Here is a 222,866-nt window from a genome sequence, read left to right on the forward strand (position 1 = left end):
ACAACACCTGATTCGAGCATTCACGGGGCATAGGCAGCGCACTTTCCGGCAGGAAAGGATCATTGCGCGCGTTCAATACCAAAGTGGGAACGGCAATACTGGCCAGCCAAGGCTTGCTGGAGGCGCGAGTCCAATAATCCAGGGCATTGCGAAACCCATGCATGGGTGCCGTGTACGCGTCATCGAAATCGCGCAAATCGCGCGCATGTGCGATACGCATGACGTCGATGGCGCCTGGAAAGCGCCTGGCCTTTTCCAGGACCTTGTGTTTCATGGTCTTGAGAAAATAGGCGCTATAGACCCGGCGGTTGAACATGCCGCGGGACAAGGCAGTGCCGCCCGCGACCAGATCCAGCGGGACCGAGACGCCAGCACACGCCGCGAGCCAGGATACCTGGTCTTGCTGCTCGCCCAGAAATTTCAATAGGGCATTGCCCCCCAGCGATACCCCGACAGCGTGCCAGCGCGCATGCGGAATGCGCGCGCGGACCGTGTCCAGCATGAAACCGACTTCGGCCGAATCCCCTGAATAATAGGCCCGTGCCAAGCGGTTCGGTGTGCCGGAGCAACCCCGAAAATGCGCAATGGCCACGATCCAGCCCCGCGCCCGGAAATGATGCGCAATGGATTGTGCGTAGCGGCTGGTGCTGCCGCCCTCCAGCCCGTGAAACAACAGTAACGCCGGCGTGTCGGGCGTTTGCGGCAAAGACCGCCAATCTGCGTCCGTCATCCAGCGCGCAGCTGCGGTCTTGCCCGGCACCACGGGCGCGGCATTGGCGATGGGTTGACCGTCTGCGCTCTTATGGGGAAATAGCCCCGGGCCGGTCCAGTCAATATCGATAAAGTCGGTATCGGGCGTGTCTACACGCTGCCTGACAAAGGCAATGCTGTGGTGTTGTGCGAGCAGTGCCGCATAGATCGTCTGACTATGGCGGTCAGGCAACCAGGCCGGAACTGGGCAGGGCGAGGTGTCGAGTCGGGCAATGGACACGCGAACTATCCGCCTTAATGCAGTCGGTCGGGTACGTCGTGCAGATCCAGTACCCCTGCATCGGCGGGCGCCGGCGAGGCATGGTGCACGACCATGCGCCAACCGGTTGGGCCTTTGTGATAGATGTTGGTGGCGTAGCAGTGAGCGTATTGCGTGCCCCCGCGCGTGCGGACCGACACCTGCTCCACTAACGTATGTACCGAACACATCATGCTTTGCATGATCTGGGGCCGCAGCGGCCGGATATGCAGGGGCCCGGCAGCCAATGTCTGTTGCCAGGAATCATGCACGGCCGTATGGCCGACCGCACGCAAGCCACCTGGATGAATACAGATGATTTCTTCGTCGTCCGCCCAGATCTGCATGAGGCGGGCGGTATCGGCTTGCTCGAGCGCTTCGTAGAACGCTTGTTCGGCTTCTTCTGGCGTGGCGAACATGGGGGCGGTGGTTGGACTGGCAGGTGAGGGCGGTGGGAACTCAGTGACCGTGGACGACCGTACCGGGCTTGAGCCGGTACTCGGCGCCACAGTACGCACAGCGAGCCGAGCCGGTGTGCGTCACATCGAGGAAAACGCGAGGATGCATGCTCCAGAGCGGGGCTTTCGGGCCGGGGCAATAGACGGGCAGGTCTTCGGCTCCGACTTCGATGGTTTCGTGTGCAGGCGCGGCGGCAGGGGCGGCAGCGGTCATTGTTTTTCCTGAAAAAAAGAGATGCTAAAGGTGTGAGGCTTCAGACTGGAGTCAGCCCGTGCGCATGGTGGGGATCGCGTCCGCCGTAATGCAGGGAACGCGTCAGAACCTGTGCCGTGGCGTCACGCCACGCGACAAGTTTGCCGTCGTACCAGATGAAACCGTCGCGATCTGCCATCGACATGGTGTTCCCCTTTCAAGTGGCGCCTATTGTATCAAGCAGCAGAGGTACAATGCCGCGTTTCAGTGCCAAGCTTGTTGCTGCCTGCAACTTGGCGTCGCGCCGCACAGGCTGGCGTGCGTGAGTTTGTCTTTGATGAGTTCCATGCCGTTCAGTTCCATTCGCCGGGGGGCACGCAGTGCCTGTTGATTCCGCCAACGATCTTCGACAGATCAGGCAGGAGCGCATTACGGCGTTCCGCCAAGGGATACGGGCCATCGTCCCGGCGCTGATCGCCACGGGCACGTGGGGGATGGTGACAGGCGTCGCCATGGTGAAATCCGGCTTGACCGAGTCCATGGCCCTGGCCATGACGCTGCTGTTATATGCTGGATCGGCGCAACTGACGTCTTTGCCGCTGATCGCCGCCGGCGCCCCTTTGTGGCTGATTTTCATGGCAGGCTGCGTGGTGAATTTGCGCTTTATTATTTTCGGCGCCGCTTTGCACCCGTATTTCCGGCACTTGTCCTGGCCACGGCGGTTGGGTTTGGGATATTTCACGACCGATATGGGGTTTGTGCTGTTCATGCCTCGCTATGGCGACGCTGCCGAGCGCGGCACACGTGAACAGCTCTGGTTTTTCCTCGGCACGATTGTGCCGGGCTGGATCGTGTGGCAATCATCGTCCATCGTCGGTATCTATCTGGGCGGCATGGTGCCCTCAAACTGGTCGCTCGATTTCGCGGCGGTGTTGGCGCTGCTGGCGATTACGATTCCTTTGGCGAACTCCAAGCCGATGCTGATCTCGATGCTGGCGGCGGGATTGGTGGCCTGGGTGGGGCAGTTGTTCCCGTTGCGCCTGGGTTTGGCTGCCGCGGTGATCTGTGGAATCGTGGCCGGCATGCTGGCTGAGCGGTTTGTCCAAAAGGGGCGAGCATGACCTTCTGGCCGTCCGATATTTACGTGTATTCCGCCATTTTGTTGTTGGCGTTTTGCAGCGTGCTGACCCGGGCGGGCTTCATGCTGTTCGGCGATTACATTCCCTTGCCGGATGGGGTGCGGCGCGCGTTGCGCTATGCGCCGGCGGCTGCATTGACGGCCATTCTCGTCCCCGATTTGCTGCCCTGGAAGGCCGATACCGGCCCGGCTTTTGACTATAGGCTGGTGGCCGCGATGGTAGGCATCATCGTTTTCCTGCGCAGCCGCAGCGCGGTGCTGGTCATCGTGGCCGGGATGGTCACCTTGTGGGGCTTGCGCTGGCTTGCCGGCTGAGGCGATACGGGCGTGCATGGCTCCGATATGGGCATTAATGTCTGGTAGTATGCTCGGTTGCGCTAAAATAAAGTTATCCACAGCAATCCGGGCATAGCAGCACCTCTCGTTTTGTTCTTTTTTGTAGCCCCGGCATCTGCCCATCCTGATGACTGACTCTACCCATTCCGCAGCCCCTACCTCCGACGCTTCTATCCCGACTTTTGCCGAGTTCGGGCTGCATCCCCAACTGCTTCAGTCAGTTGCCGACACCGGATACACCACGCCTACGCCGATTCAGGCCCAGGCGTTGCCGGCCGTCATTGCTGGACGCGATGTCATGGGGGCGGCCCAGACCGGTACGGGCAAGACCGCGGCGTTCACGCTGCCGATTTTGCACCGCCTGATGCCGCTGGCCAATACCAGTGCTTCGCCGGCGCGCCACCCTGTCAGAGCTCTGATTTTGGCCCCCACCCGCGAGCTGGCCGACCAGGTCTACGAGAGTGTCAAACGGTACAGCAAGCACACGCCGTTGCGTTCAGCGGTCGTTTTTGGAGGCGTCGATATCGGGCCTCAAAAAGACGCGCTGCGCCGCGGTTGCGAGGTGCTGGTCGCGACGCCGGGCCGCTTGCTGGATCACGTCGAGCAAAAAACCGTCAATCTCAGCCAAGTCGGCATTCTGGTCCTGGACGAAGCGGACCGCATGTTGGACATGGGCTTTTTGCCGGATCTGGACCGCATCGTCCGTTTGCTGCCCGCGCAGCGGCAGGGCCTGCTGTTTTCGGCGACTTTCAGCAACGAAATCCGCAAGCTGGGTCGGTCTTATCTGAATCAGCCGGTCGAAATCGAGGTTGCGGCGCGTAATGCCACGGCCGACACTGTGACCCAGATTGCCTACGAGATGCCCAGTGACGCCAAGCGCGCTGCGGTGGTGCATCTGGTCAAATCGCGTGGCCTGAAGCAGGTCATCGTGTTTTCGAATACCAAGATCGGCACGGCTCGCTTGGCCCGCGAGTTGGAACGCGACGGTGTGCGTGCCGAGTCTATCCATGGCGACAAGAGCCAGGCTGATCGCATGAAGGCCCTTGAGGCCTTTAAATCCGGTGAGCTCGAGGTTCTCGTGGCGACGGACGTGGCTGCGCGTGGCCTGGATGTGGCGGGGGTTCCCTGCGTCATCAACTATGACCTGCCGCACAATGCCGAGGATTATGTACACCGTATCGGCCGTACGGGCCGTGCGGGCGCCTCGGGCGAGGCTATTGCCTTGTTCACGCCGGATGAGGTGCGTTATTTGCAGGACATCGAAAAACTGACCAAACGTCAGGTGCCTCGAGGCAAGCTCGATGTTCCTCAGGAACTGGTGGTACGGAGCCACACGCGCGACAGCCATCCCCGCAGTCGCGATCGTCGTGGGAATTCCTCGTCCTCTTCCTATACGTCGCCGCGTCAACCGGTCGACGATTTCTTCTACAAGCCCTATCAGCCTTCGGCGGCGCCTTTACAGGCGGGAGAGTCAAAGTCTGAATCGCGAACCAACACGCCGAAACGTCAAGTGGGTGTGCTGTTGGGGGGCGGTGGGCGCAAGGCTGACGATAACGGCGCTGCCTGATTGCTGCTGTATTGGCGGCCGGCGGGTTTTCTACTTTGCTTGCCGTCGATATGTTGCTGTTTAGGTGTTCTTGCCTGGCGGTAGCTGGGTGTTTGCTCGCCGTCGGTGTCTCTATTTAGACGTCCCAGCCGGGTGCCAGAAGGCCGCACCGGCCCTATCGGCGCGACTCGGCCCATGAGCAGGGGCCTCGGCCCGCTGCGCGGGCTGGGATCGCGCCTCAACGGGCCGGTGCGGCCTTCTGGCACCCGGCTGGGACTCGCATTAGTGGCATGCATCCGTCTTTAGGGAGGCACGCGTTTGCTCTTGGTCCGTTCTTAGCTATTCCCGCAATAACGCTATTACGTCGGGTAATTGCGTGGGTACCGTCGGGCTGTCGGGTGTGAGGCTTTCTAGCAGGCGTTCCAGGTGGCCGATGTGCGGCAGCATGGGGCCGTAGAACAAGGTTCGTGATCCTCGTTGTACTAGCAGCGTGGGGAAGTTTTCGACATCTTCGTCGCCTAGCAGGTCGGGATGGTCCTCGATGTCGATCCAGGCGTAGATACGCTCGGGCTGGCTGTCGGACAGGGCGGCCAGCTTGGGGCGGTATTGCGTGCAGGTGTCGCACCAGGCGGCACAGAAACAGGCGATGAGCCAGGTCTCGTCTGTGCCTGATTGCAGGGCAGTGCGCAGGGCAGGGGTGTCGGGTCCGGGTACGAGCAAAGGCATGGCAATGAAAGCGAAGCGTGTTTGAGACTATGATACCCGGCATGTTTATTTAACGGGTTCGCGACATGATTCCTCCTCGCCCCGAGTCTGCTGTCTCGTCTTCTGTTCGTACTGCCGCCGTAGGCACCGCAGGGGTTGCCCAGGCGTTCAAACGCGCCCTGGTATCGCAATGCCATCCCAATATGCTGTTCGCGATACTGCTGCCTTTTTTGATCGCCTTGTTGGGGGCCTTGCTGCTGTTGTGGCTGTTTTGGACGCCGCTGACTGACTGGCTGGATATGCAGGCGTCGCAATGGCAGTTTATTAACGATGCGGATGCCTGGTTGATCGGTATCGGCCTGTTTTCACTCAAGCTGTATCTGGTCCCGGTTATTGCGGTCGTGATTTTGCTGCCGGTCTCCGGGATTTTAGGCTTGGCCATCGCGGCGATCTTTGTGATGCCGCTGGTGCTGCGGCACGTGAGTGCACGCGAGTACGTGGGGGTCTCTCGCCAGGGCCGCAATGCCACCGCGTATAGCGTGTGGAACGCTATCTGGGTCAGCTGCGTGTTTGCGGCAGGCTGGTTGCTGACGTTGCCATTTTGGTTGATTCCTCCTGTGGGGGTGGTGCTGTCGGTGTTCTGGTGGGCTTTTGCGTTCTCGCGCATGATGCGGGTCGACGCGATTGTGGAGCACGCCAGCCCCCAAGAGCGCCGCATTTTGCTCGAGCGTCACAACCTCGGGTTCTGGACGATAGGCCTGATTTGCGCGTTGCTGAATCTGCTGCCTCCGGCCTGGATCATATTGCCTGTGTATGCCGGATTGGTGAACGCCCATTATGGGTTGGAAGCCCTGCGGCGTTTGCGTGATGAGCGGGTCATCGAGGCCTGATCCTGCTGCAGCTATTCCCTTGATGCTTTTCCTTTTTCTCCCCGGCGTTCATGCCGAGGTTTTTCGAGGCGACTAATGACTCAATCCTCTTCTGCCTCTCGTCGCATTCGCCTGATTGTCGTGGGCGACGAGATTCTGTCCGGCCGTCGCCAGGACAAGCATTTCGCGAAAGTCGTCGAGTTGTTGTCCGCGCGCGGCATGCGATTGTCGGGAGCGGAGTTTCTGCCTGACGATCGCGAGACGCTGACGGCCGCGTTGCGCCGCAGTTTTGCATCGGGTGACATCGTGCTGTCTTGCGGCGGTATCGGCGCAACGCCCGATGATCATACGCGGCAGGCGGCTGCGGCGGCGCTGGATCTGCCTTTGGCACTGCACCCCGAGGCGGAGGCGGCGATTACGCAGCGCGTGGCGGAAATGGCGGCCGAGGGGAAAGCACCCACTGATATGGCTGCCGAGGAAAATCAGCAACGCTTGCAAATGGGGATGTTTCCCGAGGGCTGTGAAATCGTGCCCAATCCCTATAACCGGATTCCCGGTTTTTTCATTCGCGAGCATACTTTTTTGCCAGGATTTCCCATCATGGCTTGGCCGATGCTCGAATGGACGCTGGATACCCGCTATCAGGCGTTGCATCACGCTCAGGCGCATGTGGAGCATTCATTCCTGGCCTTTGGCTTGCCCGAATCCCGTATCGCCCCGGTGATGCAGGCTCTGCAACTGCGCTGGACCGGCGTGACTGCGTTCAGCCTGCCCAGTGTCGGCGAAGCGCCGCATCTGGAACTGGGCGTCAAGGGGAACCCCGACGAGGCGGCCGAGGCGCTCGCGTACCTGCGTGAAGAAGTCTTGCGCCTGGGCGGGAGACTGTCTCCCTAGGGAGACAGTCTGGAGCGGAATGCACGGCCGCTATCAGGCGGCTGTTCCCCCTGCGTGTGCCGGCGTCTGACCGGCTACCGTACAGGGGAGTTGCCAAAAGCCGCTCAAAATTTCACAATACGGGAAAGATGTTGATGCTGCGCTGCCGCATTAATATATGCCCAGGGGCTGTTTTTCGCCGCCCCGCCTCTCTGGACTGTGACTACTGCCATGTCTGTTATTGCGTCGGGTTCCGATAGCGAACGGCCTTCGGGTCAGTCGCCCATTGCTATTCAAGTCATTGAGCGCGCCATGCGCCTGCTCGATGCGCTGGCTGCGCATTCGGATCCTGTCACATTAAAAGAGCTCTCTGCGACAACGGGTTTGCATGCATCCACTGCGCATCGGATTCTGAACGACCTGGTGGTGGGGCGCTACGTCGAACGCGTGGACAACGGTTTGTACCAGCTGGGTATGCGCTTGCTGGAGCTCGGGTCTCTCGTCAAAGGCCGTCTGAATGTCCGCGAGGCGGCGATTTCGCAGATGCGTTCGTTGCACAAACTGACCGGCCAGACCATCAACCTGTCGGTCCAGCAAGGCGACGAGATCGTTTATATCGACCGCGCATGGAGCGAACGCTCGGGAATGCAGGTGGTGCGTGCCATTGGCGGGCGTGCGCCCTTGCATCTGACCTCCACCGGCAAACTCTTTCTGTCGACCATCGACAACCGGCAGGTGCGTGCGTATGCATTGCGCACGGGTCTGGCGGGTCATACCCGCAACAGTCTCACGGATATTGACCGTCTGGAACGTGAGCTGGCACTGGTGCGGCGTCATGGCTATGCCCGCGATAATGAAGAACTCGAACTCGGCGTGCGATGTATTGCCGCCGGTATTTTTGACGATACCGGCAAATTGGTCGCCGGCCTGTCGATTTCCGCGCCTGCTGAGCGTTTGCAGGACGAGTGGATTCAGCTGTTGGTCGAATCCGCCCGCACGATTTCCGAGGCACTGGGCTATGAACCCGTGGTGGCCGCCAGCGCCAACGGGAGTGGCAATGCCCTGGGCAAGGGGCTATCGCCGCATCTGGCGCGCCTATAGACGTTGCGCGGCGCCGGGGCGGGCTGCCTCTGCATGACTGCAACCCTTGGCGCCAGGCACAAAACATCAAAGGCCCGAGTCCGGCATCATTCCGGACTCGGGCCTTTTGGCTGAAACGCCTGCGGTGTGCAGGTTTATTGCGGCGCTACACCGGCTTTCTTGAACAGCTCAGCCCATTGCGGCACTTGTTGCTTGACCTTGGCATCCAATGCTTTGGGATTGGCTTCGTCGTTCAGGACTTCCGCACCCAGGCCGGCCATGCGTTCCTTGAATTTCGGATCGGCCATCCCGGCCTGCAAGGCCTTGATCAGCTTGTCCACGATCGGCTGAGGCGTGTTTTTGGGTACCCACATGCCGTGCCAGATACCGACCTGGAAGCCCTTGTAGCCCGATTCGTCCATCGTGGGTAGGTCAGGCAGGGTGGGCACGCGCTTCAGGCTCGTGACCGCGTAGGCCTTGACCTTTTTCGAGGTGATGTATTGCGACGTGTTGGTCGTCTGGTCGCACAGCATGTCGACCTGTTTGCCCAGCAGGTCGTTCATGGCGGGGGCGGTGCCCTTGTAGGGGACGGTCAGCAGATCCACGCCCAGCGCATCGACCAGCATGGTGCCGCACAGATGGCTGGCGGCGCCGATCCCGGCGTTGGCCAACGAGATCTTGTCCTTGTTGGTTTTGACGTATTCGACCATCTCTTTGATGTTGTTGGGCGGGAAATCCTCGCGCGCAATGACGGTCATGGGCACGTCCACCACCAGGCCTACGGGAGCGAAGGTCTTGTCGGGGTCATAGCCGGGGTTCTTGTACAACGACGGGGCAGTAGTGTAGCCCAGGTGCATCAGCAGCACGGTATAGCCGTCGGGTTCGGCACGGCCGACGAACGAGGTGCCGATCGTACCGCCGGCACCGGTCTTGTTTTCCACCACGACGCTTTGCCCCAAAGTGGGGCGCATGGCTTCGGCGAGCGAACGAGCCACGTTGTCAGTGGGGCCTCCAGCGGCAAACGGTACAACCATGCTGATGGGGCGCTCGGGATACTCGGCCTGGGCAGCGCCTGCGGCAAAGAGAGCACTGGTAGCCAGCAGTACCGATAGCGTACGGGGGATGAATCTCATGGGGTCTCCTGCGCCGCGGGATAGGCGGCAATTTTTGATAGCTTGGACTGATGAGTCTTTCTTGGAGTGTCATCAGGTGGTCTTGAGTGTAGAAAACAATACGGTTGCCGTCACCGGGGGATTTCCCCTGAAACAAACAATCTATAGCTGTTTGCACTAATTTGGGGCTAAACTTGTTGCGTTGCACCAAAAGTGCTTGACAGTCAGTTTTAAGTACGTAAAATCGTATTTGTGCAGTGCAGCAAACGCGCCGGCCTTAGCTTCAAATATCGGTTCCGAGCACGTTTATTTCCCCTTATTTGTCGCAACGTATCGCCATAGCCGGGCGCCCCGGCATTTTTACCGGAGACCACCATGACTGCAATCCCCCAACAAGTTCTGGACCGCCAGAAATCCGCCCTGAACGCGTTGACCGCGACCCAGGCGACGCTGTTTGCCGGCTTTGAAAAGCTGGTCGATCTGAACCTGAAGGTCGTCAAAGCCACGCTCGACGAGGTCGCCCAGACTTCGCAACAAGCCATCGGCGTGAAAGACCCCCAGGAAGCCACCGCTTTCGCCAGCTCGTTGGTGCAGCCCAGCGCAGAAAAGGCCTTGGCCTATGGCAAGCATGTCTATGACATCGTTGCTGGTGTGCAGGGCGAACTGGCCAAGCTGGCCGAGGCTCAAATCGCCGAAGGCCAACAACAGGTCGCCGACGCTGTCGAGCAATTTTCCAAAAACGCGCCCACCGGCTCCGAAAGTGCCGTCGCGCTGCTGAAATCCTCTCTGGCTACTGCCAACGGTGCCTATGACTCGCTGAGCAAGGCTGCCAAGCAGGCTGTCGAAGTCGCCGAATCCAATCTGAACGCTGCGGCCAATGCCACGTTCAAGGCGGCTTCTGACGCCGCTGAAGTTGCCGGCAAGACGACCCGTGCCGCCCGTCGTGCTTAATTAGCGAGATTGATGCCGACTGTTGTCGGCATACCGCTTGTTGTAGTACTGTTGAGTGACAGAGCAGAGCTGGAATTAGCCACCCCACGGGGTGGCTTTTTTTTCGCTACGCCAGGGGCGTGGCAGGACGGGCGTGCTTTTTTATGCGGCCTTGATGGCCTGCACGCATTCGCTGACCAGCGCCGGACCGCGGTAAATCAGTCCGGTATATAGCTGGACTGCATTGGCACCCGCCTCCAGTTTTTCCTTGGCTTGCTTGCCCGACATAATCCCGCCCACCCCGATAATGCTGGCATCGGCGCCCATGCGCTGGCGCAGGCGTGTAATGACGGCCAGCGATAGCTGATGCACGGGGGCGCCAGACAGGCCGCCGGCCTCATTGGCATGGTCGAGTCCGGTCACGGCATCCCGGGAAAGCGTCGTGTTCGTGGCGATGACACCGTCTATGCCAAAACGCGGCAGGAGCTCCGCGATCGTGTCGATCTGGCTTTCCGACAGATCCGGAGCGATCTTGACCGCCAGCGGCACATGGCGCTGATGCTGATCGGCGAGCTCCGCACGCTTGTCACGCAGCCGGGCCAACAAGGCACTCAATTCGTCCTCGCCCTGCAGGGCGCGCAGGTTCTGCGTATTCGGCGAAGAAATATTCACCGTGACATAGTCTGCATGCGGATAGACGCCTGCCAGACCGATCAGATAGTCGTCCGCGGCCCGCTCGATCGGCGTGTCAGCGTTTTTTCCGATGTTCAGCCCTACGATGCCGCCCTGGCTGCGCCACTGGCTGCGGCGCACATTGGCGATAAAGGCGTCCAGCCCCTGATTGTTAAAGCCCAGGCGATTGATCAGCGCTTGCGCACGAGGCAGGCGGAACATGCGGGGCTTGGGATTGCCCGGCTGAGCGCGTGGCGTGACCGTCCCGACCTCGACAAAGCCGAATCCCAGATTGCCCAATGCGTCGATATACGCCCCGTTTTTGTCCAACCCCGCAGCCAATCCCACCGGGTTGCGCAGCGTCAAGCCCATCAGGGTGGACGGCGCCTGCGGCTGGGCGTGCATCAGTTTGCGGGTGGCGCCACAATCATAGGCGCGTTGCAGGCCGGCCAACGTGACTTCGTGGGCGGTTTCCGCGTCCATGGCAAACAAAGCCGGACGCGCCAGGGGGTAGGCGTGAAAGAGGATCGACATGGAGCGCAATTGTAGCCAGTTTGCGCCGTCGGACAGACAAATTCAGACCAGATCAGGTGTGGCCGTCTGCCAATGGCCGTCCAGATGCATTTGCAGCGGGCGAAAGCCGGATTTGTACGCCATCTTGCGGCTGTCGCGGATCCAGTAGCCCAGATACAGCCAGGGTAGATTCAGCGTACGGCATTGCTCGATCTGCCACAGCACGTTATAGGTGCCCAGGCTGCCCTGGGCATCCGGATCGTAAAACGTATAAACCGACGACAAGCCATCATCCAGAACATCGATGATAGACACCATCATCAGGACGTCCGCGGCATCGCGGAATTCGACCAGGCGGGTATTGACGCGGCTGGTCAACAGAAACTGCGCGTACTGCGTCCGGCTGTCGTCATCCATGCCGCCACCGGGATGGCGGCCCTGCTGATACCGGGAATACAGCTCATAGTGTTCGGGAGACCATGCCAGCTCCGCTACGAACGCACGCAGCGCCTGATGGCCGCGCCAGGCGCGCCGCTGGCTGCGGTTGGGGGTGAAATTGGCCGTATCGACCCGGACCGGCACACAGGCCCGGCAGTTATCGCAGTGCGGGCGATACGTAAACAACCCACTGCGACGAAACCCCTGTTCCACCAACTGCGAATAGGTGCCCGCGTTGATCAAATGCCCGGGCGCCGCGACCTGCGAGCGCGCTTGGCGATCAGGCAGGTAGCTGCATGGATACGGTGCAGTCGAATAAAACTGCAGGGTGGCAAAAGGAAGTTCTTTAAGCTGACTCATTAGCAGTTCGCCCCGACGTCGGACGGCAGTCGAGTGATCATCTTAACGCGGCTGCCAGAGATGACAAGTTTCCGTCGAAATCGGCCTGGTCAGCTGGGATTTGCCAAACTCGGCTGAGAGTTCTCTGTCTGGCCCAGATCGGTCCACGCCCAGCCGGTCTCGGCCGGGCTCAGTCCAGGCCTGCCAGCTCGTGAATATTGCCTTCGCTGTCCAGCCGCCCCGGACGCCAAAGGGGGGCTGGCAACTCGACCGCTTGCCGCACATGTTCGACAAATTGGGCGCGAGGCACCGGCTGGGCGCCCAGGCTGGCCAAGTGCCGGGTCTGCTGCTGGCAATCGATCCACTCCACGCCATAGCGGCGCAAGAACGTCACCAGATACGCCAGCGCAACTTTTGAGGCGTCGGAGACCAGTGTGAACATCGACTCGCCAAAAAACATGCCTCCCAGGCTGATGCCGTACAGGCCACCCACCAGGATTTCATCTACCCAGGTTTCGATGCTGTGGGCCCCGTCCGCCAGATGCCAGGCATAGTAAGCCTGTTGCATCTCGGCAGTGATCCACGTCCCTGCTTGACTGTCCCGCGGCGCCGCGCAGCGTGCAATGACCGCCTCGAATGCGGTGTCGACACGTATTTGCACGCGGGGGGCGGGTCCAGACTCATCCCGTGCGATTTGGCGCAGTCGTTTGCGCAGCGAGTGCGAAGGTGCAAAATCCTGGCAAGCCAGCACCATGCGCGGATCGGGGCTCCACCACAAAAGCGGCTCTCCTGCGCTGTACCAGGGGAAAATGCCATTCGAATAAGCCAACTGCAGCCGGCTGAGCGATAAGTCCGCGCCAGCGGCGAGCAGTCCTGCTGGCTCGGATAGCGCGTCTTCAACGGGCGGAAATGGAGTGTCGGGAGCGAGCCAGGGAAGCTTCACGATTCAGCAAGACGATTCAAACGGTCCAGATGAGAAAGACAGGCACGTCGTCACACATGATCACGCCGCCGAAACTCAGCGGTGCCAGTCCAGCGTGTAATGATGGCAGCCCAGATGGCCGCGGCGGCGATCCTCGAGATACTGCTTCAGCGTCGTACTGACCGTGCGAAACGACAGATCGTCCCAAGGGATCTCTGCCTCGTCGTAATAACGTGCTTCCAGGCTCTCGGGGCCGGGGTCCAGCTCTGGGCCCAGTGCCTGGGCCAGGTAAAAGATGTGTACCTGGTCTATCTGGGGTACGTCGATGATCGTGAACAACTGGCCTAACTCGATACGCGCGCCGGCTTCCTCCAGCGTTTCGCGTGCGGCGCCCTGGGCCGTACTTTCCCCGAGCTCCATGAAACCAGCCGGCAAGGTCCACGTGTTGTAGCGTGGCTCGATCGCACGCCGGCACAAGAGAATGCGGTCTTCCCAAACCGGCACCGTCCCTACGACCATGCGAGGATTTTGATAATGGATCGCTCCGCAATGATCACAGACATCGCGTTCGCGGTTGTCCCCTTCGGGGACGCGGCGGTGAATGGGCGAGCCGCATTGGCTGCAAAAAAGCGTGCGGCGCGGTGCGGGAAAATAGGTCAGGGGCGGTCGATCGGTCATGCTGTTGATTCTACCGGTAGGCGGGCTCTCAAGGAAACGCGGAAATGCCGAGCGGCGTGACGGGCGGGCCGGCACGCATCCTGCCTATTCCGGTAATGGATTTGCCGCAAAACCCAGATCAGTGCTCAGCGCCGATCTGCTGAGGTCACAATGCAGCGGAACGACGGCGGGATAATTCGGGTGACTGACTTGCCTGGGCGTCTTCACCGTCTGCGCATCGCTGTCGTCGAGGGCGTCCAGCAAAGGCATGTTCCCTGGCTGGACACGCAGGGCAACGAGGATGGATTCCAGATCCCGCCCGTCTATCAGTCCGGTGCCCAGGTCCGTTTGCGCATAGAGCCGACCCGCCTCATCCAGCCACCATGCCTCGATGGTGCGGACCGTTTCTCCGGTATGCGTGATCAATCCCGAGCCCGTATCTGCCACGCGCAAAACATATGGAGCGGCATCCAGTCGGACATAAACCCGCTGTGGGCCGTTTTGAAAATACCAGCGTCCTCGATCATCGGCGGCGTAATTGCGGCCGATAAAGGCCACAATCTGCGGACTGGTGATGAGATCGCCCCGGCCACCCTCAGTGGCATCGCCCCGCTCGTGGATGTGCCACTGCCCGCGTTCGTCCAGCGAGAGCCAGCCGTATACCGCGGGGACGTTGGGCCATTTGGCAAGTGCTTGTTTAACGGACAGATCCATAACGGCAGCAGATGATCAGCAGTGCAAAACGTTCCATTTAACCAGAACGCTTGATGGCTACGACATTCGTGCTGGTGATTGCGGGTATTTCGCGTGTGATGTTGGACCATCCAAGTGTTGCGCCGCGGGAAATCGCAGCATAGATGGCTTCAGTCCGATTGTGGACGTGCAATCGCTGGTACACCGTTTCTGCGTGCACTTTGGCCGTTGCCGCCGCGATGCTCAGGTGCCGCGCGATGGTTTTCAGCGTATAGCCGCGCGCCAATAGAACGAGTACCTCGTATTGGCGTGGAGTCAGTCCGAGCGCTTTGCTCTCTTTGTCATCCACAAAAGCGATGGGCGGAGCCAGCTCGGCGGGATCGGCATTGCGCATCGATTCCGTAATGGCATTTTGTGGCAACAACAATTCCTCGCCTCGTGCGGATGTGTCGAACGACGGCAGTGCAGAAATGAGGGGCTCGTCGTCAGTCAACGCGAGCCGGATCGACGCTTGCAATAGTTCAGTCGGGGCATGGAGTGGAACGCAGCCGATGACATACGAAGGAAAGTCCTGCGGCCAAGGCGCGAGTCCCTCTGAAAGTAAGAGAATCGACTTGGGATGATAGCGCTCTCGCGCTGCAGCAACTGTCTGGTGCGTGGTTTCTTCGACCATTTCTACTGATAGCAGCATCAAGACATAGTCGGTGTGCTGCTGCGGCGTCGCCGCACCTGTGCTTTTGATCTCGGTGTTGCCCGGCATGTCCCACGAGGCCACGGCGTCAATACAACTGTCCGGTATTGTTTCCGAGACCAATTGCACGATGCCTCGACGAACGAGCGGTCGCGATTCGATCACAATTATTGTTGACACGGTGCCTCTCCTGCGGTGGATCGGGTGTGCGCTTTCTTCTACGGTCAAAATCTAGCGCGAATCATCAGGGGCCGCAACAAAGCCGCAACTATGCAAACCCTAATGTCCGCGTCATATCATCGTTTGTCATTGAATCCAACAACTGAGCTGAACGGCCTCCGGCCGGGTTTCCCAGTTGGTAGGGAACTCATCGAATCGCTCGGCAAAGCACGACGCCCGCAAGTGGTAATCAGAATGCGGCAGCCAATGATCCAGCAGATTGCTATAAAGCATCGAGACATCGCCGGATGTGCAATGGGCCGCGCATGTTGCTGTCCGACCGGCTGGAAGGTTGATTTCAAATGCCTCTTTCGGTTTGGGACCGAGGCTCAGCGGTACTGGTACGCCACAGTAGTACCGCATGAACTGCGAAGGGACAAACATGGGGGTGTCGTACGTCAAACCAAAAAAAGGTCCCGCAAGCATGTGCGATGGTAAATGCGCGAATAATTTGCGGAAGTCGCTCCAGCAAGCATGTTTTTGACTGGAAAGCCCTTCATAGCGCACAGCCCAGAAACGGATGGCAGGCATGTTGCGGATCACGATTTTGGTATTGGCTACCGGCAGACTGCAGACATCGGCGGCCTGCTTACTGGCGGCGTCGATCCGTTCAATGTGACGGACATGTGCCTGCCGGAACTGGCAAGGGGAAATGCCCCAGTAGTGCGTAAATGCTCGCGTAAAAGCCTGTTGGCTTGAAAAGCCCATGTCGATCGCTATCGAAAAGGCCGACTGGCGTGTGTGGGCGATCATGAGCGCACAGCGTCCCATCAAATTGCGATGTATGTAGTCGCGCGGTGAATGTTGAAAATCCTTGAAAAACAGACGCGTCAAATGAAAGCGGCTGAGCCGCATTTCCTGTGCCAGTGTCTGGATTAATGCGTCATGGGTGCAATGCTCAGTCGAGTCATGCAGGATCTGGTGTTCGATCTGTGTGACGCAATATTGAATACGTGGGTCCATCGTCGCTCCTTTCGCCTATTTTTTAGGCGCCCGCTTTTCATGGTTTTAAAAACAAGAACGTCTAGCCGTTGTGTTTCAAAAAAATATTCAAAAAAATTTTATAAATCACAAACTGTAAATTTTGTGAACGACAACTGCCTAGAATGACGTTCATGCAAGCGGGGTTAGGGAGCTGAGAGCAATTTCAAAAGAGGCCGGCCAGGAATCATTGAAATTGCGAGAAAGTAACAACAATTACGGAGACGATTGTCGCGGTTGAAGTATGGCCTGTATATGAGGGTTATTACATAAGCCGTTGGTAGTAGATAAAAAGAAAATCTTCTTTTGATACGTTTGCAACAGTTCGCCTGATCAGTTCCGTGAGTGATTTTCATCTCGATTTGTCTACAAATTGGGACGCGGAAGTGTTGTCAAAAAAATCATCAGCCCGAACGAAAAGTATTTCCGCGGATGATTTTCAGGAGAGGAAATTTGTTTCAAGCATATAAATTTTGGCCGGAGACGACAGCGTGATAGTCGCAGAGGGCGCATGGACGTTAATCCGGATAACGATGTAGTACCGCTTCGAGACGGACTCTCGATATATTTGGAGGTCACATCATGAAAAAGACACTTTTGGCAGTTGCGCTGGCTGTTAGCTCTATTGGCATGGCCCATGCCGCCGGTTTCGCCGTTGGCGCATTTGGAGGCACAGGCGCAGCTACTTCGGGCACGGTCGGTGGCTCGCAAGCATCGAGTACCAGTGGTTCGATTGGGCCGGGGGCTTCCGTGCAAGGCACGACGGCAACCAGCAGCACTGGCGCCAATTCGGGCGTTTCCCTGACTCCGCAAGGCACGACGACTTATGCCAACGGCGCCAGCACCAACCAATCGGTAGGTGGCAGCTTCTCTACGGGGTTTGCCGGCGGCACGACCAGCGGTATGGCTGGTGGTGAATACACCAGCGGCGCTACTGGCAATGTGGGAACGATCGGCTTTGGCGGCTGGACCTGGTAAGCCTCTGTCGGCCGCGTCATACGACCTATGGCGTGGGGAGGCGACAGCCTCTCCACGCTTGGGAGACTCGCCGTGAAACACACGCTTTGCACACTTCTATTGATCTGCGTAGCCAGTGTTGCGCTGATCAGCCTGGACGCACAGGCCACCCGGTCCAAGCCACCAGTGCGGACGGTGGTACTGATCGGGCCTAGCCAGCCGTTGCCAAGTTGCCCCTCGGATTTTTCTCAGGGCATGCAGGACATCGAGTCGTTCCCCGAACTGACATTTAGCGAGCAGGACGTTGACTACGCGGACGGCTATCAATATAGCGTTACCGGTCATTTTTCTTGCTTTGCTCCTGCCTCGGGGCAGGCATCCACGGACCGAACCTCGGTGGATCACTGGTTGGCCAATACTCGGTTGATACCCTCCTTTCCCCAAACGGGAAACCTTTTCTTTTTACCTGCCGGATGGCACTGGATCGAATTTGATCGATAGCTGTTAATAAATCAAAAAAGGTCCTGGCAGGGAAACCTGCCTATCGCTTTTTGCTAATCGCATTCGATGAAATTGAATAACCTCGTAAATATAACTATTAATCGTCGTTACATTGATATTTAGTGTCTGAAATTCACATGTAACGGTAGGCACTTTTGGAGAATCAGAAATGAACCCGAAACTTGACGAAGAAATCAAGCGGTGGACTGTCAGGCGCAAAAGTGCTTTGGTAATGGACATTGTTCAGGGCCGGACAACCGTGCGTGAAGCCAGTGAGGCGTTTGAATTGCCAGCCACTGAGATCGAGCGCTGGGTCGAGGAAGGGCGGCGTGGAATGGAGAACGCTCTGCGGTCCAATCCATTGAATATCAAAGAAATTTACGAAAAACAGATCAAAACACTGCAACAGGCCTACGGTGAGGCGATGTTGGAGTTGCGCGTCAAATGCAAGCAAAACAACACGTCCGGCGACGAAGAAAAGTGATTGCGAGACGACGATTGTTTTTCACGTTATTTTTTAATTAAAAATTGGAAAAATCACAAAATGGTAAAAACTAATTTTAATGTAACCATACAATAAATTCACCGTAATCGTAGTTTTACAGTATCTGGCTTTAGCGATCATACGGCGACAAAAAATTATTTTTAACAATATAAAGGGTGGCTTCCTTTCAGGAGAAAAAGCATGAAACGCCTAATATTGATGACACTGGCCTTATGTAGCGTTAGTGCTTATAGCCAGACTATAAATACCGGTGCCAGCGCTGGATCCAACGCGACAGGCAATGCAAATGCTTCATCCCAATCGGGGACTTCACAAGTCGGAGTCAACGCGCAAATGGGCATGGGTAACATTACCTTTGAGGGTTCCTCCCAGCGTGAGCACCAAAGCATTTCGACTACGCCCAACGTCTATATCGCCCCGAGTATGTTCGGCGGCTCTAATAATTGCGGGCAGAGCAATACGATGGGGGTAGGTGTGACCGGGTTCGGGATTGGCGGCTCCGTCGCCAGCGAGAGTTCCTCGTGTAACGCTCGCGAAGACACGGCGACAGCCTATAAATTAGGCTACAAAGACGTAGCTGATATGCGGTTTTTCTGCTTTGGCGAAGACGAAAACCGTTTGGCTTGGGAGGCTACCGGCCGGACGTGCCCGGCAACGGCAGAGCCCACGGCTCAGATCGCCAGCCGCTACTACGTGGCAACCGGCAATGCCACCAGTACGCCATTTCCGGGGTATTCCGAGCATTGAGTCTGTGACCGGCAGGGCGATCATCGGCGTCTGTAGTGCAGAACGTAACGGATCCACAAGCCCACAAGCGTAGAAAAACAAACGGCCCTGAAAGGGCCGTTGTTTTATTGGAGGCGCAAGCCGGAATCGAACCGACGTACACGGATTTGCAATCCGCTGCATAACCACTCTGCCATTGCGCCGTAGGCGTGATTAGCCAAGCCCGCTATTGTACAGGAATTTGTGGCGTTGTGTTTGATCGAGCAGCTTTGTGCAAAAATTCCCGTCATGCGCGGATACCGCGTGGCGAGAGAGGCTGGACGGCCGAATCGCCGAATGCTTAATTCAGATCCAGATTCACGTCCTGGATCTTTGCCTGTACGGTGACGAACTGCGCAATCGATTCCGGATCGATGGTGGCGAAGTCCTGTTTTGCAGCCAGCTCAGGCGCCCAGCGCTGCAGGATTCTGGCCCACAGAGCGCTGAGATCTTTGCCGAGCAGCTTCGTTTCCAGTGAGCGGATATAAAAGCAGCCGGCGATGATGCCAATCAGCAGCAGCCCCGCCACAATGCTGATGGTGGTCGCAAACAGGATGAAGTCAGACATGAGCCCCTTGATCAAACCGCTGGTCGGTCCAAACATCGATAACCCGTAAACGATCAGCGCGATCGCCAGAATGGTGCCAGCACCCACGACGAGACCTTTCTTGGCCGACTTGTAGCGATTGAACGATTGCCCGTACGCCTGGTCGCCCAGGGCTTGCTCCAGCGCTGAGGTCTGCTCAAAGAAATCTTCTGACTTTTCGACGGGGATCTTCTTGGTGTCAATCAGAGCGTGCAGACCCTGTAGTTGCTGTTTTGCAAAAGCGATGAACTGAAGCGATGCGCCAAGATTGGTTAGAAAATTCACGGCAAACTCGTAAGAAAAGCAGAACCGGCGGCATAAGCCCGGCATAAAAAGGCAGGGGCAACGGCGGGATCGTTGCGCCTATACCGCAATCGTCGGGGCGCGGCACGTCGTTAGCCCAGACGAATCATAGCAGCGGTGCTGGCGGTGATGCTGGGCGCTCTATCGCTTGCGCGATTCTGGGCCTTTGGTTGCTAGAGGGTACTTAGCTCGTCGCTCATGCTGCCAACACGATCGATGTAAAGCGATCGGGCGGCAGGCGTTGTTGGACGAAAAAAAGGCCGAAACACGAAGTTTTCGGCCTTTTTTCAATCATCTATGAACCTTGGTGGATGTTCATGGATAAAAATCTTGGAGCGGGAAACGAGACGTGTACTAGGACAGTAAGTCGTTGTTTCCCAAACACTTTCTTCGTTGGACTGGCCAGCGAAGACCTCAATTGTAGCCTTGTTTTTCGTCCTCGGCAACAAATTCGTCCAAAGAGTTCCACAGACGTCCAAAGAGCTGCACTCAGTACACCAGACCCACGATCGGTACATCGTCGTAGGCGACTGCCTCGAACTCATCATCCACGCCCGGTTGTCTGCCCCGCATCCATCATCGTGAAGACGATCAGGCAGATGGTTCTGGTGATGGCACAGGTCGGATGCTGGGAACGCCTGCACCACAACTCACAAGGACCTTCTGCTCAAGCTCCTTTGAAAGAACGCGCACGCTGGCCACCGCGTTTCCGCACACGATTCTTTGTCGATATATCAGGATGACGGGGCAAGCATGACAGACGCGGGTTTGCTGCGTCCGGCTGGACATTCGACGACGATTGCGGCCCCTTAACGCCTCCTGAGACCGCTGGCATATCAGGTCATACCTAGACGGTTTTGCAGAAACCGTAACTTCTCACGACCCTGATAGCGTGAGCGTCACTGTCGAGCCTACGTCCCGATGCTCGACCTTCTAATCGATGAATTTTTGCACATCGAGCACACGACGACTACCAGTTGCGCGAACTGGTGAGCAGTATTCAAACCACATGACGAAGCGGCCTTCGGTGCCCACTTCCTGCACAGACGACAGGCCGACCATGAGGTCGGTGACAAAGGAGTCGGTCATGTAGTTCTTCTCCTGGAAGGAGACGGAGCATGCACGAGAACAAGAATGATGCACCAACATCAAAGGTGTTCTATCGCCCGATCGAAGCGTCCATCCGCTGGGCCGGGCTGCTGCGATACGAGCAGGTGATCCTGGCTTCGATTTCGTCGCCAAGGCGCCTGCCGCAGTCGTTGGACTGCCCACGTTGCGCCGAGCTGAGACTTTGCACCGAACGTATCTTCGACGGCATCCTCAATGGAGAACTGCCCTTCGGGCAGAACGGCATCACGACGCGCGATTCCACGCTGATCGACTCCCCTGATCTGACGGTGCGCCACGTCGATCTGAAGCGCTGGATGCGCCAACACTATCCCGAGCAACGACCGGGCTTCCTCTTCTCCCGAAGCGAGCGCATCACCCATCCCTTCATCTCGCTGGAAACTGGGCAGGCGATGCTAGTCGAGCGCCTGGCCCTGAAATCCACCTTGGACCAGTACAAACGCCAACTGCATGAGTTGCAGGAAAAGCACGGGGCGCTTCTCAAGCAGATGGCGCCCTCTGCTGGCGCACAGTGCCTGATCAGTGATCGCGCCGAAGCCACCTACCTGAACATTATCGGCAGCATGCTGGACCTGATGCTCGGCCAGTCGCCTTCGGGCGTGCCGTACTCCAGCTTCAAGACGCAGGAGGCGGTGGTCAGTGCATTGGTCGCCCATCACAGCGGCGCCATGGGGATCGCGGAGCGGACGCTAAACGGCAAGTTCGCCACGGCCAGACGCCGGCTGCGTAGCGCGACAGTCTGAGGTTTTCCATCTTGTATGTGCAATCGCGGAGATTGCATTTGCAATGTCTTTTCCCATCCATGTCTATTGAATGGAGGTCACGCCAACAAACGCCACTGAGCGTTCAGGAGTGACCGCCATGTCGCAAACACCTGCACTGCCCGCAAGCGAGCGCCGCATCCTGCGGCTTGATGAAGTCGAAACCAAGTCCGGTTTCAAACGCGCCCACATCTACAACCTGATGCGCAAAGGCTTGTTCCCGAAGGCGCTGCGCCTGGGCGTGCGCGCGGTCGGCTGGGACTCCATCGAGATCGATCAGTGGATCGCCGAGCGCGTCAACAACCGGGCCTGACCCGTTCTCCAGCGGACTTCCCATCCTCACACGGAGAACGCCATGCAGGTCGTATCCATCATTTCAACAAAAGGTGGCGTCGGCAAGACCACCACGGCCGCGAACCTCGGCGGGCTTGCCGCCGACGCGGGGCTGCGTGTGCTACTGCTCGACCTCGACGTGCAGCCCACCTTGTCCTCGTACTACGAGCTAGGTCACCGCGCACCTGGTGGCATCTACGAGTTGCTGGCCTTCAACGAGCGCGACCTCGGGCTGCTTGTGTCCCGCACGATCGTCGCGGGCCTGGACTTGGTGCTCTCCAACGACCACCGAGGCGAGCTGAACACCTTGCTGCTGCACGCGCCGGATGGCCGCCTGCGGTTGCGCCATCTCTTGCCGGTCCTGGCGCCTCTCTATGACCTGGTACTGATCGACACCCAAGGCGCGCGATCGGTGCTGCTGGAGATGGCGGTACTCGCCTCCAACCTCGCGCTGTCGCCCGTGACCCCGGAAATCCTCGCGGCGCGCGAGCTGCGGCGCGGCACCATGCAGTTGCTCGAAGACATTGCGCCCTACCGGCACCTGGGCATCGAGCCTCCACCTCTGCATCTGCTCATCAATCGCGTCCACCCTGTGTCAGCCAATGCACGGCTGATCCAGCAGGCCCTGCGCGATCTTTTCCAGGACCATGCCGGCATCCGCGTGCTGGCCACCGACGTGCCGGCCATCGAGGCGTATCCGCGTGCAGCTACGCGCGGATTGCCAGTGCATCGGGTCGAATACCGCCAGCCGCCGGGCAGAGTCGCCCCCGCCGCGCTCGACACCATGCGCGGCCTCGCAGACGAACTATTTCCGCAATGGCGGCACCGATTTGCCATGGTGTCCGGCCGTCCGCCACACCCTCTTGATGCCGGGAGGTTCCATGGCGAACGCACATGAGCTTGCCCGAGGCCACAAGCGGCTTCGCGCCCTGATCGAGTTCGCGGTTGGCGAAGGTTGGCACGTCAAACGCACGCCTGGCGGCCACCTCAAGTTCACCAAGCCTGGCTGCGCCGCGATCTACACCAGCTCGACGGCCAGTGACCACCGGGCGACCCTGAATGCCCGTGCGCAAATCCGCCGCGCCGAGCGCGAGGCCCGATACCAAGCGCAGGGAGGCGGCCATGGCTGAGATCACCTCCCAGCAGATGGCTGGCAAGCTGCTCGCGGCCGGGTTCGAGCGCAGCGGCCCGTCAGCCTCGACCTTGAGCGACCCGATCGCCGACACACCCATGGTCGTGACCCTAGATCAGTTGCGCCCCTACGACCACGATCCCAGGAAAAAACGCAACCCGGCCTACGAGGAAATCAAGGCGTCCATCCGCGAGCGCGGTCTGGACGCGGCGCCGGCCATCACTCGCCGACCAGGTGAGGACCACTACATCATCCGCAACGGCGGAAATACGCGGCTGGCGATCCTGCGCGAACTATGGTCAGAGACCAAGGACGAGCGGTTTTTCCGTATATCGTGCCTGTTCCGGCCGTGGCCCAGCCGCGGCGAAGTCGTCATGCTGACCGGCCACCTGGCCGAGAATGAATTACGCGGGGGCCTCACGTTCATCGAGCGCGCCCTCGGCGTCGAGAAGGCACGCGAGTTCTACGAGCAAGAAAGCGGCACTACCTTGAGCCAGTCCGAGCTGGCCCGCCGCCTCGCTGCCGATGGCTTCCCGGTACAACAGTCGCACATCAGCCGCATGAACGACGCGGTGCAGTATCTCCTGCCCGCGATCCCCACCGTGCTCTATGGCGGCCTCGGTCGCCATCAGGTCGAACGCCTGTCGGTCATGCGCAAAGCCTGCATGCTCGCGTGGGAGCGCTACGCCAAGGGCCGCTCCCTGGTTCAGGACTTCGACGAATTTTTCCAGGAAGCGCTGTCGCAATTCGACGTCCAGGCCGACGAGTTCTCCGCGCAGCGCGTACAGGACGAGCTGATCGGCCAGATGGCCGAGTTGCTGGGTGTCAATTACGACGTGCTCGCCCTGGACATGACCGAATCCGAAAGCCGGCAGCGCGCCTTGATCAGCGACCCAACGCCGCCCTCGACGCCGCCTGCGTTGCCGGAGCCGGAGTCGGAAACCATCGCGCGCCCAACTGCCAACACCGCGCCACCCACCGCAGGGGCTGCATCGGCAGCGCCGCCTGCAGGCCGACCTGCGCGCGAGAGCGACACGGATACCAGTCAGGCGGGTCCGGCCAGCCCTGCGGCGGGGAGCGATCTGCTTCGGGAGCACATCGTTTCGCCGGCACCGACGACCGAACGGCTCCAGTCCATCCAGCGCATGGTCGCCGATCAGTTGGGCGATGCGCTGCCTCCCGACTTCTCGGCGAGCGTCTTGCAGTCCATCCCCGTGCAGGCTGGCGGGCTCTATCCGATCTCCGATGTCTGGTACATCGATCCCGGCTTGGATACTGCCGAGCGCTTGCGCATCCACATCGCACAGTTCGCCCGCGAAATCGCGAGCGAGGCAGACCTGGACGAGTGCATTGATGACCGTGCAGAGGGTATCGGTTTCGCCTGCCGGGCCCGCACCCAAAGTCCGGCGCCGCTGGGCCGTTCCGTCCTCGCATTGTTGGCGTGCCTGGCCGGTCAGCGGCCCGCCGACGTCGGTCTGCACGACGGGCAAATCGTCATCGACCTGCCGGCATTGCTGCACGGCCAGGGTGATGCGGCCCAGCGATTGAGCGACACCGCGCTGGTCAAGCTGTTCCGGCTGCTGCGGCTGGCCCGGCGCCTGCTCGATCTTGAAGCCGGCGCTGCGGACCTTGGAACGTGAGCGAGGGAGGCCAGCATGTCCGCACCACACCCACTCAACCAGGCCGTCATCGCGCAGGCCCTCTATGACCTGCGCAATGGGCAACTGCGCCGGTGCAAACTGATGGGGTTTGGTGAGGAAGAACTGGACGCCCTCAAGCATCCCGCGCTGATCAGCGTGCTCGCCAACGCCAACGTCTCCTGGTGCTCGGTGACGGTCAACCGCGAAGTGCTCCGGCGACTACTCAAGCAGGCGCAGGACGTGGAGAAGGAAATCGCCACGGTCGATCGCATGCTCAGGCTGGGTGCGAGCACCGAGATGGTCAGTCGGTTCTATGGCCTGACCCACCAAGAGGTGGCGCTTCGCCGCGAAATCCTCGGCCTGCCCAAGCGCAAGGGCCGCCACCCCGTGCTGGACGAGAAACAGGACACGGATCTGTGGCGGCAATGGAAGGCCGTGACCGGCAGCAGGAATGTCGATCTCGAAGACGAAACCTCCATTCTCGACGCCGCCATGGACTTGGCCGAAGGCATGTCGCTGCCTCTGTCGGTGGTCTGGGCCTCGATCAAGAGCTGGGTCGATCAAGGATTGGGTTGAGCCATGGCCGTGGACGACACCGCACCACGCCGTGGCCCCGTCGCACTCGCGGACCTGTTCGACGCCGCCTTGAAAGACCTCGTGCCCAAGCCCAGTGCGCCAGCACCTATGCCTGCGCCGACGCCCGCCACGTCCGGCGATGCCTTCCTCTTCAGCGGCAACCGGCATGAGACCGTGCCGCGGCGACTGTTCCTCGACCGTCGCCTTACGCCGCTGGAGCGCAACGCCTGGCAGGTGTTCCGGCTGATGCTCAACGACGATGGCGTGACAGCCTTCCCGACGTATGAGCAGCTTCGACCCTGGCTGGCATCGATGCCCTGCGCCGGGCAGGCCTCGCATGAAACCGTGGCCCGAGCGTTGACGCTGTTGCGCCTCACCCGATGGTTGAGCCTGGTGCGGCGACGGCGTGACCCCAAGACCGGCCGCATCCTCGGCAACCTCTACGTTCTGCACGATGAACCGCTGACGCCCTTCGAGGCCATGCAGCTCGACGCCGACTACCTGGCACTGGTCAGCCAGTCCCTCGGCCATTCGGCCAAGGCCGTCCAGATGGTCGGCCTGAACACCCTTAAGGAGATCGCGGAAGATCCGCTGCTCTCCGGGCGCACATTGCCGTCGCGGCTGCAGGTTCTGGCAGAACGCCTCGCCAGCCAAGGCATCACGGCCGCCGCAAGTTATCCACAGGAGGACGCCGCCCACGATTCCGAAGAAGGAGTATCGAGCCTTCTTCGGAATGCGGATGACCCATCTTCGGAATCCGAAGCAGGGGCGAAACCCGTGCCAAACGCCTCTCTTCGGAATCCGAAGCAGGCCCGTACAGTACGTAGTAGTCGTATTAATGAAGTACGTACTACCGCGCAGGCGCGCGCGCTGGGCGATCTGCAATGGCCCAAGCGCTTCACGGAACTGAAGGCAGAGCAGCAGACAGGTGCCAGGGTGGCATTGCAGCAGGTTGATGCCGCGCTGAGACAGGCCGTGCTGGACGAATGGGCCACACGATGCAGCAGTCATGGCATACGCAATCCTGCGGGGTATCTGTTCGGCATCATCCAGCGCGCCATCCATGGCGAGTTCAATGCCTGGGCCAAGAAAGACGCGCCATCGGCATCCGTCCCACCAAACGAGCGACCACCACCAGCACCGCCACCTCAGCCGCAGGGTAAGCCAGTGCCGCCAGAAGTCGCCAAGCAGCACATCGAGCGGCTACGCAATCTGCTCGCCAGCAAATGAGTCGGCATGCCAGGCGGTGAAACTAGATGCCCATGGCCGCCAGTAGAGCTATCCCCTGGGGATAGTTCCGCTGCTGGGCACAACGCCAAGCTGTCGCAGGCCTGGGATCGACCATCTGCCGCAGCATCGGCGTTGTCCCCCCTGATCTCGGCGTGCAGCGTTCGTTAGCGCTCCATGGAGCTATCCCCTGGGGATAGCTCGCGCCGCATGCAACCGCCACGCCCTAAACCGGGGCCCGCCGGGATTCGGATTCTTGACTGACTGCCTTCCGCTTCCTGTCGAAGCTGGCCGCTCCTTTTCCAACAACGAGCAGACACCATGGCAACCAATGAACCTCTGCAACTGAATCTCGGCTCCCTGCGCAGTGCGATGTCGCTGACCCTGCACACCCATCACGCTTCCCGCATCTGGCATGGCCGCGCCGCCGCCGAGGGGCGACCGGGCATCGTCGGCCTGAATGGCTATATCGCTCAGATGAACAAGATGCGGCGGGGCTCAGAACAAGACGATCCGTACTCGGACTGGTGGATGCTGCGCATCGAGGACAAGCTCGACCACACCAAGGTCACGCTGCAATCGCTGCGCGAGCAGGTGGACCAGGCGCTGGCGAGTGTGCCGCCGGCGCTCAGCCTGGGCGAAAACCTCAACGTGCAGCCGGTCAAGCTCCCGCTCTTCGTCAACGCGCAGCTCGGCTTTGCCGCGGTCTATCTCCTGGCCGACTACGACGACATCGCCCGCAAGCTGATCCTCGCCCATCACACCGCGCTCATTGACCGCAGCACCTTGGAACGCTGGCTCAACGAGGGCGCACATTCATTGCGCAGCCTGTTCTCGCTGGCCCAGCAGTATCGCTATTCGGGCTGCACACGCGATGACTTCGCGTCGAAGAATGCCGCAGCGCGGGCAGCGCTGGAGAAGTATGGCGAACTGCCGCAGGACGTGCTGGAAGGCACGCGCCGGTCGAAGTTTGCGCCGCCCATCGTGCGCCGTGGCCTGAAGCAGCGCGGCGACGGTCCTGCCGAAGCATCACTGCTCGGCGATGAAACCACCACCGCAGAGTCGCCCGAAGCCGCAGCCGGCGAGGACGAGCCGGCATGAGCGATCCGAACCCACCGACCCGCTACTTCCGAGGCCTGCAACAGGGTGCCTTCATGCGGCTGGAACACGCGGCCTATCTAAAAGGCCTTTTAAAGCCTTTTAAGGGTAAAGGGGACTTCGAGGCCTGGGCCAGCCAGTGCTTCGCCATGCGCGACGAGTTGATTGCCCTGGCACAGCGACAGGTACTGGAGCAGGCATGCGGGCACCCCTTCCACCTGCTGCCCATCGAACTGGCCCAACAGACCACTGGCGCAGGAACCGTCTTCTTGCGCTGGCGCAGACACGACAGGTCGGCCATGGGCGTGGCGCTGTGGCGGGAGCTGGTCGCCAGCAGCAGCACACCCGTCAACCTGCTGGCCGACCTGCACGCGATCGAGCTGCAGCGCATCACGTTGAACATGCAGATCAGCCTGCTGCACACCTTGGGCAGGCAGGCGCAGGAATGCGCCAGCAAGGCGGCCGAGGCGGACGACGCCTACCTGCGCCGGCTCACGCCCATTCCCGCCGCAATGCGCGATCGGTGATTGCGCCGGGCACCCAGCACGCTCCCGGCGCCGACGAGGCACGGGTATTTCAACCACCACGGAGATCACATCATGAGCACGCATTTTTCCGGCGAAGGCAACATCGGTTCGCCACCGGAGTACCGCGAATTCCCCAACGGCAACGACGAACCCAGTCGCCTGCTACGCCTGAACGTCTATTTCGACAACCCTGTGCCGAAGAAGGATGGCACGTTCGAGGACCGGGGCGGCTTCTGGGCGCCGGTGGAAATCTGGCACCGCGACGCCGAGCACTGGAAGGACCTGTACCAGAAAGGCATGCGCGTGCTGGTCGTCGGCCGCATGGAGCGCGAACCCTGGACGGATAACGAGGATCAGCCGCGCGAGACCTGGCAGATCAACGCGCGCAGCGTCGGCATCCTGCCGTACCGCATCGAATCCGTGACCCTCAGCCCGAAGCCGCAAGAGGCAGAGCCCAAGCCCCAGGCCGCGCAGGAACCGGCTGCGCCGAAAGAATCCAAGCGCAGGAAGTGAACCGGCATGGAGGGCGGTCGCACGTCTTCGCCGCCCTCCATGCGCTCGCGAGCTATCCCCAGGGGATAGCTCCACCAACGTCCACCGACTTTCACGCGCTCCCTCATATCGCGGCTCCCGGTCCGCACACCTGCGGCCACGCGCCACCCCCGCACAAGCCATTCCATCCCGTGAAAGCGGTCACCGCCGCATGCGGCTTGTTTGCTGCTGCCCCAGGTGGCGCTCGGCATCCTCGATTCCAGCAACTCCATGAACAACGGGAATCGGGATGGACGGACATGCGGCTGTTCTTGTGCGAGAAGCCCTCCCAGGGCAAAGACATTGGCCGGATTCTCGGTGCCACGCAGCGCGCTGAAGGCTGCCTCAACGGTTCCGGCGTCACCGTCACCTGGTGCATCGGCCATCTCGTAGAAGCCGCAGCGCCCGAAGCCTACGACGAGCAGTTGAAGCGCTGGTCCATCGAGCAGTTGCCCATCATTCCTCAGCACTGGCGGGTCGAGGTCAAACCGAAGACCGCCACGCAGTTCAAGGTCGTCAAGGCGCTTCTGGCTAAGGCGACCCAGCTTGTCATCGCCACAGATGCCGACCGCGAGGGCGAGTTGATCGCCCGCGAGATCATCGACCTGTGCGGCTACCGCGGCCCCATCGAACGGCTGTGGTTGTCGGCGCTCAACGATGCTTCCATCCGCGCGGCACTCGGCAAGCTCCGGCCATCGGCCGAGACGTTGCCGATGTACTACTCGGCGCTGGCACGCTCTCGGGCGGACTGGCTCGTCGGCATGAACCTCAGCCGCTTGTTCACGGTGCTGGGACGACAGGCTGGCTACGACGGCGTGCTGTCGGTCGGCCGCGTCCAGACCCCCACGCTCAAACTGGTCGTGGACCGCGACCGCGAGATCGCCGCCTTCGTGTCCGTGCCGTACTGGGCCATCGACGTGTCCCTGTCCGCTGGTGGCCAGGCTTTCACCGCGCAGTGGGTTCCCCCGAACACATGCACCGACGACGCCGGCCGCTGCCTGCAGCAGCCCATCGCGCAGCACGCCGCGCAGCAGATCCGCGCCGCGGACAGCGCCCAGGTGGTGGCGGTCGAAACCGAGCGCGTGCGGGAAGGCCCGCCGCTGCCGTTCGACCTGGGGACCTTGCAGGAGGTGTGTTCCAGGCAGCTTGGGCTCGATGTGCAGGAGACCTTAGACATTGCTCAGGCCCTATACGAGACGCACAAGGCCACGACGTACCCGCGCTCCGATTCGGGCTACCTGCCCGAAAGCATGTTCGCCGAGGTGCCAACGGTCCTCGACAGCCTGGTCAAGACCGATCCCTTGCTGCGACCGATCATGGACCAGCTCGACCGCACTCAACGCTCACGCGCCTGGAACGACGCGAAGGTGTCTGCTCACCACGGCATCATCCCGACGCTCGAACCGGCGAACCTCTCGACCATGAGTGAGAAAGAACTGGCAGTGTATCGGCTGATCCGGGCGCATTACCTGGCGCAATTCCTTCCTCACCACGAGTTCGACCGCACTGTGGCGAACCTCTCCTGCGGCCAGCAGACGCTGGCGGCCACCGGCAAGCAGGTCGTCGTCAAGGGTTGGCACCTGGTGCTGGCCGAACCGCAATCCGAGGAGGATGGCGACCCTGCGGCGCGCAGCCAGGTACTGCCCGCGCTGCGCGAGGGCCTGGCATGTCAGGTGGCCGACGTCGATCTGAAGGCGCTCAAGACGCTGCCCCCTCGACCCTATACGCAGGGCGAGTTGGTCAAGTCCATGAAGGGCGTCGCCAAACTGGTCTCGGACCCGCGCCTGAAACAGAAGCTCAAGGATACGGTCGGCATCGGCACCGAAGCGACGCGGGCCAACATCATCAGTGGCCTGCTGACGCGGGGCTACCTCGTGAAGAAGGGCCGCGCCATCCGTGCCTCGGATGCGGCCTTCACCCTGATCGACGCGGTGCCCACAGCGATTGCCGACCCAGGGACAACCGCCGTCTGGGAACAGGCGCTGGACATGATCGAAGCTGGACAGCTCACGCTGGACGTATTCATCGGCAAGCAGGCTGCATGGATCTCACAGTTGATCGCGCAGTACGGCAGCACGTCCCTGTCCATCAAGGTTCCCCACGGACCGCCTTGCCCACAGTGCGGCGCACCGACGCGCCAGCGCACCGGCAAGAGCGGCCCATTCTGGTCGTGCAGTCGCTACCCCGACTGCAAAGGCACGCTGCCGGTCGAATCCGGCACGTCCAGGCGTGGTGCCTCGCGCCCGCGCCGCAGCGGCCGCAAAGGCTCCTGACCGACCCCGTTCCCCGTGAGCCGTGCCCGCCATCGGCGGCGCGGCCTGTGTTCCGCACGCCCTGCGGGACGCCCAGCGCGCAACGCCTTCTTGTCCGTGTGCGCGTCCCGCCTGGCCGTCCCCGGCCGCGGGACCTGAAGGTAGCTTCTCCGCGAACCGCCTCCTGCGCGTTCTGCTGATCTGCATTTCTCCCGCCTCTGCGAAGGGTCCCCCGGTGGCTTGCCAAGCTGCGCGAGCCACCCGGAGACCCTTCGTGGTCAGCGGTATTCGGTGCCGGTGCCCGCCGGCGCAAAAACGGGCTCCCTTTGTGCGCGGATGTGCGCCAGACGATGCCGGCGCGAACCACGACATGCGCCGGGTGTGATTGCTGATGAGCAGACGGTTCTAGCGACGACCGGGCCTGCACCAGCCCACGGGTGGTTCTGTCCTCCCGAGCCGAAGGCCGCAGGGCCTTCGGCGCCTTTCTCCTGCCTATCAACGTCCCGGCCCGCCCCGGGCCACACGAACAGGAGACCCGACATGAACCCGCAACCTTGCACCCTTCGCGGTGCGCCCCAGGCCGCGCCACTGCTGTACGGCAGCGTGTGCAGCGGCATCGAGGCCGTGAGCCTCGCATGGCAACCCCTCGGCCTCAAAGCCGCGTGGTTCGCCGAGATCGAGCCGTTCCCGAGCGCCGTGCTCGCCCACCGTTACCCCCATGTGCCCAACCTGGGCGACATGACCGCGATCGCCCGTCAGGTGCGCGCCGGCATCGTGCCGGCGCCCGACATCCTGGTCGGCGGCACGCCGTGCCAGTCGTTCAGCGTTGCCGGCGCGCGCCAGGGGCTGAACGACCCGCGCGGCGCCTTGACCCTTGCCTATGTGGAGCTTGCAAATGCCATCGACCAAACCCGCCACCAAGACCGCCGCCCGCCGGCAACGCTCGTCTGGGAAAACGTCCCCGGCGTCCTCAACGACCGCAGCAATGCCTTCGGGCATTTCCTGGGAGCACTGGCCGGAGAAAGCCGTGCGCTCCAGCCGCCAGGGGAAAAATGGGCGCACGCTGGTTGTGTGTCTGGACCCCGCCGCCGCATCGCCTGGCGCGTGCTCGACGCTCAATATTTCGGTGTCGCCCAACGCCGCAAGCGCGTGTTTCTTGTGGCATGTGGTGGTGATGACCTCGATCCCTCCGAAGTACTTTTTGAGCGCACAGGCCTGCGCGGGGATTCTTCTGCGGGCCGCGCGCCGTGGCAAGAAGCTGCCCGCGCTGCTGGATCGGGTGCTGCTGCAGCAGGCGGATACGCAGGATTCGCTGGACTGAACCAGCCCTACGGCAAGGTCACGACGACGTTCGGATTCAGCGGCGGCATCGGCCCCGTCGATGTTGCGGCATGCCTGATGGCCGCGGGTCCCAAGCACGACATCCGCACCGAGACGTTCATGGTGCAGTCCATCGCCGGCAGCATCGCCCACACCCTCGACACCGCCAACAACGGCAAGGGCAGCAGCGAGGACGGTACGGGAAAGGGCGTGCCGATCATCGCCTTCACCGCCCAGGGCAGCGGCGCGGACGCCACGATCGACCTGACGCCGACGCTGCGTGCCGGCGGGCATCGCAACAGCCATGCGAACGCAGGCGTCGTACCCGCCATCGCCTTCGCGCAGAACAACCGCGGCGAAGTGCGCTTCGAGTCGGGGCATGGACAGGTGTCTTGCACCGTCCTGTCCAACGGCAAGCCGGGCTACGGTGTGCCGATGGTGGCCTGCGTTGCCCTGCGGGGACGGACGCAGGGTCTTGCCGCCGAACTGGGCGGAAGCGTTGCAGCGGCGTTGCGTACCAGCGGCGGCGGCGCAGACAAGCCCCATGTCCTGGCCCCCGACTTCGAGGCACATTTCCGCTACGACTGGAATGAATCCGGTGCAGCGGACTGGTCGCAATGGCGGGTGCGGCGGCTGATGCCCATGGAGTGCGAGCGGCTGCAGGGCATGCCCGACGACTACACGCTGATCCCGTATCGCGGCAAGCCTGCCGCAGACGCTCCGCGCTACAAGGCGATTGGCAACTCCATGGCCGTCCCGTGCATGGCTTGGCTGGGCAACCGGCTGGTGCAGTGCCTGCACAAGACGGACTTGACCGATTCGGATTGATCGACGACGCAGCCTGCCGGCCGCGCCATTCTCTCCCTGCATTGCCGATGTATCGGCAGCAGCCCGCAGCCAGGGTGTCAAGGCTGCCGTGGGTTCCGCCCACGCCACCCACCAGTTCGCTTCGGCATCTCACCGGCGAACGCTGCCCACCGGGGCATCGATGCCTCCTTTCTCCAACCCACGGGATGGTCGCCACGTCCCGTTAGGGGCATGTCGCCACCCGGTCGATTTCAGGATCTCCCATGGAAACCATCACCAAGCAAGACCGCATCACGCTGAAGAACCTCAAGGTGGCCGACTTCGCCAGCGAGGAAACGCTGTGCTTCACCGCGACCATCGTGTTCGACGGCATTCCCATCGCCGAGGCCCGCAACGACGGCCACGGCGGCTCGACGTTCCTCCACGCACTCAACGGCAAGGCGGCGCTGCTGGCGCAGGCCGAAGCCTTCGCCAAGGGCCTGCCGCCTGCGCCGCTCGACCTGGGCCACGAGGGTGAAGACCCTCATTACATCGCCATGACGCTCGACTTCCTGGTCGATGAGCTGGCCGATGCCATGCACGCGGAACGCAAGGTGCGAGCCGCGTTCAACCGCGACATCGGCAACAAGGTGCTGTTCATCAAGGACCGCAAACTGCTGTTCATCAAGGGCATCAAGCTCAAGGCCATCGCCGACCGCAAGTCGTACTTCGCTTCGCTGCGCGCCCGGCAGGCCCAGCCCATCGTCATCCTCGCCGAGCTGCCGCCCGAGCAGGCATTCGACCTGTGGAAGCAGCATGTCCTGGGCGACAAGCCCGACTGACCCAGCACCACCGCACCCTCCTGACAGCCCCGCACTCGACGCGGGGCTTTTCTTTTCTCTGAGCCCATCAATCGGGGCTGTGCCGGATGCGGTTTTCCAACTGACGCAGCACGGCCCTCGCAAGAAGCTGCCCGCATGTTCGCTGATTCGTCAGCACATGCCAGCAGCCAGGGTTCCAGGCTGCCGCGGGTCTCTCCCGCGTCACCCACCAGTCCGCATCGCATCAATTCTGCGGATGAGCGTCCCCGTGACGCTGATGCTTTTTATCAACCGCGTGCGGGAGCTGCCATCCCGTGAGGGACAAGGCCCCGCTTTTCCAAGGAGCCCGTCCATGTCCCAGCAAGCCTCTTTCGGCCAGTTGGCCCTGACCTACTGCGGCAAGTTCCTGCCGCTCGAAGTCTTGCAAAGCGCCGCCGGCCACTACATCGGCACGCGCGATACCGAAGGTCCCGTTTCGCGGGAATCCCGCGAGTACTTCCGCAGCTATGCCGCGGCTCAACGCGCCCTCGAAAGAGGCGGCTGGTCCCAGCTCGCCATTCCCTGATCCAACTGGAGAAATCACATCATGAACCAGCTACTGCCGCGGGAAGTCGTCGATCAGATCATGCGGGAAGAGCAGCATTTCGCTGCCGCGCCCCAAGCCTTCTTCGAGGCCTGGAAGCGCGGTGTCGAGATTGCTGGTCCCGAGTGGTTCGGCGACGGCACCCGTGAAGGCCTGAACCGGGCCAACACCAAGTGGGATTTGCGTCCCGACATGCTGCGGCTCAACGATGCCCTCGGCGTCCTGAGCAGCGGCGAACGCATGTTCCTGTCCGCCATGGTCAGCTTCTACAACGCGCGCGAGGGCGGTGCCATGCTCAAGCGCTGCCACTTCCACGGGCTGTCGGACTTCGACGGTCTCGATCTGGAACGCCGCAAGGTCATCGCCGACCTGCTGGTGAACTACAGCGGTTGGTGAGTCGGTCTCCGGCACGCCACTGTCTTCTCGATCCTCCCGTGAGGGACATGCGCTCATAAGGCCATGTCCCTCAATTTTTCTTCCCCATCGCCCGGCGCCAACGGCCCTGGGCTATTCCCTGCGGATGCCATCGTCCGCAGGGGCTGGCTCCGCTCTTCTCGAAAGGAGCCAGCATGGCAAACAACTACTACGAAGGCACGGGCGTTCTCGTGCTCGACCGCGTTACTCCCGTCATCAAGGCACTGTTCGATGCCTTCGCGCTCGACGAAAACCATCCCGGCAATGGGCAGGCCTACATCGCCCAGATCGCCGAGACCAATGATCCACGCTGGACAGATGTGCTGGACGGTCTGGAAAACCTGGCCACACAACTCGGAATCCCCATGCCCGACGACGAAGAGTTGTCGATTCCGCCTCTGCTTGAACGGCTGGCCGCGCACTTCGGTGCTGACCAGGACGGGGAGCTGGAGAACCTGATAGAGCACCACCACTTCGAGGACAGCGCGGACCTGGAAGCCCTGCTTCTGATCGCTACCCGCTTCGATGATGGCCATAACCTGACCGCCATACAGTTTGAGGGCTGCTGGTATTGCAGCAAGCCAAGGCTATTCGAGTTCGGCGGCAACGGCTGCTACCTGAGCCGCGAGGTCCAGGTCTTCAGAACGTCCTCGCAGGCGCTTCAACTCGGCGATCAACTGCGCAACACCATCCTGGCCGCCGACATCGAAGAGGCCTCAGCGTTGATCGCGCTGGAGGCCGCCAACCTGCTTGCCGGCATCACCGATGAGCAATTTCGCCTAAATGTGCGCCATCGCATCGCCGAACGGCTGGCTCAGACGTCAACGATCAGCGCCGACTGACGCATTTTCCACTTTCAACCCACCGGGTCCAATTCCCGGTGGCGGGGATTGGCTCCATTATTCAAATCTGGAGAGTTCCCATGTCCCTGAAACCCAATCCCTTTCTCCGCGGATACTGGAATCTGAAAATCGTCCGCACGCTGTGCATCAGCTACGAGGATGGAAGCCCGCATGTCTGGCGAATCATCCACCCGAGCCAAAAGCACCTTTCCGACGAGGAAATGATTTCATCCTCGTGCATCGTCACCAGCGATTTCGCCGTAGTCAGGAATGGTCCCGAACCCGTGAGTGCCGAGGTACTGGCCGAATGCGATGCCGGAGAAGGTGTCAGCGGCGAAGGCGTAATCGGCGCCGTGGTCTATGCCATCCATGGCGATGACTTCGACGGCCGCCCCATCCACGTCGGCGACGCCTATTCGGCAGAGGCAGCGCGGGAGGTCGTACAGCGCCTGAGTTTCGAGACCGGCTATTACAGCCGGTGCTGGGAAATCAGCAGCGCGCACATAAGCGAGGAAACCAGCCAATACCTCGCCAACCTGGCAGACCTCGCCACGCCGGAGGCCTTCCTGTTCATCGCGTTCCGGGTTCCGTACAGCCCGGCGATCGGCATCAAGCTGATCTCCACCCCCTGGACGGACAAGAACCTGGACCACGCCGAGGGCATCAGTGCGGAGCAGCTTCGCCAGGAGCACCGAAGCAAGGGTATGCCGGATGACCTGGCGAACGTCATTGAACTGGCTGGCCAGGCCGATGTGCGCATCCTGATTCTCGACGCCGACGCACCCGTGCTGTTGGGCCTGCCGTTGGCCGAATCCTAGCAGCCGCTCGACGCAACATCCTTCCTCTTTGTTCTCCCCCATACCGGCCCGTCTCCCTCCCGGAACCGGGCTGATCCATTTTCATAGGAGCAACCTCATGTTCCCCGACCTCATCTCGCGCACGCCAGACTTCGAGCACCAGCTCGGCGCCTGCGTCAATGCCATGGGCCAGGACGACGCCATCGGCCAGATCCTGGTATTCGAGCGCATGAGCGGCACGCTGCACATGCGCCATATCGCCAGCGCCGACCTGGTGGACACCGACATTGACGACTACGAAATGGTCGTCTTCGACGGTGGCAACACCAGCGGCGATACATGGAAGCATGTCTTCTTCCCACGTCAGCGCGAGCACTACTTCGTGTACGAAGCCTGACCCAACCAAGCCCCTTTCGAGGGGCTTTTTCTTGTCCGCAGCGCAGGAAAGCGGGTGCGACGCTGTGCGATTTCTTGCGGGCAGGCCGCCCATTCCAGAGCCATCCTTGCTCCATGTTCGTCGGCGTTGCCGACACATGCCCTGGCAGCCGAGACCTTCAAGGCTGCAAGTGCGGGAAACCGTGCTGGTCGTTTCTTCCTATGGACGTACCCCGTCCGTTCACGCCACCCACAAGGGACCTCTCCCTTGCGGGCGGGGAATCCCTTGTTCTTCCTCAAGGAGATTCCCATGGACCGTTCCCTCATCAAATCCATGATGCCTTCGCTTGTCGCGGGCCATATGCCTCGCAACGTGCGTTCGTTCAAATACCGCGTATTCGATGATCAGCCGCAGTCCTCGACGTTGGGCTTCGCCATCGACCCTCAGCCCTTCAACGGCAAGGTGGTCTCCGCGACCGACGATGCCATCGTCGTCAAGCTCAAGCCTTCCGAGTTCGCCGTGCTCGATCCCAACCTGGTGACCACCGTTCCCAGCGAGGGCGCCAAGGTCCATGTCCAACCCTACGCCCGGCGACGTTTCGACGGGCTGCGCGCGGACACCCCGGAAGTCGTCACCGAGAAGACTTCGGATGGCACGCCTTACACCATCACGAGGCATATCCTTGGCAAAGCACCCGCCAAGCTGCCAATTCCCGAGCCGCAGTGCATGGAGCTGGGCCAACTCATCGAGCAGTTGGAGGAGATGCCCGCGCCCGACGGGTTCCGGTGCATCACCCACATGCTGGTCGATGCAGGTGCCCGCGACTTCGCCTGGGTCGATCCCAAGCCCTCCAAGATCATCGAGACCCCGCCGGCGATCAGCTTCACGGTCTCAACCACCAAGTTCGAGGGTCAGGTGACGATCCTCTACGACCGTGGCGGCGACACCTACGTGGTGGAGCTGCACCGCGACGGTGAGTTGATCGATAGGCACGACGAGGTGTATTTCGACATGCTCGGTGAAGTGCTGGAGCGGCTCATCGACGACGGGCGCTGGCGCCTGATCGGCGTGAGCGTGATCGACGCCAAAGCCTCTCGTCAACGTCAGGCGGTTCCAGCCTGACGCGCCAGACAGGAAGCCTAGCGGCACGACTGATCAGTCCACAGCCTACCGGCGACTGCCCCACAAGCCTTCCATCCGTTTCGGTGGAGGGCTTTTTTCTTCATCCATACAGGAGATTTCAACCATGTCACTGCGATTCAGAGGCTCCGACCTGCGCCCCGTGCTTGCCGAGGCCATCGCCAACCAATGCCGCGTCGCCCTGGCCAAGGACCAGGGCGTGTACTTCCTCGCCGAGCGCGGAGAGCGCCGCCCCGATGGCCGCGTGAAGCTGCTGGCCTATGCCGTCGGCTGCAACCCGGATACCGACCCGTTCGATGACTGGTGGGAACTGGCACGCGCCGAGCTTGGCGGCGACGATTTCGGCGAGTTCTTCGACCCGAAAGACAGCGTTTTCACTCGCATTCTGCAAAGCTCAGATGATCTGGAGCTGTCCGCCACCGCTACGTATCTGTCACTGGCGGCGGTGGAATCGGCGTAGTCCAAAAATGTCCGCATACCCCTTGAAGCCCCCATTTCGGGGGCTTTCTTTTGGGCGGAACTGGGCAGCCTGGAAAAAATGGGAAGCGCCCGGATGCCGATTGATTGCTGTCGCGCGCGCGAGGCCCGGCCATGCTGACCCCATGCCTGCTGACGTTGTCAGCGACATGCCAGGCAACCATCGGTCTTCGAGGTTGCGTCGCAGTTCCCACTGCGTGACCGAGCCAGCTCGCACCGCATCCATCCGCGAGCGGCCACCAGTCTCTGGTGGCGGATGCTTTCGCCTTATCGACCCACCGCGGGGTTACGCACCTTTCCCCGCATGCGTGGGGCTGGTGTGTCTCCGCTTCTTCCCTATGGAGATTCACCATGAACACCACGTCCAACGAGAAATCGTATTTCGACCTCCACACCTCGGGCATCGGCTACATCCAGCGTGTCCGTGAAGTGCCTGTCCGGGGCGGCCGCCGTGCGCAGCCTTTCCTGGCATGCACCGTTGCCGCGCTGGTCGGCCCCGCCAGGGACCCCAGCTACCGCTACTTCGACGTCAAGGTCTCGGGTGCCGAGGCCAAGAACCTCGTCCAGCGCTACATCGGCGTTGACGATCCCAAGCAGCGCCCGCTGGTGCGCTTCCGCCTCGGCGACCTGTGGGGCGATGCGTACATCCGCGACAAGGGCGAGCGCAAGGGTGAAGCCGCCGCGTCCCTCAAGGCGCGACTGCTCAAGGCCGAGCCGCTTGACCGGGCCGAACTGGCTTCCATCAAGCAGCACGAGCTGATCACCCGCGGCATCGGCTACCTCAGCCGTCCGAAGGACGTCACCCCCAAGGATGGCGATCCGTTCCTGTCGTGCTGCGTCGCGGCTCTGGCCGGGCCTGTCGGTGAACCGGACTATCGGTACTTCGACACCATCGTCGCCACCCCTGAAGCCGAGCACCTGGTTCGCCGGTGCGTGCAGGCCATCGAAGGGGACCGCAAGGTGCTGATCGCCTTCAAGTTGAACGACATGAAGATCGATCCGTACATCCGCACCAAGGGTGAGCGCGCCGGGGAGCCGGGAGCGAGCCTGGAATCGACGCTGATCCACATCGGTCTGATCAAGATCGACGGCACCCAGGTCTATCCGACGAGCCAGGCGCAAGCCGAGGCGCCGCAGGCCGAGGACGCACCCGCGCCCGAAGCCGAGGATGCCGCCGACACCGCTGCCGACCAGCCTATCGAGTCCGCCGAGCGCGAGCCCGCAGGTGAAGTCGAAGAGCAGGAGCCGGCATTGGCTGCTTCGTTCTGATCCGGCATGGCCCCTCACGGGGCCTTGCCTTTTTCCTATTCCTCAAGGAGAAGCATCATGGCAGTCACATCGGCACCCGAGAAATCGGCCACGCCCATCATCGTCCCGGGCCAGCTCGCGCTGCGCACCATTCACGGCCGCAACGGAAAGTTCAACGTTGGCAAGCTCGAATGCCAACTCGGCAAGTTCACGATTAAAGACGCGGAGTTGGAGCAATACCCCGAGGGCAAGTACCAAGGGGAATTCGTTCTTCGCTACATCTTCCTCAAAGGCTATCCGATCAGCGACGGCAGCATGCGTTTCGAGATGCGCGCCAACCTGGACGGTATGACACTTTTCGGCATCGACAAGCTGAGCAAGGCCGAAGCACATAGCTTTGCTCCGCAGGAAGTCGATCCGCTCGATGAAGAGCAAGGGACACAGCCTGCGACAACGCCGGCCAAGCCCGCCAAGGCATCCAGGTCCGCCAAACCTGCACCCGTGCAGACGTCCGCGGACCCGCTGGTCGATACCACGCCCTTCGGCGTGGACGCGCCGCCTGCTGCGGCTGCTGCCCCCGGCAGCACCGAGGATGGCGACGCCGCGCTGTTCGGCCTGTTGTGGCCGCTGGGCGAGTCTGTGAAGCTGGATTCGACCATCGACCGCCGCACCCTGCGCGCGCAGATCGCCCGCCTGGGCGAACTGGGCTACGCGCTGGACTTCAAGACGCAGGAGTGGAGCCGCCAGGCCGAACTGCAACCTGCGTGATTGCAGACACCGCATCCGCGGTGTTCTTCATCCACCCGCCGGGGTTCCTTCCCCATGCGGGGGTGGCCTCGGCTTTCTTCTGGAGGTCTCCATCATGTCCATCATCACTTGCGATACACCCCGTTCCGCGCTGGACGAAACCGCGTGGCGCGCCGTTTGCAAGACGGCCGCCGAGCATGCCCAACGTGGTTGCGGCCTGTCCTGGGATCACTGGGTCACGCTTTTCAGCTCGGAGATCGACGCGCAAGCCAGTCGATTGCCGGAAAGCCAGCGCGTTCATGCGCTGGAAATCGCGACCCAGGAATGGGACTACGCAACACCCGCCGAACGGCAGGAAACCCAGGACTGGCTCGCTGAAAACGGCTGCTGTTCGCATGGGATCACGCTGGGTTGCTGCCCGGCCGGTTGCGGTTCCTAGCCCGCACTGCATTCCATCGCCGCACACGCGGCATTCCATCACCCGCTGGGGGTTCTTCCCCACGGGGAGGCCTCTGGCTCTACATTCTTCAGGAGGCCTCTCATGGGCTGGTATTTCTCTCCCCAATCGCGGTCTGAACTGATCGCGGAACTGATCGCACCGCAGGAGACCGAGCGCGCCAGCGTGAAGGTCATCGCCCACACGCTGCGCGGCAACGTCCTCTGGTCCGTCGCGGAAGTGACGGCCAGGGCCGAAGGCGTGCATCGTGATCTCGCACCGGGCCAGTCCCTGCGCTACATCCGCTGCGATCTTCTGGAGCGCAGCGGCAGCCAATGGGGCTACAAGCCCTTGGACGAGTCCATGCACCCGTACTACTACTCGTGCCCGTTGAGCTACCTCGACATGACGCCGGAGCAGTCCGCCGACTGGCGTGCAGGCGTTCGCGCCTACCACGCGCGGCGGCGCACCCCCACGGCATCCACGGCACCCGCCGCGGCGCTGTTGGCCTGAGTCAGGAGGAACCGACATGGACCCGATCCTGGCTGCGCTCCCCGCCTCACTGTTGAAACTCGTTGAAGGCAGTTTGTCCAACGACGAAGTGTCTTCCGACGAGGAAATGCAGGAGTACTTCATCAGCAACGGCCTTACCGAGGAACAGGCGCGGCAGGCGCTGACCTACCGCGACCAGTACCTCAACAACATCTACCTGGACGGCTTCACGCCGATCACCGCGGTGGACGAGGCGCTTCACTTCAACCCGCACACCCGGCAGTTCGAGCCGGACTGAGCGATTTTCTTCCACCCCCTGGGGCAGTACTTGCCCCGGCGGGCGGTGCTGTTCCCGTTCATCCGAGGACACCACCATGCCCGCAAACACTTCTTCCACGCTGTACCGCATCGACGAATGCCCGGACGTGATGGCCGACGCCTGCGTCGGCGATGACCAGGGCAACCTGATCTTCCTGTCCATCTGGGCGCGCGACACCGCCGTCCAGCAGTTCCTCGCTCGCCTGACCCTCGGGCGCGACGAGCAAGGACTGGACCAGTTCCACGTCATCACCGACCAGGGCGGCAGCGTCCCGGTGTTCGTCGGCAACGTCGATCGCCTGGAAAAGCGCATGACCCGCGCCTACCGGCGAACGCTGTTCGGTTCGCTGTCCAACGTGTGGCTGTTCGACCGGCGTTGCGTGAAGCCCGACAAGGCCAACGCCAGCGCGCTGGCATTGCTGCCACGCGACAGCTCCCACCGGCTTGACCGCCTGTGGATGCTGGTGCGGGACACCTGCCCGTTGCCGCTGCTCGACCACTGGCGCGAGACCGTGCTGGAACTGCTGCAAACCCGCGAGATGCTGGCCCGCCTTCCGTTCGCCCTCGGGCCGTTGGAAGGCCATCGGCTCGCCATCGACGTGCCGGCGCTGACCCTGGCGCTGGGTTCCCTGATCCGAAGTGACGTACTCACCGCCTATCCGTATCCGGCCAAGATTTGGACGCCGGAAGCGGTAGCGGCTTGACCCACCTGCGGAGGCACGCCTTGGCGTGCTTCCGCCATTCCTCCCCGCCAACCAGGAGACTTCCATGGCCCTCATGTTCCCGCGGCTTGCCCGCAATTTCGCCAAGAACGGTTACTACCCGACCGACGAACCCACGCTCGAAAGAGCCCTCAACGCACTGATGCCCAGCGACGGGCCGATGTGCATCCTCGATCCCTGCGCCGGCGAAGGCGTGGCGATCGCCGAAGCCGCCCATGCCCTCGGGCGCGAGCAGGCCAAGGCGTTCGCCGTCGAGTTCGACCCGGAGCGGGCACGTCATGCCCGCGGCCTGGTCGATCACTGCCTGCACGCGGACCTGATGGACACGATGGTCTCCAAGCAATCCTTCGGGTTGCTCTGGCTCAACCCGCCGTATGGCGACCTGTCCAAGGACGTCAACGGCAACATCGGCTACCAAGGCCAGGGCCGTGCCCGCCTCGAAAAGCTGTTCTATCAGCGTTCGCTGTCGCTGTTGCAGTACGGCGGCGTGCTGGTCTTCATCGTCCCCGGCTACGTGCTCGACGCGGAGTTGGTCGGTTGGCTGACACGCCACTACACGGACCTGCGCATCTACCGAGCGGTGGAAACGCAATTCAAGCAGGTGGTGATCTTCGGCCGAAGGGTGCGACAGCGTGAACAGGCTCCCGATGGCGTCAAGGCCGTGCGCAATCTGCTGCTGCAGGTTGGGCTTGGCGAAGTCGAAGCCGAGGAGCTGCCGAGCGATTGGCCGTTCCTGCCGTACATCGTCCCCGCCAGTCCGGCCGAGCCGGAGCATTTCTTCCGCGTGACGATGGAGCCCGAGCAGTTCGCCGACGAGGTTGGCAGGCTGCAAGGCCTCTGGCCGTCGCTGGACACGCACCTGGGGGCCGCGCAGCAGTCGCTGCGTCCACCGGCGCGGGCTTTGTCCCACTGGCATCTCGCCCTGGCTCTGGCCGCGGGCGCGATCTCGGGGGTTGTGCGCTCCAAGACCGGGCGCGTGCTCGTCGTCAAAGGTGACACCCACAAGGACAAGACGCTCCAGCGTGAATTCACCGAACGCGAAGACGGCTCGATCGCCGAGACCCGCATCCTCACCGACAAGTTTGTGCCCGTCATCCGCGCGTGGGACATGACGCCTGGCTCCGCGACACGGGGCGAGGTGTTGACCATCCGCTGACTCACCGGACGCGCTGCCGTCCTGCTATTCCCACATCGAAGGAGAAACACCATGTTCGCAAACCCGTTCAAGCGGCCCGCGCCGCAGAAGCAACCGTTGTTCGCACCGGGTACGCTGAAGTTGAGCGAGAAGGTGCATTGGTTGGCACGCAAAGGCCTGATCGACCCCTTGGCCTATGTCCAGCGCCACGTGCGCGGTGACTGGGGCGAGATCGACGAGGCCACCCGCCAAGCCAACAACGTCGCAATCCAACAGGACAACCTAATGATCTCGCAGTTCAGGATCACGCCGGACCTGGCACTGATCGTCAAGACCAGCGAGGACCATGAAACCACGGTGGTCCAGCTATCCGAGGAGCAAGATCTGATTTGACGGCCCCACATCGTCATTCTCATCCACCTGACGGAGCCACTTCACTCCGCCAGGGGTGTCGTGGCTCAATAACCTTTCAAGGAGGAGCCCATGGCATCACATCGCATCGAAACCTACTGCCAGAGGCTGGCGTTCCCCATCGGGGCGCTTATCTTCAGCAAAGGCATTGACCGCCTGGTCCGCTCGGGTCGCCTCGACCCGATCCCGTACTTCAGGCGCCACACCCGTGGTGACTGGGGCGACGTCAACGTCCAGCAATGGCAGGCCAACAGCACCGCGCTTCAATCAGGTGCTTCGCTGGCATCGCACTACGTGATCCACCCGGGGCTGGCCATTCGCATCGTTACCGACGCGGAGCGCCGCGCCACCGTCATCGTTCTGCCGTCCGAGGACTGAGCACGGTTCACCCGCTGGCCATCCAGGCCAGCACCTTCAACCACCTTCGGCCACGCGCCGATTTACTTCCCACCACGGGGCATGCCACTGCCCCACTGGGGGTGGTGCATGCCCCATTTTCTTTGGAGCATCACCATGTCCCTCGATCTCGAAACCAATGCCGCTGAAGCCGCGCCCGTACAGGGCGAACTGCTCGATGCGGAATCTTCCCCTCTGACCCTGAGCCTTCAGGATTTCGTCGGCGAGTTCGGCGACGAACTGCTCGACGCCCTCAACAGCGCTAATCCGCCGGTCTATACCGGCCAACCGCAGGCACATCGCCAGCTCATCGTCGCCAGCCTCAAGCGCAAGCTGTTCCAGGCCCAGGCCGAAGTCGTCCATGCCGCCGCCGAGCTGCTGATTGACCGTGGCGAACATGCCGCGATCGTCAATGGCGAAATGGGCTGCGGCAAGACGACCGTCGGCATCGCCACGGCCGCCGTGCTCAACGCCGAAGGCTACCGCCGCACCTTGGTTCTTTCGCCGCCGCACCTTGTTTACAAGTGGCGGCGCGAGATCCAGGAGACGGTAGCAGGCGCCAAGGTGTGGGTGCTCAACGGCCCCGATACCTTGGTCAAGCTCATCAAGCTACGCGAGCAGTTGGGCGTGCAGCCCACGGGCCAGGAGTTCTTTGTCCTGGGGCGCGTCAGGATGCGGATGGGGTTCCACTGGAAGCCTGTCTTCACTCAGCGGCGTACCCGCCACGGCAACGTGGCAGCGTGCCCGGACTGCGGCACGGTCATCACCGATCTCGACGGCGAGCCGGTCAACCCGGTCGAACTCGAAGCCGAGGAATCCCGCAGGAAGTGCAGCCACTGCGCCGCCCCCCTGTGGACGCTGATCCGCCCGAGAAGCCTGTCCGGCAGCGATCAGTCCTCGGCCGTCCTCAAAGCCTTGAAGCGCATCCCGACCATCGGGGAAGTCACCGCGCAGAAGCTGATGCAGAAGTTCGGCGACGGCTTCCTGGCCTCGATGCTCGGCGACAACATCCATGAGTTCATCAACCTCATGGACGGCAACGGCGAACTGGTGTTCTCCGACCGTCAGGCCACGCGCATGGAACGCGCGATGGCCAACATGGAGTTCGGGTTTGGCGAGGGCGGCTATCAGCCGTCCGAGTTCATCAAGAGATACCTGCCGCAAGGCACGTTCGACCTGCTCATCGCCGACGAGGCACACGAGTACAAGAACGGCGGCAGTGCCCAGGGCCAAGCCATGGGCGTGCTGGCGGCGAAGGCTCGCAAAACCTTGCTGCTGACCGGCACGTTGATGGGCGGCTACGGGGACGACCTGTTCTACCTGCTGTTCCGAGCCCTTCCCGGGCGGATGATCGAAGACGGCTACCGCCCGACCACGAGCGGCAGCATGACCTCGGCCGCGATGGCGTTCATGCGCGATCACGGGGTCTTGAAGGACATCTACTCCGAGAGCGCCGGCACGGCGCACAAGACGGCCAAGGGCACCAAGGTATCGGTGCGCACGGTCAAAGCCCCGGGCTTCGGCCCCAAGGGCGTCTTGCGCTGCATCCTGCCGTTCACGATCTTCCTCAAGCTCAAGGACATCGGCGGCAACGTCCTGCCGCCGTATGACGAAGAGTTCCGCGAAGTCGCGATGGACACGGCGCAAGCCGCGGCCTACCGCGATCTGGCGGGCCGGCTGACCGCGGAGCTGAAACAGGCTCTGGCGCGACGCGATACGACTCTGCTGGGTGTGGTCCTCAACGTGCTGCTGGCCTGGCCGGATTGCTGCTTCCGGTCGGAAACCGTGGTGCATCCGCGCACGCGCAACACCTTGGCGTTCGTCCCGGCTCAGTTCAACGAGTTCGAGATCAGCCCCAAGGAGCGTGAGCTGATCGATATCTGCAAACAGGAGAAGGCGCAGGGCCGCAAGGTCCTCGCCTACACGGTCTATACCGGCACGCGCGACACCACGTCGCGCCTGAAGGTACTGCTGGAGCAGGAAGGTTTCAAGGTGGCGGTGCTGCGCGCGAGCGTGGATGCAAGCCGCCGCGAGGACTGGATTGCCGAGCAACTGGATCGTGGCATCGACGTGCTCATCACCAACCCCGAGTTGGTCAAGACGGGATTGGACCTGTTGGATTTCCCGACAATCGTGTTCATGCAGTCGGGCTACAACGTGTACTCGCTCCAGCAGGCGGCCCGCCGCTCCTGGCGCATCGGGCAGAAGCACCCCGTGCGCGTGATCTATCTCGGCTACGCCGGTTCCTCGCAGATGACATGCCTCGAACTGATGGCCAAGAAGATCATGGTCTCGCAGTCCACCTCGGGCGATGTACCCGAATCGGGGCTGGATGTCCTGAACCAGGATGGTGATTCCGTCGAGGTCGCACTGGCCCGGCAACTGGTCGCCGCCTGATTCCCACGCCACAAGCCGGCCTAGCGCCGCCGGCATTTCTGTTGTTCCCACCTTGCAGCCACGCCCACGTTCTCCGTGGACGTGGCTGCGCTTTTTTCATCCCAAGGAGATTTCCATGAATACCAACACCCAACCGTCCGAAGCCATCGACACCCAACGGAAGCTGGAAGCCGAGATTGCGGATTTCCTGCGGCAGCGCATCGAAGATGGGAACCTCGATGCGGAGGACATCCCTGTGCGCCTGGCACGCTATGGTCTGATGGCCCCCGAGGCGTTCCTCGCCGAAATGCGTGAGCGCATGGGCATCGACGACGAGAAATAAGAGACCCATTTTCACAGGCCCCAACTTGGGGCCTTTCTTTGGTGAAGGCGCTGCCGGCAAATCGGGCGCTGTCTGGTTCGCATTGTTTGCTGCCGCTCGTAGCCCGAGCGGCGATGGTGAGGGCTCGATGTTTCAGGACGCCGAGCTATGTGCCCCTCTCCACCCTGGTTTCACCATCCCGAACGCCGCCTGCTGGCGGGATTTTTCGGCCTGCTTTGGTCGGTGCTGGCCGGTGGCTGCGCGACGACGACTGCGCCGGTCGCGCCCGACACCATCGAGGAAGTCTCGGCCGCGCCCGAACCCGAAGCGCCCGAGTACATCCCGGTCGTGCGCTACGCCCGCTACACGCTGGTCGAACTGGCCCCTACAGCGGCGCAGCGCGACCTGCTGTTGCAGACCATCGACGTGTCGATGCCCGAGGATGCCCGCGCCACGGTCGGCGATGGGCTGCGGCATGTGCTCAAGCGCAGCGGCTACAGCCTGTGCCAAACGGCGCATGCCGTGATCGAGCTGTATGAGCTGCCGCTCCCGGCGGCGCACCTGCATCTCGGTCCCATGACCTTGCGCGATGCGCTGCTCACCCTGGCTGGTCCGGCCTGGGAACTGCACGCGGATGACCGCGCACGACAGATTTGCTTCGAGCGGCCCGGCGACAGCGTGGCCGCCGAACCCATGCCCGAACCGACCGCCGCCGATGCGGTGCAGACCTTCCCGCTGATGCCTTCCACTCCAGGAGGCCAGCCGTGAACGCTCCGCAATCTTCGCGTCGCCCGACCGCCGCCGTGGTGGTGCAAAGCATGCTCTGGCTCTGGCTGCTCGGTCTAAGCGTCATCGTGGCCCTCGGCTACCAGGCGATGAGCGACCAGGCCGACCAGGAACGGCTCGATTCCCGTCTGCAACGCCTCGAAGCGCAGGCGGTGGCCCTGGCCGAGGCCATCGAGACCATCCAGCAGCGTCCGGCCGTCGCAACGGCGGCGGACCTCAAAGACACCCGCCAAATCCTGGAAGCACGCGCTTCCCAGGTTGAGAAAACACTGAGCGGCTACGCAGCCGCCGACGACCTTCAGGCGCTGCGCGCGGAGATCGAGCAGATCAAGACGCGCCAGACCGCCGCGCGTGCAGCAGCCCCCGTCCAGCCGCGCACATCGAGCAAGCCCGCCGCCAAGTCTGAACCGCCGCCATTGCCGTTCCGCATCGTCGGCGCCGAACTGCGCGCCGGCCAGCGCAGCGTGTCCGTCGCGCCGAGCAGTGGGGACTTCACGCCCGACCAGCTTCAGGTGCTGCTGCCCGGTGATGCGGTCGGCCCATGGCGCTTGCAGGCAATCGATGGCAGCGCCGCGGTGTTCCAAGCCGGCGACCAGACCCGTCGCGTGGCGATTCCCTGATCGGAGCACACCACATGAAGCCGTCGATCATCCTTTCCGCACTCCTACTGGCTTCAGTCCAGTGGCCCGCGTGGGCGCAGCAGTCAGCCACGGCTCCCGCTCGCAATGCGCAGAGCCAGGAGCGCCCGCTGGCCGCCCGCGTCCTGGACGACCGAGTAGCAAGCAACTGGGGCCTCCAACCCCAGGAATGGGTGCGTTACCGCGAGCTGATGGATGGGCCGCTGGGAATCTACTCGCCCAACCTGGACCCGCTGTCTGCCCTAGGCATCGAGGCACGGACCGACGAAGAACGGCGGCGCTATGCAGAGCTGCAGGTGCAAATCGAAGCACGCCGCGTCGAGAAGTTGCTCGCCTACCAACGCGCCTACGACGAAGCCTGGCAGCGCCTGAACCCCGGCATGCAGCGCGTGAACCTGCCCGACGACGGGCCGGGCGCCGGCACCGCGCGCGGCAGCGGCCGAATGGCGGTGTTCGTCAAGGACGGCTGCGCGGCCTGTGGGCAGCTCGTGCAGCGCCTGCAATCCTCGGGTGCCGAGTTCGACCTGTATATGGTGGGCAGCCGCCAGGACGATGCACGCATCCGCGACTGGGCCAAGCGCGCGCAGATCGACCCGGCGCGCGTGCGCAGCGGCAGCATTACCCTCAACCACGACGGCGGCCGCTGGCTGTCGCTGGGCCTGCCCGGTGACTTGCCCGCGGCTGTGCGCGAGGTGAACGGCCAATGGCAGCGTCAGCCGTAGCGGCCACCTCCGTCTCGCAGCTCCTGCGCGCACTGGTGCTTGCTACCGGCCTGTGCGCCTGCGCCGTCCATGCCCAGGAGGTTCCACCACCGGCCTACCAACTCGCCGCACAGCGGGCGGGCATCCCCTCGACCGTGCTCTTCGCCGTGGCCTTGCAGGAGAGCGGTGTTCGGCGCAACGGGCGCATCGTCCCGTGGCCGTGGTCCCTCAATGTCGCCGGCCAGTCGCGCCGCTTCGCCACGCGCGCCGACGCCTGCTCGGGCTTGCAACAGGCAATGCGCGCCACGCCCCACACGCGCATCGATGCAGGCCTGGGCCAGATCAACCTCGGTTACCACAAGCACCGCTTCACCAGCGCGTGCGACCTGCTGGACCCCTATCGCAACCTCGCCATCGCCGCTGAGATCCTGAAGGAGCAGCACACGTCCGGCGAAGACTGGCTGTTGGCGATCGGCCGCTACCACCGTCCTGCGGGCGGCGAGCCCGCCGCCCGCTACCGGCGCAGCGTGTCGCGCCATCTCGCGCGTGTGCAGGGCGCACGCCCAAACGCCGCGGTGCTCGCCACGCGCCAGGAGACTTCCCCATGACGAAATCCCATCTGGCCCTGCGGGGCCTGCTTGTGCTGCTGGCGGGTCTGCCGCTGGCATCGCGTGCCGGCGATCCGCTGATCGTGGTCGAAGATCGCGGTGGCACGTCGGCGCTGCCGTACTACGAGGCCCTCAACCTCCAGCCGCGCGCCGATGTCCCGGCCCGGCCGCCCATTCCGACGCCACAGGTTCCCGCCACACCCGCGGACGAGGCAGCGATGCTGCCGGTGCGCAGCACCAAACTCACGCCTGGCACCGTCGCTCGGCGCGTGATCGAAGCGCCCGGCCTGCGGCCGTTCGTGGTCATCGGCGACGACGACGCCTCCCGGGCCTGGTTGCAGCGCCGCGGCGTTGCTTTGCGCGAACGCGGCGCGGTCGGCCTAGTGGTCAATGTCGAGACCGCGCAGGGCCTGGCAGGGCTGCGTGCCCTGGTGCCGGGCGTGCCGCTCGCGCCCGTAGCCGGAGACGACCTGGCCGATCGCCTAGGCCTGCGGCATTACCCGGCGCTGATCACGGCCACCGGCATCGAGCAATGAAGCCATGTCGGGGAAACAGCCGGTCGAGGTTCTGCTACGCCCAGCGGTGGAGCTATACACCGTCGCAGCGTGTGCAGGCGCCGCGTTTCTGTCCCTGGTGGCCCCGTGGTCGCTCGCGCTGAGTCCGGCCATGGGCGTCGGCAGCGCCCTGGCGTTCGGCGCCTACGGCGCGATCCGCTACCGCGACGCTCGCGTCATCCTGCGTTATAGGCGCAACATCCGCCGCCTGCCGCGTTACGTGATGACGAGCAAGGATGTGCCCGTCAGCCAGCAGCGGCTTTTCATCGGGCGCGGATTCCTGTGGGAGCAGAAGCACACCCATAGGCTCATGCAGACATACCGGCCGGAGTTTCGCCGCTACGCGGAGCCGACACCGGCCTATCGCCTGGCGCGTCGGCTGGAGGAACGGCTGGAGTTTGCGCCGTTCCCGCTGTCCCGGCTCTCCGCTCTCACGGGCTGGGACGTTCCGTTCAACCCTGTGCGCCCGCTGCCACCTGTAGGTGGCCTGCCGCGGCTGCATGGCATCGAACCCGACGAGGTGGACGTCAGCCTGCCGCTGGGTGAGCGCGTCGGACATTCGCTGGTGCTGGGCACGACGCGCGTGGGCAAGACGCGGCTGGCCGAGCTGTTTGTGACTCAGGACATCCGTCGCAAGAACGCTGCCGGCGAGCACGAGGTCGTGATCGTTATCGATCCCAAGGGCGACGCGGATCTCCTGAAGCGGATGTACGTCGAAGCCCAGCGCGCAGGCCGTGAAGGCGAGTTCTACATCTTCCACCTCGGTTGGCCGGAAATCAGCGCCCGCTACAACGCGGTAGGACGCTTCGGTCGCATCTCGGAAGTCGCCACCCGTATCGCAGGGCAACTCTCCGGTGAAGGCAACAGCGCGGCCTTCCGGGAGTTCGCGTGGCGCTTCGTCAACATCATTGCCCGCGCTTTGGTGGAACTGGGGCAGCGCCCGGACTACATGCTGATCCAGCGGCACGTCATCAACATCGACGCACTGTTTATCGAGTACGCCCAGCACTACTTCGCCAAGACCGAGCCCAAGGCCTGGGAGGTGATCGTCCAGATCGAGGCCAAGCTCAACGAGAAGAACATCCCGCGCAACATGATCGGGCGCGAGAAGCGCGTGGTCGCGCTGGAGCAGTACCTTTCCCAGGCGCGCAACTACGACCCGGTGCTCGACGGCTTGCGCTCGGCAGTTCGGTACGACAAGACCTACTTCGACAAGATCGTCGCATCGTTGCTGCCGCTGCTGGAAAAGCTCACCAGCGGCAAGATCGCCCAGCTCCTGGCCCCGAATTACTCCGACCTGACCGACCCGCGCCCGATCTTCGATTGGATGCAAGTCATCAGGAAGCGCGCCATCGTCTATGTGGGACTGGACGCGCTGTCCGACGCCGAGGTTGCCGCAGCGGTCGGCAACTCCATGTTCTCCGACCTGGTTTCGGTCGCGGGCCATATCTACAAGCACGGGATCGACGATGGCCTGCCGGGCGCATCCGCTGGCACGCGCGTGCCGATCAATGTCCATGCGGACGAATTCAATGAACTCATGGGTGACGAATTCGTGCCCCTGATCAACAAGGGCGGCGGTGCCGGGCTACAGGTCACGGCGTACACACAGACCCTCTCGGATATCGAGGCCCGCATCGGCAACCGCGCGAAAGCTGGCCAGGTGATCGGCAACTTCAACAACCTGTTCATGCTGCGCGTGCGCGAGACGGCCACCGCCGAACTGCTGACGCGGCAGTTGCCGAAGGTCGAGGTCTATACCACCACCATCGTCTCCGGGGCGACCGATAGCTCGGACATCCGTGGCGCGACGGATTTCACGTCGAACACCCAGGACCGCATCAGCATGTCCAGCGTGCCGATGATCGAGCCATCGCACGTAGTCGGCCTGCCAAAAGGCCAGTGCTTCGCGCTGCTGCAAGGCGGCCAGCTTTGGAAGGTTCGCATGCCGCTGCCGACACCAGACCCGGATGAAGTGATGCCGGCGGATCTGCAGCAACTGGCCGGATACATGCGCCAGAGCTACAGCGAGGCCACGCAGTGGTGGGATTTCACCAGCTCCCCTGCCTTGCAGGATGCGGCCTTGCCCGATGACCTGCTGGACGATGCTGCTCCAGCCGAGCCTGCTGCGGTGGCCACCGACACCGACCACAGTACCGACGAGGCCGCGCCATGAAGGACGCCGCCTCGACCGCGCAGCGGGAGCAGAACCAGCGCCAGGGTCTGATCGTCGGCACCATCACCTTGCCATTTCGCCTGCTCGGGGTATTGATTGGCTCGCTGCTGTTCTCGATCGTGGTGGAGTGCGTCGGCATGCACCTGTTCTGGAAGGATCAGGGCTGGCGCCATTCCCAGCAGATGTTGCAGTACGAGCTTGGGCACCTGTCCAGCCACTTCACGCGCAGCGTGGTCGTGCAGGAGCCAGGGCGCACGGCGCACGAGTTGGTGGATACAGGCTACGAATGGGTGTTCGTTCGCTCGGGGCTGCTGGCGCGCATGAGCCAGACCGCCGAGCGCGTCCGCGCGCCCAGCCACGAGCAGGCGCGCAACTTCCGCTACTACATCAGCCAAGTCTATGTCTGGGCCGAGAGCTACCTCATCGCCGCAGCCTTCACGACGCTGACCTTCCTAGTGCGCCTGCTGGTCCTGGTGCTCACGCTGCCACTGATCTTCACGGCCGCCTTCGTCGGTCTGATTGACGGTCTGGTGCGACGCGACGTGCGCAGGTTCGGCGCGGGCCGCGAATCCGGGTTCATCTACCACCGTGCAAAAGCCAGCCTCATGCCGCTGGCCGTGCTGCCGTGGATCACGTACCTGGCGCTGCCGATCTCGGTGCATCCATTGCTGATCCTGTTGCCGAGCGCCGCCTTGCTGGGACTGGCCGTGAGCCTGACTGCGGGCAGCTTCAAGAAGTACCTCTAGCAGATCAATCCGGTCATCTGCAGGTTCCTATTGTTTGCGGCCTGAAACAGCCCCGATCTCCACGATCTAGCCATTGCTGATCACACAGGAATGGCGCGATGTTGGCTCCGATCTGGCTGCGCGCCGCGCATCGCGGCGTGCCCACTTTTCTCGTGACGGCCCTTGTACTGGGTCAGTCCTCGATGGCGTTGGCCGAGTCCCCGGCGCAGCGTCAGGAGTTGGTCGCAGCGCTGCGCCAGCTCGACGCGCTGGAGCGCACCGTCGCCGACAGCGCTACGCATGCCCCCATCCAGCCGGGCGAGCGCTACCACTTCGATTACCCGAGGCTGCTGGCTGACCTGGCGCGCGTGCGCGCCGGCATCCAGGCCCATCTCACACCGTCGCGCGCCCAGCCGCGCGACGCCTCCGAACTGATCGGCGACTACCGCACGGAGCGGGTCGTCCCGCCATCACCGCCGACGACCACGGAGGGCAAGCCATGAACGGCGCCCAGGTCTCGGCATTTCAAGCCAACAGCGGCATCGCGCCTTCAGCGATGGCGACCGTCCTGGTCGGCGTCGTGTTCGCGGTCCTGCTCGTCTGGGGCGTCTGGGCCATGCGAACGGCCTACGTGGGGTGGTCCGAAAGCCGCCTCAACCAGCGCCAGTTCCTCGGCGTCTGCATCCGATTCGTCGCGATGTACCTCGTCCTGACTTTCTTCCTCCTCTCCTGACCTGAAAGGCATGACCATGCAAAACTGCATCCTCACTTCCCGTCTTGCCCAGCGCGCCACCGTGGCCCTGGGCACCGCAGCGCTGCCCGCCCTGTCGTTCGCGCAGGGTCTGCCGCAGTTGGAGAACCCGACCCGCGGCACAGGCAACGGCATCATGGAAACGATCCGCAACTACGGCTACGACATCATCATGCTCGTGGCTCTGCTGGTGGTGGCGTCCATGTTCATCGGCGTGTGCTACCACGCCTACGGGACCTACGCGGAAATCCACACAGGCCGCAAGACGTGGGGCCAGTTCGGCCTCACGGTCGCCATCGGCGCCGTCTTGCTCGTGATCGGCATCTGGCTGCTCACCGAAGCCACCGGCATCCTGTAAGCGAGGCCGGTATGTCCGAGCAGCAGCACGTCCGTGCGGACGGGACGGTCACGTTCCTTCCGCACCGGCTCAATCGACATCCCGTTGTGGTGCGCGGTCTCACCGCCGACGAGTTGTGGATCTGCTGCGGCCTGTCCGGCGCCGCCGGTCTGCTGGTCGGCGCACCGCTGTCGTGGGTGTTCCGCACGATCGCGCTAGCACCCACGTTCGTCGTCCTGGGCGTGGCCTTCGGCGTGTTCATCGGCGGCGGCATTCTTCGCCGCCTCAAGCGCGGGCGTCCCGACACCTGGCTGTATCGGCAACTGCAATGGCGCATTGCCACACGCCATCCGCTGATGGCGGGCTGGGTAGGCGGCCATGTGCTGATCTCGCGCTCCGGCTTCTGGACCACCCGAAGGAGCGCACGATGAGCCGCTTCAAGAACGAGATCACCCACCTGCAGGCGCACATCAAGACGCTTCGCCTGGGTGCTGGCGCCCTGATCATCGTCGCCCTGGTCATGGGTGGCGGCTGGTGGAGCGCTCCCCGCGATCTGACCATCCACGTTCCGCCTGACCTGCGCTCCGGCAGTACCAGGAAGTGGTGGGAAGTGCCGCCCGAATCGGTCTATGCGTTCACGTTCTACGTGTTCCAGACGCTCAACCGCTGGCCGACGAATGGCGAAGAGGACTACGCGCGCAACCTCCACACGCTCTCGCCGTACCTCACCCCATCCTGCCAGGCCTTCCTGCGCGCGGACTACGACTACCGCCGCAGCACGGGCGAGTTGCGCCAGCGCGTGCGCGGCATCTACGAAATCCCCGGCCGCGGCTACGGCGACGACCCCACGGCCCGCGTGCGCGTGGTTTCCGACCGCGACTGGGTAGTGACGCTGGACATCACCGCCGACGAGTACTACGGCGCCGAGCAAGTCAAGCGCGCTCTGGTGCGCTATCCCGTGAAGGTCACGCGGGTGGACGTCGATCCTGCCCGCAACCCGTTCGGCCTGGCGCTCGACTGCTATGAGGGCGCGCCCCAGCGCATCAGCACGCCGGAGCCGACGCGCCCGGCGTCTGGTGGCCTGTCTCCGCAAGCGCCCCAAGGAGAAACCCCATGAAGCATCCTGTACTCACGCTGCTGGGGCTGTTGGCCGTGGCCGCGGCTCCTGCTGTCCAGGCGGTGGAGATCCTGCGCTGGGAACGTATGCCGTTGGCGGTGCCGCTGAAGGTCGGCCAGGAGCGTATCGTGTTCATCGACCGCAACGTCCGCGTGGGCGTACCCTCGGGCGTCGGCGAGCGCCTACGGGTGCAGAGCGCGGGCGGCGCGGTGTACCTGCGCGCCAGCGAGCCGATCGAGCCCACGCGGCTGCAATTGCAGGACGCCGACACGGGCGCGCTGATCCTGCTGGACATTGCGGCGGAGCCAGCCAAGGACGGCGAAGCCGAGCTGGAACCAGTGCGCATCGTCGAGGGCAACAGCACCCCGGCGCGCTATGGCGATCAGCCCGGCGATGACAACGAAGCTCCGGCGCGCGCCCAGGACCAGGCAGGTGCGCGGGCGGCGCGACGCGAGACCCCGGTGCCGGTTGTCCTGACGCGCTTCGCCGCGCAGAACCTCTACGCTCCGCTGCGCACTGTGGAGCCGTTGCCCGGCGTCATGCGGGTGAACCTGCGTCGTGACCTCGACCTCGGCACGCTGATGCCGACGCTGCCCGTGCGCGCGGTCGCGCTCGCGTCGTGGCGTCTGGAAGACCAGTGGGTCACTGCCGTGCGACTGACCAACAACAGCAGCGGCTGGATCACTCTCGATCCGCGCATCCTGCAAGGCGATTTCCTCACCGCCACCTTCCAACACGAGGCACTTGGCCCGCGTGGCACGCCCGAGGACACGACCGTCCTGTACCTGGTGACGCGCGGGCGCGGCCTGGCGCAATCGCTGCTACCGGCGATCAACCGCTTCGACCCGGCCGTGCATCTCCCGCAACCGGAAGACCGCAAGGAGGCCCGCCATGCGCAGTAATGGACTCCTGAAGTGGCTGATGGTCCCGGTTGCCTTGCTGGTGCTGTTCGTTGCCATCCGGCTGTTCTCGGGTGGCAGCAGTTCGGCGCCACCGGCCGCGGATGCCGGTGCCAAGCTCACGCCAGCGGAAATGAAGGCGTTGGGCATCGAGGGCGATACCCCGCGCGACACCGTGGCGACGCTCGTTGCCCAAGTGAAGCAGTTGCGCACCGAGCTTCAGACCGCGCTCTCGGACAACAAATCCCAGCGCGAAGAAAACCAGCGACTGCGCCAGCGCGAGAACTCCATTGATCAGCGCATCAATTCGGCCCTCGACTCCGAGCGTACCAACCTGCGTCGCGACCAAGAGCAGGCAGCCAGCGCGCGCCAGCAGACCGAAGGGTTGCTTGCCGACCTGCAGCGGCGTCTGGACAGTATCGGCGGACGTGGCGGCGGCCATGCCGACCTGCCGGTGGGTCTGGGGCTGCGCGACGGCGACGAGGCCGGCATGGAAGGCGGCGTGCGATGGGTCGAACCCGACGATGCGAGGAAGGCCGAGGGGCGGAACAGCAGTCGTGGCACGGGTAGCGGCATGAGCTTCCCGACGAGCTTCGGCCCCGCGCAGAGCACGTTGGAAACCACGGCGGAAACCGTGGCGAACGCGGGCGCACGCGCAGCAGGCGTCAAGAGCGCCAAGGCGGTCTATACCGTACCGACCAATTCGACGCTGATGGGGTCGGTGGCGATGACGGCGCTGATCGGCCGCGTGCCGATCGACGGAACCGTTAACGATCCATACCCCTTCAAGGTGTTGGTCGGACCGGACAACCTGACCGCCAATGGCATCGACATTCCCGACGTGGCCGGTGCCGTGTTCAGCGGCACCGCATCGGGAGATTGGACGCTCTCGTGCGTGCGCGGCCAGGTGCGCAGCATCACCTTCGTCTTCCACGACGGCACGATCCGCACCATCCCCGAAGACCGCGACGGCAACCAGCAGAACAACCAGCAGCGAGACGGCCTGGGCTGGATCAGCGACCCATACGGCATTCCCTGCGTCAGCGGGGAGCGGCGCAGCAACGCCCAGCAGTACCTCGGCTCGCAAGCCCTGATTACCGCCGCCGGTGCCGGCGTCGCTTCGCTGATCGACAGCGACAGCGGCCAGATGTCCTACGTCGGCGCCGACGGCTCCATCGGGAGCGTCGGCATCTCGGGCAATGAAGCCGTGGGCCGCATCCTGGCCGGTGGCGTGCGCGACATGGCCGACTGGGTGAACAAGCTATACGGCCAGGCCTTCGCCGCCGTCTATGTCCAGCCCGGCGCGAAGGTCGCCGTCCACCTCGAAAAGCCGCTTGCCATCGACTTCGATCCCGAAGGCCGCAAGGTCGATCACCGCGCAGGAGAAAGCCATGCTCTCGAACTTGAATAAGGGCCTGGCGCTGGCCCTCGCCGTCGCGGTGCTCGGCGGCTGTGCCACCAGCAAGGAAAAGCTGCTCCCGCACGGCGACAGCACGATGATGGACATCTGGCAGCAGAACGCCGGCGACGGCAGCGGTGGCGCCGGCCAGGTGGCGCGCAGGCAATTGCTCGATGCACGCCAGAGCCTGCGCCGGCCGCTGACCGAGGCCGACGTGGAGGCCGCGCCCGCCGAACAGATGCGCTACACGCGCACGGCGCGAAACGAGGTCTATCGCCAGTTCCACCGCCTCCCGAACCCCGATCTTGTCATGTATGTGTACCCGCACCTGGCGGGTACCGACCCCGTGCCTGTTCCGGGCTACACGACAGTCTTCCCCCTGTACCAGCGCGTGCAGTACGCCATGCCGGGCGAGCGCGTGGAGGACTACTGATGCGCTGGAAACTCCCTTGGCCGAAGCTGGCTGCATCCGATGGTGGCAATGACGAGCAGCCGGACGGCTGGCAGCGCCACGTCGAGGCGTTGCGCCAAGCCGGCATCGCCGAACCCGGAGCGACGATCCAGGGCCGCAAGCCGGCGACCGTGGCGGACGAGCAGGCGCTGTACGACGTCGCGCAGTCGTTCGCGGAGCTGCTGCCGTGGGTGGAGTTCCTGCCGCCGTCGAAGTCCATGCTGCTGGAGGACGGGCAATCGGTCGCAGCCTTCTACGAGCTGGTCCCGCTGGGCACCGAAGGTCGGGAGCCTGGCTGGCTCGCGCATGCCCGCGATGCGCTCGAAAACGCGCTCCAGGATTCGTTCGATGAGCTGGACGAGAACCCCTGGGTGCTCCAGCTCTACGCCCAGGACGAACCCAGCTTCGACCAGTACATGCAGACCCTGCGCAACTACGTGCAGCCGCGCGCTCGCGGCACAGCCTTCACCGAGTTCTATCTTCGCTTCTTCGGCCACCACCTGCGCGCGGTGGCCAAGCCCGGCGGCCTGTTCGAGGACACGGTGGTCACGCGGTTGCGCTGGCGCGGCCAGACGCGGCGCGTGCGCATGGTGGTCTATCGCCGGGCCACCGGCCAGGCGAACCGCCGTGGCCAGACACCCGAGCAAATGCTGAACATCGTCTGCGATCGCCTTTGCGGCGGCCTGGCGAACGCCGGCATCCAGGCCCGGCGCATGGTCGCGGCCGATGTTCACGACTGGTTGCTGCGGTGGTTCAACCCACGCCCAACGATGCTCGGGCCAAGCGCTGAGAATCGAGAGCGCTTCTATGCGCTGGCCCGCTATCCCGACGAGGTGGAGGAAGGCGAGATCGAGCTGGCGAGTGGTCGGGATTTCAGCCAACGGCTGTTCTTCGGTCAGCCTCGCTCCGATGCCGGGCACGGTACCTGGTACTTCGACGGCATGCCGCACCGTGTGCTGGTCACCGACCGACTACGCATGCCGCCCGGTACGGGACACCTGACTGGCGAAACCCGCAAGGGCGATGCGATCAACACGCTTTTCGATCAGATGCCCGAAGACACCACGATGTGTCTGACCATGGTGGCGACGCCCCAGGACATCCTCGAATCGCACCTGAATCACCTGGCGAAGAAGGCTGTCGGCGAAACACTGGCATCGGAGCAGACGCTCAAGGATGTGCAGGAGGCGCGCTCGCTCATCGGCAGCGCGCACAAGCTCTACCGCGGCACGCTGGCCTTCTATCTGCGCGGGCGCGACGAAGCCGAGCTTGACAGGCGCGGCCTGGACCTCGCCAACGTGATGCTCAACGCGGGGTTGCAGCCCGTGCGCGAGGACGATGAAGTTGCGCCGCTCAACAGCTACCTGCGCTGGCTACCGTGCTGCTACAACCCTGCGCAGGATCGGCGGAACTGGTTCACCCAACTGATGTTCGCCCAGCATGTGGCGAATCTCTCGCCGGCGTGGGGACGCAGCCAGGGTACGGGCCATCCGGGCAACACGTTCTTCAACCGCGGTGGCGGGCCGATCACGTTTGATCCGCTGAACCGCTTGGACAGGCAGATGAACGCCCATCTGTTCCTATTCGGCCCCACCGGCTCGGGCAAGAGCGCAACGCTCAACAACCTCTTGAATCAGGTCACGGCCATCTACCGGCCGCGGCTGTTCATCGTGGAAGCCGGCAACAGCTTCGGCTTGTTCAGCGACTTCGCCAAGCGCCTGGGTCTGACCGTAAACCGGGTCAAGCTGGCTCCTGGCTCAGGCATCAGCCTGGCGCCGTTCGCCGACGCTCGCCGGCTGATCGAAACGCCCAGCAACGTGCAGACGCTTGATGCCGATGCACTGGATGAAGAATTGCCAGCCGATTCCTCGGTCATGGAGGAGGACGAGCAGCGCGACGTGCTGGGTGAACTGGAGATCACGGCACGGCTGATGATCACAGGCGGCGAGGACAAGGAAGAAGCCCGGATGACGCGGGCCGATCGCTCGCTGATCCGCCAGTGCATCCTCGATGCCGCCGAACACTGCGTGGCCGAGAAACGCACGGTGCTCACGCGCGACGTGCGCAACGCGCTGCGCACGCGCGGCCAGGACCCGACGCTGCCCGAGATGCGGCGCGTGCGGCTGCTGGAGATGGCGGACGCGATGGACATGTTCTGCCAAGGCACGGACGGCGAGATGTTCGATCGCGATGGCACGCCGTGGCCCGAGGCCGACATCACGCTGGTGGATCTCGCGACCTATGCCCGGGAGGGCTACAACGCGCAGCTCTCCATCGCCTACATCAGCCTGATCAGCACGGTGAACAACATCGCCGAGCGCGACCAGTACCTGGGCCGTCCGATCATCAATGTGACCGACGAAGGCCACATCATCACGAAGAACCCGCTGCTCGCGCCCTACGTTGTAAAAATTACAAAAATGTGGCGCAAGCTAGGGGCCTGGTTCTGGCTGGCTACACAAAATATCGACGATCTGCCGCGTGCCGCGGAGCCCATGCTCAACATGATTGAGTGGTGGATCTGCCTGTCGATGCCGCCCGATGAGGTCGAGAAGATTGCACGCTTCCGCGAACTCTCGCCCGCGCAGAAAGCGCTGATGCTCTCGGCGCGCAAAGAAGCGGGCAAGTTCACCGAGGGCGTCATCCTTTCCAAGAGCATGGAAGTGCTGTTCCGTGCCGTGCCGCCCAGCCTGTACTTGGCGTTGGCGCAGACCGAACCCGAAGAGAAGGCCGAGCGCTACCAGCTCATGCAGCACTACGGCTGCACCGAACTGGAAGCGGCCTTCAAGGTGGCCGAGAAGATCGACCAGGCGCGCGGCATCGAGTCGCCGGCCTTGGAACTGTCGTAAGACGGAGAACGCCATGGAACAGAAACGTCCTTCCATTCCGATGCAGGTCCAGGCGTTCCGCCGCCGCAACGGGCGGCCCCGCTGGCCCTGGGCATTGGTTGCTGTGCTGGTCGCGCTGCTGCTGATCTGGCTTGTGCCGAGGTCGCCCGGCGAATCCCCGCCGCAGCCGCCCACGCCGGTCAGCATGGCACCGGTGGCCGGGCCGCCCTGGCTAATGGGCAACCCCAAAGGCCGTTTCACGCTGACGCTCTATGCCGACCTGGAGTGCCCGTTCTGCCGGGAATATTTTCCGCAGCTCAAACGGTGGGTGGGCACCAACGCCGACGTGGCGCTGCAATGGCACCACCAGCCGCTAGCCGCGCACGAGCCGGCCGCGTCGGCCGAGGCACGTCTGGCCGAATGCGCAGCCGAAGCTGGCGGGCATGCCGCGTTCTGGCAGGCGGTCGAATGGGTCTATGCCCACACGCGCAGCGACGGCCTGGGCTTGCCGGATGGCTTGCGCTACCCCGAATCGACGCCAGCCATCGAGCAGTGCATGTCAAGCGAAAGGTCCAGTGCCGCTATCCGCGCCCAGGCCGCGGAAGCCACCAAGAGCGGCGTTACCGCCACACCGTCACTGCGTCTGCTTGATCGCGAGACGGGCCAGGCCATCCTGCTGCAGGGACCAATCGAGGGCGACGCCTTGTTGTCTGCCATGGACATGCTGACGGCTGACGGTCCGACCGGCACACCCACATCCGAAATGCCTGCCGACGTCGTCGGCGACATGCCCAGGTAGCCCCGGTCTTCAAGGCTACGGCGCAGTCCGCTGCGCTGACCGCAACCCGTTCGCCTCGCATCCTGGTCGCGAACGATCGCCGCTGCCGCGGTGATGGATGCACCTTGTTCGTTCCCTAGGAGGGCTGGCCCTCCTAGGGCGCGCGCCCTCCGATCTCACCGTCTGGAGGTTCGCCATGTCTTTTGTCGTCAACGACTCCTGCCCGGAGTCGCTTTCCGTCACCGCTGCCCAACACGAGGACTGGATCATCCAGCAAGCCATCGTGCTGCTGGAGAGGCGGGTTTTCAAAGCTGGACCGTGCCTCAGCCGACCGGCCGCTGTGCGGGACTATCTGCGCGTGAAACTGGTCGCTGAACCCAACGAGATATTCGCCGCTGTGTTCCTGGACAGCATGCACCAGGTGCTGGCCTACGAGCCATTGTTCAGGGGCACGATCAACTCGACTTCTGTTTATCCACGTGTCGTCGTACAGCGTGTGCTGGAGTTGAACGCCGCCGCGGTGGTCTTCGCGCACCAGCACCCCTCGGGCATCTCCGAGCCGTCGAGCGCGGATCGTGTGCTGACCCAGCAACTGCAGGCCGCGCTGGCGCTCATCGATGTACGGGTACTGGATCACATCATCGTAGGCCAAGGTTCCCCGTTCTCCTTTGCGGAGTCAGGCCTGCTGTAACGGTCGCATTGCTTCATTGATCCCCGCGGAGGCTTCGGCCTCCGTTTTTTTATGGCGCGGGACAAGCAGGTATGCGGGCAGCCCGCGATGCGCATTGTTTGTTGGGGTGGCATCGGGTTCGCGTTTGACTATGGCCCTGATCAACTTTCGGGGCACGCGACATGCCGGCATCCTTTTCCACGTTCGCGTCGGGCTGGCGAACCCTTGGTCTCGTCGTGGCGCTGCCGGCGTCCCTGGCCGTGTTCAGCCCCGTCGCCTTCGCAGCCGACGTACTGGTCGTCACCGACAGCCACCACCCGGTCAAGACCATGGGCGGCGAGCGGCTGATCGAGCTGGACGAAGCCCGCCGGATTGAAGCGGAGCTTTCTGCGGAACTGCCCGCCGCCCCCGAACAGGCGGCGGCCACCGTCAAGCGTCGGCTGAGCCAAGGCGGCGCCGACCTACAGCGCCGCATCGCTTCCGCATACCAGGGCGTCACCGACGCATGGAGCCTGGGCATCACCAGCATCCCGGCTGTCGTGGTGGATCAGCGCTACGTGGTCTATGGCGAGCCGGATGTGGCCCGCGCTGTCGCGCGCATCGAGCAGCGTCGGAGGACCCAGCCATGACGCGACCATTCGACCTGATGCGCCGCATGCGGGCCGGCGTGGCTTCCTTGCTGCTGCTCAGCGCCACGGGTAGCTACGCCTTGAACACCACCGCCATCGTTGCCTCGGTGGCCTCGCCCGATTGCTTGGAGTACCGGGTGGTAGGTATCTGCTACTGGCTCTACTGCACCTGGGGAGGATGCACGGTGCGCACCTCTGTCAAGGTGCGCCACTACATCCCCGATGCGGTCGTCTCCAGCTACAGCAACACGGGCGAGAACCCGTGGGTCGAAGTCCGGGCGATGAGTACGGCCAATCCGTCCGCCCAAGCGGGGGGCGATGGAACGACGAACGAGGATCACGAAAACAATCTTGCGAAATTCAAGAACGCCGACGTGATCGGCCATCCCGGCGTCGAGGTGTTCAACCAGTTTGTTTCGTCCTCGGGCTACTTCTGCGAGGGCGCAGGAACGGCATTCATGCCGTATCTGCTCAGCACCTTGGACACGCTTGCCTGGCGCTACAACGTGCCCGAGATGGCCTACCCGGAGGCATTGATTCCCGGCATGCGCGAGGTCGGCGCACGCACCACGATGAACCTTTGGGGCAACGTGTATCCCCGCGGCGGCTTCCTGCACCAGACCGACGACCACAAATCGGGGGCCGTGGTGGCCCAGCGTGCGGGAGATATCGTCACTCGCCGGGGGCAGTTGCACGTGTACCAGCCGCTGCTTGCCAACGCCCGCGATGGCTACTGGCCCGCCGGCGCGCTGATGGAGGGTGATGCCTCGACTGGCAAGTGGCAGGAACTCACGCCCGTCCTGTCCTCGTCTTGCACGGTTTTCCCACGCACCGGCTTCCTGACCCAGGCCCAGCAAGGCGACTACGCCTGGGCACTGTGGCGGCCGTATGCCTGCTGCGAACGCCGTGGACAGGTGTTCCTTGGAAGCGTTGATTTCCTTTGAGGTGCCGCGATGAAGCGTTTCGACTCTATGCAGTTCTCCCCTCCGGCTCGTGGCAAGAGGATCTGTTTGGCGCTCACCGGCGCGTTGGTTCTGGCAAGCGGCGTGGCCTGGGGCCAACTGGGCTACCAGACCAGCGGCAACGTCATCGGCGATGACGTCATGTACTCCATCGGCGGCGGCAGCGCCGTTTCGATGGGTCGCGCAGCCGGCATGCGCTCGCTCGGCGTGGGTGTCGGCTGGAACAGCAATCTGATCTGCGGTGACATGAGCATCCAGACCACGTTGAAAAATCAGCTCAACGGCGTGACCAATGGCTTTCAGCAGATCATGTCCTCGGTGATCCAGAGTGCTACGAGTGCTGTGGCCTCCCTGCCGGCGTTGATCATCCAACGGGCTGATCCGGGCCTCTACAACCTGCTCACCAACGGCGTTCTGCAAGCGCGGCTGGATTTCGACCGCTCGAAGCTGACGTGCCGCGCCATGGCCGAAAAGATGGCCGAAACGGCCGGCGGCCAGCTCGGCTGGAGCCAGATGGCAGAGGGGTTGGCACTGCGCGATGCTGTTTCGAGCACGGATGCCGTCTCGGCCGTCGAGCAAGCCGAGACGCGCCGTGGCAACGACGGCGTGCCTTGGGTCGGGGGAAGCAATGCCGGCGGCTCCGGTCAGCCCGCGATCAAGGTGGTCGGCGACGTCACCCGCGCGGGCTACAACCTGGTCAATGGCCGCGGTGTGACCGACACATCGGCAATCGCACCGGCAAGTTGCGCGAGCCTGTCGTGCCAGACCTGGACCACGCCGCAAGCGGCCGTCGAGTGGGCGACGCGGGTGCTCGGCGAGAAGGAGCAGCGCACCTGCGACGCCTGCACCAAGACGGAGACGGTGCCCGGCGTCGGGCTGACGCCGCTGATCCAGGATGAGTACGATGCCAAGCTGCAGGCGCTCCAGGACCTGGTCTCCAAGGCGAAGAACACGACGCCCGAAAACCTGCGCGAGGCCGGCAGCGCGTCGCTGCCCATCACACGCGGAGTGATCGAGGCACTGCGCGACGAGCCGGACCAGCACCTGCTGTCGCAGCGCCTGGCGTCCGAGGTTGCGCTGGCGTCGGTGCTGGAGAAAGCGCTACTGCTGCAACGCACGCTGCTGACCGGCAAGAAAGAGCCCAACGTGGCGGCCAACCAGCTCGCCGTGGAAGCTGTGAACCACGAGAGCGACACGCTCGATCGCGAGATCCGCAACCTCAAGACCGAGCTGGAGCTGCGCCGGGAGCTGGCAAACAATTCGCCCATGGCGATCATCCAGCGCCACGGCACGCGCGCGGCGGGCTCGCGTGGGATCTACGAAGGCGATCCGGTGCCTGACCGCCTCGATCAGTTGCAGAAGGGCAATCCGGGAGGCCGGCCATGAGCCCGATGCGTGCGGCCTGGCTGCGCCCGCGCTGGCTGTTCAGCCGGCGCGCAGCAAAGGCGCTGCTGTGGACGGTGGTACTCGCGGCCGTCGCCGTGTGCGCCAACATCGTTGGCATCTACCTCGTCGGAAGCGTCGCAGGCTGGGAGCGTTGGCTGGCGGCAGCAGCGGGCTACTTCCTGGTCTGGCGGCTGTGCCTGTACGGCGCGACGGCCTACGGCTGGGTCTGGATGCGTCGCCGACTGCTGGCGCGCGAGGACGACGCGCAAGCGCGGCGCCGCCTGGTGCGCAGCGAGATCGCCGGCGTCGTTGCCATCGTGGCGCTTGAAGCCAGCCTGTTGATGCAGGGCTGAGGGGAGATCCGAGCCATGACGCTTTTCGCGACCGACTACCTGGAGTACTACCTGACCCTGGTTTCCTGGATCGTCAACAACGGCATCTGGGCGGTACTGGTATCCAGCGGGGTATTCGCACTGCCCTTCGTGGCGATCATCGTGCAGGAATGGCTCAAGGCCCGTGGGGAGGGTGCAGACGAAGGCAATAAGGGCGTGCTCTCGGCCGCACGCATTGAGAACCGGGTGTTCGTCGCCATCGTGGTCGTGATGTTCGCCGGCATCCCCTTCATCGACGTGGACCTCAACACCATTCAGTACGACAGCTCGCGCTCGGCTCAATGCCAGGTCAGCGTGCCGCAGCCCACGGATACCGGCTGGTCCCAGTCCTTCAGCACCATCAACAACCAGAGTGCCAAGGTGCCGGTCTGGTGGGCATTCATGCACGCGCTCTCGCGCGCCGTCACCAGTGCCTCGGTGGCAGCGATCCCGTGCGGAACAGACCTGCGACAGATGCGCATGGAGATCGACGCTACCCGCATCAACGACCCGGTGCTGGCTCAGGAAGTGGCCGATTTCACACACGACTGCTACGGGCCAGCACGCGCTAAATTGTTCATGGCGCGACCGGAGCTGGACGAAGCTCAAATGAACGACGTGACATGGATCGGTTCGAGGTTTTTCACGGACACCGGCGGCTACTACGACAGCTACCGCTCCAGCACGGCGCGCGAGTCATGGCCCTATGACGACACTCGCGACGCAGGGCTTGCGCAGGTGGCCAGTGGCGGCGGCTACCCGACTTGCAGGCAGTGGTGGGCCGATGGCAGCAACGGCCTGCGAGCACGGCTGCTGAGCCAGGTGGACCCCAGCCTGTTGAATCGCTTGGCGGGCTGGGCCGGGTTCCTCAGCCGTACCGAGGTGGACGATTCGGTGGTCCGTACCATCGCGTCACCGCGACAGCAGAAGCTCAACCAGGGTTCGGTCTATACCGACTACGGCGGCCAGATCGACAAGACCCTGCCGAACATCGTGACGCGGGCCACGGGGGACGTAGGAATGGCGGTCGGGGCACTTGCCGCATTCCCTGCCATGGACGTGGTGCGCCAGGCGCTGCCCATGGTGCTTGCCTTGCTCAAGATGGCGCTGGTCATCTGCATCCCGCTCGTGCTGGTCGTCGGCACCTATGACCTGAAGACGGTCGTCACCGTCAGCGTCGTGCAGTTCGCGCTGTTCTTCACCGATTTCTGGTTCCAACTCGCTCGCTGGATCGACAGCACCATCCTCGATGCGCTCTATGGGTGGGGCTTCGGCTGGAACCGGCCGCACACTAACTTCGATCCGCTGGTGGGGTTGAACAATGCCTTTGGCGACCTGCTCCTGATGTTCGTCATGGGCACGATGTTCCTGGTCTTGCCGGGTTTTTGGCTTGCGAGCCTTACTTGGGTTGGGATTCGGGCTGGACACGTCATCCAAGGGCTTTCGGATGGCAGCAAGAGTGCCGGCCAAGCAGGCGGTAAGGGCGCTGGGGCCCTTACCGGAGGTAAGCTGAAGTAGCGCGGCGCCGGTCAGTCGTCGGTGTACAACTCGTGCGACGTATCGTTGTACAGGTTGGGATCGTAGCCCGGCGTCTTGCGCAGTTCGGTGAGGTCGGTGAAAGGCCACTCGTCTTCATCCGAGGTATTGGCAGCAGCAGCCCATCCCGCCACCACGACTCCCAACAACACGAGTGCGAACCAGAAGGCGACGTAGAGCAGCGCGCCCAGCACAGCCAGCTTGACCGCCCACAGCAGCACTGTGGCACCAACCGAAGGCACCCCTTTGACCATCAACCAATTCGATACCCGCCGTTCGCCACGCGCATAGGCACGCCATACACGGCCAAATGCGCGGCCGATACGTTCTGCGGTGCTGGTACGAGTTGTGGTGTTCATGGTCGTCTCCTGCTACTGAGGGATGTCTATTCCAGGGTGCTCCACTTCATTCCGTTTCAGGCTTCAATGTGTTTTCTCGCTGCTTCAGGACGCTTCGTCATCCGGTTCCACCGGGCCCGGGTCGGGTTCCACGCCGATGCGGTAGGTGGCAACGAAACGCGGCCAATCCACATGGTCAACCAGATCGATGTCCTCGATGACGCTGACCTTCGCTCCCGCACGCTCGAACAGGGCGATGCTCTTGGCGGGATAGTTGTTGCGCGACGGATAGAGCACTCCGTCGAACAGAGGTTGGCCGTCGTCGCCGACCATCGCATGCACCTGAGCGGACACCTGCTGCGTGTGCGTGTAGTCGCGGCTGGCCAACTGCTCCAGGTTCAGGCCAAAGTAGCCCGCCATGACGCTCGGTGCCGTGAGATCGGCCAGAAGCACGTCGGCCACCACCCCTACAGCGCGCACCATCCTGCCCTGGACTTCTTTCAATGCGATCGAGCGCTTCGCGTCATCAAGCCACTGATGCTTGTGAAACACCGACTCCATCAACGCCGTGGGCAGGTCGCGCCCCAGGTAGAGCACGCCGTAGGCTCGGGCCGGGTCGTCGTAGCGATTGGTGCTGCTGCGACCATAGTACAGCGGGCTGCCCCGATAGACGACGCGGCTCACATGCTGGAGCAGTTCACCGGCATCGATCAGAAAAGAAGGCAGCTCGTGGTTCATGGCAGTCTCGCTTCAATGCACCTGAACGCCCAGCACGTTAAACACGGCCTCGGCCACGGCGTCGATCGTGCCATGCGTCACCGCATCCACCGGCGAGCGACCGCCCAAGCCTTCGAGCGGTTCGGACAGTGCGCGGTAGATCGTCCAGTGATCGATACCCTCGACCTCCTGAAGCACGGTTTGGGTCAACTGCTGCTTTACCGGGTCGAGCTGCCAGTCGGGCAGCTTCTGACCGCGCGGCCCCACGTTCAGCGCCAGCAGCCGACGCGCGAGGATGTCCTTGTAGATCTGCTGGCGCGACTTGTCCGCCAGCTTGGCGAACTCCGCGGGCGGCAGGTTGTGCGGCTGGTTGAAGGTTTCCAGTAGCACCGCACGGCCTCGCTGGACGTCGGTTTCATTCGGTGCCCAGCGCGTGTCGGCGCGCAGCGCGGCCGCCTTGCGTGCAAGGGCCTGCCCAACGGTCTCCCCCTGCAAGTTGGCGGGCAGTGTTACCGCTTCCACGCGCTCGTGGACGAACGCCTGCAACTCGGCCGCGAAAGCCGTGGCATCCCGGATTTCGACGGTATCCGCGAAGCGGCGTACATCTTCCACCGTGACGCGCGGCAGACGGTCGGCAATGAATTCAATGGCAGTGGGCATGGTCATCTCCCAAGTAGGTTTGAGACAGGTTTCACTCTAGTCGCCTTTGTCGCGTTTGTCAACTTTGACGCCTAGAAAGCAACCTACCCGGCGGAAGCAGCGCCTTCGCAGCATAGACCGAGGCCAGCGCCTGGTCGCCGTCCAATGCATTCGAGCGGGTTCCACATTGACGGTGGAGCCGCGATCCAGGCCCCGCTATACCGAAACGGTTAAAGGCCAAAGGGTCGAAATGGCAAGGGAATGGGGTGCAAGGGGAAAGGCCCTACCTCGAAAAGGCCAAAAGGCCTCCCGGTCGGCCCGTCATTAGGACACCTCACATGCTCTCCCTGTTCCAGCGAAAACGGCCCCCGGTCGCTGCCGCACCGACGCCATCACCCGTCACCGACCTCCCGAAAGGGCTGCTGCGTCCTGAGTCGGCCGCATCGCTGCTGGCCACCCCACGCCGGCAGAAGCTGCTGGAGCACATCTGGCAGCGCACGTCGCTCTCACACCGGCAATTCGTCACCCTGTACCGCACGCCCCTGGAACGCTACGCCGAACTGGTCCAAGCCTTTCCGGCCTCCGAAGCGCATCACCATGCCTATCCGGGCGGCATGCTCGACCACGGCCTGGAGATCGTGGCCTACAGCCTGAAACTGCGGCAGTCCCATCTGCTGCCCATCGGTGCCAGTCCCGAAGACCAGGCGGCGCAGTCCGAAGCCTGGACCGCCGCCGTCGCCTATGCTGCGCTGCTCCACGATATTGGCAAGATCGCCGTCGATCTACACGTCGAACTGGCCGACGGCAGTACTTGGCATCCGTGGCATGGCCCGCTGCACCAGGCGTACCGATTTCGCTACCGTGACGACCGCGAATACCGCCTGCACAGCGCCGCAACAGGCTTGCTCTATCGCCAACTGCTCGACCGCCACGTCCTGGACTGGCTCAGCGACTATCCGGCTCTCTGGGCACCGCTGCTCTATGTGCTGGCCGGTCAGTACGAACATGCCGGTGTACTGGGGGAACTCGTCGTGCAAGCAGACCGGGCGTCGGTGGCCCAGGAGCTGGGCGGCGATCCGGCGCGCGCCATGGCCGCGCCTAAGCACGCACTGCAACGCAAGCTGCTGGACGGGTTGCGCTACCTGCTCAAGGAACAGTTGAAGCTGAACCAGCCGGAAGCCTCCGATGGCTGGCTCACCGAGGATGGTTTGTGGCTGGTGAGCAAGACGGTCTCGGACAAACTGCGCGCACACCTCCTGTCTCAGGGGATCGATGGCATTCCTGCGAACAACACCGCCGTGTTCAACGTGCTGCAGGACCACGGCATGCTCCAGCCCACCTCGGACGGCAAAGCGGTCTGGCGCGCGACCGTCACCAGCACGACCGGCTGGTCCCATTCGTTCACCCTGTTGCGTCTCGCTCCCGCGCTGATCTGGGAGTCTGGCGAGCGACCAGCACCTTTCGCAGGCACGGTAGAGATCGACGCGACGCCCGCAGAAAACGACGCCAGCATGTCGGCTCCCGTGCCAACCGTCTCGGTGAACCCAGCGCAGGGAGGTCAAGAGCCTCCAATTTGGGAGGACGACAGCACCACCATCGTTTCACCGCCCGCGGCCCAGCCCGTGCCCGACGTCATGGAGGACTTGCTCGCGATGGTGGGCTTAGGTGAGTCGGCCGGCGTTGGACAGGATGCCGAAGAGTTCCTCCACCCTCCCGCGCCAGCAACAGCCGCGACGTCCATTCCATCACCTGTACCCGCGCCTACGCCTGGGTCATCGGCAACGAAGCCATCCACGGAACAGTTCATGGTTTGGCTGAAGCAGGGAATCACCTCACGACGGCTCATCATCAACGACGCGAAGGCGCTCGTGCATACGGTGAATGACACGGCCTACCTGGTCAGCCCGGGTGTGTTCCAACGCTATGCGCAGGAGCATCCCGAAGTGGCCGCGCTCGCCAAGCAGGAGAATCAACAGGATTGGCAGTGGGTGCAGAAGCGCTTCGAGAAGCTGCAGCTACATCGCAAGCACCCCAATGGCCTGAACATTTGGACCTGTGAAGTCACGGGCCCGAGGAAGTCCCGCCGACTGCATGGCTACCTCCTTGAAGATGGGTCCTTGGCATTCCCCGAAATACCGCCCAACAATCCCTATCTTGCTCTGACTCAGGAAGGATGACGCGATTCGGGCATTGATCGCCACCGTCGTTTGGCGACGATCAATACCCCGCGAAAGCTGGCAACATTTGGCGAACTGAGCTACTCGGCCCGCGCCAACTCCTGCGCAAGGAACGGAGCGGTTCGGCTGCCAGACGTTCGGGCCACCTGCTGAGGGGAGCCCGCCACCACGATGCTGCCGCCGGCAGCGCCTGCACCAGGCCCCACGTCGATCACCCAATCGGCCTGAGCCACCGCGCGCATATCGTGCTCGATCATCACCACGGTGTTGCCGGCATCGACCAGGCGCTGCAACTGCACCAGCAGCCGGTCGGCATCGGACGCATGCAGCCCGGTGGTTGGCTCGTCGAGCACGTACAGGCTTCGGCCGCGCTGGCTGCGCTGAAGCTCGGTCGCCAGCTTGATGCGCTGCGCCTCGCCACCGGAAAGTTCCGTGGCCGGTTGCCCCAGGCGCAGATAGCCCAATCCGATATCGCGCAGCAATTGCAGGGGCCGGGCCACGGCGTCTTCACCCGCAAAGAATTCGCTGGCTTCGTCCACGGTCATCTGCAGCACCTCGGCGATGTTGCGCCCGTTCCATTGCACCTTCAGCGTGGCCTCGTTGTAGCGTGCGCCATGGCACGTCGGACACGGGGCGTACACGCTGGGCATGAACAGCAACTCCACACTGACGAAGCCCTCGCCCTCGCAGGTCTCGCAACGCCCCTTAGCCACGTTGAACGAGAAGCGCCCGGCGTCATAGCGGCGGCGTCGCGCATCGGGCGTGGCGGCGAACAGCTTGCGCACGTGGTCGAACAGGCCGGTGTAGGTGGCCAGGTTGGACCGGGGCGTGCGCCCGATCGGCTTCTGGTCCACCTGCACCAGGCGCTGTATGGCGTCCACGTCGCCCGCCAGATGACCGCCAGTCGCTTCGATCACTGCCGGCCCTTCGCTGGTGGCGCTTTCGGCCGCGTCGTCCTCGGGCTCGTGGCCCAGGTGCAGTAGCACCAGCTCCGGCAGCGCCTGCGCGACGAGGCTGGACTTGCCCGAGCCGGAGATGCCGGTGACGGCCGTCAGCACGCCCAGCGGAATGCGTGCGTCCACGCCATGCAGGTTGTGACGATGGATGCCCTGCAGCTCCAGCCAGCCGGTCGCTTCGCGTGCCCGGCTTCCCGGCGCGGCGATTTCGTCGAACAGATAGCGGGCGGTGCGCGATTCGGCAATCTTGCGCAGGCCGTCCGGCTCGCCGCTGTAGAGCACGCGGCCGCCACGCTCCCCGGCATCCGGCCCCACATCCACCAGCCATTGCGCGCGGCGCATCAGGTCCAGGTCGTGCTCGACCACGAACACCGAGTTGCCCGCGTCACGCAGCCGGTCGAGCGCGTCGTACAGCGCCTGGCTGTCGGAGGGGTGCAACCCCGCCGAGGGCTCGTCGAGCACGTACACAACACCGAACAGCAGGGAACTCAATTGCGTGGCCAGCCGCAGGCGCTGCAACTCGCCGGCCGAAAGCGTCGGCGTGGCCCGGTCCAGCGTCAGGTAACCCAGGCCCAGCCCACGCAGTTGACGCAGGCGCGCCATCACACCGCCGGCCAGGCGCTGCGCGGCGAGGCGCTTTTCTTCCGACAGCGCGGAGGTGCGGCGCACGTCGGGCGATACCGCATGGACGGCACGGCCGGAGGCCGCGCGTTCGGCACGGTCGCGTCGGGTCGCTTCCTTGTCCGTAGCCGCCCCCGCTGCATGGGCGCGGAAATCGCCCTGGGCAATGGGTTCGAGCAAGGCCGCCAACTGGTCCAGCGGCATCTGCATGAACGCGCCGATGTCCACGCCGGCGAAGGTGACCGACAGCGCCTCGGGCTTGAGCCGCTTGCCGTGGCAGGTGGGGCACGGCTTGCCCTCCATGAACCGGGACACGCGCTTTCTCATCAGTGCGCTTTGGGTATTGGCAAAGGTGTGCAGCACATACCGCCGGGCGCCGGTGAAGGTGCCCATGTAGCTCGGCTCCATCTTGCGCTTGAGCGCCGTGCGGGTCTCGGCGGGCGTGAAGCCGGCGTACACCGGCACTGTCGGTGTTTCCTCGGTGAACAGAATCCAGTCGCGGTCCTTCTTCGGCAGGTCCTTCCACGGTCGGTCAACGTCGTAGCCCATGCTGACCAGGATGTCGCGCAGGTTCTGGCCTTGCCAGGCGGGGGGCCAGGAGGCGATCGCCCGCTCGCGGATGCTCAGGGAGGGATCGGGCACCATGATGGCCTCGGTCACCTCGTACACATGGCCCAGGCCGTGGCAGGTCGGGCACGCTCCCTGCGGCGTGTTGGGCGAAAAATCCTCGGCGTACAGCATCGGCTGGTTGGCTGGGTAGGCGCCGGCGCGCGAATACATCATCCGCACCAGGCTGGACAGGGTGGTCACACTGCCCACGGAGGAACGCGCGTTGCTGGAGCCCCGCTGCTGTTGCAACGCCACCGCCGGCGGCAGGCCGTCGATCGCATCGACGTCCGGCACGCCGGCCTGGTCGATCAGGCGCCGCGCATAGGGGGCCACCGACTCGAAGTAGCGCCGCTGCGCCTCGGCGTAGATGGTGCCGAAGGCCAGCGAGGACTTGCCGGAGCCGGAAACGCCGGAGAACACCACCAGCGCGTTACGCGGGATGGAAACGTCCACCTCTTTGAGGTTGTTCTCGCGCGCGCCGCGCACTTCCACCATGCCGCTGGCCGCAGCGGTACAAGAGGATTCACCGAAAGAATTGTTTGGCATGTTCTTATCCTGTAGTTCGTCCCGCTCAGGACGGGACTTCCTGAGTTCGGGGGCCGCGGCGACTGGCTTCGAGCGCCGCGGTGACAGTGCGGGCGTCGTAGCTGCCGCGCAGACGACGACCCTCGACGAAGAACGTCGGCGTGGCGTGCGCACCGCTGGCGACGGCACTGGCGAGGTCGCGCTCGACACGCTCGATCACCGCGGTGCTGTCGAGATCCGCGATGAACCGTTCGACGTCGAGCCCAAGCTCGGCGGCGTAGCCGATCAGATGCTCGCGCTCCAGCGCATGCTGACGGGTGAACACGAAGTCCAGCCACGGCCAGAACATCCCCTGGTTCGCCGCTGCCTCGGACGCCCGCGCGGCAATCGGCCCGTGCGGGTGGTGCGGCAGATGGCGCACCACATACCGCAGGTCGTCCCCGAAGTGGGCGCGCAGATCGTCCCACGAACCGGTGGCGTGCGCACAGTACGCGCACTCGAAGTCCACGTACTCGACGAGTGTGAGCTGGGCGTCCTCCGGCCCGCGGATGTGATCGATCTCCGGATCGACCGGTGGCTCAAGCACCATCGGCAGGTCAGCGGTCTTCTCACCCCACCGCTGGGCGGCGACCTTGAAGATCAGCCACCCGAGCAACGTGGCGAACACCATCGACACGAGCACGCCGACCGTCGCCTGGCGGCCCAAGTCGGAGGTCGTGCCGAACGCGAGCCCGATGATCAGCAGCGACACGGTGAACCCGATCCCGGACAGTGCCGCACCACCGAACACGCTGCCCACCCCGACGCCCTCGGGCAGCCGGCCCAGGCCGAGACGGACGGCGATGAGAGTGATGAGCCCGATGCCCAGGAGCTTGCCGAGCACGAGCCCTGCGATGACGCCCCACGTGACTGGCGAGCCGAAGGCCTCGGCGAGCAGCCCGCCACGCACGTCCACTCCGGCGTTCGCCAAGGCGAACACCGGCACGATCAGCAGCGCCGTCGGCAGCCGCAGGAACTCGTGCAATCGCTCGTTCACCGAGATACCCCGGGACAGCCCGCAGTCCACCGCGCGGGCCGATGCGGCACTCGGAGACTGCCAGAAGTCGCGGAACAGTTGTTTTGCCGCGACGACCTTGTGACGTTGCGTCGCGTAGGCGGGGATCAGCAGCCCCGCGGCCATCCCGGCGAGAGAGGCATGGATGCCGGAGTACACGGTTGCGAGCCACAGCACGATCACGATCAGCACATACGGCATTGCCCGCCACTGGCGGGTGCGCCCTAGCCGCCACAACGCAACGAGACTGGCGAGGGCGATCAACAACGGGACGATCCGAATCTCATCGCTATAGACGATGCCGATGATGGACACGGCGAGGAAGTCATCGACCACGGTCAGGGTGAGCAGGAACACGCGCAACTGACCGGATAGCCGCGGGCCGACGATCGCCAGGGTGCCCAGCATGAATGCCGTATCGGTGCCGACCACCGCCCCCCACCCGTGCAGGCCCTCACTTCCGGCCAGCCCCACGATCAGGACATACACCAGCGCGGGAAGCACGACACCCGCGACCCCCGCGATCAGAGCGAGACGGGCACGGCTGCGATCCCGGAGCGATCCGTGGGCGAACTCCTGACGCACCTCCAGGCCGATCAGGAAGAAGAAGACCACCATCAGGCCGTCGTTGACCCAGTGATGCAGGTCCATGTGCAGGCCCAGCGGCCCGAAGTCAAACCCGACGTCCAGGTGCCACAACTCGAAATAGGCATCGGATAGCGGCGAGTTCGCCCACGCCAGCGCCACGACCGTGACGATCACCAGCAGCACCGCAGCACCAGACTCCGTGCGCAGATAGCGGGCAACGCGTCCCCGGCTGATCTTCGCCGAGGATGCACCGAAAGAAGTGGCTGACATGTTCTTATCCTGTTCCTGTAGTTCGTGAAGTCGCGATGAGCCGGTTTCGGAGACGACCAGTCAGGCGTCCGCCTCTGGCAGCGTCCCATCATCCAGCGAGCGCAGCCAAGTAAGCCTTTCTCCCAGCCTGCGCTCAACACCTCTGTCCGTTGGCTGATACCAGCCCGGCCGCGCCACGCCCTCGGGAAAGTAGCTTTGCCCAGCGGCATAGCCGTTGGGCTCGTCATGGGCGTAGCGGTAGCCTTCGTGATACCCCATCTGCTGCATCAGCTTCGTCGGCGCATTGCGAAGATGGAGAGGCACAGGCAGGGAGCCGTTGTTCTTGACGAAGGCCTTCGCCTTGTTCCAGGCGGCATAGGCAGCGTTCGACTTGGGGGCGGCAGCAAGGTAGGTCGCCGCGTGGGCAATCGGTATTTCGCCTTCGGGGGAACCCAGCCTCTCATAAGCCAGCGCGGCATTGAGCGCCAGTTGCAGCGCCTGCGGGTCGGCATTGCCGATGTCTTCGCTGGCCACCACGATCATGCGGCGCGTCACCTGGCTGACGTCGCCGCTGCCGTCGAGGATGCGGGCCAGCCAGTACAGGGCCGCGTCGGGGTCGGAGCCCCGCAGCGACTTGTGGAAGGCGGAGAGCTGCCAGTAGAACTCGTCGCCGCCCTTGTCGAACCTGCGCAGTGATGGGCTGGTGGACAGTTTGGCAAACTCGCCATCGACCACGGCCTTGCCCGCGCCCGACGCAGCATTCGTCACCTGCTCAAGCAGATTGAGGAAGCGCCTGCCATCGCCATCGGCAAAGCCCTTGAGCAGATCCAGCGCGTCCGCGTCCAACGTGACGCCCTGGAGATGCGGCAGTGCGCGTTCGTAGAGCTGGTTCAGTTCGTCGCCGGACAGCGGTTCGAGGGTATAGACCTGCGCGCGCGAGAGCAGCGCGGAATTGACCGCCAGCCCCGGATGCTCGGTCGTCCCCCCCACCAGGGTCAGGAGCCCCGACTCGACATGGGGCAGTAGGGCATCCTGCTGCGCCTTGTTGAAGCGATGGATCTCATCGACGAAAAGCACCGTCGATCGACCATGGTTGTCCAGTTCTGCCTGGGCCTCGTCGATGGCTTGCCGGATGTCCTTCACCCCGGCAAGCACGGCCGAGATGGCGATGAATCGGCTGTCGGTCGCACTGGCGGCCAGGCGCCCCAGGGTGGTCTTGCCCACGCCTGGCGGCCCCCAGAGGATGAACGAGTGCAACTTGCCCGCCTCGAACGCGAGACGAAGCGGCTTGCCGGGGCCGAGCAAGTGCCGTTGCCCGACGAATTCATCCAGCGTCTTGGGCCGCAGGAGTTCGGCCAAGGGAGGCTTGGGCTTTGTCGTGAATAGATCGGTCAAGTTCCTCTCCCTGGCATTTCTGATAGTTGACGTTCCGATAACGTTGGCACCTCAATCCAGGGAGCCGGATTTGTCCAACGCCGCGGGCTCTTTGTCGCTAATCGCATGCATGATGATGCGAGAGCCGCGGTAGCCGATGCTGTGGTTCCATACCCAGCTCAAAGCGACGCTGAGACGATTTCGCGTACCGATCAGAAAGTAGATGTGCGCCAGCTTCCAGATCCACCACGCAAAGGCACCACGCAGCTTCACCCGCCCCATGTCAATCACCGCCAGGCTGCGGCCGATGGTGGCCAGGTTCCCCTGATGCCGGTATTTGAAAGGTCCGTCAGCGGGCTTGCCCTTCAAACGCCGTCCAATGAGGTTGGCGACGTACTTCCCTTGCTGTTTGGCGGCCGGGGCGATGCCCGGCACGGGCTTCCCATCGGCCATGGTGCACGAGGCTGTATCGCCGATGGCGAAGACCTCCGGCCGACCGGCCACCGTCAGGTCAGGGCCAACGACCACCCGACCCGCACGATCAGACGCAGCGCCCAGCCAGCGAGCCGCGGGAGACGCCTGGACTCCGGCGGCCCAGACGATGGTCTTGGCCGAAAGGGGCTTGCCACCGTACACCACGCCATCGGCCGAGCATTCGGTGACCGGCGTACCCAGCACGACCTCGACGCCGAGCTTTTCGAGCGCCTGGCGCGTATAGGCCGAAAGATCCTCTGGAAAGACGGACAACAGACGCGGGCCAGCCTCGATCAGTACAACCCGCGACGTGCTCGGGTCGATCGAGCGAAAGTCACGCGCCAGCGTGTCTCGTGCAAGCTCGGCGATGGTTCCGGCCAATTCAACCCCGGTGGGACCACCACCGATGATGACGAACGTCTGCAGCGCGGCACGCTGCTGAGGATCGCTCGTGCGCTCAGCCTCCTCGAAAGCCGCGAGGATTCGGCCCCGAATGGTCGTGGCATCTTCCAGCGTCTTCAACCCCGGCGCGAAAGCCCCCCATTCGTCGTGTCCGAAGTAGGCATGGGTAGCGCCTGTCGCGAGCACGAGCGTGTCGTAGGTTTGCCGCAATCCATTGTTGAGAATGACCTGACGCGCGTCCTGGTCGATACCTTCCACTTCCGCCATCAAGGTGTTCACTTCCGGGCGATTTCGGAAGAGATAGCGAATAGGCCAGGCGATCTCGGATGTCGAAAGTGACGCCCCTGCAACCTGGTAAAGCAAGGGTTGGAACAGGTGATGATTGCGCCGATCGATGATCGTCACATCGACCTCGGCACCAGCAAGCTGGTTGGCAACCTCGATCCCGCCGAAGCCCGCTCCGATAATGACGACGTGATGTCGGTTTTTGGAGGTCTTTGTCATGACCTGATCTCCTCTCTCTCAGCGTTTCAGCGCCGATGCGTGGTGTGCCATATGCTCGCCAATGAAACTGGCAATGAAGTAGTAGCTGTGGTCGTAGCCTGGGCGCAGATTCAACGTGAGCGGGTGCCCCGTCTCGTCGCAGGCCTTGCGCAGCAGGTCGGGCTGAAGCTGGCTCTCCAGGAACTCGTCGCCCAAGCCCTGGTCCACCAGCAACGGCAAACGCTCCTGCACGGTGCGAATCAGCTCCACGGTGTCGTACTGTTTCCACACCTCCCGATCGCTGCCCAGGTACGCCTCGAAGGCCTTGTGCCCCCAGGGAACCTGGGTGGGGGCGACGATGGGCGAGAAGGCCGAGACGCTTCGATAACGGCCCGGGTTGCGCAGGGCGATGACCAGAGCACCGTGTCCTCCCATGGAATGGCCGCTGATGCTCCGCTCCGCTGTCACGGGAAAGTGGGCCTCGATCAGCGCCGGCAGTTCCTGCACGACGTAGTCGTACATCCGATGATTCGCAGCCCAGGGTTCCTGTGTGGCATTGACGTAGAACCCCGCGCCCTGTCCGAGGTCATAGGCAGGATCGTCGGCAACGCCTTCGCCGCGAGCGCTGCTATCGGGCGCGACGACGGCAATGCCATGTTCGGCCGCGTAGCGCTGGACGGCGGACTTGGTGATGAAGTTCTGCTCGGTGCAGGTCAGGCCCGAAAGCCAGTACAGCACCGGCACTTTGCCGTGCTGCGCCTGCGGAGGCAGATAGACGCCGACCTTCATCGTGCAACCGAGCGTCGTCGATTCATGCTGATAAACGTCCTGCCAACCATCAAAGCTGGCGTGATGTTCGATGCGTTCCATGTAGTTCTCCTATGTTCAAAGGAACGGCGCAGCTCTCGCGCGCCAAGACGGCAGCTCGTCAGGAAGATTTCTCTTCCGCCACCGTGTCGCCGTGGGCATGCCTGATCCTGCGCACGATCCACCAGATCGTCAGCATCACCGCAGGCACCAGAACCGCCATCACCGGCGCCACGCTGTCGTGAACCATCGGAATGCCCTTGAGCAAGTAGCCGAGAAGACTCACGACGTAATAAGAAATTGCCGCGACCGACAGGCCTTCGACGGTCTGCTGAAGGCGCAATTGCATCTTGGCCCGGTTGTTCATCGACGCCAGCAGATCGCGGTTCTGGCGTTCAAGCTCAACGTCGATCCAGGAACGCAGCAACGCGATGGCCCGGGTCAGCTTGTCTGAGAGCTTGGCCTGGCGCTCCTTTACGGATTGGCATGTCCGCATGGCTGGAGCGATGCGGCGCTGCAGGAAATCCGCCCAGGTGCAGTACCCGGATACGGCCTCTTCCGAAAGCGCTGCCAGCCTTTCCTCGACGATCTCGTAGTAGGCACGGCTGGCACCGAAGCGATAGAGATTCGCCGCAACTCCAGCTTCCAGCTCGGCAGCCAGGCCGGTCAATTCGGACAGCAGCACGTCGCTGTCGCGCCGTTCCACCAAGCTCGTACACATCTCGTCGGTGATCGCCGCAAGGCGCGACTCCATGCGTCGCAGCTCCGACGTCATCGATCGTGTCAACGGCAGGGACAGCAACGCCAAGGTACGGTAGGTCTCGATCTCCAGCAGACGTTGAGCCAGCGCACCCGCCCGCGCCGGGGTCAAATCGCGGGCCAGGACGAGGATCTGCGTCAGGCCATCCTCATCCTGTCGGAAGTCGGTCAGAATGGCGGCAGAGCCGTTCTCCACCAGCGAGTAGCACAGGCTGGCAGGATCGAAGCGATCGGCCTCCTTCTCCGTTTCCGGCGTCCACGGAAGAAGTCTCAAACGGATGCCGGATACGACCGGGCCGGGAGGCACAAATCCATGCCTGAACGGGTTTTCGCCGCACGGCTCTCCCGTCTCGGAATCCAGCGAAGCGCACCAGAGATACGTCGAGAACTCGGTGTGCTTTTCACAGTGCAGGTCTCCTTCGTCCCATGTCACGCCGTGAAGCGGCGTAGCATGGTCGGGTTCGGCAACGCCGAAGCGATGAGACAACTCGCTCATCGCCATCTGATCCTTGGCCTGGTCGCCTTCGGTCATGAAAGCGAGCTGCAATATGCCGCGCGGGGCCTGAATCAACAGATGCGGGCGCGCATGCACTTCACCCACGGCGGCAGCACGATCGGTGTAGGCCGGCATGCCGTACACGGTGGCGGTCGGGGTGGGTTGTACGGTCGTCGTATTTATGTTGGCCGGCTCTTTCATAACGACCTCATTTCTTCTTGGTTGAAAAACACGCTTCAAAGCAAATGCCCGCAGCCATGCGTTTCGCACATGGCTGCGGGCCGATCTTCATGAGCAGACACCGCTCTACACGGTCCGTCTAATAGGCTCGCCGTGTAGAGGCTTGTGCTGGCCCTTTCAGAACGCCCTCAGCTTCCTAGCTTTCAGACGAAGGTGTACGAGCAGACCTTGTTGCCCGCCGGATCACGCAGGTAGGCCGCATAGGCACCCGGCAGGTGGCCACGCGGGCCAGGCTGGCCCTCGTCGGTGCCGCCTGCGGCAAGGCCGGCGGCGTGGAAGGCATCCACTTCGGCGGGAGTGGCGGCCGCAAAGCCGACCGTCACGCCGTTGCTCGAAGGCGCTTCACCATTGCCCGGACGGGCGATGATGAAAGCCGGCTTTTCGCGACCGAAAAGCACCCATCCGTTGCCGAAAGGACCGAGGTTCTTGATGCCGAGAGCACCCAGGGCGGCGTCGTAGAACGCGGCCGACTTCTGGACGTCGGCGGCGCCGATGAAGACGTGCGAGAAGATGCCGTCGCCGGAAATGACAGGAGTGGACATGGTTAGTTTCCTTGATGGTTGGTGTTGAATGGATAGTGGGTGATCAGTAGTGGATCACCGTGCGAATCGACTTGCCTTCATGCATCAGGTCGAAGGCGTGGTTGATCTCGTCGAGACCCATGGTGTGGGTGACGAACGGGGCGAGATCGATCTCGCCTTTCATTGCGTCTTCCACCATGCCCGGAAGTTGGGTACGCCCCTTGACCCCGCCGAAAGCAGAGCCCTTCCAAGTCCGGCCGGTGACCAACTGGAACGGACGGGTCGAGATTTCCTTGCCGGCACCGGCGACACCGATGACGATCGACTGGCCCCAGCCACGATGGGCAGCTTCCAGAGCCGAACGCATCACGTTGACGTTGCCGATGCACTCGAAGGTGTGATCGACACCCCAGCCGGTCATCTCGATGAGAACCTCGTGAATCGGCTTGTCGAAGTCCTTCGGATTGAGGCATTCGGTCGCGCCGAAGGTACGAGCCAGCTCGAACTTCGCCGGATTGGTATCGATGGCGATGATGCGGCCCGCTTTGGCCTGGCGTGCACCCTGAATCGCGGCGAGACCGATGCCGCCGAGGCCGAAGATGGCCACCGAGTCGCCCGGCTGCACTTTGGCCGTGTTGTGCACGGCGCCGATGCCGGTGGTCACGCCGCAGCCCAGCAGGCAGACGTGCTCGGGATTGGCGTCCGGGTTGATCTTGGCCAGCGAGACTTCGGCGACGACCGTGTATTCGCTGAAGGTCGAGCAGCCCATGTAGTGGTAAAGCGGCTGACCGTTGTACGAGAAGCGAGTCGTACCATCGGGCATCAGCCCCTTACCCTGGGTTGCACGAACCGCGACACACAGGTTGGTCTTGCCGGACTTGCAGAACAGGCACTCGCCGCACTCGGCGGTATAGAGGGGAATGACGTGATCGCCAGGCTTCACGCTGGTCACACCTTCACCCACCTCCACGACGATACCCGCACCTTCATGACCCAGCACGACCGGGAAGAGACCTTCGGGGTCGTCGCCCGACAGGGTGAAGGCGTCGGTATGGCAAACGCCGGTGTTCGTGATCTTGATGAGCACCTCGCCCTTGCGCGGCGGCTCGACGTCGATCTCGACGATTTCCAGCGGCTTTCCTGGCCCGAAGGCAACTGCTGCACGTGATTTCATGATGTCGCTTCCTTTACTAGCTAACTAAATTTGCCCTCACCGAGGGCACCCTGGTGCCTCTACCGCAGATAGGAGCGGACGATAGAGATGGTCTCGTCAATGGACTTGTTCTGCGAATCGCTCCTGATTTCGCTACTGGGAAACTCTTCCCGCAGATAGCTCTCCAGAACCGTTGCCATCAATCCGTTGACTGCCCCACGAACGGCCGCAAGCTGCTGAAGAATTGCAGGACATTCCGCACCTGCATCAAGCGCTTGCTCAAGAGTCGCTACCTGACCTTTGATGCGCCTGATGCGCGTCAGTGCTTGCTTCTTTTCTTCCGGGCTGTGTGGCATCGAACACCTCTCTACTTGGGTACACCGCCGCATTATACAATACTCCCCCATAGTATATGCGGCCGAACTTCGCCACAAAATCTGTGCTCTTCGAGCACGCTTACAGGCTAGTACAGATTTGTTCCCAAGAAGCGCAAAACATTCAAATTAATGAATATTTCTTGCATGTATCGACAGCATCGGGGCAAGTTCAAAACTGGTCAAACTGGAAAAATCTATGCGCAGATAGACGTGGCCTATCTAAGCCGACTCATCGAACTGAAGCTAACAAGATGAGACCGGCTAGGCGACCTGACGACCCGAATACCGAGCCTTCCGCAGTGCAGGCAACATCTGGCCGTCCCAGTCACGATCGACCGCAACCTGGGCCTGTTCCTGGTTTCGTTCGAGTGCTTCAACGTCAAGATCACCGATCGCCCATGTCTGCGTGCCGCAAGTCGTCGCGAGAATGCCATCATCCGGGAATCCACGATCCATTGGTGCATAGATCGTGGCCTCGCCAGTGTTCGTGTCCAACGCCGGACTCCAGTCAGCAGCTCCGGTCGTCACGGCCTGCGCGATGAACATTCGGTTCTCCAGCGCCCGCGCCATGCAGCCCACACGGACCCGGGTTGCACCTGCTTGGGTGTCGGTACAGCTCGGGACCAGCAGCAGGCGCACTCCCGCCTCTCTCTGGGCTCGCACGGGCAATGGAAACTCACTGTCATAGCAAACAGCGATGCCGGCACGCACACCGTTCAGGTCGAACACCTTGAGTTCGTCGCCACCTTCGATGACGCCGGTGTCCTTCTCGAACCCCGTCAACTGCAGTTTGTCCTGGTAGTCGCGTGTACCGTCAGGCGCAAACCACCAAGCTCGGTTGCGGTAGCGGTCCAAACCAACCTGGGTCAAAAACGTACCGGCCTGAATGGTCATGCACAACTCGCGCGACAGGTCGGCATACAGTGCCAGCCAAGCAGGCTGCAAGGCCTGCAGCGCGGCCAGAGAGGCGTTGAAATCACGGCGGATGCTAGGCTTGAACGTTGCAGCCAGTTCGAGGGATAGATACTCGGGCAACACGGCCAGTTCCGCTCCGCCACGGCGCGCCTCCTCCAGAACCAGTCGCTGCCGCGCAGCAAATGCCTCGAAGTCCGTCGGCTTACCCACTGCATATTTCGCAACTGCTACTTTCACTTCGCGTTCTCCAGAGAGTGCAGCCACATCGTGAGCGTCTGCTCGGTTTCGGTCGGCTCACCCACCTCCTTCCAGGGCAGCGTAACCTTCATGTCCGACTGTCGCACGTAGCCACGACGGGTCCAGAAGGCATCATTACTGCGGTAGTTGGAAGGACGCCGGGGATCGTCGTCTGCTCGATCCACCGACGCGAACGATGTCCACTGCATGCCGCCCAACGAACGGGCATGCGCTTCGCGTTCGTCAAAGAAGCGATGGCCCAGGCCAAGGCCCCGAAAGGCTGGGAGCAGGACTGATTCGCCGCAGTAAAACACTGCCTCCATCGGGATTCCTCGATCGGCGAACGGTACCTGGAAGGCCGGCTCCGTATCGCCGAGCGGCAACCCCGTGGACGCACCCACAACCACGTCATCAGCGAGCACGAGCACCAACAGGCTGTCTGCCGAACGGGCGTACATGGAAAGGTAGTGCTTCTCGTATTCGATGTCGCCCTCGTACAGGTATGGAAAGCTGCGGAAGACCTTCGCCCGCAGATGTGCCACGGTGTCGAACCATTCGGCAATGTCCGGCCCACGACGAACCAGCACCTGCACGTCGCTGGTCATTTCAGGCGTCCCCTCCGACCTGTGCGATCCAGTCGCCGAGGTTGTAGTAGTTGGTGACACGAGCGATCTTGCCATCGCGGATCTCGAAGAACGCGCCACCCGGCAGCACGTAGCGCTGGCCCTGGGCGTCCGGCAGCCCGTCGTCCGTCACCTTGTATTCGCCATGCACCACGTACTCCGCGCCTGCGCGCAGGCCGTCGGCGCTGACCATCACCACGATCCCGCGGAGTTGCTCGCCATAGCAGCGGTCCATGCGCTGCAGGAAGGCGCGGAAGGCTTCGCGACCGACCTCACGAGCGCCCTGGTTCAAATCGTGCGCGACGTCATCGGTCAACATTGACAGCATGGCCTCGCGGTCACCGCGGTTGAAGGCGTCGTAGTAGGCAGTGATGAGAGTCGCAGCGTTCATTCGCGTTCCTTGTTGGGTTGTTCGGAGCGGAGCATTCCGGGGTGCTGTCAGTCTGGGCAACCGCGCCTCCCTTGTATATGGAATTGTTGCGATTTTATAATTCCACCATCTGGAACAATTAACGAGCGGCGAAACCGACCATGAGGCGTGCGTCATGAACAAGGAAATGGAACTACTGCGCATCTTTCGGGTGGCGGCCGAAAGCAGCAGTTTTCGCGATGCAGCCGTCCGGCTGGGGACTTCTCCGCAAGGTGTCACCCGTGCCATCCAGCAACTGGAGCAACACTACGGCGAGGTGTTGTTTCATCGAAGCACGCGCCAGGTGCGCATCACCGCCTTCGGCGAAGGGCTGTTAGACCAGGTGCGCCCGGCATTGGAGCGGTTCGAGGATCTGTGGCGAACGCCTGGCTCCGACCAGCAGGCATCCCTGTCCGGTACGGTTCGCATCACCGCACCGCACAGCTTGGGCACCAGAGCGGTGCTGCCGGCACTGGAGCGCGTGGCCGCGCGTCATCCCGACATCACGCTGGATGTGCGCCTGTCCGATCGCATCAGCAATACGGTTGACGAAGGGATTGACGTCGGAATCAGGGTCGGATTCATGCGTGATAGCCGCTTCGTCGCACGCAAGGCAGCCGACATGAAACTTCCGATCGTTGCCGCTCCGCGCCTGATCAAGAAAGTGGGCGTACCTGAAAACATCGATGCGCTAAGCAGCCTGCCAGCTACCGTGGCCTTGGATATCAATACCGGCCGTCCCTGGCCTTGGCACTTCAAGGCGGGACGCCAGTGGACACCTGCCGCACCCACTCTCGTCGCCGACAATGCCGACATGGAAATGGGAGCGGCGCTGGCCGGGATCGCGTTCGCGCAACTGGCGGACTACATGGCCGCCCCCTACATTGCCAGCGGGAAGCTCGTGCGAGTGTTGGAGAGCGAAGAACCTCCGGCATGGGGGTTGTACGTCTATCGGCCTCAGCGTGGCCCCATTCCGGGAAGGGTTCGAGCGGTATTTGATGAAATGCTGGTCGCCGTTGGATCGTTGCCAGCTTTGCGCTGACACGTCGCAAGACACTGAAAGGCACACGCCCTGGAAAGCGGGGCACTGAGCCTTGGCGGCTCGCCCCTCCGGTTGAATGATGAGCCGACCGTCTGCCCGCTTGCGCCAGGTGCAGATCGGTCGGCCATGCAACCCTATGCCGGCAAACGATTAGATGTAAATGAATTGCCGGTACAAACCATCCAACTGACGACGAATATCTTCGACGCGCTGCTCGTCACCGGTATCGGTAAATTCGAGTAGCTGCTGTTCCTTGGCAGTGATCTGATCGCAAAGGTCGGACAAATTCTCGCAGAAAGCCTCGGAGTGAACGGTGGGCTCCTCCGTATTCGTCTCTTCTCCTGCTAGTTTTCGCACAGACGAGGCCGGAGAAATCCCATTTTCCTCGTTAAAGGCAATTTGAAGCTGCCTGCGCCTATTGGTTTCATCGATCGCCTGTTTCATCGCCGGAGTCACCGCGTCGGCGTACAAGATCGCCTTGCCGTTTTCATTCCGAGCGACTCGACCTATCATCTGAATGAGAGCATGGGCCGAACGCAAGAATCCTGCACGGTCTGCATCGAGAATAGCAACCAATGATGCCTCTGGAATATCCAGCCCTTCGCGCAAAAGACTAATCCCAATCAAAACATCGAACTCTCCTGCGCGCAGGCCATTGATGATCTCAACACGATCCTCCGCTTTTATGTCCGAATGCATGTAGCGCGCTCGAATCCCGTTGTCCGTCAAGAAATCCGTTAGCTCTTCTGCACTGACCTTCGTCAGCGTAGTCACGAGCACGCGATTTTTCTTCTTCACGCACTTCGATATTTCGGCAAGCAGGTCATCTATGTATCCGTCCGCTTTCCGCACCTCAACCTTGGGATCAAGCAGTCCCGTTGGTCTGATAACTTGTTCGACAACCCTGTCTTTCGACACCCTCAGCTCGTAGTCTCCCGGAGTAGCGGAAACAAAGATGGTCTGAGGCTTGACCTTCTCAAATTCACCAAAGTTCAACGGGCGATTGTTCTTAGACGAAGGCAAGCGGAACCCGTAATCTATCAACGTCTCCTTGCGCGCCTGATCCCCCCGGTACATTGCGGATATCTGTGGCACCATGACGTGGGATTCATCGACGAACAGAAGCCCATCTTTCGGCAGGTAATCCAGCAATGTGATCGGAGGCGAGGCCGGGTCCCGTTCGCTGAAGTAGCAGGAATAATTTTCCATGCCCGAACAATAGCCTACCTCGCGCATCATCTCCACGTCATGCGTGATCCGCTCGTACAGCCTGTTTGCCTCGACCAAGCGATTATTCCTGTTCAGCTCGGCAACCCGCTCTTCCATATCAGCGAGTATCTTCTTGGACGCGGAATCTATTTTATTCGTGGGCGGTGCAAAAAGCGTCTTTGGCGAAACCAAGTAATGGTCAATTGCCCCAAGCGTTTTACCTGTAACAGGGTCTAGCCATTGAACAGACGCAACAGAGTCATCCAGCAGTTCCACCCGAACTGCCCTATGCTCGGAATCAGCAGGAAAGATATCGATCACATCACCTTGAGCGCGAAACGTTGCACGTTTGAGAGTGCGCTCAGTGCGATCATATTGCAGCAGAGCCAAACGACGAATCAGCTCTCTCTGGTTTAGTTTGACCCCAGGGGACAGAGCGATCTGCAACGCTCGGTACGCCTCCGGGTCACCCAGGCCGTAGATTGAAGACACCGAAGCGACGACGATCACATCGCGGCGCTCAATCAAGGATTTGGTCGTGGACAGGCGTAGGCGCTCAAGGTGATCGTTGATGGCCGAGTCCTTTGGAATGAAACGATCGGTGCCCGGCATATAAATCTCGGGCTGAAAATAATCGTAGTAGGAAACGAAGTACTCGACAGCATTCTCAGGAAAGAAGTGCTTCATTTCACCATAAAGCTGCGCGGTCAATGTCTTGTTAGGAGCCAAGATCAACGTGGGCCGCTTCAGACGATGAATCACATTGGCCATCGTAAAGGTCTTACCAGAGCCGGTGATACCCTTCAGCGTCTGGTGTGTCGCACCTTCTTCTATGTCCGATAGCAGGCGCGCTATCGCCTCTGGCTGGTCCCCCGCCGGCGTATAGCTGGAGTGCAGAATGAACGTACCGGTTGACATTAGATATCTCCTAATTGAGCTACTTCAATTTGTCCTGATGTATCGGCTATTTCGGAAGACCTATAGCAGTACCAAACTGGGGTGTAAATGACGGCGATCCTGCCACGCCCCACCTGGGCGTAGGCGTCGCCAACATGATAGCCCAACACACGGGCGGGCTTCCCAGTGCATATCCGCCGAGCGCCACGACGTCAGCCAGCGGCCCGTCTGCCAATGCACCTGGAGCTACTCGCCTCGTTCAGCGCCGACATCGAGTCGTGGCGGGCGAGATTGCTCTGTACGCCCCATGTGTGGCGGCGGCTCCCGCCGATGCGCGCCTTTGCCTCTCTCAGCCATCAAGACGAGACGCCGGAGGCGTGGAGCTACGTCACCTGCTAAAGATGCACGATCTCAACATTCGGCCATTTGCCTGCAAGGTACTCGGCCACTAGCCTCCGATGGCAGTGATGGGGCTTGTCTTCGCTGCAAAGCAGGCAACTGTTATCAATCTTTTCTTTATCGATTGACTCAATCTTTCGGGACGACATTAAATCCAGAAACTTCCTCGCGTAGATATCCCAATCTCCCCCTTTTATTTTATATGCCTCGAACATGTCCTTGGTTGGAGCAAGTGCTGGCAGGTGCTCATATTCCATCCCACACAACGCCTCGGAAAAATACCGAAGATCCTCGCGCTTTGCGAAGCCGGCCAATTGCGAAACATTATTCAGACGAACATCGACTAGGCGTTTGGCACCAGAATCACCTAATTTGGTGAAGAAGGATCGCGCGGAGGTCTTAGTGAATCCAATCGTGAATATCTTCATCTGCCTTACTCCACTCGTTCCTTCATCCATAAATGGCTGTTATTGATCTGCCGCCAGGTACGCCCGTCAATCGCAGCCAAGGAAACGCCGGGGGCATGGCGTACTAGCTACTCCACAACGGCCACGGCAGGCTCCATTCTCTGGCCGCTTCAACGACTCGCGGCCACGACCCGAGCAGCTCAAGAGCTTAGCACCGCCTTTTGCGGTTGCGTGCTTCACCACTCCCGCTTCTTCCCTTCCAGAACGCGCCAACTGCTAAGCTACATGAGGACGACTCGCCCTACAGCGCGAAGCACCTGTGTTCGCGCTATTGGCTGTCCCGTGCGTTGTGGTGCTGGCCGCCGATGACGAGCCGAGCCTACTGAATGGGCACTGCGCACAACAGCCTTTCATGCGTGCCACCTGCGTGATCAAGGTTGAACGCAGATCGAAGCGTGCACAGGTTTTTTCATAAAAGTATAAAATTCAATCAACTCTATCAGAAGAAAATCTATGATCGTAAGAAACTTTGAATACTTGCTTGCTTTGCACCGTGAAGGCCATTTTGGCAACGCGGCAAAAAGCTGCAATGTTTCTCAGCCGACACTCTCCGCGGGCATCAAGCAATTGGAGGAAGACATGGGTGTCGAGATCGTGCGTCATGGCCGACGCTACGACGGGCTCACTTCTGAAGGAATGCGCGTACTGTCTTGGGCTCAGCAGATGTATGACGACTGCAAAGGACTGGAGCGAGAAATCTCCGCACTACGGCGGGGTATAGAGGGGAAATTCCGGCTAGGGATACTCCCAGGAACTGCCGGCGTAGCACCCACATTAAGCATCGCCCTTGCCGAAAAAACACCTTTACTTCAACAATCAATTCTGGTCTCCGGCGCTTCTTCCCTGCTGCAGGCGATTCGAGAAAACAATCTGGATATCGCACTCATGCATTTGGAGGATATTCCAGGGGAAGACTTCGATACTCACCTTCTGTACCGTGAACGCATTTTCCTTTTTCACGCCGCTAGAACACAGCAACCCCGAAGCACAACGTGGGACCATGTTCTTAATAGACAACTGTGCCTGCTGAACTCGGCAGTACCTGAATCCATTCAAGATAGACTGACGCAATGTACCGCACAGACTATTCGCACTGATTCAATTGACGTGCTATCGGCACACGTGGCGACAGGAAAATATTCGGCAGTTCTTCCGCAATCTCTCGCCGGCCAACTCGCACACATTCCGAATCTCCACGCAATCGGTATCAGTGGACCAATGTCACACTCAAATGTCGGATTCGTTGCTGGGAAAAATGCGTTCGAGGCACCGTCATCGCACGCATTGCTCGAAATGGTGCACACCCCAGAACTGGCCGCCGCTCTTCAATCCGTTATATCGATCCATCGTCGGTTCCAGCCCAAAGCAGACTCATCCCAAAGCCCCTTGAAATAGCGAGTCTCGAAGAGCAACGCTGTATTGCTTCAACCAGGCAAAGATGGCAGGCACGCCGTGTGCGCCGCTAACAGGCGCCACGTGCTGAGCAACCCATCGAAGGCCACCAGGTCTAGGGGCAACACGGGCGACAGGAGTACCTGCTGCATGCGGCCTCCTCATGTCTCGCTGGGTCAAGCTGACTATTCCTAGATCAAGCTAGGAGGCGCGATGTAGTGATGATCGTTGTCCTCTCCCAGCTAGGAGACGAGCACGGCTCGACGAGCCCGTGTAGATAGATCGTGTCTATCTGCACATAGATTATTCCAGTTTGACCACTTCTGAGCTTGATCCGATGCTGTCAAGACCGCAGAAGGAGACGCGGCCAACGGCTAGGCAGTACCACGATCGTTCTTCTTGACAGCGGTAAGTCTCGTTTCCCACTTCGATTTAGAAGATGGAAACATTAACGCACAGAGGTGACGAAATGACTCCGACCGGTAACCGAATCGTGACTTTCGAGAAGCCCTTGGAAATGAAGGTCAACACCTTCAAATTTCCAGAGCTGATAACCCCTCAAGGGAAAAGTGCACCCCACGGCGCTATCCTCAAAATAGTTACCACAAATATCTGTGGCAGCGACCTTCACATTTATCGCGGTTCGTTTGCTGTTCCCAAGGGAATGACCATGGGCCATGAAATGACCGGCGAAGTGATCGAAGTGGGATCAGACGTCGAAGTCGTGAAGAAGGGCGACATCGTTTCCGTCCCCTTCAATGTGGGTTGTGGGCGTTGCTACAACTGCAAGCATATGCGCTCCGATGTATGCGAGAACACCAACCCCGAAATCGACTGCGGAGCCTACGGGTTCAACCTCGGTGGCTGGACGGGGGGCCAAGGTGATTATCTCTTCGTACCGTATGCGGATTTCAATCTCCTGCGCTTTCCTGACAAGGATGCCGCCATGGAAAAGATCCGCGACCTGACCCTTCTCTCTGACGTACTACCCACAGCTTTCCATGGGTTCGCTGGCCCTGATTGGCCAGCCGCACCGGCCTACGTCGTCGGCGAAAACATCCTGATCTTCGGTGCCGGGCCGGTCGGCAGAGCGGGTGCCGCCTGCGCCAGACTTCTGGGTGCAGGCGCCATCATCGTTGCCGATTACATTCAAGAGCGGCTGGACCTTCTCAAGCCACACGGCGTGGAAACCATCAACCTTTCCGACGGCGTGCCGATCGAGGAACATCTCGAACGCATTACCGGGCACAGGGAGGTGGATCGCGTCATCGACTATGTTGGTGTGGACTGCCGCGGGTTTGGCGCGGAGGCTGACAAGATCGTGGAGAGCGCTGTTACCAACGCAATGCTCAAATATGTCCGCTTCGGCGGAATGACCAGCACGGTCGGTGTGTACTGCGCAAACCCGATCTCGAAAGACCCGAAAGCCAAGAAAGGCCATATGGATCTGGAATGGTCCAACGCCTGGATCAAGTCGCCGCGAATGTCGGCTGGTCAATCCCCGACGGCCAATTACAACCACGCGTTAATGCGGGCGATACTGAACGATCGCATGCCTTACCTTTCGCCGATGATGAACACTAAGTTCATCAAGCTCGAAGACGCGCCCGCCGCGTACAAAGAGTTCGACGCGGGTTCTGCATACAAGTACGTCATCGACCCGCATGGTTCAGTGCGGCAGTAAGTATCCGGCGCGGGCTACGCATCAGGATGTCTCACACTTTCTGGTGAGAGACATTCTGGCTCCTCTAGTCTCCGGCCAGCAACTGAAGCCGGCGAATATTTTCGCCGGCATTTGTCTGCTGCCCCAAGGCGTTGTGATTTTGACGGGGTGCTTGCCTTGGCTCGGGCCAGGAGCAGAACCTCAGCAATCCGCAGGTGATGATCAACCGCAGGCGTGTTCGAGCGCCTGGTTCGCAATCGGTCAAGGGTCGGACGGAGAAGATGCGCGGCATCCATTGATGTGCGTGGCTGAACATAGCCTTCGCCTGATCCTGACCACCCCACGGACTTGATCAGTCTCGCCTGGTGTTGTGCCGGCCTCGGGCCATCGCACGATCAGCCCAGCCCTGGCTCATTTAGCCAGAAGTTTCCAAAGACGTGGCCGAACTCGCCGCCGCCGAAATGGCAGTCACTTCTATAGGGAGATAGCACAGTGTTGGATAAGTCGGAACGGGAGGGTGGCCTATGGAGCTGCGCCATCTTCGCTGCTTCGTAGTTCTTGCTGAGGAGCTACATTTCACGCGGGCGGCTGAGCGCTTGCATATCGAACAACCACCGCTATCACGAGCCATCAAGGAACTTGAGGACGAGTTGGGCGTAGTGCTCTTCGACCGAAACCGACGAGGAACAGTTCTGACGGCGGCGGGTGCGGTCTTCTTGCAAGATGTACGCCGTCTATTCACTGTGCTGGAACAGGCTCGTGAAAATGCCAAGGCTGTGGCATCGGGCTTGCGCGGTAGCCTGCGCATCGCAGTATCAGATGGAGCTATCGATCCACGACTGTCGGCATTTCTGGCTCGTTGTCGCGCCGAGGAGCCGGAGATCGAAATACGCTTGTCAGAAGTGCCTCTGGCAGAGCAAGTGCGCGGTTTGCGCTCGGGCGACTTCATGATCGGGTTCGCGCACACGGCCGATGTCGGCGACGGTATCGCTGCCGAGGCAATCTGGCACGACCCGCTGGTGATTGCTGTGCCAGCTCGGCACTCATTGCTCACCTACAAGGAGGTGCCACTTCAAGAACTCCAAGGCCATCCACTTGTCCTGTGCGACCCGCAGGTATGCGAGGGTTATTGCCGCGAACTCAAGCGGCTGCTCAACACGTTGGAGCACAAGCTGAATGTTGTCGAGGAAGTATCCTCACTGGACATGATGCTCACCTTGGTCGGCGCCGGCTACGGCATCGGCTTCATGACGGCGACCAAGATTCCCATCTCTCAACGGCCGGATGTGGTGATCCGCCCCTTGGCGATGGATTCTGCCGTGATCACGACCTACCTGCTTCGGCCCGACGGCAGCAATTTATCGGCTTCGGTAGAGCGATTTGTCGTTCGCCTACGCGACTCATCGGACGGTTGACGGAGCCTGGCAAGCCAGACACTCAGGGATCGGTGTCGGCACGCAGATTGCGTTCGGTCGCCGTCATCAGGTCAGCCGCGCTTATTCCGAGTGCCGTAGAAATTTTCAGTATGAGCGGAAGCGTGGGCACGTGCTCACCACGCTCGATCTTACCCATGTGAGAACGCGAAATGCTTGCCCGAGATGCGAACTCGTCTTGCGCGACTCCTTGAGCGACGCGCGCAGCGCGCACGGCCTGTCCGAAGGCTAACGCCGACTCGGATTCATACGTCGATGTGCCAGAAGGACGGCCTGGCTGAATTGTTGATTTCTGCATTAGCAGAAGCGTCAAACAATCTGCCACAATTAACCACGTTAAAGATAACGACGTTAAACTTCACTCTTTACTGCGACGCTGGTTTGCCTTTCTGGACAGATCGCTTATTGGGGGCCCTCATGCATGACGCCACCAGCCAGTTTTCCCATTTCAGGCTTGCTATCGCACCTGGAGTGCCATCCTCTTGCCTCATAACGCTTCTTGCCCTTCAGCGCGCAGAGGAGCCTGAAGTCACCATCGCGTTCTTTGAGACCTCGGGCGACGACCTGATGACGGGCCTTGAGGAAGGCCGCTACGACGCCGGAATCTCGCTTCGGAACGCTGGTGCTCCAGCCGTGAAAAGCCAGCCGCTCTGGGTCGAGAACGTGGCCGTTGCAATGCCGCTGGGGTCCCCCTTACTTGCCCAGGCGAAGATCACGCTTGCCGAGCTTCTGGACTATCCGGTGTTTCGCTGGCCGGCGGAGGCATGCCTACTGCTCGATCAGCGACTGTCTTCCCTTCCGTTGAGCCAACAGAGCGTGCAGCATGTGACTTCGTTCGAGATGATGGCGCTTTGGGTCACCGCTGGCTACGGTGTGGGGCTCTCGGCGCAATCGCGCATGGAGCGTGCCCATGCGTGGGGGATCACTATGCGACCGCTTTCAGACGGCCCCTACGAGATCGTGACATACCTGCAGCGGCCCCACGGACGAGCCAATGCTGTTTCTGAGCGGTTCGAGCACAGGGCAATGCTGGTTGCCAGGGATAGGGCGGCTTGCTCGAATATCCCATAGCCCGCTCTCGCCGAGGCTGCGTTCGGGTAATTACCGCGGCACGCACCTGTTAGCGCGCCAGTGATAGCGCTTCCATCTTTGGCAATATGATGAATTAACATGGTCTTTGGAGGCACGAATGGTTGGAAGTGGTTGGGACCGAGTACCAATTGACTCGCAAAGCATCGATGCGCCGCTGTCGCGCGCGGCGGTGTTTCTCACGTTGACGGTCGCCGAGGGCCACGAGGCCCTTCAGGCGGTCGCCGGCATCTTGGACGGGCTGGACGACCTGATCAAAACGGTGGGCTTCCGCGATCTCAACGGCCGGCTGTCGTGCATCACTGCGCTGGGATCGGCGCTATGGGACCGTTTCCAGACCGGGAAGCGCCCGAAGGAACTACGGCCCTTCGTGCCCATCGAGGGTGCCAAGCACACCGCGCCTGCCACGCCCGGCGACCTGTTCTTTCACATCCGTGCCGAACGTGAGGATCTCTGTTTTGAATTCGAGCGCCTGCTGCTGGACCAACTGGGCAGCAGCGTGACGGTGGCCGACGAGGTGGTCGGTTTTCGCTACTTCGACTCCCGCGACCTGCTTGGCTTTGTCGATGGCACGGCCAACCCGACCGGGCACGACATCGGCGCCTCGACGCTGGTCGGCAGTGAAGATCAGGCGTTCGCCGGCGGTAGCTACTTGGTGGTGCAGAAGTATCTGCACCAAATGCAGCCGTGGGCTCGGCTCGCCAAGGACGAGCAAGAGCGGATCATCGGCCGGGAGATCGTCAGCAATGTCGAATTGCCCGACGCGACGAGCGGCCAGAAATCGCACAAGACCCTCGCCACAATCGTGGACGACGACGGCACCGAGCACGACATCCTGCGCGACAACATGCCCTTCGGCCGCCCCGGCCAGGGCGAATATGGCACCTACTTCATCGGCTACTCCAGGCATCTGTGGGTGACGCAGAAGATGCTGGAGCGCATGTTCCTCGGCGATCCGCCAGGCATGCACGACCGCCTGCTCGATTTCTCGACGGCGCACACCGGCGCCGTGTTCTTCGCTCCCGCACCGCGCACGCTGAGCGAACTCGTGGAGGCGGTGCAAGCGTAATGCAGGGGCCACAAGGCCCCTGCAAGGTTTGAGAGCCCTATGCTCCGTCTAGAACTACTGCGCTATCCACCAGCCGACGAACGCTTTGCCGCACATCCTCGGGGATGGGGTAAGGGGCAATGGCCTCGGGCATATCCGCATGGTGCTGGTAGTCGCCCATGATGACCCGGATGATCGCCGGCACGTTGGTCGGCGTGACCGCATCAATGGCCGCGCGGTCCCCCAGGTCAGGGTGCGGCTGGGTCAGCATGCGGTACAGATCCCACGAATCCGCGTGCAGGCACTGGTTCATGAGCACCTGGGCCAGCTTGTGCTTGAGCGGCACCAGTTGCCAATCGGGAACACGCTGCCCCCGATTACCCAAACTGATGGACAGCAACTTGCCCGCTTTCAGTTCGCGGTTGATCTGGTCCTTGGACTTTCCAGCCAGCTTGCCGAACAGCGGGACCGGCAAGCTGCTTGGAGACTCGTAGATGGTCAGCATTTCCTCGCGCTCGCGCTGGATCGCGGACACTTCCGGCTCTGGGGCATGCGTCGGAGGCGGCGGCACCTGAGACAGCCGCTGGAACGTGATCCCGCCGCTGCTCGGGGTTACGACAATAGGCGTGGCCACGACGGGCGGGACGCCGGGAGGAGTGGGCTCGGCCATCGTGAGGGTCGCATCCATCGTTTCCTCCACTTCTGCCATTGCCGGCACCCCGTCGATACGGATGGTCAGGTGCGCGCTCGCGGCTTCCACTTCGCCCTGTTCGAGCAGGTCGAGCCGATCGGCCCAGTCCTGCATCATCCGACGGCGCGGCTCAACGTACTTGGCGTGGTTGTAGGACGAACTCACCTTATTGGGGTCGGAATGGGAAAGCTGCGCGTCCACCCAAATCTTCGGGTAGCCAATCTCGTTGAGCGCCGTCGAGATGGTGCCGCGGATGCCGTGGCCGGTCAGGCGCCCCTCATAGCCCATGAGCTGCACGGCCTTGTTGAGGGTGTTCTCGCTGATGCGCTTCTTGAGTTCGCTGCGGTGTGACAGCAGGTACCTCTGCGCCGGCCGCATCACCCCCAGAAGATAGCGCACGATCTCGATGGCCTGCAGGGATAGCGGCACGATATAGGGGGGCACATCCTGCGGCCGCTTCCCTGCCTTGCGCATTTCATCCTGGAGCTGCTTGACGATCTGCGGCGGGATGATCCACAAGCCCCTGTCGAGGTCGAACTGTTCGGGTTCGGCCAACCGCAGTTCGCCGGTGCGCACCCCGGTCAGGAACAGCAGCCGGACGCCAAGCTGGGTCTGCCAGCCACGGGGGTTGTAGAGCCGGAGCTTCTGGAGGAACTCGGGCATCTCGGGCAGGTGCAAGTAGGGGTTGTGGGCTACCGGGGGCTTGGGTTCGGCTACCACGTCCAGGTCTGCGGCCGGGTTGACCTCCAGCCCCTCGGCGATGACCAGGGCATAACGGAACATCTGGTTGAACCAGGTGCGGACCTTTTCCGCAGTAGTGAACGCCTTGCGCTTCTCGATCGCCGCCAGGACGCCCAGAAGCTGAGGGCGGCGAATGTCATAGATCGACATCTTCCCCAGAGTGGGCAGCACGTCTTTGTTAAAGATGCGCAGGATCTGGGAAAGCGTGCTCTGACGGCCTTCCTTGAGTTCCTTACGGCGATGCTCGACCCAAGCATCGAAGACGGTCTTGAAGGTGTATTCGCCCGCCAGCTTGGCCGCGTGCCGTTTCTGGTCGCGCTCGACCTGGGGATCGATCCCCCTGGCAAGCAGGGCCTGGGCCTTGTCTCGCTCGGTCCGGGCTTCACGCAGGCTGAGGGCAGGATAGCCGCCCAGGCACAGGCGCTTTTGCTTGCCCAGCCAGTAGTAGCGGAATTGCCATGACTTGCCGCCTGCGGCTGAGACCATCAGGCCCAGGCAGTCGTTGTCGGAGAGGGTGTAGCGTTTTCCGGTGGTCTTCGCCTGCCGGACGGTCAGATCAGAGAGCGCCATTTCGAGACTCCTAAGTAATGACTTAGGCCCTATGCTCGTCATGGTTCCCGCTCAGCCCCAGCAACTATCCGGTAGCCGCCCCACCCGTATTCTTGTGCCTTATTTGGTCACTCAAAAACGGTAGCTGTGGGTGGATTTCCGTGGCACTCGCTGGAATGAAAAAAGGAGCCGAAGCTCCTTTTTTCAATGACCTACAGACCCCAGTAGAAGTCTGTGGATCAAAATTTGGAGCGGGAAACGAGTCTCGAACTCGCGACCTCAACCTTGGCAAGGTTGCGCTCTACCAACTGAGCTACTCCCGCATTTTGGTAACACCGGCGTCCGGCACCAAAGAAAAAAATTATAGCAGGAATTTTTGAGGTTGTGCAAGCTGGGCCCCCATTGCACGGGACGGGTGCATAATTCCCCCGTTTCAGATCTGACTTCATTGCTCCATGCCATACCTAGGACTTGGCCTTCATGTGGCCATCGCACTGTTTTTCGCCGTCCATGCGGTGCGTAGCCAGCAAAACACCTATTGGTTGTTCATCCTGTTTTCATTCCCCGGTCTGGGCAGCATCGTGTACTTTTTCGCGATCTATCTGCCGGAAATCCGTCATTCGCGCGGTTTTCGCACGACAGCAAAGGTGGCGTCGCGCTTGATCGATCCCAATCAGGCCATCCGCAAGGCGCGAGAGGACCTGGAGCATGCGCCGACGATCCAGCATCGCATGCGGCTGGCGGAACTGCTGCTCGAGGCAGGGCAGGCTGCCGAGGCATACAAGCAGTATCAGCAGGCCGCCAATGGCCCGTTTTCGGATGATCCCGATCTGCTGAAGGGCTTGGCACGTGCGCAATATGCCATCGGCGACGCTGCGGGCGCCAATCTGTCATTGGAAAAGCTTTTTGTCGCGCAGCCGTCCGCGAAAGAGCAGTCGGGACCCACCTTGCTCTATGCCCGGGCATTGGCGCAAACCGGTTCGGCGCAGGCGCGCCAGGCATTTGAGCAGGCCGTTACCTATGGAACGGATGCTGCGGCTCGTTGCCTGTATGCGGACTGGCTGGTCCAGCAAAATAACGAGGCGGACCGCAAACAGGCGCAAGCGCTGTACAACGATGTTTTGCAAGACGCAAAGCACGGTCCGCGATACGCTCGCCAACATAATCGCGATTGGATAGAGCGCGCCAAAACCGGTTTGGCCGAGCTGACGCAGCGATAGCGGCGGAACTAAGCTCAGCAGACTGTCATGTGTCCCATGGAATAATCAGACAAACGCCCGGCCGCCTCGCTCCAGGAAAATAAGTTTTCTCCCGGAGATTTGGCGCGGCCGTGCTGCGTGGTTTTCTATAGGAACAACATGAGTTCAGGTGATTTTCAGCTGCTTGCGACGGCGCTCGCCAGTGTTTTGATTCTGGTGGCATTGATCGTTTCGCGCATCAAGATGCATCCGTTGCTGGCGCTGCTGGTAGTGTCCATCGGGGTCGGCCTCGTGACCGGTATGCCGATTGATCACCTGGTCAAATCCATCACCAATGGCGCGGGTAAAACCTTGGGCGCGGTAGGCCTGGTGGTCGCTCTGGGCGCCATGCTGGGCAAGGTCCTGGCCGATACGGGCGTGACCGAAAGTATTTCGAATTTCATCCTGAACCGCACGTCGGTGCGGGGCCTGCCTTGGGCGATGGCGCTGGTGGCTTTCATCATTGGCATCCCGATGTTTTTCGAAGTCGGCCTGGTAGTGCTGCTGCCGCTGATTTTCAGTGTGGCGCGCAAGATCGAGGAAACGTCGACGCGACGCGGTTCGGCCTATGTGTACGTCGGCGTGCCTGTCATCGCAGCGTTGGCATCGATGCACGGCATGGTGCCTCCCCATCCTGGCCCGCTGACGGCGATCGCTACGCTCAATACCAGCGTGGGCGCGACGTTGATCTACGGTTTTATCGCCGCTATTCCGGCGATCGTGCTGTCGGGGCCGCTATATGCCGCGTTCATCGCGCCTCGGTTGACGGTGCGTCCGGACGAGTCGTTGATTGCGCAGTTTTCGCCGCAAACCGATACCGCTGCGAATGCCTCGTCTCGCCCGGGTCTGGGCTTGGGGCTGCTGGCCGCGCTATTGCCAGCCCTATTGATGTTGTGCCATGCCTTAGGTGAATTGCTGTTTCCCAAAACATCGGCCATCGCGCAGGTGACGGCGTTCTTGGGTAATCCGGTGATCGCGATGTTGATTGGCTTGTTGTTTGCCACCATTGCTCTGGTCTACGCTCGGCGTGGCGACGCGGAGCATCTGCAGAAATCATTGACTGCGAGCTTGAAGCCTATCGCCGGAGTGTTGTTGATCATCGCCGGCGGCGGGGCTTTCCAGCAAGTGCTGACCGATGCGAAAGTCGGGGATGCGATTGTGCATCTGACGCATCAGTTCGCACTGTCGCCGCTGATTCTGGGCTGGATCATTTCCATGCTGTTGTCCGTGTCCACGGGGTCTGCGACGGTTGGGATTGTCGGGGCGGCAGGGTTGTTGGCGCCACTGGCTGGCGCCGATCCTGCGTTGAATCTGCCGTTGCTGGCCTTGTCGATCGGCTGCGGTTCGTTGTTTTTCAACTATGCCAATCATGCTGGGTTCTGGCTGGTCAAAGAATCCTTTGGCATGACCATGGGCGAGGCGACCAAGACCATTTCGGTGGTGCAGTCGATTGTGGCGGTAGTGGGCCTGATCATGGTGTTGCTATTGAATCTATTGCCGCCGTTGGTGTGACGCGATCCGATGAGAGCCGAACTTCAGGATCGCTTCATCACCAGATAAATCCCCGCTGCGGCGAGCGCCATGCCAGGAATCGCCAGCGCCGGCAGCGTTTCCCGCAAGACCGCGAATGCAATGATCGCGGTCATCGGCGGTACGAGGAAAAACAGCGCGGACACGCGCGATGCCTCACCGCGCCGGATCATGGCCAGCAGCAGCGAGATCGCCAGCAGCGAGTTGCACACGACCAGATAGGCCAGCGATCCAAACAGACCGGCCGTCCACTGCACCTGCATGGGCTCCAGCCAGAATGCCAATGGAGCCGTGACGGCCAGGCCCACGCTGTACTGCACGGTGTTGGCCGTCAGCACATTGGCTTGTGTGCCAAATCGCTTTTCCCATAGCGTGCCACCCGCCAGCGTGAGCAATGCCAACAGCGCGAATCCCAATCCCAGTGTCGATGTCAGCGCGATGGACGATTTAGAGAGGATCACCACAATTGCGCCGGTGACGCCCAGGATCAGACCAATCCATCGGCGCAGCCCCACGCTTTCTTTGGCGACCCACGGGGCGAGCAGTCCGATCAGAATAGGCTGTTGCGAGGTGATCAGCGCAATCGTTCCGGCGGACGTGCCGAGCTTCAGACTGAGATACGTAAACGCAAAATAACCGGCCTGGATCAATAGGCCGGTGCCGATCAGGCTGACCCATTCGTTGGCCGTCAATCGAAAGCTCGGCCGGCGCCAACAACACGCGAGGATGAGCAATCCCACCACGCACACATAACGCAATGCCAGAAACGTCAGCGGGTCGGCATACTGCAATCCCGCCTTCAGGAAAACGAATCCGCTGGACCAGAGCAAGAGAAAAAGCGCGGGCGAGGCGATTACCCAATAGGACGTCGATGGTGTTGCGGTTTTATTTCCGGTCTGTGGCACCGTCTTGTCCCAATGTGAGTGGCTGTGTTCTCCTGCAATGAGATTAACAATCTTGCGGGGGAAAGGCCACTCACGCAGGATTGAATGCGGTAAGCAATGCCTCTTGATCTGCGGCCAATTGCTCCGGCGCGCGAAACGCCGTTCCTTGCAGCGACAGGAACTGCACGCTTTTTAACCCCACGCATCCCAGCGCTGCGGATAGATATGGCGTCAGAAAGTCCGGTTGCTTGGCGTTGTCGCCTGTGAAAATTCCACCGGATGCGATGGCGATATACACAGGGCGGTCCGGCAGCAAACCGATTTTTTCGCCGGTGGCCGATGGTGCAAAACTGCGGCCGATGCGCACGATCTGGTCTATCCAGGCTTTGAGCGCAGACGGCACCGTGAAGTTATTCATCGGCGTGCCGATGACCAGGGCATCCGCGTCTTCGATTTCCAGAATCAACTGTTCCGACAGACGGGTTGCGCCATTGGCTATGCCTATCGCCAATGCTTCGCGCGAGGCCAGTGCGGTCGCGTAATCGGGCTCGGCGTGCGGGATCGGATCGTGTCCGAGATCGCGGCGGGTGACGCGTGCATCGGAATGAGCAGCGAGCAACCGCGCCACAATCGCTGCGGACAGTCGGCGGCTGTGTGATGCGGCTCTCGGGCTGCAATCGATATGCAGAATGTTCATTGGCGCATTCCGATGGCCAGCCGATTGAATGCGCTCATCAAGGCAATCGCAAAGCATAGATCCGAGATTTCGGCATCGCTGAAGTGCGCCTTGAGCGGTTCGAAATCTGCATCGGGCGCGTGCGTCTGATCCACATGCGTGAGCGATTCCGTCCATGTCAATGCAGCGCGTTCACGCTCCGTGAACCGTTCGCTCACGCGCCATCCCGCAACGCTGTCGAGCTTGGCCGTATCGATGCCGTCGCCGCGCAGCGATTTGCTATGCATCTCCAGGCAGAATGCGCAGCCGTTGATCTGCGACATGCGCAGCCAGACCAATTCGATCAGTGATTTGCCCAGGCTGCTTTTTTCCAGGGCTTTTTTGGTGGCCATGAATCCTTGATAGGCTTCGGGGGAAAGCGTCCAATAAGGCAGGCGTAGTGTGCTCATTCATTGCTCCGATGGGTGAGAGTCAAAAAAAGGCCGTGATGACCAGAATTTACAGCTGCTGGCAGAAATGCAGCGCTTTGGCCAACAAGCCTTGGCGGAAATAAAAGCGTTGTCCCAGCGCATTCGCGAGGCCGGTATCCAGCACAAAATGCGCGCAGCCCTGTTGCCGCGCCTCGTCGCGCAGGCTATCGATCAGCGTCGCGCCCACGCGATGCCGGCGCGCGTTCTCCGTGGTGATCAGATCATCGACATAAAGAAAGCGTCCGTATATCAAGTTTTCCTGTAGACGATAGCCTGCCAGCCCTTGAATCTGCTCGCCACGCCAGGCCGCCAGCAGGCGGTAACCCTGCCCGGCTTGCCGGCGTATCTGGGCGGCAAAGGCATGGGCGTCGGTCAGATGCGGGCGTAACTCCCGCATGACTTCAAAACCGGCTTGATAATCGTGATCGCTCTCGAGATGACGCAAATGAATGTCGGACATGGGATTTCCTTGTGGTGCAGGCTCTAATTTAGGAAAATCTTGGCCTATGAGATAGGTGCAAGATTTGAATAAATTAATAGGACATGATTCATGGACATGCATGATCTGCGCCTGAGCCGGACGGACGGCTTGCCGATTTATTTGCAGCTATATCGGCGATACCGGGAGGCGATCGAGTCAGGCAAGCTGCTGCCTGGCGATCGGGTCCCGTCGGTACGCAGCCTGGCCAGCGAGTTGAACCTGGCGCGTGGAACCATCGAAACGGCGTATCAAATGCTGGTCGCCGAGGGTTATTTCGTGGCGCGAGGCGCAGCCGGTACGGTGGTGTCGCCGCGATTGGGGACACTATCGGAGCCTGTTCACATCAAGGTGTCCAGCTCTGGCATGCAGGCGTCGGCACGTCCCCCGGAGATGCTAGGGGACGATGTGCCCTTCAGGCTGGGGTTGCCTGCATTGGATGCCTTTCCACGTAAAACCTGGGCGCGCCTCGCAGGGCGCAGTCTGCGCACGCTGGAAACGGCGGCGATGATTACACCGGATCCGGCTGGATACGAGCCTCTGCGGCGCGCCATTGCGACTTACTTGGGTATTTCCCGCGGTATCGCTTGCTCGCACGAGCAGGTGTTTGTGACCGTCGGCTATCGTGGCGCGTTGGAACTGGTGTATCGCGCCCTGCTGCAAGCCGGAGATCTCGGGTGGCACGAGGAGCCGGGTTATCTCTTTGCACGGCAGTGTCTACAGCAGCTCGGTTTGCGTTTGATGCCCGTCACAGTCGATGGCGAGGGGCTGAACGTAGAGACCGGAAAACGGCGCGCGGATCAGGCGCGTTTTGTGGTGGTGACACCGACTCATCAGAGCCCCATGGGGATGGCGTTGTCGCTACCCCGTCGGCTGCAACTGCTGGAATGGGCCAGTCAGCGCCGAGCATGGATCATCGAAGACGACTACGACAGTGAGTTTCGCTATCACGGCCGTCCATTGCCGGCATTGAAAAGCCTGGATCGCGAGGGCAGGGTGCTCTATACCGGGACCTTTAGCAAAGTGCTGTTTCCCGGGTTGCGATTGGCCTATCTGGTCGTGCCGGTTGCGCAAGTGCAGAGGTTCCGGGACATCGTGGAGCACATGCCGGGCGCAGGCTCCATCCTGCCGCAGGCTATGGTCGCCGATTTCATCGAGCAGGGGCATTTTGCGCGGCATCTGCGCAGGATGCGCTCGCTTTATGCCGAAAGACGCGCCTATGTGGTCGATGCGCTGCAACGTACGCTGGGCGATCGGCTATATGTCGAGCCGCAGGCCGGAGGCATTCAAGTGATGGCGCATTTACAGGGGGCGTTTGACGACAAGCACATCGCAGCGCAGGCGCAGGCCAATGGACTGGCTGCCCAGGCATTGAGTCAATGGTGCATGCGTAAATCGCCGCTATCGGGATTGATCATGGGGTTTGCCAATTTCGCTACGCCCGAGGCAGCCCAGGCCGCAGTTCGACAATTGGCGGAACTGGTGGTCGAGCGATAGGGTTCACACGGCATCTCCGATTTCACGGCGAATCAGCTCTGCGATGGTGCGTTGGCGAGCGGCAGGCATTCGATCGAGAATGCACGAGACGCTGAGTGCCAATCGCGGGTACCCGGAACGATCGCGCAACGCGACGCCGACGCCGAGCACGCCCGATACGGCTGCATTACCGACAGTTGCCCATCCTCTATCGCGTGTAGCCTCGACCAACAATCTCATGTGCGCCACGGTCATGTTTCCGTACGAGCGCAACGCCTCACGGTTCTGCTGGATGACGGCTTCCGCCTCGTCTGGGGGTAAAGCCGCCAGCAACGCCAGCCCTGCCGCGCCGACCCCCAAAGGCTGACGGTGGCCGATGGTCACCGCCAACACCTGCACGGGGTAGCTGCCGATTTCCCGATGCAGGCACAACGAGTCGGAACCCACACGGCAGATCAGAAAAGACGAGTCGCCCGTGTGATCGCTGATGCGCCGCATGGCAGGGGCGAGCCGTGCTACGGACAGTGTCTGCTCGTCGCCCAATTGCGGCCAGAGCGATGCTGCGCGGTACAGGCCCGTTTGCGGATCGCGAACGGCATAGCCTTCTTCGACGAGGACGGAGATGTAGCGGTACACGCTGGTGCGCTGCATGGACAGCGCCCGGGCAATGCCGTTGATGTCCAGCCCCTCCGGGGCGCGCCGCAGTGCCGCCAGAATATGCAGCCCTCGTCTCAGGGTGCTGGCGCCATGGCTACTGTTTTGCGAGTCTTTGTTCATTATTCAAACACTGCATCTTTGCGAGATATCCCGGTGAGCAGATCATAGATCGCACAGGACAAACACATATTGTCCAAATAATAAACAACCCATTGGAGACTGCAATGCATTCTGTTATGAGACGTTTTGCCGGGTGCCTGGCACTCGCCCTCGCGGGCATCGGCTTTGCGACTGCCGCTCAAGCGGCGGACAACTATCCCTCGCGTCCTATCACGCTGGTCGTCGGCTACGCGGCCGGCGGCGCCACCGACATCGTGGCGCGCCTGATGGCGAAGTCTTTGTCGGATTCGCTGGGCCAAGCGGTGGTTGTCGAGAATCGTCCCGGGGCGAACAGCAACATTGGCGCCGAGGTGGTATCCCGTGCCAAGCCCGACGGCTACACCCTGTACGTCGGTTCGATCGCGAACACGATCAACCGGACGCTGTACGAAAAGCTGAACTACGATTTCAAGAAAGACTTCGCACCTGTGGCATTGCTGGCCACTATTCCGAACATCCTGGTGGTGCATCCGAGCTTGCCCATCAAGTCGGTGCAGGAATACATCGATTACGCCAAAAGCCATCCCGGCAAGTTGACCTGCGCTTCGTCGGGCAGCGGTTCGTCTATCCATCTGTCGTGCGAGCTCTTCAAAATGGCGACCGGCACGGATATTTTGCACGTGCCTTATCGAGGCAGCGGACCGGCGGTAGCCGATCTGTTGGGCGGGCAGGTGAATTCGATGTTCGACAACCTGCCGTCCTCGTTACCGCAAGTCCAGGCCGGCAAGCTGCGCGTCCTGGGGGTGACGTCGCTTGAGCGCGTGCCCTTTGTGCCCGACGTGCCGACCTTGGCGGAATCCGGGTTGTCTGGATTCTCTGTGCAGTCGTGGTTTGCGGTGGTGGCGCCTGCAGGCACACCTGCCGCCGTCGTCGAGAAACTGAATGCCGCGATCAACAAAGGCCTGTCGAGTAACGAGATGCGCAGTGCTTATGAACACGGCGGATTCGTGTTGCCTGCGCCACCCAATACGCCGGAGACCTTGCAGGCATTCATCGATAGCGAGATCGCGAAATGGGGCAAGGTTGTGACCTCGGCCGGCCTCAAAGTGCAATAACCAACTCAGGAGCTGTTTGTGTACCCGATTGATTTTTTTCTGCGGGCCGCCGCTCGCTTTCGTGATCGCATCGCATTGGATACGCCGCAAGGCGCCTGGACCTACGAGCGGCTGCGCCGCGAATCGCTGGCGCTGGCCACGGCGTTGCAAACGCTGGATCCCACACCGCAAAGCCGAGTCGCTATCTGCGCCGGCAATACGGCGCAGCATGTGGTGGCATTGCTTGCTGTGATCGCTTCGGGAAAAATCTGGGTACCGTTGAACTATCGCAGCACCAAGCAGGAGATCGTTCGCATTCTGGATGCGACTGCCCCCAGTATCGTGATAACCGACGGCACGGGCGACGCGTTGGTGGACGCGGGGCGGACTGAGCATATCCGTCTGGATGCGCAGGCCGGTGAACACGCGCTCGCCAGCCTGCTGCAGACCTACGAGGGCCGAGAACCGGTGCGGTGTGAGCCTGGCACCGACGCTACTCAAGCGATTAAATTCACGGGCGGTACGACGGGACTGCCCAAAGGTGTGATGCAACCCTATCGTGCCTGGACGGCGGTGATCGTCAATCAGATCCATGCATGGAAATTGACCAGCGATGATCGCTACGTCGTCGCTGCGCCGGTGACACATGGCACCTCGACGTATCTGTTGCCGGTGTTGGCACAAGGCGGCACGCATGTCTTTCTGGATGAGTCCTCGCCTGCCACGATTACGGCAGCGTTTCGCGAGCGTGGTGGAACCTTGTCGTTCATGCCGCCCACGCTGATCTACATGATCATGGCGCAACCTGGTGTGTCGCGCGCGGATTTTCCGAAGTTGCGTAATCTGATCTACGGCGGGGCACCGATGCCCGTCGAGAAATTTGAACAGGTCCGTGAGTTCTTCGGTCCAGTGATTGGCTCTACCTATGGCCAGACCGAGTCGCCGCAGATCGTGACGGTCATCACGCCGGAGGATTTTACGGATTCGGTCAATACGGGATCTGTGGGCTGCGCGACGTGGTTTTCAGAGTTTGCCATCATGAATGCCGAGGGCCGGATTCAACCAGCGGGTCAGCCGGGCGAGGTTGTCGTGCGTGGCGATCTCGTGATGACGGGGTATTGGCGATTGCCGGAAAAAACGGCAGAGACACTTGTCGATGGTTGGCTGCATACGGGCGACGTGGGAGTCGTCGACGAGCGTGGCTATTTATATATCAAAGACCGCTTGCGCGACGTGATCATCACGGGCGGCTTCAACGTGTATCCCATCGATGTCGAGAACGCGTTGGCGCAACATCCCGCGGTCTATGAATGCTCGGTGTTTGGCATTCCAGATGATAAGTGGGGCGAGGCCGTGCAGGCTGCTGTGCAGTTTCATCCCGGCCTCTCGGTTGATTCACAAGAACTGATGGCATTCGTCCGCGATCGGCTCGGCCCGGTGCACACGCCCAAACGCATTCATGTGATCGATAGCCTGCCACGTTCACCGGTCGGCAAGGTCCTCAAAAACATTGTTCGAGATTCCGTGCTCAAGGAGGCAGTATGAACCGTCCCGTTACCCATCTATGCGCCCATCACCTCGAGGGCATGTCGTACCGTGATGCCGATCTGGTCGAGGATTTGATTGGCAAGAAGACATTCTCCGAAGTGATGTTTTCACAAATCATGGGCCGCGATGCGCGGCCGGTGGACTTGCGCATTGTCGATGCCGTGTTGATCACGTTGATGGAACATGGGCTAACGCCCAGTGCGATCGCAACACGCGTGGTGTACATGAGCGCACCGGAAAATCTGCAAGGCGCCGTGGCTGCAGGCTTGATGGCGGTCGGCAGCAGTTTTGTCGGCACCATGGAAAACTGTTCTGTGCTGCTCGATCGGATTCTCAAGGCTGACGATGCCGAGGCCCTGGCGCGCGAGATCGTGCAGGCGCATCGAGATACTAAAAAACCCTTGCCGGGATTCGGCCACCACCTGCACAAGCCTGATGATCCGCGTGCTCTCAAGCTGCTGGCCTTGGCAAAGGCTGAGCCGGATTTGCAAGGGAAATGGGTTGCTGCATTGGAACTGCTCGCTCGCACCGTCGACGAGATCTACGGTCGGCATATCACCATCAACGCGACGGGGGCCGTGGCCGCATTGTTGGGTGAGCTGGGTATTCCCACCCAGCTGATGCGTGGTTTTGCGGTGATCTCGCGGGCAGCGGGTCTGGTATCGCATATCGCCGAAGAACAGCAGGACCCCGCCGGGCGTTTTATCTGGGAAACGATAGACCGTGAGATCCCGTATGTAGGAGCGGGCAAATCGGCGCATCATCAAACGGAGCGTTGAGCATGAATGTCATCGGCGCCATGCCGGACTCGCGGAGCGCAGCATGACCACAGATCTCGATTATCTGCAGGCGGTGCTGCCTGCCGCGAGCGCAAGACTGGCCGGTAAAGTCGCACTGGTATCGGGAGGCGGCTCCAGCGGGCCTGGGTGGAGTATAGGCAAGGCGTGTTGCGTCACCTTGGCTCGCCATGGGGCCACGGTGTGTGTACTGGATGCCAATCTCGATGCGGCCCGGGATGCATTATCTGCCCTACAGGCATTGGGCGCGCAAGGGTTGGCTTTGCAGGCCGATGTCGCCGACGCTGCTGCGATGGAGCAAGCCGTACAGGCAGTCATGTCTGCCTATGGCCGGATCGATATCCTGCAGGCGAACGCTGGCATAGGCAAAGTCGGCGGCCCCGAAGACATCGATATGACCGATTGGGAGCGCATCCAGAAAGTCAACGTCGACAGTCTGCTGATTGCCAGTCGTCTGGTGCTGCCCATTATGTCCGCGCAGGGCGGTGGCGCACTCATCACCGTGTCATCGGTGGCTGGCCTGCGCTACCTGGGCTATCCGCATCTCGCCTACAACGTCACCAAAGCCGCGATCATTCATTTTGCCCGCATGATCGCTCAGCAATACGCCGGCCAAGGCATACGTGCCAACACGGTCGTACCCGGTTTGATCGATACGCCGCGCGTGCGCAACACTGTGGCAAAAATGTTCTCGGCCGATGATTTCGAGCAAGCCAAAGCCGCGCGGGATCGTCAGGTGCCGATGGGACGGATGGGCACGCCCTGGGAAATCGCCAACGCCGTGGCGTTCCTGGCTTCGGATGAAGCCAGCTACATCACGGGGACGGAACTGGTGGTTGATGGCGGATTGATCGGAAAATATGTGTGATGCTGCTTGTGGTGCGAGTGGTTCCAGGACCGGTTTTTCGCTGCGAGTCATTTCGCAGTCCGAGTTAAACTCGGCCACCTCAGAATCCTAGAACGACTGCACGGAGAGACAAGCTCATGCGCAAACTTTTACGGGCCACCCTCATGGCGGTTTTGCCGCTGGCGGTTGTGGCGAATACCGCTCACGCGGCCGCTGATTGGCCGTCCAAGCCCCTGACGTTGATTGTGCCGTTCGGCCCGGGGTCGAGCCCGGACACCATGGCGCGGGTGATTGCCGAGCAGGTCAGCGAGACCCTGGGCCAGCCGATTGTGGTGCAAAACAAGCCGGGCGCCAGCGGTAACCTGGGCACGGCTGCCATCGCCAAGGCGAAACCGGATGGCTATACCTTCGGTGTTTCCATCACGGGGCCGCTGGTCAACAATACCGTGCTGTACAGCGACCTGCCGTATGACCCGAAAAAGGACATTGATCCGCTGACGCTGGGCGTGCATCAACACAATATCCTGGTGGTGCCTGCCAACTCGCCCATCAAGTCGTTCGATGACTTGTTGAAGGCCATGAAGTCCCAGGCAAAACCCTATAACTTCCCGTCGACCGGGGCAGGCACCGTCTCGCATCTGTCGGTTGAGCTGCTGCTCGAGCGTACGGGCGGCAAGGCCGTGCATGTGCCTTATGCGTCGTCGCCGGCGGCGGTGACCTCATTGCTATCGGGCGATACCGATTTTGCGGCATTGCCGCCCATTGCAGTGATGGCCATGATCAAAGATGGCCGTCTGCGGGCATTGGCTGCCGTTTCCAAAAAGCGTTTGAGTTTCTTGCCTGATACGCCGACGATCGAGGAACTCGGTGTCCCGGGCATCGAAGGGTCTGGCTGGATAGGTTTCGTGGCGCCTGCGGGCGTTCCCGCCGATATCGAGAAAAAGCTGGAGGATGCCTTGATGGGCGCCATCAAGACGCCCTCGGTGCAACAGCGCCTGGCCTCCCAGTACATGGAGCCCGCAGCGGATGGTCCTGACGCGTTCCGTCAATACATGGATGACGAGTTCAAGCGCTGGGAACCCTTGATCAAGCGCCTGAACCTGACCGTCAACTGATTGCGCGCATAAACGTTTCCATCTTGGTGGCCGTTTCGGCGATTTCACTATCGGGATCCGAGCCGGCCACGGTGCCCGCACCCGCGTACAGACGCAGGTTGCGGTCGCCGGTTTGCAGGGCGCAGCGCAGGGTCAGCGCCCACTCTCCGTCGCCGTTGGCGCGCTGCCAGCCCACCAGCCCTGCAAAATAGCCTCGTTCGAAGGGCTCCAGGTCACGGATATGGCCAAAAGCCACATCGGTAGGATGCCCGCAGATTGCCGGTGTGGGATGCAGTGCGCACGACAGGTCCAGCGCCGTGACTTCGGGGTCGCGCAATGTACCGGTGATGTAGGTCGACAGGTGCCACAAGGCGTCGGTGCCGATGACAGAAGGGCCGTCGGGTACGTCCAGTTCATCGCAATACGTGCGCAGAATGCGGACGATATCGTTCACGACATAGCTGTGCTCGCGCAGATCTTTTTCTGAGATTGCCAAGCGTTCCTTGCGGGCGCGATCTGTGTCCGGGTCGGAGTGGCGGCCGATAGAGCCAGCCAGCGGATTCACATGAATGCGATTGCCTTCGCGCCGGACCAGCAATTCAGGACTGGCGCCGACCATGGTGCCGCTGGGTGTGCCCGTCGGCGTGTTGTCCTGATGTGAGTCCCGGTCGCTCAATCCCCATGCGGGGATGGCAAAGGTATAGCCATGTGCGTTGCGCGCCAGCAGATCGGGTAAGAGGCGCTCATAGTCCACCGGCCGATCCAGCGTGACGTCCATCGCGCGCGACAACACGATTTTCTTGACATCGCCTTGGGCAAACAGCTTCAGGGCCTTGCGGACCATATCGCCATAGGCCTCGGGTGCGGGCACGGGTTGACGGTCGACAACCTTGGGGCGGTTAGAGACAGTCGCCGCAGTGCCAGTCTGTTGGGCGGCCGCATAGGCGTGATGAGGGGCCTCGCGCTCAGGCACTGCCGCTTGTTGATATTGCGCGGGAATCGTCAGGCTGGCGGGATTGGCGGCGTTAAACGGCACCAATCCAAACATGATCGGATCGTTGATGTGCTGCTGTTCGGCCTGTGCAAACAGTGCCTTGACGGCCGCGGACGTGGCGGGCTGATAGGCGGTCAGCGTATCGGATCCTTGGCGCGCTCTGAATTGGGTCGTCGGGGATGCGAAAAAAATATCGCCGATGCTAAAGCTGTCGAGCAGCCATTTTGAGGCTGGTTCCTTGTGCATTACTGTGTCTCACTTCCAAAAAATGCCTGCGTGCTGCAATCGCGGCTCGGCGCCCGAGGATGGGGGGCTTTGATGCGGCCCAGTGGCAAAAAACCCAGGCCGTGACGGTATCAGAAAAATGACGGTAGGGAGAGCCCCCACGCCGCTCAATCATTCCTGACAGTCTTATATAAGACCTGGCATAATACGGCACTGGCGTCCCCTCTCTTGTGTGATTTACCCAGAAGACAACTGCCGTATCCGGCGCCGTTCTTCTTTTCGACTTTATGTCTGCCCCGTCTCCCTCTAGCCGCTCTGCGCTATTTCATCAGCCCTCCGGTTTCCTGTCGTTTCTACTCGCTCGCGTATTGGCCATGGTTGCTACGCAAGTACAGGCAGTGGTGGTGGCTTGGCAGGTTTACGATTTAACGCGCGAACCTATGGCGTTGGCCTATGTGGGGTTGGCCCAGTTCCTGCCCATGCTGTTCTTGTTGCTGCCAGCAGGAGACCTCATTGATCGATTGCCGCGCAAACACATTCTGGGAGTGAGCTGGGGGGTAGGCGCAGTGTGCAGCGCCTTGCTGTGGTGGCTGTCGGATCATGGACACGAGGACGTCTCGAATATTTATGCAGTGCTGGTGTTGTTCGGCGCTTCGCGCGCGTTCTCCGGGCCGGCCATGCAAAGCTTGCTGCCCCAATTAGTCACGCGCGAACAATTGCCCCAGGCGATCGCCACGAACACCATGGTGATGCGCAGTGCAGCGATCGGTGCTCCCATGCTGGGTGGTTTGTTGTACGGCGCGGGCGGTAGCCACGCGACGTATCCCATCTGCATGGTGGCGTTTGCTGCGGGGGCATTGCTACTGCAAAAAGTGCGTGTTTTGTATTCGACGGCCGACCAGGGTAGGGCCGCTACGTCGCAGGCGGGCAGCACCAATATCTGGCAGCGTTTTGGTATCGGCATCCGCTTTATTTTCCGCCGTCCCATGATTCTGGGGACGATTTCCCTGGATCTGTTTGCCGTTCTGCTGGGTGGGGTGGTGGCGCTGTTGCCTATTTATGCTCACGAAGTTCTGCAGGTGGGGCCGCAGGGGCTGGGCCTGTTACGCAGTTCTGCTGCAGTCGGCGAGGTGGCTGCGGGTATTTGCCTCAGCATGTTCCCCTTTAACGCCAAGGTAGGCCAACGCATGTTGATCGCGGTGGCAGTGTTCGGCATTGCCAATCTGGTGTTCGCGTTATCGCACTGGATGTGGCTGTCGTGCCTGGCGTTGGCTGTCGCGGGCGCGGCCGATATGGTGAGTGTGTATGTGCGGGGTGCGCTACTTCAGTTTGCGACGCCCGATGCAATGCGGGGCCGGGTCAACGCAGTCAATATGCTGTTTATCGGTTCGTCCAATGAGTTGGGCGAGTTTCGCGCCGGCGCCAGCGCGGCCTGGATAGGCGCTGTGCCGGCGGCGATAGCGGGCGGTCTTTGTACCTTGGGCGTAGTGGGGCTGTGGAGTTATCTATTCCCGCCGTTGCGCACCGTCAATCGATTTGAGGATGCGCAAAACCGGGATTGATCCCGGCCCGGTGGATTGTCAGCGGCTGCGCTGCCGCAGATGCTGCGGCCCTAGCTCCGACGGGCTCAGCACACCCAGCAGGGCCATGTTGCGCGCCATTTCCGTAGCGAGAATGCCGATGGCATGTGTGACGCCTGCCTGCCCGGCCACGGCGCCCGCGTAATTGAATGGCCGGCCGACAAACACGAATTTTGCGCCCAGGGCCAGTGCCATGAGGACATCGCTGCCTCGACGAAAGCCGCCATCTATCATGACGGGATAATCGGGACCTAATGCACGCACTACATCGGGCAGCGCACGTAACGGAGCGATCGCACCATCGAGCTGCCTGCCGCCATGGTTCGAGACAATGATGCCGTCGGCGCCATATTGCCGTGCCATTTGTGCGTCTTCCGGGGAAAGAATGCCTTTGATGACCAGGCGGCCTTTCCAACGGTCACGTATCTGTTGGACGTGGGTCCAGTTCAGATGATCGCGGGCGCCAAATTCGCGCATGACGTTCGACGCGATGATGGGGGCGCCGCGTGTGGCGTGGGAGTTTTCGAAATGCGGCACGCCATGGCGCAGAATGGTCTTGAATGCGGTCCCCAACAGCCAACGCGGATGGGTGATGCCATCCCAGGCCAGACGCAGGCTCGGGCGCAACGGTGTAGAAAAGCGTGCGCGGATGTTGTTCTCGCGATTGCCCGAAACCGGCACGTCGGCGGTGACGACGAGCGTTTTGAATCCCGCGGCCGCGACACGGTCCACCAAGGCGTCGATACGCTCGGGCTCGCCGGGGACGTAGGCTTGAAACCACGCTTTTGGATTGGCGGCGGCGATGTCTTCGAGGCGGATGAGTGAGGATCCGCTCATGATGGCGGGAATCTGCGCTGCCGCGGCGGCCTGGGTCTGGATCAGGTCGCCCCGGTAGGCCGACAACGCGCTCACGCCCATGGGTGCGATGCCGATGGGCGCGGCCCAGCGTTCGCCGAATAGCGTCGTAGCCAGCGAGCGGCGCGAGGTGCTGATGAATACCCGGGTGACCCAATCGTAGTCCGCGAAGGCATCTTCGCTGCCGCGCAGCGCACGATCGGTCTCGCAGCCGCCGCTGACGTACGCAAAAATAGGCGAGGGCAGATGGCGCCGGGCAGCGTCCTCGAAATCCGCCAGAGACAGCACGCGTTGCAAGCGTTTAGGCACCTGCCATCCGCCTGTGGCGGATTTGCTGGGCGAGGTGTGGCTGGCGATGGGATAGTCCTGTAGGCGGAGTTCGTCTTGCATGAAAATTCCGGAATGAGCGAGTAAGGTCGTATGCTAGAGCGAAATAATCAAGTAATGGGCGATAATTCGTCGTTCCATAAGTAAGAAATTCTTGACAATGGCGCACCTGCCTCGGAAAAGGCTGCCGCCGCGCATTATGGGTAGCCTGGGGCTCGGATAACTATGAAACTGCAATACTTGGCCACGCTGTCCGCCGTCGTTGCGCACGGTAATCTCACCGCCGCTGCAGAACAGGTCAACCTGACGCGCAGCGCCGTCAGTCTGCAGATGAAGCAGTTGGAGGCCTATTTCGGGCAGTTGCTGTTCGACAGGTCCGGGCGTCATGTGCAGCCTACGGCGTTTGCTCGCGAGGTGGTGCGTACAGTGGACCGGGCCATGGCCGAGATCGAGGCGTTGCGCAGTCATGCAGCCCGTGCGCCGGGTGGCCTGGTTCGGCTGGGCATTACAGATTCTGCCCAAACCACGCTTTTGCCATTGGCGTTCGCTGATCTGTTGCGCAACGCGCCGCAGGTGGAGCTGCAAATCGAACGCGGTTCGACGCCGATTTTGCTGGACGAACTAAAAGCCGGCAGGATCGATGTGGCAGTGCTGATCCGGCCGCCTACCGGCGGATCGAGCCGGCTGTTGTGGACGGAATTGCTGAATGACGAACTGGTGCTCGTGGTGCCCAAGGGGTTGAGGGCTGCACCGCCTGCTCAGATTTTGCGTGAGCAACCCTGGCTCCGATTTGACCGCCGTATGGTCGCGGGCCGCATGGCCGGGCAGTTCGTGGAAAAGCTCGTGCCGCAGCGCCAGCCTTTAATCGATCTGCCGTCGATAGACGCGATAGTTGCCATGGTTGGCGCCGGTGTCGGCGTGTCGGTGCTGCCGCGATTACGCGTCGAGCATCTGCATGCGCACGCCGTGCGTGAAGTGAGCCTGGGGCCGAATGCGCCGGTGCGCAAGCTCGCGATGGTGCGTCGCAAAGCCGAGTCGGATCATCGGCTGCTGGATATTGTGGAGTCGTCTTTTGTGGCGGCGGCGCGGCAGTTAAAGGCGTAATAATTTTCCATCCGGCGTTGCCGTCATGGCGCGAGTATTTCACGGCCAAGATGCCGTCGAGAGCAAATCGAATGCATGATAGATAGATGTCAATCGGCCCTTTTTTGAGGGATCAATGTAATTTGTATATACGTGTTGATACGTAATGCTGTTGTGTATATACTCGTTAATACGTCACAGGAGGTTGGACATCATGGCAAAGGTCGCAAAACTTACGATTCAGCAGTGGGGGAACAGTTTGGCCGTTCGAATTCCCGCGGCGGTCGCGCGTTCGGCGCATTTCGAGGCGGGCCTTGAGGTCGAGGTGGCAACGGATGAGGTCGGTGTTACGGTGAAGCCAGTCGGGCCGCGCAAACTCACCTTGGCGGAAAAGCTTGAGAAGTTCGACCCAGCTAAACACGGTGGCGAAGCGATGGCGATTGGCCCTGTCGGTGCAGAGGTGCTTTGATGGTAAAGGTCACCTGGGTGCCAGATCGTGGCGACATTATCTGGATCGACTGCAATCCTCAGGTGGGTCGAGAGATGAAGAACATGCATCCCATGCTGGTGCTTTCGCCTATGGCATTTAATGAGAGGACAAGCATCGTGATTGGTTTGCCTATGACCACGGCCGAGTACAACGATAGCAACCCTTTTGCGATCAAGTTCAAAGGTCCAAAGGGTGTCACGAGTTATGTTTTGGCGCATCAACCCAAATCATTCGATTGGCGTGCGAGGGGCGCCAAGCCTCATCCATGGAAGCACGCGCCCAAGGATGTATTCCTGGCCGCGTGCGAACAATTAAACCAGATCATTTCGATTGGTGATTAAGGGATGCGTACGGACAGAGGGCGATCGTCTATTGCGATAGGCGCAACGACCTAATTCCGCCATTGTTGATAAGCCAAACGCGTCACGGTGGAGACCGAATCCAGTACCTTCTGATGATTCACCTGATGCCGCAGCATCAGCCGTGCATCTGCGACATTGCGCGATTTGCAGAACCAATGGCAGCTGTGTTGAAACAGATACAGCTCTGCCGAGAGGTGATACGCGCGGGTTTTGGGATCCCAGTCATCGTTGTTGTCCACGACATGACGTAAACCCGCCGCATGAATATGCAGCAGTTCGCGAAAATCTCGTGTCATGCTGGGCAGAAAGCGCTCGATATATGGGACACAGAACGACAGCATGCATACGGGAGTGTCCTGGGGGCTTTCCTGTTGCATGGCTTTGGCCAGTGACAGTACCTGCGCGGCCACGGAACGCTCGGTGGGGGCAAAGGTCTCCAGCACCTGAAGCTGGCGGGCCTCGGTGTCTGCTTTGATGGCGCGAACATACCCTTGCGTGAGCGTTTCCATGTGGCGCTCGAGCTGCAGGTTCGCTAAATGCCGTCCGAGCAAAATGATGTGCGTACGCTGATAACGCACGCGCAACACCTGCCATACTACGATCACTAACAACAACGATAATGCAATGTCCATTGCCTGTGGTCCTTCAATGTCCTACCGATACGCCGGCGGACAAGACAAAGGGCCTAAACCGAAGTCTGGCCCTCTTTCAAATTGGGTGAGAGACGAGATCTGCATTAGAACATTAAGTCGTTGTTTCCTGAATGGATACCCTGGGTGAAAAAGGCGTATGCTTTCGGCGACCTATGCGCCGCAGAGCTCTACGCCATGCCGGAAAAACCCATCAAAACCTCGCAGCGGGTGTTCGAAATACTTGAGGCCTTCGAGACCGAGCAGCGTCCTATGGCGCTAAAGGATTTCACGCAGGGTTTCGGCTATCCGCCCTCCAGCGCCTCGGCGCTGCTCAAAAGCCTCGTGACGCTGGGCTACCTGGACTACGACCGTTTCTCGCGCACCTATATGCCGACCATGCGTATGGCGTCGCTGGGTAACTGGGTGCAACGCGCGCTGTTTGGCCAGAATGAAGAGGTGCTGCGCCTGATGCAGCGATTGTCCGAGGCCTACGGGGAAACTGTCACGCTGTCCGCACAAAGTGATTTGTATGTTCAGTATGTCTACCTGATCCCATCGCGTCTGCCGATCTGGTATGCGGTGCCCATCGGCACGATCAGGCCGATCACGCGTTCGGGCAGTGGCTGGGCCATGCTGGGTGCGCGTACCGATGAAGAGATCGTCGAGCTCGTGCGGCGAGTCAATTTTCACGAGCCGGATCGAGCCAGCAAGACGTCATTGGCCGAGCTGATGCTGCACGTCGAAAAGGGGCGCCGTGACGGCTACGTATTCAACAAGCACACGCTGGAGCAGGGGGCAGGGGGGATTTGCATGGTGTTGCCCGAGCGCCGCTTTGGCCGGCTGTTCGCGTTGGCAGTTTCCGGTCCTGTGCAACGGTTGGAAGAAAAGGAAGCAGAGGTCGTTGCGGCGATGCATGCTGGCATCACTCAATTGGAAGCCGCGAAGCCTACGCAGGCGGGGTGAGTCAGCTTCGATCGCTTGAGAAACGGACGCTTATTGGGGCACAGGGGCACGACGTCAGGATTTTCACATATATGTAAATGCAGTCGGAATGCGGCTTTCCGGCCTGTTTTCCGGGGCTCGATGATAGAGTACTTGCAAGCTTTTCAAAGCGTATCGCAGTGTGCTTTTGTCCCCAGTCAGCAGGAGGGTCATCATGCGTATCGAGCGTCTGCATCCAGACTTCGGCGCCGAAATTCACGGTGTGGGTTTGATCGAGGCAATATCCGACGCGGCGGTTTTTGCCCAAGTGTCTGCCGCGTTCGAAGAGTATTCCGTATTGGTCTGGCGAGACCAGCCTATCACCGATGATGTGCAGGCTGCATTCTCGCGCGGGTTCGGCCCCTTGGAATTGGTCAAGGTCGGATCGGCCGGGCATGGCACGTTCTATTCGCGGATGAACAATATCGGTCAGGACGGAAAGATCGTGCCGCCTAGCGACAAGGCGCTGATCATCGCGCGTGCCAACCAACTCTGGCATACCGACAGCTCATTCAAGCAGGTGCCGGCCGTGGCATCCGTACTGTCGGCGCGCGTCATTCCCGAGCAGGGCGGTGAAACCGAGTTCACCTCGACTCGCGCTGCCTGGGAACGGTTGAGTCCGGCCGAGCAGGCCGCGCTGCGCGATGCCGTGGTGATCCATAGCTACGCCACATCGCGCAACAAAATCGATCGGGCCATGATGACGCCCGAAGAGCATGCCGCCTTGCCGGCTGTGCGTCGCCGTATGACTTGGCGTAATCCGGTCAATGGCCGCCGTTCACTGTACCTGGCATCGCATGCGGGCGCCGTCGAGGGGATGGGTGACCAGGACGGCGCCGATATGCTGGCCCATCTGATCGAGCGTGCCACAGAGCCTGCCTATACCTACGTGCATAGCTGGCGGCCGGGTGATGTCGTCATGTGGGATAACCGCGCCACCATGCATCGTGGCAGGCCCTGGGGGCCCGATCAATTGCGATCCATCGTGCGTACGACTATTTCGGCGACTGAACCATCCGGTCTGGATGACGTGCTGCCTGAGCGGTGGGAACAACGCGCAGCGGCCTGATGCCGCACGCCGCGGAGCCGGAAAGGCCCGCATAAAAAATACAAAGAGGAGACACTATGAAAATCAGGTCCTTGATGGCTACCTGTCTATTTGGGATGGTGGCCGCGACCCCGTTGGCGGCCATGGCCGACGACGCGGCAGACTATCCCAATCGCGCTGTGCGCATCATCGTGCCATATCCCGCTGGCGGTTCCACCGATATCCTGACCCGCTTGCTGGCGCAGGGCCTGACTCAGCGTTGGGGCCAGCCCGTGGTGGTAGAAAACCGCGGCGGTGCATCGGGCATCATTGGCAACGAGGCCGCGGCCCGTTCCGAGCCCGATGGCTACACGCTGTTGATGAATGGCAGCGGTCCGCATGTCGTGAACATCAGCCTGTTCGACAAGCTGCCATATCATCCCGTCAAGGACTTTGTGCCTATTGTGCTCGGCATGACGATTCCTTTGTTGATGGTGGCGCCGGCCGATGCCCCCTACAGCGACGTCAAGTCCTTTATCGCCTGGGCCAAGAAAAACCCGGACAAGGCCAACTACTGTTCGATTGGTCCGGGCTCGCCATCGCATTTGGCTGGTGAGTTGTTCAAGTCCATGTCGGGCCTGACTCATCTCACGCACATCCCATACAAAGGCAGCGGTCCCGCGATTATCGACACCATCGGAGGCACCTGCAACATGATGTTCGATGCCGCGTTGTCGTCAGGGCCGCAAGTCAAGAATGGCAAGATGAAACTGCTGGCGATCGGTACCGCGCAACGAGATCCATCTTGGCCGGATACACCCACCGTGGCCGAAAGCGGTCTGCCTGGCTTCAGCGCATACACCTGGAGCGGCCTGATCGCGCCCGCCGGCGTTCCGCCAGCGATTGTCAAAAAAATCCAGGACGATGCCAACGTCGTGCTGCGCAGCCCCGAGGTCAAGGACGCGCTGCAGAAACAAGGTGCCCAGGCCGGTGGCGGGACATCTGAAGAACTAGGGAAATTCGTCGACAGCGAAATCGCCAAGTGGGCCAAGGTGATCAAGGACAGCAACATCACCGTGAACTGAGTCCGGTCCATGCAACCCTGGAGGTTCGCTCTGCTCGATGGAGAGCGAACCGCTAGCAGGCCTCTTGAGATCGAGGGCCGTTCAAAGACCGATCTGTCATTGCAAATGAGTTGGGAATGAAACTAGCGATCGTTGGGTGTGGTGTGGTCGGCTCATCATGGGCATTGGTGTTTGCCCGCGCCGGGCATGAGGTCACGATTTATGATCGTTCGCCTGAGGCGGCTGAGGCAGCAGTGGCTTTCGTGGCGGCTGCGGATGCGTCGTACGCGGCGCGATGCCGGATAGCAGTCGATTTGGCGGATGCATTGGCCGGCGCCGACTATGTCCAGGAAAGTGCGCCAGAGAGACTGCCGATCAAGCAAGCGCTCTACCGGGAAATGGATGCGTTGTTGGGCGCGAACACGATTGTTGGCAGTTCGACATCGGGCTTTCCTGCCTCGAGTTTTACGACAGGGTTGGCCAATGCAGAACGATATTTGGTGGCACACCCGATCAATCCGCCTCACCTGATCCCGTTGGTAGAGCTCGTTCCTGCGCCTGCCACCGCATCAGCGACGGTGACTTTCGTCCATGATTTGATGTGCAAACTTGGCCAGAGCCCGATTCAACTGACGCGGGAAATCAACGGCTTTGTGGTCAACCGTTTGCAAAGCGCGGTGCTCGGTGAGGCCTTTCGTCTGGTGGAGGACGGTATCTGCACACCTGGCGAGGTAGATGCCGCAATGGCCGACGGACTAGGCTTGCGCTGGTGTTTCATGGGGCCGTTTGCGACCATCGATTTGAATGCGGCAAATGGCGTCGCGCAGTATTGTGAAAATCTCGGTCCGATGTACTACGGATTGGCCAAAGAGCAGGCCGACCCGCGCGAGTGGGGCCCTGCACTGATTGCCGGCATCGAAGCCCGCATGCGTGAGACCGTGCCTGCGCAAGCTTTACCGGAACGCCGCCGTTGGCGTGATCGTTTTCTGAGCCGCATCGTTGAGGCAAAGCGTGCCATTGGCAAGGAACTTGGGCGCGGTTGAGCGATAAATACATCTGCGAATGCAGGTGGAGCGATCACTGCCGTGATTCAATAATATGAATCGAGACAACGGTAGTGAGACGAAATGAGTCATGAACGAGTAGCGGCAGGCGTTCCGGCTGGCGACGTCACTATTCCGAGCAAGGTTTTGGACCTTGCCGGAACGGATTCGGTCGAGGTTGTATGGCGTAATGAATTAGGCGGCCTGACGTTTCGTTGTCACGGCGAACAGGGAGCACGCTACATCAAGTGGCAGCCTTCGGTTGGCTTGAGTCCGGCCGAGCGGGCGGATGTAAACCTCGTCATGGAGTCAGAGAAGCTACGCTGGGCGGGCCAATTCGTTGCGGTTCCCCGTGTTGTTGATTGTGGCGAGGTTGATGGCGCCGCCTGGCTGGTCACTGAGGCCATTGACGCGATACCAGCCGTCGACCCGCGGTGGCGCGATAAAGCGGAAGTCGCGGTGCGCGCCATTGCGACAGGCTTACGGCGATTCCATGATGCGTTGCCAGTGCACAGTTGCCCATATCGCAGCACATGGTTTGGGTCAACCGAGCGGGTGCCGGAGCCTGAGCGTTTGGTGGTTTGCCATGGCGATCCGTGTGTGCCGAATGCACTGCTGAATAGCGAAGGCGGATTTTCCGCTCACGTTGACCTTTCCAGGCTGGGCGTTGCAGATCGTTGGGCTGACTTGGCTATTGCTACCTATAGCATCAGTTGGGAGGTTAATTTTGGACGCAGCTACGACGAGCTTTTCTTCTCGACCTATGGCATTGAACCAGATATGACGCGGATTCAGTTTTACCGGGAGCTCTGGGACAGAGGCTGAGCGATGTGGTCAAACGAACCGCATCGGCTGCCGTGCGATGGCAGCATGCGTTGCGCATGCTGTGGAGGTGTTACAGCGCCAGTGCAGCGAATATTCAGCAGCAAAGAAAAAGCCCAAACCGAAGTTTGGGCTTTTTGAGAATCTGGAGCGGGAGACGAGTCATGCACTAGAGCGCTAAGTCTCTGTTTCCCAATCACTTTCTCCACTGTGGTGATCAGCGAAGAACTCAATTATAGCCTTGTTTTTCGCCCTCGGCAACAAAGTTCATCCAACCACTTCCACCAGCGTCCAAGGATGATCCATCCACCCGTCGTTACGCCTGATGCGTCCAGCTGCTGAGCGGGTTCGCTATCGAACTCCAACTTGCGACGATCATGACTTGCGCTCGCTCCGCAGGCAGCGCGGGGTGGTGTCGCGTGGACTGCCTGGCACCTGGACGGCTGTAGGACACAACCGCCGGCATCGGAACACCGCAAGTACTCATCTTTACATCGCTGCGGCTAACTTCGCCGGAGCGCAACGCGGCGCCAGTGTAGTGGCAGCCAGCCTCAACGAAGGCGTGCAGCAATCCGGTTCATCTGCTCGATCTCCGCGCGCTGGCCATCGGAAATCGCTTGGCATAGGTTGACGAGTTCCGGATCTGAGAGCTGCGCCTCGCGGCACATGAGGATCGCTCCCGAATGGTGCGGGACCATAGACGCGATGAACTGTCGATCGCCGATTCCGGTTTGAGCACGGGTAGCGGCAAAAGAACCGAGTGTGAGAACGGCAAACAAGCCGTACAGCACGAGATTGAGCCGCCGGTTTGGAAACATGCCGGGCATTGTCGCTAGCATGAAGATGCCCATTGGCGCCCACATAGTGACCGCCATGTAGAGCATGTTGAGATTGTTTCTGAAGTCCCTGGCGCCGTCGATCATGCTGAACATTACGAAGTACATGACGACGAGGCCCAACACCATGTTCACCCAGAACTTGGCGTATGGTCGGCCGTGCTTACCCATCTGACCGGATGTGTGATGTTGATGTTCATGGGAATGTTCAGCCATCTCCGTCTCCTATGTGCTGGGGCAACCTGGCAGGGTCACTGGTACTGCGGCAGATACTTTGTCGATATATCAGCATGTGGAGCGATGCATCACTAACCGCTGATTTCCAGTCACCAACTGGACGTAGGGGCGTCGAACGCTTCAACTCGCTGGTCTTGAACCGTCTGGATATCAGACTATACCAAATCGGTCTTGATGGGCTTTGCGCCACCTATGACGCTGGTACCGTGAGCGCCAATATCGAGCTTGCGTCCTCATCGCTCGATGGGCCGGCAACTGATCGATTCTTGCATATCAAGCAAGACAAGGCCACCTGCGGCGGACGCCAATGGCCTCCTCCGCCTTCGCTTAGGGCATCGCCTCAAGCGTCCGTCGCAGGCCATAACGACACAACAGCCCTTGGGCAAGAAAGGAGCCGGTGATGTAGCGCACCCGAAAGGAGACGAAGACATGCACAAGGACATTTCAACATCAAAGGTGTTCTATCGTCCCATCGAGGCGGCCATCCGATGGGCTGGGTTGCTGCGGTATCTCCCGATGATCCTGGCCACGATCGCGTCACCGCGTGTCCTGCCTCGGTCGCTGAACTGCCCTCGATGGAATGAGTGCCGGCTGCACTCGGAACGTATCTATGACGGCATCCTCAACGGAGAGCTGCCCTACGGCAAGAACGGGATCACGCTCAATGATCCGAAGCTGCTCAATTCTCTGGATCTGACTGTTCGCCATGTCGATCTAAAACGCTGGATGCGCACCCACTATCCCGAGCACCGGCCAGGATTTCTGTTCAGCCGTGGCGAACGCATGGCGCATCCTTTCATCACCATGGAAACAGGACAGGCGATCCTCGTGGAGCGGCTGGCCCTTCAGGCCGCGCTTGAACAAGCCCGACGTGAGATGCGAGAACTGCAGGAGCAGCACGACACGCTACTCAAGCAATCCTCGGTGCTGTTGGCATCCAAGCAATGCGAGATCAGCGAACGGGCGGAAACGACCTATCTCAACATCATTGGAGGGATGTTGACGCTGATGCTGAGCCAGTCGCCTTCAGGCGTGCCCTATTCCAGCTTCAAAACGCAGGAGGCCCTTGTCTCTGCATTGGTCGCCCACTACGGCGGCACCATGGGCATCACTGAGCGCACCTTAAACGGAAAGTTCGCCAACGCTAAGAGGTACGTTCGTAGCGCAAGCGCATGAGGTTATCCAGCTTGTATGTGCAATCGCGGAGATTGCATTTGCAATGTCTTTCCGCAGCCAGGTCTATTGAATAGAGGTCACGCCAACAAACGCCACCGAGCGTTCAGGAGTGACCGCCATGTCGCAGACCCCTGTACTCCCGCCGAACGAGCGCCGCATCCTGCGGCTCGATGAAGTCGAAGCGAAGTCCGGCTTCAAACGCGCCCACATCTACAACCTGATGAAGAAGCGCCAGTTCCCTCAGGCGCTGCGCCTGGGCGTGCGCGCTGTCGGCTGGGATTCGATCGAAATCGACCAGTGGATCGCCGAGCGCCTCAACCACCGGACCTGACCCGCTCTCCCGCGGACTTCCCATTCCCAGCCGGAGAGCGCCATGCAGGTCGTGTCCATCATTTCAACGAAGGGCGGCGTCGGCAAGACCACGACGGCCGCCAACCTGGGCGGGCTCGCCGCGGACGCGGGCCTGCGCGTGCTGCTGCTCGATCTCGACGTGCAGCCCACCTTGTCCTCCTACTACGAACTGACCCAGCGCGCGCCGGGCGGCATCTATGAGCTGTTGGCCTTCAACGAGCGCGACCTTGGCCAGCTCGTGTCCCGCACGATCATCGCGGGCCTGGACCTGGTGCTGTCCAACGACCACCGGGGCGAGCTGAACACGTTGTTGCTGCATGCGCCGGATGGCCGCCTGCGGTTGCGGCATCTGCTGCCAGCACTTGCTCCCCTCTACGACCTGGTGCTGATCGACACCCAGGGCGCGCGTTCCGTGCTGCTGGAGATGGCGGTGCTCGCCTCCGATCTCGCGCTGTCGCCCGTCACGCCGGAGATCCTCGCGGCACGCGAGCTGCGGCGCGGCACCATGCAGTTGCTCGAAGACATTGCGCCGTACCGGCACCTGGGTATCGAACCGCCGCCGCTGCACTTGCTCATCAACCGCGTCCACCCGGTGTCCGCCAACGCACGGCTGATCCAGCAGGCCCTGCGCGACCTGTTCCAGGACAGCGCCGGCATCCGCGTGCTCGCCACCGACGTGCCGGCCATAGAAGCGTATCCACGCGCCGCAACGCGCGGCCTGCCAGTGCATCGGGTCGAGCACCGCCAGCCGCCCGGCAGAGTCGCCCCTGCCGCGCTCGACACGATGCGCGCGCTCGCCAGCGAGTTGTTCCCGCAATGGCAGGACCGACTGGCTCAAGTATCCGGCCGCCCGCAGCGACCTCTTGATCCTGGGAGGCCCCATGGCGAACGCACATGAGCTGGCCCGCGGCCACAAGCGGCTGCGCGCCCTGATCGAGTTCGCGGTCGGCGAGGGCTGGCACGTCAAGCGCACGCCGGGCGGGCACCTCAAGTTCACCAAGGCCGGCTGCGCGGCGATCTACACGAGTTCGACAGCGAGTGACCACCGGGCCGAATTGAACGCCCGTGCGCAGATCCGCCGCGCCGAGCGAGAGGCCCGCATGGCGCCGGCCGGCGGTCGTGGGGACTGCGAGGCGTGCGGCCATGGCTGACATGACCTCGCAGGACATGGCAGGCAAGCTGCTCGCGGCCGGCTTCGAGCGCAGCGGCCCAGCGGCTACGGCCTTGAGCGACCCGATCGCGGACACGCCCATGGTCGTGACGCTTGACCAGTTGCGGCCCTACGACCATGACCCGCGCATGAAGCGCAACCCGGCTTACGAGGAAATCAAGGCGTCCATCCGCGAGCGCGGCCTGGACGCGGCGCCGGCTATCACGCGCCGGCCCGGCGGGGACCACTACATCATCCGCAACGGCGGCAACACGCGGCTGGCGATCCTGCGCGAACTCTGGTCGGAGACCAAGGAAGAACGCTTCTTCCGCATATCGTGTCTGTTCCGACCATGGCCGGAGCGCGGTGAAATCGTCGCGCTGACCGGGCATCTTGCCGAGAACGAACTGCGCGGTGGCCTCACGTTCATCGAGCGCGCGCTCGGCGTCGAGAAAGCACGGGAGTTCTACGAGCAGGAGAGCGGCGCCGCCCTGAGCCAGTCGGAACTGGCCCGCCGCCTGGCGGCCGATGGCTTCCCCGTCCAGCGGTCGCACATCACCCGCATGGCCGACGCGGTGCGCTACCTGCTGCCCGCCATTCCCACCGTGCTTTATGGCGGCCTTGGGCGCCACCAGGTCGAGCGGCTGTCGGTCATGCGCACGGCCTGCAAACGCACCTGGGAGCACTACGCCAAGGACCGCTCGCTGCCGCTGGACTTCGACAGCTTTTTTCAGGAGGTGCTGGCGCAGTTCGACACGCAGGGCGACGAGTTCGCGCCGCAGCGCGTGCAAGACGAGCTGATCGGCCAGATGTCCGAGCTGCTGGGCATCTGCTACGACGTGCTGGCGCTGGACCTGACCGAATCGGAAAGCCGCCACCGGGCGCTGGTCAGTGACCCGACGCCACCTGCGGCGCAGCCGGCGTTGCCTTCGCCCACCGCCGGCACGCCGACTCCGCCGGGCGCAGCATCGTCCATCGCCACGCCTGCAGCGGCGGCCGGTCCTCCACCCGCCAGCCCTCCGGCGTCCGAGCCCACCTTGCGCCACGACGACACGGCGGCTAGCGAAGCGGCCACGGGAAGCCCGGCGGCTGCACCGAGCGATCTGCTTCGTGAGCACATCGTCTCGCCGGCACCGACGACCGAACGGCTGCAGTCGATCCAGCGCATGGTCGCCGACCAGTTGGGCGATGCGCTGCCGCCCGACTTCTCGGCGAGCGTGTTGCAGTCCATCCCGGTGCAAGCCGGCGGACTCTATCCGATCTCCGATGTCTGGTACATCGACGCGGGCCTGGACACGCCCGATCGGCTGCGCATCCACATCGCGCAGTTCGCGCGCGAGATCGCCGGGGAGGCAGGCCTGGACGAGTACATCGAGGATCGCGCCGATGGCATCGGGTTTGCGTGCCGCGCCCGCGGCCAAGCCCCGTCGCCGCTCGGCCGCGCGGTGCTGACGCTCCTCACTTCCCTGACGGGTCAGCCCGTCGCCGAAGCGGGCCTGGACGGCGCGCAGCTCGCCGCCGACCTGCCGACCCTGTTGCACGGCCAGAGCCAAGGCCATGGCAGCGGCGCAAGGCGCTTGAGCGACACGGCGTTGGTCAAGCTCTTTCGGCTGCTCCGCTTGGCCCGGCGTCTGCTGGACCTGGAAGCCGGCACCACGGCGCCCGGGACGTGAGCGAGGGAGGTCGCATGTCCACATCGCATCCGCTCAACCAGGCCGTGATCGCCCAGGCGCTGTATGACCTTCGCAACGGCCAACTGCGCCGCTGCAAGGCCATGGGCTTCGGCGAGGCCGAGCTGGATGCGCTCAAGCACCCCGCGCTGATCAGCGTGCTGGCCAACGCCAGCGTCTCGTGGTGCTCGGTCACGGTCAACCGCGAAGTGCTGCAGCGCCTGCTCAACCAGGCACAGGACGTGGAGAAGGAAATCGCCACGGTCGATCGCATGCTGCGGCTGGGGGCCAGCACGGAGATGGTCAGCCGCTTCTATGGCCTGACCCATCAGGAAGTCGCCCTGCGGCGGGAGATCCTCGGCCTGCCCAAGCGCAAGGGGCGCCACCCCGTCCTGGACGAGACCCAGGACACCGAACTGTGGCGGCAATGGAAAGCCGTGACCAGCAGCAGGAACGTCGATCTGGAGGACGAGACCTCGATTCTCGATGCGGCCATGGACCTGGCCGAGGGCATGTCACTGCCGCTCTCGGTGGTCTGGGCCGCGATCAGGAACTGGGTCGATCAGGGATTGGGCTAGGCCATGGCCGTGGACGACACCGCCCCACGAGCCCCGCGTCAAGGCCCCATCGCACTCGCCGACCTGTTCGACGCTGCGCTGAAGGACCTCACGCCCAAGCCACATCCCAGCGCGCCAGCGCCCATGGCAGTGCCCACGCCTGCCGCGTCCGGCGACGCCTTCCTGTTCAGTGGCAATCGGCACGAGAGCGTGCCGCGGCGGCTGTTCCTCGACCGCCGCCTGACACCGCTGGAGCGCAACGCCTGGCAGGTGTTCCGGCTGATGCTCAACGACGACGGCGTCACGGCGTTCCCGACCTATGAGCAGTTGCGCCCCTGGCTGGCGTCCATGCCCTGCGCGGGACAAGCCTCCCACGAGACCGTCGCGCGGGCGCTGACGCTGCTGCGCCTGACGCGCTGGCTGAGCCTCGTGCGACGACGGCGCGACCCCAAGACCGGCCGCATCCTCGGAAACCTCTACGTCCTGCATGACGAACCCCTGACACCGTTCGAGGCCATGCAGCTCGACGCCGACTACCTGGCCCTGGTCAGCCAGTCGCTGGGGCATTCGGCCAAGGCCGTTCAGGTGGTGGGACTCAACACCCTCCAGGAGATCGCGGACGACCCGATGTTGTCCGGACGCACCTTGCCGTCGCGGCTGCAAGTGCTCGCCGAGCGCCTGGCCGACCAGGGCATCACCGCCACCGAAAGTTATCCACAGGAGGATGCGATCCACGATTCCGAAGAAGGGCCCGCGAGCCTTCTTCGGAATGGCGAACGCCCCTCTTCGGAATCCGAAGCAGGGCCGAAACCCGCGCCAGACGGCGCTCTTCGGAATCCGAAGCAGGACCGTACAGTACGTAGTAGTCGTATTAATGAAGTACGTACTACCGCGCAGGCGCGTGCGCTGGGCGACCTGCAATGGCCCAAGCGCTTCGCGGAACTGAAAGCGGAACAGCAGGCCGGAGCCAGGATGGCGTTGCAGCAGGTGGACGCTGCCCTGGGGCAGGCCGTGCTGGACGAATGGGCCGCACGGTGCGGCAAGCATGGCATCCGCAACCCCGCCGGATATCTGTTCGGCATCATCCAGCGCGCCATGCGCGGCGAGTTCAATGCGTGGGCCAAGCAGACCGGCCCAGCACCGCCAACACCATCGGCGGCGCGAGCGCCACCATCCGAGCCGCCGCGCAACGTCGTGCCGCCCGAGGTGGCCCGGCAGCACATCGAGCGCCTGCGCGACCTGCTGCGCAAGACCTGAGCACAGGGCTCGTCAAAGCCGTGAAGTAGATCTCCATGGCGGTTGGCAGAAACGGTCCCCTGGGGACGGCTGTGCGGTGAAGCGCCGGGTGACGGCGCGACCTGCTGCGCGAAACCTGGGCAAAGCGCCTGGCAAGGCCATGAAGCAAACCTCCATGGCGCTCAGCGGAACGGTCCCCTGGGGACGGCCGTGCTGCGAAGGATGGTGTCGAACGACAGCGCGACGTGCGGTGCAGCACGCAACCCGTCGACGACCGAGGCCCGGAGCGCCAACGTGAATGCCCATCTGCGGAGCGGTCCCCAGGGGACCGTTGCGCGCTGCGCCGCCAGCGCGCACAGAACCGGGGGCCGGCTCATTTCGGTTTGTTGACTGACTGCCTTCCGCCGCATGCGGATGCTGGCGGCTCCCTGTCCACCAGCGAGCGATCACCATGGCAACCAGCAACGAACCATTGCAACTCAACCTCGGCTCCCTGCGCAGCGCAATGTCGCTGACGCTGCACACCCACCACGCCTCGCGCATCTGGCATGGCCGCGCCGCCGCCGAGGGGCGACCGGGCATCGTCGGCCTGAACGGCTACATCGCCGTCATGAACAAAATGAAGCGCGGCTCGGAGCAGGACGACCCGTACAGCGACTGGTGGATGCTGCGCATCGAGGACAAGCTCGACCAGACCAAGACCACGCTGCAGACGCTGCGCGAACAGGTGGACCAGGCCCTGGCCGGCGTGCCCGCCGCGTTGACCCTGGGCGAGAACCTCAACGTGCAGCCCGTCAAGCTGCCGCTGTTCGTCAATGCGCAGTTGGGCTTTGCCGCTGTCTATCTCCTGGCCGACTACGACGACATCGCGCGCAAGCTGATCCTCGCCCACCACACCGCGCTGATCGACCGCAGCACCTTAGAGCGCTGGCTCAACGAGGGCGCGCACGCGCTGCGCAGCCTGTTCTCGCTGGCCCAGCAGTATCGCTATTCGGGCTGCACCCGCGACGATTTCGCGGCGAAGAATGCCGCAGCGCGGGCCGCGCTGGAGAAGTTCGGCGAGTTGCCGCAGGACGTGCTCGAAGGCACGCGCCGCTCGAAGTTTGCGCCACCCATCGTGCGCCGTGGTCTGCAACAGCGCGGTGAGAGTCCTGCCGCAGCCGCTACCAGCGTCGATGGTGATGCGGCCGCTGCTGCCGACCCATCCGAAAACGCAGCCACTGCCGGCGAGGACGAATCCGCATGAGCGATCTGAACCAGCCGACCCGCTACTTCCGGGGCCTGCAACAGGGAGCCTTCATGCGCCTGGAACACGCGGCCTCTCTAAAAGGCCTTTTAAAGCCTTTTAAAGGTAAAGGGGACTTGGAGGCCTGGGCCAGCCAGTGCTTCGCCATGCGCGACGAGTTGATCGGCTTGGCGCAGCGACAAGTGCTGCAACAGGCCAGTGGGCATCCCTTCCACCTGCTGCCCGTGGAACTGGCCCAGCAGACCACTGGCGCGGGAACGACGTTCCTGCGCTGGCGCAGGCACGACCGCTCGGCCATGGGCGTGGCCCTGTGGCAGGAGCTGATGGCGAGCACCAGCACGCCGGTCAACCTGCTGGCCGACCTGCACGCGATCGAGCTGCAGCGCATCACGCTGAACATGCAGATCAGCCTGTTGCACACCCTGGGCAGGCAGGCACAGGAGTGCGCCAGCAAGGCCGCCGAGGCGGAAGACGCCTACCTGCGCCGGCTCACGTCCTTTCCCGCCGCAATGCGCGATCGGTGATTGCGCCGGGCATCCCAGCACGCGCCCGGCGCCGACCAGGTGCGGGTATTTCAACCACCAAGGAGATTGCAACATGAGCACGCATTTTTCGGGCGAAGGCAACATCGGCTCGCCCCCCGAGTACCGGGAGTTCCCCAACGGCAACGACGAACCGCGGCGCTTGTTGCGGCTGAACGTGTATTTCGACAACCCCGTTCCCACCAAGGGCGGCGACTATGAGGATCGCGGCGGCTTCTGGGCGCCGGTGGAAATCTGGCACCGCGACGCCGCGCACTGGAAGGACCTCTACCAGAAGGGCATGCGCGTGCTGGTCGTCGGCCGCATGGAGCGCGAACCCTGGACCGACAACGAGGATCAGCCACGTGAGACTTGGCAGATCAACGCGCGCAGCGTCGGCATCCTGCCGTTCCGCATCGAGTCCGTCGTCCTGAGCCCCAAATCGCAGGAGACCGCACAGGACGCGCAGCCCAAGCCCCAGGCCGCCCAGGAACCGGCTGCGCCGAAGGAGCCCAAGCGCAGGAAGTGATCCGACGGGGGGGCGGCCGCAGTACGTTGCCGCCCCCCATGTCCTCGCGAGCTATCCCCAGGGGACAGCGCCACCAGCGTCCACCGGCTTCCACGCGCTCCCGAACATCGCGGCTCCCGACTCGCACATCGCCGGCCGCACGCCATCCCCGCCTCAGCCATCCCATCTCGTGAAAGCGGTCGCTGCCGCATGCAGCTTGTTTGCTGCTGCCCCAACAGGCGCTCGGCATCCTCGATCCCAGCAACTCCATGAACAACGGGAAGCGGATGGACGGACATGCGGCTGTTTCTGTGCGAGAAGCCCTCCCAGGGCAAAGACATCGGCCGGATTCTCGGCGCCACGCAGCGCGGTGAAGGCTGCCTCAACGGCTCCAGCGTCACGGTCACCTGGTGCATCGGCCATCTCGTCGAAGCGGCAGCACCCGAGGTGTATGACGCGGCGCTCAAGCGTTGGTCGCTGGAGCAGTTGCCCATCATTCCCCAGCAGTGGCGGGTCGAGGTCAAGCCGAAGACCGCCACGCAATTCAAGGTCGTCAAAGCGCTTCTGGCGAAGGCGACCCAGCTTGTCATCGCCACCGACGCTGACCGCGAAGGCGAACTGATCGCCCGCGAGATCATCGACCTGTGCGGCTACCGCGGTCCCATCGAACGCCTGTGGCTGTCGGCGCTCAACGATGCGTCCATCCGCACCGCGCTCGCCAAGCTGCGGCCCTCGGCCGAGACGCTGCCGATGTATTACTCGGCGCTGGCGCGCTCGCGCGCCGACTGGCTTGTGGGTATGAACCTCAGCCGGCTGTTCACCGTGCTCGGGCGGCAGGCCGGCTACGAAGGCGTGCTGTCGGTGGGGCGTGTACAGACCCCGACGCTCAAACTCGTGGTGGACCGCGACCGAGAGATCGCGGCCTTCGTGTCCGTGCCGTACTGGGCCATCGACGTGTCCCTGTCCGCAGGCGGTCAGACGTTCACCGCGCAGTGGGTGGCACACGATGCCAGCACCGACGACGCCGGCCGCTGCCTGCAGCAGCCCGTCGCACAGCAGGCCGCGCAGCAGATCCGCGCCGCGGGCAGTGCCCAGGTGGTGTCGGTCGAGACCGAGCGCGTGCGCGAGGGCCCGCCGCTGCTGTTCGACCTGGGCACCCTGCAGGAGGTGTGCTCCAAGCAGCTTGGGCTGGACGTGCAGGAGACGCTGGAGATCGCTCAGGCCCTGTACGAGACGCACAAGGCCACGACGTACCCGCGCTCGGATTCCGGCTACCTGCCCGAAAGCATGTTCGCCGAGGTGCCTACGGTCCTCGGCAGCCTGCTCAACACCGATCCCTCGCTGCGCCCGATCATGGAGCAGCTCGACCGCTCCGTGCGTTCGCGCGCCTGGAACGATACGAAGGTGTCCGCGCACCACGGCATCATCCCGACGCTCGAACCTGCGAACCTGTCCGCCATGAGCGAGAAGGAACAGGCGGTGTACCGGCTGATCCGGGCGCATTACCTGGCCCAGTTCCTCCCTCATCACGAGTTCGACCGTACCGTGGCCGAGCTTTTCTGCGGCCAGCAGAAGCTGGTGGCCACGGGCAAGCAAGTCGTCGCCAAGGGCTGGCGCCTGCTGCTGGCCGAACCGCAAGCGGACGAGGACGGCGATGGTGCCGCGCGCAGCCAGGTGCTGCCTGCGCTGCGTGACGGGATGGCATGCCAGATCGCCGGGGCCGACATCAAGGCCCTCAAGACGATGCCGCCTAAGCCCTATACCCAGGGCGAACTGGTCAAGGCGATGAAGGGCGTTGCGCGTTTCGTGACCGACCCGCGCCTGAAGCAGAAGCTCAAGGACACGACGGGCATCGGCACCGAGGCGACGCGGGCCAACATCATCAGCGGGCTGATCGCCCGCGGCTACATCGTGAAGAAGGGACGCTCCATCCGCGCATCGGATGCGGCGCTCACGCTGATAGACGCCGTGCCCGCGGCGATTGCCGACCCCGGCACCACCGCCGTCTGGGAACAGGCGCTGGACATGATCGAGGCCGGACAACTCACCCTGGATGTGTTCATCGGCAAGCAGGCTGCATGGATTTCGCAGTTGATCGCGCAGTACGGCAGCACGTCCCTGTCCATCAAGGTTCCCCAAGGACCGGCTTGTCCGCAGTGCGGCGCACCCACGCGCCAGCGCACCGGCAAGAGCGGCCCGTTCTGGTCGTGCAGTCGCTACCCCGCCTGCAAAGGCACGCTGCCGGTGGCAACCGGCACGTCCAGGCGTGGTGCCTCGCGTCCACGCCGTACCAGTGGCGGTGGCTGCAAAGGCGCCTGACCGCCCCCGTTCCCCGTGAGCCATGCCCGCCATCGGCGGCGTGGCCCGTGTCCCGCATGCCCTGCGGGACGCCCCAGCGCGCAACGCCTTCTTGCTCCGTGTGCGCGTCCCGTCCGGCCGTCCCCGGCCGCGGGACCTGAAGGTGGCTTCTCCGCGAACCGCACCCCGCGCGTTCTCCTCGTCTGCATTCCTTCCGCCGCTGCGAAGGGTCCCCCGATGGCTTGCCTGTGCGAGCCATCCGGAGACCCTTCGCGGTCAGCGGTATTCGGTGCCGGTGCCCGCCGGCGCAAAAACGGGCTCCCTTTGTGCGCGGATGTGCGCCAGACGATGCCGGCCCCAGCCACGACATGGGCCGGGTGTGATTGCTTGATGAGCAGACGGTTCTAGCGACGACCGGGCCTGCCAATCAGCCCACGGGTGGTTCTTCTTTCCTCCCGAGCCGAAGGCCCCTGGGGCCTTCGGCGCCTTTCTCCTGCCTTTCAACGCCCCGGCCAGGGCGATGGCCCTGCGCCATACGAACAGGAGACCGACATGCACCCGAATCTTTGCGCACCGCCGCGCAACACGCCGCTGCTCTACGGCAGCGTCTGCAGCGGCATCGAGGCCGTGAGCCTCGCCTGGCAACCGCTCGACCTCGAAGCCGCGTGGTTCGCCGAGATCGAGCCGTTCCCGAGCGCCGTGCTCGCCCACCGTTACCCCCGCGTGCCTAACCTGGGCGACATGACCGCGATCGCCCGCCAGGTCCGCGCCGGCACCGTGCCAGCGCCCGACATCCTGGTCGGCGGCACGCCGTGCCAGTCGTTCAGCGTGGCCGGCGCGCGCCAGGGGCTGAACGACCCACGTGGTGCCTTGACCCTTGCCTATGTGGAGCTTGCAAATGCCATCGACCAAACCCGCCACCAAGACCGCCGCCCGGCGGCAACGCTCGTCTGGGAAAACGTCCCCGGCGTCCTCAGCGACCGCAGCAACGCCTTCGGGCACTTCCTGGGAGCACTGGCTGGAGAAAGCCGTGCGCTCGAACCGCCAGGGCAAAAATGGGCGCACGCAGGTTGTGTGTCTGGACCCCGGCGCCGCATCGCCTGGCGCGTGCTCGATGCTCAATATTTCAGCGTCGCCCAACGGCGCCGTCGCGTGTTTCTTGTGGCAAGTGGTGGAGGTGGCGTCGATCCCGCCGAGGTACTTTTTGAGCGCGACGGCGTGCGCGGGGATTCTTCGCCGGGCTTCGTGCCGTGGCAAGACGCTGCCGGCGCTGCTGGATCGGGCGCTGCGGCAGCAGGCGGGTACTCGGGATATGCAGGACTGAAGCAGCCCTACGGCAAGGCCACGGTGACGTTCGGATTCGGCGGGGGCAACACCGCAGGCCCCATTGACGTCGCGGCCTGCCTGACCGCGGCACCTGGCCCGAAGAACGACTTCGAGGTCGAGACCTTCGTGGCGCAGTCCATCGCGGGCAGCATCAGCCACACGCTCAGCACCGCCAACGGCGGCAAGGGCTGCAGCGAGGACGGCACCGGCAAGGGTGTGCCGATCATCGCCTTCACCGCCCAGGGCTGCGGAGCCGATGCAACGATGGCCTGGGCACCGACGCTGCGCGCGGGCGGGCATCGCCTCAGCCACGCGAATGCCGGCGTCGTGCCGGCCATCGCGTTCGCGCAGAACTCGCGCGGCGAGCTGCGGCTGGAATCCGGCCACGGCCAGCTTGCCGGGACGCTCTCCACGGGTGGCGGCAAGCCGGGCCAGGGCCGGCCGATGGTGATCGGCGTGGCGCTGCGCGGTCGCACCGAAGGCCTGGCCGCTGAACTGGGCGATGGCGTCTCGACCGCGCTGCGCACCAGCAGCGGCGGTGCCGACAAGCCCCATGTGCTGGCACCGGACTTCGAGGCACATTTCCGCTACGACTGGAACGACCCCGGCCCGGGCGACTGGTCGCAGTGGCGGGTACGTCGGCTGATGCCTGTGGAGTGCGAGCGGCTGCAAGGCATGCCCGACGACTACACGCTGGTGCCGTACCGCGGCAAGCCCGCCGCCGACGCGCCCCGCTACAAGGCGATCGGCAACTCCATGGCCGTGCCGTGTGTCGCGTGGCTGGGCCAGCGGCTGTTGCAGTGCCCGCACAAGACGGGATCGAGCGCTTCGGATTGATGCACGACGCGGCCGGCGGGCCGCGTGATCCTCCCTCCTGCATTGCCGACGCATCGGCAACAGCCAGCAGCCAGGGTGTCAAGGCTGCCGTGGGTTCCTCCCACGCCACCCGCCAGTTCGCCCCGGCATCTCTCCGGCGAACGCTGCCCACCGGGCATCGATGCCACCTTCCTCCAACCCACGGGATGTATGCCGCGTCCCGTCAGGGGCGTGTCGTCAACCCGGTCGATAACAGGACTTCCTATGGACACCATCACCCGACAAGACCGCATCACGCTCAAGAACCTCAAGGTCGCGGATTTCGCGAGCGAGGAAACGCTGTGCTTCACCGCCACCGTCATGTTCGACGGCAGGCCCATCGCCGAAGCCCGCAATGACGGACACGGCGGCTCGACGTTCGTGCGCCCGCTGCAAGGCCAGGCCGCGCTGCTGGCCCAGGCCGAGGAATTCGCCAAGAGCCTGCCGCCGGCATCGCTCGACGTCGAACGCGAGGACGACGAGCCGCTTCTCATCGACATGACGCTCGACTTCCTCGTGGACCAGTTGGCCGATGCCATGCATGCGGAGCGCAAGCTGCGCACCGCGTTCAACCGCGACATCGGCAACAAGGTGCTGTTCATCAAGGACGGCCGGCTGCTGTTCCTCAAGGGCATCAAGCTCAAGGCCATTGCCGACCGCGCGGCGTATTTCGCAAAGCTGCGCAGCCGACAGGACCAGCCCATCATCATCCTGGCCGAGCTGCCAGCGGACGAGGCATTCGCCATCTGGAAGCAGCATGTCCTGGGTGACAAGCCCCGCTGATCCAGCCTCACCGCACCGTCATGACCGCCCCGCACTCGTTGCGGGGCTTTTCTTTGTCCTGCGCACATCAATCGGGGCTGGACCAGATGCCGATTTCCAACTGACGTGGCGCGGCACCCTCACGAAGCTGTCCGCATGTCCGCTGATTCGTCAGCACATGCCAGCAGCCAGGGTTTCAGGCTGCCGCGGGGTTCTCTCCGCGCAACCCACCAGTCCGCATCGCATCCATTGCGCGGACGCGCGTTCCCAAGACGCTGATGCTTTTTTTTCAACCGCGTGCGGGAGCTGCCATCCCGTGAGGGACAGGGCCCCGCTTTTCCAAGGAGCCCATCCATGTCCCAGCAAGCCTCTTTCGGCCGATTCGGTCAATTGGCCTTGACCTACTGCGGCAAGTTCCTGCCGCTCGAAGTCCTGCACAGCGCCGCCGGCCACTACATCGGCACGCGCGATACCGAAGGTCCCGTTTCGCGGGAATCTCGTGAGTACTTCCGCAGCCATGCTGCGGCTCAACGTGCCCTCGAAAGAGGCGGCTGGTCCCAGCTCGCCATTCCCTGATCCAACTGGAGGAATCACGTCATGAACCAGCTACTGCCGCAGGAAGTCGTCGATCAGATCGTTCGGGAAGAACGGCATTTCAGCGCTGCGCCCCAAGCCTTTTTTGAGGCCTGGAAGCGTGGTGTCGAAATCGCCGGCCCGCAATGGTTTGGCGATGGCACCCGTGAAGGTCTGAACCAGGCCAAGAGCAAGTGGGATCTGCGTCCCGACATGCTGCGGCTCAACGACGCCCTCGGCGTCCTGAGCAGCGGGGAACGCATGTTCCTGTCCGCGATGGTCAGCTTCTACAACGCGCGCGAGGGCGGTGCCATGCTCAAGCGCTGCCACTTCAACGGGTTGTCGGACTTCGACGGCCTCGATCTGCCACGTCGCCAGGTGATCGCCGACCTGCTGCTGAACTACAGCGGTTGGTGAGCCGGTCCCTGGCACACCTTCATCACTGCGTTCACGGGACCCCATGAGGGACATGCGCCTCGTTCGAGGCCATGTCCCTCGCGTTTTCTCCCCGCCCAGCGCCATCCGGCATCAGGCGGTTTCCCCTGCGGATGCCATCGTCCGCAAGGGCTGGCTCCGTTCATTCATCGAAAGGAGCCTTCATGGCCAACAACTACTACGAAGCCACCGGCGTTCTCGTGCTCGACCGTGTGACGCCCGTCATCCAGGCGCTGTTCGGCGCCTTCGCGCTGGACGAGAGCCACCCCGGCAACGGGCAGGCCTACATCGCCCAGATCGCCGAGACCACCAATCCGCAATGGCCGGACGTGCTCGATGGCCTGGAAGACCTGGCCACGCAACTCGGTATTCCGATGCCGGACGACGAAGGGCTGTCGATCCCGCCGCTGCTCGAACTGCTCGCCGTGCACTTCCGTGCCGATGAGGACGAAGAGCTGGGGAACTTGATCGACCGTCATTCGTTCGAGGACACCGCCGATCTCGACGCATTGTTTCTGATCGCCACCCGGTTCGATGACGGGCACCACCTGACCGCCATCCAGTTCGAGGGCTGCTGGTACTGCAGCAAGCCGCGGCTGTTCGAGTTCGGCGGCAACGGCTGCTACCTGAGCCGCGAGGTCCGCTTCATCAGCTCCTCCTCCCAGGCCCTCCAGCTCGGCGACCAATTGCGCAAGACCATTGTGGCCGCCGACATCGAAGAGGCTTCGGCCCTGATCGCGCTGGAGACCATCAATCTGCTGGCGGGCGTCAGCGACGAGCCATTCCGCATGAATTTGCGCCGGCGCGTCGCCGAGCGATTGGCCCAAACGCCAACGATCAGCGTCACCTGACGCTGTTTCCTTTCTTTCCACCCACCGGGGTCAATTCCCGGTGGCGGGGATTTGCTCCATCATTATTCTGTTGGAGAAATCCCATGTCCCAGAATCCCAATCCCTTTCTACGCGGCTACTGGAATCTGAAAATCGTCCGCACGCTGTCCATCAGCTACGAGGACGGAAGCCCGCATGTTTGGCGAAACATCCACCCGAGCCAGCAGCACCTCTGCGACGCGGCGCTGGTTTCTTCTCCTTGCATCATCACCAGCGACTTCGCGGTGGTCAGGACTGGCACCGAACCTGTCGGCGCCGCACTGATCGCCGAATGCGACGCGGCTGAAGGGGGCAGCGGCGAAGGCATGGTGGGTGCCGTGGTGTACGCGATCCACGGCGACGACTTCGACGGCCGCCCCGTCCACATTGGCGACACCTATTCGGCCGAGGCCGCACGGGAAGTCGTGCAGCGGTTGAGCTTCGAGACCGGCTACTACAGCCGGTGCTGGGAAATCAGCAGCGCGCACATCAGCCGCGAAACCGGCCAGTACCTGGCCAACCTGGCTGACCTCGCGACGCCGGAGGCCTTTTTGTTCATCGCGTTCCGGATTCCCTACAGCCCGGCGATCGGCGTCAAGCTGATCTCCACGCCCTGGACGGACCAGCACCTGCAGGACGTCGAGGGGATCGCCGCCGAGCAGCTTCGGCAGGAGCACCGCAGCAAGGGCATGCCGGACGAGCTGGCACAGATCCTTGAACTGGCCGGCCAGGCCGACGTGCGCATCCTCATCCTCGATGCCGACGCACCCGTGTTGCCGGGCCTATCGCTGGCCGGCGAATAGCTGCCACACACATCCCCGGCCTTCCTTGTCCTCACCGCATGCCGGCCCGGTCTCCCGCCAGAGAGCCGGGCCGGCGCACTTTCACAGGAGCGATCCCATGTTCCCCGACCTCATCACACCCGCATCCGACTTCGAGCACCAACTCGGAGCCTGCGTCAACGCCATGAGCCAGGAAGATGCCATCGGCCAGATCCTGGTATTCGAGCGCATGAGCGGCACGCTGCACATGCGCCATATCGCCAGCGCCGACCTGGTGGACACCGACGTGGACGACTACGAAATGGTCGTCTTCGACGGTGGCAACACAAGCGGCGACACGTGGAAACACGTGTTCTTTCCGCGTCAGCGCGAGCACTACTTCGTGTACCAAGCCTGATTCCTCCAGCCCCTTTCGAGGGGCTTTTTCTTGCCCGCAGCACAGGAAAACGGTTGTGGTGCGGTGCCGTTTCCTGCGGGCAGGCAGACCGCCCCAGGGCCATGCTTGCCCCATGTTCGTCGGCGTTGCCGGCACATGCCCAGGCAGTCGAGACCTTCGAGGCTGCAAGCGCGGGAAACCGTGCTGGTCGTTTCTTCCTACGGACCTACCGCGTCCATCCACGCCACCCACAAGGGACCTCTCCCTTGCGGGCGGGGAATCCCTTGTTTTTCCTCAAGGAGTTTCCCCATGGATCGTTCCCTCATCAAATCCATGATGCCTTCGCTGGTCGCAGGCCATGTGCCCCGCAACGTGCGGTCGTTCAAGTACCGCGTGTTCGATGATCAGCCGCTGTCCTCAACGCTGGGCTTCGCCATCGACCCCCAACCCTTCGACGGCAAGGTGGTCGCCGCGACCGACGATGCCATCGTCGTCAAGCTCAAGCCTTCCGAGTTCGCGGTGCTCGATCCCAGCCTGGTGACCACGGTTCCTGCCGAAGGCGCCAAGGTGCATGTCCAACCCTATGCCCGTCGTCGCTTCGACGGACTGCGCGCGGACACGCCGGAGGTCATCACCGAGGAGACTTCGGACGGCACGCCGTACACCATCACGAGGCACATCCTCGGCTCGGCGCCGGCCAAGCTGCCCATTCCCACGCCGCAGTGCATGGAGTTGGGCCAGCTCATCGAGCAGTTGGAGGAGATGCCGGCCCCCGATCGCTTCCGGCGCATCACCCACATGCTGGTGGATGCCGGTGCCCGCGACTTCACCTGGGTCGATCCCACGCCCTCCAAGATCATCGAGACCCCGCCGGCGATCAGCTTCACGGTCTCGACCGCGAAGTTCGAGGGCCGGGTGACGATCCTCTACGACCGCGGCGGAGACACCTACGTGGTGGAACTGCACCGTCAGAACGGTGAATCGGTCGAACTGGTCGATCGGCACGACGAGGTGTATTTCGACATGCTCGGCGAAGTGCTGGAGAGGCTCATCGACGACGGGCGCTGGCGCCAGATCGACGTGAGCATCCTCGACGCGAAAGCGGCCCGCAAGCGCCAGGCCGTCCCGGCATGACGCCCCGCAGCGAAACCGGGCGGTCCTGCGGCTGACCCGAGGCATCCGCCACGGCGTTCCAGCCGTTCCGGCCGCGTGCACTACAGGCCCTTCATCCCATCGGATGGAGGCCTTTCTCATTCTTCCACACAGGAGATTTCATCCATGTCACTGCGATTCAAAGGCGCTGACCTGCGCCCCGTGCTGACCGAAGCCATCGCCAATCAGGGGTCGTCTCAGAAAACGGAAAAAAATCGTACGCTAAGAGCCGAAGTGGGCCCTTTAGCAGCAATGCAAAGCTGCGATCAACGGGCAGGAAACATTGCCATGGTGCGCGTTGCACTCTCTCACTAGCGTCGACAGGGCCTCTTCCATCCGCGTGAGGTCCGCCATGCGTGCGCGCACATCGGCCAGCCGGTGAGCAGCCAGTTCGGCCGCCTCGCTGCAATGGGTGCCGTCCTCCAGTTTCAGGAGCTGGCCGACTTCATCCAGGCTGAATCCCAGGCGCTGGGCTGACTTCACGAACTTCACCCGCGCCACGTCCGCCTGCCCGTAGCGGCGGATGCGACCGTAGGGCCGCTCCGGCTGGGGTAGCAAGCCCTTGAGCTGATAGAAGCGGATCGTCTCCACGTTGACCCGGGCTGCCTTGGCGAAGGCCCCGATGGTCAGATTCTCTTGAGCGTTCTCCATGGCGCTTGACTCCGTAGTTGACTACGGAAGTAACGTTACAGCATCAAGCGAAGTCCCGGAAGGAGAACCTTATGTCGGAACCCAAGAACGGCTGCGGCGCACTGGCGACCGGCGGCGTCGCGGCCGTCCTCGCCTCGGCCTGCTGCCTCGGCCCCCTTGTCCTGGTCGCGCTCGGCTTCTCTGGCGCGTGGATCGGCAACCTGACCGTGCTGGAGCCGTATCGGCCGATCTTCATCGGCGCAGCGCTCATCGCGCTGTTCTTCGCCTGGCGCAGCATCTTCCGACCAGCCCATGCCTGCAAGCCCGGCGACGTTTGCGCCGTGCCCCAAGTGCGGACTGCCTACAAGGTGATCTTCTGGATCGTGGCCGCCCTGGTTCTGGTTGCCCTCGCGTTTCCCTACGTCCTGCCGCTGTTCTACTGAAAGGAGATCACCATGAAGAAACTCACCACCCTCACCACCCTCATCGCCCTGGCCGCCGCTCTAAGCGCGCCCGCCTGGGCTGCCACCAAGACCGTCACCCTGTCGGTGCCCGGCATGACCTGCGCCGCGTGCCCGATCACGGTCAAGACGGCTCTGTCCAAGGTCGCCGGCGTCGAGAAGGCCGAAGTCAGCTTCGAGAAGCGGGAGGCCGTCGTCACCTTCGACGAGGCCAAGACCAATGCCGACGCCTTGACCAAGGCCACCGCAAACGCGGGTTACCCGTCCAGCGTCAAGCAGTGAGGGCGTAATCATGGCCGAGGCGATCACCCTCCACATCGAAGGCATGACCTGCACGTCGTGCGCCGAGCACGTCCAGCAGGCTTTGACGAACGTGCCCGGCGTGCGCGCGGCCTCGGTGTCCTATCCGCAGCGGCAGGCCGAAATCGAGGCGGATGCAGGCGTGAGCGTGGCCCCGCTGGTTGCCGCAGTGGCCACGCTCGGCTATCGCGCACGGCTTACCGACACGCCGAACAAGCCTGCCGGCCTGCTAGACAAGGCGCTGGGCTGGCTCGGTGGCGAAACGAAGCATGTTGGCGGTGAACAAGCGCTGCACGTGGCTGTGATAGGCAGCGGCGGCGCGGCGATGGCGGCTGCCTTGAAGGCCGTGGAGCAAGGCGCCCGCGTCACGCTGATCGAGCGCGGCACCATCGGCGGCACCTGCGTCAATGTCGGCTGCGTGCCGTCCAAGATCATGATCCGCGCCGCGCACATCGTCCACCTGCGCCGCGAAAGCCCGTTCGATGCTGGCCTGCCGGCCGCAGCGCCCGCTGTACTGCGCGAGCGGCTGCTGGCCCAGCAACAAGGCCGCGTCGAGGAGCTGCGCCATGCCAAGTACGAAGGCATCCTGGCAAGCACTCCGGCCATCACCGTGCTGCGCGGCGAGGCCCGGTTCAGGGACACGCGCACGCTGACCGTGGCGACCGCTGACGGCGGCACGCACGAGGTGAACTTCGACCGCTGCCTGATTGCCACCGGCGCGAGCCCGGCGCTTCCGCCAATCCCGGGCCTTGCGGACACACCCCACTGGACCTCCACCGAGGCGCTGGAAAGCAGCTCGCTCCCCGAGCGGCTGGCCGTGATTGGTTCCTCCGTGGTGGCGGTCGAGTTGGCGCAAGCCTTCGCCCGGCTGGGCAGCCAGGTCACGATCCTGGCGCGCAGCACGCTGTTCTTCCGAGAAGACCCGGCCATCGGGGAAGCCGTAACAGACGCCTTCCGCGCCGAGGGCATCGAGGTGCTGGACCACACCCAGGCGAGCCACGTTGCCTATGCGGGCGGGGAATTCGTGCTCACCACCGGGCAGGGGGAAGTGCGCGCCGACAAGCTGCTGGTCGCCACCGGTCGCGCGCCGAACACGCGCAGCCTGAACCTTGAAGCGGCAGGCGTCGAAGTCAATGCGCAGGGAGCCATCGTCATCGACCGCGCCATGCGCACGAGCGCACCGCACATCTTTGCTGCCGGCGACTGCACCGACCAGCCGCAGTTCGTCTATGTGGCGGCGGCGGCCGGCACGCGCGCCGCGATCAACATGACCGGCGGCGACGCGGCGCTGGACCTGACGGCGATGCCGGCGGTGGTGTTCACCGATCCGCAGGTGGCGACCGTGGGCTACAGCGAGGCGGAAGCGCACCACGACGGCATCGAGACCGACAGCCGGCTGCTGACGCTCGACAACGTGCCGAGGGCGCTCGCCAACTTCGACACGCGCGGCTTCATCAAGCTGGTGGCGGAAGCTGGCTCAGGGCGGCTGATCGGCGTACAGGCGGTCGCGCCGGAAGCGGGCGAACTGATCCAGACGGCCGCGCTGGCGATCCGCCACCGGATGACCGTGCAGGAGCTGGCCGACCAGTTGTTCCCCTACCTGACCATGGTCGAGGGACTGAAGCTCGCGGCGCAGACCTTCAACAAGGACGTGAAGCAACTGTCCTGTTGCGCCGGATGAGGAAAAGGGAGGTGTTCGATGAACGCCTACAGCCGCGCCAACCGCCGCATCTACGCGGCCTTGTCCGATCCCCTGTCGGCCACCCACCGGCACCGCCTCGACGATCTGCTCAAGCGCCACGACAACGGCAAGACGACCTGGCTGGCCTGGCTGCGCCAGTCGCCCGTCAAGCCGAACTCGCGCCACATACTCGAACACATCGAGCGCCTCAAAGCCTGGCAGGCGCTCGACCTGCCTTCCGGCATCGAGCGGTCGGTGCACCAGAACCGCCTGCTCAAGATCGCCCGCGAAGGCGGCCAGATGACGCCCGCCGATCTGGCCAAGTTCGAGGCACAGCGCCGCTACGCGACCCTGGTGCGCTCGCCATCGAGGGCATGGCCACCGTCACCGACGAAATCATCGACCTGCACGACCGCATCCTGGGCAAGCTGTTCAACGCTGCCAAGCACAAGCATCAGCAGCAGTTCCAGGCGTCCGGCAAGGCGATCAACGCCAAGGTGCGGCTGGCCACCTCGATCAAGCAGGGCACGGTGACGGCCTCGCTGATGCTCAGGAAACTCGGCAGCTACCCGCGCCAGAACGGCCTGGCCGTGGCGCTGCGCGAGCTGGGCCGCATCGAGCGAACGCTGTTCATCCTGGACTGGCTGCAAAGCGTCGAGCTGCGCCGCCGCGTGCATGCCGGACTGAACAAGGGCGAAGCCCGCAACGCGCTAGCCCGCGCCGTGTTCTTCAACCGGCTGGGCGAAATCCGCGACCGCAGTTTCGAGCAGCAGCGCTACCGGGCCAGCGGCCTCAACCTGGTGACGGCGGCCATAGTGTTGTGGAACACGGTCTATCTGGAACGGGCCTCAAACGCCTTACGCGGTCACGGCCAGACTGTCGATGACGCCCTGTTGCAGTACCTGTCGCCGCTGGGCTGGGAGCACATCAACCTGACCGGCGATTACCTCTGGCGCAGCAGCGCCAAGATCGGCGCGGGCAAGTTCAGGCCGCTACGACCGCTGCAACCGGCTTAGCGTACGATTTTTTCCGTTTTCTGAGACGTCCCCAATCAGTGCCGCATTGTCCTGGTCAAGGATCAGGGCGTGTACTTCCTCGCCGAGCGTGGGGAGCGTCGCCCGGATGGGCGCCAGGCACTGCTCGCCTACGCCGTCGGATGCAACCCGGACACCGACCCGTTCGATGACTGGTGGCACCTCGCCGGCCGCGAGCTGGGCGGCGATGACTTCGCGGAGTATTTCGACCCGAAGGACGGCCTGTTCACGCGCCTCCAGCACTCGGCGGACGATCTCGTGCTTTCCGCCACCGCCACGCACCTGTCCTTAGCAGTGGTGCCTCCCGCCTGACGCGGCAACCGCCTCGCAGCCCCCGCATCGGGGGCCTTCTTTTGTTCGCACCGCCGCCATCGCCGCGCGTGCGCGTTTGTCTCCAGCCGCCGAGGCACGCCCCGCCGGCCACAACGCCGGCATGCCACCGGAGACAACCGCATGAACACGCCATCGACCTCGCCGAGGCTGCACCTCCTACCGGTGTCGCTGCGCACGGCCAATGCATTCGTTCTGTCGCACCATCGCCACCACCGCCCGGTCCAGGGCGCGAAGTTCGCCCTGGCCGTCACGCTGAGCGACAGCGACCTGATCCACGGCGTGGCCATTGTCGGCCGCCCGGTCGCGCGGCACCTGGACGCTGGAAGTCACGCGGCTGTGCACCGACGGCACACCCAGCGCCTGCAGCAAGCTCTACGGCGCGGCCTGGCAGGCGGCAAGGGCGCTGGGCTACATACGCCTGCTCACCTACACCATGCCCGACGAAGGTGGCGCCAGCCTGCGCGCCGCCGGCTGGCGGCTGATCGGCGCGCGCGGTGGCGGCGCCTGGAGCCGTCCCGGCCGTCCGCGCGCCGATACCCCCGAGCACCTGCGCGGCGCCAAGTGCCTGTGACAGGCGCCGGGTGGCGCGGACAAAGGGAAGCGCCCGGGTGCCGATTGATTGCTGCCGCGCGCGCGAGGCCCCGCCATGCTGGCCCCATGCCTGCTGACGTCGTCAGCGACATGCCAGGCAACCATCGGTCTTCGAGGTTGCGGCGCAGTTCCCACTGCGTGACCGAGCCAGCTCGCACCGCATCCTTCCGCGAGCGGCCACCAGCCTCTGGTGGCGGATGCTTTCGCCTTATCAACCCACCGCGGGGTCACGCACCTTCCCCGCATGCGTGGGCCGGTGTGTCTCCGCTTCATCCCAATGGAGATTCACCATGAACACCACGTCCAACGAGAAATCGTATTTCGACCTCCACACCTCGGGCATCGGCTACATCCAGCGTGTCCGTGAAGTGCCCGTCCGGGGCGGCCGCCGTGCGCAGCCTTTCCTGGCATGCACCATCGCCGCGCTGGTCGGCCCCGCCCGGGACCCCAGCTACCGCTACTTCGACGTCAAGGTCTCGGGTGCCGAGGCCAAGAAGCTCGTTCAGCGCTACATCGGCGTTGACGATCCCAAGCAGCGCCCGCTGGTGCGCTTTCGCCTCGGTGACCTGTGGGGCGATGTGTACATCCGCGACAAGGGTGAGCAGAAGGGTCAGGCCGCCGCGTCCCTCAAGGCGCGACTGCTCAAGGCCGAACTGATCGACCGGGCCGAACTGGCTTCGATCGAGCAGCACGAGTTGATCACCCGCGGCATCGGCTATCTCAATCGTGTGAAGGACGTCACCCCAAAAGCTGGCGACTCGTTCCTCTCTTGCACCGTCGCGGCACTGGCCGGGCCTGTCGATGAACCGGAGTATCGGTACTTCGACACCATCGTCGCCACCCCGGAAGCCGAGCACCTGGTTCGCCGGTGCGTTCAGGCCGTCGAGGGTGACCGCAAGGTGCTGATCGCCTTCCGTCTGAACGACATGAAGATCGATCCGTACATCCGCACCAAGGGTGAGCACGCCGGGGAACCGGCCGCCAGCCTGGAATCGACGCTGGTCCACATCGGTCTCATCAAGATCGACGGCACCCAGGTCTATCCGACGAGCCAGGCGCAAGCCGAGGCGCCGCCGGCCGAAGACGCATCCGCGTCCGAAGCCGACGATGCCATCGACACGGCCACCGAGCCCGCCGAGCGCGAGCCCGAGGCGCAAGTCCAGGAGCAGGAGCCGGCATTGGCTGCTTCGTTCTGATCCGGCACGGCCTCTCACGGGGCCTTGTCGCTTTTCCTCCCCACGTACGCCGCGTCCCCAGGACGCGTGCTTGCGCATTTCATCCCCCGAGTTCCGCGTGGTCTCACGGCCACGCGGTTGTCGAATTTCTCAAAGGAGATCAGCCATGTCTCTGGTATCCCGCTTTGCTCCGCAATCCCCGATCCTGCGCTCTGATCGCCCACTCTCGGACGACCGCATTCGTGCCGTCGTTCCGTCGATCTTCGCCGACGCTCCACATGGGAGCCGGTCCGATCGGTATGCCTACATACCGACCTCGACCGTGCTGACCAAGCTGCGCCAGGAGGGCTTCGAGCCCTTCATGGTGTGTCAGACGCGCGTGCGCAACGAAGACCGGCGCGAGTACACGAAGCACCTCATCCGACTTCGCCATGCAAGCCAGATCAACGGCGACGAGGCGAACGAGATCATCCTGCTCAACAGCCATGACGGCACGAGCAGCTATCAGATGCTCGCCGGCATGTTCCGGTTCGTCTGCCACAACGGCCTGGTTTGCGGTGACACCACCGCAGACATCCGCGTTCCCCACAAGGGCGACGTGGCCAGCCAGGTGATCGAAGGTGCCTACGGAGTCCTCGAAGGTTTCGAGCGCGTGCAGAACGCGCGCGATGCGATGCGCACCATCACCCTCGATGAGGGCGAAGCGGAGGTCTTTGCGAACTCTGCGCTCGCACTCAAGTACGACGATCCGGCCAAGTCCACGCCTGTCACCGAGAGCCAACTGCTGGCCCCTCGGCGATGGGACGACCGCAAGAACGACCTGTGGGCCGTCTTCAACCGCGTCCAGGAGAACCTAGTCAAAGGGGGCCTGAACGGACGCACGGCCAACGGCCGCAATCAGCGCACCCGTCCGGTGCAAGGCATCGACCAGAACCTGCGCCTGAACCGGGCGTTGTGGCTGCTGGCCGAAGGCATGCGCCAGCTCAAGGCGTGATGCCACGCGGACCTCGCCCACCTCGGGCGAGGCCATTTCCTCTCATCCACCGGGTGCCGTCGGCGGCCCGTCATTCATCATCAGGAGAACCATCATGGCAACCCCATCGGCTTCCGAGAAATCTGTTGCGCCCATCGTCGTCCCCGGCCAGCTCACGCTGCGTACCATCCGCGGCAAGAACGGCCCGTTCACGGTTGGCCGCCTCGCGACGCACCTCGGTACTTTCGAGGTCAAAGACCCGGAGCTGGAGCAGTACCCCGAAGGCAAGTACGACGGGGAATTCATCATCAGGTACATCTTCCCGAAGTCCTATCCGGTCGGCGGCGGCATGCGGTTCGAGATCCGTGCCAGCCTCGACGGCATGACGCTCAACGGCATCGACAAACTCAGCCGCGACGAAGCCCGCAGCTTCGCCACCCAGGACGTCGATCCGCTCGATGAAGAGCAAGGGGCGCAGCCTGCGGCAACGCCGGCCAAGCCCACCAAAGCGTCCAGGCCCGCCAAGCCCGCACCCGTGCAGGCGTCCGCGGACCCGCTGGTCGATACCACGCCCTTCGGCGTGGATGCGCCACCGCCTGCTACGGCCGCTGCCCCCGGCAGCACCGAAGACGGTGACGCCGCGCTCTTCGGCCTGCTGTGGCCGCTGGGCGAGTCCGTGAAACTGGATTCGACCATCGACCGCCGCACCCTGCGCGCGCAGATCGCCCGCCTGGGCGAGCTGGGCTACGCGCTGGACTTCAAGACGCAGGAGTGGAGCCGCCAGGCCGAACCAAAACCTGCGTGATCGCAGACGCCGCATGCGCGGTGTTCTTCATCCACCCGCCGGGGTTCCTTTCCCATGCGGGGGAGGCCCTGGCCATTTTCTGGAGGTCTCCATCATGTCCACCATCGCTTGCGATACCCCGCGTTCAACGCTGGATGAACCCGCGTGGCGGGACCTTTGCAAAGCGGCCGCCGCACACGCCCAGCGCGGTTGCGGCTTGTCCTACGACCACTACGTGACGCTCTTCAGTTCGGCGATCGACGCACAGGCCAATCGTTTGCCGGATGAGCAACGTGCTCAGGCTCTCGAAATCGCGGCCCAGGAATGGGACTACGCAACACCTGCCGAACGGCAGGAAACCCAGGACTGGAATGCGGAGCATGGCTATTGCTCGCACGGGATCGAGTTCGGCTACTGCCCGGCCGGTTGTGATCGAGACGATGACGACTGGGATTGAGGGCGACGCATAGGTTCCTTCGCCGCAGATGCGGCATTCCATCACCCGCTGGGGGTTCTTCCCCACGGGGAGGCCTTCAGCTCAACTTTTCGAGGAGGCCTCTCATGGGCTGGTATTTCTCAAACCAATCGCGGTCCGAACTGATCGCGGAACTGATCGCACCGCAAGAGACCGAGCGCGCCAGCGTCAAGGTCATCGCTCACACCCTGCGCGGCAACGTGCTGTGGTCCGTCGCCGAAGTGACCGCCAAGGTCGAAGGCGTGCATCGTGATCTCGCACCGGGCCAGTCCCTGCGCTACATCCGCTGCGATCTGCTTGAACGAAGCGGCGGCCAGTGGGGCTACAAGTCCTTGGACGAGTCCATGCACCCGTACTACTACACGTGCCCGCTGTCCTATCTGGACCTCGCACCGGAGCAGTCCGCCGACTGGCGTGCAGGCGTTCGCGCCTACCACGCCCGGCGGCGCACACCCACGGCATCCGCGGCATCCGCCGCGGCGTCGATGGCCTGAGCCAGGAGGAACCGACATGGACCCGATCCTGGCAACGCTTCCGCCCTCGTTGCTGGCACTCGTTGAAGGGAGTTTGTCCAACGACGAAGTGTCCTCCGACGAGGAAATGCTGGCGTACTTCATCGACAACGGCCTCACCGAGGACCAGGCACGGCAGGCACTGACCTACCGCGACCAGTACCTCAACAACATCTACCTGGAAGGCTTCACGCCGATCACTTCGGCGGACGAGCCGCTTCACTTCAACCCGCACACCCGGCAGTTCGAGCCGGACTGAGCGGTTTTCTTCCACCCCCTGGGGCAGTACTTGCCCCAGCGGGCGGTGCTGTTCCCGTTCATCCGAGGACACCACCATGCCCGCAAACACTTCTTCCACGCTGTACCGCATCGACGAATGCCCGGACGTGATGGCCGACGCCTGCGTCGGCGATGACCAGGGCAACCTGATCTTCCTGTCCATCTGGGCGCGGGACACCGCCGTCCAGCAGTTCCTCGCTCGCCTGACCCTCGGGCGCGACGAGCAGGGACTGGACCAGTTCCACGTCATCACCGACCAGGGCGGCAGCGTCCCGGTATTCATCGGCAACGTCGATCGCCTGGAAAAGCGCATCACGCGCGCGTACCGGCGGACGCTGTTCGGCTCGCTGTCCAACGTGTGGCTGTTCGACCGGCGCTGCGTCAAGCCCGACAAGGCCAACGCCAGCGCATTGGCACTGCTGCCACGCGACAGCGCCCACAGGCTTGACCGCCTGTGGATGCTGGTGCGGGACACCTGCCCGTTGCCGCTGCTCGATCACTGGCGCGAGACCGTGCTGGAACTGCTGCAAACCCGCGAGATGCTGGCCCGCCTTCCGTTCGCCCTCGGGCCGCTGGAAGGCCATCGGCTCGCCATCGACGTGCCGGCGCTGACCCTGGCGCTCGGCTCCCTGATCCGCAGCGACGCGCTCACCGCCTATCCGTATCCGGCCAAGATTTGGACGCCGGAAGCGGTAGCGGCTTGACCCACCCTCGGAGGCACGCCTTGGCGTACTTCCGTGTTTCATCCCCGCCAACCAGGAGACTTCCATGGCCCTCATGTTCCCGCGGCTCGCCCGCAATTTCGTCAAGAACGGATATTTCCCGACCGACGAACCCACGCTCGAAAGAGCGCTCAACGCACTGATGCCCAGCGACGGGCCGATGTGCATCCTCGATCCCTGCGCCGGCGAAGGCGTGGCGATCGCCGAAGCCGCCCATGCCCTCGGGCGCGAGCAGGCAAAGGCGTTCGCCGTCGAGTTCGACGCGGAGCGGGCGCGCCATGCCCGCGGCCTGGTCGATCACTGCCTGCACGCGGACCTGATGGACACGATGGTCTCCAAGCAGTCCTTCGGGCTGCTCTGGCTCAACCCGCCGTATGGGGACCTGTCCAAGGACGTCAACGGCAACATCGGCTATCAGGGCCAGGGCCGTGCCCGCCTTGAAAAGCTGTTCTACCAGCGCACGCTCTCGCTGCTGCAATACGGCGGCGTGCTGGTTTTCATCGTCCCCGGCTACGTGCTCGACGCGGAGTTGGTCGGCTGGCTGACGCGCCACTACACGGACCTGCGCATCTACCGAGCGGTGGAGACGCAGTTCAAGCAGGTGGTGATCTTCGGACGCCGGGTGCGCCAGCGCGAGCAGGTGCCCGATGGCGTCAAGGCCGTGCGCAATCTGCTGTTGCAGGTAGGGCAAGGCGAAGTCGAAGCCGAGGAACTGCCGAGCGAGTGGCCGTTCCTGCCGTACATCGTCCCCGCCAGCCCGGCCGAGCCAGAGCATTTCTTCCGCGTGACGATGGAGCCCGAGCAGTTCGCCGATGAGGTTGGCAGGCTGCAAGGCTTGTGGCCATCGCAGGACACGCACCTGGGGGCTGCGCAGCAATCGCTGCGTCCACCGGCGCGGGCCTTGTCCCGCTGGCATCTCGCCCTGGCTCTGGCCGCGGGTGCGATCTCGGGGGTTGTGCGCTCCAAGACCGGGCGCGTGCTCGTCGTCAAAGGTGACACCCACAAGGACAAGACGCTCCAGCGGGAGTTCACCGAACGCGAAGACGGCTCCATCGCCGAGACCCGCATCCTCACCGACAAGTTCGTTCCCGTCATCCGCGCGTGGGACATGACACCTGGCTCCGCGACACGGGGCGAGGTGTTGACCATTCGCTGATCCACCGGACGCGCTGCCGTCCTGCTGTACCAACTCGAAGGAGAAACACCATGATCCCCAATCCGTTCAAGCGGCCTGCGCCGCACAAGCAACCGTTGTTCGCACCGAGTACGTTGAAGTTGAGCGAGAAGGTGCATTGGCTGGCCCGGCGAGGCCTGATCGACCCCTTGGCCTATGTCCAGCGCCATGTGCGCGGGGACTGGGGCGAGATCGATGAGGCCACACGCCAAGCCAACGACGTGGCGATCCAACAGGACAACCTAATGATCTCGCAGTTCAGGATCACGCCGGACCTGGCGCTGATCGTCAAGACCAGCGAGGACCACCAGACCACGGTGGTCCAGCTTCCCGAAGAGCGGGACCTGATCTGAGGCCCCACATCGTCATCCTCATCCACCTGACGGAGCCACTTCACTCCGGCAGGGGTGTCGTGGCTCAATGACTCATCAAGGAGGAGCCCATGGCATCGCATCGCATCGAAACCTACTGCCAGCGGCTGGCGTTCCCCATCGGGGCGCTCATCTTCAGCAGAGGTGTAGACCGCCTGGTCCGCGCGGGTCGCCTGGACCCGATCCCGTACTTCAGGCGCCACACCCGTGGCGACTGGGGCGACGTCAACATCCAGCAATGGCAGACGAACAGCAGCGCGCTTCAATCGGGCGCGTCGCTGGAATCGCACTACGTGATCCATCCGGGGCTCGCCATTCGCATCGTCACCGATTCGCAGCGCTGCGCAACCGTCATCGTGCTTCCGTCCGAAGACTGAGCACGGTTCACCTGCGGGCCGCCCAGGCCAGCACCTTCAACCACCCTCAGCCACGCGTCGATTCTCTTCCCACCACGGGGCATGCCATTGCCCCGCTGGGGGTGGTGCATGCCCCATTTTTCTTTGGAGCATCACCATGTCCCTCGATCTCGAAACCACTGCCGCTGAATCCGCGCCCGTACAGGGCGAACTGCTCGACGCGGAATCTTCCCCTCTGACCCTGAGCCTTCAGGATTTTGTCGGCGAGTTCGGCGACGAACTACTCGACGCCCTCAACAGCGCTAATCCGCCGGTCTATACCGGCCAACCGCAGGCGCACCGGCAACTGGTGGTCGCCAGCCTCAAGCGCAAGCTGTTCCCAGCCCAGGCCGAAGTCGTCCACGCCGCCGCCGAGCTGCTGATCGACCGTGGCGAACGTGCTGCGATCGTCAATGGCGAGATGGGCTGCGGCAAGACGACCGTCGGCATTGCCACGGCCGCCGTGCTCAACGCCGAAGGCTATCGCCGCACTCTGGTGCTGTCGCCGCCCCACCTGGTTTACAAGTGGCGGCGCGAGATCCAGGAGACGGTGGCCGGTGCCAAGGTGTGGGTACTCAACGGGCCGGATACGCTCGTCAAGCTCATCAAGCTGCGCGAGCAGTTGGGCGTGCAGCCCACGGGCCAGGAGTTCTTCGTCCTGGGGCGCGTCAGGATGCGGATGGGCTTTCACTGGAAGCCTGTCTTCACCACGCGGCGCACCCGCCACGGCGACGTGGCGGCCTGCCCGGACTGCGGCACGGTCATCACCGACCTCGACGGCGAGCCGGTCAACCCGATCGCGCTCCAAGCCGAGGAGTGCCGCAGGAAGTGCGGCCACTGCGCCGCGCCCCTGTGGACACTGATCCGCCCGCGCAGTCTGTCCGGCAGCGACCAGTCCTCGGCCGTGCTCAAAGCCTTAAAGCGCATACCGACCATCGGAGAGGTCACCGCGCAGAAGCTGATGCAAAAGTTCGGTGACGGGTTCCTGGCGTCGATGCTCGGCGACAACATCCATGAGTTCATCAACCTCATGGATGGCAACGGCGAGCTGGTGTTTTCCGACCGTCAGGCCACGCGCATGGAACGTGCGATGGCCAACATGGAGTTCGGCTTTGGCGAGGGCGGCTATCAGCCGTCCGAGTTCATCAAACGCTACCTGCCGCAAGGCACGTTCGACCTGCTCATCGCCGATGAGGCACATGAGTACAAGAACGGGGGCAGTGCCCAGGGCCAGGCCATGGGCGTGCTGGCGGCGAAGGCTCGCAAGACCTTGCTGCTGACCGGCACGTTGATGGGCGGCTACGGGGACGACCTGTTCCACCTGCTGTTCCGAGCCCTTCCGGGGCGGATGATCGAAGACGGCTACCGCCCGACCACGAGCGGCAGCATGACCTCGGCTGCGATGGCGTTCATGCGCGATCACGGGGTGTTGAAGGACATCTACTCCGAGAGCACCGGCACGGCGCACAAGACGGCCAAGGGCACCAAGGTATCGGTGCGCACGGTCAAGGCCCCGGGGTTTGGCCCCAAGGGCGTGCTGCGCTGCATCCTGCCGTTCACGATCTTTCTCAAGCTCAAGGACATCGGTGGCAACGTCCTGCCGCCGTATGACGAGGAGTTCCGTGAAGTCGCGATGGACACGGCGCAAGCCGCGGCCTACCGCGATCTGGCGGGTCGGCTGACCGCGGAGCTGAAACAGGCTCTGGCGCGACGCGATACGACCTTGCTGGGTGTGGTCCTCAACGTGCTGCTGGCCTGGCCGGATTGCTGCTTCCGGTCGGAGACCGTGGTGCATCCGCGCACGCGCAACACCTTGGCGTTTGTCCCGGCTCAGTTCAACGAGTTCGAGATCAGCCCCAAGGAGCGTGAGCTGATCGACATCTGCAAAGCGGAGAAGGCGCAGGGCCGCAAGGTTCTGGCCTACACGGTCTATACCGGCACGCGGGACACCACGTCGCGCCTGAAGGTGCTGCTGGAGCAAGAAGGCTTCAAGGTGGCGGTGCTGCGCGCAAGCGTGGATGCCAGCCGCCGCGAAGACTGGATCGCTGAGCAACTGGATCGTGGCATCGACGTGCTCATCACCAATCCCGAGCTGGTCAAGACGGGATTGGACTTGCTGGAGTTTCCGACGATCGTGTTCATGCAGTCGGGCTACAACGTGTACTCGCTCCAGCAGGCGGCACGCCGCTCCTGGCGCATCGGGCAGAAGTTGCCGGTGCGCGTGATCTACCTCGGCTACGCCGGTTCTTCGCAGATGACCTGCCTGGAACTGATGGCCAAGAAGATCATGGTCTCGCAGTCCACCTCGGGCGACGTGCCCGAATCGGGGCTGGATGTCCTGAACCAGGATGGTGATTCCGTCGAGGTCGCACTGGCCCGGCAACTGGTCGCCGCCTGAACTTCACGCAATGCCGACGACCGAGAGGTCGTCGGCTCTTTTTTCAGCGCCTCGCAGCGTCAAATTGCACCTTGCCGTACACGCCTGGACAGTGATTCAGCGCTTTCCTTGCGCTCGCTGTAACGATCCACCAGATACGGCGCCACGTCGCGCGTGAGCAGCGTGAACTTCATCAGTTCTTCCATCACGTCCACCACGCGGTCGTAGTAGGCCGAGGGCTTCATGCGTCCGGCCTCGTCGAACTCCTGGTACGCCTTGGCGACCGAGGACTGGTTCGGGATGGTCAGCATCCGCATCCAGCGGCCCAGCACGCGCATCTGGTTGACGGCGTTGAACGACTGCGAGCCGCCCGATACCTGCATCACCGCCAGCGTCTTGCCCTGGGTCGGGCGCACCGCGCCGACCGACAGCGGAATCCAGTCGATTTGGGTCTTCATCAGGCCGGTCATCGCGCCGTGGCGCTCCGGCGAACTCCACACCATGCCCTCGGCCCATTGCACCAGTTCGTGCAGTTCCTTGACCTTCGGGTGATCGGCCGGCGCATCGTCCACCAGAGGCAGCCCGGACGGATTGAACAATCGGGTCTCGCCGCCCAGCGCCCGCAAGATGCGTGCGGCTTCTTCGGCTGCGAGGCGGCTGAACGAGCGTTCGCGCAGCGAACCATAGAGCAGCAGGAAGCGCGGCGCGTGCGTGGCCCGTGCCGGCGCGAACAGATGTTCGGTGTCCGGTTGCTGGAACAGCGCCGTGTCGATGTTCGGCAGGTCGAGACGAGATTCAGACACGGCGGCCGTCCTGATCGACCACCGGCTCGCCGTCTTCCTTGTTGAACGCGCCGCGCTGCGGCTGCGGCAGCAGGTCGAGCACGGCTTCCGAAGGCCGGCACAGGCGCGTGCCTAGCGGCGTGACCACGATAGGCCGGTTGATGAGGATGGGATGCTGGAGCATGAAGCCGATCAGGTCGTCGTCGCTCCACTTCGGGTTGCCCAGGTCGAGGTCGGCATAGGGCGTGCCTTTCTCGCGCAGCACGTCTCGCACCGGCACGCCCATCGCCGCGATCAGCGCCTGGAGCGTGTCGCGGTCGGGCGGCGTTTTCAGGTACTCGATGATGGTCGGTTCCTCGCCGCTGTTGCGGATCAGGCCCAGCACGTTGCGCGAGGTGCCGCAGGCTGGGTTGTGGTAGATCGTGATGGTGCTCATGGATGCCTCTTGGAGGTTACGAAGTGGTCGCGCGGCGTTCGTACCAGCCGCGTGAGCGATTGACCACGCGCACCACCAGCAGCATGACCGGCACCTCGATGAGCACGCCGACCACTGTTGCGAGTGCTGCGCCGGAATGGAAGCCGAACAGGCTGATGGCGGCGGCCACGGCCAGCTCGAAGAAGTTGCTGGCACCAATCAACGCGGATGGCCCAGCGACGCAGTGCTTTTCGCCCACCTGGCGGTTGAGCCAGTACGCCAGACCGGAATTGAAGAACACCTGGATCAGGATCGGCACCGCCAGCATGGCGATCACCAGCGGCTGCCGGATGATGGCCTCGCCCTGGAAGGCGAACAGCAGCACCAGCGTCAGCAACAGCGCGGCGATGGACAATGGGCCGATGCGTTCCAGTGCCCTGTCGAACACGGCCTGCCCCTTGCGCAGCAGCGCCCGGCGCCAGAGCTGGGCCAGGATGACCGGAATGACGATGTACAAACCCACCGACACCAGCAAGGTGTCCCACGGCACCGTGATCGACGACAGGCCCAGCAGCAGGCCGACGATGGGTGCGAAGGCGAACACCATGATGGTGTCGTTCAAGGCCACTTGCGACAGCGTAAATACCGGATCACCGCCAGTCAGCCGACTCCAAACGAAAACCATTGCGGTACACGGTGCAGCAGCCAGCAGGATCAGGCCGGCGATATAGCTGTCGAGCTGATCGGCGGGCAGCCAGTCGGCAAAGACGTGGCGGATGAAGATCCACGCCAGCAACGCCATTGAGAACGGCTTGACGGCCCAATTGATGAACAGCGTGACCCCCATGCCCCGCCAATGCTGGCGCACCTGGCCAAGCGCGGCGAAGTCCACCTTCAGCAGCATGGGGATGATCATTACCCAGATCAGCAGGCCGACCGGCAGGTTGACCTTGGCAATCTCCATGCGGCCGATGGCCTGGAATGCGGCGGGCGCGAACTGGCCCAGAGCGATCCCCGCGATGATGCACACCGCCACCCATAGCGTCAGGTAACGCTCAAAGCCGCTCATGGCGGAGTTTGCTGGCGCGGGGCCGGCAGTATCGGTTGCGCTCATCGGGCGGGCCTCACTGGCGGCCGATGTCGCGCAGTTCACGCTGCAACGACATGGCATCGAGACTCTTGATCGGAAGCGACAGGAACAACTCGATACGTCGGCGCAGCGTCATGGCGGTATCGAAGAACGCCTTGCTTTGTCGTTCCAGGGTGCCTTCCACGGCTGCCGGGTCAGGCACGCCCCAATGCGCCGACACCGGCTTGCCCGGCCACAGCGGACACGCCTCGCCGGCTGCGTTGTCGCAGACGGTGAAGATGAAATCGAACACCGGCGCATCGGGCTTCACGAACTCGTCCCAGCTCTTGCTGCGGTAGCCCGTTGTCGGAAGGTGCAGCCGCTCCAGCGTGGCGAGTGCCAGCGGGTGAACTTCGCCTTTCGGATGGCTACCTGCCGACCAGGCGTGAAACCGCCCTTGGCCCATGTCGTTGAGGATGCCTTCGGCGAGGATGGAGCGGGCCGAATTGCCCGTACAGATGAACAAGGCGTTGTAAGTGGTATCGGTCATGGTCAGCAGCAGGTCTTGGATGGAGAAACCTCGCATACGCCACCTTGGCAGCAATGCTCGGTCAGGTAACCGATCAGACCGTCCATGCGGCCGTACTCGGCGCGATAAATCAGGTTGCGGCCCTGCTGCTCGATGCTGACGAGGCCAGCATGGGCCAGTTCCTTCAAGTGGAAGGACAAGGTGTTGCGGGCCACGTCGAGCTGGTCAGCTAGCGTGCTCGGCGTCAGTCCGCCCGGGCCAGCAACGACCAAGGCGCGGAACACGCGCAGGCGCTGGGTGTGAGCCAGGGCGTTTAAGGCGGAAATGGCTTGATCCTCTTTCATGATTCGATAATACAACATTTATAGAATTAATGTGCAAACCACAGTTGGATTTGCGGGTTGCGCTATGTGTTGGACTGCAAAAGCGGGCACCCCCCAGTTCGCATTTCTGACTGACCGCGCAGCCGCGCGCAGCCAAGGTATCGGCATCGCAACAGAAGAGCCGATGCCATGCCTGCAATCCATGTATCCCGGTGTCTGGTCGGTACCAGCCTCCTGGCCGCAGCCTTGGCCAGCGGCTGCGCGACCACGCCACCGCCGCTGGCCGCCAGCACCGTCGAGGACGTCCCACCCGCGCCCGAGGCTGCACCGCCCGAGTTCATTCCCGTCGTGCGCTATGGCCGCTACACCCTGGTGGAGCTGGCGCCGATGGCGGCGCAGCGCGATCTGCTGGTGCAGACCATCGACGTGTCCATGCCCGAGGAGGTCCGCGCCACGGTCGGCGACGGGCTGCGGCATGTGCTCAAACGCAGCGGCTACCAGCTTTGCGAGACCCCGCATGCGGTGATCGAGCTGTACGCGCTGCCGCTGCCGGCGGCGCACTTGCATCTCGGCCCCATGACCTTGCGCGATGCACTGCTCACCCTGGCCGGTCCGGCTTGGGAACTGCACGCCGATGACCGGACGCGGCAGGTCTGCTTCGAGCGGCCTGGTCGCGACACCGGTGCCGAGCCGGTGTCCGAGCCGCCTGCTGCCGAGGCCGTGCAGACGTTCCCCTTTGCGGGAGGCCAGCCATGAACGCGGCACAGCCGCTCCGGCGCCCGACCGCCGCCGTGGTGTTGCAAAGCCTGCTCTGGCTTTGGCTGCTGGGTCTCAGTGTCTTCGCGATCCTGGGCCACCAGACGATGACCGATCAGGCCGACCAGCAGCAGCTCGATGTCCGGTTGCAGCGCCTCGAAGCCCAGGTGACCGGGCTGGCCGAGACCACGCGGGCCTTGCAGCAGCAGCCCGCAGCCGCCACCGCCGCAGGCCTGCAAGACGCTCGGCAGGCAATGGAGGCGCGCATCGTTCAAGCCGAACAGGCGCTGGGTGGCTATGCCACCGCCGAGGACGTTCAGGCGCTGCGTACCGAAGTCGAGCAGATCAAGGTGCGCCAAGCGACTGCGCGTGCAGCGGCGCCTACCCAGCGGCGCACCCCGAGCCAACCGGCCACCGCCAAGTCCGAACCGCCGCCGCTGCCATTTCGTGTCGTCGGCGCTGAGCTGCGCGCGGGTCAGCGCAGCGTGTCCGTCGCCCCGAGTGCCGGAGATTTCACGCCCGATCAGCTCCAGGTGCTGCTGCCGGGTGATGCGCTGGGTCCGTGGCGCCTGCAGGCGATCGAGGGCAATGCCGCGGTGTTCCAGGCCGGCGACCAGACCCGTCGCGTGGCGATTCCTTGACCGGAGCCCACCACATGAAGCCGTCGATCATCCTGTACGCGTTCCTGCTGGGCTCCATGCAGTTGCCCGCCTGGGCGCAGCAGCCCGCCACGACCCCCGCCCGCAATGCGCAGAGCCAGGAGCGCCCGCTGGCCGCCCGCATCCTGGACGACCGGGTGGCAGGCGAATGGGGCCTGCAACCGCAGGAATGGGCGCGCTATCGCGACTTGATGGATGGGCCGCTGGGCATCTACTCGCCAAATCTGGACCCGCTGTCCGCCCTGGGCATCGAGGCGCGCACCGACGAAGAACGGCGGCGCTACGCAGAGCTGCAGGTGCAAGTCGAAGCGCGCCGCGTGGAGAAGCTGCTCGCGTACCAGCGCGCCTACGACGAGGCCTGGCAGCGCCTGAACCCCGGCATGCAGCGGGTGAACCTGTCTGACGAGAGGCCAGGCGCCGCCGCTGCGCGGGGCAGCGGTCGCACGGCAGTGTTCATCAAGGACGGCTGCGCGGCTTGCGGGCAACTCGTCCAACGCCTGCAATCCTCGGGTGCCGAGTTCGACCTTTACATGGTCGGCAGCCGCCAGGACGATGCGCGCATCCGCGACTGGGCCAAGCGCGCCCAGATCGACCCGGCCCGGGTGCGCAGCGGCGGCATCACGCTCAACCACGACGGCGGCCGCTGGCTGTCGCTGAGCCTGCCCGGCGATTTGCCTGCGGTTGTGCGCGAAGTGAACGGCCAATGGCAACGCCAGCCGTAACGGCGCTGCTGCGCGCACTGGCGCTCACTGCGGGCCTGTTCGCCTGCGCCGCCCATGCCCAGGAGGTTCCGCCACCGGCCTACCAGCTTGCCGCACAGCGCGCGGGCATTCCCTCGACGGTGCTCTACGCCGTGGCCTTGCAGGAGAGCGGCATGCGACGCAATGGACGCATCGTCCCATGGCCGTGGACCCTGAATGTCGCCGGCCAGTCGCGGCGCTTCGCCACCCGTGCCGATGCCTGCGCCGGTTTGCAGCAGGCGATGCGATCTACGCCACCCACGCGCATCGACGCGGGCCTGGGCCAGATCAACCTGGGCTACCACCCGCACCGCTACACCCATGCCTGCGACTTGTTGGACCCGTACCGCAATCTCGCCAGCGCCGCCGAGATCCTCAAGGAGCAGTACACCCCCGGTGAAGACTGGCTGCTGGCCATGGGCCGCTACCACCGGCCCGCGGGCGGTGAGCCTGCCGCCCGCTATCGACGCAGCGTATCCCGACACCTCGCCCGCGTGCAGGGCACGCACTCAATCGCCACGGCGCGAGCCGTGCGTCAGGAGTCGACCCCATGACGAAACCGCTCTGGACCCTGCGGGGCCTGCTCGCGCTGCTGGCGGCGCTGCCGTTGGTCGCGCATGCCGCCGAACCGCTGATCGTGGTCGAGGACCGCGGCGGCGCGTCGGCGCTGCCGTACTACGAAGCGCTTAACCTGCAGCCACGCGCCAACAGCGCGTTGCGGCCTCCCATTCCGACGCCGCAGATTCCCGCCACCCCCGCTGACGAGGCAGCGATGCTGCCGGTACGCAGCGCGAAGCTGATGCCCGGCTTCGTCGCGCGGCGCGTGATCGAGGCACCGGGCCTGCGGCCTTTCGTGGTCATCGGCGACGATGAGACCTCGCAAGCCTGGCTGCGCCGTCACGCGGCGTCGCTGCACGACCGCGGCGCGGTCGGCCTGGTGGTCAATGTCGAGACCGCGCAGGCTTTGGCGCGGTTGCGCGCACTGGCGCCTGGCGTGCCGATGGCCCCCGTGGCCGGCGATGATCTGGCCGAACGCCTGGGCCTGCGGCACTACCCGGCGCTGATCACGGCGACCGGCATCGAGCAATGAGGCCATGTCGGGGAAACAGCCCGTCGAAGTCCTGTTGCGCCCAGCGGTGGAGCTATACACCGTCGCGGCATGTGCGGGCGCCGCGTTTCTGTCCCTGGTGGCCCCGTGGTCGCTCGCGCTGAGCCCAGCCATGGGCGTCGGTGCCGCACTGGCGTTCGGCGCCTATGGCGCGATCCGCTACCGCGATGCGCGGGCGATCCTGCGCTACCGCCGCAACATCCGGCGCCTGCCGCGCTACGTGATGACGAGCAGGGACGTGCCGGTCAGCCAGCAGCGCCTGTTCGTGGGGCGCGGTTTCCTGTGGGAACAGAAGCACACCCACAGGCTGATGCAGACGTACCGGCCGGAATTTCGCCGCTACGTCGAGCCAACACCGGCATACCGGCTGGCGCGACGCCTGGAGGAGCGGCTGGAGTTCGCACCGTTTCCACTGTCTCGCCTCGTACGGCTCACGGGCTGGGATGTGTCATTCAACCCCGTGCGGCCACTGCCACCGGTAGGCGGCCTGCCGCGATTGCACGGCATCGAACCCGACGAGGTCGACGTCAGCCTGCCACTGGGTGAGCGCGTCGGCCATTCGCTGGTGCTGGGCACCACGCGCGTGGGGAAGACGCGGCTGGCCGAGTTGTTCGTCACCCAGGACATCCGTCGCACGAATGCAGACGGTGAGCATGAGGTCGTGATCGTCATCGACCCCAAGGGCGACGCGGATCTCTTGAAACGCATGTACGTCGAAGCCAAGCGAGCGGGTCGCGAGGGCGAGTTCTACGTCTTTCACCTCGGCTGGCCCGAGTTCTCTGCACGCTACAACGCGGTGGGGCGCTTCGGACGCATCAGTGAAGTCGCCACGCGCATTGCCGGGCAACTCTCCGGCGAGGGCAACAGTGCAGCGTTCCGCGAGTTCGCATGGCGCTTCGTCAACATCATTGCGCGCGCATTGGTGGAACTGGGGCAGCGCCCGGACTACATGCTGATCCAGCGGCACGTAATCAACATCGACGCGCTGTTCATGGAGTACGCCCAACACTACTTCGCCAAGACCGAGCCCAAGACCTGGGAGGTGATCGTCCAGATCGAGGCCAAGCTCAACGAGAAGAACATCCCAAGGAACATGATCGGGCGCGAGAAGCGTGTGGTGGCGCTGGAGCAATACCTCTCCCAGGCGCGCAACTACGACCCTGTGCTCGATGGCCTGCGCTCGGCGGTGCGCTACGACAAGACCTACTTCGACAAGATCGTTGCATCGCTGCTGCCGCTGCTGCCGCTGCTGGAAAAGCTCACCAGCGGCAAGATCGCCCAACTCCTGGCGCCGAATTACTCCGACCTGTCTGACGCGCGCCCGATCTTCGACTGGATGCAAGTCATCAGGAAGCGCGCCGTGGTCTATGTCGGCCTGGATGCGCTGTCGGATGCTGAAGTCGCCGCGGCGGTCGGCAACTCCATGTTCTCCGACCTGGTGTCGGTAGCCGGGCACATCTACAAGCACGGGATCGACGACGGCCTGCCGGGTGCCTCGGCTGGCACGCGCATTCCCATCAACGTCCATGCCGACGAGTTCAACGAACTGATGGGCGACGAGTTCATCCCCCTTATCAACAAGGGCGGCGGTGCCGGGCTGCAGGTGACCGCGTATACGCAGACGCTCTCGGACATCGAGGCCCGCATCGGCAACCGCGCGAAGGCCGGCCAGGTGATCGGCAACTTCAACAACCTGTTCATGCTGCGGGTTCGGGAAACCGCCACCGCGGAATTGTTGACCCGTCAATTGCCCAAGGTGGAGGTCTATACCACCACCATCGTCTCCGGCGCGACCGATGCCTCGGACATCCGCGGGACGACGGACTTCACCAGCAACACGCAAGACCGCATCAGCATGTCGAGCGTGCCGATGATCGAGCCATCCCACGTCGTCGGCCTGCCCAAAGGCCAATGCTTCGCGCTGCTGCAGGGTGGTCAGCTCTGGAAGGTCCGGATGCCACTGCCAGCGCCTGACCCCGATGAAGTGATGCCGGCGGACTTGCAGCAACTGGCTGGGTACATGCGTCAGAGCTACAGCGAGGCCACGCAATGGTGGGAGTTCACCAGTTCCCCAGCCTTGCAGGAGGCTGCCTTGCCCGACGACCTGCTGGATGACGCCGCTCCGGCCGAGCCTGACGCGGTGGCCACCGGCGCCGACGACAGCACCGGCGAGGCCGCACCATGAAGGATGCCGCCTCGACCGCGCAGCGGGAGCAGAACCAGCGCCAGGGGCTGATCGTCGGCACCATCACCTTGCCGTTCAGGCTGCTCGGGGTGCTGATCGGTTCGCTGCTGTTCTCGATCGTGGTGGAGTGCGTCGGCATGCACCTGTTCTGGAAGGACCAGGGCTGGCGCCACTCCCAGCAGATGCTGCAGTACGAACTCGGGCACCTGTCGAACCACTTCACGCGCAGCGTGGTGGTGCAGGAGCCCGGGCGCACGGCGCACGAGCTGGTGGATACCGGGTACGGGTGGGTGTTCGTGCGCTCGGGGTTGCTGGAGCGCATGAGCCAGACCGCCGAGCGCGCCCGTGCGCCCAGCCGCGAGCCGACGCGCAACTTCCGCTATTACATCAGCCAGGCCTATGTCTGGGCCGAGAGCTACCTGATCGCCGCGGCCTTCACGACGCTCACGTTCCTCGTGCGCCTGCTGGTCCTGGTGCTCACGCTGCCGCTGATCCTCACTGCGGCATTCGTCGGCCTGATCGACGGCCTGGTGCGGCGGGACGTGCGGCGGTTCGGCGCGGGCCGGGAATCCGGCTTCATCTACCACCGCGCGAAAGCGAGCCTGATGCCGCTGGCCGTGCTGCCCTGGATCACCTACCTCGCGCTGCCGATCTCGGTGCATCCGCTGCTGATCCTGCTGCCCAGCGCAGCCTTGCTGGGACTGGCCGTGAGCCTGACCGCGGGCAGCTTCAAAAAGTACCTCTAGGCCATCAATCCGGTCGCTTCCGGGTTCCTATTGTTTGCGGCCTGAAACAGCCCTGATCTCCACGATCAACCCATTGCTGATCACACAGGAATGGCGCGATGTTGGCTTCGATCTGGCTGCGCGCCGCGCATCGCGGCGTGCCCACTTTTCTCGTGACGGCCCTCGTGCTGGGCCGGTCCCCGATGGCCTTGGCCGAGTCCCCGGCGCAGCGCCAGGAGTTGGTCGCCGCGCTGCGCCAGCTCGACGCGCTGGAACGCACCGTCGCGGACAGCGCCGCGCATACCCCCATCACACCGGGCGAGCGCTACCACTTCGATTACCCGCGGCTCCAGGCTGACTTGGCGCGCGTGCGCGCCGGCATCCAATTTCACCTGACGCCATCGCGCGCTCAACCGCGCGCCCCCTCCGAACTGGCCGGCGAATACCGCACCGAACGGGCGACCGAGCCGCTGCCGGCGACGACTGCGGAGGGCAAGCAATGAACGGCGCCCAGGTCTCGGCATTTCAAGCCAACAGCGGTATCGCGCCTTCCGCGATGGCGACCGTTCTGGTCGGCGTCGTGTTCGCGGTCCTGCTCGTGTGGGGCGTCTGGGCCATCCGAACGGCCTACGTGGGGTGGTCCGAGAGCCGCCTCAACCAGCGCCAGTTCCTCGGCGTCTGCATCCGCTTCGTCGCGATGTACCTCGTCCTGAGTTTCTTCCTTCTGTCCTGACCTGAAAGGCCCGACCATGCACAACCGCAACCTCACTTCCCGTTTTGCCCAGCGCGCCGCCGTGGCCCTGGGCGCCGCCGCGCTGCCGGCGCTGTCGTTCGCGCAAGGTCTGCCGCAATTGGAGAACCCCACGCGCGGCACCGGCAACGGCATCATGGAGACGATCCGCAACTACGGCTACGACATCATCATGCTCGTGGCCCTGCTGGTGGTGGCGTCGATGTTCATCGGCGTCTGCTACCACGCCTACGGGACCTACGCGGAGATCCACACCGGCCGCAAGACGTGGGGCCAGTTCGGCCTCACGGTCGCTATCGGCGCCGTGCTGCTTGTGATCGGCATCTGGCTGCTCACCGAAGCCACCGGCATCCTGTAAGCGAGGCCGGTATGTCCGAGCAGCAGCACGTCCGTGCGGACGGAACGGTCACCTTCCTTCCGCACCGGCTCAACCGCCATCCCGTTGTGGTGCGCGGCCTCACCGCTGACGAACTCTGGATTTGCTGCGGCCTGTCCGGTGCCGCCGGCCTGCTGGTCGGCGCGCCGCTGTCCTGGGTGTTCCGCACGATCGCGCTGGCGCCGACCTTCGTCGTCCTGGGCGTGGCGCTCGGCGTCTTCATCGGCGGCGGCATCCTGCGCCGCCTCAAGCGTGGGCGTCCCGACACCTGGCTGTATCGGCAACTGCAATGGCGCATCGCCACGCGCCATCCGCTGATGGCCGGCTGGGTGGGTGGCCATGTGCTGATCTCGCGCTCGGGCTTCTGGTCCACCCGCAGGAGCATGCGATGAGCCGCTTCAAAAACGAGATCACCCACCTGCAGGCGCACATCAAGACCTTGCGGCTGGCCGCGGGCGCGCTGGTCGTCGTCGCCCTGGTCATGGGCGGCGGCTGGTGGAGCGCGCCGCGCGACCTGACCATCCACGTCCCGCCCGACCTGCGCTCTGGCAGTACCCGCAAGTGGTGGGAAGTGCCGCCCGAATCGGTCTATGCGTTCACGTTCTACGTGTTCCAGACGCTGAACCGCTGGCCAACCAATGGCGAGGAAGACTACTCGCGCAACCTCCACACGCTCTCGCCGTACCTCACCCCGTCCTGCCAGGCCTTCCTGCGGGCGGACTATGACTACCGCCGCTCCACGGGCGAGCTGCGTCAGCGCGTGCGCGGCATCTACGAGATTCCCGGCCGCGGCTATGGCGACGACCCCACGGCGCGCGTGCGCACCGTGTCCGATCGCGACTGGGTGGTGACGCTGGACATCACGGCGGACGAGTACTACGGCGCCGAGCAGGTCAAGCGCGCCCTGGTGCGCTATCCGATCAAGGTCACGCGGGTGGACGTCGATCCCGCCCGTAACCCGTTCGGCCTGGCGCTGGACTGCTACGACGGCGCGCCCCAGCGCATCAGTGCACCGGAGCCGACGCGCCCGGCGCCGAGTGGCCTGTCTCCGCAAGCGCCTCAAGGAGGAAACACCCCATGAAGCACCCTGTACTCGCGCTGCTGGGGCTACTGGCCGTGGCCGCGGCACCCGTCGCCCATGCAGTGGAAATCCTGCGCTGGGAACGCATGCCACTGGCAGTGCCGCTGAAGGTCGGTCAGGAACGCATCGTGTTCATCGACCGCAACGTGCGCGTGGGCGTGCCCGCGGGCGTGGGCGAACGCCTGCGCGTGCAGAGTGCGGGGGGCGCGGTGTACCTGCGCGCCAGCGAGCCGATCGAGCCCACGCGGTTGCAACTGCAGGACGCCGACACGGGCGCGCTGATCCTGCTGGACATCGCAGCCGAACCACCCAAGGACGGGGAAGCCGAGCTGGAGCCGGTGCGCATCGTCGAGGGTGACAGCGCACCGGGACGCTATGGCGAGCAGGCCGACAGTGCCGAGGCCCCGGCACGCGCCCAGGGCCAAGCAGGTGCGCGGACCGCGCGGCGCGAAACTCCGGTCCCTGTCGTGCTGACGCGCTTCGCCGCGCAGAACCTCTACGCACCGCTGCGCACCGTCGAGCCGCTTCCGGGCGTCATGCGGGTCAACCTGCCCCGCGACCTCGACCTGGACACACTGATGCCAACGCTGCCCGTGCGCGCGGTCGCACTCGCGTCGTGGCGCCTGGAGGACCAGTGGGTCACTGCCGTGCGCCTAACCAACGGCAGCGGCGGCTGGATCACGCTCGACCCGCGCGTGCTGCAAGGCGATTTCCTCACCGCCACCTTCCAGCACGAGGCGCTGGGCCCGCGCGGCACGCCCGAGGACACGACCGTCCTGTACCTGGTCACGCGCGGCCGCGGTCTCGCGCAGTCGCTGCTGCCGGCGATTCACCGCTTCGACCCGGCCGTGCATCTGCCGCAGCCGGACGGCGACGAGAACACCAAGGAGGCCCGCCATGCGCAGTAACGGCCTGCTCAAGTGGCTGATGATCCCTGTTGCCATCCTGGTGCTGTTCGTCGGTATCCGGCTGTTCTCGGGTGGAGGCAGCACGGCGCCACCCGCGGCGGACAACGGCGCCCAGCTCACGCCCGATGAAATGAAGGCGCTGGGCATCGAAGGCGACACCCCGCGCGACACCGTGGCGACGCTCGTTGCCCAAGTGAAGCAGTTGCGCACCGAGCTTCAGACCGCGCTCTCGGACAACAAGTCGCAGCGTGAAGAGAACCAGCGACTGCGCCAGCGCGAGAACTCCATCGACCAGCGCATCAACTCGGCGCTCGAATCCGAGCGGTCCAACCTGCGCCGCGACCAAGAGCAGGCGGCCAGCGCGCGCCAGCAGACCGAAGGGCTGCTCGCCGACCTGCAGCGGCGTCTGGACAGCATCGGCGGGCGCGGCGGCGGCCATGCGGACCTGCCCGTGGGCCTGGGGCTGCAGGGCGGCGACGAGGCAGGCATGGAGGGCGGCGTGCGGTGGGTCGAGCCGGACGACGCAAAGCCCGCCGAGGGGCGCAACGGGGGGCGTGGCGCGAGCGGCGGCATGAGCTTCCCCACGAGCTTCGGCCCGGCGCAGAGCACGCTCGAAACCACTGCGGAAACCGTGGCCAACGCGGGCGCCCGCGCCGCCGGGGTCAAGAGTGCCAAGCCGGTCTACACCGTGCCGACCAACTCCACGCTCATGGGTTCGGTCGCCATGACAGCGCTGATCGGCCGCGTGCCGATCGACGGCACGGTCAACGATCCCTATCCGTTCAAAGTTCTGGTCGGGCCGGACAACCTGACCGCCAATGGCATCGACATTCCCGACGTGGCCGGCGCCGTGTTCAGCGGCACCGCTTCGGGCGACTGGACGCTCTCGTGCGTGCGCGGCCAGGTGCGCAGCATCACGTTCGTCTTCCACGACGGCACGATTCGCACGATCCCCGAAGACCGCGAGGGCAACCAGCAGAACAACCAACAGCGCGATGGCTTGGGCTGGATCAGCGATCCCCACGGCATTCCTTGCGTCAGCGGCGAGCGGCGCAGCAACGCCCAGCAATACCTCGGCTCGCAGGCCCTGATCACCGCGGCCGGCGCCGGTGTGGCCTCACTCATCGAGAGCGACAGCGGCCGCATGTCCTATGTCGGCTCGGACGGCTCCATCGGCACCGTGGGCATCACCGGCCAGGAAGCGGTCGGCCAGATTCTGGCGGGCGGCGTGCGGGACATGTCGGCCTGGGTCAACAAGTTGTACGGCCAGGCGTTCGCCGCCGTCTATGTCCAGCCCGGCGCCAAGGTTGCCGTCCACCTCGAAAAGCCGCTCGCCATCGACTTCGATCCCGAAGGCCGCAAGGTCGATCACCGCGCAGGAGAAAGCCATGCACTCGAACTTGACTAACCTGGCCCGTGGCCTGGCACTGGCCCTCGCCGTCGCGGTGCTTGGCGGCTGCGCCACCAGCAAGGAAAAGCTGCTGACCCACGGTGACCGCACGATGATGGACATCTGGCAGCAGGAGGCCGGCGACGGCGGTGGCGCAGCCGGACGGAACGCCGGCCGCCAGCTGCTCGATGCGCGCCAGAGCCTGCGTCGGCCCCTGACCGACGCCGACGTGCAGGTCGCACCCGTCGAGCAGATGCGCTACACGCGCACCGCGCGCAATGAGGTCCACCGCCAGTTCCAGCGTCTGCCCAATCCCGATCTCGTCATGTACGTGTATCCGCACCTGGCGGGCACGGACCCCGTGCCGGTGCCGGGCTACACGACGGTCTTCCCGCTCAACCAGCGCATCCAGTACGCCATGCCAGGCGAGCGCGTGGAGGCCTACTGATGCGGTGGAAACTTCCCTGGCCTAAGCCGGCCGCGCCGAAGCTGGCCGCATCCGGCGCTGGTGATGATGAGCAGCCGGACGGCTGGCAGCGCCACGTCGAGGCCTTGCGGCAGGTCGGCATCCCCGAACCCGGCTCGGCAGTCCGGGGCCGCAAGCCGGCGACGGAGGCCGACGAGCAGGCGCTGTACGACGTCGCACCGTCCTTCGTGGAACTGCTGCCCTGGGTGGAGTTCTTGCCCGAGTCGAAATCGATGCTCCTGGAGGACGGCCAATCGGTGGCCGCCTTCTTCGAGCTGGTGCCGCTGGGGACCGAGGGCCGGGAACCCGGCTGGCTCGCGCACGCCCGCGACGCCTTAGAAAACGCGCTCCAGGACAGCTTCGATGAACTGGACGAGAACCCCTGGGTGTTGCAGCTCTACGCCCAGGACGAACCGAGCTTCGACCAGTACATGCAGACGTTGCGCGACTACGTGCAGCCGCGCGCCCGTGGCACGGTGTTCACGGAGTTCTACCTGCGGTTCTTTGCCCACCATCTGCGCGCGGTGGCCAAGCCCGGTGGCTTGTTCCAGGACACGGTGGTCACACGCTTGCGCTGGCGCGGCCAGACGAGGCGTGTGCGCATGGTCGTCTATCGCCGCGTGACCGGACAAGGACAGGGCCAGGCAAACCGCCGGGGCCAGACACCCGAGCAGATGCTGAACATCGTCTGCGACCGCCTGTGCGGCGGGCTGGCGAACGCCGGCATCCAGGCTCGCCGCCTGGGTGCGGCAGACGTCCATGACTGGCTGCTGCGCTGGTTCAACCCGCGTCCGACGCTGCTCGGGCCTGGGGTCGAGGACCGGGAGCGCTTCTATGCGTTCGCGCGCTACCCCGCCGACACCGAGGCTGGCGAGATCGAACTGGCGAGCGGGCGGGATTTTAGCCAGCGGCTTTTCTTCAGCCAGCCACGCTCGGACGTGGAGCATGGCACCTGGCACTTCGACGGCATACCGCACCGTGTGTTGGTCACTGACCGGCTGCGCATGCCGCCCGGAACGGGACACCTGACTGGCGAAACCCGCAAGGGCGATGCGATCAACACGCTGTTCGATCAGATGCCCGAGGACACGACGATGTGTCTGACCATGGTGGCGACGCCCCAGGACATTCTCGAATCGCACCTGAACCACCTGGCGAAGAAGGCAGTCGGCGAAACACTGGCATCGGAGCAGACGCTCAAGGACGTGCAGGAGGCGCGCTCGCTCATCGGCAGCGCGCACAAACTCTACCGCGGCACGCTGGCCTTCTATCTGCGCGGACGCGACGAAGCCGAGCTTGACCGGCGCGGTCTGGACCTCGCCAACGTGATGCTCAACGCGGGGTTGCAGCCCGTTCGCGAGGACGATGAAGTCGCGCCGCTCAACAGCTATCTGCGCTGGCTACCGTGCTGCTACAACCCCGCGCAGGATCGGCGAAACTGGTTCACCCAACTGATGTTCGCCCAGCATGTGGCGAATCTCTCGCCGGCGTGGGGTCGCAGCCAGGGTACGGGCCATCCGGGCAACACGTTCTTCAACCGCGGTGGCGGGCCGATCACGTTTGATCCGCTGAACCGCTTAGACAGGCAGATGAATGCCCATCTATTCCTGTTCGGCCCCACCGGCTCGGGCAAGAGCGCCACGCTCAACAACCTGCTGAACCAGGTCACGGCCATCTACCGGCCGCGCCTCTTCATCGTGGAAGCCGGCAACAGCTTCGGGCTGTTCAGCGACTTCGCCAGGCGCCTGGGCCTGACGGTGAACCGGGTCAAGCTGGCCCCCGGATCGGGCATCAGCCTGGCACCGTTCGCGGATGCCCGCCGGCTGATCGAAACACCCAGCGACGTGCAGACGCTCGATGCCGATGCGTTGGACGAAGACCTGCCACCGGATGCCTCGGTCATGGAGGCAGACGAACAGCGTGACGTGTTGGGCGAGTTGGAGATCACGGCACGGCTGATGATCACCGGCGGCGAGGACAAGGAGGAAGCCCGGATGACGCGGGCCGACCGTTCGCTGATCCGCCAGTGCATCCTCGACGCCGCCGAACACTGCGTGGCTGAGAAGCGCACGGTGCTCACTCGCGACGTGCGCAACGCGCTGCGCGCCCGCGGTCAGGACTCGACGCTTCCCGAGATGCGGCGCATGCGGCTGCTGGAGATGGCGGACGCGATGGACATGTTCTGCCAAGGCACCGATGGCGAGATGTTCGACCGCGATGGCACGCCGTGGCCCGAGGCCGACATCACGCTGGTGGATCTGGCGACCTATGCCCGCGAGGGCTACAACGCGCAGCTCTCCATCGCCTACATCAGCCTGATCAGCACGGTGAACAACATCGCCGAGCGCGACCAGTACCTGGGTCGTCCGATCATCAATGTGACCGACGAAGGCCACATCATCACGAAGAACCCGTTGCTCGCGCCCTACGTCGTGAAAATTACCAAGATGTGGCGCAAATTGGGCGCCTGGTTCTGGCTGGCGACCCAGAACATCGACGACCTGCCGCGTGCCGCAGAGCCCATGCTCAACATGATTGAGTGGTGGATCTGCCTGTCGATGCCGCCCGATGAGGTCGAGAAGATTGCACGCTTCCGTGAACTCTCACCAGCGCAGAAAGCGCTGATGCTTTCTGCGCGCAAGGAGGGGGGGAAATTCACCGAGGGCGTGATCCTGTCGAAGTCGATGGAAGTGTTGTTCCGCGCGGTGCCGCCGAGCCTTTACCTCGCGCTTGCGCAGACCGAACCCGAGGAGAAGGCCGAGCGCTACCAGCTCATGCAGCAATACGGCTGCACCGAGCTGGAAGCCGCCTTCAAGGTGGCCGAGAAGATCGACCAGGCACGCGGCATCGAGTCGCCCGCCTTGGAACTGTCGTAAGCCGGAGAACGCCATGGAACACAAACATCCTTCCATCCCGATGCAGGTGCAGGCGTTCCGCCGTCGGCGCTGGGGGACCCGCTGGCCGTGGGCGTTGGCTGCAGTGCTGGTTGCGCTGCTGCTGATCTGGCTCGTGTCCCGTTCGCCAGGCGGGTCCACACCTCAGACTTCGGCGCCAGTCAGCGAGACACAGGTGGCAGGGCCTCCGTGGCAGATGGGCAATCCGGAAGGTCGTTTCACACTGACGCTGTACGCGGACCTCGAATGCCCGTTCTGCCGGTCCTATTTCCCTGTGCTCAAACGTTGGGTGGCCGGCAATGCCGACGTGGCCTTGCAATGGCACCACCTGCCGTTGGCCGCACATGAACCGGCCGCTTCTGCCGAAGCGCGTCTGGCGGAATGCGCCGGCGAAGCCGGCGGGCATGCCACCTTCTGGCAAGCCGTCGAGTGGGTATATGCCCACACGCGCAGCGACGGCCAGGGCTTGCCCGAGGACCTGCGCTACCCCGACCTGACGCCAGCCATCGAGCAGTGCATCGCGAGCGAGCGGCCCGACGCGGCGATTCGTACCCAAACTGCGGAAGCCACGAACAGCGGCGTGACCGCCACGCCGTCGCTGCGGCTGCACGATCGCGAAAGCGGCAAGGCGATCCTGCTGCAGGGTCCGATCGAGGGCGATGCCTTGCTGTCAGCCATGGACATGCTCGCCGCCGGCGATCCCGCCACCACACCCACATCGGAAATGCCTGCCGACGTCGTCGGCGACATGCCCAGGTAGCCCCGGTCTTCAAGGCTACGGCGCAGTCCGCTGCGCTGACCGCAACCCGTTCGCCTCGCGTCCTGGCCGCGAACGATCACCGCTACCGCGGTGATGGATGCACCTTGTTCGTTCCCCAGGAGGGCTTGCCCTCCCAGGGCGCGCGCCCTCCGATCTCACCGTCTGGAGGTTCGCCATGTCTTTCGTCGTCAATGACTCCTACCTGGAGTCGCTTTCCGCCATCGCTACCCAACACGAGGACTGGATCATCCAGCAAGCCATCGTGCTGCTGGAGAGACGGATCTTCAAAGCTGGACCGTGCCTCAGCCGACCGGCCGCTGTGCGGGACTACCTGCGTCTGAAACTGGTCGCTGAGCCCAATGAGATATTCGCCGCTGTGTTCCTGGACAGCATGCACCAGGTGCTGGCCTACGAGCCGTTGTTCAGGGGCACGATCAACTCGACATCGGTCTATCCGCGTGTCGTCGCGCAGCGTGTGCTGGAGTTGAATGCCGCCGCGGTGGTCTTCAGCCACCAGCACCCCTCGGGCATCTCCGAACCGTCGAGCGCGGATCGCATGCTGACCCAGCAACTGCAGGTCGCGCTGGCGCTCATCGATGTGCGGGTACTGGACCACATCATCGTCGGCCAGGGTGCCCCGTTCTCCTTTGCGGAGTCCGGCCTGCTGTAAAGGTTGCACTGCTTCGTTGATCAGCGCGGAGGCTTCGGCCTCCGCTTTTTCTTCGCAGCGACGCAAGCAGGTATGCGGGGTGGCCGCGATGCGCATTGTTTGTTGGGGCCGCGTGGGGTTCGGCGTTTGACTATGGCCCTGATCAACTTCCGGGGCGCATGACATGCCAGCAGCTTTTACCCGGTTCGCACCAGGCTGGCGAACCCTTGGCCTGGCCGTGGCGCTGCCGGCATCTCTGGCCGTGTTCAGCCCGGCCACCTTCGCCGCCGACGTGGTGGTCGTCACCGACAGCCGCCACCCGGTCAAGACCGCCGGCGGCGAGCGGCTGATCGAGTTGGACGAAGCGCCCCGGATCGAGGCCGAGCTTTCCGCGGATCTGCCGGCCGACCCCGAGCGGGCAGCAGCCATCGTCCGGCAACGACTGAACCAAGGCGGCACCGATCTTCAGCGCCGCATCGGCACCGCCTACCAGGGCGTCGCCGATGCATGGAGCCTGGGCGTCGCCGCCATCCCGGCCGTCGTGGTAGATCAACGCTATGTGGTCTATGGCGAGCCGGACGTGGCCCGGGCGGTGTCCCGCATCGAGCAGTACCGGAGGACGCAGCCGTGACCCATCGCCCATTCGACTTGCTGCGCCGCCTGCGCGTCGCCGTGGCCTCGCTGCTGTTGGTCAGCGCCACCGGCAGCTACGCCCTGAACACCGCCACCATCGTGTCCTCCGTCATGTCGCCGGACTGCCTGGAATACCGGGTGGTGGGCATCTGCTACTGGCTCTACTGCACCTGGACGGGCTGCACGGTGCGCACGTCCACCAAGGTCCGGCACTACGTGCCCGATGCGGTCGTCTCCAGCTACAGCAACACCGGGGAGAACCCCTGGGTCGAAGTGCAGGCGATGAGCACGCCCAACCCATCCGCACAGGCAGGTGGGGATGGGACCACGAACGAAGACCACGAAAACAACCTCGCCAAATTCAAGAACAGCGATGTCATCGGCCATCCTGGCGGCGAGGTATTCAACCAGTTCGCATCGTCGTCGGGCTATTTCTGCCAAGGCGCGGGCACGGCCTTCATGCCGTATCTACTCAGCACGCTGGACACGCTGGCTTGGCGCTACAACGTGCCTGAAATGGCCTACCCGGAGGCGTTGATTCCGGGCATGCGCGAGGTCGGTGCGCGCACCACGATGAATCTCTGGGGCAACGTCTATCCGCGCGGCGGCTTCCTGCACCAGACCGACGACCAAAAATCCGGGGCTGTGGTGGCCCAGCGCGCGGGCGATGTCGTCACGCGCCGCGGGCAGATCCACGTGTACCAGCCGCTGCTTGCCAACGCCCGCGACGGCTACTGGCCGGCCGGCGAGCTGATGGAGGGTGATGCCTCTACGGGCAAGTGGCAGGAGCTGACGCCGCGCCTGTCCAACACCTGCGTGGTGTTCCCGCACAGCGGCACGCTGACCCAGGCCCAGCAAGGCGACTACGCCTGGGCGCTGTGGCGTCCCTATGCGTGCTGCGAACGCCGCGGTCAGGTGTTCCTGGGCAGCGTCGATTTCCTCTGAGGTGCCACGATGAAGCGTCCTGAACCGATGAACCTTTCCGCCAAGGCGTGCCGCCTGCTGCGCCCGACGGCGCTGGCCGGCACGCTCGCTCTGGTCTGCGGCATGGCGTGGGCGCAGGTCGGATACCAGAACAGCGGCCCCGTCCTCGGCGATGACGTCATGTACTCGATCGGCGGTGGCAGTGCGGTGTCCATGGGCCGCGCGGCCGGCATGCGTTCCATCGGGGTCGGCGTGGGGTGGAACAGCAACCTGATCTGCGGCGACATGAGCATCCAGACCACGCTGCGCAATCAGCTTAACGGCATCACGAACGGCTTTCAGCAGATCATGAGCAACGTGATCCAGAGCGCGACCAGCGCGGTTGCATCGCTGCCGGCGCTGATCATTCAGCGCGCCGATCCGGGCCTGTACAACCTGCTGACTAACGGCGTGCTGCAGGCGCGGCTGGACTTCGACCGCTCCAAGCTGACGTGCCGCGCCATGGCGGAGAAGATGGCCGAGACGGCGGGTGGCCAGCTTGGCTGGAGCCAGATGGCCGAAGGCATGGCCCTGCGTGACGCGGTTGGCAGCAACGATGCCGTATCGGCCGTCGAGCAGGCCGAGACGCGCCGCGGCAACGACGGCGTGCCCTGGGTGGGCGGCAGCAATGCCGGTGGCGCGGGCCAGTCCGCCATCCGGGTGGTCGGCGACGTCACCCGCGCGGGCTACAACCTGGTCAACGGTCGCGGCGTGACGGACACCTCCTCCATCGCGTCCACCAGTTGCGCGAGCCTGTCCTGCCAGACCTGGACGTCGCCGCAGCAGGCGACCGAATGGGCCACGCGCGCCCTCGGAGAGCAGGTGCAGCGCACGTGCGACTCCTGCACTAAGACCGAGACGGTGCCCGGCGTCGGGCTGACGCCGCTGATCCAGGAGGAGTACGAAGCCAAGCTGGAGGTCTTGCAGGAGCTGGTTTCCGGCACGCGTAATACCACCTTCGAGAACTTGCGCGAGGCCGGCAGCACGTCGCTGCCGATCACCCGCGGCGTGATCGAGGCGCTGCGCGACGAGCCGGACCAGGACCTGCTGGCGCGGCGCCTCGCGTCCGAAGTGGCGCTGTCATCGGTGCTGGAGAAGGCGCTCCTGCTCCAACGCACGCTGCTCACGGGCAAGAAGGAGCCCAACGTCGCAGCCAACGAACTTGCGGTGCAGGCCGTGAACCATGAGAGCGACACGCTCGACCGGGAGATCCGCAACCTGAAGACGGAATTGGAGCTGCGGCGCGAACTGGCGAACAACTCGCCGATGGCCATCATCCAGCGCCACGGCACGCGGGCGGCCGGCTCGCGCGGCATCTACGAGGGCGATCCGGTACCCGACCGCCTTGACCAGTTGCAGAAGGGCAATCCCGGAGCCAGGCCATGAACGCGGAGCGCATGGCCTGGCGCCCCTTGCGCTGGCTCTTCAGCCGGCGCGCGGCGACGGCGCTGCTGTGGGCGGTGGTGCTCGTCGCCGCTGCGGTGGGTGCCAACATCGCCGGCATCTACCTGGTCGGCAGCGTGGCCGGATGGGAGCGGTGGCTCGCGGCCGCATCGGGCTACTTCTTCGTGTGGCGGCTGTGTCTGTACGGGGCCACGGTTTACGGGTGGCTCTGGATGCGCCGCCGGCTGCTGGCGCGCGAAGACCAGGACGGGGCAGATGGGCAGGCACGGCGCCGCCTGATGCGCAGCGAGATCGCGGGCGTCGTCGCCATCGTCGTGCTGGAAGCCAGCTTGTTGATGCAGGCCGCTTGAGGGGATCGAGGCCATGACGCTTTTCACGACCGACTACCTGGAGTACTACCTCACACTCGTTTCCTGGATCGTCAACAACGGCATCTGGGCGGCCCTCGTATCCAGCGGGGTATTCGCGCTGCCTTTCGTCGCCATCGTCGTGCAGGAGTGGTTGAAAGCTCGTGCTGAAGGCGCCGACGAGGGCAATAAAGGCGTGCTGAGCGCCGCCCGCATCGAGAACCGGGTCTTCGTCGCCATCGTGGTGGTGATGTTCGCCGGCATTCCGTTCATCGACGTGGACCTAAACACCATCCAGTACGACAGCTCGCGCTCGGCCCAGTGCCAGGTCAGCGTGGCGCAGCCCGCGGATACCGGCTGGTCGCAGTCCTTCAGCACCATCAACAACCAGTCGGCGAAGGTGCCGGTGTGGTGGGCGTTCATGCACGCGCTCTCGCGCGCCGTCACGGGCGCTTCGGTGGCGGCAATCCCGTGCGGCACGGACCTGCGGCAGATGCGCATGGAGATCGACGCCACGCGCATCGATGATCCGGTGCTGGCTCAGGAAGTAGCGGATTTCTCTCGGGATTGCTATGGGCCTGCACGGGCCAAATTGTTCATGCAGCGCCCTCAACTTGATGAGCAGCAGATGCACGACGTGACCTGGATCGGATCGCGGTTCTTCACCGACACGAACGGGTACTACGACACGTATCGCTCCAGCACGCCGCGCGATGACTGGCCCTATGACAGCAACCGCGACGCTGGGCTGGCCCAGGTATCCAGTGGCGGTGGCTACCCGACCTGCAGGCAATGGTGGGCTGATGGCAGCAATGGCCTGCGGGCACGGCTGCTGGGACAGGTGGACCCGAGCCTGCTCAATCGCCTGGCGGGCTGGGCTGGCTTCCTGAGCCGGGCCGAGGTGGACAATTCGGTGATCCGCGCGATCGCGTCACCGCGGCAGCAGAAGCTGAACCAAGGCAGCGTCTATACCGACTACGGCGGCCAGATCGACAAGACCTTGCCAAACATCGTGACGCGGGCTACGGGAGACGTTGGAATGGCAGTTGGCGCGATTGCCTCGTTTCCCGCGATGGACGTCGTGCGGCAGGCGCTGCCGATGGTGCTCGCCTTGCTCAAGATGGCATTGGTAATCTGCATCCCGCTCGTGCTGGTCGTGGGCACCTATGACTTGAAGACGGTCGTCACGGTCAGCGTCGTGCAGTTCGCGCTGTTCTTCACGGATTTCTGGTTTCAGCTTGCGCGCTGGATCGATTCGACGATCCTGGACGCACTTTATGGCTGGGGGTTCGGCTGGAACCGGCCGCACACCAACTTCGACCCGCTGGTGGGGCTGAACAACGCCTTCGGCGACATGCTCCTGATGTTCGTCACAGGCACGATGTTTCTGGTCCTGCCGACGTTTTGGGTCGCTGCTTTGGGGTGGGTCGGAGTTAAGGCTGGGGTGATTGCTCAGAACCTTGCTGTCGGCTCCAAGGAAGCGCGTGATAGCGCCGGGTCAGGTGTAAACAAGGTAGCCGGCAAGGTTCTGTGACAAACAGGCCAAACCTCAGTCATCGAACGGATCGTTCGGGTCGTGAGGGTCGAGCCGCTGGCCATTGGAAGAATACAGGCCAAAGCCCGCCTCGCCATTGCGCAATTCATCCTGTTGCGTCCAGCGGTCTTCATCTCTAGCCGAATTGCCAGCCATCCATACCGCCGCAACGCCCAGCAGTAGCAACACCGCCAGCCAGAAGGTGGTGTACAGCAGCACCCCGAGCGCAACCAGCTTGACCACCCACACGAGCGCGGTGGCACCGGCCGCCGCCCCCCCCTTTGACACCAACCAGCTCGATGCCCGGCGTTCGCCGCGCACGTAGGCACGCCATCCGCGACCCAAGGTGCGGCCGAGTCGTTCTGCGGTACGGATGCGTGTCGTGGTGTTCATGGTCGTCTCCTGCTATTGAGCGATGCCTATTCCAGTTTGCTCCAATCCTGCTTGCTTGCCTGTATCAGCGCATGCCAGTCGTCTGGTGGGTTCCCGCGCCCGAGCATCTTCTCGAACACGACATACGGGTCCGATTTGCTACCCGAAGACCGCAGGGTCTGTTCATCGTTGACCCAGGCGTACACGATGACCTTCGCCTTCGAGTCATACCGGAAGAACAGCCGGAACCGCCGTCCGATCTTGGCCCTTCGCCAGTGGCGGTGGGCAGGTCCCAAGGTGTTGCCCTGGCGGTACTCGTCGCGTGCCGGATCGCCTGGCACCACATCCAAGATCAACTGGCTCAAGGCCCGGAAGAGCTTGACGTTGGCATTGGACTCGAAGCCCGTCGGGTCGTTCTCCTGCGCGCGCCTCGCGGTCGCATGCAGTTTCTGCAACTGCTCGATCACGCAGTCGTGGAAGAGCAGCGTCCAGCCATGCCGTTGCATCAGAGTTCCACTTTCCCGTCGATCTCCTCGTCCAGGTCCAGACCGTGGCCAGCATGCTCCAGCATGGCGCGGGCCAGATCCTCGGGCAGGCCCTGGACGTTCCGGCCAGCTTCGATGTCGCGGGCCAGCAGGCTCAGGAATGCGCCGATGGCGGGGTCCTCATGCTCGGCATCGACGCGGGTGACGACGACTTCGCTGCCCCGCAGATCGAACGCGAGCTTGCCACCGGCATCGACGCCGAGCGCCTGCCGGATGGGCTTGGGCAGCGTGATCTGGCCTTTGGAGGTCAGCGTGGCAACTTCGTGGATGGCAGGCATGGCGGCTCTCCTGATTGCGATACCCGCATGGTAAGGAAATTTCCTTACTTTGTCAACGTGAAGCCTCACGGCGTTCTCCGAGTCCAAGAATCGGCCCATCGTAGGGCGTGAACAGCCAGCCTTCCTGCATCAATCCGGCCCTGCTGCAACCCGCATTGGCGGTGGACGGTCAGCACCCGTCGCCCTATACCCAAAGGCTGTAAAGGGTCGAAATGGCAAGGGAATGGGGTGCAAGGGGAAAGGCTCTATCCCGAAAAGGCAAAAAGGCCTCCCCGCTCGGCCCGCGACAGGACACCCGCATGCTCTCTCTGTTCCAGCGAAAACGGCCCGCGGTTGCTGCTGCTCCGACGCCACCATCGGTCACCGACCTCCCGAAAGGGTTGATGCGGCCCGAGTCGGCCGCATCGCTGCTGGCCACCCCGCGCCGGCAGAAGCTGCTGGAGCACATCTGGCAGCGCACGTCGCTCTCACGTAAGCAGTTCGCCACCTTGTACCGGGCGCCACTGGAACGCTACGCCGAGCTGGTCCAGGCTTTCCCGGCTTCCGAGGCGCATCATCACGCTTACCCCGGCGGCATGCTGGACCATGGCCTGGAAATCGTCGCCTACAGTCTGAAGCTGCGGCAGTCCCATCTGCTTCCCATCGGCGCAAGCCCCGAGGACCAGGCTGCGCAGGCTGAGGCCTGGACTGCTGCAGTCGCCTATGCCGCGTTGTTGCACGACATCGGCAAGATCGCCGTCGATCTGCACGTCGAACTGGCCGATGGCTCGCTGTGGCACCCGTGGTACGGTCCGCTGCACCAGCCGTACCGCTTCCGCTACCGCGACGATCGCGAATACCACCTGCACAGCGCGGCGACGGGCTTGCTCTACCGCCAACTGTTGGACACCCAACTCCTGGACTGGCTCAGTGGCTATCCCGACCTGTGGGGACCGCTGCTCTACGTCCTGGCCGGCCAGTACGAGCACGCCGGTGTGCTGGGCGAACTGGTCGTGCAGGCCGACCGCGCTTCCGTGGCCCAGGAACTGGGCGGCGATCCGGCGCGCGCCATGGCCGCTCCCAAGCACGCGCTGCAACGCAAGCTGCTCGACGGGCTGCGCTACCTGCTCAAGGAACAGTTGAAGCTGAACCAGCCGGAAGCCTCCGATGGCTGGCTCACCGAGGACGCGCTGTGGCTGGTGAGCAAGACGGTATCGGACAAACTGCGTGCGCACCTGCTGTCCCAAGGCGTTGACGGCATTCCTGCGAACAACACCGCGGTGTTCAACGTCCTCCAGGATCACGGCATGTTGCAGCCGACGCCCGACGGCAAGGCGATCTGGCGCGCGACCGTGACCAGTTCCACCGGCTGGTGTCACTCGTTCACGCTGTTGCGCCTCGGGCCCGCGCTGATCTGGGAGCCAAGCGAGAGGCCGGCGCTGTTCGCCGGCACAGTGGCGATCGACGCGGCGGCCACGGACAAAGGGCCCGATGTGTCAGCCACTACTCCGCCGGCCGGAGCGCAGTCAGCCTCGGAGGGCCAAGAGGTTCCGCCATGGGAGGGAGGTAACCCCTCTCGTCCAGCGAAAGGTGAACCGCTGCCCGACGCCATGGAAGACATGCTTTCGATGGTGGGCATGGTGAATTCACCCGCAACCCGGCAGGACGCTGAAGCACCTTCGGAGCCGGTGTCTGCCGCGCGTACTGAAGCGACGACCTTGACCGCACCTCAGCGTTCGTCCCCAGCGCCCAAGCCCACGACAGCGCCATCCGGAGAGCACTTCATGGCGTGGCTGAAACAAGGCATCGCTTCCCGCCGGCTCATCATCAACGACGCGAAAGCGCTCGTGCATACCGCGAGCGGCACCGCCTACCTGGTCAGCCCCGGCGTATTCCAGCGCTATGCGCAGGAGCATCCGCAAGTCAGCGCGCTGGCCAAGCAGGAGAGCCAGCAAGACTGGCAGTGGATACAAAAGCGCTTCGAGAGGCTGCAGCTGCATCGCAAGCAACCGAACGGCCTGAACATCTGGACCTGTGAAGTAACCGGGCCTAGAAAATCCCGCCGTCTGCATGGATACCTTCTGGAAGATCCGAGCCTGCTTTTCTCGGAAACGCCTCCGAGCAATCCCTATCTATCCCTGTTGGGTGAGACCAGACACTGCGAACAGACTTCAGGAAAGCAAGGGGCGTCAACATGACCTCCTCAATTTCGCCGGGGCAGTCTATTGCCGCCAAAGCGCACCTTTATTCAGACAGAGCCAAAGGCCCGATGAGCGCAGCGATGATGGAACAAGGCAGCGCCTCTCCCGTCTCTGGGCTGCACTACGCCGGCAAGAAGCATAAGGTCATCGCTCCCGACCGGGAGATTGTCTTCGAGTTCTCGCAGGACTGTCTGGACTCGGGCCGATTCGCTCCTTGACACCACAAATACAGCTAACAGGAAAGAGCATTCATGAAGTCGATCAACGTTGAAGTCGGAGGGCTTGTATCGAGCCTGAGCGGTGAGGGAGTGCGCCGCAAGCTGCTGTATCTTCACGGCGTCCATAATGCGGATGCCAACTATGTTGCGGGAAGCGCAACGATTCATCTCGACGAGCGATGCCTCAGGGTCAAGGATCTGCGCCATTGCATCTCCGAATGCGGCTATCCGGCACCGAAGCTCACCCGGACTACTGCCGCAGATGGGGCAGTGCCAAGTCAAATCTTGTGACAAGCTCGCTGGAGGTCACGGCAACAGAACCACCATGCGCCTCCGCAATCGATTTCACGATGGCAAGGCCAAGACCGGCGCCCGCCGTATTTCGTTGCCGTGCCGGATCAACTCGGTAGAATCGATTGAAGAGCTTTGGTAGATCGGGCTCAGGAATTTTCTCACCGGGATTGACCACACTGATCGTTGTCCACTGCTCATCCTGCGAGAGCAAGACCGTGATGCTCTTCCCGCGAGGAGTGTGTCGAATTGCGTTCGAGAGAAGATTGTTCAGCGCCCGGGTGAGCATTTCCCGATCCGCCGCTATGCTGCCGATCGCCCCTTTAACGCCAAGCGTAATGCCGCTATCTTCTGCCAGCGCCTCGAAATAGTCGAACAGACTCCGCACCAATTCGGACAGATCAATTGTAGACAAGCGCAAGTTGCGGGGATCATTTTCCGTTTGGGCAAGAAACAGCATGTCTCCAATCATGCGTCCCATCCGATCAAACTCTTCCAAATTTGAATAGAGGATTTCTCTGTATTCCTCGTTGCTGCGCGGCTGGCCAAGCGCTACGTGAGTCTGCGTGACCAGGTTGGTGACGGGCGTGCGCAACTCGTGCGCTATGTCTGCGGAAAAGTGTGATAGCCGGGTGAAGCCTTCCTCGATTCTCGCCAACATATCGTTGAAGGCAAATACCAGTTCCGCCAGTTCGATCGGCACATCCCGAGGATCCAACCTCACATCCAGCTTTGAAGAGCGAATCGCCCGAATCTCTTCATTGACCTTGCGAATCGGCAGATGGCCCCACTGCACCGCCAGCCAAGCCACACCGAGCGCCAGACACATGACCAAGCCGGTTGCCCACCAAAGCATGCGCTTGAACTCCGCCAGGAAGTCGAGATGAAAGCCGATGTCCATGGCGGCGACGATGCGGTAGCCGGACGCCGCTGAATCGTCAGCAGGCAGTTGTACCACCACACCTCGATATGACCTCTGATCCTCGTGCCACACGATCAAATCGTCAGCGGTGATGCGGTTCACCAACTTTTTGTTACTGTCAAGTTTCGACAGGTCAGGACCGGGCGTGGCATAGATGCTATTGCCAGACCCATCGTAGACGCCGTACGTCATCCCATGATGTCCTGCGACTGCGTTGGCCAAGTGTTGCTTCAGTTCGTCGCTTGCGATGTCACTTGCAAGCTGGTGCAAGGGCTGAGCCAAAGCGGCTGTCACTGCCTCCAGTTCGTGGGCATCCTGTTGAGCAAAGTGGTGCTCCAACGACCGGAGAATGACCCAGTTGAACACAAGAAACACCAAGGTCGTGGCGATACCAACCAGGGCCGTGACCCTCAATGCAAGCGACGCTGGACGGCTTTGCCGCGGCTTATGGCGCAGGGGCATCATCGGGCGCATCGAGCGTGTATCCCATTCCACGCACGGTGTGGATGAGCTTCGGATTGAACGCATCGTCTATCTTCGCGCGTAGGCGGCGGATGGCTACATCGATGACGTTGCTGTCGCTGTCGAAATTCATGTCCCATACCTGCGACGCGATCAGAGAACGTGGAAGGACTTCCCCCTGGCGACGGGCCAGGAGCTCAAGCAACGCGAACTCCTTGCTGGTGAGATTGATGCGTTGGCCAGCGCGCGTTGCACGTCGGCGCGCCAAGTCCAGTACCAAATCGGCAACCTGGATGCGATCAGGCTGGCTCGGAGCGCTTCCGCGTCGCAGCAGCGTCCGCACCCGCGCCAGCAACTCAGAGAAGGCGAATGGCTTGACGAGGTAGTCGTCCGCTCCCAGTTCCAATCCCTTGACACGGTCGTCCACACCGCCACGCGCCGTCAGAAAGAGTACAGGGACCTGTTTACCGGCATCTCGAAGGGCACGCACGATGCGCCAGCCATCGACATCCGGCAGCATGACATCCAAGACCACCAGATCGTATGTCTCGCCCATGGCCAGGTGGTGTCCGTCCAATCCGTTGCGCGCCAGATCCACTACGAATCCCGCCTCCATGAGACCTTGGCGGACGTAATCCGCCGTCTTGTTCTCGTCTTCAACGACCAGCAGTTTCATCGCATGTCCCATGAAATCGCTGCGGCGCAGAAAAATAGCCGCTCACGATGTACGCATTCATCCACTTCAATCAGCAATTTACTGGTTGCCAGCTTCCACGAACATGACACGAACATTACATGAATGTAATTCAAGGGTCATTCGGTGGAAAGTGCCCAACCCATAGCATGACCTGCATTGCGTCGAACTGTGCCGCTCAGGATGGGGTGGCGTTTAGAACGACTTCCGAGTCATCTATGGAGGATTTCAGGCCATGCCGCCTCGTTCACCCTTTTTTATCGTGCCCCCACAGGGCCTTTCTCGTCGGCGTTTCGTCCAAGGGTTAGCCGCCGGCGGCGTTCTCGCTGGGCTGTCCACGCCGGCGTTCAAGGCATTTGCCCAGCAAGGCTCCGCGACGCGCGGTGCCGCCCCTGTGCTAAAAGGCACCGAGTTCGACTTGGTGATCGCCGAATCGCCCGTGAACTTCACGGGCAAGCCAGGCGTGGCTACGACCATCAACGGCTCGCTGCCGGCACCGACATTGCGTTGGCGCGAGGGTGACACCGTCACAATCCGTGTGACCAACAAGCTGCGTGAAGCCACATCCATCCACTGGCACGGGATCATCCTGCCGTATCAGATGGATGGCGTGCCGGGCATTAGCTTCAAAGGCATCGCTCCCGGCGAGACCTTCACGTACCGCTTCAAGGTTCAGCAAAGCGGCTCCTACTGGTACCACTCGCACTCCGGCTTCCAGGAACTCACGGGCATGTACGGGGCGATCATCATCGACCCCGCTGGCGCCGAGACCATCCGCGCCGACCGTGACCACGTGCTGCTGTTCTCGGATTGGACCGACGAAGACCCGATGCGGGTGTTCACCAAGCTCAAGTCCCAAAGCGACTACTACAACTACAACCAACCTACCGTCTTCGACTTCTTCCGGGACGCCTCGCGCGACGGCATGGCCGCTGCGATCGACAAGCGCAAGATGTGGAACGAGATGCGGATGAATCCGACGGATCTCGCCGATCTGTCCGCCGCCACGCTGACCTATCTGGCCAACGGCGTCACCCCCGCCGGCAATTGGACGGCGTTGTTCCGACCGGGGGAGCGCGTGCGGCTGCGCATGGTCAACGGTGCGGGCAACACCTTCTACGACGTACGCATTCCCGGACTGAAACTCACGGTGGTGCACGTCGATGGTGTTGACGTGGAGCCGGTGACGGTCGATGAGTTCCGATTCGGTCCGGGCGAAACCGTCGATGTGATCGTCCAGCCACGGGATGACGCTTACACGATCTTCGCCCAGGCGATGGACCGGACAGGCTACGCGCGTGCCACGCTGGCCGTGCGTGAAGGTCTTCAAGCTCCCGTGCCTGCCCTCGATCCGGTCGAATGGCTGACCATGAACGACATGATGGGCGGCATGATGGGGGGCATGGACCATGGCGGGTCCGGCCAGGCCATGGAGATGACCGGGATGACGGGCATGACGGGCATGACGGGCATGACCGGGATGACCGGGATGACCGGGATGGGCTCGGGTTCGATGTCCGGGATGGATCATGGGGCGATGGCTGGCATGAACCACGGTGGCATGGCGATGGATCACAGCCAACACGCCGCGGCTGCGGGGGGACTGGCCGTGCCCAGCACTACTGCCCGCCACGCTCGCACCGAGTATGGTGCCAGCACGGACATGCGCGTTGACATGGCGCGCACCAACCTCGATGACCCCGGCATTGGACTGCGCAACAACGGTCGGCGCGTGTTGACCCTCGCGGATCTGCATACCCCGTCGGGGCCGCTGGACAAGAGAGGCCCTGGCCGGGAGGTCGAATTGCACCTCACGGGCAACATGGAACGCTACGCATGGTCCCTGGACGGGCTGGAGTTCGGAAAGTCCACGCCGGTGCACTTCAAACACGGCGAGCGGCTGCGGGTCATTCTGCACAACGACACCATGATGACCCATCCCATGCACCTGCACGGCATGTGGAGCGAGCTGGAAAGCCCCGACGGTCGCTTCCTTGCGCGCCGCCACACCCTGCCGGTGCAGCCGGCACAACGCATCAGCTTCCTGGTGACAGCCGACGCGCTCGGCCGCTGGGCGTGGCACTGCCACCTGATGTTCCACATGGATGCCGGCATGTTCCGCGAAGTCGTGGTGTCTTGAACCCAGCGCACAAGGAAGACCAAGAATGTCCAAAGCACTCCCCACTCGCGCACTGGCCACGACGCTACTGGCCCTGGTAAGCGTCGCCGCACAGGCACAAGCACAGAACGACCATGCTGCGCACGGCCAGGCCGACTCTCAAACGGCCGCGCCATCCACTCAGACCGTGGCTCCTGCCGCCGACCCGCACGCGGGTCACGCGGCGTCGGCGAGCGGCTCGACCGCGGCCCCGGCCATGGATCACGGCAACATGCAGATGCAGGGCGGGTCGGCGCCTCCTGACGCCCGCGATCCGCATGGCTACTCCAATGGCCTGACATTGGGATCGGGCGACTACGCCGTACCCGGTGTGCCGCGGCTGATGCTGGCCGACGAACACAGGTTCTTCTCGTTGCGCGGCGAAACCCTGGAACGCCGCTTCACGCGCAAAGGGGACGATTCCACGGCCTACGACCTCCAGGCGTGGTATGGGACGACCTACAACAAGGCCGTCGTGAAGGCCGAAGGCGATATCGCCAAAGGAAAGCTCGAAGAATCGCGTACCGAGCTTCTCTGGGGGCACGCCGTCGCACCGTACTGGGACACCCAGCTCGGCATTCGGGTGGATAACGGCGAAGGCCCGAGCCGTCAATGGTTGGCTTTCGGCATCCAGGGCCTCGCCCCCTACTGGTTCGAGCTGGAGGCGACGGGCTACGTGGGAAGTGGCGGACGTACGGCGCTGCGTGTCGAAGGCAGCTACGAGCTGCTGCTGACCCAGCGACTGATTCTGGAGCCTCGCGCCGAGTTGCAGTTCTATGGCAAGGACGACCCGGAACGCGGTATCGGCAAGGGCTTGGCCGAAGCGTCTGCTGGCTTGCGCCTGCGCTATGAATTCAGTCGCCAGTTCGCCCCCTATATCGGCGTGGAACGGGCGGGCAGCTTCGGACGCACCGCGGACTATGTGCGTGCCGAAGGCGGCCGCGCGCAGCAGACGCGCTGGGTGGCTGGCGTGCGATTCTGGTTCTAGAACCTAGCGGGTTTGATCATCTGATGAGAGGCAATCTATGAACATGCACTACGACAGAAGCCAGGGCAAAGTGCCGAGACGCCAGGCATTGATCGCTGGCTTGTTGGTGATGGCACTCGCAGGACCGAGCCTGGCGCAGAGCCGACCGATTGCCAAGGTCTGGAAGGACCCGAGCTGCGGATGCTGCAAGGACTGGGTCTCACACCTGCAAGGCGCAGGCTTCGATGTGCAGGTTCTCGACACCGGGAACACGGCAGCGCGCACGCGGCTGGGCATCCCGCAGAAGTACGGTTCGTGCCACACGGCGCAGATCGGCAGCTATGCCATCGAGGGTCATGTGCCTGCCTCGGACATTCAACGCTTGCTGCGCGAAGCCCCGCAGGCCATCGGCCTTGCGGCGCCCGGCATGCCGGTCGGTTCGCCCGGCATGGATGGTCCGGCCTATGGTGGACGCAAGGACGCCTACGACGTGCTGCTGATCGGGAAAAACGGTAGCAGCACGGTCTATCAGTCGCATCGCTGACCATCCATCAACCCTTCTCCGTGGAGATATGCCATGCAGCATCAGCACACACATACCCCCAGCGATCGTCCCCGGTTCTGGCGATCGCGCTACGGCGTGGCGTTCCTCATCATCGCCGCTGTCGCCGCGTATTTCCTGCTCAAGGAGCACACGGCACATGTTGCCGGCTATCTCCCCTTCCTGCTGCTGGCGGCTTGTCCGCTGATGCACCTGTTCATGCACCGTGGCCACGGCCACGGCGGACACGATCATGCCGCGCGTCAGGGTGAGGAAGGTGCCGCAGCCTCCAAGGAGCAGAAGCAATGAGTCGAGGCACTCGCACCGTGCGAGCACGCGACGCCGCGCTTGTCTCCTTGCGCGCGTGCGGCCTGCTGCGATCACCAGACACCAACGGTTAACGGCGGAGGGCACTTGTCACTATGAATTCACCCAGCAAGTCTTCAGGACATGAGCACGCAGGCATGGCGGCGGGTGCCACAACGTCCGGCACGCATACCCACCACCATCACGCCAGCCATGCTGGAAGTGACGATGCGGGCGGGCCCTCAAGCCACTCGCAGCCCGATGCCTCGACACGAGATCCGGTGTGTGGGATGGCGGTCACGGCGGCGTCGGAGCACCGCTCCACGCACTTGGGGAACACGTACCTGTTTTGCAGCACCGGATGCAAGGCCAAATTCGACGCCGATCCGGCGCGATATGCCAGCGGTGGCGCGGGCATAGGCACAGGCAGCGGCCATGCACCGCATCACCATGCCAGCACCGCGATTTCACCGGCCCCGGCGGCATCGCCAACCGCACCCGGAACAATCTACACCTGCCCGATGCACCCGGAGATCCGCCAGGATCATCCGGGAATCTGCCCCAAGTGCGGGATGACGCTGGAGCCTCTGCTGCCCGACCTCGACGACGACAACCCGGAGTTGCGTGACTTCTCGCGTCGCTTCTGGTGGACCTTGCCGTTGACGCTCGTGGTCCTGGCGCTGGCGATGCTGGGCGAGCGGCTACACCTGATGGACATGGCTACACAGAGCTGGGTCGAGTTGGTGCTGTCGTTGCCGATCGTGCTGTGGGCCGGCTGGCCCTTCTTCTCCCGCGGCTGGCTGTCCGTGGTCAACCGCAGCCCGAACATGTGGACACTGATCGGCCTGGGAACGGGTGCGGCATTCATCTACAGCGTCGTGGCAACCGTTGCGCCGGAAGTGTTTCCAGCTTCCTTCATGTCCATGGGACGGGTCGGCGTGTATTTCGAGGCCGCCGCCGTCATCATCTCGCTGACACTGCTCGGCCAGGTGCTGGAACTCAAGGCGCGCTCCCAGACTTCGGCGGCCATCAAGTCGCTGCTGGGGCTGGCGCCCAAGACCGCGCGGCGCATCAATGCGGACGGCAGCGAGGAAGACGTGCCGCTCAGCCATGTGCACGTCGGCGATCTGCTGCGCATCCGACCCGGCGAGAAGGTGCCGGTGGATGGCATCGTGCACGAGGGCAGCAGCTCGATTGACGAATCCATGCTGACCGGCGAACCGCTGCCCGTAAGCAAGCGCGCGGGCGACAAGGTCATCGGGGCCACACTCAACACCAGCGGCGCGCTGGTCATGCGTTCGGAGCGGATCGGCTCGGACACCGTTCTGTCGCAGATCGTCCAGATGGTCGCCCAGGCGCAGCGTTCCAAGGCGCCGATGCAACGCATGGCCGATGTCGTTGCCGGCTACTTCGTGATGGCCGTCGTTGCCATTGCGGTCACGACGCTCTTTGTATGGGGATTCTTCGGGCCGCAGCCCACCTGGGTCTATGGACTCATCAATGCGGTGGCCGTTCTGATCATCGCCTGCCCGTGCGCGCTGGGTCTGGCCACGCCGATGTCGATCATGGTCGCAACGGGCCGTGGCGCCACGCAGGGCGTGCTATTCCGCGATGCCGCGGCGATCGAGAATCTTCGCAAGGTCGATACCCTCGTCATCGACAAGACAGGAACCCTGACCGAAGGCCGACCTGCTTTCGATCAGGTCGTCGCAGCACCCGGCTTTACGAACGATGAGGTGCTGCGTCTTGCGGCCAGCCTGGACCAGGGCAGTGAACACCCCCTGGCCGACGCCATCGTGCAGGCCGCGCGTGCCCAGGGCCTCCAACTCGTGAAGCCTCAGAGCTTTGAATCGGGAACCGGCATCGGCGTGCGCGGAAAGGTTGAGCACCGGCAACTCGCGTTGGGCAACACAGTGCTGATGGAACAGTCTGGCGTATCGGTGGAACCGCTCGTACCCCAGGCCGAAGCTCTGCGCGGCGAAGGGGCAAGCGTCATGTACTTGGCTGTGGACGGGCAGCTCGCGGGCTTGCTCGCCGTATCCGATCCGGTCAAGGGCAGCACCCCCGAGGCCCTGGCCGCGTTGAAGGCTGCGGGCCTGCGGGTCATCATGGCCACCGGGGACGGGCAGACCACCGCCAAAGCCGTCGGTGCACGCCTAGGCATCGACGAGGTGCATGGTGAGGTCAAGCCGGCGGACAAGCTCATGTTGATCGAGCGGCTGCAGAAAGAAGGACGCATCGTCGCCATGGCCGGAGACGGCATCAACGACGCGCCGGCCTTGGCGAAGGCAGACGTGGGCATCGCCATGGGAACGGGGACCGACGTGGCGATGAACAGCGCCCAGGTCACGCTGGTCAAGGGCGACCTGCGTGGCATCGCTGTCGCTCGCACGCTCTCGGTGAGTACCGTGCGCAACATGAAGCAGAACCTCATGTTCGCCTTCCTCTACAACGCGCTGGGCATCCCCATCGCCGCCGGGGTTCTCTATCCCCTCACGGGCTGGCTGCTGTCGCCGCTGATCGCAGCATTGGCGATGAGCCTGAGTTCGGCGTCGGTCGTTGGCAACGCCTTGCGCCTGAGAGCGAGCCGACTGTGACCGGATTTTCTTTCTGAACCTACAGGAGCCTGCTATCGCCCAGCGAACCGTTTCTTTCGTTCCACGCCGTTGCGAAGGTGCAAGCCTTATCTCGGCACTTCGTTCTTAAACCACTCCTCACACATCAAGGTAGAAATCTCTATGACCCGTTCACATTTCATCGCCAAGCTCGTCGCGCCGATCGCTGCTGGTCTGTTCGCCACCGCCGCATTCGCGCATCCTTCGCTGGTGTCTTCAACGCCAGCCGACAAGTCGCAGGTTTCCGCGCCAGCCACCATCGAGCTGAAGTTCTCCGAAACGCTGGTGCCGCAGTTCTCCGCCGCGAGCCTTGTCATGACTGGCATGCCGGGAATGGCGAGCCATGGCCCGATGAAGATCAACGCCAGCGTCGCGGGTGCCGGCGACGGCAAGACCATGGTCATCACGCCAGCACAGGCGCTCCAGCCCGGCGACTATCGCGTCGAATGGCGTGCCGTCTCCTCGGACACGCATCCGATCACGGGTAACGTCACCTTCAAGGTGAAGTAAGCCCATGGCCGGGGATTGGTTGACCATCGTCCTGCGCCTGGCGCTTTATCTGGACCTGGCGGCGGCGTTTGGCGTCGCCATGTTCGGACTCTATGCTTTGGGCAACGACGAGCGATCCTCGACGATCTCGCGCCGCTATCGCGTCCTCATTGGCGCATCCGCTGCCATCGGCATTGCCCTGTCGATGTGGGGCATGACGGTCATGGCCAAGGCCATGTCCGGCGCCCAAAGCTACGCGGAGCTGTCAACGCACGTTTTCGACATGCTCATTACGGGCACGCACATGGGCATCGCCTGGTGCATTCGCATCCTCGCGCTGTTGGTGTGTGTGCTCGTCGCAATGTTGAAATTGAACGCTACCTTGCGATTTGCAGTGATGGCGCTCTCCACCGGCGTGGCGCTGGCGACCCTTGCGTGGGCAGGCCACGGCGCCATGGACGACGGCGTTCGCGGCTACATCCATCTTGCGTCGGATATCACCCACCTCTGGGCAGCGGGCGCTTGGGTGGGCGCATTGTTGGCGTTCTTGATGCTGGCATCCCACAAGCGGGATGTCGCGCAAGACCCGGTAGCGGTCCTCAGTCGGACGTCGAATGGCTTTGCTCGCATAGGTACAGCGATCGTGGCTGCACTCGTCGTGAGTGGAACTCTCAATTACCTGTTGATCGCCGGACCATCGTTTGATCCGCTCATCTCGACGCTGTATGGCCGGCTGCTGATGGTAAAGCTCCTGCTTTTCGCAGGCATGCTGGCGTTGGCTGCTGCCAATCGGTATCGGTTGAGCCCGAGCCTGGAGGCAGCTTTGAAGGCAGGCAATCGCGCACAGGCAGTCATCAAGCTTAGGCAGAGTCTGTTCACGGAGGCAACCTTGGCCGTTTTGGTTCTGGCGAGCGTTGCATGGCTTGGCATCTTGTCTCCCACTGGAACCTAATCCTTCATGGGCGGCAGATGACAGCGCATGAATTGAATGTAATGCACGGGTAAGCCCTCTGTAGACCGCCTGCTTCTACATTTAACGACGCGGCGCAAGTTGTCGTCGTTTTTACAAAGGAGTCGATCATGAAATCGCAAATTGTCATTGCCGCCCTGTTGAGCGCTCTCTCCGTGCCAGCCTTCGCCGGTCATGCAGCAGCCCAAGCAGCCAAGGAGATGGTTCCCTTGGCTGACGGGGGAACGCTGTACATCTTCAAGGACGGAAAGATGGCACAGGAAAGCCGCTTCGGGCGCGCCGTCTATCTCAATGTCGGGGCTTCGGTGTCGACGAAGGATGGGCGCAACATCGCGATCACCAGCAATGAAGTCGCTCGCCTCGGCTCGCTGCTACAAAAAGAGCACGGCGGATGACGCCGCGGGTGTGCGGTGCTTTTCAAAGCTTCTGCACAGTGTGACAGAGACGCGCGCCCCGATTGGGCGCGCGCGATTGGGACGCGTCACGAGCAACCACGAGCGCTCAAGATGCCAGTTTTTGCGATGTCAAGCGCATCAACTTCCCTGGAATGGATCCAGCCTCCACATCCACCGTGATTCGTCCACGGGACATCTTGCGCGAATGAGAACCTGCGAGGAGCCCGATTTATGGAGTTGCGTCATCTACGATGCTTTGTCGTCTTGGCAGAGGAGTTGCATTTCACGCGGGCGGCCGAGAGGCTGCATATAGAGCAACCCCCCTTGTCTCGCGCGATCAAGGAATTGGAAGATGAGCTTGGGGTCACGCTGTTTGACCGCGACCGCAGGGGTACACGGCTGACCGTGGCGGGGGCGGCATTCTTGCAGGACACCCGCCGACTCTTCACTGTCCTGGAGCAAGCGCGTGAGAATGCCAGAGCCATTGCCGCGGGCCTGAGGGGCAGCCTGCGCATTGCAATTTCCGATGGTGCGATGGACCCACGACTATCGGCGTTCCTAGCTCGTTGCCGCGCGGAAGAGCCCGAGGTCGAGATACGTCTCTCCGAGGTACCGCTGACCGAGCAGATACGGGGCCTACGGTCTGGCGACTTCACGATCGGATTTGCACACGCGGCGGATGTTGGCGAAGGCATCGTGGCTGAACCGATCTGGCGAGACCCGATTGTGATCGCCGTGCCAGCGCGGCACTCGCTTCTTGCGCACAAGCAAGTTCCGCTCAACGAACTTCAGGGTCACCCACTGGTTCTGTGCGACAAACTGGCCTGCGAAGGCTACTGCCGAGAACTAAATCGGCTGCTACAGGTTCTGGAACACAGGCTCAACGTTGTCGAAGAAGTGTCGTCGCTGGACATGATGCTAACGCTGGTCGGCGCAGGCTATGGGATTGGTTTCATGACAGCGACCAAGATTCCCATCAGCCAGAGGCCGGACGTGGTGATTCGCCCTCTGGCGCAGGACACGGCGGTAATCACAACCTATCTGCTTCGGCCAGAAAGCAGCAACTCATCGGTTTCGCTGGATCGCTTCATGGAACGTCTGCGAGGACCTCCGGATGACTAAAGCGTCAATGCCCATCTGAATCGTGCGCCGCAGCACGAAGATTGCGTTCGGCTGCGCTGACGAGTTCCGCAGCACTAAGCTTGAGTCCGGCGGCGATTCTTAAGATCAGAGCGAGAGTGGGCATGTGCTCCCCACGCTCTATTTTGCCCATGTGCGATCGCTCGATCCCTGCTTTCGCAGCCAGTTCTTCCTGAGCAATACCTTGCGTCAGGCGGGCGACACGAACGGCCGCTCCGAATGCCAACGCTGGCTCGGCGTCGAAAGTGGTAGTGCCTGGGGGACGGCCTCGTCGGACAGTTCGCTTCTCCATCCTTGGAAGCGTCGAACAGTCCCGACAATTTAACCACGTTAAGTTTAACTCAAACTAGCTATCATGAAGACTTTCCATCCTTGTCTTATCGCTTCTTGGGGCCTCTCATGCACGACGCCACCAGCCCACGCCCACAGCTCAGGCTCGCCATAGCGCCTGGTGTGGCCTCTTCGAACCTAGCTGCATTGCTTGCCCTGCAGCGCGCGGAGGAGCCCGAAGTTTTTATGGAATTTAATGAGGTTACGACGAGCGATCTCATTACAGGCCTCTACAAACGGCGCTTCGACGTCGGCCTTTCTCTGAAGCAGGTGAGCGATTCTTCGCTGAAGAGTCTTTCTCTTTGGTTTGAGGCGACAGCTCTTGCCACGCCGCTGGGATACCCACTGCTCCGGCAGCAGTCAATCAGAATAGACGAACTTAAGGAGCACTCCGTGTTTCGATGGAAGGCCGAATATTCTCCTTCGCTGGACCAGTACCTGTCCTCCATGTCATCAACGGAAAGGCCGAATGTCCAGCATGTCAGTTCTTTTGAGATGTTGTTGCTCTGGGTCGCAGCTGGATATGGCGTAGGGATTTCTTCGCGATCACGCATCGAAACCGCTAGCCAGTGCGGAATCTGCACGCGTCCAATAGCCGATGGCCCCTACGAGGTCATTACGCACCTGCAGCGACTCTCGGGACAGACGAATCTTGTAGCTGATCGATTTGAGCTTAGAGCCTTGCGAGTTGCCGAGGCGCGTAAAGCATGACAGCCACGTGCGGTGCCCGCCCTTGCCGGTGGATTTGCAGTGGATGCCGGTTCGGGCCAAGGCGCCGTCCAGACGCATCAATTCATCCTGGAAACTGACCTTGATCAATTCAACTCCCCACAACTTCCAATAGTATGTCCACATGATCGGCTTAAGGCGCCTTCTCGCAAGATGGAGCCGCTGGATTACCAGCGGCCTAGTCGTAACCTTGCTTTTCTCGCAGGTTGCGATGGCGATGTACGTCTGTCCCAAGCCAGACCCGAGGGCATCTGTGGAAACCACGCAAATGCGTGCCACGATCTCGATGCAGCAGGCTGACAAGTTGCCAATGTCGGATTGCACCGGCATGCCTGATTCCATGGACAGCGAAGCGCCACAGTTGTGCCACGCTCATTGCAGTGGCGATCGGGAGTCGGCGCTTTCATGGCAGGGGCTGGACATTCAGTTTCTCGCGGCGCACGTGATGTGGCTCGCCAACTCGCTGCCCGGGTTGGTTCTCGACCGGGTAGCCCTCAGGCGGCACGTTACCTACATTCCTCCCAATCCCCGCGCGGGCTTTCCGCCGATCTACCTCACGTTCCAAGTCCTGCGGAATTGATTTATGTGTCCGTGCTCGCCGCGCACCGATGCGGCAGACCACGTGATTTCGTGAACACCAATTCCGAGGACAACCATGTTTACTCCCTTTTTTGGCGCCCCCGAGGGATGCTCTGAACAATTCCTCGGCGACAATAGCGCAAGGTTCGACGGATGACGACGATGCAGCTGAGCTTCGGGGACGCGGAACACACGGGCAAGCGGAAGAAGACGCGACGCGAGATCTTCCTGGCGGAGATGGAGCAGGTTGTGCCGTGGAACGCATTGCTGGCGCTGATCGCACCGCACTACCCGAAGATGGGCCAGCGTGGCCGGCAGCCGTACGCGCTGGCGACGATGCTGCGCATCCACTTCCTGCAGCAGTGGTACGCGCTCAGTGACCCGGCCATGGAAGAGGCGCTGTACGACACGGCGGTGATGCGCCGCTTCGCCCGCCTCAGCGGGCTGGACAACATTCCGGACGAGACCACGATCTTCAGCTTCCGCCGGCTGCTGGAGACGCATGATCTGGCGCCGCAGCTCCTGGAGCGCGTGAACGCGCACCTGGCGCGCAAGGGCCAGAGCTTGAAGGCCGGCACGATCGTGGACGCCACGATCATCGCGGCGCCGAGTTCGACCAAGAACAGGGACGGCAAGCGCGATCCGGAGATGCACCAGACGAAGAAGGGCAACCAGTGGCACTTCGGGATGAAGGCGCACATTGGCGTGGACGAGGAGTCGGGCCTGGTGCACCACGTGGAGTGCACGGCGGCGAACGTCAACGACGTGACGCAGGTGCACAAGCTGCTGCACGGCAAGGAAGACACAATCTGCGGCGACAGCGGCTACACGGGCGCGGACAAGCGCGAGGAGCTGCAAGGCGTGGAGGCTGCGTTCTGGATCGCGGAGAAGCCGTCGAAGCTTCGTGCGATGAAGAACAAGCGTGATCGCAAATACGCCGAACGCTGGGAGCACTTCAAGGCCAGCCTGCGGGCGAAGGTGGAGCATCCGTTCCGAGTGGTGAAGCGGCAGTTCGGTTACACCAAGGTGCGCTATCGCGGGTTGGCGAAGAACACGGCGCAGGTGTTGACGCTGTTCGCGCTGTCGAATCTGTGGATGGCGCGGCGACGTCTGTTGCTGCCGACGGGGTAAATCCGTCTGTTGGACGGGGAAAGCCGTCGAAAAGCGTCAGAAACGGCGCAAAATCCATCATATCGAGGTCGACTTGGCGCCTTGACGCTGAAATCCAAGCATCAGAGCGCTTTGATCAGACCTTCCCGAGGGGCGCCCGTCAGCGTACGGCCGAGGCACAACGCCGGCCTCGATGCGATTGCATCGTCTGAAAGCTATCAGCATCGCGTTGGCAGGCAGTGCGCTTGTTTCGCCTGTGGCCTACGCCCTCGATTTTGCTGAGGCACGCCTTATCGCGGAGCAGCAGAGCCCGCGCATAAGCGCGCAGCAGTTGCAGGTCAACGTCGCCGAATCCGTGCAGAAGGCAGCAGGCTCGCTGCCCGACCCCAAGCTCTCGCTCGGCATCGAAAACTATCCCATCAGCGGCATGGATCGCTGGAGCATGACGCGCGAATCCATGACGATGCAGCGCCTGGCGCTCATGCAGGAAGTGCCCAACAGGGCCAAGCGCGACGCCCAGGTCGCCAGTGCGCAGGCGCGTGTGGATCGAGAGCGCGCGGCGCTGGTTTTGCAGCGATTGCAGATCCGCCAGGAACTCAGCCTGGCGTGGATCGCCGCGCAGGCGGTGGAGCAACGGGAGATACTGCTGACGGAACTGCTCGCGGAGAACCAGCGCCTGCAAGACAGTCTCCCCGCTCGCGTCGCCGGCGGCACGGCCCAGACTGGCGACCTGTTGGTCGCGCAACAGGAGGCGCTGACACTCACGGACCGCCGTGACGATCTACAGCGGGACCGGGCCAAGGCCAGGGCCGCATTGCGGCGCTGGGTGGGCTCCAGGGCCGACGAAGCACTGCAAGGCGATCCAGGCCCGCTCACTCACCCCGTCGCGCAACTGCGCACAGAACTGGCGAATCACGCGGAGCTTGAACTCTATCCGGCGATGCAAAGCATGGCCCGGGCCGAGTCCCGCGAAGCCCAATCAGAGACCCGCGGCGATTGGGCCTGGGAGATTGCCTATAGCCGGCGGGATCGCCGATGGGGCGACATGGTGTCATTCCAGGTGACATTCGATCTGCCATGGCAGAAGGATCGACGCCAAGTGCCCATGATCGAGGCAAAACGGCACGAGTTGGAGCGTCTGGACGCCGAACGCGAAGACGTGGCGCGGCGTCATTTGCAGGAGCTGGACGACAGCGCCGCCGAACTCCAAGCGTTGAACAGCCAGATCGACCGCCTGCAGACCGCAGGCTTGCAGCTGGTACGGAACCGAGCGGCGCTTGCGTTGAGCAACTACCGATCCGCCAAGGGGGACCTGAGCGCTGTGCTCAGTGCACGCGCCCAGGTACTGGAGACGCGCATGCGTCTGATCGACCTCGGAGCGCAGCGCGACAGCCTCGTCGCCCGACTGAACAGCCTGATCGCGGACTGAGTGGAGACCCTCGCCATGAACACCTCTTCGAGAAACATCCTTGCCGGCTTGACGCTGATTGCTGCCGGTATTGCCGTTGGATGGAGCGTCGCCCAATGGCGCGCCGGCCACCTCAGCGGCTCCCCCGCTGCCACCATTGCAAGTGCTCCGACCGAGCGCAAGGTGCTGTATTGGTACGACCCGATGGTGCCGGCCCAGAAGTTCGACAAGCCCGGCAAATCGCCCTACATGGACATGGCGTTGATGCCGAAGTACGCAGATGAAGACACTCAGGACAGCACGGGCCTGAGCGTGTCGGCGCAAGCGGTGCAAGCCCTGGGCCTGCGTACAACCGAAGTCGTGCAAGGCAAGATCGGCGCAGATGTGAACGTCGTGGGCACCGTGCTGCTCAACGACCGCGACGTCAGCATCGTGCAGGCGCGGACCGCTGGCTTCGTCGAGCGTGTCTACGCACGGGCTGCGGGCGACGTGATCGCAGCAGGGGCACCGCTGCCTGACCTATTGCTGCCGGAGTGGATCGCCGCACAGCGCGAGTTTCTCTCGGTTCGCGCGATGGGCGACGCACCGTTGACCGCAGCTGCCCGCCAACGGCTGCTGCTGCTCGGCATGCCGCAAGCCCTGATCGCCCAGGTGGAGCGCACAGGCGAGCCCAAGGGGCTGTACACGGTCACAACACCTCAAGGCGGCTTGGTGGCCGAACTGATGGTGCGTCAGGGCATGACGGTTTCCGCCGGGGAAAGCCTGGCCCGGGTGAATGGCTTGGCCACGGTGTGGATCGAAGCGGCTGTCCCCGAAGCACAAAGCGGGCCATTGCAGGTCGGCCAAACGGCGCAGGTCCGGCTGGCGGCGTTTCCCGGTGAAGTGCTCCAGGCGCGCATCGTGAGCATCCTGCCCGAAGCCAACCGCGACACCCGTACGGTGCGAGTGCGGCTTGAAATGGCCAATCCCGGCCAGCGCCTGAAGGCCGGCATGTCCGGCCAGATCGCGCTCAAAGGCAACGAACAGCCCGCGCTGCTTGTTCCCAGCGAGGCGGTCATCCGCACCGGCAAGCGCGCACTGGCCTATGTGGTCGATGGACCCGGCAAGTTCCATCCCGTGGAGGTCCAGGTGGGCGCGGAGGTAGGCGATCAACTGGTGGTCAACGGCGGGCTCGCGGCGGGACAGCAGGTGGTGGCCTCGGCGCAGTTCCTGATCGATTCGGAAGCCAGCCTGCGGGGCGTGCTGCCTGCAGGTGCCGCGGCGTCCGCGCCTGCATCGCCGCACAACGGGCACGGCACCTCGTCGCCACCGGCCGCGGCCACCAACGCTTTCGTGGTGCGCGGCGTGATCGAGGAGATGTCGCCCACCGAGCTGACGCTGGCGCACGAGGCCGTGCCAGCCCTCCAATGGCCGGCCATGACCATGGGCTTCAAGCTGAGCAGCCCGCAGCTCGCCGCGGGTCTTTCGGTTCGGCAGCAGGTGCGATTCACCTTCTCCAAGCAAGGTGAGGACTACGTGATCACCGCCATCGAAAAGGTGCAGCCATGATCGCCAAACTGATTCGATGGTCGGTGGCCAATCGCTTCCTGGTGCTGCTGGCCACCGCCATGCTCACGGCATGGGGCGTGTGGGGCGTTCGCAGCACGCCCGTGGATGCGCTGCCGGACTTGTCAGACGTGCAGGTCATCATTCGCACCAACTACCCAGGACAGGCGCCGCAGATCGTCGAGAACCAGGTCACCTACCCGTTGGCCACCACCATGCTGTCGGTGCCAGGGGCCAAGACCGTGCGCGGCTTCTCGTTCTTTGGCGACTCGTTCGTCTATGTCTTGTTCGAGGACGGAACCGACCTGTACTGGGCCCGCTCACGGGTACTGGAATACCTGAACCAGGTCCAGGGCCGATTGCCCGCCACGGCGAAGCCGGCCCTGGGTCCGGACGCCACAGGCGTCGGCTGGATCTTCCAGTACGCGCTCGTGGATCGCACGGGCAAGAACGATCTGGCGCAACTGCGTGCGTTGCAGGACTGGTTCCTGAAGTTCGAACTCAAGAGCCTGCCCAACGTGGCCGAAGTGGCATCGGTGGGGGGCATGGTCAAGCAGTACCAGGTCGTGCTCGACCCGATCAAGTTGGCGTCCTATGGCCTCAGTCAGGCTCAAGTCCGCGATGCCCTGATGGGGGCCAACCAGGAGACCGGCGGCTCCGTCCTGGAATTGTCAGGCGCGGAGTACATGGTCCGCGCGAGCGGATACCTCAAGACCCTGGACGAGTTCCGGGAGATCCCCTTGACGGCACGCGGCGGTGTGCCGGTGCGGCTGGGGGATGTGGCGACGCTCCAGATAGGCCCGGAGATGCGGCGTGGCATTGCCGAACTCGACGGAGAAGGCGAGGTCGCCGGCGGCGTGGTGGTGCTGCGCTCCGGCAAGAATGCCCAGGAGACGATCGCTGCCGTCAAGGCCAAGCTCGCGGAGCTGCAGGGCAGCCTGCCGCCGGGCGTCGAGATCGTCACCAGCTACGACCGCAGCGCGCTGATCGAGCGGGCCATTCGCAATCTCACGACCAAGCTGGGCGAAGAGTTTCTGGTGGTGGCGCTGGTCTGCGCACTGTTCCTTTGGCATCTTCGTTCTGCGCTGGTGGCCATCATCTCGCTACCTCTGGGCGTGATGACGGCGTTCCTGGTCATGCGCTACCAGGGCATCAACGCCAACATCATGTCGCTGGGGGGGATTGCCATCGCCGTGGGGGCGATGGTGGATGCAGCGGTGGTGATGATCGAGAACGCCCACAAGAAGCTGGAGGCTTGGCAGCACGCGCACCCGGATCAACGACTGCAGGGCAAGGAACGGTGGGACGTGATCACACAGGCCGCAGAGGAAGTCGGTCCTGCGCTCTTCTTCTCGCTGCTCATCATCACGCTCTCGTTCATCCCGGTCTTCACCCTAGAAGCGCAGGAAGGCCGGCTGTTCGGCCCGCTGGCGTTCACCAAGACCTACGCGATGGCCGCGGCCGCAGGGCTGTCAGTGACGCTGATTCCCGTACTCATGGGCTACTGGATTCGCGGGCGTATCCCGGATGAGCAGAAGAACCCCATCACCCGCATCCTGATTGCAGCCTACCGGCCAGCACTGGAGTGGGTACTGCGCCGGCCTAAGGCGACGCTGCTGATCGCCGTGCTGGCCTTGGCGACCACGGCCTGGCCCTTGGCGCGGCTCGGCGGTGAGTTTCTGCCGAGGTTGGACGAAGGGGACCTGCTCTACATGCCCTCGGCCCTGCCGGGACTCTCGGCGCAGCGCGCCACGGAGTTGCTGCAGCTGAGCAACCGCATGATCAAGACCGTACCTGAAGTGGACAAGGTGTTCGGCAAGGCAGGACGGGCCGAAACTGCGACCGATCCGGCGCCCCTTGAGATGTTCGAGACCACGGTGAAGCTCAAGCCCAGGGAACAATGGCGTCCAGGCATGACGCCCGAGAAGCTCGTGGAAGAGCTGGATCGTGCCGTGAAGATCCCGGGCCTGTCCAATATCTGGATTCCCCCTATCCGCAATCGCATCGACATGCTGGCTACCGGCATCAAGAGCCCGATCGGGGTGAAGGTGACCGGCAACGACCTGGGCGTGATCGATCGCATCGCTGCAGAGGTCGAGCAGGTCGCCAAGGGCATTCCCGGCGTGACGTCATCCCTCGCGGAGCGCTTGACGGGCGGGCGCTACGTGGATGTTCAGATCGACCGCGTAGCCGCCGGTCGCTACGGCCTGAACATCGCCGATGTCCAGGCCGTCATCGCCGGCGCGGTGGGTGGCGAAAACGTCTCGGAAACGGTCGAGGGGCTTGCCCGCTTTCCGATCAATCTGCGCTACGCGCGAGAATGGCGTGATTCACCACAACGGCTGGCAGAACTACCCATCTTCACGCCGATGGGTCAGCAGATCACGTTGGGGACCGTGGCACGCATCGCGATCACCGATGGGCCGCCCATGCTCAAGAGCGAGAACGCACGGCCCTCCGGTTGGGTCTATGTCGATGTGCGCGGCCGTGATCTAGCCTCGGTGGCCAACGAACTGCGCGATGCCATCGGGCAGCAGGTCAAGCTGGAGCCGGGTGTGAGCATCACCTACTCCGGGCAGTTCGAATACATGGAGCGGGCCAATGCACGCCTGAAGGTTGTGGTGCCTGCCACCCTGTTGATCATCTTCGTTCTGTTGTACCTGACCTTCGCGCGTGTGGACGAAGCGGGCTTGATCATGGCGACCTTGCCCTTCGCGCTCACGGGGGGCATCTGGTTCCTGTACCTGCTGAACTACAACCTGTCCATCGCCACCGGCGTGGGATTCATCGCGCTGGCAGGTGTGGCGGCGGAGTTCGGCGTGGTGATGCTCATCTATCTGAAGCAGGCCTTGGCGGAACGTTGCCCCGATGGACGCGACCCGACGCGAGAAGAACTGCTCGATGCGATCCGGGAGGGTGCCGTGCTGCGCGTGCGGCCCAAGGCGATGACCGTCGCCGTCATCCTGGCGGGCCTGGTACCCATTGTCTGGAGCAGCGGTACGGGCTCGGAGGTCATGAGCCGCATCGCAGCCCCGATGCTTGGAGGGATGGTGACCGCTCCGTTGCTGTCGCTCTTCGTGATTCCGGCTGCCTACATGCTGATGCGTAAGCCGCGCTAACGTTGCAACGCGGCAGGGTCTCATAACCAAGGCCCTGCCGTTTCCGGTGCGGCCTATCGGCACCCGAGCGAATAACCATTCGACACATGCGCTTTAGCCGGCGTAAGAACTGGCCGAAGGCGCGGAGGCACGACTAACCGCTTGGCAGTGACGAGCCATATCAGGGAACAAAACCTGACCCCGGCCGTTCAGACAGAATCGTCAGCATTTCTATGACAGCCCGAACCTTGGGCTGCAGGTAACGCGATTGCGGCCACACTGCATGGATAGGCATCTCACCACCTGCCCAGTCCGGCAGCAAGGGGATCAAGCGCCCCTGCCGTATATCTTCGGCCACCAGCCATGTCGGCATCTGCATGATGCCGCAGCCGGCCAGACCCGCCGCCAACATTGCTTCACCATCACTGAATTCATGGCGCGGATAGATTTCCTGCCGACGTACGCGCTGGTCCGATACGCGGAGCAACCAAGTGGGTCTCTGCCGTCCCCGAGGACCAGTGATGCAGTCCCGATGCCTTACCCCATTACTTCTCGGTAATTACTGCGGCGCGCTCACTAATACGACCACTACATTCTGGGACGACGTAGGGGCTGACTCAGTCCGGTTGTAGGCGCTCAGAAGGCTATGGCCTTCAGGATGGCCGCACGCCTCATCGCGCCGCGCCGTATGCGCTGCGGACTGCAAAGGCCCGCATCCTGTAGCTCACTTCCGACGGCCAAAGCATCCATCTTTGGCCGTCGGCCAGCGTCAGGCACTTTCGAGCATTGCCGCATCATTTAGCAACCGTTGAATGCGCTGGCGAATCTCCTCTGGAATACCTTGCGCAGACGAATCAGGTCCGGGCCTGTTTGGCTGCTGCTGGGTGCCCGCGATGACCCGCACGACCATGCCCAAATTTCCGGGTGTCACGATGTCGATGGCCGCGCGATCACCCAGATCCGGGTGTACGCGGGTCAGCATCCGGTACAAGTCCCACGAATCCGCGTGCGGACACTGGTTCATGAGCACCTGGGCCAGTTTGTGCTTGAGCGGCACCAGTTGCCAGTCGGGCACACGTTGCCCGCGATTGCCCAAGCTGATGGACAGCAGTTTGCCCGCCTTCAGCTCGCGGTTTATCTGGTCCTTGGACTTTCCGGCCAGCTTACCGAACAGCGGAACCGGCAAACTGCTCGGCGATTCGTAGATGGCGAGCATTTCCTCGCGCTCGCGCTGGATGGCGGATACTTCCGGCGCCGGCGCCGGCGCACGCGTCGGGGGCGGTGGCACCTGCGACAGCCGCTGGAAGGTGATTCCCGCGTCGTTTGGCGTCACGACAATGGGGGTGACCACCACGGGCGGAGCCGAAGCCGCAGAAGTGCCTGCAACGATGGCGTCGGGGTTGTCCTCCCCTGCGATGGCTGGCACGCCCTCGATATGGATGGTGAGGTGGGCGCTGGCCGCTTCGACCTGGCCCTGTTCGAGTAAGTCGAGGCGATCCGCCCAGTCCTGCATCATCCGACGGCGCGGCTCAACATACTTGGCGTGGTTGTAGGCCGAACTCACCTTGTTCGGGTCCGAGTGCGAAAGCTGCGCGTCCACCCAAATCTTGGGATAGCCGATCTCGTTGAGCGCCGTCGAGATGGTTCCGCGGATGCCGTGCCCGGTCAGTTGATCCTCGTAGCCCATTCGTTTCAAGGCCGCGTTGAGGGTGTTCTCGCTGATGCGCTTCTTGAGTTCGCTGCGGTGCGTGAGCAGATGGACCTGGGCCGGCTTCATCACACCCAACAGGTAGCGCACGATCTCGATGGCCTGCACGGACAACGGCACGATGTAGGGCGGAACGTCCTGCGGGCGCTTGCCGGCCTTGCGCATCTCGTCCTGGAGTTGTTTGACAATCTGCGGCGGGATGATCCACAGGCCACGGTCGAGATCGAACTGGTCCGGGGTCGCCAGCCGCAGCTCGCCGGTACGCACGCCGGTCAGGAACAGCAGCCGGATGCCGAGTTGGGTCTGCCAACCACGAGGGTTGTAGAGCCTGAGCTTGTGCAGGAACTCGGGAAGCTCCCGAAGATGCAGGTAGGGGTTGTGGTTCACCGGGGGCTTGGGCTCGGCCACCACGTCCAGGTCGGAGGCCGGATTGGCTTCCAGCCCCTCCACGATGACGAGGGCATAGCGGAACAACTGCCCCAGCCAGGTGCGGACCTTCTCGGCAGTGGTGAACGCCTTGCGCTCCTCGATCCTCGCCAGGACGCCCAGGAGTTGGGGCCGGCGAATGTCGTAGATCGACATCTGCTTGAGGCTGGGCAGCACGTCCTTGTTGAAGATCCGCAGGATCTGCGACAGCGTGCTGTTCCTGCCCTCCTTGATTTCCTTGCGGCGATGCTCGACCCACGCATCGAAGACGGCCTTGAAGGTGTAGTCGGCCGCAAGCTTGACCGCGTGTCGCTTCTGTTTGCGATCGGTATGGGGGTTGATGCCCTTTGCCAGAAGCGCCCGGGCTTCGTCGCGCAAGGTGCGCGCTTCGCGCAAACCGATCTCGGGGTAGTTCCCCAGGGAGATGCGCTTTTGCTTGCCGAGCCAGTAATAGCGCAAATGCCACGACTTGCCGCCGGTGGGGGCGACCACCAGGCCGAGGCCATCGGTGTCGGGGATGCTGTACGTTTTCTCGGCGGCCTTGGCTTGCCGCACGGTCAGATCAGAGAGTGTCATCATCAAGCTCCTAAGTCTTGGACTTAGGCCCGATGCTGCTTGTCATCCCGATCCAACCCCAGCAACAACCCGGAACCGGCACCACCCGCATTCTTTGGCCTTGTTTTTGGCCTCAAAAACGCTGGCTGTCAGTGGATTTCCGTGGCTTTCGCTGGAATGAAAAAAGGAGCCGAAGCTCCTCTTTTCAACGACTTACAGACGTCAGTGGAAGTCCGTAGATCATAACTTGGAGCGGGAGACGAGTCTCGAACTCGCGACCTCAACCTTGGCAAGGTTGCGCTCTACCAACTGAGCTACTCCCGCTTGGCTGCAAACTATGCGTCAGCAGCGAAGAAACGAGATTCTATATGGCTTTTTTGGGACGCGCAAGTCGCTTGGTGCGAGTTGGTGAAATGTCGCACGGAAACCTCCAGTTCGCCACGTCGCCTAGGGTAAAGGTTTCAGCGACTTCGACGTTTCCACCGCATATTTGATCAGTTCGGCCTGGCCCTCGATATTGAGTTTGCGCTTGATATTCAGCCGATGGGTTTCCACTGTGCGCACGGACAGATTCAAGGCCTGGGCAATTTGCTTGTTTGCATGGCCGTCGGCGATGTGGCGCAGTACGTCGCGCTCGCGCTGGGTGAGCAGCAGGGCGGGCGAACTGGTGGTAGACAGACTGACCGCCGCTGCCGCACTGAAGTACATGCGGCCGCTCATGACGGCGTGGATGGCGTTGATGATTTCCTGGGCCGGCTCGTGTTTGAGCAGGTAGCCTCGTGCGCCGGCTTTGGCGGCCTGAACGATGTACTCGCCGTTGTCGTGCATCGTCAGCACGAGGACGGCGATTTGCGGGTATTGCTCGTGTAATTGCGCAATGAGCGACAGGCCGCCCATACCGGGCATGTTCAGATCCATCAGCACTAGGTGGGGCAAGGTTGCGCCCGTCGGGTCCTGTGCCATGCAGTCTTGCAGAAACGCCAGCGCGGCCAGTGCATGTCCGGCCTCGCCGATGACGTGCAGACCCGGCACAGTTTCCAGGCGCAGCCGCAGGCCGTCGCGTACCAGAGGGTGGTCGTCGATGAGCAACAGGCGGATGGTAGGGGAGGTGTTGGGCATGTCAGGTCGCTATGTCCGCACTGTCGGGGATGAACGCTGTGGCCGGAAGCGGCAGCCACGCTTGCAGGCGGGTACCTTGGTCATCGGCGTGGCACGTTAGCGTACCCGCCAATGCCGCCATGCGTTCGCGCATGTTGCGCAGACCGATTCCGAGTTGTGGGTCTTGTTGCACGTTCGCATAATCAAAACCTACGCCATTATCCGCGATCGTCAAGCTCAGGCCCCGTTTGGCATAGTCGAGTGTGATGTCCGCGCGGCTGGCATGGGCGTGCCGCAGGACATTGGTCAAGGCCTCTTGTGTGATGCGGAACAGGGCGGTGGCATGGGCCTCGGGTAATGGACGCACGTCACCCGTGGTATGCAATCGGACCGCTAACGGCGGGGCGCCATCCTCATGTGCAACAGCAAATTCACGGCCCAGGTGTTCTAACGCAGCGGGCAGCCCCAGATCGTCGAGCACAGTCGGGCGCAGATTGTGAGAAATCCGCCGGACCTCGCCCACGGCCGTGTTCAGCCGGTCGAGCGCGCCGGACAGGGGGCGGTCGATCAGGGCCAGCGTGTGAGGGTCACCCGTTTGTGTTTGCAGGCGTTCTCGAGCCGCCTCGAGTGACAGTTTGATCGACACCAGGATCTGGCTGATGCCGTCGTGCAGTTCCCGGGATAGGCGGGCGCGCTCGTCTTCTTGTGAATGTACGACGCGCCGCGCCATGAGTTGCAGCTTGGCGTCGGATTGGCGGTGGTCGCTGATGTTCAGCGCGAGGCCGCAGGCCGTCACGCCCAGGATGGCGGCGGCTACGATACCGCCCACCCAGGCAAACATATTGCGGATATTGGCTTGGGCGGCAGCGTCGATATGGGCCAGGGTTTGTTCGACGTCGTCCAGGTAGATGCCGGTGCCCAGCATCCAGCCCCAACGCTCCATGATCACGACGTAACCCAGTTTCTCGACCGTCTGGCCGGTGGAGGGTTTTTCCCAAAGATAACGGACGGCCTGGCCATGGTTGCCGCCGTGGCGGGCAGCGGCCAGCAGGTTTTGAATAACGGGTTGGCCTCGCGTATCGCGCAGGTCCCAAAGGCTCTGCCCCACGAGCTCGGGCTGGCGCGGGTGCATCAGGTTTTTACCGTGCAGATCGTAGATGAAGAAATAACCATCATGGCCAAACTCCATCTGCTCCAGCAAGGCCAGGGCGCGCGCCTGCGTGGCCGGATCGTCGCCCGCGCTCTGCAGCGGCGCGACGGCGCTATAGGCGAGGCTGACATAGTGGCGCAGTTCGCTTTCTTTGCTGGATAGCCAGGCTTGTTCTACGACTTGCTTTTCACGTTGGGCGAGCTGCATCCCCTGCACATAAACCGCAACGGAGATGGCGGCGACGGCAATAAGCAAGGGAACAACGGCCAAGAGCAGGATTTTCAGACGGAGTTTCATAGATTGGCAAAAAACGCCATTGATGCGGTGCGGGACGTCCGCAACTCCTTGTTTAGCGGGGAATTTTCATGTGCATTTTAAGTGTTTGTCTAATGATTGTTGCGATGCGATAAGTAATAGTACGTAGTTAATTTACGTAGTTTCTCGCTTGTTGAGGGGCAGGGTAATCGAAATACTACGGCCTGCGCTGAAAGGGGCGCATGGCTGGCGTATCCGCCGGCCGCCAGACAACAACGAGTCTGCCCACCCGCAAGACATCGGCATGGCCGCGCTTTATCCAGGTGGAAGGCTAAGAGGAGCATAGTTTATGCATACCAGCAGTAGAGGACTGGGGAACCACCTGGTCTGGCTGGCGATTGCTGTGCTGGGCGCGTTTGCGCTCGGTACGGTGGCGCTTTCCCGTGGCGAAACCATCAACGCGCTGTGGATCGTGATCGCAGCCGTCTGTGTGTATCTGATCGCTTATCGTTATTACAGCCGCTTCATCGCGACCAAGGTGTTGCAGCTGGACGCCACCCGCATGACGCCGGCGTGGAAATACAACGACGGGCTCGATTTTGTGCCCACCAACAAACATGTGCTGTTTGGCCACCACTTTGCCGCGATTGCTGGTGCGGGGCCATTGGTCGGGCCTGTGTTGGCGGCGCAAATGGGATACTTGCCGGGCGTGCTGTGGCTGCTGGCTGGTGTGGTGTTTGCCGGCGCGGTGCAGGACTTCATCGTGCTGTTCATCTCGACGCGGCGTGATGGCCGGTCTCTGGGAGATCTGGTCAAGGCCGAGCTGGGCACGGTGCCGGGTGTGATTGCACTGTTTGGCGCGTTCATGATCATGGTCATCATCCTGGCCGTCTTGGCATTGATCGTGGTAAAGGCCCTCACGCATTCGCCTTGGGGCACGTTTACGGTAGCCGCGACCATTCCCATTGCCTTGTTCATGGGCGTGTATTTGCGCTATTTGCGTCCGGGCCGGATCGGCGAGGTATCGATCATCGGTTTTGTGCTGTTGATGGCCGCCATTGTGTTCGGGCAAGACGTGGCAGCGCATCCCACCTTGTCTGCGTGGTTCGATTTTGATGGCAAGGGCCTCACCTGGATTCTCATCGGCTACGGTTTTGTGGCTTCGGTGCTGCCGGTATGGTTGCTGCTGGCGCCGCGCGATTACTTGTCGACGTTCCTCAAAATCGGCACGATTGCCGGGCTGGCGATCGGTATTCTGATCGTTGCTCCCGAATTGAAAATGCCTGCGTTGACGAAGTTCGTCGACGGCACCGGTCCGGTGTGGTCGGGCAATCTGTTCCCGTTCCTGTTCATTACGATTGCTTGCGGCGCGGTATCGGGTTTTCACGCGCTGATCGCGTCGGGCACCACGCCCAAGCTGATCGAAAACGAAACGCAGGCTCGCTATATTGGCTATGGCGGCATGCTGATGGAGTCGTTCGTCGCCATCATGGCCCTGGTGGCCGCATGCGTGATCGAACCGGGCATCTACTACGCGATGAATAGCCCTGCTGCTGTGATCGGCACCACGCCTGAGCATGTCGCACAGGTAGTGTCGAGCTGGGGCTTCGTGGTCACGCCTGCCGATTTGATTCAGACGGCGAAAGACGTCGGCGAAAGCACGATCATTTCGCGCGCAGGTGGCGCGCCGACTCTGGCTGTAGGCATGGCGCACATCTTGCACCAGGTCATCGGCGGTCCGGCCATGATGGCATTCTGGTATCACTTTGCCATCCTGTTTGAAGCATTATTTATTCTGACTGCAGTCGATGCAGGGACGCGTGCAGGCCGCTTCATGTTGCAAGATCTGTTGGGCACATTTGCTCCGTCGCTCAAGCGTACAGAGTCGCTGCCCGCCAGTCTGATCGCGACAGGTCTATGCGTAGCGGCCTGGGGTTATTTCCTGTACCAGGGGGTGGTCGATCCGCTTGGCGGCATCAATACGCTATGGCCGTTGTTTGGCATTGCCAACCAGATGCTGGCGGCGATTGCATTGACGCTGGGTACGGTGGTGCTGTTCAAGATGAAGCGCGATCGCTATGCATGGGTGACGGTGGTGCCGACGTTGTGGTTGTTGGCGTGCACCTTGACCGCCGGCTGGCAGAAAATGTTTGATGCCGATCCCAGAGTGAGCTTCCTCGCGCACGCGGCAAAGTACAACGCAGCCATTGCACAAGGCCAAGTCCTGGCCCCGGCCAAGGACCTCGCTGAAATGAGCCGTGTTGTATTCAACGACTACGTGGATGCGGCGCTGTGCGGCATCTTTATGTTCGTCGTACTGAGCATCGTGATGTTTGGCATTCGTTCCGTACTGCAAGCCCGTGCCAAAGGCGCGGCCACATCCCGCGAAACGCCGTACGAGCCGCTGCCCGCGGCGGCTGGCGGACATTGATCGACGGAGGGCGCCATATGTTCACCAATTTGGGCGCCGCGACCGGCAAAGCCGGTCGCTACCTGGGCCAGACATTGCGCTTGATGGTCGGGGTGCCCGACTATGAAAACTACGTCGCACATATGCGGCGTACGCACCCCGACCAAACGCCGATGACCTACGAGGAGTTTTTCCGAGAGCGTCAGGATGCTCGCTATGGCGGCAAAAAGCGTCTGGGCTGCTGTTAACATGTGAGCGCCCCAGGTTTTAGCTTTCTCTTGTATTCATGCCGGATTTTCCCCAGGCGTCGTCCACCGCCACGTTAACGCCCGCGCGTCAGGATCTTACCCAACTCAATACGCTGGGTTTGTCTGCTTGGGCGGACGCCTTTGTGACTTTGCGTTCCGTGGATCAATTGAATGCCTTGTCTGATCTGGCAGATCAGTATTCCCGTTTGTTGGTCTTGGGCGGCGGCAGCAATATGGTGTTGCCTGCGCGGATCGAGAGCCTGGTCGCCCATGTCGCCGTGACCGGTGTGCGCCTGATCGAGGCGCGGCCAGAGGCCTGGATCATCGAGGCAGGGGCCGGCGAGAGCTGGCATGGTTTCGTGACTACCTGTGTGGAACAGGGCTGGGATGGACTCGAAAACCTGGCATTGATTCCAGGCACAGTGGGTGCCGCACCGGTACAGAACATCGGCGCCTATGGCGTCGAGTTGGCGGATCGTTTCCTGGGGCTGACAGCATGGAACGTCCGTCAGCGCCGTTTGATAGAGATGGCCGCGGCGGACTGTCAGTTTGCCTATCGAGATAGCATTTTCAAACACAGCGAGCCCGGCGAGTGGATCATCGTCGCGGTGCGCTTCGCGCTGCCACGCCCCTGGCAGGCCGTGCTCGAATATCCGGATTTGCAGCGTTATTTTGGACTGTCTGGTGGTGCCGGCGCCTCTGCGATTCCTGGCACACACGCGTCCAGCGCACCGACCGCGCGCGACATCTTCGACGCAGTTTGCGATATTCGCCGCCAAAAACTCCCTGACCCCGCCGTCATCGGCAACGCAGGCAGTTTCTTCAAAAATCCGCTCGTCGACGCCACCGTTCGCGATGCCTTGCAGGCGCAGCACCCAGGCCTCGTGTCCTACCCACAGCCCGACGGACGCTACAAACTCGCCGCAGGTTGGCTGATCGATCAATGTGGATGGAAAGGCAAGCAACTTGGCGCCGCAGGCGTGCATGACAGGCAAGCCTTGGTCCTAGTCAACAAAGGCAGCGCCACTGCCGCCGACATCATGGCATTAGCCGCAGCAATCCAGCACGACGTTTCAGTGCGTTATCACATCGAGCTAGAACCCGAGCCCGTCGTCTGGCAATCATAAGCAATAAGGCCGTAAGCCTTCGACGGCCCTTCCGAATCGCTTAAAGCGTCCGGACAGCGTTGGCAAGGTCGCAAGAGTTCCGATCACATCAAGCGCGGGCGCTCCTCATACCCGGACCGTTCCAGCACACCTGACTCTCTCGCAAGTCAAGCTCGAATGCGATCTGTCGGCGCGCCCGTAGGCGCCGACAGATCGCGGCCCTGCAAGATCTTCTTTTTAACAAAGACCGGCCCTACGAAGCCCAAGCAAGAAACTCGTCCCAGCGATGCCGCGAGCTGGAGACATTGCGAGTTGATGCGGGGCAGTGGCCGCGTTGGGGCGCCTCGGCGTCGAGCGAGGGAAACCGAAGGAGCGCAGCGACGAGGTTGACGAAGCGGTGTCGGCCGCGCAGGCGGCCGACCGACGCCGCGAAGCCCCAACGCGGCCACTGCCCCGCATCAACGTCAAAAGAACCCAACCGCTCCCGCAGATCACAGGCAGCCTACAACCCCAACACCGCCTGCATATCAAACACCCCGTGCCCCTTATCGCCCAGAAACCGCGCCGCCCGCAGCGCCCCCTGAGCATAAGTCGCCCGGCTGCCGGACCGATGCGTGATCTCGATACGCTCACCGTCCCCGCAGAAATACACCGTATGGTCGCCAACAATATCCCCCCCTCGCACTACCGAAAACCCGATAGTGCCAGGCTGGCGCACACCCGTATCACCATGTCGCGTCCAGGTCGCGACATCAGGCAGCGCGACATCCCAGGCCGAGGCAACCGTCTCGCCCATCTTCAGCGCAGTGCCTGACGGAGCATCGACCTTGTTGCGATGGTGTGCTTCGAACACCTCCACGTCATACCCGGAATTCAGGATACGCGCAGCGACATCCAGCAGCTTGAGCGTGGCATTCACTCCCACGCTCATATTCGGCGCGAAAACGATGCCGATCTTTTGGGCGGCCACGTCAATGGCGGCGCGCCCGGCATCGTCAAACCCCGTCGTGCCGATCACGATCCGGGTGCCGTGTTGCACGCAGGCCTTCAGATGCGCCAACGTAGCCTCAGGGCGAGTGAAATCGATCAGGCAGTCAGCATTGGCCAACGCGTCGAGTTGATCCGTAATCGTGACACCCGTCTCGCGGCCCAGAAACGCGCCGGCATCCTGTCCCAGGTCCGGAGAGCCTGCACGATCCAGGGCGACTGCGAGTGTGACGTCCGAAGCATTCAGGACGGCTTCGATGAGCATGCGGCCCATACGGCCGCCTGCGCCTGCAATAGCGATACGCATGTTTTTTCCTCTGGCTACAGCGATCAACGCAGCGGCTCGGCGCCACCGGTAGCGGGGTTGGACGAGCCCGTGCTGGGCGCATTCAATCGCAATTCTCGCTGGCGAGCCGTATTGCCGGACGTATCCTCTGGGGGTAATGTGTCTGATTCGGACATGCTCGGCGCACGAATGCCGCTGCCTGAATCAGAGGCCGGTTGAGGCGCCGTGTCCGGCTGCGAGACCGCCGTATCTGCACCGCTGGCAGGCACTGCCGTGCCGTTGGCGCCATCTGCAGGCAGAGCGCCGCCCGGCGGCGTCCCCAGCGCGGGCAACTGTGCCGCATCGGCCGGGACAGCCGACTGAATCGCCCCCTCGGCATTCTGGCGAGCGGTTTCAGCGTCGATCTGCTCGTCAGTTTTTCCCTGGGGTTTGCCTTCTGCGTTCAGTTGGAACGGTTGCAGTTCGGGCTGCTTGTCGCCTTCCCAGCGCACCAGGCGGTCATTGTCGAACCACACCGTGAATTTGCGCTCTTGAGGGTCACCGTAGCCGGGCTTGAAATAATACGGATAGTCCCAGCGATCCGCGTGCAGGACGCTGGTCAACGTGGGGCTGCCCAACGCAAAGCGGACTTGCTCGCGCGTCATGCCGGGCTGCAGCAGGGCGACTTGCTCTTGCGTGATCCAATTGCCCTGCTGGACAGGGGCCTTGTAGGGAAAGCCCCATTTGTCGGATGAGCAGCCCGCCACAACGGCTGCGATGGCGGTGGCTGCCAGTGCGGTTTTCAGGAACCGGGTCGGAATACGTGCAATGATGGACACCAAGCGCCCCTATCTGTGATTTAAAGCGGGTAAAACCGTTATCATAAAGGTTTCACAATGCGGTAGCTCCGTGGGCAGCGGAAAAAGGGCGGCGCGCTGCTGCAGTTTGTGCGCCGCAATTTCTGCCCTTGCCACCGCGGACAGAGAGCGATTACACCATGACAGACCAAAGCGAACTGAAAAACATGGGTTTGAAGGCGACTTTCCCTCGTCTGAAAATCCTGGATATCTTCCGCAAAGCAGACCAACGGCACCTGAGCGCCGAGGATGTTTATCGCGCGCTGATTGGCGAAAACGTCGAAATCGGCCTGGCGACGGTTTATCGCGTGCTGACACAGTTCGAGCAGGCCGGCATCCTGAGCCGTAGCCAATTCGACAGCGGCAAGGCGGTTTTCGAGCTGAATGACGGCGATCACCACGACCACCTGATCTGCACCAATTGTGGCAAGGTAGTCGAGTTTTCCGATCCCGACATTGAGAAACGTCAACACAAAGTGGCAAAAGACAACAATTTTGCCTTGGAAAGTCACGCCATGGTGCTGTACGGCATCTGCGGCGACTGCCAAAAAACCCGCTAAGTCCGGTCGGCTTGTGGCGGCACGTCAGAGGCTCGTCAGACCTCGTGTCCCGCCATTGCATGCGAGTTCGGTCAGCAATCGTTACGTATTGCTCTGACTGTAGCGAGTGCGCCTGGCCGCTCCAAAAACAAAAACGCCCCCTATGCAAGGGGGCGTTGTCCGTCGAGCGGCTTAGCGCGCGGCCTGTTCGGCCAAGCCCCCCAGCATTTCGCGCGCATGATCGCGCGTCGTGGCAGTGATTTTGATGCCGCCCAGCATGCGGGCAATTTCCTCGACGCGTTGATCGGCGTCCAATTCGGCAATCTGGGATCGCGTCGTGCCTGCCGTTTCTTTTTTGCTGACCCGATATTGCGCATTACCGCAGGCGGCAACCTGTGGCAGGTGGGTGACGCACAAGACTTGATGGCGTTCGCCGAGTTCCTTGAGCAGTTGCCCGACGACCTCAGCAACGGCGCCGCCTACACCACTGTCGACTTCGTCAAAAATCAAGGTTGGCACGCGTGCCGCCCGGCTGGCAATGACGGATAGCGCCAGAGATATCCGCGAGAGTTCGCCACCCGATGCGACTTTGCCCAACGGACGCGGTGTGGTGCCGGCATGGCCGGCCACCAGAAACTCGACTTGATCGCTGCCCTGTGCCGAGGGCGCCCCCGTGGAGACGATCGGCTCGAATCGGCCGCCTTGCATGGCGAGCGTCTGCATGGCCTGTGTGACTTGTTTGCCCAGGCTTTTGGCGACTTTGGCGCGCGCCGTAGACAGTTGTTTGGCTGCGGCGAGATATTGCGTTTCGGCTGTTTCGGCGCGTGCGCGCAAGGCGTCTATATCGCCTGCGGCTTGCAGGTCGGCCAACTGGGCATGCACATTGTCACGTAGCGCCGGCAAAGTCTCTGGATCGGTTTTGAATTTGCGCGCCATTTCAAACACGGCGCTCATTCGGGTGTCGACCTGGGCCAGGCGCTGCGGATCGAGTTCGACGCGGCTGACGTAGTTGTTGAGATCAGAGACGGCTTCCGACATGGCAATGCGCGCGGATTCGATTTCCTCAGCGACGCCTTGCAACCCAGCGTCGTGACGCAGCATGCTTTGCAGGCGATGTTGAGCCGTATTCAGCCGATGCAGGGCGGAGTCGTCTTCGCCATCGAGGGCCTCCAGGATCTGTCCGGCGCCGTCCAGCAAGGCCTGGGCATGAGCCAGGCGCGACTGTTCGGACTGCAGGGTATCCCATTCGTCAGCTTGCAGCGCCAGTTGATCAAGCTCGTCGGCTTGCCATTGCAGCCGCTCTCGTTCGGCGGCAAGCCCCGCGGCGTCTTTTTCGGCCAGCTCCAGTTGGCGAGCGACTGCCCGCCATGCTTTCCATGCCTGTGCGACGGTTTGGCGCAGCTCGGCATGGCCGCCATGGGCATCCAGCAGGTCTCGCTGCGCGTCGGGGCGCATCAGGCTTTGATGCGCATGTTGCCCATGGATATCCACCAGGCTGTCGCCAAGCTCACGTAATTGCGTCAATGTGGCCGGCATGCCGTTGATATAGCCGCGGCTGCGGCCTTGTGCATCGACGACGCGGCGCAACGCGAGTTCGTCTCCGTTATCCAGGTCGCGCTCTGTCAGCCAACTGCGCAGTGCCGCTGACGTATCGAACATGGCCGTGATATCTGCGCGAGCGGCTCCCTCGCGCAGGACGCTCGCGTCGGCACGCCCGCCCAGCGCCAGTGCCAGAGCATCGATCAAAATGGATTTTCCGGCGCCTGTTTCGCCCGAAAAAACGGTAAAACCCGAGCCGAAATGAATCTCGGCCTGTTCGACGATGACAAAATCGCGAATATGCAGGGTGCGCAACATAAGTGATAGTCGGTACGGTTATTCCACGCTGTCAGATGCCTGAGGCATCAAATTCCAATGCAGCTTGCGACGCAGGGTCGAAAAGAAGCTGTAGCCCTCGGGGTGCACAAAACGGATCGTATGCGGCGCACGTTGCACGGAAATGCGATCGCCCGGCTGCAGATCAGACCATGTCTGCATGTCGAAATGCACGCTCGCGCCGGTTTCGACGCGGCCAATGGCTGTCAACGTCATGCTGAGTACCCCGGTGCCCGGGATGACGATCGGACGGTTGGACAGGGTCTGCGGCGCCACAGGGACCAGCACCATGGCATCGAGGCCCGGATGCAAAATCGGACCGTTGGCAGACAACGCATAGGCCGTGGATCCCGTTGGCGTGGCGATGATGAGGCCGTCGGCCCGCTGCGCATACATGAAGGCCCCGTCCACTTCGACGCGGACTTCGATCATGCCGCCGCGTCCGGCGCGGTTGAGCACCACATCGTTCAGGGCAGGCGCGGTGTACATCAATTGATCACCGCGCCAGACACAGCCCTCCAGGAGCATGCGGTCTTCGGCGCGATAATTGCCCTCGATGATGCGGGCCAGGGCGTTTTGCGATTCCTGTACGGGGATGTCGGTGATGAAACCGAGCCGGCCATGGTTGATGCCCACGATCGACAAGCCAAACGGGGCGAGCGTACGCGCGGCGCCCAGCACGGTGCCGTCGCCGCCCATGACGACGGCCAAGGACGCGGTTTCGCCGATTTCTTTCAGGGTGGCCACGGGATAATCGCGCAGGCCTGTGTTCTGCGCAGTGTCGGCGTCGATCAATACTTGCCGGCCGGCTTTGATCAGCATTTCTGCCAGGGTGCGCAGCGGCGCGTCCAGACCCGTATCCTGGTGTCTGCCAATCAGGGCAACAATGGGAAAATGCATGGCGAAAAGGACCGATAATCAATAGGAACGGCACATTGGCCGGGTCGATTCGCCGATTATATGGGGCGGCTTATCCGGCTGCAGGACAAAAATCGCCCATTTCTGAAAGTTTCCCTACAATAGCCCTCATGGATGATCGCGCCCGCGCATTACTTAAAGCCCTGATAGAACGTCACATTGCCGATGGACAACCGGTAGGGTCGCGCACGCTATCCAAGGTCTTTGATCTGTCTCCTGCCACGATACGCAATGTCATGGCGGATCTCGAGGACCTGGGGCTCATACACAGCCCGCATACGTCCGCAGGCCGCGTGCCTACGCCGCGGGGCTATCGCATGTTCGTCGACTCGTTGCTGGCCGTGCAGCCGTACGAGTTCCAACCACAGCAATTCGGCGAGGCTGCCTTGACGGCCACAGAGCCTTCGCGGGCGGTCAACGCAGCGGCGGCGCTGTTGTCCAATCTGACGCAGTTCGCGGGTGTGGTGTTGACGCCCAAGCGCGCACAGGTATTTCGTCAAATTGAATTCATTCGCTTGTCGGGTAAACGGGTGTTGCTCATCATCGTCACGCCCGACGGCGATGTCCAGAACCGGATCTTGACCGTTCAACGCGACTATTCCGAGGCCGAGCTCCTCGAGGCCGGGAATTTCTTCAACGTGCATTTCGCAGGCAAATCCTTCGATGCGGTGCGTCGTACGTTGACGACCGAGTTGGCGCAATTGCGTGATGACATTTCGCGCCTGATGCAGGCCGCGGTCGAGGCCGGGGCCGAGGCGGCCGAGGATGGTGATGATGTAATCATCTCGGGCGAGCGCAAGCTGCTCGACGTGACCGACATCGCGTCCGATATGGATCGCCTGCGCAAAATGTTCTCCTTGTTCGAGAAGAAAACCGATTTGCTGCAATTGCTGGATACTTCCAGCCGCGCCCAAGGGGTGCAGATCTATATCGGCGGCGAGTCGCAGTTGCTGCCCATGGAAGAATTATCCGTGATCACGGCTCCCTATGGCGTCGACGGCAGGGTGATCGGTACCTTGGGTGTCATCGGGCCCACTCGCATGGCCTACGAGCGCGTCATTCCGATTGTCGACATCACGGCGCGCCTGCTGTCCAACGCATTCAGCCATAATCATTAAGATTCAGCCGGATCATTGAGCCGGCTCTCCGGCAGCTTGGTTCTTGAGAGGTATTTCGTGTTTCTGCGCTTGTTCAAGTATTTATGGCCTGAGCGTTACCTGCCCGAACCCCCACAGACGGATCCTTTCGATGACAATCCCGCCCCGCGAGAGGCGGGGCCTGTCGGCGTCCTGCTGGTCAATCTTGGAACCCCGGCCAGTCCGACGCCGCGCGATATACGCCGTTATCTGGCGGAGTTTTTGTCCGATCCCCGGGTGATCGAGATTCCGCGTTATTTGTGGCTGCCGATCTTGCATTGCCTGGTGCTGGCCCGGCGCCCGAGCCGTTTGCAACCGCGTTATGCGGGAATCTGGATGGAGGAGGGCTCGCCCTTGATGGTGTACAGCCGCCGTCAGGCCGAGGGTGTGCAGCGTGCGCTGCAGGCACGTGGCAGGCAGGCGCGGGTCGAGCTCGCGATGCGCTATGGCGAACCGTCTATCGAGCAGGCCATCACGCGATTGCGGCAACAGGGTTGCCAGCGTATCTTGACCGTCCCGTTGTACCCGCAGTATGCCGCGAGCACGACGGCGACCGTGGTCGATGCCGTCACGGGGCATGTTGCCAAATTACGGGATCAGCCCGAGCTGCGATTTATCAAGCGTTTCCATCAGGACCCAGGGTACCTGGATGCGTTGGCGCGTCAGATATCGGACTATTGGCAGACAAACGGCCGTCCGCAAAAACTGGTCATGAGCTTTCACGGCTTGCCTCGTTATTCGATCGAATTGGGTGACCCGTATTACCGGGATTGTCTGGAAACGGCGCGTTTGCTGCGCGAACGTCTGTCGTTGACGCCCGATCAGGTCGAGGTGACGTTCCAGAGCCGTTTTGGCGCCGCCCGATGGCTGGAGCCCTATACGGAACCCACACTGAAAGCCCTGGCAGGTCAAGGCGTTACCGAAGTTGACGTGGTGTGCCCGGGTTTCGTCGCCGATTGCCTGGAGACGCTGGAAGAGATCAGCCAGGAATGCCGCGACGCTTTCTTAGAAGCGGGAGGGCGTCAGTTCAGATATATCCCGGCACTGAACGATCATCCCGATTGGATCGAGGGATTGGCCGCCTTGGCCGACAATCACTTACAAGGTTGGGCCCCTCGAACGACCGCAGGTCGTACACTAGAATAGAACTTGAGGGCTCCGCCGGCGCTGCGCCAGCGGGGTATGAGTGAACGGCAGCTTTCAGGGGATCGCGAATGAGCACATCCAATAAACCTGGGACGCAGGCGCCACCCCGGCCCGAATCTCCCGCCAAACAGGACGAGCGCGTCGAAGGCGAACTCGACAAGGCGCTCGATGAGTCTTTTCCCGCGAGTGACCCTGCGGCCACCGTCGCGCCGAGCGCGGATGCTCAGGACGGCGAGGAAGCCGCGCTGGACGAGGCGCTGGAAGAAAGCTTTCCTGCCAGTGATCCGCCCGCACCCGCCCAGCCACGGGAAAAGTAGCCCTATCTGTCGCATGGCCTCTTGAAATAGCCTGTAAGGCCCCCATTATTGGGGCCTACGCTATTGTTTTTTTGGAGGATCCCCCATGACGGCATCTCAAGAGCCTGTCGATCAAGCCCCCGAGTCCGAAGACCAAGGCGCTGCCGCGCCCGTCACTATCGAATCGCTGCAGGCCGAAATTGCCGCGTTGCGTGCCGAGCTCGAGGCCGCCCAGGCCACCGTCACTGGACAGCAAGACCAATTGCTGCGTACCCACGCCGAGGCCGAAAACGTCCGACGTCGTGCCCAAGAAGACGTGTCCAAGGCACGCAAGTTCGGTATTGAGTCCTTTGCCGAAAGCCTGGTTCCCGTCAAAGACAGCCTCGAAGCTGCGCTTGCCCAGGCAGATCAGACTCTGGAAGCCCTGCGCGAGGGTGTCGAAGTGACGCTCAAGCAGCTGAGCGGCGCATTCGAGCGCAATCTGCTCAAAGAAATCGCCCCAGTGCAGGGTGACAAGTTCGACCCGCACCTGCATCAGGCTATTTCCTCTGTGCCGGCCCAGCAGCCCGCCAATACGATCGTGCAGACGCTGCAAAAGGGCTACGTGATTGCTGACCGTACCCTGCGCCCGGCCTTGGTGATCGTTTCTGCAGGCTGATCGGCTCGCGACCATGTCTGGCTCCACTTCGTTCGATCCGTCTCAGGTTTTTCAGGTGTTCGCCATGCGTGCCGTCGGCACCGCCGATATTGATCAGGCGGTGATCGAGGCGCCGGGCGATGACTTGCGATGCGTATTCTTGTGGGGCCAGGATTGTTACAACTGCAATTTGTTCAAGCAGGCCGCGTTATTGCATCAACGAGCCTTGCTGGATCTGGGATTGAGCTGGTTTCAGGCTGACGTCTACGCCGACGAGGCATTAGGGCGGCGATTTGCGTTGCACGGTGTGCCGACTTTTGTGTTTTATCGCGGCGGCAAGCGCCTGGGGCGTATTACCAGTTGGCCCGGGCTGCCGCAGTTTGTGGCCGCCGTCAGCCGCCTGCAGGACGCAGTGTCCACCGGCGAGCAGAAAAGCACGCCAGGGTCTTGAAAAACCCCATTGGCAGCCCCAGTTAGGTTGAGACTGAGTTTTTTTCCCAATTTTCTGTATTTACGAAATCAATATTCAAGGTATTCCCACCATGAGCAAAATCATCGGCATCGACTTGGGCACGACCAACAGCTGCGTGGCTGTCATGGACGGTAACCAGGTCAAAATCATCGAAAACGCCGAAGGTGCCCGCACGACTCCTTCCATCATCGCCTACATGGACGATGGTGAAACCCTGGTCGGCGCGCCCGCCAAGCGTCAAGCGGTGACCAACCCCACCAACACGCTGTACGCCGTCAAGCGCCTGATCGGCCGCAAGTTCGACGAAAAAGCTGTCCAGAAAGACATCGACCTGATGCCCTACAGCATCGTCAAGGCCGACAACGGCGACGCCTGGGTCGAAGTGCGCGGCAAGAAAATCGCGCCTCCCCAAGTCTCCGCCGACGTGCTGCGCAAAATGAAGAAAACCGCCGAGGACTATCTGGGCGAAGAAGTCACCGAAGCCGTGATCACGGTGCCGGCCTACTTCAATGACAGCCAACGTCAGGCGACCAAGGACGCCGGCCGTATCGCGGGCCTGGAAGTCAAGCGCATCATCAACGAGCCCACCGCTGCCGCGTTGGCGTTCGGCCTGGACAAGTCCGAAAAGGGCGATCGCAAGATCGCGGTGTATGACTTGGGCGGTGGTACGTTCGACGTGTCCATCATCGAAATCGCGGACGTGGACGGTGAAAAGCAGTTCGAGGTTCTGTCGACCAACGGCGACACCTTCCTGGGTGGCGAGGACTTCGATCAGCGCATCATCGACTACATCATCGGCGAATTCAAGAAAGAGCAAGGCGTGGACCTGTCCAAGGACGTCCTGGCCCTGCAACGCCTGAAAGAAGCCGCTGAAAAAGCCAAAATCGAGCTGTCGTCCAGCCAACAGACCGAAATCAACCTGCCGTACATCACGGCCGATGCTTCCGGTCCCAAGCACTTGAACCTGAAGATCACGCGCGCCAAGCTGGAAGCCCTGGTCGAGGAACTGATCGATCGCACGATCGAGCCCTGCCGTGTGGCCATCAAGGACGCTGGCGTCAAGGTTTCCGAAATCGACGACGTGATCCTGGTCGGCGGTATGACCCGTATGCCCAAGGTGCAGGAAAAGGTCAAAGAGTTCTTTGGCAAGGACCCGCGCAAGGACATCAACCCCGACGAAGCCGTGGCTGCTGGTGCCGCGATTCAGGGTTCGGTGTTGTCGGGCGACCGCAAGGACGTGCTGCTCCTGGACGTGACGCCTCTGTCGCTGGGTATCGAAACCCTGGGCGGCGTGATGACCAAGATGATCCAGAAGAACACCACGATCCCGACACGTTTCTCGCAAACGTTCTCGACCGCTGACGACAATCAGCCGGCCGTGACGATCAAGGTGTTCCAAGGCGAGCGCGAAATCGCT

Annotated in this window: 234 protein-coding genes, 3 tRNA genes and 6 pseudogenes (2 of these 243 cut by a window edge); 177 read left to right on the plus strand and 66 right to left on the minus strand. The window is 62.7% G+C overall.

Translation table 11 applies throughout. The features are described 5' to 3' along the window. The 4 genes and pseudogenes from ACYVI2_RS12740 to ACYVI2_RS12755 all read right to left on the minus strand — a co-directional run. Positions 1–991, minus strand: the 5' portion of a protein-coding gene (locus ACYVI2_RS12740; RefSeq protein ID WP_415818753.1) for a YheT family hydrolase. 110 nt of this gene lie to the left of the window's left edge; 991 of the gene's 1,101 nt are visible here — the first part of the coding sequence; the start codon lies at positions 989–991; its stop codon lies off the left edge, out of view. A 14-nt stretch (positions 992–1,005) separates the two neighbouring features. Then, positions 1,006–1,428, minus strand: a complete 423-nt coding sequence (locus tag ACYVI2_RS12745) for a YybH family protein (protein ID WP_415818752.1) — start codon at positions 1,426–1,428, stop codon at positions 1,006–1,008. A gap of 40 nt (positions 1,429–1,468) precedes the next feature. Continuing rightward, positions 1,469–1,681 (minus strand): zinc-finger domain-containing protein, encoded by a 213-nt coding sequence (locus ACYVI2_RS12750; protein WP_415818751.1) that lies wholly within the window; start codon positions 1,679–1,681, stop codon positions 1,469–1,471. Positions 1,682–1,763: 82 nt separating this feature from the next. Next, a pseudogene (locus ACYVI2_RS12755) lies at positions 1,764–1,865 on the minus strand (branched chain amino acid aminotransferase); the annotation flags it as partial. A gap of 208 nt (positions 1,866–2,073) precedes the next feature. Between ACYVI2_RS12755 and ACYVI2_RS12760 the strand changes: the two are divergent. From ACYVI2_RS12760 to ACYVI2_RS12770, 3 genes are all read left to right on the plus strand, one after another. Continuing rightward, on the plus strand, positions 2,074–2,781 hold the full coding sequence (locus tag ACYVI2_RS12760) for an AzlC family ABC transporter permease (RefSeq protein WP_415818758.1): 708 nt from the start codon (positions 2,074–2,076) through the stop codon (positions 2,779–2,781). Continuing rightward, a complete protein-coding gene (locus ACYVI2_RS12765) occupies positions 2,778–3,113 on the plus strand; it encodes an AzlD domain-containing protein (RefSeq protein ID WP_415818750.1) in 336 nt (111 codons plus the stop codon). The genes ACYVI2_RS12760 and ACYVI2_RS12765 overlap by 4 nt, the downstream gene beginning before the upstream one ends. A gap of 148 nt (positions 3,114–3,261) precedes the next feature. After that, entirely contained in the window at positions 3,262–4,701 is a 1,440-nt protein-coding gene (locus ACYVI2_RS12770) for a DEAD/DEAH box helicase (RefSeq protein ID WP_415818748.1), read from the plus strand. A gap of 318 nt (positions 4,702–5,019) precedes the next feature. On the opposite strand, the gene ACYVI2_RS12775 is transcribed toward ACYVI2_RS12770, so the two are convergent. After that, complete coding sequence (locus tag ACYVI2_RS12775; protein WP_415818746.1) at positions 5,020–5,406, minus strand: thioredoxin family protein; 387 nt, start codon at positions 5,404–5,406, stop codon at positions 5,020–5,022. A gap of 65 nt (positions 5,407–5,471) precedes the next feature. Between ACYVI2_RS12775 and ACYVI2_RS12780 the strand changes: the two genes are divergently transcribed. The 3 genes from ACYVI2_RS12780 to ACYVI2_RS12790 all read left to right on the plus strand — a co-directional run bounded on the left by ACYVI2_RS12780 (position 5,472) and on the right by ACYVI2_RS12790 (position 8,228). After that, positions 5,472–6,275, plus strand: a complete 804-nt coding sequence (locus tag ACYVI2_RS12780; protein ID WP_415818744.1) for an EI24 domain-containing protein — start codon at positions 5,472–5,474, stop codon at positions 6,273–6,275. A 75-nt stretch (positions 6,276–6,350) separates the two neighbouring features. Continuing rightward, the gene (locus ACYVI2_RS12785; RefSeq protein ID WP_415818742.1) at positions 6,351–7,148 is read left to right on the plus strand and encodes a competence/damage-inducible protein A; all 798 of its coding nucleotides are present in this window, start codon (positions 6,351–6,353) and stop codon (positions 7,146–7,148) included. A 210-nt stretch (positions 7,149–7,358) separates the two neighbouring features. Continuing rightward, positions 7,359–8,228, plus strand: coding sequence for an IclR family transcriptional regulator (locus tag ACYVI2_RS12790; RefSeq protein WP_415818740.1), 870 nt, complete (start codon positions 7,359–7,361; stop codon positions 8,226–8,228). 134 nt (positions 8,229–8,362) lie between these two features. Here ACYVI2_RS12790 and ACYVI2_RS12795 read toward each other — a convergent pair whose 3' ends face one another. Next, positions 8,363–9,340, minus strand: coding sequence for a tripartite tricarboxylate transporter substrate binding protein BugD (locus ACYVI2_RS12795; RefSeq protein WP_415818738.1), 978 nt, complete (start codon positions 9,338–9,340; stop codon positions 8,363–8,365). Between the two features lie 354 nt (positions 9,341–9,694). Here ACYVI2_RS12795 and phaP point away from each other — a divergent pair, with 354 nt between their 5' ends. Further along, positions 9,695–10,270 carry a TIGR01841 family phasin gene (gene phaP, locus ACYVI2_RS12800; RefSeq protein WP_415818736.1) on the plus strand — a complete coding sequence of 192 codons (576 nt, stop codon included), beginning with the start codon at positions 9,695–9,697 and terminating at the stop codon, positions 10,268–10,270. Positions 10,271–10,411: 141 nt separating this feature from the next. Here the strand turns inward: phaP and ACYVI2_RS12805 are convergent, their stop codons facing one another. The 7 genes from ACYVI2_RS12805 to ACYVI2_RS12835 all read right to left on the minus strand — a co-directional run bounded on the left by ACYVI2_RS12805 (position 10,412) and on the right by ACYVI2_RS12835 (position 16,248). Continuing rightward, entirely contained in the window at positions 10,412–11,455 is a 1,044-nt protein-coding gene (locus ACYVI2_RS12805; protein ID WP_415818734.1) for a quinone-dependent dihydroorotate dehydrogenase, read from the minus strand. 42 nt (positions 11,456–11,497) lie between these two features. Beyond that, complete coding sequence (locus ACYVI2_RS12810; protein ID WP_415818732.1) at positions 11,498–12,232, minus strand: arginyltransferase; 735 nt, start codon at positions 12,230–12,232, stop codon at positions 11,498–11,500. Between the two features lie 169 nt (positions 12,233–12,401). Next, positions 12,402–13,154: a leucyl/phenylalanyl-tRNA--protein transferase gene (gene aat, locus ACYVI2_RS12815; RefSeq protein WP_415818730.1), complete on the minus strand. Its 753-nt coding sequence runs from the start codon at positions 13,152–13,154 to the stop codon at positions 12,402–12,404. A 75-nt stretch (positions 13,155–13,229) separates the two neighbouring features. Continuing rightward, entirely contained in the window at positions 13,230–13,811 is a 582-nt protein-coding gene (locus tag ACYVI2_RS12820) for an NUDIX hydrolase (RefSeq protein WP_415818728.1), read from the minus strand. An 84-nt stretch (positions 13,812–13,895) separates the two neighbouring features. After that, positions 13,896–14,504: a DUF2946 family protein gene (locus ACYVI2_RS12825; RefSeq protein WP_415818726.1), complete on the minus strand. Its 609-nt coding sequence runs from the start codon at positions 14,502–14,504 to the stop codon at positions 13,896–13,898. Positions 14,505–14,541: 37 nt separating this feature from the next. Then, positions 14,542–15,354, minus strand: coding sequence for a response regulator transcription factor (locus tag ACYVI2_RS12830; RefSeq protein WP_415818724.1), 813 nt, complete (start codon positions 15,352–15,354; stop codon positions 14,542–14,544). 126 nt (positions 15,355–15,480) lie between these two features. Further along, positions 15,481–16,248: a helix-turn-helix domain-containing protein gene (locus tag ACYVI2_RS12835; RefSeq protein ID WP_415818722.1), complete on the minus strand. Its 768-nt coding sequence runs from the start codon at positions 16,246–16,248 to the stop codon at positions 15,481–15,483. A 708-nt stretch (positions 16,249–16,956) separates the two neighbouring features. Between ACYVI2_RS12835 and ACYVI2_RS12840 the strand changes: the two genes are divergently transcribed. The 4 genes from ACYVI2_RS12840 to ACYVI2_RS12855 all read left to right on the plus strand — a co-directional run bounded on the left by ACYVI2_RS12840 (position 16,957) and on the right by ACYVI2_RS12855 (position 19,084). Beyond that, positions 16,957–17,352, plus strand: coding sequence for a hypothetical protein (locus ACYVI2_RS12840; protein WP_415818720.1), 396 nt, complete (start codon positions 16,957–16,959; stop codon positions 17,350–17,352). A gap of 72 nt (positions 17,353–17,424) precedes the next feature. Beyond that, on the plus strand, positions 17,425–17,832 hold the full coding sequence (locus ACYVI2_RS12845; protein WP_415818718.1) for a hypothetical protein: 408 nt from the start codon (positions 17,425–17,427) through the stop codon (positions 17,830–17,832). Positions 17,833–18,001: 169 nt separating this feature from the next. Then, positions 18,002–18,316, plus strand: a complete 315-nt coding sequence (locus tag ACYVI2_RS12850; protein WP_415818716.1) for a DUF1153 domain-containing protein — start codon at positions 18,002–18,004, stop codon at positions 18,314–18,316. A gap of 360 nt (positions 18,317–18,676) precedes the next feature. Next, positions 18,677–19,084 carry a hypothetical protein gene (locus tag ACYVI2_RS12855; protein ID WP_415818714.1) on the plus strand — a complete coding sequence of 136 codons (408 nt, stop codon included), beginning with the start codon at positions 18,677–18,679 and terminating at the stop codon, positions 19,082–19,084. 108 nt (positions 19,085–19,192) lie between these two features. Here the strand turns inward: ACYVI2_RS12855 and ACYVI2_RS12860 are convergent. From ACYVI2_RS12860 to ACYVI2_RS12870, 3 genes are all read right to left on the minus strand, one after another. After that, a tRNA-Cys gene (locus tag ACYVI2_RS12860) sits at positions 19,193–19,266 on the minus strand. 137 nt (positions 19,267–19,403) lie between these two features. Continuing rightward, a complete protein-coding gene (locus ACYVI2_RS12865) occupies positions 19,404–19,973 on the minus strand; it encodes a DUF6097 family protein (RefSeq protein WP_415818712.1) in 570 nt (189 codons plus the stop codon). Between the two features lie 951 nt (positions 19,974–20,924). Continuing rightward, positions 20,925–21,080, minus strand: a complete 156-nt coding sequence (locus tag ACYVI2_RS12870; protein WP_019726331.1) for a hypothetical protein — start codon at positions 21,078–21,080, stop codon at positions 20,925–20,927. Positions 21,081–21,109: 29 nt separating this feature from the next. On the opposite strand from ACYVI2_RS12870, the gene ACYVI2_RS12875 reads away from it, so the two are divergent. The 54 genes from ACYVI2_RS12875 to ACYVI2_RS13140 all read left to right on the plus strand — a co-directional run bounded on the left by ACYVI2_RS12875 (position 21,110) and on the right by ACYVI2_RS13140 (position 67,639). Further along, positions 21,110–21,862: a hypothetical protein gene (locus ACYVI2_RS12875; RefSeq protein WP_019726332.1), complete on the plus strand. Its 753-nt coding sequence runs from the start codon at positions 21,110–21,112 to the stop codon at positions 21,860–21,862. Between the two features lie 118 nt (positions 21,863–21,980). Further along, the gene (locus ACYVI2_RS12880) at positions 21,981–22,193 is read left to right on the plus strand and encodes an AlpA family transcriptional regulator (protein WP_009459729.1); all 213 of its coding nucleotides are present in this window, start codon (positions 21,981–21,983) and stop codon (positions 22,191–22,193) included. A gap of 42 nt (positions 22,194–22,235) precedes the next feature. Next, positions 22,236–23,111 (plus strand): ParA family protein, encoded by an 876-nt coding sequence (locus ACYVI2_RS12885; protein ID WP_009459727.1) that lies wholly within the window; start codon positions 22,236–22,238, stop codon positions 23,109–23,111. Next, complete coding sequence (locus tag ACYVI2_RS12890) at positions 23,095–23,343, plus strand: hypothetical protein (RefSeq protein ID WP_019726333.1); 249 nt, start codon at positions 23,095–23,097, stop codon at positions 23,341–23,343. Before ACYVI2_RS12885 ends, ACYVI2_RS12890 begins: the two co-directional genes overlap by 17 nt. Then, complete coding sequence (locus ACYVI2_RS12895; RefSeq protein WP_009459725.1) at positions 23,336–24,985, plus strand: ParB family protein; 1,650 nt, start codon at positions 23,336–23,338, stop codon at positions 24,983–24,985. The genes ACYVI2_RS12890 and ACYVI2_RS12895 overlap by 8 nt, the downstream gene beginning before the upstream one ends. Positions 24,986–25,000: 15 nt before the next feature. After that, positions 25,001–25,561, plus strand: a complete 561-nt coding sequence (locus ACYVI2_RS12900) for a DUF2857 domain-containing protein (RefSeq protein ID WP_009459723.1) — start codon at positions 25,001–25,003, stop codon at positions 25,559–25,561. 3 nt (positions 25,562–25,564) lie between these two features. Beyond that, on the plus strand, positions 25,565–26,791 hold the full coding sequence (locus ACYVI2_RS12905) for an STY4528 family pathogenicity island replication protein (RefSeq protein ID WP_009459721.1): 1,227 nt from the start codon (positions 25,565–25,567) through the stop codon (positions 26,789–26,791). Between the two features lie 318 nt (positions 26,792–27,109). Beyond that, positions 27,110–27,889, plus strand: coding sequence for a PFL_4669 family integrating conjugative element protein (locus ACYVI2_RS12910; protein WP_009459719.1), 780 nt, complete (start codon positions 27,110–27,112; stop codon positions 27,887–27,889). Further along, the gene (locus ACYVI2_RS12915; RefSeq protein ID WP_009459718.1) at positions 27,886–28,413 is read left to right on the plus strand and encodes a DUF3158 family protein; all 528 of its coding nucleotides are present in this window, start codon (positions 27,886–27,888) and stop codon (positions 28,411–28,413) included. The genes ACYVI2_RS12910 and ACYVI2_RS12915 overlap by 4 nt, the downstream gene beginning before the upstream one ends. Positions 28,414–28,485: 72 nt before the next feature. Then, complete coding sequence (locus ACYVI2_RS12920) at positions 28,486–28,926, plus strand: single-stranded DNA-binding protein (protein ID WP_019726334.1); 441 nt, start codon at positions 28,486–28,488, stop codon at positions 28,924–28,926. Positions 28,927–29,204: 278 nt separating this feature from the next. Beyond that, the gene (locus ACYVI2_RS12925) at positions 29,205–31,217 is read left to right on the plus strand and encodes a DNA topoisomerase III (RefSeq protein ID WP_009459717.1); all 2,013 of its coding nucleotides are present in this window, start codon (positions 29,205–29,207) and stop codon (positions 31,215–31,217) included. A gap of 519 nt (positions 31,218–31,736) precedes the next feature. Then, entirely contained in the window at positions 31,737–33,344 is a 1,608-nt protein-coding gene (locus ACYVI2_RS12930) for a DNA cytosine methyltransferase (protein WP_009459716.1), read from the plus strand. A 242-nt stretch (positions 33,345–33,586) separates the two neighbouring features. Further along, the gene (locus ACYVI2_RS12935; protein WP_009459715.1) at positions 33,587–34,144 is read left to right on the plus strand and encodes a hypothetical protein; all 558 of its coding nucleotides are present in this window, start codon (positions 33,587–33,589) and stop codon (positions 34,142–34,144) included. A 331-nt stretch (positions 34,145–34,475) separates the two neighbouring features. After that, on the plus strand, positions 34,476–34,688 hold the full coding sequence (locus ACYVI2_RS12940; RefSeq protein WP_003290186.1) for a hypothetical protein: 213 nt from the start codon (positions 34,476–34,478) through the stop codon (positions 34,686–34,688). A 21-nt stretch (positions 34,689–34,709) separates the two neighbouring features. Continuing rightward, positions 34,710–35,102, plus strand: coding sequence for a hypothetical protein (locus tag ACYVI2_RS12945; protein WP_009459709.1), 393 nt, complete (start codon positions 34,710–34,712; stop codon positions 35,100–35,102). Between the two features lie 173 nt (positions 35,103–35,275). Beyond that, positions 35,276–35,962 carry a hypothetical protein gene (locus tag ACYVI2_RS12950; protein WP_009459708.1) on the plus strand — a complete coding sequence of 229 codons (687 nt, stop codon included), beginning with the start codon at positions 35,276–35,278 and terminating at the stop codon, positions 35,960–35,962. 80 nt (positions 35,963–36,042) lie between these two features. Next, the gene (locus ACYVI2_RS12955) at positions 36,043–36,780 is read left to right on the plus strand and encodes a DUF5983 family protein (protein ID WP_009459707.1); all 738 of its coding nucleotides are present in this window, start codon (positions 36,043–36,045) and stop codon (positions 36,778–36,780) included. Between the two features lie 97 nt (positions 36,781–36,877). Continuing rightward, complete coding sequence (locus tag ACYVI2_RS12960) at positions 36,878–37,156, plus strand: hypothetical protein (RefSeq protein ID WP_009459701.1); 279 nt, start codon at positions 36,878–36,880, stop codon at positions 37,154–37,156. Between the two features lie 288 nt (positions 37,157–37,444). Further along, positions 37,445–38,257: a hypothetical protein gene (locus tag ACYVI2_RS12965; RefSeq protein WP_019726335.1), complete on the plus strand. Its 813-nt coding sequence runs from the start codon at positions 37,445–37,447 to the stop codon at positions 38,255–38,257. 124 nt (positions 38,258–38,381) lie between these two features. Further along, positions 38,382–38,735, plus strand: a complete 354-nt coding sequence (locus ACYVI2_RS12970; RefSeq protein ID WP_009459699.1) for a DUF3085 domain-containing protein — start codon at positions 38,382–38,384, stop codon at positions 38,733–38,735. A 368-nt stretch (positions 38,736–39,103) separates the two neighbouring features. Next, complete coding sequence (locus tag ACYVI2_RS12975; protein ID WP_009459698.1) at positions 39,104–40,021, plus strand: DUF3577 domain-containing protein; 918 nt, start codon at positions 39,104–39,106, stop codon at positions 40,019–40,021. Between the two features lie 57 nt (positions 40,022–40,078). Further along, complete coding sequence (locus ACYVI2_RS12980) at positions 40,079–40,768, plus strand: DUF3275 family protein (protein WP_009459697.1); 690 nt, start codon at positions 40,079–40,081, stop codon at positions 40,766–40,768. Between the two features lie 94 nt (positions 40,769–40,862). Next, positions 40,863–41,186 carry a hypothetical protein gene (locus ACYVI2_RS12985; RefSeq protein WP_009459695.1) on the plus strand — a complete coding sequence of 108 codons (324 nt, stop codon included), beginning with the start codon at positions 40,863–40,865 and terminating at the stop codon, positions 41,184–41,186. 102 nt (positions 41,187–41,288) lie between these two features. Then, the gene (locus tag ACYVI2_RS12990; protein WP_009459693.1) at positions 41,289–41,696 is read left to right on the plus strand and encodes a hypothetical protein; all 408 of its coding nucleotides are present in this window, start codon (positions 41,289–41,291) and stop codon (positions 41,694–41,696) included. 16 nt (positions 41,697–41,712) lie between these two features. Continuing rightward, positions 41,713–41,973 (plus strand): hypothetical protein, encoded by a 261-nt coding sequence (locus tag ACYVI2_RS12995; protein WP_009459691.1) that lies wholly within the window; start codon positions 41,713–41,715, stop codon positions 41,971–41,973. Between the two features lie 76 nt (positions 41,974–42,049). Then, positions 42,050–42,697: a hypothetical protein gene (locus tag ACYVI2_RS13000; RefSeq protein WP_019726336.1), complete on the plus strand. Its 648-nt coding sequence runs from the start codon at positions 42,050–42,052 to the stop codon at positions 42,695–42,697. A gap of 25 nt (positions 42,698–42,722) precedes the next feature. Continuing rightward, a complete protein-coding gene (locus tag ACYVI2_RS13005) occupies positions 42,723–43,871 on the plus strand; it encodes a DUF6094 domain-containing protein (protein WP_219805742.1) in 1,149 nt (382 codons plus the stop codon). A gap of 51 nt (positions 43,872–43,922) precedes the next feature. Beyond that, positions 43,923–44,243 (plus strand): hypothetical protein, encoded by a 321-nt coding sequence (locus tag ACYVI2_RS13010; RefSeq protein WP_009459687.1) that lies wholly within the window; start codon positions 43,923–43,925, stop codon positions 44,241–44,243. Positions 44,244–44,333: 90 nt separating this feature from the next. Further along, the gene (locus ACYVI2_RS13015) at positions 44,334–44,639 is read left to right on the plus strand and encodes a hypothetical protein (RefSeq protein ID WP_009459685.1); all 306 of its coding nucleotides are present in this window, start codon (positions 44,334–44,336) and stop codon (positions 44,637–44,639) included. Between the two features lie 135 nt (positions 44,640–44,774). Beyond that, positions 44,775–47,054, plus strand: a complete 2,280-nt coding sequence (locus tag ACYVI2_RS13020) for a helicase-related protein (RefSeq protein WP_019726337.1) — start codon at positions 44,775–44,777, stop codon at positions 47,052–47,054. A gap of 115 nt (positions 47,055–47,169) precedes the next feature. Next, complete coding sequence (locus ACYVI2_RS13025) at positions 47,170–47,376, plus strand: hypothetical protein (protein ID WP_009459683.1); 207 nt, start codon at positions 47,170–47,172, stop codon at positions 47,374–47,376. Between the two features lie 147 nt (positions 47,377–47,523). After that, complete coding sequence (pilL2, locus tag ACYVI2_RS13030; protein WP_009459682.1) at positions 47,524–48,123, plus strand: PFGI-1 class ICE element type IV pilus protein PilL2; 600 nt, start codon at positions 47,524–47,526, stop codon at positions 48,121–48,123. Next, positions 48,120–48,761: a hypothetical protein gene (locus tag ACYVI2_RS13035; protein ID WP_009459681.1), complete on the plus strand. Its 642-nt coding sequence runs from the start codon at positions 48,120–48,122 to the stop codon at positions 48,759–48,761. Before pilL2 (ACYVI2_RS13030) ends, ACYVI2_RS13035 begins: the two co-directional genes overlap by 4 nt. A gap of 14 nt (positions 48,762–48,775) precedes the next feature. After that, the gene (locus ACYVI2_RS13040) at positions 48,776–49,501 is read left to right on the plus strand and encodes a TIGR03759 family integrating conjugative element protein (protein ID WP_009459680.1); all 726 of its coding nucleotides are present in this window, start codon (positions 48,776–48,778) and stop codon (positions 49,499–49,501) included. Next, positions 49,483–50,088: a transglycosylase SLT domain-containing protein gene (locus ACYVI2_RS13045; protein WP_009459679.1), complete on the plus strand. Its 606-nt coding sequence runs from the start codon at positions 49,483–49,485 to the stop codon at positions 50,086–50,088. The genes ACYVI2_RS13040 and ACYVI2_RS13045 overlap by 19 nt, the downstream gene beginning before the upstream one ends. Beyond that, entirely contained in the window at positions 50,085–50,624 is a 540-nt protein-coding gene (locus ACYVI2_RS13050; protein ID WP_009459678.1) for an integrating conjugative element protein, read from the plus strand. The genes ACYVI2_RS13045 and ACYVI2_RS13050 overlap by 4 nt, the downstream gene beginning before the upstream one ends. A 4-nt stretch (positions 50,625–50,628) precedes the next feature. Next, on the plus strand, positions 50,629–52,818 hold the full coding sequence (traD, locus tag ACYVI2_RS13055; RefSeq protein WP_009459677.1) for a type IV conjugative transfer system coupling protein TraD: 2,190 nt from the start codon (positions 50,629–50,631) through the stop codon (positions 52,816–52,818). Beyond that, positions 52,815–53,564 carry a TIGR03747 family integrating conjugative element membrane protein gene (locus ACYVI2_RS13060; protein WP_009459676.1) on the plus strand — a complete coding sequence of 250 codons (750 nt, stop codon included), beginning with the start codon at positions 52,815–52,817 and terminating at the stop codon, positions 53,562–53,564. Before traD (ACYVI2_RS13055) ends, ACYVI2_RS13060 begins: the two co-directional genes overlap by 4 nt. A gap of 98 nt (positions 53,565–53,662) precedes the next feature. Continuing rightward, on the plus strand, positions 53,663–54,046 hold the full coding sequence (locus ACYVI2_RS13065; protein ID WP_009459674.1) for an integrative conjugative element protein, RAQPRD family: 384 nt from the start codon (positions 53,663–53,665) through the stop codon (positions 54,044–54,046). Continuing rightward, entirely contained in the window at positions 54,043–54,276 is a 234-nt protein-coding gene (locus tag ACYVI2_RS13070) for a TIGR03758 family integrating conjugative element protein (RefSeq protein ID WP_009459672.1), read from the plus strand. Before ACYVI2_RS13065 ends, ACYVI2_RS13070 begins: the two co-directional genes overlap by 4 nt. A gap of 16 nt (positions 54,277–54,292) precedes the next feature. Next, a complete protein-coding gene (locus ACYVI2_RS13075; RefSeq protein WP_009459670.1) occupies positions 54,293–54,652 on the plus strand; it encodes a TIGR03745 family integrating conjugative element membrane protein in 360 nt (119 codons plus the stop codon). An 11-nt stretch (positions 54,653–54,663) separates the two neighbouring features. Continuing rightward, entirely contained in the window at positions 54,664–55,062 is a 399-nt protein-coding gene (locus tag ACYVI2_RS13080) for a TIGR03750 family conjugal transfer protein (protein ID WP_009459668.1), read from the plus strand. Continuing rightward, entirely contained in the window at positions 55,059–55,748 is a 690-nt protein-coding gene (locus ACYVI2_RS13085) for a PFL_4703 family integrating conjugative element protein (RefSeq protein WP_009459666.1), read from the plus strand. The genes ACYVI2_RS13080 and ACYVI2_RS13085 overlap by 4 nt, the downstream gene beginning before the upstream one ends. Then, complete coding sequence (locus tag ACYVI2_RS13090) at positions 55,745–56,650, plus strand: TIGR03749 family integrating conjugative element protein (protein WP_009459665.1); 906 nt, start codon at positions 55,745–55,747, stop codon at positions 56,648–56,650. The genes ACYVI2_RS13085 and ACYVI2_RS13090 overlap by 4 nt, the downstream gene beginning before the upstream one ends. Continuing rightward, the gene (locus tag ACYVI2_RS13095) at positions 56,640–58,058 is read left to right on the plus strand and encodes a TIGR03752 family integrating conjugative element protein (RefSeq protein WP_009459664.1); all 1,419 of its coding nucleotides are present in this window, start codon (positions 56,640–56,642) and stop codon (positions 58,056–58,058) included. Before ACYVI2_RS13090 ends, ACYVI2_RS13095 begins: the two co-directional genes overlap by 11 nt. Beyond that, positions 58,039–58,479: a TIGR03751 family conjugal transfer lipoprotein gene (locus ACYVI2_RS13100; protein ID WP_009459662.1), complete on the plus strand. Its 441-nt coding sequence runs from the start codon at positions 58,039–58,041 to the stop codon at positions 58,477–58,479. Before ACYVI2_RS13095 ends, ACYVI2_RS13100 begins: the two co-directional genes overlap by 20 nt. Next, entirely contained in the window at positions 58,479–61,346 is a 2,868-nt protein-coding gene (locus ACYVI2_RS13105; protein ID WP_019726341.1) for a conjugative transfer ATPase, read from the plus strand. The genes ACYVI2_RS13100 and ACYVI2_RS13105 overlap by 1 nt, the downstream gene beginning before the upstream one ends. Before the next feature lie 13 nt (positions 61,347–61,359). Further along, positions 61,360–62,124, plus strand: a complete 765-nt coding sequence (locus ACYVI2_RS13110; protein ID WP_009459652.1) for a DsbA family protein — start codon at positions 61,360–61,362, stop codon at positions 62,122–62,124. A gap of 175 nt (positions 62,125–62,299) precedes the next feature. Continuing rightward, positions 62,300–62,794 carry a RadC family protein gene (gene radC / locus ACYVI2_RS13115; protein ID WP_009459650.1) on the plus strand — a complete coding sequence of 165 codons (495 nt, stop codon included), beginning with the start codon at positions 62,300–62,302 and terminating at the stop codon, positions 62,792–62,794. Between the two features lie 161 nt (positions 62,795–62,955). Further along, positions 62,956–63,402, plus strand: coding sequence for a TIGR03757 family integrating conjugative element protein (locus tag ACYVI2_RS13120; RefSeq protein WP_009459649.1), 447 nt, complete (start codon positions 62,956–62,958; stop codon positions 63,400–63,402). Continuing rightward, positions 63,399–64,346 (plus strand): TIGR03756 family integrating conjugative element protein, encoded by a 948-nt coding sequence (locus ACYVI2_RS13125; protein ID WP_019726343.1) that lies wholly within the window; start codon positions 63,399–63,401, stop codon positions 64,344–64,346. The genes ACYVI2_RS13120 and ACYVI2_RS13125 overlap by 4 nt, the downstream gene beginning before the upstream one ends. Positions 64,347–64,355: 9 nt before the next feature. Further along, positions 64,356–65,750: an integrating conjugative element protein gene (locus ACYVI2_RS13130; protein WP_009459646.1), complete on the plus strand. Its 1,395-nt coding sequence runs from the start codon at positions 64,356–64,358 to the stop codon at positions 65,748–65,750. Next, positions 65,747–66,103 carry a hypothetical protein gene (locus ACYVI2_RS13135; RefSeq protein ID WP_009459645.1) on the plus strand — a complete coding sequence of 119 codons (357 nt, stop codon included), beginning with the start codon at positions 65,747–65,749 and terminating at the stop codon, positions 66,101–66,103. Before ACYVI2_RS13130 ends, ACYVI2_RS13135 begins: the two co-directional genes overlap by 4 nt. 15 nt (positions 66,104–66,118) lie before the next feature. Continuing rightward, positions 66,119–67,639 (plus strand): conjugal transfer protein TraG N-terminal domain-containing protein, encoded by a 1,521-nt coding sequence (locus ACYVI2_RS13140; protein ID WP_019726345.1) that lies wholly within the window; start codon positions 66,119–66,121, stop codon positions 67,637–67,639. Positions 67,640–67,650: 11 nt separating this feature from the next. Here the strand turns inward: ACYVI2_RS13140 and ACYVI2_RS13145 are convergent, their stop codons facing one another. The 3 genes from ACYVI2_RS13145 to ACYVI2_RS13155 form a co-directional block, all read right to left on the minus strand. Next, the gene (locus ACYVI2_RS13145) at positions 67,651–68,016 is read right to left on the minus strand and encodes a DUF3742 family protein (RefSeq protein WP_009459638.1); all 366 of its coding nucleotides are present in this window, start codon (positions 68,014–68,016) and stop codon (positions 67,651–67,653) included. Between the two features lie 84 nt (positions 68,017–68,100). Then, on the minus strand, positions 68,101–68,733 hold the full coding sequence (locus ACYVI2_RS13150; RefSeq protein WP_009459636.1) for an RES family NAD+ phosphorylase: 633 nt from the start codon (positions 68,731–68,733) through the stop codon (positions 68,101–68,103). 12 nt (positions 68,734–68,745) lie between these two features. Then, positions 68,746–69,372 carry a hypothetical protein gene (locus ACYVI2_RS13155; protein WP_009459635.1) on the minus strand — a complete coding sequence of 209 codons (627 nt, stop codon included), beginning with the start codon at positions 69,370–69,372 and terminating at the stop codon, positions 68,746–68,748. Positions 69,373–69,689: 317 nt separating this feature from the next. Here ACYVI2_RS13155 and mobH (ACYVI2_RS13160) point away from each other — a divergent pair, with 317 nt between their 5' ends. After that, positions 69,690–71,528, plus strand: a complete 1,839-nt coding sequence (gene mobH, locus ACYVI2_RS13160; RefSeq protein WP_019726349.1) for a MobH family relaxase — start codon at positions 69,690–69,692, stop codon at positions 71,526–71,528. Between the two features lie 80 nt (positions 71,529–71,608). Here the strand turns inward: mobH (ACYVI2_RS13160) and ACYVI2_RS13165 are convergent, their stop codons facing one another. From ACYVI2_RS13165 to ACYVI2_RS13220, 12 genes are all read right to left on the minus strand, one after another. Further along, entirely contained in the window at positions 71,609–74,260 is a 2,652-nt protein-coding gene (locus tag ACYVI2_RS13165; RefSeq protein ID WP_019726350.1) for an excinuclease ABC subunit UvrA, read from the minus strand. A 25-nt stretch (positions 74,261–74,285) separates the two neighbouring features. Beyond that, on the minus strand, positions 74,286–76,151 hold the full coding sequence (gene nhaA / locus ACYVI2_RS13170) for a Na+/H+ antiporter NhaA (RefSeq protein ID WP_019726351.1): 1,866 nt from the start codon (positions 76,149–76,151) through the stop codon (positions 74,286–74,288). 60 nt (positions 76,152–76,211) lie between these two features. Next, on the minus strand, positions 76,212–77,525 hold the full coding sequence (locus tag ACYVI2_RS13175) for a replication-associated recombination protein A (RefSeq protein ID WP_009459628.1): 1,314 nt from the start codon (positions 77,523–77,525) through the stop codon (positions 76,212–76,214). Positions 77,526–77,576: 51 nt separating this feature from the next. Beyond that, on the minus strand, positions 77,577–78,884 hold the full coding sequence (locus tag ACYVI2_RS13180; RefSeq protein WP_019726352.1) for an NAD(P)/FAD-dependent oxidoreductase: 1,308 nt from the start codon (positions 78,882–78,884) through the stop codon (positions 77,577–77,579). An 18-nt stretch (positions 78,885–78,902) separates the two neighbouring features. Continuing rightward, positions 78,903–79,733: an S-formylglutathione hydrolase gene (gene fghA, locus ACYVI2_RS13185; RefSeq protein ID WP_007182551.1), complete on the minus strand. Its 831-nt coding sequence runs from the start codon at positions 79,731–79,733 to the stop codon at positions 78,903–78,905. A 58-nt stretch (positions 79,734–79,791) separates the two neighbouring features. After that, entirely contained in the window at positions 79,792–81,126 is a 1,335-nt protein-coding gene (locus ACYVI2_RS13190) for a DUF3422 family protein (protein WP_019726353.1), read from the minus strand. A 182-nt stretch (positions 81,127–81,308) separates the two neighbouring features. After that, positions 81,309–81,707, minus strand: a complete 399-nt coding sequence (locus tag ACYVI2_RS13195; RefSeq protein WP_009459624.1) for a VOC family protein — start codon at positions 81,705–81,707, stop codon at positions 81,309–81,311. A 43-nt stretch (positions 81,708–81,750) separates the two neighbouring features. Next, complete coding sequence (locus ACYVI2_RS13200; protein WP_011871467.1) at positions 81,751–82,860, minus strand: S-(hydroxymethyl)glutathione dehydrogenase/class III alcohol dehydrogenase; 1,110 nt, start codon at positions 82,858–82,860, stop codon at positions 81,751–81,753. 59 nt (positions 82,861–82,919) lie between these two features. After that, positions 82,920–83,195: a formaldehyde-responsive transcriptional repressor FrmR gene (gene frmR, locus ACYVI2_RS13205; protein ID WP_007182548.1), complete on the minus strand. Its 276-nt coding sequence runs from the start codon at positions 83,193–83,195 to the stop codon at positions 82,920–82,922. 282 nt (positions 83,196–83,477) lie between these two features. Next, a complete protein-coding gene (locus ACYVI2_RS13210) occupies positions 83,478–84,368 on the minus strand; it encodes a carbon-nitrogen hydrolase family protein (protein WP_009459621.1) in 891 nt (296 codons plus the stop codon). Continuing rightward, positions 84,365–84,973, minus strand: a complete 609-nt coding sequence (locus ACYVI2_RS13215) for a GNAT family acetyltransferase (RefSeq protein ID WP_009459619.1) — start codon at positions 84,971–84,973, stop codon at positions 84,365–84,367. Before ACYVI2_RS13215 ends, ACYVI2_RS13210 begins: the two co-directional genes overlap by 4 nt. Before the next feature lies 1 nt (position 84,974). Next, entirely contained in the window at positions 84,975–85,382 is a 408-nt protein-coding gene (locus ACYVI2_RS13220) for a ketosteroid isomerase-related protein (RefSeq protein ID WP_009459611.1), read from the minus strand. 154 nt (positions 85,383–85,536) lie between these two features. Between ACYVI2_RS13220 and ACYVI2_RS13225 the strand changes: the two genes are divergently transcribed. Next, complete coding sequence (locus ACYVI2_RS13225; protein WP_009459605.1) at positions 85,537–86,442, plus strand: LysR family transcriptional regulator; 906 nt, start codon at positions 85,537–85,539, stop codon at positions 86,440–86,442. A 150-nt stretch (positions 86,443–86,592) separates the two neighbouring features. On the opposite strand, the gene uvrB is transcribed toward ACYVI2_RS13225, so the two are convergent. Beyond that, positions 86,593–88,569: an excinuclease ABC subunit UvrB gene (gene uvrB / locus ACYVI2_RS13230; protein ID WP_009459603.1), complete on the minus strand. Its 1,977-nt coding sequence runs from the start codon at positions 88,567–88,569 to the stop codon at positions 86,593–86,595. 374 nt (positions 88,570–88,943) lie between these two features. Then, a complete protein-coding gene (locus ACYVI2_RS13235) occupies positions 88,944–89,375 on the minus strand; it encodes a DUF488 domain-containing protein (RefSeq protein ID WP_009459601.1) in 432 nt (143 codons plus the stop codon). 492 nt (positions 89,376–89,867) lie between these two features. Between ACYVI2_RS13235 and ACYVI2_RS13240 the strand changes: the two genes are divergently transcribed. From ACYVI2_RS13240 to ACYVI2_RS13250, 3 genes are all read left to right on the plus strand, one after another. Beyond that, entirely contained in the window at positions 89,868–90,809 is a 942-nt protein-coding gene (locus ACYVI2_RS13240) for a LysR family transcriptional regulator (protein WP_009459599.1), read from the plus strand. 466 nt (positions 90,810–91,275) lie between these two features. Continuing rightward, the gene (locus ACYVI2_RS13245) at positions 91,276–92,490 is read left to right on the plus strand and encodes a glutathione-independent formaldehyde dehydrogenase (RefSeq protein ID WP_009459598.1); all 1,215 of its coding nucleotides are present in this window, start codon (positions 91,276–91,278) and stop codon (positions 92,488–92,490) included. Positions 92,491–92,993: 503 nt separating this feature from the next. Then, positions 92,994–93,884: a LysR family transcriptional regulator gene (locus ACYVI2_RS13250; RefSeq protein ID WP_019726376.1), complete on the plus strand. Its 891-nt coding sequence runs from the start codon at positions 92,994–92,996 to the stop codon at positions 93,882–93,884. 22 nt (positions 93,885–93,906) lie between these two features. Here the strand turns inward: ACYVI2_RS13250 and ACYVI2_RS13255 are convergent, their stop codons facing one another. Beyond that, positions 93,907–94,200, minus strand: a complete 294-nt coding sequence (locus tag ACYVI2_RS13255; protein ID WP_009459591.1) for a helix-turn-helix domain-containing protein — start codon at positions 94,198–94,200, stop codon at positions 93,907–93,909. Here ACYVI2_RS13255 and ACYVI2_RS13260 point away from each other — a divergent pair. Continuing rightward, complete coding sequence (locus ACYVI2_RS13260) at positions 94,158–94,973, plus strand: substrate-binding domain-containing protein (protein ID WP_023095485.1); 816 nt, start codon at positions 94,158–94,160, stop codon at positions 94,971–94,973. The two genes, ACYVI2_RS13255 and ACYVI2_RS13260, sit on opposite strands and share 43 nt — an antisense overlap. Before the next feature lie 118 nt (positions 94,974–95,091). Further along, positions 95,092–96,060: a Dyp-type peroxidase gene (locus ACYVI2_RS13265; RefSeq protein ID WP_009459580.1), complete on the plus strand. Its 969-nt coding sequence runs from the start codon at positions 95,092–95,094 to the stop codon at positions 96,058–96,060. Between the two features lie 37 nt (positions 96,061–96,097). On the opposite strand, the gene ACYVI2_RS13270 is transcribed toward ACYVI2_RS13265, so the two are convergent. Both ACYVI2_RS13270 and ACYVI2_RS13275 read right to left on the minus strand, forming a co-directional pair. Continuing rightward, positions 96,098–98,041 (minus strand): tyrosine-type recombinase/integrase, encoded by a 1,944-nt coding sequence (locus ACYVI2_RS13270; RefSeq protein ID WP_009459572.1) that lies wholly within the window; start codon positions 98,039–98,041, stop codon positions 96,098–96,100. Between the two features lie 226 nt (positions 98,042–98,267). Then, a tRNA-Gly gene (locus ACYVI2_RS13275) sits at positions 98,268–98,343 on the minus strand. Positions 98,344–98,475: 132 nt separating this feature from the next. On the opposite strand from ACYVI2_RS13275, the gene ACYVI2_RS13280 reads away from it, so the two are divergent. After that, positions 98,476–99,240 (plus strand): hypothetical protein, encoded by a 765-nt coding sequence (locus tag ACYVI2_RS13280; RefSeq protein ID WP_415818704.1) that lies wholly within the window; start codon positions 98,476–98,478, stop codon positions 99,238–99,240. Positions 99,241–99,378: 138 nt separating this feature from the next. Then, positions 99,379–100,770 (plus strand): GntP family permease, encoded by a 1,392-nt coding sequence (locus ACYVI2_RS13285; protein ID WP_415818702.1) that lies wholly within the window; start codon positions 99,379–99,381, stop codon positions 100,768–100,770. 23 nt (positions 100,771–100,793) lie between these two features. On the opposite strand, the gene ACYVI2_RS13290 is transcribed toward ACYVI2_RS13285, so the two are convergent. The 4 genes from ACYVI2_RS13290 to ACYVI2_RS13305 all read right to left on the minus strand — a co-directional run bounded on the left by ACYVI2_RS13290 (position 100,794) and on the right by ACYVI2_RS13305 (position 103,278). Further along, positions 100,794–101,693 carry a DMT family transporter gene (locus tag ACYVI2_RS13290; RefSeq protein ID WP_415818700.1) on the minus strand — a complete coding sequence of 300 codons (900 nt, stop codon included), beginning with the start codon at positions 101,691–101,693 and terminating at the stop codon, positions 100,794–100,796. Between the two features lie 70 nt (positions 101,694–101,763). Continuing rightward, positions 101,764–102,369 carry an FMN-dependent NADH-azoreductase gene (locus ACYVI2_RS13295; protein WP_415818698.1) on the minus strand — a complete coding sequence of 202 codons (606 nt, stop codon included), beginning with the start codon at positions 102,367–102,369 and terminating at the stop codon, positions 101,764–101,766. Further along, complete coding sequence (locus ACYVI2_RS13300) at positions 102,366–102,797, minus strand: carboxymuconolactone decarboxylase family protein (protein WP_415818696.1); 432 nt, start codon at positions 102,795–102,797, stop codon at positions 102,366–102,368. Before ACYVI2_RS13300 ends, ACYVI2_RS13295 begins: the two co-directional genes overlap by 4 nt. Before the next feature lie 49 nt (positions 102,798–102,846). Next, positions 102,847–103,278 (minus strand): GNAT family N-acetyltransferase, encoded by a 432-nt coding sequence (locus ACYVI2_RS13305; RefSeq protein WP_415818694.1) that lies wholly within the window; start codon positions 103,276–103,278, stop codon positions 102,847–102,849. Positions 103,279–103,368: 90 nt separating this feature from the next. On the opposite strand from ACYVI2_RS13305, the gene pdxR reads away from it, so the two are divergent. Further along, a complete protein-coding gene (gene pdxR / locus ACYVI2_RS13310) occupies positions 103,369–104,793 on the plus strand; it encodes a MocR-like pyridoxine biosynthesis transcription factor PdxR (RefSeq protein ID WP_415818692.1) in 1,425 nt (474 codons plus the stop codon). A 3-nt stretch (positions 104,794–104,796) separates the two neighbouring features. On the opposite strand, the gene ACYVI2_RS13315 is transcribed toward pdxR, so the two are convergent. Then, positions 104,797–105,549, minus strand: coding sequence for an IclR family transcriptional regulator (locus ACYVI2_RS13315; protein ID WP_415818690.1), 753 nt, complete (start codon positions 105,547–105,549; stop codon positions 104,797–104,799). Between the two features lie 104 nt (positions 105,550–105,653). On the opposite strand from ACYVI2_RS13315, the gene ACYVI2_RS13320 reads away from it, so the two are divergent. The 5 genes from ACYVI2_RS13320 to ACYVI2_RS13340 all read left to right on the plus strand — a co-directional run bounded on the left by ACYVI2_RS13320 (position 105,654) and on the right by ACYVI2_RS13340 (position 110,929). After that, complete coding sequence (locus ACYVI2_RS13320; protein WP_415818688.1) at positions 105,654–106,643, plus strand: Bug family tripartite tricarboxylate transporter substrate binding protein; 990 nt, start codon at positions 105,654–105,656, stop codon at positions 106,641–106,643. A gap of 18 nt (positions 106,644–106,661) precedes the next feature. Continuing rightward, the gene (locus ACYVI2_RS13325; RefSeq protein ID WP_415818687.1) at positions 106,662–108,167 is read left to right on the plus strand and encodes a class I adenylate-forming enzyme family protein; all 1,506 of its coding nucleotides are present in this window, start codon (positions 106,662–106,664) and stop codon (positions 108,165–108,167) included. Beyond that, positions 108,164–108,949 (plus strand): citryl-CoA lyase, encoded by a 786-nt coding sequence (locus ACYVI2_RS13330; protein ID WP_415818685.1) that lies wholly within the window; start codon positions 108,164–108,166, stop codon positions 108,947–108,949. The genes ACYVI2_RS13325 and ACYVI2_RS13330 overlap by 4 nt, the downstream gene beginning before the upstream one ends. A 43-nt stretch (positions 108,950–108,992) precedes the next feature. Further along, positions 108,993–109,835 carry an SDR family NAD(P)-dependent oxidoreductase gene (locus tag ACYVI2_RS13335; RefSeq protein ID WP_415818683.1) on the plus strand — a complete coding sequence of 281 codons (843 nt, stop codon included), beginning with the start codon at positions 108,993–108,995 and terminating at the stop codon, positions 109,833–109,835. Between the two features lie 116 nt (positions 109,836–109,951). Then, positions 109,952–110,929, plus strand: coding sequence for a Bug family tripartite tricarboxylate transporter substrate binding protein (locus ACYVI2_RS13340; protein WP_415818681.1), 978 nt, complete (start codon positions 109,952–109,954; stop codon positions 110,927–110,929). Here ACYVI2_RS13340 and ACYVI2_RS13345 read toward each other — a convergent pair. Continuing rightward, positions 110,922–112,148: an isochorismate synthase gene (locus ACYVI2_RS13345; RefSeq protein ID WP_415818679.1), complete on the minus strand. Its 1,227-nt coding sequence runs from the start codon at positions 112,146–112,148 to the stop codon at positions 110,922–110,924. The genes ACYVI2_RS13340 and ACYVI2_RS13345 overlap by 8 nt on opposite strands. Positions 112,149–112,414: 266 nt before the next feature. On the opposite strand from ACYVI2_RS13345, the gene ACYVI2_RS13350 reads away from it, so the two are divergent. Beyond that, positions 112,415–113,689 (plus strand): MFS transporter, encoded by a 1,275-nt coding sequence (locus ACYVI2_RS13350; RefSeq protein ID WP_415818677.1) that lies wholly within the window; start codon positions 112,415–112,417, stop codon positions 113,687–113,689. Positions 113,690–113,707: 18 nt separating this feature from the next. On the opposite strand, the gene ACYVI2_RS13355 is transcribed toward ACYVI2_RS13350, so the two are convergent. After that, entirely contained in the window at positions 113,708–114,952 is a 1,245-nt protein-coding gene (locus tag ACYVI2_RS13355; protein WP_415818675.1) for an alpha-hydroxy acid oxidase, read from the minus strand. 162 nt (positions 114,953–115,114) lie between these two features. Here ACYVI2_RS13355 and ACYVI2_RS13360 point away from each other — a divergent pair, with 162 nt between their 5' ends. From ACYVI2_RS13360 to ACYVI2_RS13370, 3 genes are all read left to right on the plus strand, one after another. After that, complete coding sequence (locus tag ACYVI2_RS13360; RefSeq protein WP_415818673.1) at positions 115,115–115,993, plus strand: LysR family transcriptional regulator; 879 nt, start codon at positions 115,115–115,117, stop codon at positions 115,991–115,993. A gap of 193 nt (positions 115,994–116,186) precedes the next feature. Beyond that, complete coding sequence (locus tag ACYVI2_RS13365; protein WP_415818671.1) at positions 116,187–116,441, plus strand: AbrB/MazE/SpoVT family DNA-binding domain-containing protein; 255 nt, start codon at positions 116,187–116,189, stop codon at positions 116,439–116,441. Next, positions 116,441–116,803: a type II toxin-antitoxin system PemK/MazF family toxin gene (locus tag ACYVI2_RS13370; protein WP_415818669.1), complete on the plus strand. Its 363-nt coding sequence runs from the start codon at positions 116,441–116,443 to the stop codon at positions 116,801–116,803. Before ACYVI2_RS13365 ends, ACYVI2_RS13370 begins: the two co-directional genes overlap by 1 nt. A 50-nt stretch (positions 116,804–116,853) precedes the next feature. On the opposite strand, the gene ACYVI2_RS13375 is transcribed toward ACYVI2_RS13370, so the two are convergent. Next, positions 116,854–117,456, minus strand: a complete 603-nt coding sequence (locus tag ACYVI2_RS13375) for a hypothetical protein (RefSeq protein WP_415818667.1) — start codon at positions 117,454–117,456, stop codon at positions 116,854–116,856. A 144-nt stretch (positions 117,457–117,600) separates the two neighbouring features. On the opposite strand from ACYVI2_RS13375, the gene ACYVI2_RS13380 reads away from it, so the two are divergent. The 5 genes from ACYVI2_RS13380 (at position 117,601) to ACYVI2_RS13400 (ending at position 122,396) form a co-directional block, all read left to right on the plus strand. After that, complete coding sequence (locus ACYVI2_RS13380; protein ID WP_415818665.1) at positions 117,601–118,419, plus strand: IclR family transcriptional regulator; 819 nt, start codon at positions 117,601–117,603, stop codon at positions 118,417–118,419. Between the two features lie 193 nt (positions 118,420–118,612). After that, entirely contained in the window at positions 118,613–119,506 is an 894-nt protein-coding gene (locus ACYVI2_RS13385; protein WP_415818663.1) for a TauD/TfdA dioxygenase family protein, read from the plus strand. 56 nt (positions 119,507–119,562) lie between these two features. Further along, the gene (locus ACYVI2_RS13390; protein ID WP_415818661.1) at positions 119,563–120,549 is read left to right on the plus strand and encodes a Bug family tripartite tricarboxylate transporter substrate binding protein; all 987 of its coding nucleotides are present in this window, start codon (positions 119,563–119,565) and stop codon (positions 120,547–120,549) included. Positions 120,550–120,665: 116 nt separating this feature from the next. Beyond that, positions 120,666–121,571: a 3-hydroxyacyl-CoA dehydrogenase gene (locus tag ACYVI2_RS13395; protein ID WP_415818659.1), complete on the plus strand. Its 906-nt coding sequence runs from the start codon at positions 120,666–120,668 to the stop codon at positions 121,569–121,571. Positions 121,572–121,655: 84 nt separating this feature from the next. Beyond that, entirely contained in the window at positions 121,656–122,396 is a 741-nt protein-coding gene (locus ACYVI2_RS13400; RefSeq protein ID WP_415818657.1) for a phosphotransferase, read from the plus strand. A 548-nt stretch (positions 122,397–122,944) separates the two neighbouring features. On the opposite strand, the gene ACYVI2_RS13405 is transcribed toward ACYVI2_RS13400, so the two are convergent. After that, positions 122,945–123,445, minus strand: coding sequence for a DUF305 domain-containing protein (locus ACYVI2_RS13405; protein ID WP_003098996.1), 501 nt, complete (start codon positions 123,443–123,445; stop codon positions 122,945–122,947). Between the two features lie 450 nt (positions 123,446–123,895). On the opposite strand from ACYVI2_RS13405, the gene ACYVI2_RS13410 reads away from it, so the two are divergent. The 19 genes from ACYVI2_RS13410 to ACYVI2_RS13500 all read left to right on the plus strand — a co-directional run bounded on the left by ACYVI2_RS13410 (position 123,896) and on the right by ACYVI2_RS13500 (position 141,291). After that, positions 123,896–124,642: a hypothetical protein gene (locus ACYVI2_RS13410; protein ID WP_003120040.1), complete on the plus strand. Its 747-nt coding sequence runs from the start codon at positions 123,896–123,898 to the stop codon at positions 124,640–124,642. A 118-nt stretch (positions 124,643–124,760) separates the two neighbouring features. Continuing rightward, positions 124,761–124,973, plus strand: a complete 213-nt coding sequence (locus ACYVI2_RS13415) for an AlpA family transcriptional regulator (protein ID WP_003090093.1) — start codon at positions 124,761–124,763, stop codon at positions 124,971–124,973. A 42-nt stretch (positions 124,974–125,015) separates the two neighbouring features. After that, positions 125,016–125,891, plus strand: a complete 876-nt coding sequence (locus tag ACYVI2_RS13420; RefSeq protein ID WP_003090095.1) for a ParA family protein — start codon at positions 125,016–125,018, stop codon at positions 125,889–125,891. Further along, complete coding sequence (locus tag ACYVI2_RS13425) at positions 125,875–126,144, plus strand: hypothetical protein (RefSeq protein ID WP_415818654.1); 270 nt, start codon at positions 125,875–125,877, stop codon at positions 126,142–126,144. Before ACYVI2_RS13420 ends, ACYVI2_RS13425 begins: the two co-directional genes overlap by 17 nt. Next, positions 126,137–127,816 (plus strand): ParB family protein, encoded by a 1,680-nt coding sequence (locus tag ACYVI2_RS13430; RefSeq protein ID WP_415818652.1) that lies wholly within the window; start codon positions 126,137–126,139, stop codon positions 127,814–127,816. Before ACYVI2_RS13425 ends, ACYVI2_RS13430 begins: the two co-directional genes overlap by 8 nt. 14 nt (positions 127,817–127,830) lie before the next feature. Beyond that, positions 127,831–128,391 carry a DUF2857 domain-containing protein gene (locus ACYVI2_RS13435; RefSeq protein ID WP_003090097.1) on the plus strand — a complete coding sequence of 187 codons (561 nt, stop codon included), beginning with the start codon at positions 127,831–127,833 and terminating at the stop codon, positions 128,389–128,391. A 3-nt stretch (positions 128,392–128,394) separates the two neighbouring features. Further along, positions 128,395–129,627 (plus strand): STY4528 family pathogenicity island replication protein, encoded by a 1,233-nt coding sequence (locus tag ACYVI2_RS13440; protein WP_057393110.1) that lies wholly within the window; start codon positions 128,395–128,397, stop codon positions 129,625–129,627. Between the two features lie 430 nt (positions 129,628–130,057). Further along, complete coding sequence (locus ACYVI2_RS13445) at positions 130,058–130,852, plus strand: PFL_4669 family integrating conjugative element protein (RefSeq protein ID WP_003090099.1); 795 nt, start codon at positions 130,058–130,060, stop codon at positions 130,850–130,852. Next, a complete protein-coding gene (locus ACYVI2_RS13450; RefSeq protein WP_057393109.1) occupies positions 130,849–131,376 on the plus strand; it encodes a DUF3158 family protein in 528 nt (175 codons plus the stop codon). Before ACYVI2_RS13445 ends, ACYVI2_RS13450 begins: the two co-directional genes overlap by 4 nt. A gap of 73 nt (positions 131,377–131,449) precedes the next feature. Next, positions 131,450–131,902, plus strand: a complete 453-nt coding sequence (locus tag ACYVI2_RS13455) for a single-stranded DNA-binding protein (RefSeq protein ID WP_003120036.1) — start codon at positions 131,450–131,452, stop codon at positions 131,900–131,902. Positions 131,903–132,178: 276 nt separating this feature from the next. Then, the gene (locus tag ACYVI2_RS13460; RefSeq protein ID WP_415818647.1) at positions 132,179–134,200 is read left to right on the plus strand and encodes a DNA topoisomerase III; all 2,022 of its coding nucleotides are present in this window, start codon (positions 132,179–132,181) and stop codon (positions 134,198–134,200) included. Positions 134,201–134,731: 531 nt separating this feature from the next. Then, positions 134,732–136,342: a DNA cytosine methyltransferase gene (locus ACYVI2_RS13465; RefSeq protein ID WP_415818645.1), complete on the plus strand. Its 1,611-nt coding sequence runs from the start codon at positions 134,732–134,734 to the stop codon at positions 136,340–136,342. 243 nt (positions 136,343–136,585) lie between these two features. Then, on the plus strand, positions 136,586–137,143 hold the full coding sequence (locus ACYVI2_RS13470) for a hypothetical protein (RefSeq protein ID WP_041652386.1): 558 nt from the start codon (positions 136,586–136,588) through the stop codon (positions 137,141–137,143). A gap of 333 nt (positions 137,144–137,476) precedes the next feature. After that, the gene (locus tag ACYVI2_RS13475; protein WP_003120032.1) at positions 137,477–137,698 is read left to right on the plus strand and encodes a hypothetical protein; all 222 of its coding nucleotides are present in this window, start codon (positions 137,477–137,479) and stop codon (positions 137,696–137,698) included. Between the two features lie 21 nt (positions 137,699–137,719). Continuing rightward, positions 137,720–138,112, plus strand: a complete 393-nt coding sequence (locus ACYVI2_RS13480; RefSeq protein ID WP_003050375.1) for a hypothetical protein — start codon at positions 137,720–137,722, stop codon at positions 138,110–138,112. A gap of 182 nt (positions 138,113–138,294) precedes the next feature. Next, the gene (locus ACYVI2_RS13485; protein WP_003116830.1) at positions 138,295–138,981 is read left to right on the plus strand and encodes a hypothetical protein; all 687 of its coding nucleotides are present in this window, start codon (positions 138,295–138,297) and stop codon (positions 138,979–138,981) included. A gap of 83 nt (positions 138,982–139,064) precedes the next feature. Continuing rightward, entirely contained in the window at positions 139,065–139,802 is a 738-nt protein-coding gene (locus ACYVI2_RS13490) for a DUF5983 family protein (protein ID WP_003116829.1), read from the plus strand. 97 nt (positions 139,803–139,899) lie between these two features. Continuing rightward, positions 139,900–140,178 carry a hypothetical protein gene (locus tag ACYVI2_RS13495; protein WP_003116828.1) on the plus strand — a complete coding sequence of 93 codons (279 nt, stop codon included), beginning with the start codon at positions 139,900–139,902 and terminating at the stop codon, positions 140,176–140,178. 288 nt (positions 140,179–140,466) lie between these two features. Beyond that, positions 140,467–141,291: a hypothetical protein gene (locus ACYVI2_RS13500; RefSeq protein ID WP_003098941.1), complete on the plus strand. Its 825-nt coding sequence runs from the start codon at positions 140,467–140,469 to the stop codon at positions 141,289–141,291. A gap of 261 nt (positions 141,292–141,552) precedes the next feature. Here the strand turns inward: ACYVI2_RS13500 and merR are convergent, their stop codons facing one another. Beyond that, positions 141,553–141,960, minus strand: a complete 408-nt coding sequence (gene merR, locus ACYVI2_RS13505; protein ID WP_003098939.1) for an Hg(II)-responsive transcriptional regulator — start codon at positions 141,958–141,960, stop codon at positions 141,553–141,555. Positions 141,961–142,031: 71 nt separating this feature from the next. Here merR and merT point away from each other — a divergent pair, with 71 nt between their 5' ends. The 18 genes and pseudogenes from merT (at position 142,032) to ACYVI2_RS13595 (ending at position 155,597) form a co-directional block, all read left to right on the plus strand. Further along, positions 142,032–142,382: a mercuric ion transporter MerT gene (gene merT / locus ACYVI2_RS13510; RefSeq protein WP_003116827.1), complete on the plus strand. Its 351-nt coding sequence runs from the start codon at positions 142,032–142,034 to the stop codon at positions 142,380–142,382. A 12-nt stretch (positions 142,383–142,394) separates the two neighbouring features. Beyond that, positions 142,395–142,682 carry a mercury resistance system periplasmic binding protein MerP gene (merP, locus tag ACYVI2_RS13515; protein WP_003116826.1) on the plus strand — a complete coding sequence of 96 codons (288 nt, stop codon included), beginning with the start codon at positions 142,395–142,397 and terminating at the stop codon, positions 142,680–142,682. Positions 142,683–142,692: 10 nt separating this feature from the next. Further along, the gene (gene merA, locus ACYVI2_RS13520; RefSeq protein WP_003098932.1) at positions 142,693–144,381 is read left to right on the plus strand and encodes a mercury(II) reductase; all 1,689 of its coding nucleotides are present in this window, start codon (positions 142,693–142,695) and stop codon (positions 144,379–144,381) included. Between the two features lie 18 nt (positions 144,382–144,399). Further along, a complete protein-coding gene (locus ACYVI2_RS13525) occupies positions 144,400–144,915 on the plus strand; it encodes a Tn3 family transposase (RefSeq protein WP_003098931.1) in 516 nt (171 codons plus the stop codon). Then, positions 144,879–145,397: pseudogene (locus ACYVI2_RS13530) on the plus strand (Tn3 family transposase); the annotation flags it as partial. The gene ACYVI2_RS13525 and the pseudogene ACYVI2_RS13530, both read left to right, overlap by 37 nt. Positions 145,398–145,430: 33 nt before the next feature. After that, positions 145,431–145,727: pseudogene (locus ACYVI2_RS13535) on the plus strand (DUF3085 domain-containing protein); the annotation flags it as partial. A gap of 141 nt (positions 145,728–145,868) precedes the next feature. Beyond that, a pseudogene (locus tag ACYVI2_RS13540) lies at positions 145,869–146,319 on the plus strand (XF1762 family protein). Between the two features lie 310 nt (positions 146,320–146,629). Continuing rightward, positions 146,630–147,535: a DUF3577 domain-containing protein gene (locus tag ACYVI2_RS13545; protein ID WP_003116825.1), complete on the plus strand. Its 906-nt coding sequence runs from the start codon at positions 146,630–146,632 to the stop codon at positions 147,533–147,535. 145 nt (positions 147,536–147,680) lie between these two features. Further along, positions 147,681–148,508 carry a DUF932 domain-containing protein gene (locus ACYVI2_RS13550; protein WP_013391792.1) on the plus strand — a complete coding sequence of 276 codons (828 nt, stop codon included), beginning with the start codon at positions 147,681–147,683 and terminating at the stop codon, positions 148,506–148,508. 94 nt (positions 148,509–148,602) lie between these two features. Continuing rightward, positions 148,603–149,292, plus strand: a complete 690-nt coding sequence (locus tag ACYVI2_RS13555; RefSeq protein WP_003116823.1) for a DUF3275 family protein — start codon at positions 148,603–148,605, stop codon at positions 149,290–149,292. 94 nt (positions 149,293–149,386) lie between these two features. After that, entirely contained in the window at positions 149,387–149,728 is a 342-nt protein-coding gene (locus ACYVI2_RS13560; RefSeq protein ID WP_003116822.1) for a hypothetical protein, read from the plus strand. Positions 149,729–149,832: 104 nt separating this feature from the next. Continuing rightward, entirely contained in the window at positions 149,833–150,240 is a 408-nt protein-coding gene (locus ACYVI2_RS13565) for a hypothetical protein (protein ID WP_003116821.1), read from the plus strand. 16 nt (positions 150,241–150,256) lie between these two features. Then, positions 150,257–150,517: a hypothetical protein gene (locus tag ACYVI2_RS13570; RefSeq protein ID WP_003090124.1), complete on the plus strand. Its 261-nt coding sequence runs from the start codon at positions 150,257–150,259 to the stop codon at positions 150,515–150,517. A 76-nt stretch (positions 150,518–150,593) separates the two neighbouring features. Next, on the plus strand, positions 150,594–151,241 hold the full coding sequence (locus ACYVI2_RS13575; RefSeq protein ID WP_003116820.1) for a hypothetical protein: 648 nt from the start codon (positions 150,594–150,596) through the stop codon (positions 151,239–151,241). Between the two features lie 40 nt (positions 151,242–151,281). Continuing rightward, positions 151,282–152,415 (plus strand): DUF6094 domain-containing protein, encoded by a 1,134-nt coding sequence (locus ACYVI2_RS13580; protein ID WP_223224654.1) that lies wholly within the window; start codon positions 151,282–151,284, stop codon positions 152,413–152,415. Between the two features lie 50 nt (positions 152,416–152,465). Further along, positions 152,466–152,786 (plus strand): hypothetical protein, encoded by a 321-nt coding sequence (locus ACYVI2_RS13585; RefSeq protein ID WP_003116818.1) that lies wholly within the window; start codon positions 152,466–152,468, stop codon positions 152,784–152,786. Between the two features lie 89 nt (positions 152,787–152,875). Continuing rightward, on the plus strand, positions 152,876–153,181 hold the full coding sequence (locus tag ACYVI2_RS13590; RefSeq protein WP_003116817.1) for a hypothetical protein: 306 nt from the start codon (positions 152,876–152,878) through the stop codon (positions 153,179–153,181). Between the two features lie 136 nt (positions 153,182–153,317). Beyond that, the gene (locus tag ACYVI2_RS13595) at positions 153,318–155,597 is read left to right on the plus strand and encodes a helicase-related protein (protein ID WP_013391793.1); all 2,280 of its coding nucleotides are present in this window, start codon (positions 153,318–153,320) and stop codon (positions 155,595–155,597) included. Between the two features lie 59 nt (positions 155,598–155,656). On the opposite strand, the gene arsH is transcribed toward ACYVI2_RS13595, so the two are convergent. From arsH to ACYVI2_RS13620, 5 genes are read right to left on the minus strand one after another with little or no spacing between them, the layout of a single operon-like run. Continuing rightward, positions 155,657–156,379 (minus strand): arsenical resistance protein ArsH, encoded by a 723-nt coding sequence (gene arsH, locus ACYVI2_RS13600; protein WP_013391794.1) that lies wholly within the window; start codon positions 156,377–156,379, stop codon positions 155,657–155,659. Then, the gene (gene arsC, locus ACYVI2_RS13605) at positions 156,372–156,794 is read right to left on the minus strand and encodes an arsenate reductase (glutaredoxin) (RefSeq protein WP_013391795.1); all 423 of its coding nucleotides are present in this window, start codon (positions 156,792–156,794) and stop codon (positions 156,372–156,374) included. Before arsC ends, arsH begins: the two co-directional genes overlap by 8 nt. A gap of 16 nt (positions 156,795–156,810) precedes the next feature. Next, positions 156,811–157,887 carry an ACR3 family arsenite efflux transporter gene (gene arsB / locus ACYVI2_RS13610; RefSeq protein WP_013391796.1) on the minus strand — a complete coding sequence of 359 codons (1,077 nt, stop codon included), beginning with the start codon at positions 157,885–157,887 and terminating at the stop codon, positions 156,811–156,813. 10 nt (positions 157,888–157,897) lie between these two features. Next, the gene (locus ACYVI2_RS13615; RefSeq protein ID WP_013391797.1) at positions 157,898–158,392 is read right to left on the minus strand and encodes an arsenate reductase ArsC; all 495 of its coding nucleotides are present in this window, start codon (positions 158,390–158,392) and stop codon (positions 157,898–157,900) included. Between the two features lie 2 nt (positions 158,393–158,394). Continuing rightward, the gene (locus ACYVI2_RS13620) at positions 158,395–158,715 is read right to left on the minus strand and encodes an ArsR/SmtB family transcription factor (protein WP_016445103.1); all 321 of its coding nucleotides are present in this window, start codon (positions 158,713–158,715) and stop codon (positions 158,395–158,397) included. Between the two features lie 168 nt (positions 158,716–158,883). Here ACYVI2_RS13620 and pilL2 (ACYVI2_RS13625) point away from each other — a divergent pair, with 168 nt between their 5' ends. The 23 genes from pilL2 (ACYVI2_RS13625) (at position 158,884) to ACYVI2_RS13735 (ending at position 179,023) form a co-directional block, all read left to right on the plus strand. Continuing rightward, positions 158,884–159,450 carry a PFGI-1 class ICE element type IV pilus protein PilL2 gene (gene pilL2 / locus ACYVI2_RS13625; RefSeq protein WP_013391799.1) on the plus strand — a complete coding sequence of 189 codons (567 nt, stop codon included), beginning with the start codon at positions 158,884–158,886 and terminating at the stop codon, positions 159,448–159,450. Further along, on the plus strand, positions 159,447–160,091 hold the full coding sequence (locus ACYVI2_RS13630; RefSeq protein WP_013391800.1) for a hypothetical protein: 645 nt from the start codon (positions 159,447–159,449) through the stop codon (positions 160,089–160,091). The genes pilL2 (ACYVI2_RS13625) and ACYVI2_RS13630 overlap by 4 nt, the downstream gene beginning before the upstream one ends. A gap of 14 nt (positions 160,092–160,105) precedes the next feature. After that, positions 160,106–160,831: a TIGR03759 family integrating conjugative element protein gene (locus ACYVI2_RS13635; RefSeq protein WP_013391801.1), complete on the plus strand. Its 726-nt coding sequence runs from the start codon at positions 160,106–160,108 to the stop codon at positions 160,829–160,831. Continuing rightward, positions 160,813–161,403 (plus strand): transglycosylase SLT domain-containing protein, encoded by a 591-nt coding sequence (locus ACYVI2_RS13640; protein WP_013391802.1) that lies wholly within the window; start codon positions 160,813–160,815, stop codon positions 161,401–161,403. Before ACYVI2_RS13635 ends, ACYVI2_RS13640 begins: the two co-directional genes overlap by 19 nt. After that, positions 161,400–161,939, plus strand: a complete 540-nt coding sequence (locus ACYVI2_RS13645) for an integrating conjugative element protein (RefSeq protein ID WP_013391803.1) — start codon at positions 161,400–161,402, stop codon at positions 161,937–161,939. Before ACYVI2_RS13640 ends, ACYVI2_RS13645 begins: the two co-directional genes overlap by 4 nt. A 4-nt stretch (positions 161,940–161,943) precedes the next feature. Then, on the plus strand, positions 161,944–164,142 hold the full coding sequence (gene traD, locus ACYVI2_RS13650; RefSeq protein ID WP_415818636.1) for a type IV conjugative transfer system coupling protein TraD: 2,199 nt from the start codon (positions 161,944–161,946) through the stop codon (positions 164,140–164,142). Continuing rightward, entirely contained in the window at positions 164,139–164,888 is a 750-nt protein-coding gene (locus ACYVI2_RS13655; protein ID WP_013391805.1) for a TIGR03747 family integrating conjugative element membrane protein, read from the plus strand. The genes traD (ACYVI2_RS13650) and ACYVI2_RS13655 overlap by 4 nt, the downstream gene beginning before the upstream one ends. A 98-nt stretch (positions 164,889–164,986) precedes the next feature. Next, a complete protein-coding gene (locus ACYVI2_RS13660; protein WP_013391806.1) occupies positions 164,987–165,370 on the plus strand; it encodes an integrative conjugative element protein, RAQPRD family in 384 nt (127 codons plus the stop codon). Beyond that, a complete protein-coding gene (locus ACYVI2_RS13665; RefSeq protein WP_003050225.1) occupies positions 165,367–165,600 on the plus strand; it encodes a TIGR03758 family integrating conjugative element protein in 234 nt (77 codons plus the stop codon). Before ACYVI2_RS13660 ends, ACYVI2_RS13665 begins: the two co-directional genes overlap by 4 nt. 16 nt (positions 165,601–165,616) lie before the next feature. Next, the gene (locus ACYVI2_RS13670; protein WP_003090173.1) at positions 165,617–165,976 is read left to right on the plus strand and encodes a TIGR03745 family integrating conjugative element membrane protein; all 360 of its coding nucleotides are present in this window, start codon (positions 165,617–165,619) and stop codon (positions 165,974–165,976) included. An 11-nt stretch (positions 165,977–165,987) separates the two neighbouring features. Further along, positions 165,988–166,386, plus strand: a complete 399-nt coding sequence (locus ACYVI2_RS13675) for a TIGR03750 family conjugal transfer protein (RefSeq protein WP_003050133.1) — start codon at positions 165,988–165,990, stop codon at positions 166,384–166,386. Then, on the plus strand, positions 166,383–167,075 hold the full coding sequence (locus ACYVI2_RS13680) for a PFL_4703 family integrating conjugative element protein (protein WP_003116810.1): 693 nt from the start codon (positions 166,383–166,385) through the stop codon (positions 167,073–167,075). Before ACYVI2_RS13675 ends, ACYVI2_RS13680 begins: the two co-directional genes overlap by 4 nt. Then, the gene (locus ACYVI2_RS13685) at positions 167,072–167,983 is read left to right on the plus strand and encodes a TIGR03749 family integrating conjugative element protein (RefSeq protein WP_003116809.1); all 912 of its coding nucleotides are present in this window, start codon (positions 167,072–167,074) and stop codon (positions 167,981–167,983) included. The genes ACYVI2_RS13680 and ACYVI2_RS13685 overlap by 4 nt, the downstream gene beginning before the upstream one ends. Beyond that, positions 167,973–169,391 (plus strand): TIGR03752 family integrating conjugative element protein, encoded by a 1,419-nt coding sequence (locus tag ACYVI2_RS13690; RefSeq protein ID WP_003116808.1) that lies wholly within the window; start codon positions 167,973–167,975, stop codon positions 169,389–169,391. Before ACYVI2_RS13685 ends, ACYVI2_RS13690 begins: the two co-directional genes overlap by 11 nt. Next, positions 169,372–169,821 carry a TIGR03751 family conjugal transfer lipoprotein gene (locus ACYVI2_RS13695; RefSeq protein WP_003116807.1) on the plus strand — a complete coding sequence of 150 codons (450 nt, stop codon included), beginning with the start codon at positions 169,372–169,374 and terminating at the stop codon, positions 169,819–169,821. The genes ACYVI2_RS13690 and ACYVI2_RS13695 overlap by 20 nt, the downstream gene beginning before the upstream one ends. After that, complete coding sequence (locus ACYVI2_RS13700; protein ID WP_013391807.1) at positions 169,821–172,715, plus strand: conjugative transfer ATPase; 2,895 nt, start codon at positions 169,821–169,823, stop codon at positions 172,713–172,715. The genes ACYVI2_RS13695 and ACYVI2_RS13700 overlap by 1 nt, the downstream gene beginning before the upstream one ends. A 13-nt stretch (positions 172,716–172,728) precedes the next feature. Beyond that, positions 172,729–173,493 (plus strand): DsbA family protein, encoded by a 765-nt coding sequence (locus tag ACYVI2_RS13705; protein ID WP_003116805.1) that lies wholly within the window; start codon positions 172,729–172,731, stop codon positions 173,491–173,493. A 175-nt stretch (positions 173,494–173,668) separates the two neighbouring features. Further along, positions 173,669–174,163: a JAB domain-containing protein gene (locus ACYVI2_RS13710; RefSeq protein ID WP_003116804.1), complete on the plus strand. Its 495-nt coding sequence runs from the start codon at positions 173,669–173,671 to the stop codon at positions 174,161–174,163. A 163-nt stretch (positions 174,164–174,326) separates the two neighbouring features. Next, on the plus strand, positions 174,327–174,773 hold the full coding sequence (locus ACYVI2_RS13715; RefSeq protein ID WP_003116803.1) for a TIGR03757 family integrating conjugative element protein: 447 nt from the start codon (positions 174,327–174,329) through the stop codon (positions 174,771–174,773). Between the two features lie 83 nt (positions 174,774–174,856). Beyond that, positions 174,857–175,720: a TIGR03756 family integrating conjugative element protein gene (locus ACYVI2_RS13720; protein WP_425439547.1), complete on the plus strand. Its 864-nt coding sequence runs from the start codon at positions 174,857–174,859 to the stop codon at positions 175,718–175,720. Positions 175,721–175,729: 9 nt separating this feature from the next. Continuing rightward, positions 175,730–177,124 carry an integrating conjugative element protein gene (locus tag ACYVI2_RS13725; protein ID WP_013391809.1) on the plus strand — a complete coding sequence of 465 codons (1,395 nt, stop codon included), beginning with the start codon at positions 175,730–175,732 and terminating at the stop codon, positions 177,122–177,124. After that, a complete protein-coding gene (locus ACYVI2_RS13730) occupies positions 177,121–177,492 on the plus strand; it encodes a hypothetical protein (RefSeq protein WP_013391810.1) in 372 nt (123 codons plus the stop codon). Before ACYVI2_RS13725 ends, ACYVI2_RS13730 begins: the two co-directional genes overlap by 4 nt. 13 nt (positions 177,493–177,505) lie before the next feature. Next, entirely contained in the window at positions 177,506–179,023 is a 1,518-nt protein-coding gene (locus ACYVI2_RS13735; protein ID WP_013391811.1) for a conjugal transfer protein TraG N-terminal domain-containing protein, read from the plus strand. Positions 179,024–179,038: 15 nt separating this feature from the next. Here the strand turns inward: ACYVI2_RS13735 and ACYVI2_RS13740 are convergent, their stop codons facing one another. From ACYVI2_RS13740 to ACYVI2_RS13750, 3 genes are read right to left on the minus strand one after another with little or no spacing between them, the layout of a single operon-like run. Continuing rightward, positions 179,039–179,416, minus strand: coding sequence for a DUF3742 family protein (locus ACYVI2_RS13740; protein WP_013391812.1), 378 nt, complete (start codon positions 179,414–179,416; stop codon positions 179,039–179,041). 26 nt (positions 179,417–179,442) lie between these two features. Next, positions 179,443–179,901, minus strand: a complete 459-nt coding sequence (locus ACYVI2_RS13745; protein WP_013391813.1) for a type II toxin-antitoxin system YhaV family toxin — start codon at positions 179,899–179,901, stop codon at positions 179,443–179,445. Continuing rightward, on the minus strand, positions 179,901–180,218 hold the full coding sequence (locus ACYVI2_RS13750; protein ID WP_013391814.1) for a type II toxin-antitoxin system PrlF family antitoxin: 318 nt from the start codon (positions 180,216–180,218) through the stop codon (positions 179,901–179,903). Before ACYVI2_RS13750 ends, ACYVI2_RS13745 begins: the two co-directional genes overlap by 1 nt. Before the next feature lie 299 nt (positions 180,219–180,517). Here ACYVI2_RS13750 and mobH (ACYVI2_RS13755) point away from each other — a divergent pair, with 299 nt between their 5' ends. From mobH (ACYVI2_RS13755) to ACYVI2_RS13765, 3 genes are read left to right on the plus strand one after another with little or no spacing between them, the layout of a single operon-like run. Continuing rightward, the gene (gene mobH, locus ACYVI2_RS13755) at positions 180,518–182,395 is read left to right on the plus strand and encodes a MobH family relaxase (protein ID WP_016445100.1); all 1,878 of its coding nucleotides are present in this window, start codon (positions 180,518–180,520) and stop codon (positions 182,393–182,395) included. After that, positions 182,392–182,616, plus strand: a complete 225-nt coding sequence (locus tag ACYVI2_RS13760) for a hypothetical protein (protein WP_034012201.1) — start codon at positions 182,392–182,394, stop codon at positions 182,614–182,616. Before mobH (ACYVI2_RS13755) ends, ACYVI2_RS13760 begins: the two co-directional genes overlap by 4 nt. Positions 182,617–182,649: 33 nt before the next feature. Next, positions 182,650–182,907, plus strand: coding sequence for a heavy-metal-associated domain-containing protein (locus ACYVI2_RS13765; RefSeq protein ID WP_013391817.1), 258 nt, complete (start codon positions 182,650–182,652; stop codon positions 182,905–182,907). Here the strand turns inward: ACYVI2_RS13765 and ACYVI2_RS13770 are convergent. Both ACYVI2_RS13770 and ACYVI2_RS13775 read right to left on the minus strand, forming a co-directional pair. Next, entirely contained in the window at positions 182,867–184,291 is a 1,425-nt protein-coding gene (locus ACYVI2_RS13770; protein WP_425460455.1) for a heavy metal sensor histidine kinase, read from the minus strand. The two genes, ACYVI2_RS13765 and ACYVI2_RS13770, sit on opposite strands and share 41 nt — an antisense overlap. Beyond that, a complete protein-coding gene (locus ACYVI2_RS13775) occupies positions 184,275–184,967 on the minus strand; it encodes a heavy metal response regulator transcription factor (RefSeq protein WP_003097513.1) in 693 nt (230 codons plus the stop codon). Before ACYVI2_RS13775 ends, ACYVI2_RS13770 begins: the two co-directional genes overlap by 17 nt. 253 nt (positions 184,968–185,220) lie before the next feature. On the opposite strand from ACYVI2_RS13775, the gene ACYVI2_RS13780 reads away from it, so the two are divergent. The 9 genes from ACYVI2_RS13780 (at position 185,221) to ACYVI2_RS13820 (ending at position 194,548) form a co-directional block, all read left to right on the plus strand. Further along, positions 185,221–187,125: a copper resistance system multicopper oxidase gene (locus ACYVI2_RS13780; RefSeq protein WP_013391820.1), complete on the plus strand. Its 1,905-nt coding sequence runs from the start codon at positions 185,221–185,223 to the stop codon at positions 187,123–187,125. A gap of 25 nt (positions 187,126–187,150) precedes the next feature. Then, complete coding sequence (locus ACYVI2_RS13785; RefSeq protein ID WP_013391821.1) at positions 187,151–188,131, plus strand: copper resistance protein B; 981 nt, start codon at positions 187,151–187,153, stop codon at positions 188,129–188,131. A gap of 37 nt (positions 188,132–188,168) precedes the next feature. Further along, on the plus strand, positions 188,169–188,654 hold the full coding sequence (locus ACYVI2_RS13790; protein ID WP_013391822.1) for a DUF411 domain-containing protein: 486 nt from the start codon (positions 188,169–188,171) through the stop codon (positions 188,652–188,654). A 33-nt stretch (positions 188,655–188,687) separates the two neighbouring features. Then, positions 188,688–188,960: a DUF2933 domain-containing protein gene (locus tag ACYVI2_RS13795; RefSeq protein ID WP_013391823.1), complete on the plus strand. Its 273-nt coding sequence runs from the start codon at positions 188,688–188,690 to the stop codon at positions 188,958–188,960. Between the two features lie 155 nt (positions 188,961–189,115). Then, positions 189,116–191,554, plus strand: a complete 2,439-nt coding sequence (locus ACYVI2_RS13800) for a heavy metal translocating P-type ATPase (protein WP_425460460.1) — start codon at positions 189,116–189,118, stop codon at positions 191,552–191,554. 141 nt (positions 191,555–191,695) lie between these two features. Next, positions 191,696–192,082: a copper homeostasis periplasmic binding protein CopC gene (gene copC, locus ACYVI2_RS13805; RefSeq protein ID WP_008063308.1), complete on the plus strand. Its 387-nt coding sequence runs from the start codon at positions 191,696–191,698 to the stop codon at positions 192,080–192,082. A 4-nt stretch (positions 192,083–192,086) separates the two neighbouring features. Continuing rightward, on the plus strand, positions 192,087–193,013 hold the full coding sequence (gene copD, locus ACYVI2_RS13810; RefSeq protein ID WP_016445094.1) for a copper homeostasis membrane protein CopD: 927 nt from the start codon (positions 192,087–192,089) through the stop codon (positions 193,011–193,013). Positions 193,014–193,141: 128 nt separating this feature from the next. Continuing rightward, the gene (locus tag ACYVI2_RS13815; RefSeq protein WP_003090336.1) at positions 193,142–193,426 is read left to right on the plus strand and encodes a CopK family periplasmic copper-binding protein; all 285 of its coding nucleotides are present in this window, start codon (positions 193,142–193,144) and stop codon (positions 193,424–193,426) included. A gap of 231 nt (positions 193,427–193,657) precedes the next feature. Beyond that, a complete protein-coding gene (locus ACYVI2_RS13820; RefSeq protein ID WP_013391826.1) occupies positions 193,658–194,548 on the plus strand; it encodes a LysR family transcriptional regulator in 891 nt (296 codons plus the stop codon). A 4-nt stretch (positions 194,549–194,552) separates the two neighbouring features. On the opposite strand, the gene ACYVI2_RS13825 is transcribed toward ACYVI2_RS13820, so the two are convergent. Further along, positions 194,553–194,858, minus strand: a complete 306-nt coding sequence (locus tag ACYVI2_RS13825; protein ID WP_013391827.1) for a helix-turn-helix domain-containing protein — start codon at positions 194,856–194,858, stop codon at positions 194,553–194,555. A 107-nt stretch (positions 194,859–194,965) separates the two neighbouring features. On the opposite strand from ACYVI2_RS13825, the gene ACYVI2_RS13830 reads away from it, so the two are divergent. From ACYVI2_RS13830 to ACYVI2_RS13855, 6 genes are all read left to right on the plus strand, one after another. Continuing rightward, positions 194,966–195,607, plus strand: a complete 642-nt coding sequence (locus ACYVI2_RS13830; RefSeq protein ID WP_013391828.1) for a LysR substrate-binding domain-containing protein — start codon at positions 194,966–194,968, stop codon at positions 195,605–195,607. A 286-nt stretch (positions 195,608–195,893) separates the two neighbouring features. Continuing rightward, positions 195,894–196,205 carry a hypothetical protein gene (locus tag ACYVI2_RS13835; RefSeq protein WP_006226245.1) on the plus strand — a complete coding sequence of 104 codons (312 nt, stop codon included), beginning with the start codon at positions 195,894–195,896 and terminating at the stop codon, positions 196,203–196,205. 161 nt (positions 196,206–196,366) lie between these two features. Beyond that, positions 196,367–197,335 (plus strand): IS5 family transposase, encoded by a 969-nt coding sequence (locus tag ACYVI2_RS13840; protein ID WP_016445093.1) that lies wholly within the window; start codon positions 196,367–196,369, stop codon positions 197,333–197,335. A gap of 172 nt (positions 197,336–197,507) precedes the next feature. Continuing rightward, positions 197,508–198,743 carry a TolC family protein gene (locus ACYVI2_RS13845; protein WP_013391831.1) on the plus strand — a complete coding sequence of 412 codons (1,236 nt, stop codon included), beginning with the start codon at positions 197,508–197,510 and terminating at the stop codon, positions 198,741–198,743. Positions 198,744–198,758: 15 nt separating this feature from the next. After that, positions 198,759–200,270, plus strand: a complete 1,512-nt coding sequence (locus ACYVI2_RS13850; protein ID WP_013391832.1) for an efflux RND transporter periplasmic adaptor subunit — start codon at positions 198,759–198,761, stop codon at positions 200,268–200,270. Further along, entirely contained in the window at positions 200,267–203,386 is a 3,120-nt protein-coding gene (locus ACYVI2_RS13855) for an efflux RND transporter permease subunit (RefSeq protein WP_016445091.1), read from the plus strand. Before ACYVI2_RS13850 ends, ACYVI2_RS13855 begins: the two co-directional genes overlap by 4 nt. Positions 203,387–203,546: 160 nt before the next feature. Here ACYVI2_RS13855 and ACYVI2_RS13860 read toward each other — a convergent pair. The 5 genes and pseudogenes from ACYVI2_RS13860 to ACYVI2_RS13880 all read right to left on the minus strand — a co-directional run. Then, positions 203,547–203,891: pseudogene (locus ACYVI2_RS13860) on the minus strand (LysR substrate-binding domain-containing protein); the annotation flags it as partial. Between the two features lie 243 nt (positions 203,892–204,134). Continuing rightward, positions 204,135–206,075: a tyrosine-type recombinase/integrase gene (locus ACYVI2_RS13865; RefSeq protein ID WP_016445090.1), complete on the minus strand. Its 1,941-nt coding sequence runs from the start codon at positions 206,073–206,075 to the stop codon at positions 204,135–204,137. Positions 206,076–206,302: 227 nt separating this feature from the next. Continuing rightward, positions 206,303–206,378 (minus strand) — tRNA-Gly (locus tag ACYVI2_RS13870). A gap of 123 nt (positions 206,379–206,501) precedes the next feature. Next, positions 206,502–207,173 (minus strand): response regulator, encoded by a 672-nt coding sequence (locus ACYVI2_RS13875; protein ID WP_415818613.1) that lies wholly within the window; start codon positions 207,171–207,173, stop codon positions 206,502–206,504. Position 207,174: 1 nt separating this feature from the next. Then, on the minus strand, positions 207,175–208,599 hold the full coding sequence (locus ACYVI2_RS13880; protein ID WP_415818611.1) for a cache domain-containing protein: 1,425 nt from the start codon (positions 208,597–208,599) through the stop codon (positions 207,175–207,177). Between the two features lie 307 nt (positions 208,600–208,906). Between ACYVI2_RS13880 and ACYVI2_RS13885 the strand changes: the two genes are divergently transcribed. The 3 genes from ACYVI2_RS13885 to murB are packed head-to-tail and all read left to right on the plus strand — an operon-like array spanning position 208,907 to position 212,342. After that, complete coding sequence (locus ACYVI2_RS13885) at positions 208,907–210,988, plus strand: carbon starvation CstA family protein (protein ID WP_415818609.1); 2,082 nt, start codon at positions 208,907–208,909, stop codon at positions 210,986–210,988. A 17-nt stretch (positions 210,989–211,005) separates the two neighbouring features. Further along, on the plus strand, positions 211,006–211,215 hold the full coding sequence (locus tag ACYVI2_RS13890; protein WP_094820059.1) for a YbdD/YjiX family protein: 210 nt from the start codon (positions 211,006–211,008) through the stop codon (positions 211,213–211,215). 38 nt (positions 211,216–211,253) lie between these two features. Then, positions 211,254–212,342 (plus strand): UDP-N-acetylmuramate dehydrogenase, encoded by a 1,089-nt coding sequence (gene murB, locus ACYVI2_RS13895; protein ID WP_415818605.1) that lies wholly within the window; start codon positions 211,254–211,256, stop codon positions 212,340–212,342. Positions 212,343–212,823: 481 nt separating this feature from the next. On the opposite strand, the gene dapB is transcribed toward murB, so the two are convergent. Together dapB and ACYVI2_RS13905 are read right to left on the minus strand one after the other, a co-directional pair. Then, on the minus strand, positions 212,824–213,615 hold the full coding sequence (gene dapB / locus ACYVI2_RS13900; protein WP_415822486.1) for a 4-hydroxy-tetrahydrodipicolinate reductase: 792 nt from the start codon (positions 213,613–213,615) through the stop codon (positions 212,824–212,826). A gap of 359 nt (positions 213,616–213,974) precedes the next feature. Next, positions 213,975–214,406, minus strand: a pseudogene (locus ACYVI2_RS13905) (outer membrane protein assembly factor BamE); the annotation flags it as partial. A gap of 164 nt (positions 214,407–214,570) precedes the next feature. On the opposite strand from ACYVI2_RS13905, the gene fur reads away from it, so the two are divergent. Continuing rightward, positions 214,571–214,990, plus strand: coding sequence for a ferric iron uptake transcriptional regulator (gene fur, locus ACYVI2_RS13910; RefSeq protein ID WP_415805789.1), 420 nt, complete (start codon positions 214,571–214,573; stop codon positions 214,988–214,990). A 171-nt stretch (positions 214,991–215,161) separates the two neighbouring features. Here fur and recN read toward each other — a convergent pair whose 3' ends face one another. Both recN and ACYVI2_RS13920 read right to left on the minus strand, forming a co-directional pair. Next, on the minus strand, positions 215,162–216,826 hold the full coding sequence (gene recN / locus ACYVI2_RS13915; protein ID WP_415822487.1) for a DNA repair protein RecN: 1,665 nt from the start codon (positions 216,824–216,826) through the stop codon (positions 215,162–215,164). Positions 216,827–216,844: 18 nt separating this feature from the next. Beyond that, positions 216,845–217,744: an NAD kinase gene (locus tag ACYVI2_RS13920; protein WP_415805791.1), complete on the minus strand. Its 900-nt coding sequence runs from the start codon at positions 217,742–217,744 to the stop codon at positions 216,845–216,847. Between the two features lie 128 nt (positions 217,745–217,872). Here ACYVI2_RS13920 and hrcA point away from each other — a divergent pair, with 128 nt between their 5' ends. The 6 genes from hrcA to dnaK all read left to right on the plus strand — a co-directional run. Continuing rightward, positions 217,873–218,880: a heat-inducible transcriptional repressor HrcA gene (gene hrcA, locus ACYVI2_RS13925; protein ID WP_415822488.1), complete on the plus strand. Its 1,008-nt coding sequence runs from the start codon at positions 217,873–217,875 to the stop codon at positions 218,878–218,880. A 57-nt stretch (positions 218,881–218,937) separates the two neighbouring features. Further along, positions 218,938–220,044, plus strand: coding sequence for a ferrochelatase (gene hemH, locus ACYVI2_RS13930; protein ID WP_415822489.1), 1,107 nt, complete (start codon positions 218,938–218,940; stop codon positions 220,042–220,044). A gap of 68 nt (positions 220,045–220,112) precedes the next feature. Next, a complete protein-coding gene (locus tag ACYVI2_RS13935; protein ID WP_415822491.1) occupies positions 220,113–220,361 on the plus strand; it encodes a hypothetical protein in 249 nt (82 codons plus the stop codon). A gap of 85 nt (positions 220,362–220,446) precedes the next feature. Next, positions 220,447–220,998 carry a nucleotide exchange factor GrpE gene (gene grpE / locus ACYVI2_RS13940; RefSeq protein ID WP_415822492.1) on the plus strand — a complete coding sequence of 184 codons (552 nt, stop codon included), beginning with the start codon at positions 220,447–220,449 and terminating at the stop codon, positions 220,996–220,998. A gap of 13 nt (positions 220,999–221,011) precedes the next feature. Next, positions 221,012–221,428 (plus strand): thioredoxin domain-containing protein, encoded by a 417-nt coding sequence (locus ACYVI2_RS13945; protein ID WP_415822494.1) that lies wholly within the window; start codon positions 221,012–221,014, stop codon positions 221,426–221,428. A gap of 91 nt (positions 221,429–221,519) precedes the next feature. Next, positions 221,520–222,866, plus strand: the 5' portion of a protein-coding gene (gene dnaK / locus ACYVI2_RS13950) for a molecular chaperone DnaK (protein ID WP_415822495.1). Its footprint extends 576 nt past the window's final position; the window shows 1,347 of its 1,923 coding nt (coding positions 1–1,347); it begins with the start codon at positions 221,520–221,522; the stop codon falls past the right edge of the window.

The sequence above is a fragment of the Bordetella tumbae genome (genome assembly GCF_054780995.1).

Bases quoted from the DNA above. Each gene is read 5' to 3' on its own strand.
- ACYVI2_RS13405 (WP_003098996.1), bottom strand. From the start codon at position 123,445: ATGGCTGAACATTCCCATGAACATCAACATCACACATCCGGTCAGATG.
- ACYVI2_RS13355 (WP_415818675.1), bottom strand. From the start codon at position 114,952: ATGCAAGACGAACTCCGCCTACAGGACTATCCCATCGCCAGCCACACC.
- ACYVI2_RS13085 (WP_009459666.1), top strand. From the start codon at position 55,059: ATGAGCCGCTTCAAGAACGAGATCACCCACCTGCAGGCGCACATCAAG.
- ACYVI2_RS13450 (WP_057393109.1), top strand. From the start codon at position 130,849: ATGAGCGATCTGAACCAGCCGACCCGCTACTTCCGGGGCCTGCAACAG.
- ACYVI2_RS13110 (WP_009459652.1), top strand. From the start codon at position 61,360: ATGGAACAGAAACGTCCTTCCATTCCGATGCAGGTCCAGGCGTTCCGC.
- ACYVI2_RS13360 (WP_415818673.1), top strand. From the start codon at position 115,115: ATGAAACTGCAATACTTGGCCACGCTGTCCGCCGTCGTTGCGCACGGT.
- ACYVI2_RS13715 (WP_003116803.1), top strand. From the start codon at position 174,327: ATGCCAGCAGCTTTTACCCGGTTCGCACCAGGCTGGCGAACCCTTGGC.
- uvrB (WP_009459603.1), bottom strand. From the start codon at position 88,569: ATGTCAACCGGTACGTTCATTCTGCACTCCAGCTATACGCCGGCGGGG.
- ACYVI2_RS13140 (WP_019726345.1), top strand. From the start codon at position 66,119: ATGACGCTTTTCGCGACCGACTACCTGGAGTACTACCTGACCCTGGTT.
- ACYVI2_RS13570 (WP_003090124.1), top strand. From the start codon at position 150,257: ATGGACCCGATCCTGGCAACGCTTCCGCCCTCGTTGCTGGCACTCGTT.
- ACYVI2_RS12780 (WP_415818744.1), top strand. From the start codon at position 5,472: ATGATTCCTCCTCGCCCCGAGTCTGCTGTCTCGTCTTCTGTTCGTACT.
- ACYVI2_RS13385 (WP_415818663.1), top strand. From the start codon at position 118,613: ATGCGTATCGAGCGTCTGCATCCAGACTTCGGCGCCGAAATTCACGGT.
- ACYVI2_RS12810 (WP_415818732.1), bottom strand. From the start codon at position 12,232: ATGAGTCAGCTTAAAGAACTTCCTTTTGCCACCCTGCAGTTTTATTCG.
- ACYVI2_RS13225 (WP_009459605.1), top strand. From the start codon at position 85,537: ATGAACAAGGAAATGGAACTACTGCGCATCTTTCGGGTGGCGGCCGAA.
- ACYVI2_RS13150 (WP_009459636.1), bottom strand. From the start codon at position 68,733: ATGAACCACGAGCTGCCTTCTTTTCTGATCGATGCCGGTGAACTGCTC.
- ACYVI2_RS13390 (WP_415818661.1), top strand. From the start codon at position 119,563: ATGAAAATCAGGTCCTTGATGGCTACCTGTCTATTTGGGATGGTGGCC.
- ACYVI2_RS13455 (WP_003120036.1), top strand. From the start codon at position 131,450: ATGAGCACGCATTTTTCGGGCGAAGGCAACATCGGCTCGCCCCCCGAG.
- ACYVI2_RS13740 (WP_013391812.1), bottom strand. From the start codon at position 179,416: ATGAACACCACGACACGCATCCGTACCGCAGAACGACTCGGCCGCACC.
- traD (WP_009459677.1), top strand. From the start codon at position 50,629: ATGTCGGGGAAACAGCCGGTCGAGGTTCTGCTACGCCCAGCGGTGGAG.
- ACYVI2_RS13075 (WP_009459670.1), top strand. From the start codon at position 54,293: ATGCAAAACTGCATCCTCACTTCCCGTCTTGCCCAGCGCGCCACCGTG.
- ACYVI2_RS13180 (WP_019726352.1), bottom strand. From the start codon at position 78,884: ATGACAAAGACCTCCAAAAACCGACATCACGTCGTCATTATCGGAGCG.
- ACYVI2_RS12855 (WP_415818714.1), top strand. From the start codon at position 18,677: ATGGGTAACATTACCTTTGAGGGTTCCTCCCAGCGTGAGCACCAAAGC.
- ACYVI2_RS13250 (WP_019726376.1), top strand. From the start codon at position 92,994: ATGGAGCTGCGCCATCTTCGCTGCTTCGTAGTTCTTGCTGAGGAGCTA.
- mobH (WP_016445100.1), top strand. From the start codon at position 180,518: ATGCTCTCTCTGTTCCAGCGAAAACGGCCCGCGGTTGCTGCTGCTCCG.
- ACYVI2_RS13685 (WP_003116809.1), top strand. From the start codon at position 167,072: ATGAAGCACCCTGTACTCGCGCTGCTGGGGCTACTGGCCGTGGCCGCG.
- ACYVI2_RS12885 (WP_009459727.1), top strand. From the start codon at position 22,236: ATGCAGGTCGTATCCATCATTTCAACAAAAGGTGGCGTCGGCAAGACC.
- ACYVI2_RS13890 (WP_094820059.1), top strand. From the start codon at position 211,006: ATGTTCACCAATTTGGGCGCCGCGACCGGCAAAGCCGGTCGCTACCTG.
- ACYVI2_RS13155 (WP_009459635.1), bottom strand. From the start codon at position 69,372: ATGCCCACTGCCATTGAATTCATTGCCGACCGTCTGCCGCGCGTCACG.
- ACYVI2_RS13730 (WP_013391810.1), top strand. From the start codon at position 177,121: ATGAACGCGGAGCGCATGGCCTGGCGCCCCTTGCGCTGGCTCTTCAGC.
- ACYVI2_RS12945 (WP_009459709.1), top strand. From the start codon at position 34,710: ATGAACCAGCTACTGCCGCGGGAAGTCGTCGATCAGATCATGCGGGAA.
- ACYVI2_RS13065 (WP_009459674.1), top strand. From the start codon at position 53,663: ATGTTGGCTCCGATCTGGCTGCGCGCCGCGCATCGCGGCGTGCCCACT.
- ACYVI2_RS13435 (WP_003090097.1), top strand. From the start codon at position 127,831: ATGTCCACATCGCATCCGCTCAACCAGGCCGTGATCGCCCAGGCGCTG.
- ACYVI2_RS13120 (WP_009459649.1), top strand. From the start codon at position 62,956: ATGCCGGCATCCTTTTCCACGTTCGCGTCGGGCTGGCGAACCCTTGGT.
- merR (WP_003098939.1), bottom strand. From the start codon at position 141,960: ATGGAGAACGCTCAAGAGAATCTGACCATCGGGGCCTTCGCCAAGGCA.
- ACYVI2_RS13395 (WP_415818659.1), top strand. From the start codon at position 120,666: ATGAAACTAGCGATCGTTGGGTGTGGTGTGGTCGGCTCATCATGGGCA.
- ACYVI2_RS12915 (WP_009459718.1), top strand. From the start codon at position 27,886: ATGAGCGATCCGAACCCACCGACCCGCTACTTCCGAGGCCTGCAACAG.
- ACYVI2_RS12805 (WP_415818734.1), bottom strand. From the start codon at position 11,455: ATGTCGATCCTCTTTCACGCCTACCCCCTGGCGCGTCCGGCTTTGTTT.
- ACYVI2_RS13305 (WP_415818694.1), bottom strand. From the start codon at position 103,278: ATGTCCGACATTCATTTGCGTCATCTCGAGAGCGATCACGATTATCAA.
- ACYVI2_RS13745 (WP_013391813.1), bottom strand. From the start codon at position 179,901: ATGCAACGGCATGGCTGGACGCTGCTCTTCCACGACTGCGTGATCGAG.
- ACYVI2_RS13680 (WP_003116810.1), top strand. From the start codon at position 166,383: ATGAGCCGCTTCAAAAACGAGATCACCCACCTGCAGGCGCACATCAAG.
- ACYVI2_RS13010 (WP_009459687.1), top strand. From the start codon at position 43,923: ATGTTCGCAAACCCGTTCAAGCGGCCCGCGCCGCAGAAGCAACCGTTG.
- ACYVI2_RS13285 (WP_415818702.1), top strand. From the start codon at position 99,379: ATGAGTTCAGGTGATTTTCAGCTGCTTGCGACGGCGCTCGCCAGTGTT.
- ACYVI2_RS13265 (WP_009459580.1), top strand. From the start codon at position 95,092: ATGGTTGGAAGTGGTTGGGACCGAGTACCAATTGACTCGCAAAGCATC.
- ACYVI2_RS13820 (WP_013391826.1), top strand. From the start codon at position 193,658: ATGGAGTTGCGTCATCTACGATGCTTTGTCGTCTTGGCAGAGGAGTTG.
- ACYVI2_RS13100 (WP_009459662.1), top strand. From the start codon at position 58,039: ATGCTCTCGAACTTGAATAAGGGCCTGGCGCTGGCCCTCGCCGTCGCG.
- ACYVI2_RS13145 (WP_009459638.1), bottom strand. From the start codon at position 68,016: ATGAACACCACAACTCGTACCAGCACCGCAGAACGTATCGGCCGCGCA.
- pilL2 (WP_009459682.1), top strand. From the start codon at position 47,524: ATGTGCCCCTCTCCACCCTGGTTTCACCATCCCGAACGCCGCCTGCTG.
- ACYVI2_RS13575 (WP_003116820.1), top strand. From the start codon at position 150,594: ATGCCCGCAAACACTTCTTCCACGCTGTACCGCATCGACGAATGCCCG.
- ACYVI2_RS13725 (WP_013391809.1), top strand. From the start codon at position 175,730: ATGAAGCGTCCTGAACCGATGAACCTTTCCGCCAAGGCGTGCCGCCTG.
- ACYVI2_RS12955 (WP_009459707.1), top strand. From the start codon at position 36,043: ATGTCCCTGAAACCCAATCCCTTTCTCCGCGGATACTGGAATCTGAAA.
- ACYVI2_RS13545 (WP_003116825.1), top strand. From the start codon at position 146,630: ATGAACACCACGTCCAACGAGAAATCGTATTTCGACCTCCACACCTCG.
- ACYVI2_RS13370 (WP_415818669.1), top strand. From the start codon at position 116,441: ATGGTAAAGGTCACCTGGGTGCCAGATCGTGGCGACATTATCTGGATC.
- ACYVI2_RS12775 (WP_415818746.1), bottom strand. From the start codon at position 5,406: ATGCCTTTGCTCGTACCCGGACCCGACACCCCTGCCCTGCGCACTGCC.
- ACYVI2_RS13015 (WP_009459685.1), top strand. From the start codon at position 44,334: ATGGCATCACATCGCATCGAAACCTACTGCCAGAGGCTGGCGTTCCCC.
- ACYVI2_RS13615 (WP_013391797.1), bottom strand. From the start codon at position 158,392: ATGACCGATACCACTTACAACGCCTTGTTCATCTGTACGGGCAATTCG.
- ACYVI2_RS13330 (WP_415818685.1), top strand. From the start codon at position 108,164: ATGAACCGTCCCGTTACCCATCTATGCGCCCATCACCTCGAGGGCATG.
- ACYVI2_RS12880 (WP_009459729.1), top strand. From the start codon at position 21,981: ATGTCGCAAACACCTGCACTGCCCGCAAGCGAGCGCCGCATCCTGCGG.
- ACYVI2_RS12900 (WP_009459723.1), top strand. From the start codon at position 25,001: ATGTCCGCACCACACCCACTCAACCAGGCCGTCATCGCGCAGGCCCTC.
- ACYVI2_RS13090 (WP_009459665.1), top strand. From the start codon at position 55,745: ATGAAGCATCCTGTACTCACGCTGCTGGGGCTGTTGGCCGTGGCCGCG.
- ACYVI2_RS12870 (WP_019726331.1), bottom strand. From the start codon at position 21,080: ATGACCGACTCCTTTGTCACCGACCTCATGGTCGGCCTGTCGTCTGTG.
- ACYVI2_RS13400 (WP_415818657.1), top strand. From the start codon at position 121,656: ATGAGTCATGAACGAGTAGCGGCAGGCGTTCCGGCTGGCGACGTCACT.
- ACYVI2_RS12920 (WP_019726334.1), top strand. From the start codon at position 28,486: ATGAGCACGCATTTTTCCGGCGAAGGCAACATCGGTTCGCCACCGGAG.
- ACYVI2_RS13865 (WP_016445090.1), bottom strand. From the start codon at position 206,075: ATGACACTCTCTGATCTGACCGTGCGGCAAGCCAAGGCCGCCGAGAAA.
- ACYVI2_RS13345 (WP_415818679.1), bottom strand. From the start codon at position 112,148: ATGCACAAGGAACCAGCCTCAAAATGGCTGCTCGACAGCTTTAGCATC.
- radC (WP_009459650.1), top strand. From the start codon at position 62,300: ATGTCTTTTGTCGTCAACGACTCCTGCCCGGAGTCGCTTTCCGTCACC.
- frmR (WP_007182548.1), bottom strand. From the start codon at position 83,195: ATGCCACACAGCCCGGAAGAAAAGAAGCAAGCACTGACGCGCATCAGG.
- ACYVI2_RS13590 (WP_003116817.1), top strand. From the start codon at position 152,876: ATGGCATCGCATCGCATCGAAACCTACTGCCAGCGGCTGGCGTTCCCC.
- ACYVI2_RS12995 (WP_009459691.1), top strand. From the start codon at position 41,713: ATGGACCCGATCCTGGCTGCGCTCCCCGCCTCACTGTTGAAACTCGTT.
- ACYVI2_RS13430 (WP_415818652.1), top strand. From the start codon at position 126,137: ATGGCTGACATGACCTCGCAGGACATGGCAGGCAAGCTGCTCGCGGCC.
- ACYVI2_RS13840 (WP_016445093.1), top strand. From the start codon at position 196,367: ATGCAGCTGAGCTTCGGGGACGCGGAACACACGGGCAAGCGGAAGAAG.
- ACYVI2_RS13045 (WP_009459679.1), top strand. From the start codon at position 49,483: ATGGCAGCGTCAGCCGTAGCGGCCACCTCCGTCTCGCAGCTCCTGCGC.
- mobH (WP_019726349.1), top strand. From the start codon at position 69,690: ATGCTCTCCCTGTTCCAGCGAAAACGGCCCCCGGTCGCTGCCGCACCG.
- ACYVI2_RS12905 (WP_009459721.1), top strand. From the start codon at position 25,565: ATGGCCGTGGACGACACCGCACCACGCCGTGGCCCCGTCGCACTCGCG.
- traD (WP_415818636.1), top strand. From the start codon at position 161,944: ATGTCGGGGAAACAGCCCGTCGAAGTCCTGTTGCGCCCAGCGGTGGAG.
- merT (WP_003116827.1), top strand. From the start codon at position 142,032: ATGTCGGAACCCAAGAACGGCTGCGGCGCACTGGCGACCGGCGGCGTC.
- ACYVI2_RS13645 (WP_013391803.1), top strand. From the start codon at position 161,400: ATGACGAAACCGCTCTGGACCCTGCGGGGCCTGCTCGCGCTGCTGGCG.
- ACYVI2_RS13465 (WP_415818645.1), top strand. From the start codon at position 134,732: ATGCACCCGAATCTTTGCGCACCGCCGCGCAACACGCCGCTGCTCTAC.
- ACYVI2_RS13200 (WP_011871467.1), bottom strand. From the start codon at position 82,860: ATGAAATCACGTGCAGCAGTTGCCTTCGGGCCAGGAAAGCCGCTGGAA.
- ACYVI2_RS13595 (WP_013391793.1), top strand. From the start codon at position 153,318: ATGTCCCTCGATCTCGAAACCACTGCCGCTGAATCCGCGCCCGTACAG.
- ACYVI2_RS13780 (WP_013391820.1), top strand. From the start codon at position 185,221: ATGCCGCCTCGTTCACCCTTTTTTATCGTGCCCCCACAGGGCCTTTCT.
- ACYVI2_RS13935 (WP_415822491.1), top strand. From the start codon at position 220,113: ATGAGCACATCCAATAAACCTGGGACGCAGGCGCCACCCCGGCCCGAA.
- fghA (WP_007182551.1), bottom strand. From the start codon at position 79,733: ATGGAACGCATCGAACATCACGCCAGCTTTGATGGTTGGCAGGACGTT.
- pilL2 (WP_013391799.1), top strand. From the start codon at position 158,884: ATGCCTGCAATCCATGTATCCCGGTGTCTGGTCGGTACCAGCCTCCTG.
- ACYVI2_RS12745 (WP_415818752.1), bottom strand. From the start codon at position 1,428: ATGTTCGCCACGCCAGAAGAAGCCGAACAAGCGTTCTACGAAGCGCTC.
- ACYVI2_RS12785 (WP_415818742.1), top strand. From the start codon at position 6,351: ATGACTCAATCCTCTTCTGCCTCTCGTCGCATTCGCCTGATTGTCGTG.
- ACYVI2_RS13790 (WP_013391822.1), top strand. From the start codon at position 188,169: ATGAACATGCACTACGACAGAAGCCAGGGCAAAGTGCCGAGACGCCAG.
- ACYVI2_RS13835 (WP_006226245.1), top strand. From the start codon at position 195,894: ATGCGTGCCACGATCTCGATGCAGCAGGCTGACAAGTTGCCAATGTCG.
- ACYVI2_RS13425 (WP_415818654.1), top strand. From the start codon at position 125,875: ATGGCGAACGCACATGAGCTGGCCCGCGGCCACAAGCGGCTGCGCGCC.
- merA (WP_003098932.1), top strand. From the start codon at position 142,693: ATGGCCGAGGCGATCACCCTCCACATCGAAGGCATGACCTGCACGTCG.
- ACYVI2_RS13750 (WP_013391814.1), bottom strand. From the start codon at position 180,218: ATGCCTGCCATCCACGAAGTTGCCACGCTGACCTCCAAAGGCCAGATC.
- ACYVI2_RS13270 (WP_009459572.1), bottom strand. From the start codon at position 98,041: ATGGCGCTCTCTGATCTGACCGTCCGGCAGGCGAAGACCACCGGAAAA.
- ACYVI2_RS12850 (WP_415818716.1), top strand. From the start codon at position 18,002: ATGAACCCGAAACTTGACGAAGAAATCAAGCGGTGGACTGTCAGGCGC.
- ACYVI2_RS13695 (WP_003116807.1), top strand. From the start codon at position 169,372: ATGCACTCGAACTTGACTAACCTGGCCCGTGGCCTGGCACTGGCCCTC.
- ACYVI2_RS13630 (WP_013391800.1), top strand. From the start codon at position 159,447: ATGAACGCGGCACAGCCGCTCCGGCGCCCGACCGCCGCCGTGGTGTTG.
- ACYVI2_RS13815 (WP_003090336.1), top strand. From the start codon at position 193,142: ATGAAATCGCAAATTGTCATTGCCGCCCTGTTGAGCGCTCTCTCCGTG.
- ACYVI2_RS13775 (WP_003097513.1), bottom strand. From the start codon at position 184,967: ATGAAACTGCTGGTCGTTGAAGACGAGAACAAGACGGCGGATTACGTC.
- ACYVI2_RS13335 (WP_415818683.1), top strand. From the start codon at position 108,993: ATGACCACAGATCTCGATTATCTGCAGGCGGTGCTGCCTGCCGCGAGC.
- ACYVI2_RS13060 (WP_009459676.1), top strand. From the start codon at position 52,815: ATGAAGGACGCCGCCTCGACCGCGCAGCGGGAGCAGAACCAGCGCCAG.
- ACYVI2_RS12890 (WP_019726333.1), top strand. From the start codon at position 23,095: ATGGCGAACGCACATGAGCTTGCCCGAGGCCACAAGCGGCTTCGCGCC.
- ACYVI2_RS13770 (WP_425460455.1), bottom strand. From the start codon at position 184,291: ATGCCCCTGCGCCATAAGCCGCGGCAAAGCCGTCCAGCGTCGCTTGCA.
- ACYVI2_RS13020 (WP_019726337.1), top strand. From the start codon at position 44,775: ATGTCCCTCGATCTCGAAACCAATGCCGCTGAAGCCGCGCCCGTACAG.
- ACYVI2_RS12795 (WP_415818738.1), bottom strand. From the start codon at position 9,340: ATGAGATTCATCCCCCGTACGCTATCGGTACTGCTGGCTACCAGTGCT.
- merP (WP_003116826.1), top strand. From the start codon at position 142,395: ATGAAGAAACTCACCACCCTCACCACCCTCATCGCCCTGGCCGCCGCT.
- ACYVI2_RS13050 (WP_009459678.1), top strand. From the start codon at position 50,085: ATGACGAAATCCCATCTGGCCCTGCGGGGCCTGCTTGTGCTGCTGGCG.
- ACYVI2_RS13660 (WP_013391806.1), top strand. From the start codon at position 164,987: ATGTTGGCTTCGATCTGGCTGCGCGCCGCGCATCGCGGCGTGCCCACT.
- phaP (WP_415818736.1), top strand. From the start codon at position 9,695: ATGACTGCAATCCCCCAACAAGTTCTGGACCGCCAGAAATCCGCCCTG.
- ACYVI2_RS13280 (WP_415818704.1), top strand. From the start codon at position 98,476: ATGCCATACCTAGGACTTGGCCTTCATGTGGCCATCGCACTGTTTTTC.
- ACYVI2_RS13795 (WP_013391823.1), top strand. From the start codon at position 188,688: ATGCAGCATCAGCACACACATACCCCCAGCGATCGTCCCCGGTTCTGG.
- ACYVI2_RS13340 (WP_415818681.1), top strand. From the start codon at position 109,952: ATGCGCAAACTTTTACGGGCCACCCTCATGGCGGTTTTGCCGCTGGCG.
- ACYVI2_RS13315 (WP_415818690.1), bottom strand. From the start codon at position 105,549: ATGAACAAAGACTCGCAAAACAGTAGCCATGGCGCCAGCACCCTGAGA.
- ACYVI2_RS12960 (WP_009459701.1), top strand. From the start codon at position 36,878: ATGTTCCCCGACCTCATCTCGCGCACGCCAGACTTCGAGCACCAGCTC.
- ACYVI2_RS13765 (WP_013391817.1), top strand. From the start codon at position 182,650: ATGAAGTCGATCAACGTTGAAGTCGGAGGGCTTGTATCGAGCCTGAGC.
- ACYVI2_RS13320 (WP_415818688.1), top strand. From the start codon at position 105,654: ATGCATTCTGTTATGAGACGTTTTGCCGGGTGCCTGGCACTCGCCCTC.
- ACYVI2_RS13420 (WP_003090095.1), top strand. From the start codon at position 125,016: ATGCAGGTCGTGTCCATCATTTCAACGAAGGGCGGCGTCGGCAAGACC.
- ACYVI2_RS13635 (WP_013391801.1), top strand. From the start codon at position 160,106: ATGAAGCCGTCGATCATCCTGTACGCGTTCCTGCTGGGCTCCATGCAG.
- ACYVI2_RS13500 (WP_003098941.1), top strand. From the start codon at position 140,467: ATGGATCGTTCCCTCATCAAATCCATGATGCCTTCGCTGGTCGCAGGC.
- arsB (WP_013391796.1), bottom strand. From the start codon at position 157,887: ATGAGCGCAACCGATACTGCCGGCCCCGCGCCAGCAAACTCCGCCATG.
- ACYVI2_RS13850 (WP_013391832.1), top strand. From the start codon at position 198,759: ATGAACACCTCTTCGAGAAACATCCTTGCCGGCTTGACGCTGATTGCT.
- ACYVI2_RS13255 (WP_009459591.1), bottom strand. From the start codon at position 94,200: ATGCAGAAATCAACAATTCAGCCAGGCCGTCCTTCTGGCACATCGACG.
- ACYVI2_RS13025 (WP_009459683.1), top strand. From the start codon at position 47,170: ATGAATACCAACACCCAACCGTCCGAAGCCATCGACACCCAACGGAAG.
- ACYVI2_RS13825 (WP_013391827.1), bottom strand. From the start codon at position 194,858: ATGGAGAAGCGAACTGTCCGACGAGGCCGTCCCCCAGGCACTACCACT.
- ACYVI2_RS12940 (WP_003290186.1), top strand. From the start codon at position 34,476: ATGTCCCAGCAAGCCTCTTTCGGCCAGTTGGCCCTGACCTACTGCGGC.
- ACYVI2_RS12985 (WP_009459695.1), top strand. From the start codon at position 40,863: ATGTCCATCATCACTTGCGATACACCCCGTTCCGCGCTGGACGAAACC.
- copD (WP_016445094.1), top strand. From the start codon at position 192,087: ATGGCCGGGGATTGGTTGACCATCGTCCTGCGCCTGGCGCTTTATCTG.
- ACYVI2_RS13665 (WP_003050225.1), top strand. From the start codon at position 165,367: ATGAACGGCGCCCAGGTCTCGGCATTTCAAGCCAACAGCGGTATCGCG.
- ACYVI2_RS13350 (WP_415818677.1), top strand. From the start codon at position 112,415: ATGTCTGCCCCGTCTCCCTCTAGCCGCTCTGCGCTATTTCATCAGCCC.
- ACYVI2_RS13490 (WP_003116829.1), top strand. From the start codon at position 139,065: ATGTCCCAGAATCCCAATCCCTTTCTACGCGGCTACTGGAATCTGAAA.
- ACYVI2_RS12990 (WP_009459693.1), top strand. From the start codon at position 41,289: ATGGGCTGGTATTTCTCTCCCCAATCGCGGTCTGAACTGATCGCGGAA.
- ACYVI2_RS13130 (WP_009459646.1), top strand. From the start codon at position 64,356: ATGAAGCGTTTCGACTCTATGCAGTTCTCCCCTCCGGCTCGTGGCAAG.
- ACYVI2_RS13700 (WP_013391807.1), top strand. From the start codon at position 169,821: ATGCGGTGGAAACTTCCCTGGCCTAAGCCGGCCGCGCCGAAGCTGGCC.
- ACYVI2_RS13555 (WP_003116823.1), top strand. From the start codon at position 148,603: ATGGCAACCCCATCGGCTTCCGAGAAATCTGTTGCGCCCATCGTCGTC.
- ACYVI2_RS13470 (WP_041652386.1), top strand. From the start codon at position 136,586: ATGGACACCATCACCCGACAAGACCGCATCACGCTCAAGAACCTCAAG.
- ACYVI2_RS12965 (WP_019726335.1), top strand. From the start codon at position 37,445: ATGGACCGTTCCCTCATCAAATCCATGATGCCTTCGCTTGTCGCGGGC.
- pdxR (WP_415818692.1), top strand. From the start codon at position 103,369: ATGGACATGCATGATCTGCGCCTGAGCCGGACGGACGGCTTGCCGATT.
- copC (WP_008063308.1), top strand. From the start codon at position 191,696: ATGACCCGTTCACATTTCATCGCCAAGCTCGTCGCGCCGATCGCTGCT.
- ACYVI2_RS13000 (WP_019726336.1), top strand. From the start codon at position 42,050: ATGCCCGCAAACACTTCTTCCACGCTGTACCGCATCGACGAATGCCCG.
- ACYVI2_RS13550 (WP_013391792.1), top strand. From the start codon at position 147,681: ATGTCTCTGGTATCCCGCTTTGCTCCGCAATCCCCGATCCTGCGCTCT.
- ACYVI2_RS13220 (WP_009459611.1), bottom strand. From the start codon at position 85,382: ATGAACGCTGCGACTCTCATCACTGCCTACTACGACGCCTTCAACCGC.
- ACYVI2_RS13690 (WP_003116808.1), top strand. From the start codon at position 167,973: ATGCGCAGTAACGGCCTGCTCAAGTGGCTGATGATCCCTGTTGCCATC.
- ACYVI2_RS12925 (WP_009459717.1), top strand. From the start codon at position 29,205: ATGCGGCTGTTCTTGTGCGAGAAGCCCTCCCAGGGCAAAGACATTGGC.
- ACYVI2_RS12970 (WP_009459699.1), top strand. From the start codon at position 38,382: ATGTCACTGCGATTCAGAGGCTCCGACCTGCGCCCCGTGCTTGCCGAG.
- ACYVI2_RS12895 (WP_009459725.1), top strand. From the start codon at position 23,336: ATGGCTGAGATCACCTCCCAGCAGATGGCTGGCAAGCTGCTCGCGGCC.
- ACYVI2_RS12910 (WP_009459719.1), top strand. From the start codon at position 27,110: ATGGCAACCAATGAACCTCTGCAACTGAATCTCGGCTCCCTGCGCAGT.
- ACYVI2_RS13125 (WP_019726343.1), top strand. From the start codon at position 63,399: ATGACGCGACCATTCGACCTGATGCGCCGCATGCGGGCCGGCGTGGCT.
- ACYVI2_RS13215 (WP_009459619.1), bottom strand. From the start codon at position 84,973: ATGACCAGCGACGTGCAGGTGCTGGTTCGTCGTGGGCCGGACATTGCC.
- ACYVI2_RS13735 (WP_013391811.1), top strand. From the start codon at position 177,506: ATGACGCTTTTCACGACCGACTACCTGGAGTACTACCTCACACTCGTT.
- ACYVI2_RS12840 (WP_415818720.1), top strand. From the start codon at position 16,957: ATGAAAAAGACACTTTTGGCAGTTGCGCTGGCTGTTAGCTCTATTGGC.
- ACYVI2_RS13240 (WP_009459599.1), top strand. From the start codon at position 89,868: ATGATCGTAAGAAACTTTGAATACTTGCTTGCTTTGCACCGTGAAGGC.
- ACYVI2_RS12770 (WP_415818748.1), top strand. From the start codon at position 3,262: ATGACTGACTCTACCCATTCCGCAGCCCCTACCTCCGACGCTTCTATC.
- ACYVI2_RS13560 (WP_003116822.1), top strand. From the start codon at position 149,387: ATGTCCACCATCGCTTGCGATACCCCGCGTTCAACGCTGGATGAACCC.
- ACYVI2_RS13845 (WP_013391831.1), top strand. From the start codon at position 197,508: ATGCGATTGCATCGTCTGAAAGCTATCAGCATCGCGTTGGCAGGCAGT.
- ACYVI2_RS12975 (WP_009459698.1), top strand. From the start codon at position 39,104: ATGAACACCACGTCCAACGAGAAATCGTATTTCGACCTCCACACCTCG.
- ACYVI2_RS12820 (WP_415818728.1), bottom strand. From the start codon at position 13,811: ATGACCGATCGACCGCCCCTGACCTATTTTCCCGCACCGCGCCGCACG.
- fur (WP_415805789.1), top strand. From the start codon at position 214,571: ATGACAGACCAAAGCGAACTGAAAAACATGGGTTTGAAGGCGACTTTC.
- ACYVI2_RS13710 (WP_003116804.1), top strand. From the start codon at position 173,669: ATGTCTTTCGTCGTCAATGACTCCTACCTGGAGTCGCTTTCCGCCATC.
- ACYVI2_RS13655 (WP_013391805.1), top strand. From the start codon at position 164,139: ATGAAGGATGCCGCCTCGACCGCGCAGCGGGAGCAGAACCAGCGCCAG.
- ACYVI2_RS13295 (WP_415818698.1), bottom strand. From the start codon at position 102,369: ATGAACATTCTGCATATCGATTGCAGCCCGAGAGCCGCATCACACAGC.
- ACYVI2_RS13670 (WP_003090173.1), top strand. From the start codon at position 165,617: ATGCACAACCGCAACCTCACTTCCCGTTTTGCCCAGCGCGCCGCCGTG.
- ACYVI2_RS12930 (WP_009459716.1), top strand. From the start codon at position 31,737: ATGAACCCGCAACCTTGCACCCTTCGCGGTGCGCCCCAGGCCGCGCCA.
- ACYVI2_RS13105 (WP_019726341.1), top strand. From the start codon at position 58,479: ATGCGCTGGAAACTCCCTTGGCCGAAGCTGGCTGCATCCGATGGTGGC.
- recN (WP_415822487.1), bottom strand. From the start codon at position 216,826: ATGTTGCGCACCCTGCATATTCGCGATTTTGTCATCGTCGAACAGGCC.
- ACYVI2_RS13830 (WP_013391828.1), top strand. From the start codon at position 194,966: ATGCACGACGCCACCAGCCCACGCCCACAGCTCAGGCTCGCCATAGCG.
- ACYVI2_RS13855 (WP_016445091.1), top strand. From the start codon at position 200,267: ATGATCGCCAAACTGATTCGATGGTCGGTGGCCAATCGCTTCCTGGTG.
- ACYVI2_RS12750 (WP_415818751.1), bottom strand. From the start codon at position 1,681: ATGACCGCTGCCGCCCCTGCCGCCGCGCCTGCACACGAAACCATCGAA.
- ACYVI2_RS13885 (WP_415818609.1), top strand. From the start codon at position 208,907: ATGCATACCAGCAGTAGAGGACTGGGGAACCACCTGGTCTGGCTGGCG.
- nhaA (WP_019726351.1), bottom strand. From the start codon at position 76,151: ATGTCAGCCACTTCTTTCGGTGCATCCTCGGCGAAGATCAGCCGGGGA.
- ACYVI2_RS13135 (WP_009459645.1), top strand. From the start codon at position 65,747: ATGAGCCCGATGCGTGCGGCCTGGCTGCGCCCGCGCTGGCTGTTCAGC.
- ACYVI2_RS13415 (WP_003090093.1), top strand. From the start codon at position 124,761: ATGTCGCAGACCCCTGTACTCCCGCCGAACGAGCGCCGCATCCTGCGG.
- ACYVI2_RS13920 (WP_415805791.1), bottom strand. From the start codon at position 217,744: ATGCATTTTCCCATTGTTGCCCTGATTGGCAGACACCAGGATACGGGT.
- ACYVI2_RS13040 (WP_009459680.1), top strand. From the start codon at position 48,776: ATGAAGCCGTCGATCATCCTTTCCGCACTCCTACTGGCTTCAGTCCAG.
- ACYVI2_RS13525 (WP_003098931.1), top strand. From the start codon at position 144,400: ATGAACGCCTACAGCCGCGCCAACCGCCGCATCTACGCGGCCTTGTCC.
- ACYVI2_RS13440 (WP_057393110.1), top strand. From the start codon at position 128,395: ATGGCCGTGGACGACACCGCCCCACGAGCCCCGCGTCAAGGCCCCATC.
- ACYVI2_RS13640 (WP_013391802.1), top strand. From the start codon at position 160,813: ATGGCAACGCCAGCCGTAACGGCGCTGCTGCGCGCACTGGCGCTCACT.
- ACYVI2_RS12765 (WP_415818750.1), top strand. From the start codon at position 2,778: ATGACCTTCTGGCCGTCCGATATTTACGTGTATTCCGCCATTTTGTTG.
- ACYVI2_RS12790 (WP_415818740.1), top strand. From the start codon at position 7,359: ATGTCTGTTATTGCGTCGGGTTCCGATAGCGAACGGCCTTCGGGTCAG.
- ACYVI2_RS13565 (WP_003116821.1), top strand. From the start codon at position 149,833: ATGGGCTGGTATTTCTCAAACCAATCGCGGTCCGAACTGATCGCGGAA.
- murB (WP_415818605.1), top strand. From the start codon at position 211,254: ATGCCGGATTTTCCCCAGGCGTCGTCCACCGCCACGTTAACGCCCGCG.
- ACYVI2_RS13875 (WP_415818613.1), bottom strand. From the start codon at position 207,173: ATGCCCAACACCTCCCCTACCATCCGCCTGTTGCTCATCGACGACCAC.
- ACYVI2_RS13410 (WP_003120040.1), top strand. From the start codon at position 123,896: ATGCACAAGGACATTTCAACATCAAAGGTGTTCTATCGTCCCATCGAG.
- ACYVI2_RS13260 (WP_023095485.1), top strand. From the start codon at position 94,158: ATGTGCCAGAAGGACGGCCTGGCTGAATTGTTGATTTCTGCATTAGCA.
- ACYVI2_RS13080 (WP_009459668.1), top strand. From the start codon at position 54,664: ATGTCCGAGCAGCAGCACGTCCGTGCGGACGGGACGGTCACGTTCCTT.
- ACYVI2_RS13375 (WP_415818667.1), bottom strand. From the start codon at position 117,456: ATGGACATTGCATTATCGTTGTTGTTAGTGATCGTAGTATGGCAGGTG.
- ACYVI2_RS13460 (WP_415818647.1), top strand. From the start codon at position 132,179: ATGCGGCTGTTTCTGTGCGAGAAGCCCTCCCAGGGCAAAGACATCGGC.
- ACYVI2_RS12835 (WP_415818722.1), bottom strand. From the start codon at position 16,248: ATGCGGCTCAGCCGCTTTCATTTGACGCGTCTGTTTTTCAAGGATTTT.
- arsC (WP_013391795.1), bottom strand. From the start codon at position 156,794: ATGAGCACCATCACGATCTACCACAACCCAGCCTGCGGCACCTCGCGC.
- ACYVI2_RS13095 (WP_009459664.1), top strand. From the start codon at position 56,640: ATGCGCAGTAATGGACTCCTGAAGTGGCTGATGGTCCCGGTTGCCTTG.
- ACYVI2_RS13585 (WP_003116818.1), top strand. From the start codon at position 152,466: ATGATCCCCAATCCGTTCAAGCGGCCTGCGCCGCACAAGCAACCGTTG.
- ACYVI2_RS12935 (WP_009459715.1), top strand. From the start codon at position 33,587: ATGGAAACCATCACCAAGCAAGACCGCATCACGCTGAAGAACCTCAAG.
- ACYVI2_RS13485 (WP_003116830.1), top strand. From the start codon at position 138,295: ATGGCCAACAACTACTACGAAGCCACCGGCGTTCTCGTGCTCGACCGT.
- ACYVI2_RS13365 (WP_415818671.1), top strand. From the start codon at position 116,187: ATGGCAAAGGTCGCAAAACTTACGATTCAGCAGTGGGGGAACAGTTTG.
- hrcA (WP_415822488.1), top strand. From the start codon at position 217,873: ATGGATGATCGCGCCCGCGCATTACTTAAAGCCCTGATAGAACGTCAC.
- ACYVI2_RS13235 (WP_009459601.1), bottom strand. From the start codon at position 89,375: ATGAAGATATTCACGATTGGATTCACTAAGACCTCCGCGCGATCCTTC.
- ACYVI2_RS13480 (WP_003050375.1), top strand. From the start codon at position 137,720: ATGAACCAGCTACTGCCGCAGGAAGTCGTCGATCAGATCGTTCGGGAA.
- ACYVI2_RS13880 (WP_415818611.1), bottom strand. From the start codon at position 208,599: ATGAAACTCCGTCTGAAAATCCTGCTCTTGGCCGTTGTTCCCTTGCTT.
- ACYVI2_RS13475 (WP_003120032.1), top strand. From the start codon at position 137,477: ATGTCCCAGCAAGCCTCTTTCGGCCGATTCGGTCAATTGGCCTTGACC.
- ACYVI2_RS13165 (WP_019726350.1), bottom strand. From the start codon at position 74,260: ATGCCAAACAATTCTTTCGGTGAATCCTCTTGTACCGCTGCGGCCAGC.
- ACYVI2_RS12875 (WP_019726332.1), top strand. From the start codon at position 21,110: ATGCACGAGAACAAGAATGATGCACCAACATCAAAGGTGTTCTATCGC.
- ACYVI2_RS13945 (WP_415822494.1), top strand. From the start codon at position 221,012: ATGTCTGGCTCCACTTCGTTCGATCCGTCTCAGGTTTTTCAGGTGTTC.
- ACYVI2_RS13190 (WP_019726353.1), bottom strand. From the start codon at position 81,126: ATGAAAGAGCCGGCCAACATAAATACGACGACCGTACAACCCACCCCG.
- ACYVI2_RS13445 (WP_003090099.1), top strand. From the start codon at position 130,058: ATGGCAACCAGCAACGAACCATTGCAACTCAACCTCGGCTCCCTGCGC.
- ACYVI2_RS13760 (WP_034012201.1), top strand. From the start codon at position 182,392: ATGACCTCCTCAATTTCGCCGGGGCAGTCTATTGCCGCCAAAGCGCAC.
- dapB (WP_415822486.1), bottom strand. From the start codon at position 213,615: ATGCGTATCGCTATTGCAGGCGCAGGCGGCCGTATGGGCCGCATGCTC.
- ACYVI2_RS13705 (WP_003116805.1), top strand. From the start codon at position 172,729: ATGGAACACAAACATCCTTCCATCCCGATGCAGGTGCAGGCGTTCCGC.
- ACYVI2_RS13195 (WP_009459624.1), bottom strand. From the start codon at position 81,707: ATGTCCACTCCTGTCATTTCCGGCGACGGCATCTTCTCGCACGTCTTC.
- grpE (WP_415822492.1), top strand. From the start codon at position 220,447: ATGACGGCATCTCAAGAGCCTGTCGATCAAGCCCCCGAGTCCGAAGAC.
- ACYVI2_RS12980 (WP_009459697.1), top strand. From the start codon at position 40,079: ATGGCAGTCACATCGGCACCCGAGAAATCGGCCACGCCCATCATCGTC.
- ACYVI2_RS13620 (WP_016445103.1), bottom strand. From the start codon at position 158,715: ATGAAAGAGGATCAAGCCATTTCCGCCTTAAACGCCCTGGCTCACACC.
- ACYVI2_RS13070 (WP_009459672.1), top strand. From the start codon at position 54,043: ATGAACGGCGCCCAGGTCTCGGCATTTCAAGCCAACAGCGGCATCGCG.
- ACYVI2_RS13800 (WP_425460460.1), top strand. From the start codon at position 189,116: ATGGCGGCGGGTGCCACAACGTCCGGCACGCATACCCACCACCATCAC.
- ACYVI2_RS13245 (WP_009459598.1), top strand. From the start codon at position 91,276: ATGACTCCGACCGGTAACCGAATCGTGACTTTCGAGAAGCCCTTGGAA.
- ACYVI2_RS13495 (WP_003116828.1), top strand. From the start codon at position 139,900: ATGTTCCCCGACCTCATCACACCCGCATCCGACTTCGAGCACCAACTC.
- ACYVI2_RS12825 (WP_415818726.1), bottom strand. From the start codon at position 14,504: ATGGATCTGTCCGTTAAACAAGCACTTGCCAAATGGCCCAACGTCCCC.
- ACYVI2_RS13300 (WP_415818696.1), bottom strand. From the start codon at position 102,797: ATGAGCACACTACGCCTGCCTTATTGGACGCTTTCCCCCGAAGCCTAT.
- ACYVI2_RS12950 (WP_009459708.1), top strand. From the start codon at position 35,276: ATGGCAAACAACTACTACGAAGGCACGGGCGTTCTCGTGCTCGACCGC.
- ACYVI2_RS13785 (WP_013391821.1), top strand. From the start codon at position 187,151: ATGTCCAAAGCACTCCCCACTCGCGCACTGGCCACGACGCTACTGGCC.
- ACYVI2_RS13675 (WP_003050133.1), top strand. From the start codon at position 165,988: ATGTCCGAGCAGCAGCACGTCCGTGCGGACGGAACGGTCACCTTCCTT.